The sequence below is a fragment of the Xanthomonas sp. NCPPB 3200 genome, assembly GCF_056393585.1.
Genome location: NZ_CM150785.1, coordinates 344648 through 575333 on the forward strand (window position 1 = coordinate 344648; position 230686 = coordinate 575333).

Here is a 230686-nt window from a genome sequence, read left to right on the forward strand (position 1 = left end):
CGCAGTGTCGGCAACTCGGCCGGTGCGTTCGATCATGGCGATGGCGAGCAGGACGATCTGCGTGCGGTCGCCGCATGGGTGCGCAGCCAGGGCCCGGGCGACACGCTGTGGCTGGCCGGTTTCAGCTTCGGGGCGTATGTATCGCTGCGCGCCGCCGGCTCGCTCGCACCGCAGGTGCTGATCTCGATCGCGCCGCCGGCCGGGCGCTGGGATTTCAGCGACATGCAGCCGCCGGCGCAGTGGCTGGTGGTGCAGGGCGATGCCGACGAAATCGTCGACCCGCAGGCGGTGTATGACTGGCTGGAGACCCTGGAGCAGCAGCCCGAGCTGGTACGCATGCCCGACACCAGCCACTTCTTCCACCGCAAGTTGATCGACCTGCGCGGTGCGATCCAGCATGGTGTCCGGCGCTGGTTGCCGGCCGCCGTCTGACCGCGGCAGGGCCCATGCGTATCGCCCGGCGATGCGCCGTTGAGCGGGCAAGGCAGCAGCCGGCCCGCGGAGAACACGATGAGTGAGATGACCCCGTCGCAGCGCTACGCCGCCGGCGTACAACGCGGCGACTGGCGCGCCGACCCCGCGCAGCAGGCGGCCCTGGCGGAACTGGACCGTATCCACGAGGCATTGGTGGACAGCGCGCAGGACGGCTGGCTGGATCGGCTGTCGGCGTTCTGGAAAAAGCCCGAGCCGGTGCGCGGCCTGTATTTCTGGGGTGGAGTGGGGCGCGGCAAGACCTTCCTGGTCGACCTGTTCTACGACGGGTTGCCGATCAAGCAGAAGTACCGCACGCACTTCCATCGCTTCATGCGCGGGGTGCACGAGCAACTGCGCGAGCACGCCGGGCAAAGCGATCCGCTGGCCAAGATCGCGCAGCAATGGCGCGAGAATCTGCGCGTGCTGGTGCTGGACGAATTCTTCGTCACCGACATCGGCGATGCGATGTTGCTGGCGCGTCTGCTAGAACGCCTGTTCGCCGAAGGCGTGACCCTGGTGACCACCTCCAACACCGCACCGGAAAACCTCTACGCCAACGGCCTGCAGCGCGACAGTTTCATGCCGGCGATCGGTCTGCTGCAGAAATTCTGCGTGGAACTCTATGCAGAAGGCACCGAGGATTACCGCATGCGCGCGCTGACGCGTTCACCGGTGTATCGCGCGCCCCTGGATGCGCATGCCGATGCGTGGCTGACGCAGCGCTGGGGCGAGCTGAGCGGAAACTCGGAGCCGCGCAGCGGCAACATCGAAATCGAGGCGCGCAAGATTGCCGTGCGCGCGCGCGGCAAGAGCATCGCCTGGTTCGATTTTGCCGCGCTGTGCGAGGGCCCGCGTGGCCCGGGCGATTACATCGAGATCGCGCGTGAATTCACCACCGTGTTGCTGGGCGGCATCCCGCACTTCGATCGCATGAACGAGGATGCTGCGCGCCGCTTCGTCAATCTGATCGACGAGCTGTACGACCGCCACGTCAACCTGGTCTGCACCGCGCAGGACGCCCCGCCCGCGTTGTACAGCGGCCAGCGCCTGGCCGGCGCCTTCGAGCGCACCGCCTCGCGCCTGATCGAGATGCAGAGCGCCGAGTATCTGGCGACCGCACATCGGGCCTAGACATGCAGGCGCGCCCCGGCCCCGGACTGCACAAGATCTTGTGACCGATCAGGACGGCGGCCTGGGCCAGTTCGGCGGCGGCGCCTGGTTGCACGACTGATCAAAAAATCGCTTGCAATTAAATAGTGCCCTATGTAAATTGCAGCCATGGACACCGCCACAGCCACCACCGCCCGGACCAATGCGCTGCTGCAGCTCGACAACCAGCTGTGCTTTGCGCTGTATTCGGCCAACCTGGCGATGCACAGGCTCTACCGCGGACTGCTGAAGACGCTGGACCTGACCTATCCGCAATATCTGGTGCTGCTGGTGCTGTGGGAAACCGACGGCCGCAGCGTGTCGGAGATCGGCGAGCGCCTGTACCTGGACTCGGCCACGCTGACCCCGCTGCTCAAGCGTCTGCAGGCTGCTGGACTGGTCACCCGCACGCGCGCCGCCAGCGACGAGCGCCAGGTGATCATTGCGCTGACCGATACCGGCCGCGCACTGCGCGCCAAGGCCGGGGCGGTGCCGGAGCAGGTGTTGTGCGCCTCGGCGTGTTCGTTGGACGAATTGCGTCAACTCAAGCAGCAACTGGAAACGCTGCGCTCAAATCTCGGCACGGGGTGAGCCGGCCCCGCAAGGTCCGCACATTTTCTGCAACATGTCGTACACGATTCAATCGTCAACTATTCAGCTACATCACGCGCTGACAGCGCTCATTCTGGAGAACCACCATGGCCTCACCTGAAAAAGTCCTCTACACCGCCCACGCCACTGCCACCGGTGGCCGCGAAGGCCGCGCCGTGTCTTCCGACAAGGCGCTGGACGCCAAGCTGTCCACCCCGCGCGAGCTGGGCGGCGCCGGCGGCGACGGTACCAACCCGGAGCAGTTGTTCGCTGCCGGCTACGCAGCCTGCTTCATCGGCGCGATGAAGGCTGTCGCGGCGCAGGACAAGCTCAAGCTGCCGGGCGAAGTGAGCATCGACAGCAGCGTCGGCATCGGCCAGATTCCGGGCGGCTTCGGCATTGCCGTGGAACTGCGCATCGCAGTGCCGGGCATGGACCAGACCGAACTGCAGGCGCTGGTCGACAAGGCCCACCAGGTCTGCCCGTACTCCAACGCGACCCGCGGCAACATCGACGTCACCCTGACCCTGGCCTGATCCACGCCAGCACCACCACGCGTCACACGTGGTGGAGTCAGAAACGGCCCGACGCCTGCGTCGGGCCGTTTTTTGTCGCAGCAGCAGGAGCGCTGCCCTGAAGAACACAGGCAGCCGGCGTCGCGGTGTCAGCGCGACCTGACATGGACGCAAGACACGCCAACGAGCCGATGCACCCGCGTCCGGGTGCGCACGCACGCGCTGGCGATGGGCGTCACCGCGCGGCACACTGTTGCGATGACAGTGCCTGCTTCTGCGACCCCGATCGGACTTTGCTGCGCATGAGCGCAACGCGTCCCACCTTGTTGCTGCTCCCCGGTCTGCTCAACGATGCGCAGTTGTGGCAGGCACAGCGCGTGGCCCTGGCCGAGCTTGCCGACTGCGTGGTCGGCGACATCACCCAGGGCGAGAGCATGCGCACGCTGGCAACACAGCTGCTGGCGCAGATGCCGCCGCGGTTTGCACTGGCGGGATTTTCCTTGGGTGGCTACGTCGCGCAGGAAATCCTGCGTATCGCGCCGGAGCGCGTGGAGCGGCTGGCCTTGCTGGATACCTCCGCACGTGCCGATTCGCCCGAGCGTGCGGCGCAACGGCGCGCGCAGGAAGCGAGCGTGCGTGGCGCCAGTGCCTTCCACGGATTCGGCGAACGGCTGCTGCGGCACTACGTGCATCCCTCGCGCTGGCAGGACGAGGCCTTGCTGGAGCGGGTGCGTGGCATGACCCAGCGACTGGGCGTGGAGGTGTTTCTGCGGCAGAACCGGCTGGAGCGGGAAGACGGTCGCGCGCTGCTGCGCGCCTATGCCGGCCCGCTGCTGGTGCTGTGCGGCCAGGACGATGCGATCACCCCGCCGGCATTGCACGAGGAAATGGCCGCACTCGCAGTGCAGGCGCGCTTGGTGCAAGTGCCTGCGTGTGGCCATCTGTCGCCGCTGGAACAGCCGCAGGCAGTGTCGGATGCATTGCGGCAATGGCTGCTCGCCTGATACCGCGATGACCGAGCCGACCCAGCCATGCCTGCCGCCTTGCGATCGCCGTGGGGTGGCATCAACCAGTGTGCGATGAGGTGCTCTGAACCAGCGATATTTGGGGAGCAAGCATCAGCATGCCTTCGGCTGATACGTAATGCGTGCATTCCTGCATGCACGGTGTCGTACCCCCGTCACGGTAGCCATCCGGCCGAAGCGAATCGTTGGCCCGCCGCAAGGCGCGCAAGTCCGCTTGCGCTGCACCGCCACCCTCACCGCGCGGCCGTCGTCGGCCAGCGCCTGTTCCAGGCGGCCACGCCCCAGCGTGACATCGACCTGTGGCAGGACGTCGGGGTGCCGTAGCGGCGTCTGGTCCCCGCCACGTAAAGCGTGAACCGGGTCGAGCATCGTTGCGCCGACATCCTGCAAACGTTTGGCTCACTTGATTCTCACGGTGTATGGTGTGAATTATGTTGCACAGCAGCATCGGAGCTCAGCAATGCTCGACTCACGCATCGAAAAGGTTGATCTGGCACTCACCGAGATTGCCAAGGACCCATCGGAGAAGGTGGCGCTGTGGCAGTGGGCGTGCCGCGAGATGCTGCACGAGACGCTGATCGGCATGCACCAGCTCTCGCACCTGGCTGGCATTTCCCAGCAGGTTGCCAACGATTGGCGCGCACCGGTGGATGTGATCGCACCCGAGAAGCCCTATCTGGCCGCCTCCGCGCTGGCCGACCGCCGTCTGCCGCAGGTGCTCGACGGCCTGGGCAATACGCACGACGACAACGACCGCGCCACGCTGTGGCGGCTGCGCTATGCCAGCCTGATCGCCGCCACCCTGCAGGGCATGCAGGCACTGGCCGACAAACACCGCATCGACCGCCAGGCGATGGCACTGTGACAGTGAGCTGACAGCGCTGCGCGGCCGCACGGGCTGTGCGGCGGTCTAAGCGTTGGCTTCATGTCAGAAGGCTTGCTTCTCAGAACGCTTGCTTCAATGCCGGACGGCGGCCTCTTCCAGATGCCGCCAGGCATGCCGCACGATCCAGCGCGCCTGGTCCCAGGGCACCGACAGCAGCGGTTGATAGTGGTAGTAGCCGTCCTGCAGCACGCGATACAGCTGCGCCTCGGTCGCGCGCGGATAGGCCAGATAGATGTCGTAGCCGAGCGTGAGTAGCCGGGCATAATCGGCAAAGGCGTAGCCCCCAGATGGCCTTCGGCGTGGACATCGCGCCAGTAGGCGATCTCCGTGTCGAGATCGACGCTGCGGCGGGTCAAGACGGATGCGCTGTGCATGGGTAGGACTCCGTTGCCGAGACTACCCCCTGTGCCCGGCACCGTAGCAGCGCCTGCCGCGTGCAAACAGCACGCGACGACGAGCGGTCGTCGCGGTGGCGATGCCACGGGCCGGACAGTGCCGACCCATGGCAGCTGGGACCTCAATCCCAGTCGGGTGCGATGGCCTTCGGGTTGGCCAGCCGCTGCCCGCGGTCCAGTGCGGCGATCTCGCTCATGTCCTGCTCGCTCAGCCGCAGCGTCTGCGCCTTGAGATTGCTCTCCAGATTGTCGCGCTTGGTCGAAGACGGAATCACCGAATACCCCTGCTGCAGTGCCCAGGCCAGGGTGACCTGCGCCGGGGTGGCGTCGTGGCGTGCGGCGATCGCCTGGATCACCGGGTCCTTCAGCACCTCGCCCACCGCCAGCGTCATGTACGAGGTGACATGGATGCCTTGCTCGCGCAGGAACGCGATCAGGCTGCGGTTCTGCAGGTACGGATGCACTTCGATCTGATTGGTGGCGATGGCCTCGGCACCCAGGATCTCGATGGCCTGCTTGATCAGCGCGATGGTGAAGTTGGAGACGCCGATCGCGCGGGTCAGGCCCTGCTGCCGGGCCTCGTTCAAGGCTTCCAGATAGTCGCGCATCGGCACCTGATCCTTGGGCGAAGGCCAGTGGATCAGGGTCAGGTCGACATGGTCGGTGCCCAGTTTGCGCAGGCTTTCCTGCAGGCTGGGCAACAAGGCGCTGCGGTCGAACTTGTCGACCCAGATCTTGGTGGTCAGATACAGCTGATCGCGCGGCAGGCCGGATGCAGCGATGGCCTGGCCGACCTGTTCTTCGTTGTCATAGATCTGCGCGGTATCGACGGCGCGGTAGCCCAACTCCAGTGCATTGCGCACCGAGTCGATGACGACCTGGTCCTTGAGACGGAAGGTGCCGAGGCCGAATGCGGGGACTGTCATTGTGTTCCTTTGGTGATCGGGAATGGGGGAATCGTGAATCGCAAAAGCTGATGTCGTGCGGGGCGCTGTGAGCCATTAATCCAGTGCGACGACGGCCTTGCCGAAGTTCTCGCCGCGCAGCAGGCTGATCAGGCCCTGCGGGGCGCTATCCAGGCCGTGCAGGACGTGTTCGCGGTACTGGATCTGGCCGTCACGCAGCCACTGGCCCATCTCGCGCAGAAACGCGGGCATCAGGCGGATGAAATCGTGCTGGATGAAGCCGCGTACGGTCAGCCGCTTGCGCAGCACCTGGCCCATGAACTCCGGCAGGCGATCTGGCCCCGGCAAGGCCTGGCCGCGGCTGTTGTAGGTGGCGATCACGCCGCACACCGGGATACGTGCGAAGTCGTTCAATTGCGGCAATACCGCGTCGAAGACCTTGCCGCCGACGTTCTCGAAATAGATGTCGATCCCGTCCGGGGTGGCCGCGCGCAGCTGCTCGGCAAAGTCGTCGGCGCGATGGTCCAGCGCCACATCCACGCGCAGCACCTCGCGCAGATACCGCACCTTTTCCTCGCCACCGGCAATGGCCACCACGCGCAACCCCTGCAGACGCGCCAGCTGGGCCACCGTGGCGCCGACCGGCCCGCTGGCTGCCGCCACCACCAGGGTTTCGCCGGCCTGCGGCTTGCCGATTTCGTGCAGGCCGGCGTAGGCGGTGAAGCCGGGCATGCCGTACACGCCGAGCGCGGTGCTCAGCGGCAGGGCATCGTCCTTGGGCAGCTTGCGCAACGGCGCGGTGGGCGTGAGCAGGCTATGGCTCTGCCAACCGCCGGGCAGTACCAGCAGGTCGCCTGGCTGATAGCCGGCATGGTGCGACTCGAGCACCTCGCCGACGGTGCCGCCTTCCATCACCGCGTCGATCTCCACCGGGGCGGCGTAGGACGGGCCTGCGTCCATGCGTCCGCGCATGTACGGGTCCAGCGACAGGAAGCGGTTGCGCACCAGAATCTGGTCGTGCCCGGTGGGCGGCAAGGCGACATCCTCGATGCGGAAGTTGTCGGCGCTCGGCTCGCCGTGCGGGCGTGAGGCCAGCACGATGCGGCGATTGGTGATCGATGTCATGGGGGATTCCTTGCGGAAAGGGTCGCGCGTGCGCGACCGGGGGAGCGCAGCCGCGATGGCGGCTGCGCGCGGAAAGACGCGCGTGGTCGACTGCGTGCGTGATGCAAGCCGATGCGTCAGGCTGCGTCGGCCGGCTCGGGGGCGCTTGCGGCATCGAGCTGTGCAATCTGATCGGCGCTCAACGACAGCTGCGCGGCGGCCAGTACATCGTGCAACTGGGTCACGCTGGTAGCGCTGACGATCGGTGCGGTCAGGCCGGGGCGTGCGATCAACCAGGCCAGTGCGATCTGTGCCGGCGTGGCGCGGTGGGTGGCCGCCAGATCGTCCAGCGCCTGCAGGATGCGCAGGCCGCGCGGATTGACGTATTGCTTGACCACCGAGGCACCACGCGCGCTGCTCTTGCCGGCGTCGTCGGCGCTGCGGTATTTGCCGGTCAGAAAGCCGCTGGCCAGCGAGTAGTAGCTGATCACGCCGAGCTCGCGTTCGCGCACCAGCGGCTCCAGCTCGGCTTCATAGCCGGCGCGGTCGTAGAGGTTGTATTCCGGTTGCAGGCTTTCGTAGCGCGGCAGCTTGTACTGCTCGGAAATATCCAGGGCATCGCGCAGGCGTGCGGCGCTGTAGTTGGACGCGCCGATCGCGCGCACCTTGCCCTGTTCGATCAAGCGGCCGAACGCGGCCAGCGTGGCTTCCAGCGGAATCGATTCGTCGTCTTCGTGCGCCTGGTACAGATCGATCACATCGGTCTGCAGGCGGGTGAGCGAATCTTCCACCGCGGCGGCGATGTTCTCCGGCGACAGGCCCGGATGCTCGCTCCATTTGGCCACCTTGGTGGCGATCAGCACCTTGTCGCGCTTGCCGCTGCGTGCGAGCCAGCGCCCGATGATGGTTTCCGACTCGCCACCGCGATTGCCCGGCACCCAGCCGGAGTACGCATCGGCGGTGTCGATCAGGTTGAAGCCGGCATCGACGAAGGCATCGAGCAACGCGAACGAGGTCGCCTCGTCGGCGCTCCAACCAAACACATTGCCACCGAACACGATCGGTTGAACCTGCAGGCCGGAGCGGCCTAGCGCGCGGGAGTGGGTCATCACGGTTGCTCCTGATTCGAACTGCCCACAGGATAGTCATGCGTGCCGATGTTGCGTGTGACACCTGCGTGGATTCAGCGTTCCGCAGATCGCCCTCATCGACTCACGTCGTCTGAACATGTCGTCCGCCGCGCCTGGTGCGGCGCGTCATGCGGCGCATGGATCCGTGCACATGGCAGGCTTCGGGCCGCATGCTAGGCTCGCGCTACTTTTTCCCGCAAAGGGCGCTGCGATGATCCGCAACAAGCTGGTGTGTGCATGTGTGGTGGGGATGGCAGTGGCGATGAGCGCGCCACTGGCCATGGCAATCAAACCGGCCGATAGCGCCAGCTTGCCGGCGCCCGATGCGGCGCTGCAAAAAGCCATCGACGGCAACTGGCGCGATCGCGTCTACGTGCAGCGCGATGTCTATCGTCATCCCGGCCAGACGCTGGCGTTCTTCGGCATCAAGCCGACCCAGACCGTCATCGAAATCACGCCGGGCGGCGGCTGGTACTCGGAAATCCTGGCGCCGTACCTGCGCGACAAGGGCAAGTATGTTGCCGCGGTGGTCGACCCGGCAGCGGTGCCGGAGGGGCGCGGCCGCGATTCGGCACAACGTGGGCGCGACGAGCTGGAGAAGAAGTTCGCCGCAAAGCCGGAGGTGTACGGCAAACCGTCGTTCGTTTCCTATGTGCCCAAGACGCCGTCGTTCGGCGTGGACAACTCGGCCGATCTGGTGCTGACCTTCCGTAACGTGCACAACTGGCGCATGGCCGGCAATGCCGAGGCGATGTTTGCCGGCTTCTACAAGGTGCTCAAGCCCGGCGGCGTGCTCGGCGTGGTCGAGCACCGTGCCAAGGCCGACGTGCCGGCCGACGACAAGAGCGGCTATGTCGGCCAGGCGCAGTTGATCGCGATGGCCGAGGCAGCCGGATTCAAGCTCGCCGGCAAGAGCGAGGTCAATGCCAACCCGCGCGACACCAAGGACTATGCCGGTGGCGTGTGGACCCTGCCGCCGAGCAACAACCACGACAAGGCCGACGATGCCAAGTACAAGGCGATCGGCGAGAGCGACCGCATGACCTTGAAGTTCGTCAAGCAGTGAGACGCCGCCTGCATGCCGACGCACGCGCGTCGGCATGCAGGTCTTTGGCTGCCTGCCGCAGTGCGTCGATGCTGCCAGGGCGCGCGGCATGCGATGACTGCGCAATCGGCTGCACGACCGTAAGGATGGCGCGCAGCGCAATGACCACCAGTTAGACCAACGCTGCGCTGGTTTGCATGCGGCAGGCCACTGATGCACAACCGCCCCGCGTAGCGATGCCGGCAGCGTCAGCGTGCAACGCCGTTGCATGCAGCAGCACATCGCCTGCCGCTGGTAGCGCGACCTCCTCAACCCGGTGCACGACCCACGCGCCACGCGCGTGGCCTGCAACGACCTTGCGCAACAGGATTGGCATGTTGGTGTTGTTGAACAAACCCTATGGCGTGCTGTCGCAATTCAGCGACCGCTCGCAGCCGCCCAAACGCACGCTGGCCGAATTCGGCCTGCCGGCCGACGTCTATGCGGCCGGTCGCCTGGATCACGACAGCGAAGGCCTGTTGCTGCTGACCGACGATGGTGCACTGGCGCATCGCTTGACCGACCCGCGCCACAAGCAACCCAAGACTTACTGGGTGCAGGTGGAAGGCGACCCGGAGCCTGCGCAACTGCAGGCCTTGCGCGATGGCGTGCTGCTCAACGACGGCCCGACCCGCCCGGCCGAAGTGCGCAGGCTCGATCCGGCACCGCAGCTGTGGCCGCGCGATCCGCCGGTGCGCGTGCGCAAGACCGTGCCCGATGCCTGGCTGGAGCTGCAGATCACCGAAGGCCGTAATCGTCAGGTGCGGCGCATGACCGCCTCGGTGGGCCTTCCGACCTTGCGTCTGATCCGCGTGGCGATCGGCGACTGGACCCTGGATGCGCTGGCGCCGGGCCAGTGGCGCATCGAACAAACGCGCGGCGCGCGTCCAAGTAGGACGCGACGCGGAGCCTGATGCATCCGGTACAGCGGTCGCTGCACCGCACGCGGCGCTGAGCTCGATGCATCTTGGACGGCGCTGCTTACAGAGCCGCTCATGCGGCATGAGCAGCAGGATTGGTAACGCGAGCACAGATGCAGCGGTTGCGTGCCTGCGTGGCCGATCCACCCTGCGATGCGGCAATACGGCGCGGATCGGGACAGGCGCGGTAATGACAAGCGCGCGGCTATGGGCAAGCAACGCGATCACACGCGATCGTTAATCGCCGCGGACCTGCACATGTAGTACCGCATTCTTCGACCACGCGAGTGGGTGTCGATGACTTGGCGATTTAACGGTGGCATCGATCGTGGTCCACAAACAAAAACGCCACGGCGCAGGGCCGTGGCGTCATGTTTTGTGCCTGGAACGACGGCTTACTCGATGCCGTCGCTCGGAGTCACTGCACCGCGACGCTGGTAGGCGGCGCGACGTGCGCTGGCATTGCTGGCGTGTTCGCGGTCCAGACGGTGGACGTTGCCGCCAAGCACCTGCTGGTCACGCTGGCGCTTGCGATACACGGCATAACCGATCAGGCCCAGGCCGGCGACGGCAGCAGCCACAGTGACGGCCGGGTTGCGCTTGACCACTTTGCTGACGACCTTGCCGCCGGTGCGCACGGCACCCAGGGCAGCACCGGTCTTCAGCCATTCGCTGGCGCCTGGACCGAAATGACGCAGGCTGCTGCCTGCATGACGGGCCTGATCGCCAGCGTTGGAGGCGGCGTGACGCAGATGGTCGCCCGCATTGCCAGCCAGTTCCAGGGCACGCTCCAGGGCGCGTTCGGTGATCACAGTCAGCTTGCTCATTGGAGGCGTTTCCTTTCTGAGTACGTGGGCCGCAGTGTGTGGGCTGCTGCGTATAGACGGTGTTAGCGGTGGCAGGGCTTGTTTGGGTTGCGGTTAAGTAATGATGCGGGGCGATGCTGTGATCGGTGCCTTACCTGGATTCGGTGTTTACCTGGGTGCGACAGAAGCCTGCCCTGGCCGGTGTCGACGCTGACGTCGCTTCTCCCGCCGGAAGTAAGGTGCCCGACGGGTGGATGAGGGGACGGGCGAAGCCTCGTGCAATTGTAATTACACGAGGGCTTCGCACCGTACCCGCACCCTAACCCCTCTCCCGAGGGAAGAGGGGCTTACATCAGGTGCCGCGCGGTTTTGCCCGATGGGTTGCAGTCGCGGTCCATGGATCTTCCGGCCACGGATGTCTGGGATACCGCCCTTTCATCTCCTTCCTGACATCCGGGTACGTGGTGACCCAGAAGCTCTTCAAATCCTGCGTGACCTGCAACGGGCGTCCGCCGGGCGAGAGCAGATGCAGGGTCAGCGGGATGCGGCCGTCGGCGATGCGCGGGGTTTCAGCCAGGCCGAACAGTTCCTGCAGCTTGACCGCCAGCACCGGCGGCAACGGTTGCTCGGCGTGGTCGAGGGCGTAAACGATCTGCCGCTCCATGCCCGAGGGCACGCTAATGCGGGTGGGCGCATGGCGGTCGATCAGCTGGCGGCGGTCCCACGGCAGGGCGGCCTTGAGCGCCTCGCCCAGATTGGCCTCGTCCAGCGCATCCAGGCGGGTCTTGCCAGCGAAGGCCGGGCGCAGCCAGCTGTCCAGCGTCTCCAGCAACGCGGCGTCGGACAGGTCGGGCAGCGCAAGCTCGGGCATCCAGGCACGCAACGACTGCAGGCGGGCCCGCCATTGGCGCAGGCCGTCGGTCCACGGCAAGGCATCCAGGCCGAGCTGCCGCACCGCCTCGGTCAAGGCGCCGGCGGCCTGCGCTGGATCGACGCGGCCGGCCGGGCGGCTGTCGAGCACGATGCGATCGAAGCTGGATTGCCGACGCGCGACCAGGGCGCGCTTGTCCGCGTCCCACTGCACCAGATCCTGCTGCACGAAACGCTCGGGCACGCTGCGGCGCAGATAGCCTTCGTCCACCGGCGCGGCACGCAACAGCAGCGCGTCCTTGGCTTCGTAGCGCAGCTCGCTGGCAACCAGCCAGGGCTCGCCGCGCAGGTCGCTGTGGTCGAACAGGCGCGCGCTGCGGCCGTTGGCCAGCAGGTAGCGCAACGGGTCGTTGGGATGGCGTGTGGCAATGCGGTCGGGGAAGGCGTGCGAGAGCAGGTCGCCGAGCGCGTGCGCTTCCACGCTGGCGGGCGGAGCGCTGTCGCAGCGCAGCCGGCGGCGCCATTGTTTGGCGGCGCTGTCGATCGCGGCCAGGCCGCCGCGGTTGGCATCGTGCGCGCTGCGGCCTTGGCGGAATGCGGCCAGTGCGCGCCAGCGCGCAGCCAGTCCATCGCCGCCCTGACGCAGCGGGTCGCGCGCTTCCAGCAAGGCGGCCAGGTCGCAGGCCAGCGCCACGTGTGTCGCGTCGCCAGCCTGCGCCAGCATCGCGGCCAGACGCGGATGGGTGCCCAGCGCGAGCATGCGCCGGCCCAGTGCGGTGATGCCGCCGCTGCCGGTGAGCGCGCCCAGCCGCTGCAGCAATTCGTGCGCGGCGGCCAACGCACCGGCCGGCGGGGCATCCACGAAGCGCAGCGCGGCGCTGCCCCAGGCGGCCAGTTCCAGTGCCAGGCCGGCCAGCTCCACCTGGGTGATCTCCGCGCGCCGCTGCGGTTCCAGCCGCTGCGATTGCGGCCACAGCCGGTACGCCCAGCCGCTGGCCACACGCCCGGCGCGGCCGGCGCGCTGGTCGGCCGAGGCCTGCGCGATGGCGGTGATGTCCAGGCGCGAGAAGCCGCTGTTGGGATCGTAATGCGGCTCGCGCGCCAGCCCGCTGTCAATGACCACGCGCACGCCGGGCAGGGTGACCGATGACTCGGCGACGTTGGTCGCCAGCACCACGCGGCGGCGGCCGGATGGGTCGGGTTGCAGCACCTGGCTTTGCGCCTCGACCGCCAGCTCGCCGTGCAGCGGCAGCACCTGCACCGCCGGGTCGAGCACGTCCTGCAGCGCGCTGTGCACGCGTGCGATCTCGCGCTGGCCGGGCAGGAACACCAGCACATCGCCCGGGTGGGTGGACAAGGCGTGTTCCACCGCGCGCCGGGTCTGCGGCTCCAGCGCTTCGTCGCGGCGCGCGGGAAAGTGCGCGATCTCCACCGGGAAGCTGCGCCCGGCGCTGCTCAGGCGCGGCGCATCGAGAAAGCCGGCCAGGCGCTCGCCATCCAGCGTGGCCGACATCGCCACGATGCGCAGGTCCTCGCGTACCTGCGCCTGCACGTCCAGCGCCAGCGCCAGGCCAAGGTCGCCGGCCAGATGGCGCTCGTGGAACTCGTCGAACAGCAGCGCGCCGACGCTCTCCAGCATCGGGTCGTCCTGGATCAGCCGGGTCAGGATGCCTTCGGTGACGACCTCGATGCGGGTACGCGCGGAGGTCTTGTTCTCGAAGCGGATGCGGTAGCCCACCGTCTCGCCGACCGGCTCGCCCAACTGGCGCGCCATGAACACGGCGGCGCTGCGGGCGGCCACGCGCCGCGGTTCGAGCATCACGATCTTGCGGCCGGCCAGCCACGGTGCGTCCAGCAAGGCCAGCGGTACCTGGGTGGTCTTGCCGGCGCCGGGCGGGGCTTCCAGCACCAGCCGCGGATGGGCGGCCAGGCTGTCGCACAGCTGCGGCAGCAGGGGGGAGATCGGAAAGGCAGGCTCGGTCATGCGCGGGAAGGATACGGGCACGTCACAGATGACGCGACGGTCGGGCCGTCGGGTGAAGCCTGTCGGGGAATCCGGAAGTGCTATTACCTTTTAGGCATTCAAGGCTGACTTTGGCGCCGGCGCTGCTTCAGGCCGGCAGCGTGCCTGTCGATAACCGCTGTACTCCCCGATTTGGACGCCCCATGTCTGCTGCCACCCCGAAATTCGTCAGCCTGCAAAGCAAGCTGCTCGGCGCGCTCGCGCTGGGCCTGTCGGTCATCCTGCTGTGTGCCCTGGGCGGTCTGGGCACGGCGTGGCTGAGCCTGTCCGGCAAGGTGCCGCCGGAGGTGGCGCAGGCTTCCAGCAGCGAAGAGATCACCCGCGATTTCCGCCTGCAGGTGCAGGAGTGGAAGAACGTGCTGATCCGCGGGCGCGATCCGGCGCTGCTGGACAAGCATCTAAGCGCCTTCCGCGAGCAGGGCAGGAAGGTGCAGGCCAGCACCGCGGCGCTGGCCAAGGCAACCCAGGACCCGCAGGCGCGCACGCTGGCGCAGGACTTTGCCAAGGCGCATCTGGGTCTGCAGCGCAACTACGAAGCGGCGCTGGGCAAGTTTGCCGAGGCCGGCTACGACACCCAGGTGGGCGACCAGCTGGTCAAGGGCCAGGACCGCGCGCCCAGCCACACCCTCGAAGAACTGGTGAAGCGCAGCAAGACCCTGGCCGATGCGGCGGTGCTGGCCAGTTCGCAATCGGCGCAGCACAAGCTGGTGCTGTCGGCGGTGGCCACGATCGCCGCGGCGTTGTGCCTGGTGGCAGTGCTGGGCTGGTGGATCCGTCGCTCGATCGTGCGCCCGATCGAAAACGTCGCGCGTGCGGCACGCCAGGTGGCGGCCGGCGATCTGTCGGCGCGCGCGGCGGTCAGCACGCGCGATGAAATCGGTCTGCTCGGCCAGGCCATGGGCCAGGTGGTCAACACGCTCACCGACGTCTCCACCGCGCAGGCCGACATGGCACAGCGCCACGAAGCCGGGCAGATGAGTTACCGCATGGACGCGCAGGCCTTCCCGGGCGCGTACGGCCGCATGGTCGACGACACCAATGGCTTGATCGGCGCGCAGGTCGGTCTGATCGGCGACATGCTGCAGGTGATGCAGCATTACGCGGTCGGCGACATGTCGGTGGACATGCCGCGCCTGCCGGGCGAGAAAGCGCAGATCACCGAAGCGATGGACACCACCAAGCGCAACCTGGCGGCGATCAATGGCGAAATCCGTGGCCTGGTCGACGCGGCTGCGGCCGGCGACTTCGCCACGCGCGGCAATGCCGAGGCCTACCAGTTCGAATTCCGCGCCATGGTCAGCGGCGTCAACGGCCTGATGCAGAACGTGGACCAGAATCTGGCCGAGCTGTCGCAGCTGCTCAAGGCGATCGCCGATGGCGACCTGACCGCGCGCATGCACGGCAACCAGCAAGGCGTGTTCGCACGCATGCGCGACGATGCCAATGCCACCGTGCAGCGCCTGACCGATATCGTCGGCGACATTACCGTGGCCGCGCAGACCATTCGCACCGCCTCGGCAGAGATTGCCGCCGGCAACAACGACCTGGCCCAGCGCACCGAACAGCAGGCTGCCAACCTGGAAGAAACCGCTGCCTCGATGGAAGAGCTCACCTCCACCGTGCGCCAGAACGCCGACACCGCGCAGCAGGCCAGCCGCGGCGCGCAGGCGGCCGCGGAGATCGCCGGCCGTGGCGGCGAGATGGTGGCCAGCGTGGTCGACACCATGGGCGAGATCGAGGTGTCGTCCAAGAAGATTGCCGAGATCATCAGCGTCATCGACGGCATCGCCTTCCAGACCAACATCCTGGCCTTGAACGCGGCAGTGGAAGCGGCGCGTGCCGGCGAACAGGGCCGCGGCTTTGCCGTGGTCGCCTCGGAAGTGCGTGCGCTGGCGCAGCGTTCGGCCGGCGCGGCCAAGGAGGTCAAGCACCTGATCGACGCCTCGGTGGACAGCGTGGAGCGCGGCAGCGCGCGCGTGGATCAGGCCGGGCAGACGATGCAGCAGATCGTGCAGTCGGTGCAGCAGGTGACCACGCTGATTGCGGAGATTTCCGCCGCATCGCGCGAACAATCCTCCGGCATCGAGCAGGTCGCCCGCACCGTCAACGACATGGACGAAACCACCCAGCGCAATGCCGCACTGGTGGAAGAAGCCTCCGCCGCAGCACGTGCGATGGAAGAGCAAGCAGTGGAACTGAGCGAAGCCGTATCGGTGTTCCGCCTGGATGCACGCCGGCCGCGCCTGGCGGCTGCGGCTTGATTGCGTGAGGCGTTGTAGCGGCCCAGGTGCAGCTGCTTGAATCAAAAACCCGGTGCGTCGAGGGCGCGGTGCCCTCACCACCTGCGGGACACGCCGTGCATCCGTCCATGGAGGCTCCTTGGCGGCCTCCATGCCGCCAAGGGTCCCGCAAGCGGCGGGGACACCGCACCAGAGTGGTGGTCGGTGGCCCGGTCAAAACCTGTGTTTGCTTTGGGACGCCAAGGAGTTCGAGGTCGCCTTGTTCAAAGCTTGCCTGTTGCTAGGCGTCGATTAAGAGGCTAACTGGACGCCCATAATTCGCACAATGCACGTCATGCATTGCTTGCACCAAGCACACCGACCATCTCGCTTGGTCCTTGCCCGTCCACCGTCGCGGGACCTTACGCGGCATGGATGCCGCGTAAGAGCCTACACGGACGTACTTGCGGCGTGTCCTGCGATGGTGGGCGGGCAAGGGCCATGCAGCCAAGCTGCAGATCGACCGCTCCACGATCGATCCATCTACACCATCCAGTCACTTCGAGACACACGAAAACTGCGCTAAAAACCTGCGGATTCAAGTCGCAGCGTCGTCGGACGACCAAGCCAGGCCAAACCAGTCCGACCTCAGTATCCGGTCATCAACCCGCTTCGCGCATCCGCGCGGTCAGGCCCTTGAGGAAGGCGCGCAGCAACTGGTCGCCGCAGGGGCGAAAATTCTTGTGGCCGGGCTGGCGGAACAGCGCGGACAGTTCCGGCTTGGACAGCGGGAAGCCGGCGCTGGCGAAGATGGCGTGCATGTCCACGTCTTTCAGCTCGAAGGCCACGCGCAGTTTCTTCAGCACCAGGTTGTTGCCGACGCGGGTTTCCAGCGGGCGCACCGGCTGGCTCTCGTCACGGCCGCGAAAACGCAGCACCAGGCCATCGAGGAAGCGTGCCAGCATCGCGTCGGTGCAGGGCTCGAAACCGGGCTCGTCTTCCTTCTTCAGCCAGGCCTGTACCTGCGGCTTGTCGAGCGCGAACTCCGGGTCGGCCAGGTGGGTGATCTCCACCACCTTGTCGTCGCTGAGGTCGAGCATGTAGCGGATGCTGCGCAGTACATCGTTGTGGATCATGACAATTCCGGGGCCCCGGCCTGTCGCCGGAAAGGCGCCATTCTACGGGGCCGATGCGGAACGCGGCGTGTGCCCCGCCGATCTGTCGCCGAACCGGCGGCCGCTCAGCTGCCGCGATAGGTGGAATACCCGTACGGCGAGAGCAGCAGCGGCACGTGGTAATGGCCGTCGTCGGCGATGCCGAACGCGATCGGCACCTGTTCCAGGAAGGGTGGGTCGGGCAGTGCGGTGCCGGCGGCCCGCCAATAGCCGGCCACCTCGAATTCCAGCCGGTAGCGGCCGGGTTGCAGCGTGAGCGCGGCCAGTTCGGGGCAGCGCCCGTCCTGGTTGGTGACCCCGTCGAAGTGCAGCGTGGCGCCGGCGAACAGGCGCAAGGCGATGCCGGCGGCGGGGCGGCCCGTGGCCGTATCCAGCACGTGGGTGGACAGCGTGCTCATGCCACCGCCTGGGTCGGTTGCGGCCATTGGCCGACGAACTCGGGCTGGTCGTAAGCCAGATAGCTGTCGACGATGGCCTGGCGGTCGTCCAGGAACAGCTGGTCGGCCACCGCGCGGGCCAGCCGCGGCAGCGCGACCTTGAGCCCGGACAGCGCCGCCGCCGACGGGCCGTGGTTGATCAGCGCCGAATAGTTGAAGGCGAACAAACCGTGCAGCAGCGCGGCATCGTCGGGCGTGCGCGGCAGCAGTTCGAAGCCCGGGCCCAGGTAGGGATGCGCATCCAGCACCGGATTGGCCTGGCCCGGCGGCGGCTGGTAGCGGTCGCCCCAGCAGGCGATGCGCCCGGACAGCGCGGCCAGTTCCGGGCGCAGTTGCGGGTCGGTGACCAGGCCGGTGGCAACGGCCAGAAAATCGAAGCGGTGCTCGCCCTGTGGCGTGCGCACCACCACCTCGCCATCGCGCTCGGCCACCTCCAGCCATGGCGCGCCCAGGTGCAGCGCGAAGCCGGCATGCGCGCAGGCACGCTGGAAGGTGTCGTTGGTCGGCGGCTGGTTGTGTGCGAAGAAGCTGGCCATCATCCGGTACTTGTCCGCATCCGGCAGCGTCAGAAAGCGCGGGATGATGCCGGCCTGTTCCATGTGGCGGAATGGATTGATGCGCGGCAATGCGCTGCGGCGCACGAACACCTCGGCACTGGCGACGCCTTGATCCAGCGCGAAACAGGCGTTGTCGAACGCGGAGGCGCCACCGCCCAGGATGCCCACGCGCTTGCCGGCCAGCGCGGCGAAGTCGATGTGGCCGGAGGTATGCGCATAGCGCTGTGCGGGCAGGGCGCCGCTGATCCAGTCCGGCACCATCCACTGGCCGCCGCCCTGGATGCCGGTGGCCAGGATCAGCTTGCGCGTCAGCAGCGGCGCGCCCATCGCCAGATGCAGGCGATGGATGCCCGGCGCCACGTCCGGTTCCACCCGCGCCAGCCGCGTGGCATTGCGCACCGGCAGGCGCAGCACCGCGCGGTACCAGCGCAGGTAGTCCATCCAGCTGCCGCGCGGGATCTTGTCCAGCGCGTCCCAGCCGGCGCCGCCGTGTTGCGCCTCCCACCAGGCGCGAAAGGTCAGCGATGGCACGCCCAGGTCGATCGAGGTGATCTGCTTGGGCGTGCGCAAGGTCTGCATGCGCGCGTAGGTCACCCACGGGCCTTCCTGCCCGGCCGGGTTCTCATCGATGACCAGCAGGTTGTGCACGCGCTCGCGTTGCAGTGCGAACGCCGCGCCCAGGCCGCTCTGGCCGGCGCCGACGATGACCACGTCATACACATGCCCTGCCGGATGCACGCGCGGCTGCGTCCAGGCATCGCCGCCGTGGGCCAGGCGTTGCAGGTCGTGGTGGAGCTCGCGTTCGAGTTGGGCCAGGCTCATGGCAGTGCCTCCAGGCGCAGTTGCACGATCTTGCCGATCTCGGCGAGGGCGGTGGACAGTTCTTCGCTGCGCGAGGCATCCAGCCGGTGTTCCAGTGCGGCGAGGATGCCGGCCTTGTCGTGCAGCCGCACACAGATCACGAACGGAAATCCGAAGCGATGGCGATAGGCCTGATTGAGCGCGTGGAAGCGCTTGAATTCGGCTTCGCTGAGCCGGTCCAATCCGGCCGAGGCCTGCTCGGCGGCCGACGCGGCGGTGAGCGTGCGGTCGATCGCCGCCTTGCCCGCCAGCTCCGGATGCGCGCGGATCAACGCAACCTGGTCTTCCTGCGACGCGTCGAACACCACCTGCATCAGCCCGCGGTACACATCGGCGAACGGACGCCGCCGTGCAGCGCGTTCGACCACCCACGGCGAATGCTCGAACAGCTCGCGGTAGCGCGCCACGAAGGCGGCATCGTCCAGCACGCTGTCGTCGATCACGCTCATGCATGCGTCCCCTGCAGCGAGACATGCGCGGCCACCACTTTCCAGCCGTCGGCAAAACGCACCCAGCTCTGGCTCTGGCGGCCGCGCGCGCTGCTGCCGTCGCGGATAAATTCTGCATGCGTGGTGGCGAAGTCGTGGCCGAAGCCATGCACTTCAACATGTGCGAGCTGGCGCTGTGGCGAGCCGCCGCGGCCGATGCGGAAGGCGCGGATCGCCTCGATGCCGTACAGCACCTCGCCCACGCCGTAGCGGACCGTGCTGGGTGCCGGGTGGAACAGCGCATCCATTGCGGCGATGTCGTCGTCCATCAGGGCCTGTTCGTAGGCATGGAAGGCGGCGGTCACTTGCGCGATCACCTCGGGCAGGTCGATGTCGGCTGTGTCGATGCTCATGCCGGATGGACCTGCAGCCAATGCCGCGCAATATCGATGCGGCGCGCAATCCAGGCATCGCCGCTGGCCAACACGTGATCGACGAAACGTGCCAGGGCCGCCGCGCGCGCCGGCTTGCCGACGATGCGCCCGTGCAGGCCGACCGACAGCATGCGCCCGCCTTCGCTGCGCAGTTGCTCGAAGCCATCGCGCAGATAGCGGAAGAACGGCTCGCCATCGGCAAAGCCGTTGTAGGCGACGAATTTCATGTCATTGGCGTCCAGCGTGTACGGCACGATCAACTGCGCACGGCCGTGCCGGTGGTCGTAGTACGGCACATCGTCGGCGTAGCTGTCGGCATCGTAGACAAAGCCGCCTTCCTCGGCGACCAGCCGCGCGGTGTTGGGGCTGGTGCGGCCCTGGTACCAGCCGAGCGGGCGGCTGCCGGTGGCGCGGGTGTGCACGGCGATGGCTTCGGCGATATGCGCACGCTCGGTGGCTTCATCCACATGCTGGTAATCGATCCAGCGCAGGCCGTGGCTGGCGATCTCCCAGTCGGCGGCCTGCATCGCGGCGACCGCTTCGGGATTGGAGGCCAGCGCCTGCGACACGCCGAATACGGTCACCGGCACATTGCGCGCAGTGAACAGCCGGTGCAGCCGCCAGAAGCCGGCACGGCTGCCGTATTCGTACAGGCTTTCCATCGCCATGGCACGCGCGCCGGGCTGCGCTTGCGTGCCGACCATCTCCGACAGGAAGGCTTCCGAGCCGGCATCGCCGTTGAGCACGCAGTTTTCCGCGCCCTCTTCGTAATTGATGACGAACTGCACTGCGATGCGCGCGCCACCGGGCCACTGCGCCGCAGGCGGGGTGGCGCCATAGCCGACCAGGTCGCGCGCCGTGTTCATGCCTGCGGCTCCGCGTGCCAGGCCGCCAGTGCGGCTTCCACCGCCAGCCCTGGTGTGCAGGCGTAGCCTTCGGCGCGCAGCACCGCTTCCAGCGCGGCCAGGGTGATCAGCACCTTGTGCTTCATCGCGTTGTAGCCCATCGCGCCGATACGCCAGATCCTGCCCTGCAACGGCCCGAACGCGGTACCGATCTCGATCTCGAAATCCTCGCGCATGCGCCGGCGCACCGCATCGCTGTCGATGCCGTGCGGAATCACCACGCCGGTGACGTTGGTCATGCGGTGCGCATCGTCGCCGAACACCTCCAGCCCCAGCGCGCGGATGCCGGCACTCACCGCACGCCCGGCGGCAGCGTGGCGGGCGAAGCGGGCGTCCAGGCCTTCCTGCAGCGCCACGCGCGCGCATTCGCGGGCGCCGTACAACATGGTGGTGGCTTCGGTGTGGTGATTGAGGCGCTTGTCCGACCAGTAATCCATGATCATCGCCAGATCGAAATAATTCGAGGCGATGCGCGGCCCGCTGCCATTGACGATGTCCTCGCGCACGATGCCGCGCTCGACATGGCGACGCGCGAAGATCGCCTCGGCCGCCGCGTCGGAGACGGTGATCGGCGCCGAGCCGGACGGCCCGCCCAGGCATTTCTGCAGCCCGCCGGTGACCACGTCCACGTCCCAGCGATCGCTGGCGATGGGCATGCCGCCGATGGTGGCGGTGGCATCGACGTAACTCAGCGCGCCGGCCGCGCGGCACAGCGCGCCGAGGCCATCCAGCGGCTGGGCCATGGTGGTGGAGGTGTCGCCGTGCACGGTAGCGACCAATTTGGGTGCCACGCGCTCGATCGCCTCGGCGATTGCAGCAAGCGACACCACCTCGCCCCAGGGCGCATCCACGGTGTGCACGTCGGCACCGAGCCGGCCCAGGATCTCGGTGAGCAGCAGGCCGAAGCGGCCGAAGTTGATCACCAGCACGCGGTCGCCCGGGCTGACCAGCGACACCAGCGCCGCCTCGATGCCGGCGCGTGCGGTGCCGTCGACCAGAAACGTCCAGCGATTCTCGGTGCCGAACAGCGGCCGGTACAGCGCCATCACCTCGTTCATGTAGGTGGTCATTTCCGGATCGAACTGGCCGAGCAGATCGGCGGCCATCGCGCGCAGCACGCGCGGATGCGCATTGACCGGGCCCGGGCCCATCAGCAGCCGTTGCGGGGGATCGAGCTCGCCGAAGGTATGCAGGTGACGCAGATCAGGTGACAAGGGGATCTCCCAGGTGTTCGATGAAGTGGCGCATGACCGCCAGTGCGAGCTCGGCATCGGCCGGGGCCACGTGTTCGTCCGGATGATGGCTGATGCCGCCGGCGCAGCGCACGAACAGCATCGCGGTGGGGCAGAGCGCAGCCATCACCATCGCATCGTGGCCGGCGCCGGACACCAACTGGCGCGGCGCGACGCCTTGTGCGGCGACTGCGTGTTGCAGACGGGTCATCAGTGCCGGTGCGCAGGGGCTGGCGGCCAGCGTCTGCAATGGGTCGATGGCGATGGCGATGTTGCGGGTTTTGCTGATACGGGCCAGTGCGCGTTCGATTTCCAGCACTGCCGCATCGCGCGTTGCATCGTCGCCGGCACGCACGTCCAGCGTGCAGTCCACCCGGCCGGGCACCACGTTGGTGGCACCGGGTGCGACCTGCAGCTTGCCGACCGTGGCGACCAGGTCGTCGCTGCCGGCGCGTGCAATCCCTTCGATCGCCAGCAGGGCCTCCGCAGCGGCGCTCAATGCATCGCGACGCAAGGCCATGGTGGTGGTGCCGGCGTGGCCGGCGCGGCCGTCGAAGCGCAGGGCAAAGCGCCGCTGCGCGGCGATCGCGGTGACGATGCCGACCGGCAGGCCTTCGGCTTCCAGCACCGGGCCTTGTTCGATGTGGGTTTCCAGATAGGCAAGCACGCTGCCGGGCGCGCGTGCGGCGTGTTGTAGGTGCGCGATGTCCAGATCCCAGTCGGCTAGCGCGCTGGCCACGTCGGTGCCGGCCGCGTCGGTGACCGCCAGCGTGGCGGGGTCGAGCGTGCCGGCGACTGCGCGGCTGCAGAACATCGAGGCAGGAAAGCGCGACCCTTCCTCATCGCCGAAGGCGATCACCTCAATCGCGAACGGCAGGCGCCGCCCTTGGGCGTGCAGCGCGGCGACGCATTCGATGCCAAGCAGGATGCCGAGCGGGCCGTCATAACGCCCGGCATCGCGCACGCTGTCCAGATGGCTGCCGATCAGCAGCGCCGGTGCGTCGGCATGCGCGCCTTCGTAACGCCCGATCAGGTTGGCCGCTGCGTCCAGACGCACCTGCATGCCGGCCTGGCGCATCCATTCGCCCACCTGTGCGACGGCGGCGCGATGCGCCGGGCTGAGCCAGGCGCGGAACAGCCCGCCGGGCGTGTCGCTGTAGGGCGTAACACCCAGGGCGTCGCAGCGGTCGACCGCGCGTGCGCCCGAGCTGTGGACGGGTGAGCGGCGTTGCGCGCTCAGCATCGGGGGCCGTGCTGGGGTGTTGTTTCAACGCAGCTGCCAGGACCGCGATGCGACAGGGACTGATGCATGGAGCCTCCGCAGGCGGTGTGGAAAGGGGCCGGATATCGCCGACGTTGATCGCCTCGCAGCAATGGCATCAGGTGCTGGCGCGGCCGGCGACGGCCGTCGAATCGACTATACGAACCGGTCCCGTCACCCCAAAGCGGTTTTTTTAGGGTCGGGCGTTGCAAAAAATGCGACGGGCAGTTTGTGGCCGGCGTTGTTCCATCTCCCTCCGGGAGAAGCTGCCCGAAGGACGGATGCGGGTGCGGCAGCGTCGAGATAGCTGAGCAGCCGTACCCTCACCCCAACCCCTCTCCCGCAAGAGCGGGGCTTTGGGATTCCTTTTTCACCGGCTGCTACAGTCATGTGGATTCCATGAAAGAGATTCACCAATGGCGCGCGACAACTTCAAGGACCTGCTGGCGCTGATCGCCATCGTTCGCGAGGGCAGCTTTACCCGCGCTGCCGCCAAGCTGGGCGTTTCGCAGTCGGCGCTGAGTCACACCATCCGCGGGCTGGAAGCGACGCTGGGTCTGCGCCTGCTGACCCGCACCACGCGCAGCGTGGCGCCCACCGAAGCCGGCGAGCGGCTGATCCAGACGGTGGCGCCGCGCTTTGCCGAAATCGAAGAGGCGCTGTCTGCGCTCGGCGAAATGCGCGACACACCCGCAGGCACCGTGCGCATCACCGCTACCGACTACGCCGCGCGCGCGATCCTGTGGCCCAAGCTGTCCAGGCTGCTGCGCGACTACCCGGAGATCAAGGTCGAGATCGTGGTCGACAACGGCCTGACCGACATCGTCGCCGACCGCTACGACCTGGGCGTACGGCTGGGCGACCAGGTGGAAAAGGACATGATCGCCGCGCGCATCGCGCCGGACATGCGCATGGCCATCGTCGCCGCGCCGTCCTATTTCGCGCGTCGGCCCATCCCCAAGACGCCGCAGGACCTCACCGCGCACAGCTGCATCAACCTGCGCATGAAGACCGCCGGTGGCATCTACGCCTGGGAGCTGGAAAAGGACGGCCGCGAAGTCATCGTGCGCGTGGATGGCCAGCTGACCTTCAACGGCACCTACGAAGCGCTGGACGCGGCGGTGGATGGCTTCGGCATCGCGTTCGTGCAGGAGGATCTGGCGCGCCCGCATATCAAGGCCGGACGGCTGCGCTGGGTGATGAAGGACTGGTCGCCGACCTGGCCGGGCTTGCACGCGTTCTATCCCAGCCGCCGCCATTCCTCGTCCGCCTTCAACCTCGTCGTGGATGCGCTGCGCTACAAGGGTTGAGGGTCCGCGCCAGGCAGAGGCGCTCGACGCAGGCAAGTGGTTGATGAGCGGGCTTCATAAGCCCGTGCGCATCCGCCATCTTTATCGCTGTTCACGGCCTGCGTAAGCTGCAGCACATCCAGACACGCACACGCCCGAGCCGCAGCGCCCGTTGCTGCATTGCGCCCGTCGTGCGTCGCTGCGCTGACAGGTCGATGCAGTGCATCGCTGCCTGCGGCGCATCCCCTCCGAACACCAGGTTCGCGATCGAGCGCGGCGTCAGCGCGCTTGCGGCGTGGCGTTCGTCTCGCATTCCACTTCGCACAAAGGCCCCACATGCAAGCCAGTTCGCTCGCTACCGATCCATCCTCGCGCGCCGCACCCGCCGCAACCCGCCAGACCTGGAGCGCGGTCGGCTCGATGTCGCTCTGCGTTGCGCTGCTGATCGCCTCCGAGTTCATGCCGGTCAGCCTGCTCACGCCGATCGCCGCCGATCTGCACGCCAGTGCCGGCATGGCCGGCCAGGCGATCTCGATCTCCGGCCTGTTCGCGGTGGTCGCCAGCCTGCTGATCGCACCGCTGTCGTCGCGCTTCAACCGGCGCCATGTGTTGATCGCCCTGACCGGGGTGATGCTGTTGTCGCTGCTGTTGATCGCCAATGCGCACAGCTTCGGCATGTTGATGGTGGCGCGTGCGCTGCTCGGCATCACCATCGGCGGCTTCTGGGCATTGTCCACCGCCACGGTGATGCGCATCATGCCCGAGCATGCGGTGCCCAAGGCCTTGGGCATCATATTTATTGGTAACGCAGTCGCTGCTGCATTCGCCGCGCCATTGGGCAGCTATCTGGGCGCCACCATCGGCTGGCGCGGGGTGTTCTGGGGCATGTTGCCGTTGGTTGCGCTGACCATCGCCTGGCAATGGCGCAGCCTGCCATCGATGCCTGCGCAAGGCACAACTTCGCTGGGTGGCATCGTCACCTTGTTGAAGCGTCGCTATGTGGCGCGCGCCATGCTCGCGGTGATGCTCGGATTTGCCGGTGCGTTTTCTGCGTTCACCTACTTTCGCCCGTTTCTGGAAACCGTTGCGCAGGTCGATGTGTCGCAACTGTCGTTGCTGCTGCTCGGCCTGGGCCTGGCCGGATTCGTCGGTACCTATGCCGCCACCGCGTTGGTGCCGAAGCGCTTGTTCACCCTGCTCAGCGTGCTGCCGGTCGCGCTGGGTGTAGCGACCATCAGCATGCTGCTGGCCGGTCACCTCGTGCGGGCCGTGGCCGTGGCGATGATTGCCTGGGGGACGCTCAACGCGGCGATGCCGGTGGCCTGGTCCACCTGGTTGAGCCGCTGCGTCAAGGACGCACCGGAGAGCGGCGGCGGCCTGATGGTTGCCGCAATCCAGCTCTCCATCATGCTGGGCGGGGCCGCAGGCGGCGTGCTGCTGGATCATGTGTCGATCGGCGCCACCTTTGTCGGTGCCAGCGTGTTGCTGCTGGCCTCGTCACTGGTTGCAGGGCGTGGCGATCGCTTACAGCCGTGAGGGATGGCGATCGCACGATGCGGCGCGCATTGCGCGGACGTCGGCCCGTGCCACGCAACGACGCCAGAGGCAGTGCTTGGCTCCCTCTCGCGGCGCACACCCAAGGTGTCTGCGTAGGTATTGCCGCATGGCCGGTGCTGCTGCCATCGAGCAGCGCCGGTCCGATGCCGAGAGACAACGGAAGACGTTGGCGAGCGCACCGTTGTCAGCAAGCGCAAGCGCGTGTGGCTGTTGTGCCGTCGTGGCGGACTCCTGGCGTTATCTCCAACAGTCCGATGTGAGATGACGAGCACCTCACACCAACGCGGAACTTGTCAGGCTCAATCGGCCGACAGCGATCCCAGGGTGAAGCCGGACACGGCATTGACCTTGCCGCGCCAGAGCACACCACGGTTGCTGGGCAGGGGCTGGCCGCCGGGCGAGAAGCAACGCGAGTCGATCAGGTGAATGAACTGCGGCGGCCGGCTGCTTTGCTGCGCATCTTCCTCGGTGTCGTAAATGCTGGCGTGGCTGGCAAACGCACGACGGATATCCTCTTTTTCCTCGGCATCGCCGGGGTAGGCGGCAGAGAATTCCTGCGCAAACGCCTCAAAGTACTGCTTGCCGCTGACCAGCTGGCCGGACACGATGATGCCCTCGACAAACAGCGTGATGCCGAACTGCACGTTCGAGCTGTTGACGGTTGCGACCAGCTTCTGCAGATACCAATCCAGGCTCTGGCCGTCGAACGCCAGCTTGACGTCTTCCAGGCTCGGTTGGTTGTCTTCTTGCTCTGTCATATGGCTCTCCTTGGTGGAAGGGTTGATGCGTCTGTCGAAATAAGCACGGCGACGTAGCTTACCCATCGCCATGCATGCCCAAGAAAGCAGGTGCGTCCTGTCCGGTGAACGGCGTGGTTGAGTCCGCCATCGTCGCCTTGGAGAGCATGGCCAGAGTCTATGACATGTTCACCTTGTCGGCCTGCAACTGGCTGGACTCTCGGTCCTGCGCGCTAGCCGGTGCTGGGGTGCAAGCACGCTCTGACCCGATCGCCTGATCGGCGGGCAGGGATGCCTGCCCGTCACCACGCAGGCGCAGCAAGCATCATCACGCCCCAACCATCACCACCCAGCCACCGCACCATCGGATCGCGGATCGCTTGCCCCGCTGATCACGCCATCGGCCTCGCGCACCAGCGCGCCTGCGTGTCCCATCACCGAGCTGTAGGCGGGCAACAGGTCCACCGCATGCCCGGCATCGCGCAGTGCCTGCACCAGTGCCGGATCGAAGCGGTCTTCCAGCTTGAGTGACGTGCTGTCTTCGCCCCAGGTGCGGCCAAGCAGCCAGCGTGGTGCGGTGATGGCCTGTTGCAGCGGCACGCCGAAACGCGCGTAGCGGGAGAAGATCGCCGCCTGGGTTTGTGGCTGGCCTTCGCCACCCATGGTGCCGTAGGCCATGACGCGGCCGTCGTCGAAGGTGGCCAGCGCCGGGTTGAGGGTGTGGAAGGGTTTGCGGCCCGGGGCGAGTGCGTTCCAGCCGTCGGGGGCGAGGCGGAAACTGCAGCCGCGGTTTTGCCAGGTGATGCCGGTGCGCGGCAGCACCAGGCCGGAGCCGAATTCGAAATAGGTGGACTGGATGCAGCTGACCGCGCGGCCGTGCGCGTCGATGGCGCCGAACCAGACGGTGTCGCCGGCCTGCGAGGGCTGCGGCCAGGGGAGCGCGCTGCGCATGTCGATGCGTGCGGCGAGCGCATCGAGTGCGCCACTGTCATCGAGCAGCGCCTGTGCGTCCAGCGTCATCCAGTCGGGGTCGCCGAGGTGTGCGTCGCGGATCAGGAAAGCCTGTTTGCTGGCTTCGATCAGGCCGTGGAGGTGCGCATAGCTGTCGGGCTGTGCGACCTGCAGGCGATCGAACAGGGCAAGGATCAGCAGCGAGGCCAGGCCTTGCGTGGGCGGTGCGTGGTTGTAGAGGCGTGCACCGTGGATGGCGACCGAGAGCGGTACGCTGGCGTCGGCGTGGTGGCTAGCAAGATCGTGCGCGCGTAGCGGGCTGCCGAGCGCCTGCAGGTCGGCGGCGATGTCGTCGGCCAATGCGCCGCGATAGAAACTGTCCAGGCCGTGGTCGGCCAGCCGTTGCAGGGTGTGTGCGAGCTGCGTCTGATACAGCAGTGCGCCTTCGTGCAGCGGCGTGCCGTGGGGTTCGAAGATGTCCGCGTAGGCACCGGGTTGCACGCGCAGCTCGGCCCCCTTGCTGGCAGCGATGTGCGCACCGCCCAGCGTCACCGGCACGCCGGCGCTGGCGTGGTGGATGGCGTCCTGCAACAGGCGCTGCAGCGACAGGCCGCCGCCTGCGTGCTGCAGGGCAAGCGCCCAGCCGGCGACGGTGCCGGCGACGGTATTGGCCGCGCCCGGGCCGCGCCACGGAATGCTGCTGTGGCCGCGATAGAACTCCAGTGTTGCAGCCTGTGCGGCACGGCCGCAGGCGTCGATGGCGTGCACGCGGCCGTCGGGATCGTGGATCAGCCAGAAGCCGTCGCCACCGATACCGGTCATGTGCGGGTAGACCACGGCCAGGCAGGCGGCGGTGGCGACGGCCGCTTCGATGGCATTGCCGCCGTCGCGCAGCACATCGCGCCCGGCCTGTGCGGCCAGATGGTGCGGGGCCACGACCATGCCGCAGCGTGCGCGCAAGGTGTGCAGCATCAGCGTGTCTCCGCCGGTGGGCTGAAGGCCAGCAGGCCGTCGCGTTCGAGTTGCGCGGCGAGCGCGAACAGGCGGTCTTCGCGGCCGGGTGCGGCAATCAGCTGCACACCCAACGGCAGGCGACCGGGGCGCGGCAACGGCGCGGCCAGCACCGGGCAGGCGGCCAGGCCGAGCGGCTGGGTGAAGATTCCCAGGTTGGCGCGTGCGGACACCGGCAGGCCGTCGATCTGGATGGTGTCCTGGTCGATGCGCGGTGCCACGCAGGGTGTGGCCGGCGCGATTAACACATCCACCTCGTCCCAGAGGCGCTGCATGGCGGCGCCAAACCACTGCGCGAAGCGGTGCGCATCGGCCACCGCGCTGGCTGGCAGTTGCAGGCCGGCGAGCAGGCGGTCGCGGGTGGCCGGGTCGAACCGCTCGGCCTGCGTGCTCAGGCCGGCGCGATGGCGGTGGCCGCCCTCGGCGGCGGTGAGCACGAAGGCGGCGGCGCGGGCGCGTTCTGCTTCGGGTAATTCGATGAGGGTGTTGCTGTTGCAGGCGGTCAGCAACGTGCCGAGGCCGGCATCCAGCTCGGGATCCAGGTTGCGCTGGAACCAGCCGCCCAGGCGGGCGATGCGCAGGCTGCCGGCATTGCACGACGCCAGCGGCTGACCGAGCATGACTTCATGGACGCGGCGCAGGTCGGCGATGGAGCTGGCGAACGGGCCGACCACATCCAGCGCATCGACGAAGCCGAACACGCCATCCAGCGGCAATGCGCCGTGTGTGGGACGCAGGCCATACACGCCGCACAGCGCGGCCGGGACGCGGATGGAGCCGTTGGTGTCCGAGCCCAGCGCGAACGGCACCAGCCCGGCGGCCACCGCGGCGGCCGAGCCGCCCGAGGAGCCACCGGCCAGATGACGGTGATCGTGCGGGTTGGCGGTGGTGCCGTAGTGCGCGTTGACGGTGGCGAAGCCATAGGCGAATTCGTCCATGTTGGCGGTGCCGACCAGCACCGCGCCGGCATCGCTCAGCCGTTGCACCACGGCCGCATCGCGGCTGGCGGGCGCGCACTGCGCGCGCATGACCGCGCCAGCGGTGGTGACCTGGCCGGCGACGTCGAACAGATCCTTGACCACGAACGGCACGCCGGCCAAGGCACCGCCGTCGCTGCCGCCGGCCAGCGCGGCCTGCACGCGCGCGGCATCGGCGGCGGCGCGTGCGGGCAGCAGGCGGGTGATCGCGCGCAGGCTGTCGTTGGCCTGGTTGATGCGCGTGAGCGTCTGGGTGGCAAGGCGTGCAGCCAGGGGGGGCTGGCTGCGGGTGGTGCTGACGATGGAGGCGATCAGCCCGCGCGGCGTGGTGGTGTCCGGTGCGGCGGGGCGCGGCGCGTTGAAGCTGGCGAGCAGCTGCGCGTGGCCACGCAGGACCTCGGTATTGCGATCGATGCCGGCCTGCCACTGCGCTGGGAGTTGCATGGGGTCACCTGATTGGGAGCGGGGATTCGCTCGTTGGGAGTCGGGATTGGGACGCCGCAGCCTCATCCGCGCCTCGGGCAGCTTCTCCCGAGGGGAGAGGGGGAGCGACAGGCCGACTGCTGGTGGTTGCGGCGCGGTGAGATGGTCTACCAGCAGTTGTTCGAACGCTTCGATGTCCACCGCGTGCACCACGGTCTGCGCCTGCTCGCCCAGGCCCGGTTGATAACCGGGTGCCCACGACAGGATGTCGCCGTAGCCGGCATCGAAGGCGGTGTTGGTATCGACGTAGAGCGTCTCGGTCCGTGTCGCCAGTTCGGGCCGCAGCCATACCGCGGTGGCCAGCTCGTCCCACATCGGAAAACCCGGTTCGCGGCGGCGCAAGGCATGGCCGATGCTGGTATCGGCCGCGCTCATGCGCGCCAGCAGGTCGGGCGTGAGTTCGGTCGCGGTCGATGGATCCACCGGCACCATGGTGATCCTGCGCCAGGGGGCGCGCATGACGATGCTGGCCGCTTCCGGATCCCAGCGGATATTGAATTCGCGGCGTGGCGAGTTGACGAATTCGCGTGCGAACTGCTGCGCGCTGATGCTGTTGCGTTGCTGGCGTGGGTTGAGGCTGCCGCCCATGTAGACCAGCTCACGTGCCAGCGTGGCGAAGGCCGGATCCAGCGATTGCGCAAGCGCCAGATTGGTCAACGGGCCGGTGGCAATGATGCTCACCTCGCCCGGATACTGGCGCACCATGCGCAGCATGAACAACGCGGCCGGCTCGTCGGACGCGCGCACCACGCTGGGATTGCCCAACGGCAGGTCGGGCACCACGTCGTGGGCGTGATAACGCGGCGCGCTTTGCACGGTGTCGCCATCCACCCAGTGCCTGGTCCAGGCACCTTTCCAGACCAGCTTGCCGTAGAGCGCTTCCCAACGCTCGGTGGCCAGTTCGCTGTTGAGCAGCGGATGCACCGGGCCGGGCAGCACCGGGATGTCGGGGTGACCGGCCAATTCCAGCAGGCGGCAGCTATGCGCCAGCACTTCGTCGCGCCAGATGTTGCCGCTGACCGCGCTGATGCCCAACACCTCGACCTCGGGCGACTGCAACAGCAGCAGCTGCGCGGGTGTGAAGCCGTCGATGTCGTCTTCGAGAATGACGCGGCGTCTGGATGAAGAGGTGTGCGGGTCGGTCATTGCGTCTTTGTCATGGAAGGTTGAGTGCGTTGCAGCGGCGATGGAGCGAGGGCGTTGGTAGGAGCGTGCCTGCGCGCGACGGGGGGGTACCGGTAAAGCCCGTTCGCGCTCTGGCGCGCTCCTGCATTCAACAACGTGCGCTCGTACTGGGCCAGGTCGGTTTCCAGCTGCCATTGCAGCCGGGCCTTCTCGCTACCCTGGCGGAATGCGCGACAGGCAGCATCATCGGTTTCGCGCTGCAACGCAGTGGCGCAGGCCTGCGCAGCGTTACCGCCGGCATCCCACAGGCTGGTGCCCGGCAGGAAGCTGTAGGTCAGGCCGTTGCGGGCGAGCTGTTTGAGCGTGGGGTAATCGATGCCCTGTTCCTGCATCGCGCGTTGATATTCGTGGGTCATGTCCGCGCGGGAGACGCCGGCATCGTCGGTGGACAGCACCACCGGCACGCCGGCGCGCAGATACATCGCCAGCGGATGTGCGGGGCCTTTGACGCCGAGGATCACATCGTTGCTGGTGAGGTTGATCTCCACCGCAACCTGCTGGCGGCGCATGCGCTGCAGCAGGCCGTCGGCGTCGTCTTCATAAGGCAGGTCCACGCCATGACCGATGCGGCGCGCACCGGCGTCCACCGCCTGGCGGATATGCGAGCGCAGTTGCGCCGGCGGCACCAGGCCCAGGGCCAGCTCGCCGGCATGCAGGGACAGCGGCACGTCGGGATAGCGCGCGGCAAAGAAGCGGAACATCGCCATGTGCCGCGCGTAATCGGCCAGCGCCACCGGGTTGTCTTCGGGCGCGACGATGTTCAACGCCACCGCGCGGCTGCCGCCGGTGGCGATCAGCGCATGCGCCAGCGCCATCTGCCCGAACACCATCGGCTGCGGCAACACGCGCAGCACGTAAGGCACGTAGCGGTAGGTGACCTGGCAGCCGGGACGTGCATCGGGCTGGTCGCAGTGCAGCACGCGGCGCACCTGGGCATCGGTGTCGGCAAGCGCGCGTTGTGCGGCCTGCACCAGCGGCGGCAAGGCATCCTGCAAGGCGCGCAGGTTGGCCGCGTCGTCGTCGCCCTTCCAGGGCAAGGACTGCATCTGTCTGGCCGCCTCATCCATCTGCGGTGGGTTGGCGATGATTTCCACATAGGGCACGCGGTCGCGTGCGGCCTGCTCCAGCACCGCGGCCACGGTGTCGGCAACGCGCGCGCGCACCACCGCGTCGAACTTGCCGAAGGTGCCGAAGAACTGGCCGTGTCCGGTGGGTTGCGACGGGCTGGGCAGGAACTTGCGCATCGACAAGGCATCCACCACCCGGCCATACAGCGCGGCATTGCGCGTTGCCAGGTCGCGTGCCGGCTCCTGGCCGTTGCCACACGGCGGCGCGCGCAGGCTTAGGTCGTCCAGCTGCACGCAGGCGCCATCTTCGCTGGCCCACTGCAGGTAGTCCTCGGCATACACCGAACCGGACAGATGGTTATGCAGGTCGCCGCCCTTGGGCATCGCCTGCAGCCAGGCACGCAGCTGCGCAGGCTGATCGGCGGCGGTGCGCAGCAGCTGCGCCACCTGCTGCTCGCGTTGCTGTGCAGGGGTGGCTTGGCTGCGTGCCTGTGCGGCGGTGGGCAACAACAGGCATAGCGCCACAATCAGACTGCGATGAACGATGGACATGCGATGGAAAGCTCGAAAAGAACGGCAATGGCGCGAGTACGCCGCCGGTAGATGCGAAGCATGCCTTGCATGCGTGGTGGACGGCCAGCGCTGGAGTGGTTTTTTGCTGGTGCTGAAAGTCGTGTTGGTGGGCGGACGCCTGGGCGAGGTTGCAAGGCGGCTTAGTGCTACATGAGGCAACGCGCCACCAGCAATGCCTGCGGATCGACAAGCGCTGCTTCGTCGCTTGCGAATCTCCCGCAGCGTCCTGCACATCGGCATGCCGGGCCTACTGCTGCACACCAGCGCAGCGCAGACAGGCGCGCTGCAGCGACCAGGCCGCTTTTGGCAGCGGGCACGCGATGTACGGGTGATGCACTGCGGCGGCGTGCAGGTCATGACGATCGGCGGCACAACGCATCGTCATCTGCAGTGCTCACCAATCGCACTGGCAGGACCATCGACATGGGGGAATAGCCGCACTCGCGGCAGCGCTGCATATGCGTCTGCCGCACACAGACCGCCTCAAAGATCCAGCACCAGCCGCGACGAGCGGCTACGCGAACAGCACAGCGTGATCTGCCGGTTCTGCGCGTGTTCGCTGTCGCTGAGCACACTGTCGCGGTGATCGGGGGTGCCCGCCAGAACGCCGGTCAGGCAGGCGCCGCACATGCCCTGCTCGCAGGACAGCGGCACCTCGATGCCAGCGTCCAGCAGGGCGCTGGCGATGCTGCAGCCGGCCGGCACCTGCACCACGCGGCCGCTGGCGGCCAGCTCCACTTCGAAGGCGCTGTCGGCAGCGTGGGCGATGCCGGGCTCTGCGGCGGCGAAGTGTTCGCGGTGCAGTTGCTCCGCCGTCCAGCCGTGCGCCCTGGCAAGCAGCGTGTAGTGGTCCATGAAGGCGGCCGGCCCGCACAGGTACAGCTGGTCGCGCGCACGCGCCTGGCCCAATTCCTCGGGCACATGCACGCGCGGGCTCTCGCCGCCGTCGCTCAGATGCACCTGCACCTGGCCGTGCGCGAAGCCCTGCTGCAGCCGCTGCCCGAACGCCACGTCGGCGTGCCGGCGGGCGTAGTAGTGCAGCACGAAGGGTTCGCCGCGCGCTTCCAGCGCTTCGGCCATCGACAGCAGCGGGGTGATGCCGATGCCGGCGGCCAGCAGCACGTGGCGCTCGCCCGGATGCAGCGGAAACAGGTTGCGCGGTGTGGAGATACGCAGGCGGTCGCCGGTGCTCAGCTGCTCGCACAGATGCCGCGAGCCGCCGCGCGAGGCGTCGGCCAGCTTCACGCACAGCAGGTAGTGGTCGCGCACATGCGGTGCGCTGGCGATCGAGTACTGGCGGATCATGCCGTCGGGCAGATGCAGGTCCACATGCGCGCCGGCCTCGAAGGCCGGCAATTCCGCGCCGACCGGCTCCAGCCGGATCGCGCGCTGGCGATGGCCCTGGTCGAAGACCTCGGCAACGCGGACCTCGTGCAACTGCATGGCGTGCTCCTTGGCGGTCAGCGCAGGAAGAAGTCGCTATAGCCCTGGCTGCGCAGGCCACGGCGATAGGCGATGGAACTGCGGTCGGCCGGGATATGCACTTCCAGCAGCGGGTCCAGCGGCAGGTATTCCGGGCGCTGCGCCTCGACCATGGCGCGGTCTTCCTCGAACACGCGCAGGTTGAAGGCGTGCACGTCCTCCACCGGCAGATGGGTGTCGAAGTTGCGTGCGATCGGCACCAGCAGGCGCGTCTTGTGCTTGGACACCGGGCTGGCCGCGTTCATGATCACCAGCCGCTTGCCCGGCACCGGGAAGTGGATGGTGAGGGTGGCGGTGAACGGCAGATGCACCTCGAAATGGCGCAGCCACTGGAAATCCGGGTCCACGTCCGGCAGCGGCATGTCCACCGAATAATTGGCCACCGAGCTCAGGTAGTCGGCATTGAAGCCGGTCGGCGTCTCGGTGGTGGTGTAGGCCGGCACCTCGCGCTTGTCCGGCTGGGCAAAGGTGGCGGTGTGCACGAAGGCGAAATGCGCCACGTCGATGAAGCCCTCCAGCTGGCGCGCGGCACTGCCGCCGATGTCGAAGGCCGGGCAGACGATCTGCTGGAAGCCGTCCTCGTCCCAGCCGGGCATCGGCGGAATCTGCACCTCGGCCGCGCTGACGCCAGCCGGTTTGGCCAGGCACACCCAGATCAACCCGTAGCGCTCGGCCACCGCGTAGGTGTGCAGGCGCATCTTGGCCGGGATGTTCTGGCTGGGGCTGGCGGGGATGTGGTTGCAGCGCCCGCCCGAACCGAAGCGCAGCCCGTGGTAGGCGCAGACCACGCCGCCGCCATCGGCGGTGCCCATGCTCAGCGGCACGCCGCGGTGCGGGCAGACATCGCGCGCGGCCACCAATTCCTCGCCTAGCCGGTACAGCACCAGCGGCTCGTCCAGCAGGGTGGCCTTGAACGGCGCCTGCCCGACCTCGCTGCTCAGCGCCACCGCGTGCCAGTGCTGGGCCAGGCGCTGCCAGTCGGCGGCCTCGAAGGTGCAGTGCAGCGGCAGGGCGGGGACGGCGACATCCATGGGTCCAGTCTCTGGCGTAGGGCGGGAGCGGTGCCGGATTGACTCTAGGAAGCCGGGGGTGTGTTATCAAACATCGATTTTCAGCCAAGCCATTGCAAAAAATGCAACGCCAACCGAGCCCCACCGCATGCTGACCTTTTCCCGCTTCACCCGTTACTTCATCGAAGTGGCCCGCTGCGGCAGCATCCGCAAGGCTTCTGACGTGCTGCACGTGTCGGCCTCGGCGATCGACCGTCAGATCCTCAAGGCCGAGGAAGAGCTGGGCGCGCAGCTGTTCGAACGCCTGCCCGGCCGGCTGCGGCTGACCGCCGCCGGCGAGCTGCTGCTGGTGGACGTGCGCGGCTGGGAGAAGGCCTACGCCCGCACCCTGGAGCGCTTTGACGAGCTCAAGGGGCTGCGCCGCGGGCACGTGGAGATCGCCATGATCGACGCGCTCAGCGAGGGCGTGGTGCCGGAGGCGGTGGCGGCGCTGGTGCAGGAGTACCCCGGCATCACCTTCAACCTGTCCACCGCGCGCAACCAGCGGGTGATGGAAATGGTGACCTCGGCCGACGTGGATATCGGCCTGCTGCTGGACCCGGTGAGCAGCGTGGACCTGGAGGTGCGCGCCTTTGCCGACATCCCGTTGGGGATTGCGATGCCGGTCGGTCACCCGCTCAGCACCCGCACCGAGCTGCAGCTGAGCGAAACGCTGGAACACCGCCTGCTGCTGCCGGCCGCCCCGCTGATCGTCGGCGAGCATGCCAAGGTGCTGTACCAACGCCAGCACATCGACGTGAAGCGGCTGACCCACTGCAACGATGTGCGCACCCTGCGCGGGCTGGTGCGCGCCGGTGCCGGCGTGGGCCTGATGTCGTGGCTGGACGCCGCGCCGGATGTGGCCGACGGCCGTCTGGCGTTCGTGCCGTTCCGTCGCCACCTGACCAAGCCGATGACGCTGGCGCTGTGCGTGGCCCCGCAGCGCCAGCTGTCGCGCTCGGCGCTGCTGACGATCCAGGCGCTGGCGGCGAAGATCGATGCGATGGTGGTGCCGGTGGTGGGTTGAACCCCTCTCTCTCCTGGAAGAAGGGAGCAAAGCCCCTCGCCTGCGGGAGAGGGGTTGGGGTGGGGGACGGGGCGACGCCACATTGGGTGGTTGGTCATGCGAGGCTCCGCTCGCACCCGCATCCGGCGCTGCGCGCCAGCTTCTCCCGGCGGAAGAAGGGATGCGAAGCGCTAAGCGCACACAACCCCCACTCGTTACACTTGCCCGGCTCTCCCCACACGACACCGCAGCATGCAGTTGATCGATATCGGCGCCAACCTCACCCACGACTCCTTCGACCGCGACCGCGACGCCGTGCTGCAACGCGCACGCGAGGCAGGCGTTGCGCAATTGGTGATCACCGGTGCCAGCCGCGAGCATTCGCCGCTGGCCTTGCAGCTGGCCCAGCAGCATCCCGGATTCCTCTACGCCACCGCCGGCGTGCACCCGCACCACGCAGTGGAGTTCACCGCCGAATGCGAGGCCGAAATGCGCACGCTGCAGGCGCACCCGCAGGTGGTGGCGGTGGGCGAATGCGGGCTGGATTATTTCCGCGATTTCGCCCCGCGTCCGGCCCAGCACAAGGCCTTCGAGCGCCAGCTGCAACTGGCTGCCGACAACGGCAAGCCGCTGTTCCTGCATCAGCGCGAGGCGCACGACGATTTCCTGTCGATCATGCGCAGCTTCGACGGACGGCTCGGCCCGGCGGTGGTGCATTGCTTCACCGGCAGCCGCGAAGAACTGTTCGACTACCTGGACCGCGATTACTACATCGGCATCACCGGCTGGCTGTGCGACGAGCGCCGCGGCCTGCATCTGCGCGAGCTGGTACGCAACATCCCGGCCAACCGCTTGATGATCGAAACCGATGCGCCGTATCTGCTGCCGCGCACGCTCAAGCCAATGCCCAAGGACCGCCGCAACGAGCCGATGTTCCTGTCGCATATCGTCGAAGAACTCGCACGCGATCGTGGCGAGGAGGTGGCGCTGACCGCGGCCAACAGCACCGCGGCGGCGCGGGCGTTCTTCCGTCTGCCCGCGCCTGCAGCGGCGGCATGACCTGCGCGGCGTGGGCGATCACGCCGCCAGCAACTCCCAGCCCTGCGCATCGCGCAAGCGCAGCCCCGGTTGCGGTGCATCCACGCTGACCCGCACGCCGCTGGCCCACGGCAGCTGCCGCTGCTGCGGAAACCAGCGCCGCGCCTGATCGACCACGATCAACAAGCCATCATCGTCGCCCAGCGCGGCAAAGCCCTCGAGCGCCGGCGCAAACGGCCGCACGCCGAAGTGATGGGCGACACTGCTGGTCACCACCGCGACATCGTTGCTGGGTAAGCCGATCTCGCTCACGCACAGCAACTCGTCACCGTGGAACGCACCGTCGCCGGTGGCCACGTCCTGCACCGCCCGACGCGCGATCAACTCGAGTACCGCGCCATCGGGGCCGGCGAAATACACCGATCGCGACTGCCATACGCCGTCCAGTTGAAACTGCCGGCGGCCATGTGGATCGGCAAGTAGCTTGCTGCGCTCGCCGATCCACTGCGCAGCGGCGTCGAAGCGCGACGGCGCTACGTTGAACGCCAGATGCACGCTGCCCACCGGCTGCTGTGCCTGCACGCATTCCAGGCTGCTCCAGCCGATGCGAATGCTGTTGCCGTGCTGCGGCAGCTGCAGTACCTCGCGATAGAAGCGCAGGCTGAGGTCGGGGTCCAGGCAGGGCAGCAACAGATGGCGAAGATGCATGGCGGGCGCAGGTGATGGAAGGTGCAGGCATTGAACGACCTCAATCGCGGTTGAGGTCAAGCGGTGTACCTGGATGGTGTTATCCGGATTCGGCAGGGCACCTGCGCGCGCTGGCAACGTGCATGCTGTCTGCAGCGAAGGCCCTGGCCGGGATGATGTCGCCACGCAAGCAGTATCGCGGGCATGCGTGCTTCCACAGGATCAATGACTTCGGGTGCGGCTGAGGGTGTGTGGATCAGACCTCGGCTCAAGAGAACCAGCGCCACCGCTGGTGGCAGGCAACCCAATCCAACATCTTTCCGCCCGGGCAGGTGTAGGAGCGCACCTGTGCGCGAGGGCCTTACCGGGAGAGCCACATCGCGCACGGGTGCGCTCCTACAAAAAACCGTGGTGCTGTCGGCTCGAGATCAGCCGGGCTCACAGCACTGCCGCCAGGGCCAGCCTGGCCAGCGGCGTTTGGCCCTCTGCTGTCAGGTAGGAGCGCACTTGTGCGCGAGGGCGTTACCGGGAGAGCCACATCGCGCACGAGTGCGCTCCTACAACAACCTTGGTGCTCTCGGCTCAGGATCAGCCGGGCTCACAGCACTTCCGCCAGCGCCAGCCTGGCCAGCGGCGTTTGGCCCTCTGCTGTCAGGTAGGAGCGCACTTGTGCGCGAGGGCGTTACCGGGAGAGCCACGTCGCGCACGGGTGCGCTCCTATAACAACCGTGGTGCTGTCGGCTCAAGATCAGCCTGGCTCACAGCACTTCCGCCAGCGCCCACAGATGCTGGACCAGTGGCGCGGTGTCCAGGGCGCCCGGCGCGACTGCCAGGGCCAGCCGGGCCAGCGGCATCTGGCCTTCGATATCCAGATAGCGCACGCCGGGCAGCTGCAGCTGCGCAGTGGAGGCCGGCACCACCGACACGCCCAGTTCGGCGGCGACCAGGTTGACGATGGACGACATCTGCGGCGCCTCCTGGGTGATGCGCAGGGTCACGCCGGATTGCCGGCAGGCGGCGAGGATCTCGTCGTACAGGCTGGACCCGAAGCTGCGCGGGAACAGGATGAACGGCTCGCCCGCCAGCGCCGCCAGTGGCGCGCTGTTGCGGGCGGCCAGCCGATGCGCGGTGGGCACGGCGATCTTCATCGGTTCGTCGGCAAAGCGCAGCAGTTGCAGGTCGGGCGGCGTGCTCAGGCCGTAGCGCACGAAGGCCGCGTCCAGGCGGCCATCGGCCAGGGCCAGCAGCAGCCCGGCAGTGTTGGTTTCTTCCAGCAACAGCTCGACCTGCGGCCATTGCCGGCGAAAGGCGCGGATCAGGTGCGGCACCACCGGGTTGAACGCGGCCGAGGCGGTGAAGCCCAGCCGCAGCCGGCCGGATTCGCCGCGCGCCACCCGCCGTGCGGTTTCCGCGGCGCGCTCCACATCGGCGAGCACGCGGCGCACCTCGACCAGGAAGGCCTCGCCAGCCGGGGTCAGCTCGGCGCCGCTATGGGTGCGCCGAAACAGCGGCGTGCCCAGATCGCGCTCCAGCGCCTGGATCTGCTGGCTCAACGGCGGCTGGCCAATGCCGACCCGCGCTGCGGCGCGGGTGAAGTTGCCCTCCTCGGCGACCGCCAGGAAGTAGCGCAGGTGGCGAAGTTCCATGCTATCTGTTCTGCATATGGCAACTGCCAGGATCATATATTGGACAGGGGGTCAGCGCAGGCGAATACTCGCCGTCCCACGTCTCGATGCTGCGCCTGTGTCCTCTCCTGATCGCCGCACCGGCAGCCTGCCGGGCGCCACCGCTGGCCCTGCCGACAACGCCGCCGCCGCCGATGCGCCGGCCAGCGGCCGCATCCGCCTGGCCCTGTTCCTGGCCGGCTTTGCCACCTTCTCGCTGCTGTACAGCGTGCAGCCGGTGCTGCCGGAGTTTGCACGCGCTTTTGGCGTGGACGCGGCCACCGCCTCGCTGCCGTTGTCGCTGGCCACCGGCGCGCTGGCCCTGGCGATCTTCTGTGCCGGCGCAGTGTCGGAGAACCTGGGCCGGCGCGGGTTGATGTTCGTATCGATCGCACTGGCCGCGGTGCTCAACCTGGTCGCCGCCTTCCTGCCGCACTGGGGCGCGCTGGTGCTGGTGCGCACCTTGTCCGGTATCGCGCTGGGCGGGGTGCCGGCGGTGGCGATGGTGTATCTGGGCGAGGAACTGCCGGCCAACAAGATGGGCGCGGCCACCGGCCTGTATGTGGCCGGCAATGCCTTCGGCGGCATGAGCGGGCGCATCGTGATGAGCGTGCTGACCGACCACTACGACTGGCGCACCGCACTGGCGGTGTTGAGCGTGTTCGACCTGCTGTGCGCGCTGGCGTTCTTCTGGTTGCTGCCGCCGTCGCGCAACTTCGTGCGCCGGCACGGCATCAACCTGCGCTTCCATCTGCGCGCCTGGGCCGGGCATCTGCGCGACCGCAACCTGCCGTTCCTGTTCGCGCTGCCGTTCCTGTTGATGGGCGTGTTCGTCTGCCTCTACAACTACGCCGGCTTCCGGCTGGGCGGGCCGGAATTCGGCCTGAGCCAGAGCCAGATCGGCATGATCTTCAGCGCCTATGTGTTCGGCATCGTCAGTTCGTCGGTGGCCGGTGCGGCGTCGGACCGTTTCGGGCGCGGCCCGGTGGTCACCACCGGCATCGTGTTGTGCGTCCTCGGCGTGGCGCTGACCCTGGCGCATGTGCTGGCGCTGGTGGTGGCCGGCATCGTGTTGCTGACGATCGGCTTCTTCATCGCGCATTCGGCGGCCAGCGCCTGGGTGAGCCGGCTCGGCGGTGCGCACCGCAGTCACGCCGCATCGCTGTATCTGCTGGCGTATTACGCCGGCTCCAGCGTGATCGGCGCGCTTGGCGGCTGGTTCTGGCAACACGGTGGCTGGGGCGCGCTGGTCGGCATGTGCCTGACCTTGCTGGCGCTCGCCTTCGCCGCGGCCTACGTGCTGCGCCAGCGCGCCGATGACACGCGGCCGTACGGGCGCTTTGCGCCGCATCCTGCACGCGGCGAGTGACGCGGTTCGACCGCCGCGTGCAAGCGCGACTGGCTGCACGACTGCGCGGTGTCTGTCAGCCGCTCTAGCGCGCCCGCTTGCTGCGTCTGGTCTGCGCTGCAGGCGGCAGCATGGTCGCGGCATCCGCCGCACCCTGCGCCAGGATTTCCAGCAAACGCGCACGGCGCCGCTCCAGGTCGGCCAGCTGGCGCTCGATCAGCTGCAGGCGTGCCCGATGCGCCTGCGCGGTTTCCGGGCACATCTGCGCGCCTTCCACCAGACGCATGCAATCGGGGAAGCCGAGGATGTCGTCCAGGCTGAAGCCGGTGGCGATCAGCCGCCGGATCTGCCGCACCTGCGCAACGCAGGCGGCGGGAAACACCCGGTAGCCGTTGGCGCTGCGCGAGGAGGTCAGCAGCCCATGCGCGTCGTAGTGGCGAAGCGAGCGCACGCTGGCGCCGGTCTGCAGCGCCAGCGCGCCAATGCTCAGTGAGGGTTCGGACGATGTGGCCATGCGCCCAGCATACGTTGCACGCAACGCTTGACCCTCACATTGGTGTGAGGCTCGAGGATGGTGGCTCCCATTGTCTGGAGCTCACTCCGATGCCTGTTCGCTTTCTCCCCATCATTGGCATGTTGCCGATGCGCTACCTGCTGGTTTGCCTGCTGCTGTTTTTCTCAACATCGGCTGCCGCAGGTCCGGCGGTCACCCCGGCGTCGCGCAGCTACACCGTCACCGCGCCTGACGGCGTGGCCCTGGCCGTGCAGGAGCATGGCGCCACCGATGGCCGGGCAATCGTGTTCGTGCACGGGCTGCTCGGCAGCCGCATCGATTGGGACGCGCAGCTGGCCGATCCGCGCCTGCAAGGCTATCGCTTGATCACCTACGACCTGCGCGGGCATGGGCTGTCCGGCAAGCCGGCGGCAGCGTCCGCGTATCGGGACGGCATGCGCTGGGCCGACGACCTTGCCGCCGTGGTGAAGGCCGCAAACGCGCGCGATGCGGTGCTGGTGGGTTGGTCGCTGGGCGGTGCGGTGATCAGCAACTACCTCACCCGTTACGGCGACGAAGGGCTTGGCGGCGTGGTGTATGTCGATGGCGTGATCGAACTGCGCGCAGAGCAACTGGGCGCGCATCCGGCGATCTATCGCGATCTGGTCTCCGACGACCTGCGCACGCACCTGCAGGCGGTGCAGGACTTCCTGCGGCTGTGTTTTGCCACCCAGCCTCCGGCGCCAGTGTTTGAAACCTTGCTGGCCAACGCGTCGCTGGCCTCGTGGGACATGCAGCGTGCCGTGCAGGGCATGTCGATCGACGTTGCCGGCCTGCAACGCACGCAGCTGCCGGTGCTGCTGATGTACGGCGCGCGCGATGCACTGGTGACCACCGGGCCGACGCTGGCGCGTGCACGGCAGTTGCAGCCGCGTGCGCAGACGGTGCTGTATCCCAACGCCGGGCATGCCCCGTTTCTGGAAGACAGCCCGCGCTTCAATCAGGATCTGCTGCGCTTTGTCGAACAGGCCGCCAACGCCCACTGACGCGGCGTGACGGCACGCACGATCCGTAGGGCGCGCTGCGCTGCCGCCCCGCGCAGCGCCCGTTGGTGCCGCGCGGGTCGGCACACCGATGGCGGCACACCCATGTCGCCATCGGCGGTTAAAGCGTGGGCGAGGTGCTGGCAGGTGCAGATCCGGTCGCCGGGTCGTACTGCGGATGGCGTGGGTCCATGCTGGGTGGCGTGGAGGTACCGGGCTGCTGCGCGCTTTCGCGCCAGGCGCGCACCAGCAGGTCGCGCAGCATCGCCGCGCCGTCGCCGGCGGTGCGATAGACCATCGCGCGGCCGTCGCTGCTGGATGCGTCGTCGAAGGCGCCGGCCTTTTCCAGGCGATAGACCTGCTCGACACGGCCGGTGCCGATGTCGAGAAAGCCCAGGATCTGCTCGAACACATCGCCATCCTGGTGCGCCAGGGCCGGCATGCGGCTCAGCAGGTCCTGCGGGGTCAGCGCAATCTTCTCCACGTAATCGCTCTCGAACTTGCCGTGCACCTTCGGGTCGGTGCTGTAGCCGTGCGGGTTCGGCCCCTGCCAGCCGTCGTGATGGATGCTGTCGTGCTGCGGCTGCGCGCCATCGCCGATGTAGTGCGCAAACCAGCTGACGTAGAACGCGCAGTTGCGTTCGAGCTCTCGGGTGTCCTGGCCCTTGGCGCGCAGCGTGCGCAGCTGCCGCATGGTCGCCACGATGCGTTGGTAGCCTTCGGTGGCGGCGTACGGCAAGGTGCCGGCCCAACGCACGTTCATGCGCTGCGCCAGTTGCGGGTCGCTGCCGGCGATGCGCCGCTGTTCGTCATACAGCGCCAGCACGAAGGCGTAGCGCGATCGCGGCGGGTGCTGCATGAAGGCGAACTGCTCGCGGAACCAGCCGTGGTTGGGGTCTTCTTCGATCTTGAGGAAGGGTTCGCTCTCGCTGCGCCAGCCGTCCGGCAGCGTGGCGCCGTCGGCGATCACCTGCGCGTACTGCTTGAGGAAGACCGGGCCGTCGTCGGGCAGCGCCTGCACGGCGGCGCTGTCGATGGCGGCATGCGCGCGGTGGCCCCAGGCGGCGGCATCGCCGGAACACGTCGCTGCTGCAACCAGCAGCGCACAGGCAAGACGGGAAGCTGTCATGGCAGTCCTTGTGGCCTGCAGCGCGTCTGCGGCGCTACAGGCGATGGATCGGGAAGTGGAGCGCTGGCATCGAGGCTGCGACACCCCGGACGCCGGCGCACTCAGAAGTGGTAGGTCACCACCAGCCGCGAGTTGCGCTCGTAGATCGGCCGGCCGTAGATCGGTGCGCGCGTGCCCTGGCCGGAGATGGTGTCGGTGCGCGGGTTGCCTTCGGTCAGCGCAAAGGTGTTGGTCAGGTTGTCCACCGACAGCTGCACGTCCCACGGCCCGTTGCGCACCAGGATGTTGGCCGCCAGGGTGTCGTAGGCGGCCAGCTCGGTGGTGTTTTCCAGGTCGGCGTAGCGCTTGCCCACATAGGCGTAGCGCAACGAGGTTTCCCAATCGAACGCACCGGTGGTGAACAACAGCGTCGGGCCGGCATTGCCGTACAGCTTCGGCTGGCGGTTGGGCATGTTGCCGTCCACGTCGACCACGGCCACTGCGCCATTGGCCACCACTTCGGTCAGGTCGGACACCTTGGTGTCGTTGTAGGTCAGGTTGGCATCAAAACGTAGCCACTGCGCCGGCGTCCACACCGCCGCCAGTTCGATGCCGGGGTTGGTGACGCTGCCGCGGTAGTCCTTGGATTCGGCCGCGCCGGTCTGCGGATTCACCGCGCTGGTGCCGATGTTGTACGGGTCGTACTTGGTGTAGAAGGCGGTGGCGAACACATCCAGCGTGTCGAAGTTGAGCTTGGTGCCGAGCTCGAACTGGTCGGCGGTGGGGATGTTGACGTTGCCCTCGTTGGAGCCCTCGCTGGGCGCGCGGTGCGCACGCGAGGCGCGGCCGTAGATGCCGACGGTGGGATTGATGTCGTAGTTGAAGCCCGCGGTCCAGTTGGTCACGCCCACGTCCAGCGCGGTGTGCGCGCGGGCCCCGGTGAACAGGCGCGCGGCATCGTCGGCCAGGGTGTCGGCCATGCCCAGGTTGCCGGTGCTGCGCAGCATGCTCCAGGCGCGGTAGCGGTAGCGCTCGTGACGTACGCCGGCTTCCAGGCGCAGCTTGTCGGTCACCTGCCAGGTGTCGGCGATATAGGGCGCCAGCATGCTGGTGTAGGCCTTGCCCTGGGTGCGGTCGGCGCCGTAGATCACCACGCCGTCCTTGGTTACGCCTCCGACCACGTTGCCGGTCGCGTCGTAGCCGAGCAGGTCGATCGTGCGCGGGTTCTGCCGCATCTCCAGCAGATAGCTCTGGTAACGCGAATTGTAGGAACGCGCGTAATAGGCGCCGTACACGCCGAGCGTGATGTCGTGGCTGTCGCCGCCCCAGTCGAAGCGGCGATGCAGGCGCAGGTCGTCGGCGAACGAATCGGCGCGCACGTTCATGGCGCGGTACTGGCCCTGGATCACCAGGCCGTCGGTGCTGGCCGGATCGAAGCGGCTGCCGTCGTCGGTGTAGACGTAGCCCAGCGAGCTCAGGCCGGGAAACGCGGCGCTGGCGGCGGCGCGGCGGCTGTTGGCATACGCGGCGGCGTCCTGCGGCGCATTGCTGGAATACAGCGCGTCGAAGGTCATGTCCAGGCGATTGACGATGGCCTTGTTGGACAGGCTCCAGCCGTTGTCGAAGGCCAGGTCCAGGTTGGCGCCCAGATGGTTGAACTTCATGTGGCGGCCATCGGACAGGTCGCGCAACTCGCGCTGCGGCGCGCCGTTGGCATCGCTGGAGACGATGCTGGCGCGTTTCAGCTGCGCGCTGCTCAAGGTGCCGGTGAAGCGGTCGATCAACGGGTCCAGCGAACGCGCGGTGTCGCGCGGGTCGTACAGCGGGATCGGCATGTAGAACGCGTTCTTGTCGTCCAGATGCTTGGCGGTGAAGGTCAGCTTGCCGTGCTCCAGCGTGTGCGTGAGGTTCATGCGGAACTGCCCGCCCTCGTCGGCCGGAAAGCCCACGTCGCGGTAGCCATCGTTGCGCCGCACGAAGCCGCCGGCAGCCAGATACCAGCCGTCGGCAAGTTTGCCCGACCAATAGCCATCGAGCCGATACAGCCCGGTGTCGCCGACGGTGGTGCGCACTGCGCCTTCGGGGGTGTCGCCGCCCTGGCGGGTGACGAAATTGACGATGGCCGCGGCATTGGAAGCGAAGATCGGCGACGGCCCGCCGCGTACGGTTTCCACCGATTCGACCATCAGGTCCGGGCGCACCAGGCCTTCGGTCTTGTAGAAGTAGCCGTTGTTGTCCGGGTAGGGGCTGATGCCGTCTTCCTGGATCACGGCAAACGAGCCTTCGTCGGGAATGCCGCGGATGCGGTAGACGTTCTGCACTTCGCCGCCGGTGGATTCGGCATAGATGCCGGGCATCGAGCCGATCAGGCTGGCCAGGTTGAGCGGGGCCAGCTTGTCGATCTGCTCGGCGGTCAGTGCAGTGATCGCATACGAGGCGTCGAACTGGTTCTGGGCCTGGCCGGCGCCGGTGACGATCATCCGGTCCAGCGAGAAGATGCCGTCCTCGCCCTTGCGGGTGGCAGGCGTGGCGGGTGCGGCCTCCTGCGCGAGCGCGGGGGTGGCCAGGGTCAGTGCAAGCAGGACGGCGAGCGGACGACGCGACACGGCACGACGCACTCCGGAGCGCGTCCGGATGTGGGTGTAGGGCATGGCAGGAGTGGGGTCAGCGGGGGAGCTGCCCACTGTCGCGGCGCCATGTTTCCGCAGCATTGCGTGTGCGCCCGATCACGCTAAGTTGGCGGACCCGCGTGCCGATCTGTGACGTGGCACGTGTTTTCAAGCGGTTTCAACCGTGTGCAGCAGGTTGCCGGCTGTGCGTCATTCGGTGCGCATCACCAAGCCAATCATTCCGCCCTCGGTGTCATCGCGCCGGTGCCAGCTCGGACATCGCAAGCTGCGTCACGCTGGCAGCCGCTTGTTCGACGCTGCCTGGACCGGCGTGGCCGTCGAGATCGGTGGCGGTACGATCGTGATTGACCGCATCGGCGCATTGACCGCAAAGCCTGCGTTACGCAGTGCTTCGCCAGCAACACGGTGAAGCAATCTGGCGCTCAGCGTCGCCGTGCAGCGCCATGGGTGTGGAGCTGGAGAGGGGCGCTTGCTTGGAATCACCAAGAAGGCCCCCAGACTATGTGCCACCCATCCGTGTGTACAGTCGCCTTCGTGAGCACCTCATTCCCCCTGCCAGCACCGCGCAAGGCCCCGCAGCAAGCGCGCTCGCGCGCCACCGTGGAGGTCATCCGCCAGGCCAGCATCCAGGTGCTGGTAGCCGACGGACTGCAGGGCTGCACCACCACGCGGGTGGCCGAGCGTGCCGGCGTGTCGGTCGGCAGCGTGTACCAGTACTACCCCAATCGGCAGGCGATGTTGATCGCGTTGCTGCAGTGGCATCTGCAGGCGGTGATCGACGCGGTGGAACGGGCCTGTGCGCAACAGCACGGACGCACGCTGGCGCAGCAGTGCGAGGCCTTGGTGCATGCCTTCGTGCAGGCCAAGCTGCAGCATGTGGACGTCTCGCGCGCGCTGTACGCCATTGCCGAACTGCATGGTGGCGCCGCGCTGGGGTCGCAGGCGCGCAAGCGCTCGCAGCAGGCGTTTGCCGCTGCGCTGGCCACCGCCGCGGATGTGCGCTTCGACGATTGCGAGGCGGTGGCCGAGATCGGCATGGCGGCCATCACCGGGCCGGTGAAGAGCCTGCTCGAGGAGGGTGCGCCTGCGGTGCGGATTGCGCCGCTGCAGGCGCAACTGGTGGTGTTGCTGCACAGTTACCTCATGGCCACCGGAGTTGCGCGATGACGGCGGTAGCAGTTCAGGACAGCAACGTATTGCAGGACTTCATCGAGCGCCATCGGCGCCTGTTCGTGCTCACCGGCGCCGGTTGCAGCACCGATTCGGGCATTCCCGATTACCGCGATCTGCAAGGCGGCTGGAAGCGTCCGCAACCGGTCACCTTCCAGGCCTTCATGGGCGAGCTGTCCACGCGGCAGCGCTATTGGGCGCGCAGCCTGGTCGGCTGGCCGCGCTTCGGGCTGGCGCAACCCAATGCCACCCATCACGCATTGGCCGCACTGGAAGCGCGCGGCCAGCTGGAACTGCTGCTGACGCAAAACGTGGACCGCCTGCATCAGGCCGCCGGCAGTCAGGCGGTGATCGATCTGCATGGCCGGCTCGATGTGGTGCGCTGCATGGGCTGCGAGCGGCGCATGCCCCGTACCGAATTCCAGCTGCTGCTCGAGCACGCCAACCCCGGCTGGGCCGACCTGGACGCCGCGCAGGCGCCCGATGGCGATGCGGATCTGGACGATGTGGCCTTCGACAGTTTTGTGGTGCCGCCGTGCCCGCTGTGTGGCGGCGTGCTGAAGCCGGATGTGGTGTTCTTTGGCGAGAACGTGCCGCGCGAGCGTGTGGAGCGTGCATTTGCGCATCTGCAGGCGGCCGATGCGTTGCTGGTGGTGGGCTCGTCGCTGATGGTGTATTCGGGTTTTCGTTTCGTGCAGACCGCGGCACGCAACGGCCTGCCGATCGCCGCGCTCAACTTCGGGCGCACCCGCGCGGACGAGCTGCTCAGCCTGAAGGTCGAACAGTCGTGCGCGCAGGCGCTGGCCTTCCTGCATGCGCCGTTCGATCCGCTGTGTGCACGCAGCGTCAACGATGCCAGTGCGCGTTCGGCATGACGCAGTGATCCATTGCAGCGGTTGTGCCCACGCGCGCGGCGCAGTGCAATGGGCATCCCCGTGTCATCTGTGGATGCCCCCTTGAGCCAGCTGTTCTCCCCCATCCGCTTCGGTCCGCTTGCGCTCGCCAACCGGATCGTCATCGCCCCGATGTGCCAGTACTCCGCACAGGACGGCCGCGCCAGCGACTGGCACCGCATCCATCTGGGCACCTTGTCGCAATCCGGTGCCGGCCTGCTGATCCTGGAAGCGGCCGCGGTGCAGCCGCAGGGGCGCATCTCCTACGCCGACCTCGGCTTGTACGACGATGCCACCGAGCAGGCGCTGGGCGAGGTGCTGGACTCGGTCCGGCGTTGGTCGCCGATGCCGATCGGCATCCAACTGGCGCATGCCGGGCGCAAGGCCTCCACCGATCTGCCGTGGAACGGCGGCGAGGCGATCGCGCCGGATCACGCGCATGGCTGGCAGACCGTGTCCGCATCGGCGCTGGCGTTCCGTGACGGTCAGCCGTTGCCGCAGGCACTGGACGAGGCCGGCATCGATGCGGTGGTACAGGCCTTTGTCGATGCTGCACGACGCGCCGAACGCCTGGGCCTGGCGCTGATCGAGCTGCATGCCGCGCATGGCTATCTGATGCATCAGTTCCTGTCGCCGCTGAGCAATCAGCGCAGCGATGCGTATGGCGGTTCGCTGGAAAACCGCATGCGGCTGACGCTGCGCATCTTCGACGCGGTGCGCGCGGCGGTGTCGGACAAGATTGCCATCGGCGTGCGCATCTCCGCCACCGATTGGGTAGAGGGCGGCTGGGATCTCGAGCAGAGCCTCGCCTTGTCCAAGGCGCTGGATGCGCGCGGTGCGCACTACATCCATGTCTCCAGTGGCGGGCTGGATCCGCGCCAGCAGATTCCGGTGCAGGCGGGCTATCAGATTCCGTTTGCGCAGCAGATCAAGGCGCAGGTCAACACGCCGGTGATCGGCGTGGGCCTGATCACCGAGCCGGCGCAGGCCGAGGCGATCCTGCAGGACGGCCAGGCCGATGCGATCGCGCTGGCGCGCGGCATCCTGTACGACCCACGCTGGCCGTGGCATGCCGCGGCTGCACTGGGCGCGTCGGTCACGCCCTCGCCGCAATACCTGCGCTGCGAGCCGCGCGATGCGCGTGGCGTATTCGCCAGCTGATCCATCCGATAGACGTCATAACGAACAAGGACAACGCATGCCGATAGGATTTCTGGGCTTGGGGACGATGGGCCTGCCGATGGCGCACAACCTGCTGCGCGGCGGTTTCGAACTGCGTGTGTGGAATCGCTCGCCGGAGCGCGCGCAGTCGCTGCGCGAGGCCGGTGCCACGGTGGTGGATGCACCGCGCGACGCCGCGCACGGCCCGTTGCTGTTTTCGATGCTGGCCGACGACAACGCGGTGCGTGCCACCGTGCTGGAGCAAGGCGTGCTGGACGCGCTGCCGGCCGGCAGCGTGCACGTCAACATGGCCACCATCTCGGTGGCACTGGCGCACGAGCTGACCGCCCTGCATGCCGAACGCGGCGTGGCCTATGTGGCCGCACCGGTGCTCGGCCGGGTCGATGTGGCCGAAGCCGGCAAGCTCAACATTCTGGCCGCCGGCGACGAGGCGGCGCTGGCGCGCGTGCAGCCGATGTTCGATGTGCTCGGTCAACGCACCTGGGAGATCGGCCGCACCCCCGAGCAGGCCAATGCGGTCAAGCTGGCAGCCAACTTCTGCCTGGCCAGCGCGATCGGCGCCATGGCCGAAGCCAGCGCGCTGGCACGCGGCCACGGCGTGGATGCCACCCAGTTCCTGGGCATGCTCACCAGCACCTTGTTCGCCGCGCCCGCGTACCAGGGCTACGGCCGCCTGATCATGCAGCGCGAGTACCTGCCCGCCGGCTTCACCGCCACCCTGGGCCGCAAGGATGTGGATCTGGCGATCCAGGCCGGCGCCGACAAGCAGGTGCCGATGCCACTGGGCGAGTTGCTGCGCGCCGGCCTGGACGAGGCCATCGCGCATGGCGACGGCAACGCCGACTGGGCGGTGCTGGCAGAAGTATCGGCGCGGCGGGCCGGGCAGGCCTGATCGCAGCCTCCGCAAAGCGGAGCTAGCCACTCTCCCGTCCCGGCGGGGCGGCACGGCTTGCGCATCACTGGCGCGCGTGCCTCGGAGCGCCCGCGCTGCTAGCGCGGGCCGGGGGTTGGGGTGATGGGACGAGGCGACGCTCACGTGCAGCAGATTTCGCACGCCGTCAGCTCCATCTGCTCCCCACTCTCACGCCGCTTCGCTTCACAGCAACACGGTCCACCTCTTGCTCACCTCAACATGCAGCAGACCTTCTAAAATGCCGGCTCGTGACAGCCGCCGCTCCAGGGAGGATGCGATGCGACACCTGCATATCACGCTCGGTTCGACCGAGCGCACACCGCGCGCACCGACCTGCGCCGGTGGGACACGATGACCGCCGTACCGGTCGTCGACCAGGGCCCGGTGGGCCCGGACCATCCCGAGCATCCGGACCACTATCTGTTCGCGCAGATCCGCGAAGCGGTGGCCGCGCTCGATGCCGAGTTGAACAAACCCACCGACGAGGCCAGCGTGCGCATGGCCGCGCGCCTGCTGCCGCTGGCCAAGCAACATGGCTTCGACCAAGTGGATCACGTGGTGCTCAGTCGGCACGTCGGCGAGGTGGGCGAGAACGTGTTTCTGGTGCGTGGCGAGCTCGCCGATCCGGCGCATCTGCGTGCGCACATCACCACCCAGGAAGCGATGGAGACCTCGGTGGAGGCATCGATGGCGCAACTGGACGAGATCAATCGGCGGCTGATGCTGCGCCTGCCGCCGCGCTGAGTCGCAGCGGAAAGTTACGGGCGCAAGCACTGCGCCCGCAGCCGGGCGCATTGGCTATCATTGTGCCGATGCGCTCCGACTACATCCTCACCCTGTCCTGCCCCGACCGCACCGGCATCGTCTATCGCGTGACCGGGCTGCTGTTTGATCTGGCCTGCAACATCCTCGACGCACAGCAGTTCGGCGACGACGAAAGTGGCCGCTTCTTTCTGCGCGTGCACTTCGACAAACCGCCGGGCACCGACATTGCCGGGCTGGAACGCCGCTTTGCGCAGCTGGCTGATGAATTCCAGATGGACTGGCAGCTGCACGATGCGCGCCGTCGCGCGCGGCTGCTGGTGCTGGTGAGCAAGCAGGGGCATTGCCTCAACGATCTGCTGTTCCGCATGCATAGCCGGCAATTGCCGGTGGATATCGCGGCGGTGGTGTCCAACCACGCCGACTTCGCGCCGCTGGCCGCCTCCTATGGCATCGCCTTCCACCATCTGCCGGTGAGCGCCGACACGCGCGCCGCGCAGGAAGCGCAGCTGCTTGCGCTGGTCGAGGCGCTGCAGATCGATCTGGTGGTGCTGGCGCGCTACATGCAGATTCTTTCGCCCGCGTTGTGCCGCGCATTGGCAGGGCGGGCGATCAATATCCATCACAGCTTCCTGCCCAGCTTCAAGGGCGCGCAGCCGTATCACCAGGCGCACGCACGCGGGGTCAAGATCATCGGTGCCACCGCGCATTACGTCACCGAAGATCTGGACGAAGGCCCGATCATCGAACAGGACGTGGCGCGCGTGGATCACGCGATGACGCCGCGCGATCTGGTGCGGCTGGGCAGCGATACCGAATCGCTGGTGCTTGCGCGTGCGGTGCGTCGCCATGTCGAGCATCGCATCGTGCTCAATGGCCATCGCACGGTGGTGTTTCGCTAGCGCACCGTCGCATATCCCCACGGACGGTTGCAGCACGCGCAAGGGAGCCGTGGTCGGGCCAGGTCCGGCCAGCGAGCGCGCGGGACTGGTGCCACCGTCGCACTCTCCTTGCCGCTTCCTTCTGGAATTTTTTGCATGTCGCTAATCCCCGGCTCCAGCGCTCGCGCGCAACAGCACGCCACCCGCGCGGCGTTCTTCATTCCCGGCTTTGCTGCCGCGGTCTGGGCGGTGTTGGTGCCATTCGCCAAGGCCAGGACCGGCGTGGACGATGGCGCGCTTGGCCTGATCCTGCTGTGCCTGGGAGCAGGCTCGTTCCTGGCGATGCCGCTGGCCGGCGCGGTGTCGGCGCGCTTCGGTTTCCGTGCGGTCATGGCGGTGACGTCGGCGCTGATCTGCCTCAGCCTGCCGTTGCTGGCGGTGGTCGCCGATCCGTGGTTGCTGGGCGCGGTGCTGTTCGTGTTCGGCGCCGGCGTGGGCGCGATGGATTGCGCGATGAACATGCAGGCGGTGGTGGTCGAGCGCGATGCCGGGCGCGCGATGATGTCGGGATTCCATGCGTTTTTCAGCATCGGCGGGTTTGTCGGTGCCGGCGCGATGACCTTGCTGCTGTCTGCGCAGCTTTCCCCGTCGAGCGCGGCGGTTGCCGGGGTGATCACCATGCTGCCTGTCGCCGTGGCGTCGGTGCGCCACTGGCGGACCGAGCGCGTTGCGCAACAGGGGCCGTTGCTGGCGCTGCCCAGGGGCATCGTGCTGTTCATCGGCATCCTGGCGTTTGTGGTGTTCCTGGCCGAAGGCACCATTCTGGACTGGAGCTCGGTGTTCCTGGCCGATGTGCACCAGGTCGAACCGAGCACCGCCGGCGTGGGCTACGTGGTGTTTGCATTGACCATGACGGTGACGCGCCTGCTGGGCGATGCGGTGGTGGAGCGCCTGGGGCGCATGCGCTCGATCGTGGTGGGCGCGCTGCTGGCCGGCGCGGGCTTCTGCGTGCTTACGCTGGTGAGCCCATGGCAGGCCTCGTTGGCCGGTTACGTATTGGTCGGCCTGGGCTGCGCCAATATCGTGCCGGCCCTGTTCTCGTTGGCCGGCAACCAGACGCGCATGCCGGAGAGCATCGCCATCACTGCGGTCACCACACTGGGCTATGCCGGCATCCTGGCCGGGCCGGCGCTGATCGGTTTCGCCGCGCATGGCATCGGCCTGGTCGGCGCCTTGCTCGGTGTTGCGGTGCTGATGGTGGGCGTGGCGGTGTCGACGCGGTGGTTGAAGGTGTGAGTGTTGGGGGTCGCGTGCCTGTGGTTGCTGGGGTGTCGGGAGTGCGTCGCGCGCAGGCACGCTCCGACGAAGGGGGGATATTGATTACGCTTCGGTGGGTAGATACTCGAAGCGATAGCCCACGCCGTAGACCGAGCGCACCCATTCTTCGCCGCCGACCTCGGCCAGCTTGCGGCGCAGGTTCTTGATGTGGCTGTCCACGGTGCGATCGGTGACGATGCGGTGGTCCACATACACGTGGTCCATCAACTGTTCGCGCGAGTAGACGCGCCCCGGCGCTGCGCACAGCGTGCGCAGCAGGCGGAACTCGACCTGGGTCAGATCCAGGTCGCGCCCGGCCACACTGGCGCGGCAGGCGGCCTCATCGATCAGCAATCCATGCGTGGGCACCGCATTGGGATCGTGCCGGTGGCGGCGCAGCACCGCGCGCACCCGTGCAATCACCTCGCGCGGGCTGAACGGCTTGCAGATGTAGTCGTCGGCACCGATCTCCAGCCCGAGCAGGCGGTCGATCTCTTCGGCGCGCGCGGTCACCATGATCACCGGCACAGCGCCGAGGCTGCGCAGCTCGCGGCAGATGTCCATGCCATCGCGATTGGGCAGCATCAGGTCCAGCAGGACCAGATCCGGCGACTGCGCGCGAAACGCGGCAATCGCCTGCGCACCATCGGCCACCCAATGATGCGAATAACCGGCCGCGTGCAGATACTCGCCCAGCACCGCGGCCAGGCGCGGTTCGTCTTCGACGATCAGCACGTGTGCGTTCGGTGCTGCGGTGGTGGCGGTGTCGTCCATCAGGCCTCCAGGGCCGGCAGCCGCAGCGTCACGCGCAGGCCGCCCAGGGGCGAAGCGGTGGCGTGGATCTCGCCGTCGTGCGCGCCGACGATATTGCGGCAGATCGCCAGGCCCAGCCCGCTGCCGCCGCTGGCGCGATTACGCGAGCCTTCCACGCGATAGAAGCGCTCGAACAGGCGATCGAGCTTGTCTGCCGGCACGCCGGGCGCGCTGTCTTCGATCACGATCTCCACCAGGTGCGCGCGCCGTGCGCACTGCACCCGCAACTGGCCGCCGGCATCGGTGTAGCGCAAGGCGTTTTCCAGCAGGTTGGAGAGCAGCTGCTGCAGGCGACGCTCGTCGCCGTCGACATGCAACGGCGCAGTGATGCCGTGGGCCTGCAGCGTGAGCCCGGCTGCGGCAATGCGCGTGTGCATGCCGGCCAACGTGGACTGCAGCACCACACTCAGATCGATCGGCGCGCGCCGGTAGGCCAGCGCGCCGACATCGGTGAGCGACAGATCGTAGAGATCCTCGATCAGCTTGCCGAGCTGGCCGACCTCCTGGTGCAACGAGGTCAGCGATTCGCGCGTCATCGGCCGGATGCCGTCCTGCAGCGCTTCCAGCTCGGCGCGCAGCACCGCCAGCGGCGTGCGCAACTCGTGCGAGACATCGGCCATGAAATCGCGACGCGCACGTTCGTTGTTGTCCAGTGCCTGCGCCAGCTGGTTGAAGTCGCGCGCGAGCTGGTCGAGCTCATCGCGCATGCGCGCCTCCAGTCGCGTGCCGTAGTCGCCGGCCGCCAGGCGATGGGTTGCCGCGGTCAGGCTGCGCACGCGCCGCAGCAAGGTGCGCGACAGCAGCCAGCCGAACAGCGCGGCCACCACGATGGACGCCGCGCCGACAGTCCACCAAAGACGTTGCTGGGCCTGGTAGAAGCGCGCGTCGTTGGCGGTCAGCACCTTCTCGAAGGGCAGCATGCCCATCCAGCCCACCGTCTGCCCGTTTACCACCACCGGGCGCAGCGTGTCGGTGCGGCTGACGTCGGGGTTGCCGATGATCACCCGGTAGTCGCGATCCAGCAGCGCGAAACGAAACACCGCGCCGGTCTGATCGGAGATCGGTGGTGCGCGTGGCGGCAGGTTTTGCGGCAGCTCCGGGCGCATCAGCACGAACCAGGCGTCGGGATTGTCGCGGATGAAGTTCCAGTCGCCGTGCTTGGCGTAGTCGGCCTGCACGCGCGGCAACACTTCCAGCATCCGCTCGATGCCCTGCTCGCTGAGATAGTCGAGAAACTGCTTCCTGAGCAACAGCTGCCCGGCCAGGCCATTGATCAGCAGCACTGCAATGCAGGCGCTGAGGATTGCGAGGAAGAGTTTGGCGGTGATTCCGAGTTTCATCGAGGCTGGGACAACCTTGTTGCGAACGAGGTCAGGCACGCAGGTGCGCTTGCTGCAAGCATGGCAGGTTGCAGCAGCAGCGACTGCAGCTGCCGATGCAGCGCATGTCGTGCACAACCGTATTGGGACTTCATTGAACCCCGAAAGCAAGCGCCTGCTGTCTGTCGATGCAAATCTTCAAATTTGCTCCATATTCGCAGCGTAGCGTGCGCATCCTCCGATCACTCCCGAGTGCGCCGTATGCGTTGCGTTGCTTCCTCCCGTTCTGCCGTGGTGCCGCGTCAGTGGCTGCTGGCCGCCATGATCACCATCGCAATGGCGGCGTGTTCGCCTGCGCAAGCGCCGCAGCAGCGGCAAGTGGAAGTGGGCGTGCAACGCGTGGACGTGCAGCGCCTGGCGCTGGACCAGACGCTGCCCGGGCGCACCGTGGCCTATCAAAGCGCGCAGGTGCGCCCGCAAGTGGGCGGCATCCTGCGCAAGCGGCTGTTCACCGAAGGCGAGCAGGTGCAGGCCGGGCAGGTGCTGTACCAGATCGAGCCGGCGCCGTTCCAGGCTGCGTATGCGTCCGCGCAAGGCGAACTGGCGCAGGCCGAAGCGGCGGTACTGTCGGCCAGGCCCAAGGCGCAGCGGTATCAGACGCTGGTCAAGCTGGATGCGGTCAGCCAGCAGGACGGCGACGACGCCACCGCCACCTTGCGTCAGAACGAAGCCGCAGTCACCGCGGCCAGGGCGGCGTTGCAGACCGCAAAGCTCAATCTGGATTTCACCCGCATCACCGCGCCGATCAGCGGCCGTATCGGCACCTCGAGCTTCACCCCGGGCGCGCTGGTCACCGCCGACCAGACCGATGTGCTCACCACCATCAACCAGCTCGATCCGATCTATGTGGATGTCAGTCAGTCCAGCGCGCAGCTGCTGCAGCTGCGGCGCAAGCTCGATGCCGGCCAGCTCAAGGCGGTCGATGGCAAGGCCGAGGTCAAGCTGTTGCTGGAAGACGGCACTGCCTACGCGCGCACCGGCACGCTGGAAGTGGTGGATACCGCGGTGGATGCCACCACCGGCACGGTGAAACTGCGTGCGGTGATTCCGAATCCCGACCATTTGCTGCTGCCCGGCATGTACGTCAAGGCGGTGCTGTCGATGGCGGTCAACGAGCAGGCGATCCTGGTGCCGCAACAGGCCGTCACCCGCAACAGCAAGGGCGAGGCGGTGGCGATGGTGGTCGGCGCCGATGGCAAGGTGGCGCAGCGCGTGCTCAAGACCGGCGATGCGGTGGGCGATCGCTGGGTGGTCAGCGAAGGGCTGTCTGCGGGCGAGAGCGTGATCGTGCAGGGCCTGCAGAAGATCCAGGTCGGCATGCCGGTGAAGACGCGCGAGGTGAGCGCCACCACAGCTACCCCAGCGGCAGCACCGAGTGCAGCTGCTGCAGTCGCACCGGGCGCACCCGCCGCCGCTGCGCGTGCGGCCACGCCGACGCCTGCAGCGCCGGCCAGCGCCACGCCCAAGGCCGACTGAGGAACTCCCATGGCTCGTTTCTTCATCGACCGTCCCATCTTCGCGTGGGTCATCGCCATCGTCATCACGCTGGCCGGCGCGATCTCGATCTTCTCGCTGCCGCTGGAGCAATACCCGGACATCGCACCGCCCTCGGTGACGGTCAGTGCGACCTATACCGGTGCCTCCGCAGAGACCGTGCAGAACTCGGTCACGCAGATCCTCGAACAGCAGATGACAGGCCTGGACAATCTGCTCTACATGTCCTCCAGCAGCAGCTCGGCGGGCACCGCGCAACTCACGCTGACCTTCGAGTCCGGCACCGACCCGGACACCGCGCAGGTGCAGGTGCAGAACAAGGTGTCGCAAGGCGAGGCGCTGCTGCCCGACGAGGTCAAGACCAATGGCGTGACCGTGACCAAGTCGGCCAGCGGCAGCATGTTCATGGTGCTGGCCTTCACTTCCGAAGACGGCAGCATGGACAGCACCGACATCGGCGACTACATGGTGTCCTCGTTGCAGGACCCGATCAGCCGCCTCAACGGCATCGGCAGCGTCAACGTGTTCGGTGCCGAGTACGCGATGCGCGTCTGGCTGGATCCGGAGAAACTGCACACCTACGCATTGATGCCCTCGGATGTCAGCAGCGCGATCGCCGCGCAGAACGCCGATGTCTCGTCGGGCGCGCTGGGTGCATTGCCGGCGCTGCAGGGCCAGCAGTTGAATGCCACGGTGACCTCGCGCAGCAAGCTGCGCACACCGGCGCAGTTCGAGAACATCGTGCTCAAGTCCGATGCCGGCGGCGCCACGGTGTACCTGCGCGATGTCGCGCGGGTGGAGCTGGGCTCGGAATCCTACGGCTCCAGTTCCAAGTTCAACGGCAAGGCCGCCTCGGGCATGGGCCTGCAGCTGGCGACCGGTGCCAATGCGCTGGACGCGGCCAAGCTGGTGGAAGCCAAGCTGGATGCGCTCAAGCCGTATTTTCCGGCCGGCCTGAAGTACGAGGTCGCCTACGACACCACGCCGTTCGTGCGCATCTCCATCGAGGAAGTGGTCAAGACCCTGATCGAAGCGATCGTGCTGGTGGTCGTGGTGATGTACCTGTTCCTGCAGAACTGGCGTGCCACGCTGGTACCGGTGATCGCGGTGCCGGTGGTGCTGATGGGCACCTTCGGGGTGTTGTCGCTGCTGGGCTTTTCGATCAACACGCTGACCATGTTCGCGATGGTGCTGGCGATCGGCCTGCTGGTGGACGATGCCATCGTGGTGGTGGAAAACGTCGAGCGCCTGATGGCCGAGCAGGGCATGTCGCCGCGCGAGGCCACGCACACCTCGATGGGCCAGATCACCGGCGCCCTGGTCGGCATCGCGCTGGTGCTCACGGCGGTGTTCCTGCCGATGGCCTTCTTCGGCGGCGCCACCGGCGAGATCTATCGGCAGTTCTCGGTGACCATTGCCGCGGCGATGATCCTGTCGCTGGTGGTCGCGCTGACCCTGAGTCCGGCGCTGTGCGCCACCTTGCTCAAGCCCATCGACAAGGGCGGCCATGTCTCGCGCAAGGGCGCGCTGGGCACCTTCTTCACCTGGTTCAACACCCGCTTCGATCGCGGTACCGAGCGCTATGGGCGTGGCGTGGAGCGCGTGGTCGGCCATCGCAAGCTCGGCTCGCTGGTCTACGCGCTGTTGCTGGTGGTGCTTGGCCTGCTGTTCTGGCGCTTGCCCAGCGCGTTCCTGCCCGAGGAAGACCAGGGCATGCTGATGGTGATGTTCAGTGCGCCGGCCGGTGCCACCCAGCAACGCACCCAGCAGTCGATCGACCAGGCTACCGCGTTCATCCTCAAGCAGCCGGAAGTGCAGGGCATCATGACCATCTCCGGTTTCAGCCTGGCCGGCAGCAGCCAGAACTCGGGCATGGGCTTTATCCGCCTGAAGGATTGGGCCGACCGCGAGGGTTCGGCGCAGGAGGTGGCCCAGCGCATCACCGGCGCGATGATGATGACGCTGCCCGACGCGCAGGTGTTTGCATTGACGCCGCCGGCCATCAACGGGCTGGGTACCAGTTCCGGTTTCACCCTGCAGCTGCAGGATGCCGCCGGCAACGGCCACGAGGCGCTGGTGGAAGCACGCAAGCAGTTGCTGCAGCTGGCCAACGGCAATCAGAACCTGATGGCGGTGCGCTTCAACGGCCTGGACGACGCGCCGACCTACCGCGTGCAGATCGACGATGCCAAGGCCGGCGCGCTGGGCGTGGCCGCAGCCGACATCAACACCACGCTCTCCACGGTGATGGGCGGGCGCTACGTCAACGATTTTCTCAACAACAACCGGGTCAAGCGCGTGTACGTGCAGGGCGAAGCGTCCGCACGCATGCTGCCCGGCGATATCGACCGCTGGTACGTGCGCAACAGCGACGCCGCCATGGTGCCGTTCTCCGCGTTCGCCAGCAGCGCCTGGGCGTATGCGCCGCAGGTGTTGACCCGCTTCAACGGCAGCGAATCGATGGAGATCACCGGCAGCGCCGCATCCGGCATCAGCTCGGGCGATGCGATGACCGCGGTCGCCGGCGAAGTGGACGGCATGGGCAAGGGCGTGGGCTACGCCTGGTCGGGCATGTCGTATCAGGAACAGGCCGCCGGCACCCAGACCTGGATGTTGTATGCGGTGTCGCTGGTGTTCGTGTTCCTGTGCCTGGCCGCGTTGTACGAGAGCTGGTCGATCCCGATTTCGGTGATGCTGGCGGTGCCGGTGGGCATCGTCGGCGCGCTGCTCGCGACCTGGATGCGCGGGCTGTCCAATGACATCTATTTCCAGGTCGGCCTGCTGGCAACGATGGGCCTGGCCGCCAAGAACGGCATCCTGATCGTGGAGTTCGCCAAGGAGCTGGAAGAGAAAGGCCAGCCCTTGATCGAGGCCACCCTGCACGCCGCACGCATGCGCCTGCGCCCGATCCTGATGACCTCGCTGGCCTTCATGCTCGGCGTGCTGCCGATGGTGATCAGCAGCGGCGCCGGCTCCGGCGGACGCCATTCGCTGGGCACCGGCGTGCTCGGCGGCACGCTGGCCTCCACCGTGCTGGGCATCTTCTTCGTGCCGTTGTTCTACGTGATGGTGCGCAGCCTGTTTCCCGGCAAGGCTGCCACGCACTCCCCCGTCGCTTCCACCTCCGAGGTAACGCCATGATGCGCACGACATCCCTCAGCCTGGCGGTGGCCTGTGCCATCGCATTGAGCGGCTGCGTCAGCATGGCGCCGCAATATGCGCGCCCGGACGCACCGGTACCTGGCGTGGTCGGCGACACCGGCCGCGCGACCCATGGCGACAGTGCCGATGGCCGCACTACCGCTGCGGCTGGGCTGGACTGGCGGCAGGTGCTGGTCGATGCGCGCCTGCAACAGGTGGTCGCACTGGCGCTGGACAACAACCGCGACCTGCGCGTGGCCGTGCTCAATATCGAGCAGGCACGTGCGCAGTACCGCATCCAGCGTGCGGACCTGTTTCCGGCGGTGGACGCCAGCGTCTCGCACACGGCGCAACGTGCTGCGGCCGCGACCAGTTTCACCGGCGCGCCGCAGATCATCCGCAGCGCCACCGGGCAGGTGGGGATCAGCAGCTGGGAGCTGGACCTGTTCGGGCGCATCCGCAGCCTCAAGAACGAAGCGCTGGAAACCTATCTGGCCAGCGAGCAGACCCAGCGCAGCACCCGCCTGAGCCTGGTGGCCGAAGTGGCCAGCGACTGGCTCACCGTGGCCGCCGATCAGCAGCGGCTGGCACTTGCCCAGCAGACCCTGGAGAGCCAGCGCAAGACGCTGCGCCTGACCGAATTGCAGCACGACAACGGCATCGTCTCCGGGCTGGATCTGGCGCAGATCCAGACCAGCGTGGAAAGCGCGCGCGCCGATGTCGCCAGCTTCACCACCCAGCTGGCGCAGTCGCGCAATGCGCTGAACCTGGTCGTGGGCACGTCGGTACCGGCGGCGTTGTTGCCGGCTGCCGATGCGATCGAGAGCGGCGTGGCATTGGCACCGTTGCCGGCGCAGCTGGAATCGCGCGTGCTGTTGCAGCGCCCGGACGTATTGTCGGCCGAGCACACGCTCAAGGCCGCCAACGCCGACATCGGCGCAGCGCGTGCGGCGTTCTTCCCCACCATCTCGCTGACCGGCAATGTCGGGCGCGGCAGCGATGCCTTGTCCAGCCTGTTCGATGGCGACCACACCTGGTCGTTCACGCCCAGCGTAAGCCTGCCGATCTTCCGCGCCGGCGCCCTGAAGGCCGAACTGGATGTGGCCAAGCTGCAGAAGGACATCACCATCGCCCAATACGAACTGGCGATCCAGACCGCCTTCAGTGAAGTGGCCGACGCGCTGGCCGAGCGCACCCAGCTGGACGAACGCATGGACGCGCAGCGCGCCCTGGTGGATGCGGCACAACGCGGTTTCACCCTGTCGGATGCGCGCTACTGCAATGGCGTGGACAGTTATCTGGTGGCGCTGGACGCGCAGCGCTCGCTCTACAGCGCACAGCAGACCTTGATCAGCCTGCGGCTGACCGAAGCAAGCAACCGGGTGACCTTGTACAAGGTGCTCGGCGGCGGCGCCGATGCGCAATCGCAACAGCCACCGGTAGCGCAACAGTAGTCATGCATCGATGCGCCAGTGCGAGGGCACTTGCCTGCAGTTGCAGCTGTTTCTCACTGCAGCTGCAGGCGGCACTGCGCGCTCGGGTCTGGCACACCTGATGCCGTTACAAAGCGTCTGCAGACATTGCAGACATTGCAGCACGCTCGCGCGCGTACTGCGATGGTGGGCTGCCGGTATGGCGGGTGAAGGCAACGCTGAAACTGCTTGCCGAGCCATACCCCACACGCTGCGCGGCTTGCGCTACGCCAAGCCCTTGTTCTGACAGAAGCGTCTTTGCCAGCGCCATGCGCCATGCCAGCAGATATTCCATCGGCGCCATGCCCATTGCCCGGTTGAAGCGCGCAAAGAACGATGATCTCGACAGCGCCGCTTCCTTGGCCAATGCATCGACCGTCCACGCATGCGCCGGTGCACCGTGCAGTGCACGCATTGCCGCCGCCAGCCGCGCGTCGGATAACGCGCGCACCAGTCCTGGCGTCGTGTCGCTCGCTGTCAGCGAGCGTAATGCTTCAATCAACAGCACCTCCAACAGCCGCGCAAGCACCACCTCGCGTGCGGGCCGGGTTGCACGTGCCTCTTCGCCAACCAGAGTCACCAGCGTGGTAAGTCGCGGCTCGCTGCGCACATGCACCAGCCGGGGCAGCAGCGACACCAGTAGCGCGGCATCGGGCGAGCCGAAGCTGCAATGCCCAATCACGATGCGAAGATCCGCCGGGCCGTCCTGCGCGCCGATACGGAAAGTGCCATCGCCCATGTTGGTCGGCACCGTGTGGGCCTGCCCGGTCGACGCCTGCAGGCTGGAGAGCGTGACGGCCAGCATGGCCGGTGCCAGCACGAAGTCGCCTGCTTCAAGAACACGCGCCTCGCCATCTTCGAGCGTCAGCCGGCACGTCCCTTCGATCACTGCGCAATAAAACGGGCCTGGCGCATCGGAGCGGTGTGCCGACCACGCACCGGCGCCCACGACAAGCTTGGAAAACCGTGCCGCCGGCCTGAGCAGCAGGACAACCTCGGTAAGCGGGTCAGGCAGCATTGGACTCTCGCAAATGAATTAAGCACTTTAGAATATCGCAAGTACGATGTTTGACGCCTAACGTATACCCCTCACAACATCACCGAGGGCGCTTCATGCAAACCGTACTCATCACTGGTTGCTCATCCGGCTTTGGCTTGGCGACCGCCAATTACTTCCTAGAGCGCGACTGGAATGTGGTCGCCACCATGCGCACTCCACGCGAAGACCTGTTTCCTGCGTCGCCACGAATGAGGGTGTTGCAGCTCGATGTCACCGATGCCGCGAGCATCCAGGCCGCGATCGCTGCGGCCGGCACGGTCGACGTTCTCGTCAACAATGCAGGCTCCGGTGCGCCCGCGCCGCTGGAACTGGCAAGCCTGCAGTCGGTGCGTGATCTGTTCGAGACCAATACCTTCGGCACGCTTGCGGTAACCCAGGCGGTCTTGCCGCAGATGCGTGCGCGCCACGCCGGGGTCATCGTCAACGTGTCGTCGAGCGCAACGCTCAAACCCCTCCCACTGATCGGTGCCTACCGCGCAGCCAAGGCCGCGGTGAATGCGCTGAGCGAATCGCTGGCCGCCGAGCTGGAGGACTTCGGTATCCGCGTGCGCATCGTCTCGCCGGGCTCGTGCGGGGAGACGGAATTTCGTGCCAATGCCCGCGCGGGTCTTCGCGGTCTTGATGACGAGGTCTATGGAACGTTTATGCAACAGACGATGGCGCGCATGAGCGCATCCGCCGGCCCCGAAACGCAGTCGATCGATGTCGCGCAGGCCATATGGCGCGCAGCCACCGATCCGGCCGCGCCGATGTTTATTCCTGCAGGCGCGGATGCAGAACTGTGGGCTTCCGAAGCGGCTTGGAGTGGCTAGTAAAACCTTTCGACCGCTGTACCGAAATCAAAAGCTGAGTCGGTCGAGTGTGCGGTGCCCTCACCACTTGCGGGACACGCCGTGAACCCATCCCTGGGGGCTCGGTGGCGGCATCCATGCCGCCACACGGTCCCGCAATCGGCGAGGACACCGCACCAGAGAGTTGATCGGTATCTTTGTTTAAAACCCTGCACACCGACTATCTCGACTGGTCCTTGCCCGCCCACCGTCGCGGGACTTTACGCGGCATGGATGCCGCGTAAGAGCTAACAAGGACGTACTTGCAGCGTGTCCTGCGATGGTGGGCGGGCAAGGGCCCTGCAGCAAACCCGCAGATCAGCAGCTCTACACCTGATCTATCCACATAGTCCAAGTGCATCGCGACACCACGCATAAAGCAACCAAGCCTTCGAAGCCTAGCTTCGTCAAGGCGCGCTCCGAGCCTTGAGTCAAAAGCTTAGGTGAGTCGAGCGTGCGATGTCCTCACCGCTTGCGGGACACGCCGTGAATCCATCCGTGGAGGCTCCTCGGCGGCATCCATGCCGCCGAGGGTCCCGCAACCGGCAAGGACACCGCACCAGAGAGTTGGTCGGCTGCTTTCTTAAGAGCTTGTTGCTCGGCTTGCGGTGGCAAATCAACAGTCTGTGGCTTGTGTGTTGAAAGCCCGCCTGTTGCTCGGGTTGGGATGGAAAAATGGTGAGGGGTTGATCGAACGTACGGTGATTCGATCAGCGCAGTTCATGCACCGCTTGCAACCACGTACACCGACCATCTCAATGGGTCCTTGCCCGCTCACCGTCGCGGGACCTTACGCGGCATGGATGCCGCGTAAGAGCCTACATGGACGTACGTGCGGCGTGTCCCGCGAGGGTGGGCGGGCAAGGGCCTTGCAACCAAGCCGCAGATCATCCGCTCTAGAAACCGATGCACCCACAGCGTTCAATCATTGCTAGAACCGCATCACTTCGCCGCGTTGGCGTTCATCACCGCATTGCGGCTGGCATCCAGGTACTGCGCCGGGTCGCGCATGCCTGTGGTGTGGCATTGCCCGGTGGTGTGGCCGCGATTGACGCCGCCCGGCAGCTGCGCGTTGACCTGCTCCACGGTGCCATCTTCCGGGTCGTTCAGTACCAGGTCCGAGGCCGCGTTGCAGTAGTCGTTGGTGTACCAGTTGGTCTTGGCGAACGAGGTCGTGTAGTAGTTGACCTTGGCGCGCGCATCGGCCGGAATACCGGCCAGCCAGGCTTTGGCGCCGTCGTAGGTCATGTCGGTATTGGTGCCGCAACCCACGCCGAACCACGAGCCCACCGCCGCCAGAATGCCGGATAGATTGGTGCCCTGGTACGGCGTGCCGACCGACTGCATCACCCGCCCACCTGTAGCGTTATCCAGCCCGCTCCAGTAGTAGGTATATAGATGCAGCGCGGCCATGCCGCCCTGGCTGTGCGCCACTGTTGCGAACGAGGACCACTGACTGGCGAACTGCGCCAAGCGCTGTGCGAACTGGTCGTTGCTGCGGTTCTGTTTGGCATCAAGGAACGAGGACGCATTGGTGAACTGCGCCTGCGGCCACACGCCGTTGGAGCAATAGCCGTGCACCAGCACCAGTTGCGACCCCGCGGCCTGCGGTTGCGCCATCGCAGTGGCACGGGCCAGCGTCGTCGGACGTGGCCCCATGCGCATGCTTTCGTCGATCGCGGCGGCAGAGCGCGCGATGCTGGCGCGGCGCAACGCGGGCAGCTGCAACGGCAGCGTGTCGGCCTGTACCAGCGGGATGTAATGGTCCGGGTCTTCGATGCGCAGCCCGCGCAGCGTAAACGGCGCACGCGCGCCCGCACGCGCGACCCAGCGTTCGTCCAGGCTCAACGGCAGCTGGCCTTGCTGCGGCGTCAGCATGCCGCCGATCCATGCCACCGGCACGTCCTTGCCCTTGGCATCGGTGCCCCAGACCTGGCCAAACACGCGGTAATGCGATGGTGCCTTGCCGCGCGCGACGACCGGCAAGGCAATGCTGAGCCGGGTGCCGTCGGCAGCGCGTGCGCTGAGCGCGTTGCCGAGCAGACGCAGGGAGGTATCCAGCACCGGCAACACATGCTCGCTGGTGCGCACGAACGGCTGCCCGGTCTGGTCGCGACCGCGCACGATCACCTGTGCGATCCAGGTGCCTTCGGCTGTCGGTTGGAACGTGCCGCCATACACGCCATCGCCGGCAGCACCGTCGTCGTGCTGCCCGTCATCGGCCATCGGCAGCGTGCGGATGCCGCCTTGCGGGTCGATCACACGCAGGCTCGCTGTCTCGATCTGCCCCGCCTGCGCGGCCAGCAAGCTCGCGCCGCCTGCATCGTTGCCGCTGAGCAAGGCGTTGAGCGTCAGCGACTGGCCGACCTGCTGCCGACGATGGCGCGGGTACGAGGCCAGCTGCGTGCGCGCATCGCCTTCCATCAGCACATACCCGCGTTGCGCCACCGGCGCCGCCGATTGCAGCGTCAGCGCCCAGTTGCCGTTCTGCGCGGACTCCACCGCGTAACGCATGCCGCTGGTGCCGCTCTCGGCGCTGCCCAACAGTGTGCGTTGTGCCTGCAACTGCGGTGCAACAGCAGCGGCACGTGCACCGGCAACGCGTGGTGCAGTCACCGCCGCCTCCCACGGCTGGTCGCCGGCCAGCACCATGAAACGCAGATGGCCGTTTTCCACCGGCAAGGTGCCTTGCCAGCGTGCGGACTTGCCGGCCGGCGTCAACTCCACCGGCAGCAAGGCGCTCTTGGACAGGATCGCCGACTCGGCCGGATCGGGCGCGCGCATCTGCGCGAATTCCTCCGGTGGGCCAGCCAGTTGCTTGGGTTGCAGCTCGGCCGCGGCAAGCGGCGTGGAGACCAGCGACAGGGTGCACAGTAAGGACAACAGCGACGGCTTCGGCATGGCGACATCTCTCCTTGAACGTTGCAGAAGCGATGCCGCCGCGCACGGCAACGGCATCGGATGCAGCGCCCCCTCGCCGCGATTCACCGATGGTTATACCGCGCGCTTGTGACAGGTCTGCTGTGCGCTGCAACACCTCACGCGCAGCAAACAAACCGCCAGGAATGAAAAGTACAGACTGTGATCGAGGTCGTGGACATGTCGATGTCCACGACGCATCGCCGGATGAAAGTCAGAGGTCTGCAGATGCTGCGCGGGCGCCGGATGTGGCGGGTTTCAGTCCGCCCGGCCGCGTGCGGTAAGGGAGCGGTACTGCTCCACCCACGCGACAGTCTGTGCGATGCCACCGAAGGGATAGAAGTGCATGCGGACCTCGCCGTGCGCATCAGTCAGGCCAGTGGCCAGCCGTTCCACAAAACGATCCGGCCCTGCGGTGCCCAACAGCTTGCCGAGCGAGATGCCGTATTTGGACAGCATCGATGCGCATGCGCCGACACCGCAGCTGGCGGCATAGCGTGCGAGCACCGCCACGCCGGCAGGACCGGGTACGCCCACACGCACGGGATGTGCAATGCCGTGCGCGCGCAGCGCCTGCAACCACGTCAGCACGATGTCGGCATCGAACGCGAACTGGGTGACGATCAGCGGCGCCATGCCGCGCTCGGCGATGCTGCGACACTTGCGCTGCAGCACCTCCCATCGATCGGCTGCAGGCATGCTTGGATGCCCTTCCGGATGCCCCGCCACGGCGATGGTCCGGATGCCGGAGCGCTCAAAGATCCCGGTATCGATCAGCGACAAGCTGTCCGGAAACGGCCCGAGCGGAGCAGGCGGATCGCCCGCAATCAGCAGGCAGCGCTCGACGCCGGCGTCATCGACGGCGCGGCTGACGAAGGCGTGTAGCTGCTCGCGCGAGGCGATACGGCGCGCGGACAGGTGCGGCATCGGCTGAAAGCCGAGTGCGCGCACCATCCGTGCCGCGGCCAGCCGCGCATCGTCGTCCTGGTTGGGCAGGTAGGGGATGGCAATGGTTGCGCCACGCGTGATCCGGGGCGCCGCTGCAGCCAGCCCGGCAATGTGCTTTGCGCTGACCTCCAGCGAATAGGCCTCGGTGATGGTGCTGGCGAGGCTGGGCGTGTCCGGGTCGATCAAGGGTGTTGCCGTCCTGTCGTGGTGATTGGCTGCGCCGCTGCGTCAGCCCCGATCGAGCGGGCAGGGGCCAAGAGCACATCGAGATCCCGGCCGCGCCCCAAGACCCGCCTGCACTCAATCGTCCTGTTCCGCATCGCCGTAGAATTTCACGCCCAATTGAATGCGGTTGCGCCCGCTTTCCACGCGGTGCCGGTTGGTGTCCCGCAGCGAATAGACGCAGCCGCAGTATTCCTGCTGGTAGAAGTTCTCGCGCTTGCTGATCTCGACCATGCGCGAAGAACCGCCGCCCTTGCGCCAGTTGTATTCCCAGTACATCAAGCCGGGATACCTGGCCGCAGCGCGCACGCCGCAGTCGTTGATCTGCTGCATGTTCTTCCAGCGCGAGATGCCCAGGGAGCTGGTGATCACCGGAAAGCCGTGCTCGTGCGCATACAGCGCGGTGCGTTCGAAGCGCATGTCGAAGCACATGGTGCAACGTACGCCGCGCTCGGGTTCGTTCTCCATCCCGCGGGCCCGCTCGAACCAGTTGTCCCGATCATAGTCGGCATCGACGAAGGGCACGCCGCACTGCTCGGCAAAGCGGATGTTCTCGTCCTTGCGCAGCTCGTATTCCTTGCGCGGATGAATGTTGGGGTTGTAGAAGAAGATGGTGTAGTCGACGCCGGACGCCAGCATGGCCTCCATCACCTCGCCGGAGCATGGCGCGCAGCAGGAATGCAGCAACACCTTGTCGTGGCCGGCAGGCAGGGGGAGTGGTGTGCGGGTTGCGGTGGTATCCATCAGTGGGCTCCGGATGTCGTGGCGGTGCCATTGGCAGGCTGGCGGGCCAGTTCGATGAAGGCGCGCAGGTAGTCGACGGCGATATCCGCCTCGCGTGCGCCCAGGAAGATCTGCTTGGGGATGCCGCGCGCACCCAGCCGCACCGGCACCACGTCCATCCTGGCGGCGTATTCCTCCACCAGCCAGCGTGGCATGGCGGCCACGCCGCGGCCACTGGCCACCATCTGCATCATGATGTCGGTGGTTTCGATGGCCTTGTGGCGCCTGGGCGTGACACCGGCCGGCAGCAGGAACTGGCTGTAGATGTCCAGGCGCTCAAGGTCCACCGGATAGCTGATGAGCACCTCGCGTGTGAGCTGCTGCGGCTTGACGTAGGCGGCCGACGCCAGCGCATGGCCCTTGGCCACGACCAGCACCTGCTCGTAGTCGAACACCGGCTCGAACCGCAGCCCGGGCTTGTACAGTGGGTCGGGCGTGACCAGCAGATCGATCTCGTAGCCGAACAGCGCGCCGATACCGCCGAACTGGAACTTCTGCTTGACGTCCACATCCACATCCGGCCAGGTGGCCAGATAGGGCGCCACCAGCTTGAGCAGCCACTGGTAGCAGGGATGGCATTCCATGCCGATGCGCAGCGCGCCGCGTTCGCCCTGTGCGAACTGGCCCAGGCGCTCCTCGGCCAGGTCCAGCTGCGGCAGCACCCGGTTCGCCACCGCCAGCAGGTACTGGCCGGCCTGGGTCAGGCGCAGGTTGCGTCCTTCGCGCAGCCACACGTCGGTGCCCAGCTGTTGCTCCAGCTTCTTCATGCTGTGGCTCAGCGCCGACTGGGTCAGGTTCAGCACGCCGGCAGCGGCGGTCAGCGAGCCCTGCTGCTCGACCTGCTGGACGATGGTGAGATGGATGCGCTCAAGCATTCAGATGATCCGAATTCATGGATTGTTGAAATAACACCATTTTACTTCATTGAATACGAGCCCTAGCATCGGGGTTCGTCGTTTCAGGTTCACCCGCATGACTGTCAACGTGCCACCCCCCCTCCGCGTCGTCGCGGTCTCCGGCGGGCTGCAGCGCCCCTCCAAGGCCGTCGCCCTGGCCGAACACCTGCTGGCGCTGATCGCCGCTGCCGTGCCGTGCGAGCAACATCTGGTCGAACTCGGGGCGTTGGCGCCGCAGTTCGCCGGTGCGGTCTGGCGCTCGCAGCTGCCGGCAACGGTGGAGCAGGAACTTGCCGCCGTGGAGCAGGCGGACGTGGTGGTGGTGACCACGCCGGTCTATCGCGGCTCCTACACCGGCCTGTTCAAGCACTTCTTCGACTTCATCCACCAGGATGCCTTGATCGACACCCCGGTGCTGTTGGCGGCAACCGGCGGCAGCGAGCGCCATGCGCTGGTGATCGACCACCAGTTGCGGCCACTTTTCAGCTTCTTCCAGGCGCGCACATTGCCGCTGGGCGTTTACGCCACCGACCGCGACTTCCTGGACTACCGCGTGCACAACGAAGCACTGGCCGAGCGGGCCAGGCTGGCGGTACAGCGCGCGCTGCCGCTGATCGCATTGACGCGGCAGGCAGGTGCCATCGCCGCAGAAAACGTGGCCGCGGCCTGAGGCCACCCGGCTACGGTTGCGCGGCGGGCCACCACACCCTTCGCCGGCTACAGGATCGGTTGGCAACTGTCCGCAGATCCAGAGTCCCGGCATCCATCCAGCAGGAATCCCCCCTGCGCCGAGACCTGCGCTCGTAATCAATTTCGGAAACAAGGCGTCAGCTTGCAATGACTCAGGAATTCACCTTCAGCATCAAACGTCAGCGGTTTGACGAGGACTACCGTCCTGCGGCCAACACGCGCAACACGACAAACTTTGCCAACCTGGCCAGGGGCCAGCGTCGGCAGGATAACCTGCGTAACACGCTTGCGATGATCAACAACCGCTGCAACGACCTGGCGCATTGGGATAACCCCACCCGCGACCGCTACGCGGTGGAGCTGGACATCATCTCTGTCGAGATGAACATCGGCGAGAACGAAAGTAATGACGCATTCCCGTTGATCGAGATATTGAAGCCCAGCATCCTCGACAAGACGAGCGGCGCGCGCATCGATGGCATCGCAGGGAATAATTTCTCCTCCTACGTGCGCGACTACGATTTCAGCGTGCTGCTGCCGGCGCACAATCAGGACGCATCCGGCTTCAGCATCCCGAACGATTTCGGCAGCCTGCACGGAAAGCTGTTCAAGCACTTCGTGGACTCGGATGCCTATACGGCGCGTTTCGCCAAGCCGCCGGTCATCTGCATCAGCGTCTCCAGCAGCAGGGTCTATCACCGAACCGGCAACCGGCACCCCGTGCTCGGCATCGAATACCGGCAGGACGAATTTTCCCTGACCGATCGCTACTTCGAGAAGATGGGCCTGCAGGTGCGCTATTTCATGCCTCCCAACAGTGTCGCCCCGCTGGCTTTTTACTTCTTCGGCGACCTGCTCAACGACTACACCAATCTGGAGCTGATCGGCACCATCAGCACCATGGAGACGTTCCAGAAGATTTACCGCCCGGAAATCTACAACGCCAATTCCGCGGCGGGGGCCGTCTACCAGCCGAGCCTGAAGCATCAGGATTATTCCTCTACCCAGATCGTCTACGACCGGGAAGAGCGTAGCCAGCTAGCGGTGACGCAGGGCAAATTCACCGAGGAGCACTTCATCAGGCCCTACGGCAAGATTCTCGCGCAGTGGGTTTCCCACCACGCTGTCTGATCAACAAGAACGCAAGACACCACTCATCATGAAAAAGCTGCTCCCTACCTCCACCGCCGGCAGCCTGCCCAAGCCGTCCTGGCTCGCGCAGCCGGAGAAACTCTGGTCTCCCTGGAAGCTGCAGGACGAGGAACTGATCGAAGGCAAGCAGGATGCATTGCGCCTGTCGCTGCAGGAACAGCAGCACGCCGGCATCGATATCGTCAGCGACGGCGAGCAGACCCGCCAGCATTTCGTCACCACCTTCATCGAGCACCTCAGCGGCGTCGATTTCGAAAAGCGCGAAACCGTCAGGATCCGCAATCGCTATGACGCCAGCGTCCCCACCGTCGTTGGCGCGGTGAGCCGCCCCAGGCCGGTGTTCGTGGACGATGCCAGGTTCCTGCGCGAGCAGACCCGCCAGCCGATCAAATGGGCGCTGCCTGGCCCCATGACGATGATCGACACCCTCTTTGACGCGCACTACAAAAGCCGCGAAAAGCTGGCGTGGGAATTTGCCGTCATCCTCAACCAGGAAGCCAGGGAGCTTGAAGCGGCCGGCGTGGACATCATCCAGTTTGACGAGCCGGCCTTCAATGTCTTCTTCGACGAGGTCAACGACTGGGGTGTTGCCACCCTCGAGCGTGCGGTCGAAGGACTCAAGTGCGAGACCGCCGTCCACATCTGCTACGGCTACGGCATCAAGGCCAATACCGACTGGAAGCAGACCCTGGGGTCGGAGTGGCGTCAGTACGAAGAGTCGTTTCCCAAGCTGCAGACATCCACGCTCGACATCATCTCGCTGGAGTGCCACAACTCGCACGTGCCGATCGACCTGATCGAACTGGTGCGCGGCAAGAAGGTGATGGTCGGGGCCATCGATGTGGCGAGCAATACGATCGAAACGCCGGAAGAAGTGGCCGACACGCTGCGCAAGGCGCTGCGCTTTGTCGATGCCGACAAGCTCTACCCGTCCACCAACTGCGGGATGGCGCCTCTGGCCCGGGACGTTGCAAGAGGCAAGCTCAAGGCCCTCAGCGCAGGCGCAGACATCATTCGCGCAGAACTGGCAGCCCGCTAGCGCGCCGGTGCTGGGCTGGTGCGGCGGCCGAAGCAACAGGGCCGCGGCTAGCGTCGTCCTGCCGACGCACGTCGCCACCACGGCTAGCGACACAACAACCAACAAGCCCCCGCATGCGGGGGCTTGTTGGTCTTCCATCACGGTGCAGGGCTCAGTAATTGACCTGCAACTGCAGCCGCAGCAAGTCGCCTTCCACCACCGGATACGGCGCGGTGGTGACGTCGGTGCGCTTCATCTTCGAGTAGGCGAACACCAGTTCCAGCGCATCCATCGGCTGCCACTCGACGCCGGCTTCCACTTCGTCCAGGCGCATGCGCGGCGCATTGGTGTCGAACTTGGAGCCGCCGCGGTAGGTCTGCCACTTCAGGTACGGCAGCAAGGTGCCGTAGCTGCCATCGTGCTTGTACATCGCCTGCACGTAACCGCCGCTCAGCGAACGGGTGCGGATGCGCCGCTGTGCGACATCCAGCTCCGGGCCGCGGCCCACTGTCCACTCGGCCTGCAGGCCGAACGGCTGCGGGTAATAGATGATGTGCGCGGCCACGCGTTGGTCGGTGTAGCCGTTCGGGTCGGTGATGGCCGGGGTGAAGCTGCGGCCACCGATGTTGACTGCTGCCGCGGTCGGCACGAAGCGGCCGCTGTAGGCATCGGCACCCACTTCCAGGTACTGGCCGTTGGCGAACTTGAACGGGTAGGTGGCGTGCACCACCGCATGCATGCTGTCGTTGCGCTCGGCGCGGTTGGCGCCCTGGCCGTTGTACACGCCGGCACCGATCACGCCGTAGTCGCCCGAGCCCTTCAAGCCCGACTTGACCAGATCCTGGAAGCGGCCCTTGGCCACGGTGGGGCTGTAGTAGAACACCGCACCGATATCGCGTTCGTCGCGCAGGCCGGAGTTGAGCGCGTCGGCGCGGTCCAGGGTAAGACGGTTCTGGCTGGACTGCAGGTTCTCCCAGCCATACGGCATCTTCGACTGGCCCACGCGCACGCGGTACTCGCGCTTCTTGTCGAAGTAGATGTCGGCATATGCATCGCGCAGCTGCGCGAAGTTGGAGGTGGTCGAACCGGTCGGCGTGCTCGCAAAGTCCGGCTGGAAGTACAGCGACACGTGCTCGTTGAGATCGCCGCTCAGCACCAGGCGCGCACGCCGGATGCCCAGGCTCTGGTCGTTGCCGATAAAGCGGTCGCCGGGTGCGCGCAGATCCTGCGCGTCGCCGCCGATGCCCTGGTTGTAGCGGATCTGCGTGTAGCCGCGCAGGCTCAGCTTGTCGTACCACTTCTTGCCGGCCTCGCCAGCCTTGGCCGGTGCCGCAGCCGGTACGGGTGCAGGTGCGGCCTGGGCAATGGCGGTGTCGGCAGGCACCGGCGCCGCAGGGGCGGGCGGCAGTGCCGGTGCGGCCGGCATCGCCGACGCCGGCAGCTTGCCGTTCTCGTCCACCTGCACGAACTTGCCCAGCTTGTCGCGGCCCGGGGCCGGCTCGGCGAAGATCTGCTTGGTCTTGCGGTCGACGTACAGCTCCAGCTCGGCGGCCAGCGTGCTGCCGCTGGCGGTCGCGCTGAGGGCGCACAGGACGGTGGCGAGATTGCGTTTTTTCATTGGTCCGGCTCGTGCAAGGGAAACGGGTCGGCGGCAGCGTCAGGCCGGCGCTGCCCGGCGGGCGGCGAACACGGCGCCGGCACGCCCACCAGGCGCCCGGTCGTCCTGACGGTGCGGCAATGCGTGCAGTTATATTTAGATTTGATGTCAGTTTGGTGACATCGGCGGTCCCGCACAGTGCAATGCTGTGTCAGCTGCGTGTCTGGCGCGTGTCAGTTGTGCGACGTGCAGAAGGCCGGCCTAGCGGCGAGCGGCGCGGCATCAGGCGCGGATGTGACGCTTTGGTTGCTGCTGCCGGCCATCGGACCTGCGGTGCCATGGGCAGATGGTGACGCAAGGAGCAGCTGCCGACGCAAAGGCCGAAGCGCGTGCTTGGCACGGCCATGGCGTGCTGTCGTCGTCGCCAACGCGTGGGCAAGGGACGATGACTCAGAAACATGGCAAAGGCGGGGTCATCGCTCGCCTTTGCCGGATCACGCACAGCGTGGCGTAGCGCCGCGCCGATGCTGCTGCGGGCTGTCGAGCAGCACCGTGCCTGGGCTCGGCTCAGCCGCCCGGCGTCGCCTGCAATGCCGCCGCCACCGCATCGCGCAGCGGGGTGGTCGGACGGCCGATCAGCTGGCTCAGCGTGTGGCTGTCGTCGAACAGGCTGCCGCCGCGCGAGGAGGCCGAGCACTGTGCCAGCACCTGTGCGAATGCAGCCGGCAGGCCGATCTGCACCAAGGCCGCCGCGTAGTCGGCTTCGGGCAGGTCGTGATAGGCCACCGGCTTGCCCGACTGCTGCGCCACCTCGGCGGCATACTCGGCCATCGTGAAGGCCGTATCGCCGGCCAGTTCGTAGACCTTGCCGGCCTGCGCCGTGTCGGCGGCCAGCACCGCTGCGGCGGCCTCGGCATAGTCGGCGCGCGTGGCCGCACTGATCCTGCCCTCGCCGGCGCTGCCGATCACCGCGCCATGCGCCACCTCGGCCGCGATCGAGCCGGTGTAGTTCTCGGTGTACCAGCCATTGCGCAGCAGCACGTGCGGCACGCCGCTCTCGCGCAGCAGCGCCTCGGTGGCCACATGCTCGGGTGCCAGCGCCAGCGTGCTGGTATCGGCATGCAGCACGCTCGTATAGGCCAGCAACTCCACGCCGGCACGCTTGGCGGCTTCGATCACGTTGCGGTGCTGCGGCACGCGTTCGCCCACCGCATTGGACGACACCAGCAGCACCCGGCCCACACCTGCGAAGGCCTGATCCAGGCTCTGCAGGTCCGCGTAGTCGGCGCGACGCACGGTGATGTCGCGTTTTGCGAACTGCGCGAGTGACGCAGTATCGCGGGCCGTTGCTACGATCCGAGCGGCCGGGACACGCGCCAGCAATGCGTCGACCACCAATGCGCCCAGCTGCCCGCTGGCGCCGGTGACGAGGATCAGGGGGGAGGTGTGTGCCATGGTGAACTCCAGTAGGTATTGATAAGAGGTGTGGTCTACTATCTAGACTCTTGGTCCGCGCACCTATTGTCAGGGCCGTTCGAACCTCCGCAAGGAGGCAGTTTTCCACCCCCTGGTTACCGTGAGATATCCCAGTGAACGCGATTGCTCTGTTTCCGCCGCCGCCGTCCCTGCAAGGTATGCCGTTCGACGCCACCAAGTGCCCGGTGCGCGACGTGCTCGACCAGATCGGCGACAAATGGACCATGCTGATCCTGCTGACGCTGATCCCCGGCCCCTCCCGCTTCAGCGCCATCCAGCGCGCCGTGCCGGACATCTCCAAGCGCATGCTGACCCAGACCCTGCGCAACCTCGAGCGCAACGGCATGATCACCCGCAAGGTCTACGCGACCAAGCCGCCCAGCGTGGAATATGCCTTGTCCAAGCTCGGCGTGGCGCTGCTCGGCCCGATCTCGCAGCTGCTCAACTGGGCAGGCGAGAATCATGCAGCCATCCGCTCCGCACGCGAACGCTTCGATCATGCCCAGCAGCCGGCGGTTGCGCTGGATGCCGACGAAGCGCTGGCGTAAGCGCCGGTCTGCAGTATCGGCAAGCGAGCTGACGGCGCTGACTGTAGGTGGGCGCCTCGGCGCGTTGGTTGACCGCCTAAGCGCTTGCACCAGGCGCAGCGGTGGATGGATTTCCGCGTCTGCCAGATGTGCGTTGTTGAGGCATCGATACCCGGGCCCGGAAGCGTAGGCGGCTCAGTGGCGGACTCGCCATGCATCGCCGCTGTCGAGGGCACGCCCTGGCACCTGGACCCGACCCCAGAGTGACGACATCACAGCCACCACGGCCTGCCATGCATGCAGCAGCCCCACCGTCGATCTGTGAACGCGTGCTCACAAAATCCCGCGCCGGATAAACGACTGCCAGCGCAGCCACCCCACGCGTTACCCGCAAACCCTTGGGGCATAACGGGCCTGGCGCGTGCTATCGCTGCCATCGCTAATTTCAATCGCAAGCCGGCTCAAGCGTCTGCACCGGCACCCGATAAGGGGCTCACCTTACCTCGCGAATCCGCTGCGCCATGCCCGCCTTCGGCACCCTGTCCGCCTCAACGCGACGCACCCTGGGCGCTGCCCTGCTCGCGCTGTGGTGCGGCTGGATCGCCGTGGCCTGGACCACGCCCCACGCGCAAGCCACCGACGTCGCCAGTGCATGGGCGCAGGTCCAGGCCAGCCTGCCGGCCGCGCAGCAGGCGCCGATGCTGATCGGCGTCGCAGGTGCCTGCGCCTGCACCGACCCGGCCGCCGATCGCGCCTGGGCCGTGCTCAGCAGCGCGGTACGTGCGCGTGGCGGCCAGGTGCGCATGCTCGACACCCCCGCGCTGCGTGGCAGCGGCTATGCCGTGTGGCTGCTCGGCGCCGACGGCCAACCGCGCTACGCCGGCCCCGCAGACGGCGGTGCGGTGTGCGGCACCGCCGGCACGGCGGATTGGTCGCGCTGGTTACCCGATGTCCTGGCGCGCACCCCGGGTGCCGCGCTGGTGTCCCCTTGTCCCTGTGCCGTGGAGTCGCTGTCATGATGGAACTGTCCGCATCGGCGCCGCCGACCTCCACCTACGCCACGCGCCTGGCGATCAAGGCCGACCGGCTGTTTCTATGGCTGGCCGTGCTGCAAAGCGTCGGCTCGCTGGGCCTGGCCTGGTACCAGGGCCAATGGACCACGTTTCTGGCGGTTACGCTGCCCAGCCTGTTGCTGATGGCCTGGCAAGTGCAGGCCAACCCCGGCACGCGCCTGACCCGCATCACCAACGCGCTGGTGCTGATGGCCCTGGTCGCGGCCACCATCCAGCAGGCACATGGCCTGGTGGAAATGCACTTTGGCGTGTTCGTGATCCTGGCGCTGCTGCTGTACTACCGCGACTGGCTGCCGGTGGTGGTCGCCGCAGGCGCCATCGCCGTGCATCACCTGGCGTTCTACTGGCTGCAATCGCGCGGCATGCCGGTGCAGGCGTTCACCGTCGGCAGCGGCTTCGGCATCGTGGTGCTGCATGCCGGCTACGTGATCGTCGAAACCGCCTTCGTCTGCGTGATGGCCATCCAGCTGCGCCGCCAGGTCGATGCCCTCGACCACGAGGCCGAAGCGCTGGCCGAACTGGCCGACACCCTGGCCACCGGCGCCACCTTGCCGCCGGCCATCCTGCAGCAGCCCTTCCGCAGCGGCTCGCTGGCGCAGGCGCTGGTGCGCATGAGCGTGCAGGTGGAAGAGCGCATCGCCCAACAGCAGCAGCTGCTACTGGAAAATCGCCGTATCCGCCTGGCGCTGGATGCATCGGCAATGGCGGTGGCCATCGTCGACGGGCAGGGCGCTGCCATCTATCGCAATCAATCGTTCCAGCAACTGAGCACGCAGGTCAATGCGCATGTGCTGCACACCGCACTGGCCGATGCGGTGCAGCTGGGGCATGACGCAGGCAGTAGCAAAACGCGCGCGCTGGCGGCGTTGCAACTGCAGGAAAACATCACCCCGGTCCGCGATGACGACGGCGCCTCGCTGGGCGTGGTGGTGGAGTGGCAGGACCGCACCCAGGACCTGGCGCTGGAAGAGCAGCTGGCCACGGTCATTGCCCAGGCTGCGCGTGGCCAGCTCGGTGCCCGTCTGCAGGGGAATGCAAGGAGCGGCACACTCGGCCAGCTGGCCGAGGGCGTCAACCAGTTCCTGGCCATCACCGACGACAGCCTGCAGGACATGCGCCGCATGCTGGCGGCGATGTCACGTGGCGATCTGACCCAGCGCATCGACCGCCACTGCGAAGGCGTGTTCGAGCAGATGAAGCGCGACGCCAATGCCACCGCCGACGAGCTGGCGCGCATCATCACGCAGATCCGCAGCTCCAGCACCGCGATCAATCACGCCGCCGGCCACATCCTGACCCGCAACGATGCCTTGGAGCAGCAGGTGCAGCGGCAGTCGGCCACCCTGGGCCGCACCGCTACCCAGATGCAGGCCGTGCTCGGCACCATGCAGGAGCACACCGCGCAGGCCGCCGACGCCGACAAGCTCACCGCCGCCGCTTCCGAGGCCGCACGCAGCGGCGGCGACACCATGCACCAGGCGATGGGCACCATGCAGCAGATGGAACAGGCCTCGCGCCGCATCCAGGACATCGTCTCGGTCATCGACGGCATCGCCTTCCAGACCAATATCCTCGCCCTGAATGCCGCCGTCGAAGCCGCACGCGCCGGCGAAGAAGGCCGCGGCTTCGCCGTGGTCGCCGGTGAAGTGCGCGCGCTGGCATTGCGCTCGTCCGCCGCCGCCAGCCAGATCAAGACGCTGATCGGCGAGTCGGTCACGCATATGCAGGCCGGCGTGCAGCAGGTGCGCCACGCCGGCGAAGGCATGCAGCACATCGTCGCCACCATCGGCCAGGTCAGCAGCACGCTCAGCAGGATCGCCGTCGCCTCGCAACAGGAAGCCGGCAGCATCGCGCAGGTGCATCACACCCTCGCCGGCGTAGACGCCGACATGCGTGACGGCGTCACCCGCATGCAGGACGCCAGCGCCGCCGCACGCGCCATGGGCGACCATGCCGCGCAGCTGGAAGATGCAGTGAGTGCGTTTGTGGCCGATGAGCGCGATGGCAGCGCTGAGGCAGCGCAGAGGCTGCGCGTTGCCTGATTTACATCAGCGTATCTGCTGTCCAGCAGCAGTTGCCAGCGCCTCAGGCAACGCTGCAAGGCAGATGCTGTGGTGCTGACGCCGGCCGATTACTTGCGCAGCTCCCGCAGCTTGGCAGTGAACCAGGATTGGCTGGATACCGGCGCAGTGTTGCCGCAACGCACCTGATACGGCGTGCCCGACATGCTGCTCTTGGTGGCAGCAAGCTCGATGAAGGATTCGGTAGACGTCACCAGCCCCTTCTTCTGCAAGTAGTCGTACTTGCGCTGCAAGTGTTCACTGGCTTTGGGCGCAGCGTACCACGACCCATTGCGCGAAAACTCGCAGTTGGATTGCGCAAGGACCTTGAAAAGCTGATCGACCTCACGCGTGGTGGCGGGCGAAACCCCTTGGGCCGAAAGCGATGCACAGGCACCGAGCAGGAAAACTGCAAGACACGATCTAACGTTCATCGACCGAATGGTAGCGCATGGCAGTGGCTTGACGACCGCCATCGAGGAGCGGTACCAAAACAGCTGCGGATCCGCTGCCATGGCTGCATGTCACAGCGGTTACCAGGCGGTATCAACGTCGGCTCCGGCAGCACAGCGCAGTCGGCCGAGCGACATGCGCGTGTCACCTCATGCCGGCGTCAGATGGCACCACGCCGACGCGCCCAGGCAATGCCGAACACGGAGCCAAGCGACAGCCCCAGGCCGAGGCCTTGCGGCAGGTTGCCCATTGCTGCCCCGAGGGCAGCCCCCATGGCTGCAAAGATGCCAATGCTGATGCCGACCAATTTGGAATAGAGCTTGGTATCTGCTGGTTTCAACATGAGCATTCCTTCGTTGATAGTTGAACCGATCCACCTGACGATTACATTGCGCAGGCGGGAACTGACGCGCACCACACGTCCTGATTCTAATGTCTTGGGCTCGCGTTGCAACTCCGGAACTCCGCGCTGCGTAGCGGAAGCGTGACATCGCGCCAACAAGCAAGGCTGATTTTCAGCCCATGAGATGGCAATGCATGCCTGCTCAAGCGCATTCGGACTCGTTATAAAAGCGTTGCTTTGCGAGCTCGGACAGACCAGCGGCAACGCAACAATGGAGTCATCAGGAAAAATGCTGAACATCGGGCGGCGCGTATCGCAACAGCGTTGAACCCTCGAAGTAATTCCCGTAGTACTCGCTCGCCCTCAGCCCCGGGTTCGCCTCAAAATCGATGTAAGGCTCGGAACAATGGGGGCAGCGAAAAGGATTGAGATAGGCGTAGCTGGACCCATCCGGCGCCAATGGCAGTGCGTCTTCCAGCGCAGCAAGCGCTTCGGCATCCGGCTCGGACAGCGCTGCAGGGCTGCCAGGCAGATGGCTATCGACGGTGATGGTGTACTTGCCGGACCCCGAGTAGAAGTATCCCGCGTTGCTAAAACCCGCGTGATAGGAGCGGATCAGGAACGAACGTTTGCAGTGGTCGCATTCACAAGAAAGCAGCACGTTGCCACCGGTGACTAATCCGCTGAAGTGCAGACCCCTTGCAAAAAGCCCCTTGCCTGCAAGTGCGGAACTGCTGACGCTGGCGCCCGGCAGAAAGAACGGCTGAAACCTGATCCCGGATGCTTGGCCATTCGCAAACGCATCTGGATCGAGCTGCTCGGTCTGCGAAATGACACAGTCTGCCTGGCACCCGAGGTTGGGATGCACGCGAACGGAAAAGTGGAACCACCCCGTCGCAGCACCGAGTTCATGCCGGTGCACCTCTCCCGCCGAGTCGGCAAACTCCAGGACGCTATTGGCCTTCAACCATGCGGAAGGCTTGAGCTCACACGGGACATCGCTCTCGGTAACGCGGCACAACTCTCGCCCATCGGCGCGAACGATCAATAACGGAGCGGCTTTCTTCTTGAAGATGGAGAACATGCTTTCCTTGGCGGTGTGCTTGAGTAGTAGATCGGATCGCTGGGCGATTGGACAAATTTTAAGGCTTTAGCTCCGCTCGCGGCGAGTCAGGGACCATCCCCATGAAAGGAACAAGCAGACGCCAAAGAGCGTAAACAAAAAGGTGGCAAGCCCGGCCCAGGATATGCCGAATAGCCAAAAGCCAGCATGACATGCGACCGGGTCTCTCGCGATGGAGGCCGAAGTGGCACAGCGCGAGAGAGTCCTGGTGTGATGCCACCAGGTGAGCGTGACGGAAATACCGAAGAACACGAGTAGCGCAGCGAATAGCCGAAGCGCGCGATAGCCAACTGACGTCTTTGTTGATTTCGAATGTGCGCGCATGGGCAGGGCGGCCTAACGCTTGAATGAAGTGTTGGGCCCTACCACCCCTGAGCCTGGGCAAATGACTCAAGGTGTCGCTGAAGCTTGGTAGCTAGCTCGGGTGACGTGTAGAACGCAAGGTCAGGAGCATCCACGTCATCCTTGAACGCAACGATCACCAAGCGCTCGTGCTTGCCATTCAAGTTGACCGAGAACTCCCAGTTTCCGCTTGTCTCAACCGGCAACGCATCGATTGCATTTGTGAGTGCGTCGGGGTCGAGATTGGTACTGACGGAGCTAGACAACTCATGCAGGAATGGCCCAACTCCGTCTTGATCGAAGTTCATGGAAGCCTCGGACAGGCCAGAGACGTCAACCGTCGGAGTGGATGCCGAGCAGGCTGCGCCTGATGCGAAGAGGAGAAAAGCAAAGGCTGTAACGAACTTTCTCATAGGGGCTAATACCTAGGTTAAGTCGACCGGCGAATCGGCATCGGCTCGAATGAATTGTCACGCCGCATGCTGATACGTCACGGCGGCAAATCCAATGATTGCTGCAAGGACAAGCATGACAATCCATCCTGACCTCTGATGGAACGGCACTGGGTTGCACCCAATCTGCGCTTCCGCCGCCGAAGCGTTAACTATCCAGCCGTGGGAGCAAACGGGACAAATGAGCTGGTACTGCTTGGAGATAACCCATCCGAAAAGATGGTAGAAGTGTCCGTACGTGTACTTGAGACGCAGTGTAAAGATTTGCTCTTGCTCGCACCTCTGGCAGTGCTCATGCTCTGCCAGGTCGAAGGTCAGCACTCGCTCGCCCCATCCCCAAAGAATCATCTGTCTCTCTCGAAATATCCTTAACGGTCCAGCAACTGGATTAAACAGAACCGCGAACTGGATCCGGCTTGAATGACTTGCCAGGCGTCGCCACTAGTCACTGCTCCCGGCACAGCCAGAGTCCCCCGCATCGCAACCGAAAAAACCAATGTCCTGACCACCCGATGCGCCACCATCGGATGACAGATAGAGCGGGTCACTTGTACCGGACGACGTGGAGCCAGCTGCCTGAGAAGAAGCAAATGCCGCACAAACCACCGCGCCAATGACTGGAACAAGCCAGATGAGGGCAAGTTGCAATGCGCGTTGTGATGGCGACAGCACCGAAACGCGAAGCACTGCAACCGATGCGACGATATTGCCAAGGGCAAGTACCAGACCCAATAGAAGCATCAATTTCATCCAAACCTCCAAGTCGCCTGACTATCACCGGGGCTGCCCGTGTGGCGTAAAAACGATCCTCGCCGAGTCGTCCACGGCCGTCAATCGCTGCAAGCCTTTGCAACAAACGCTCGTTATGCCAGCGCGGCTGCCCATGACCATGTGCCATGCCATAGTCAAGCTGATCTAACGTGAGATGCAGGACGACGGCTTGGTGCTACATCTTTGTCCTCCTGCGCGAGGAGCAGTGAGCGCGTAAGATGTGATGCTAAACGCGTTGCCCTTGACGCGGGCGTTGGCGTGCATGCTGCGCGGCGCATCTGCTTAGTCCTTGGGTGCCACGCTGACGACCAGCTCGCCGTTGCGCAGTCGTATGTTGAGTTTGCTGCCGATGGTGAAGCCCAGCTGCTCCAGCCAGCGGCCACGCAGGCGCAGCGTGGGGATGCGTTGGTGGCTGTCGGGGTAGTAGCCGTAGCCGACGGTGCAGCGTTGCGGGGCACGCGGGTGGCCTTGGCGGCGCGGCTTGCTGGGATCGGGGCGGGGCTCGGGGATGGGGGTGCGCTCCAGGTAGCGCCGCGGCGTGATCGAGGGGTCGAGCGAATGCCAGCCGATCTCGGTGGGCGGTGGCACCGTGGCGCGCTTGCGCGCTGAGGTGGGGCGGGACGTGGATCGACGCATGGCAAAGCCCTCCTTGACGAACAGGCCCCGCCGCCGGGCGGCGACGGGATGTCGGGAGGTTAGAAACCGCGTACAGACGGCGGGCTTATTCCCCTTGCGGGTGTTTTATTGGCCGCCCTCCCGACGCAGAGCATCGCGCCGGTTGCACCCACAGAATCTGCAGGCACAAAAAACCCACCGGTCTTTCGGAGGTGGGTACCGCTGTACGAGGAGTTTCTACGCTCCTTGAGGAAGAGATTGCTGCGTGTTTGTTGGGATGTCAACTGCCTCGATAAGCAGGGAGCCGATCAGCGTCCAACGAAGCCGTTGCCCATACCAATGAGGCATCTGGAAAATAACCCCGCCCCTTATTCTCAATTTTTAGCGGGCTGATGCACCTCAGACTCCAGGCGAAGAACGCGGTATCCGAGAAAGGCGCACAAGACAGCCATAGTGATGAGCAAGCCTTTGAACACCATAAAATTTCCAGCTAGGTCTAACGCCTGAGTTAAGCCGACTCACGTAGCGGTTTCGGCTTGGGTGAGTTGCTGTGGCTCAGCGTTGCTAGAACGTAGCCTGCTAGTGCGTACAACACAGAACGCAAGATACCCCACGGCTCGAGTAACTCACCGACATGCGCACCCAGTGCCAAAGACAGAGCCATGTCCGTCAGCTGTACTAGCAAGAATGCAGCACCTACCTGCCAGGCCCTACGAGTCGGGGCATCAGTCGCAAGGCGCCAGTAGCAGACGACTGCAATAAGCCCAGTTGCAACACGCCTGAAAAGGCGGGTTCTCTCTACTAGTTGGTCAATCGTCGCCGGTTCGATCTGCGAATGAGCCACCCAGACTCCGCTAAGAACACCGACACCACTGGTCAGAATCATGAGTAGAGCAGACCAGCCAACGACGCGCTTCCAGTTCACAGCACTCTGCCCCTGAGTTCCAACACCGGAATCAAGCCGACTCGCGAAGCGGGTTCGGCTTGAATGAAGTACTAGGCGGCAGCTTACCGCCCATTGGCACGACTAGCCTCCTGAAAAAGCGCGTCAAGGTCCGAGCTGGACATCTTGCTGAGCCTGTCATACGCGGGTTTGGTGGCGGACTCGGTCCCAGTACCTTCGCCGCGCAACTCAATGCCACCGTTCCCATTCGGCGTGAGGATAAAGACGAACGGCGCAGCGGGATTGGGCGCGCTAGCAGCGACCACTACGGAATGCCCGTCAGCGCAGCCATATATCAGCCACTCATTGCCTCCGAACTGCTTCAAGGCCGGTCCAATGTTGCATTGAAGCACGGGTTGCTCATTGGCAGGCACAGTCGACGAGCTAGCAGCGAGAAGTGCGATGAATAGAGTTGCGATCATGTCTGCTTTGCTGCCTAACACCTGGTTGAGCCGACCCGCGAAGCGGGTTCGGCTTGAATGACTTGTTAGGCCCCGGACCTGCGCGTCACCAACCAGCCAACTATGGAGCTCGCAAGCCCGCCCCAAACCACTCCGATTGGAAACTGCACGCCGATGAGGTATGCAATGCCAGCACCGATCCCCGAGCCCGCTAAAGCAAACTAAGCGGTCTCCGCTATACGCTTTTGGCGAATCTGCTCCTGAGTACGCAGATCCGGCCCCAAAATGGCCTTCGCGATTGCGTCGGCTTGTGTCCTTTCCATCTTGCGATGACTCCTGACAGCGGCGAACGCCTGAGTTAAGCAACGTCGCGAAGCGGCGACGGCTTGAATGGATTATCAGGCCTTCGCCCGTGCACCTTTGGCCTGCACGAACCGACCGATCACATAGACGACAGCGCCGCAAAGCAGCACCACGCCACCGATGTTGCGGACAATAGCTTGGAGATCTCTATCTGGAAGAAAGAACGAGGTAAAAGCTATCACTCCTAGGGCGAACAAGACCAGCGATCTGCCAATCTTTAGGTAGGGGTTGGAACGGCCAAATCGGGAGTCGCTCATGATCTTTGCCTCAAATGTCAGTTGCGAAAAAGCAGACGCAACGCCTGAGTTAAGCCGAACCGTATAGCGGTTTCGGCTTGAATGGATGGCTAGGCCGCAAGCCGGCGTAGCCTGCCCCACGACTGGCGAAGCCCCACAAGGTGCACTAGACCAATGGCGAAACAGGTCGCCGAGCTCACGACCCAGAACGTGAGGCTGTTGCCAGGGAAGTAGGCCATGACCGGGACAAACGCCACACCGCGAACGATGTAAATACCTGTGATCGCCGTAAGGACTGTTCGACGTAGCAGAAACGGCCGGAATACACCTGCGGCCGAGAGTGCGTACGCACCCCAAATGGCCAAGATGGTGGCGATTGCTAGCGTGACCACTGTGGGGTACCAGCTGCCTTCAGCGTGACGTTGCGCCATCTGCTCTCCGGCGCCCAAGAGGCGGAAGAGCGGTGCACCCACTACCAAGCATGCAAGATGTGCCAGTGCTGCAACGCCACTCAGTGCGCCGCCGACGATGAGAAGCTTGTTGGTTGGGCCTTCCACGCGATCTCCCTTGCGGACTAACGCTTGAATTAAGCCGTGTCGCGAAGCGGCATCGGCTTGAATGAATTGTTAGACCGCACGCTGCTTAAGGACGGTTGGTTCAGTGGGCGAAGCTTGCCAAAGTTGTAGGCGGTAGTGATCTTGGCCATCAAGCCCGTCCTCCGATAGCGTGCAAAGGCCGGAAGAAGAAAGACGGACTCTGTACTCGCCAGGCGCCAAGTCAAAGCGTGCCGCATCAGGCAAGTAGTCCGTGCAGCCAGCCACAACGAGCGGGCCTTTTGTGATCGCGAGTGAACCCTCGACAACATGATCGAATTCCATGAAGTCAGCAGACGGCGCCGAATCCAGGAACTCAAGCGTAACTGGTACGCACATGTTGCGCGCAGTGCCGATCCCGACCACGCCCATTGAGACAGCGAACATGCGTTGAATGGCTATTGGACTCCACGCATCCGACAGGTCGCCGCTCGCTCCCTCGTCCTGGAGATAGAATTGGAAGTAGTCAGCAAATAGTTCGAGAGTGTGTGATTGCATCAGTGCGGTCTAAAGCTGGAATTAAGCGGCGGCGGAGCCGTCCGCGTGGATGAGTGGTTAGGACTTACGCCGCATGCCAAAGCGTGCCCGATAAGCGTATGCCGCACCTGGAAAACCGATAAACAAGAGATACAAGCAAGCGTTTAGAACTGATGGCTGACTGCGCGCACCAAGCCAAGTTGGGGCCCTAGAAAGCTCGACCACAAGGTACCAGATGCCAAGACCGAAGATGGTGCAGCCAATGAGGCTGCCAATGAATTGCCTGACTCGGCCTTGAGTAAAGCAGGCAATGGCGAGTAGCAAGCAAAAAGCGGCAAACAAGTAGAAATAAATTGCCTTGTCGGTAGGCGGCGCAACAACGACCATGACGGCGCAAAACAGCATGGCAAAGACGCCAAGGAGCAGTCTCGCACCAGGGCTGAGGCCGTGATTGATGGTCCTTTCAGCTTCCTGATGCATGGCTGCAATCCTTTTTGCCCCTAACGCCTGAATTTAGCCGGCCCGCGAAGCCAGTTCGGCTCGAATGAATTGTCAGGTCGCACGCCGCCGCCCCGTGAGCACACCAATGCCGCCGCCAATAAGCCCGTAAATTGCGCCCAATATTACGGCGAACGTTGTAGTGTAGAACCAAACCGACAGGGTGAGAGTGCCTCCGGCAAGGCGGCCTGGACCAATGGCCCAAGAGACGGCCCAGCCAAGCGTTGCATCAGTGATGCCCATAGCTAAACCGAGCAAAACTGCAGCCCAGAACCCAAACTTACGAGCAGCGAAGAATGCAAATGCGATGTAGAGAATAGCGGATCCGAACGCTGCGTAAGTGTAAGGAAAGCCAAGCACCAGAGACGCGAGAGATGCGACCGCATCAAACACGACCACCGCCAAACACGACAATGCGAAGAATTTGAGAGATTGCAACAGAGCCCCCTGTACGGCCTAACGCCTGAATGAAGCCGACCCGCGAGGCGGATTCGGCTTGATGAATTGTTAGGCGCTACCGCTGTGTAACCAGTTACAGATCCAAGAAGTCGAAAAGCGAGAAGTCTAGGTCTGGAAAATCCAGCCAGGACATATCCCAATTGAACCAGCCGCCCGAACCGTTTGTGGCAACTGCCCGCAGCATGTCTGCCTTCATTGCCGCGTAATTGCAACCCTCAGCGATCCCAGAATGCAGGCGGTCAAATTCCTCATGCGAGTTGAACATCGCGTGTGACCAACAGGCCACATCAATGTCAACCTTCCGGCGCCGGTTCGACTCTCGGACCTGTTCGACGGTATAGAACTTTCGCTTCCCATAGTGCCGGACGAGATCTTCGCCCACTGCCTGTGCCTGCGCCTTTTTGTCCTTCGGGCTAATAGCGCATGGGGCCGGTTGCGCTATTGTATTCATACGCACTCCTTTGATCTGTCTGTAGCGCCTAACGCCTGAATTAAGCTGGCCCGCGAAGCGGCTTAGGCTTGAATGAATTGTTAGGCGGTATTCTAAGCAGCTCGGCACGCCACTCCACCAACTTGTCAGCTGCCAGCGACGCTCGCGACTCTGTGCCAGAAAGCCTCATGCGTTCGCCAGCTACGTTTACGAGATATTGCGCAATTGATGATGCGTCCGTGCCATCCCAGAGCAGCGAGAAGACGTGGTCAGCATACCCATCGTACTCATCTCGTGCGCCGACAGATCCAGCGATGCCAATGGGATCCCAGATGTAATGGAGAACCTCACTGACAATGCGATGCATGGCTTTTTGTTCAGAACCGAGTGGTTGTCCCATAGCAGCCTAACGCCTGAATTGAGCCAGCTCGCGAAGCGGCTTCGGCTTGAATGAATAGTACTTTTCCGTTCAAGGCCATACAGGTAGAAACAAAAGCCAGGGCCGGCGCAAGTGCTGCTCCCAGAACGGCCGTTATAACGGCGACAAACGTTCTCATCAATTCTAACACCTGAGTTAAGCCGCGCCGCGAAGCGGCGTCGGCTTGGACGAATTGTTAGGGGCAGGCAGCGGTGCATAACTACTCACTCCGATGTAGCGATCAAACGGCTCGCGCTCGGCTGCAGGAAGGCGGCTTCGTTGAATGCGAAGCGAGTAGCCACCTTGCATAACGCCCGAGCTGACCAAAGCCCAATCCGCTACTTCTGATTCCGGCACGAACTTCCTTGTGCCGGGAGAGAGGTCAGTGAACTCAGGCGGCGCCTCGAAGACGGACGCGTTGAATCCAGAAGGCGTAGCGGACTCCGTTGAATCCAGAAGGCGTAGCGGACTCCACGGTTAGCCAAAGCCACATCACGCCACTTGCCGGATCAGAGATGCGTGTTTTTACCATTGACTGGACGTCAGTCGGCATCCCATTGGCTAGGAGCTGACGAAAGTGGCCTAGCGAGCCGTTAGCTGCTCGGGCGGCGTCCGCAAGCTCCCCGTTGGGCATCGCCATAAACAGAGGTTCGTCTTGGGGTTGTTCAAATTTGCTGGTTGCATCAGCTTGGCCAAGGCCCAGCACGCCGCGTACGAACCCAAGGATCTTGCCCACGTTGCTCACTCCCCCTGCTCCTAACGCTTGAATTAAGCCACGCCACGGAGTGGCGTCGGCTTAAGTGAGTTTTTAGCCGCAGCCAAGTGCACGAGTGCATGGCACAACTCCCATTGCTCGCAACGAGGAGTAGCAATTGCGCCGTCCGGTGACAGCCTAGAAATGTTGAAACCCTCCTCAACGTCCTCATAGTACAGGATGACATCGCCGACCTTTGCCACGACAAAGACAGTCTCTGTATTACCGAGGCGAGCTATTGACGCGAGATAAGGGGTGACCTTGGAGCGTTCAAAGATCTCGTGTTGATCTGTCGAGCACTCGATGAGCTGCTCGGCTATCAGCGCTTTTAGCTCTTCTACGGTAATCGGTTGCCAAGTATCCATGCGGCCTAACGCCTGAATTAAGCCGACTGGCGAAGCCAGTTCGGCTTGAATGAATTGTTAGCCCCAAACCGCTGTACCACCGAGCGACAAGCGGGAAGAGCTATCGGAGTTGCCCAAGCAATGGCTGACTGCATCTCAGGCTCAAGCTTGGCTAAAGCTTGCGGTGCCCAGCTTGATCTGGCAGTCCCGAGAGGCAACGAGTCACACTCCGAGGAAATGACAGTGAACGTCTCGAAATCTGGATCTCGCTCCGGAACCTCTAGCTCTGGTTGGAGTGAGGCCAATGCATAACAGCCCTCAAGCAACGGCATTGCTCCCTCTAGAACGGCCAGAGCAATACCGGCAGCCCGCTCGCGGCAAGAAGAAACGTACTCCTCATGGCTCATGCGATCATTCATTGGGGGCTAACGCCTGAATTAAGCTGACCCGCGAAGCGGGTTCGGCTTGAATGAATTGTTAAAGGGCGGGAACGGAGACAACGGGCACCTCTGGATCCCAATGATAGAGCTGAGAGTACCTGTGCCAACCACCCTCGCTGGAGCACATAGCCATGGCGGACGATGCTAGGTAACGGCGATGCTCGGGGGCCTGAAATACGGAGTCTTGGATCAAGCGCCAAAGCTCGGCTGGGCGATCGGTGCCGAATGTGAAGTTGTAGTAAGCGCCATTGTCATTGCCGTTGTCGAACGAATGGCTCCGAACGAGATCAATCCGGCCAACTAGAGTCCGGAACGATGTGGTCAGAGCGACCATATCGATGCCAGGGGAACGCTCTGGTTGTACTTGCACTGACAAAGATCTCACTGCCGCCCTCTAACGCCTGAATTAAGCCGACCCGCGAAGCGGGTTCGGCTTGAATGAATTGTTAGGCGGCAGCTCGTAGGCAACAACCTCGACGCCGCCGGCCAGTAATTGCTGATGCAGCTCCGAGTAGCGGCGCGGCTGGACTTGCGCGAGAGGCGCTACTTGGAGTGCATAGTCTTGCGTTGGGTTGTCACGGCTGTCGTGCTCGGGCTGAGGCGGGCCAAGCAGAGCAATCTCCAGGTCGGAGGTGGCTCCTACGAACGCCGGGTACTCCTCAAAGCGTCCAGACATTTCAGGCTCAAGTCGCACGGCTAGTGCCGCGCCGATGCGCTCAGCCGCTACAAGCAGAGAAATGCTTGGGTTGATGATAAACACGCAGCAAGTTGCCATGATGTATCTCTGCCGCCTAACGCCTGAATTAAGCTGACCCGCGAAGCGGGTTCGGCTTGAATGAGTTGTTAGGGCTCACTCTCTCACATGTGCCCGCAGTCCAGCTAGGACCGCAGGCTCAGTGACGTTGAGCGCCGCCAACTGAGATGCGGATAGGTGGTATGGACCTTGAGGCAATTGTTTGTAGAGAGGCTCATTTTTTGGATTGAGCAACACCCAAACAAGGCCTGAGCGACTTGTGGCTGGCAGGCCAACCATCTGGTAGTCGGATACGGTTAGGACCAGTGGCGCAGAACGCGACATGCTCCGGTATTCGTACTCGACTCCTTGAAGAGCTGACCACTCAGATTTGTTTCCGATGGAATCGGGTCCGCTACATGAAGCAAGCAGGCAAGCAGCTACTGCAATTGAGCGCCTGAAATATCTCATGTGAGCCCTAACGCTTGAATTAAGCCGAGCCGCGAAGCGGGTTCGGCTTGAATGAATTGTTAGGCCGCGCCACCACGATCCCGAGCACGTTTGACCAGGAAATTCGTAGCAACTAGACCAATCACAAAAAAGAGCGCAAGGATAGCCAGCGCTGCGATCACGTAAGCAGTGTCTCCCATTGAGGCTCGATGCTGTCGAAGTGGCCAAGACAAGATAAATATAGAAGCGAACCATAGCGCAGTACGAATGCCATAGGTCTGGCGCTCTACTGGGGGAGTTTGTGCACTGAAGAATCCGCGCCGCCAAAGGCCATAGCCCCAAAGAGCTAGCGCAACTGCAAGCATCCCCAGAATTGCATATGTACTCATGAGCGGCCTAACGCCTGAATTAAGCCGACCCGCGAAGCGGGCTCGGCTTGAATGAATTGTTAGGGCCCATTAGCGGAAGAAGTTCTCGGGCCACAGAAAATCTGGCAAACGCTGCCGGATTGAGTCAGTCTGAGCCTGGTACCCGCGCGCCTCGAGCTCGCGGAGGAATACAGGCCATGGCGGAATGTTGCTCATGTACACGTTGGTAGCAGACGTGGACATGCCGCCGCCTTGAGAGCTGGATAGACCGCCGTACTGTGAAGTAGATAGACCGCCGTACTGTGAGGTCGACAAGCCTCCGTACTGGGAAGTGGACAAGCCACCATACTGCGAGGTGGAGAGGCCACCGTACTGCGATGTGGACATACCGCCATACCGCGACGTGGACATGCCGCCGTACTGCGATGTAGACATGCCACCGTACTGTGAAGTCGACATACCGCCGTACTGGGATGTGGACAGCCCACCGCCTTGAGATGTACTCAAGTTGCGAGGCCACAATCTCATGTTTGGAATGACCGGCCTGCTCAATGGACTCTCCTTGAAGTTTGGTATGTGCCCTAACGCTTGAATTAAGCCGAGTTGCGAAGCGGCTTCGGCTTGAATGAACTGTTAGGCCAATCCCTGTAGTACATCGAGAGCTTCCTTGGGAAATCCGCGGAAATGCGTGCGCGAAACGCTGTCAAGATAAGTCATAAAAAATTGTTTCTTGGTGATGTACTTGCAGTACATTTCTGACTTGTGAATCCAGCAGTGAAGCAGTTTGTCATTCTTCTGGTTGAATTCAAAATACAGATGAGTGTCTCGAGTTTTTGCTATGTCCCACAGCCACGTCCTTCTGGGCTTCCAGTCAACTTTGAATTCACCCTGTTTATCAGTAGGAACAAGGAAAAATCTCTTTAACCAAAACTCCTGGATATCAACGACCCAAATCATTCGCTTCCCAGACTGCTTGAAATAGAATTCTGTTCTATCTCGTACGTCGCGGATATCAATAACGCTTCTTTGTATTTCAATTATCGTGTCATTGCTGCCAAGAATGTCTGCTCTATGCTCCTTATTCTGGCCCATGACGACTTCACATTGGGCGTCATCAACAACTTCCTTCCAACAGCGGTGCCATTCTGATTCCGGCTCATATCCAGGCGGTAGCCTTGGCTGCCCACCGATATAGGCCCAGTACTGCCTGATAGCTCCAACGTGAGCTTTCACGTCCAGATCAGTCCAAGGACATTTCCCGACCTGTCCGCTACCCGCGGCTTCTGCTCTCTTTCGTTGAGAATTGTGCAGGGCAATGAGCATTGTTATTGGCCTAACTACTCTTGGACCGCCTAAAAGCGGTGTTGCGCCAAGTATCGACTAAGGCCGGAGGTCTGGGAAGGGGCAATTCCTATTCCGTAACAATGACTTGCCAGATGGTAACCGGCAGTCTTTGTATCAATGCTGGTTGCGTTATCCGACGTTTGCGCAGGCGTATGAATTGCACCCGTGACGATGCAGGTGTAATGACGCCTCTGACCCCTGAGCTGTTGAATCAGGTGCGTGGTCGGCTGCAGCTTCGCTACTACAGCCTGCGTACCGAGCAGGCGTATGTGGGCTGGATCCGACGCTTCATTCTGGAAAACGGCAAACGGAATCCAGGACAGATTAGGCGGGTAGAGGTCGAGATGTTTCTCACCGAACTGGCGACGCAGGGCCAGGTGTCGGCCGGCAGGCAGCATCAGGCGCTGGCGGTGCTGCTGTTCCTGTATCGCGAGGGCGGAGTTACCCTGGATGGAGAAACAGCAGCGCGCCAAGCCGGCGCGGCCCATTCCGGTGGTGCTCTCGGCCGAGGATGTCGCGCGCACCATGCAGGAGCTGTTGGACCACAAGGATGTGGTAACCACGCAGATCTACACGCATGTGCTGGGGCGTGGGCGGTGCGCAGCCCGCTGGACGGGCTACGCACCGGCAGTGGGTGACGTTGCGGGCAAGCAATGCCAGTCCGCTGTAGGCGTTTGCCACGAGGCGTCGTGACTGAAGTCCCTGCAAAGTCCTATGCCGGGAATCGATGAAGACCGCTAAGAATCCGCGGTCTTCATGGCAATGCCTCAGCCGTCCAACAACGCCTTATCCCGCACCGCACCCTTGTCCGCACTGGTTGCCAGCAACGCATACGCCTTCAACGCCGTGGTGACCTTGCGTGGGCGCACCTCGACCGGCTTCCAGCCCTTGGCATCCTGCTCTGCGCGACGAAGAGCAAGTTCCTCGTCCGAGATCAGCAGATTGATCGAACGGTTGGGGATGTCGATCAGGATCTTGTCGCCGTCGCGTACCAGCCCGATCGCGCCGCCCGCCGCGGCTTCCGGTGAGGCGTGGCCGATCGACAGGCCCGAGGTGCCGCCGGAGAAGCGGCCGTCGGTGAGCAGGGCGCATTGCTTGCCCAGGCCCTTGGACTTGAGATAGCTGGTGGGGTAGAGCATTTCCTGCATGCCGGGGCCGCCCTTGGGGCCTTCGTAGCGGATCACCACGATGTCGCCGGCCTTCACTTCGTCGGCAAGGATGCCTTTGACCGCCGAATCCTGGCTCTCAAAGACGCGCACATTGCCTTCGAAGACGTGGATGGATTCGTCCACGCCCGCAGTCTTCACCACGCAGCCGTCGCGGGCGATATTGCCGTATAGCACGGCCAGGCCGCCCTCCTGCGAGAACGCGTGTGCGACATCGCGGATGCAGCCTTCGCTGCGATCGGTGTCCAGGCTGTCCCAGCGCGTGGCCTGGCTGAAGGCAATCTGCGTGGGGATGCCTGCCGGGCCGGCCTTGTAGAACGTGTGCACGGTCTCTGCGTCGGTCTGGGTGACATCCCATTGCGCGATGGCATCGGCCAGCGTGCGTGCGTGCACCGTGGCCGCGTTGGTATGCAGCAGGCCGCCACGCGCCAGCTCGCCGAGGATGGCCATGATGCCGCCGGCGCGGTGCACGTCTTCGATGTGGTACTTCGGCGTGTTCGGGGCGACCTTGCACAGCTGCGGCACGCGCTTGGACAGGCGGTCGATATCGCGCATGCCGAACGGCACGTCGCCTTCCTGCGCGGCGGCGAGCAGATGCAGGATGGTGTTGGTCGAGCCGCCCATGGCGATATCCAGCGTCATCGCATTCTCGAACGCTTCGAACGTGGCGATGCCGCGCGGCAGCGCGGTGGGGTCTTCACCGCCATACCAGCGATGGCACAGCTCCACCGCCACGCGCCCGGCGCGCAAAAACAATTGCTCGCGGTCGGCATGCGTGGCCACCACGGTGCCGTTGCCCGGCAGCGACAGGCCCAGCGCTTCGGTCAGGCAGTTCATCGAGTTGGCGGTGAACATGCCCGAGCACGAGCCGCAGGTGGGGCAGGCGCTGCGTTCGAACTCGGCCACCTTTTCGTCGGAGGCGCTGTCGTCGGCGGCGATCACCATCGCGTCGATCAGATCGAGCTTGTGTTCGGCCAGCTTGGTCTTGCCGGCTTCCATCGGCCCGCCGGAGACGAACACGGTGGGGATGTTGAGCCGCAGCGCGGCCATCAACATGCCGGGGGTGATCTTGTCGCAGTTGGAAATGCACACCAGCGCGTCGGCGCAATGCGCGTTGACCATGTATTCGACCGAGTCGGCGATGATCTCGCGGCTGGGCAGCGAATACAGCATGCCGTCGTGGCCCATGGCGATGCCGTCGTCCACGGCGATGGTGTCGAACTCCTTGGCCACGCCGCCGACGCGTTCGATCTCGCGCGCGACCAGCTGGCCGAGATCCTTCAGATGCACGTGCCCGGGCACGAACTGGGTGAACGAGTTGGCGATGGCGATGATGGGCTTGTGGAAGTCGCCATCCTTCATGCCGGTGGCGCGCCACAGTGCGCGGGCGCCGGCCATGTTGCGGCCGTGGGTGGAGGTCTTGGAGCGGTACTCGGGCATGGCGAATTCGACGGCTGATTGGCGAGCGGTGGCTGGCAATTAGACCGCGTCGTGACTGTTGCTGCTGCAACGGTCGCGGCGCGCTCCGGTGATCCGGCACGGTAGCACGCGGGCCAGGGCACGCCTTGGCGGTGGGGAGGGCGCGGGCAGCGCACATCGCACATCGCACAGGCGGCGGAGCGTTCGCCGGCACGGCGCGGGAACACGCGCCTCTCGCACGCGGCACCCGCTGGTCGGCGTGGCATGTAATGCGATGTAAACGTATGCGTGCCGGCATGCAGTGCCCGGAGTGCGAACCGGAGCGCAGATTGCGCCGTTGCCGCACCGGCACCATCGCCGTCAGACCGGTGCGGCAGAGGGGAGCACCATCGCCGAGGATCTCCACCAACGGCACCGCAGGAGGCGCCCATGTCCGACCATCCACACCCACGCCGCACGGCAGCGGCAGCCTCGCATCCCATCGACCAGACGCCGGCAGCAACCGCCGGGATCACCCGCCGTCGCGTGCTGCAGGGCGCAGCCGGCGCGGTGGCACTGGCCGGCCTCGGGTGGGGCGGCCGCGCGGCTGCGCAGAGCGCCACCCTGCCGTTTGCGGGCCTGAACCTGTCGGGCCTGGCCTCCAACAGCTATGTGGAGAATGCGGAGATCGGCACGCACTATCGCGCCATTACCGCACAGCACGTGGCCGCCGCCGGCGCCTGCCCGCTGTTCCGGCTGCCGACCACCGCCGCGCGCTTCACGCGGGGGCAGGGCCTGGCCTTGAACGAGACCTACTGCAGCCAGGTCCAGGATGCGCTGGACCACATCGCCGCCCGCGGCAAGCGCGCCATCGTGGAGCTGCATGACTATATGCGCCTGCCGCAGCGGGTGGCCGTCAAGTCGGGCTATCGGCGCGACGCCAGCGGCACGCTTGTGGATGCGCGCGGCAACCGTATCGACGACCCGGCGGCCGCCGCGGTCTGGGCCGACACCTATCCGCTGCGCAATTTCGGCTACCAGGGCTATTTCGATCGCCGCGACGGGCTGCTCAAGCTGTACGAATACCGCGTGATCGGCACGCCGGGGTGCACGCTCTACAACGCGTCCGGCCTGCCCGACCTGTGGGCACGCATCGTCAACCGGTTCCGGCAGCACCCGGCGGTGTTCGGCTGGGGCGTGATGAACGAGCCCTATCAGGGCGACGAGCGCGCCGCCGACGGCAGCGTGCTGTCGATGGCGGCGCACTGGCAGAACACCGCCACTGCGTGCTGCAAGACCATCATCGATCGCGACCGCGACCACTTCGTGTTCGTGTGCGGCAACGGCTATGCCAGTGCCCGGCTCTGGCAGAAGGATTCGATGGGCCTGTTCGACATCCCCGATCCCTACAACCGCATCGTCTACGAAGCGCACAACTATCTGGACAGCAAGGGCGCTGGCGGCGGCAACTGGATCGGACCGGGCGGGCGCAACGAAGTGATCCAGCCCGATACCGGCATCATGATGGTGACGCCCTTCATCGACGCCCTGCGGGATGCCGGCAAGCGCGGTTATCTCGGCGAGCACGGCTACCCGGCCGGCAACCGCAGCGCGGAGGTCGCCACCACGCGCATGCTGGCCCATCTGCAGGCGAACAATATCCCCAGCACGCAATGGTGCTTCGGCCCCGGTTGGCCGGATGATGACGTGCTCGGCATGAGCCGCGACGTGGGCGCGGACATCCAGGCCAAGAGCAATCTCGCTGCCGTGCAGGCCTTCTTCGATGTGCGCCTGTCCAGCTACATCCCGCCGCGCTAGCCACGCCGCCGCTGGCGGCAGGTGGCGGCGGTTTACACTGGCGGCATGCGCAAGAACCTCCCGTGCCGCGCCGGCTGCGCGGCCTGCTGCATCGCGCCGTCGATCAGTTCGGCCATCCCCGGCATGCCGCAAGGCAAGCCGGCGGGTGTGCCCTGCGTGCAGCTCGACAGCCAGGGCCGTTGTCGCCTGTTCGGGTTGCCGACGCGGCCGGCGGTGTGCGCCAGCCTGCGTCCGTCCGAGGACATGTGCGGCGCATCGCGCGCACAGGCGCTGGCCACGTTAACGGCACTGGAGCACGCCACGCGGCCGTGAGCCGCGGCACGCCTCAGCTGCCGGTGCCCTGCGCCTTGCGGGAGAAGACCTGCTTGATGCCCGTCCCCACGGCAAACACGCCCAACAGCACCAGCTTCCAGCCCTTGGCCAGCAACAGGCCCAGCTTGGCGAACAGCCCGGCCTTGGCCGCCAGGCCACCGCCGATCAGGCCGGCCAGCCCATAGCTGGCGATCTTGTCGGTGGACGGGTTGTGGTCGGCATAGCGCGCGCCCTGGTCGAATTCGGTCATCGGCAGCAATTGCTGCATGCCCTGGCGGACCTGTTCGAGCTGGTCCATGCCGGCGACGGCATTGAGGCTGAGGTAGCCGCTGCGGCCCAGCACGCGGATATCGTAGTTGAGCGTGTGCTGCTGGGCGCCATCGAAGCGCAGTTCCTTGGCCCAGTAGAGCTTCTTGCTGCCGGCGTCGTACCGCGGCGGCACCGCCCAGCCGAGCAAGTCGACGGTGCCGTAGCCCTGCTCGCGGCGCGCGGCGTTGTCTTCGGCGGTGCCCTTCTGCATGTCGGCCAGCAGCTCGCTGTAATCGATCTTGGCGGCATCCTCGTCGGACACATAACCGTCGTCGGCATAGGTCACCACCACTGCCCAGCCACCCGGCGCATCCAGCGCGGGTGTGCGCGGCACGATCATGCCCAGCACACTGTCGTCGGGCGGGTTGCCCCACAGCTGCTCAAGCACGCGGCGCGTGTCGGCCTTGTCCAGGTAGCGGAATGCCGGGTCCAGGTCGAAGTGCGCCTTGGCTTGCGGCACGTCGATGTGGCCGTCGCGGTACTGCAGGGCAGACAGCACCTGCGCTTCGTCGACGGCGTCGGCTGGAATGGCCAGCAGCGACTGGCTTGCGATCAGCAGGCAGGCGGCCAGCAGGCTGCGCAGGGCAAAACGCGTATGCATCGGGTCGAATCCATTCGAGGGCAGCGTCCCCACGCCGCAGGGCGCCGATCTTGCCATGCCTGCGTAGGGCGGACAACGGCTCAGCCGGTGCCGACGGTGCCCAGGTACTGGTCCTTGAGCCGCACATAATGCTGTGCGGAGTAATGCAGGCTCTCGATTTCCTTGTCGTTGAGCGTGCGGGCCAGCCGTGCGGGATTGCCCAGCCACAACTCGCCTTCGCCGACGATCTTGCCGGGGCCGACGACCGCCCCGGCGCCGACAAAGCCGTAGCGCTTGACGGTGGCGCCGTCGAGCACGCAGGCACCCATGCCGATCAGGCACAGGTCTTCGATGGTGCAGGCATGCAGGATGGTGCCGTGGCCGACCGTGACGTCGGCGCCGATCACTGTCGGGTAGCCGGCCTTGTTGAACGGGCTATGGTGGCTGACGTGGATGATGGTGCCGTCCTGCACGTTGGTGCGTGCGCCGATCTGCACATGATTGACGTCGCCGCGAATCACCGTGCCCGGCCACACCGACACGTCATCGCCCAGGCTCACCTTGCCGATGATGGTGCAGGCAGGATCGACATAGACGCGTGCGCCCAGTTGCGGGGTGTGTTCCAGGAACGAGCGAATCGGGGTCACGATGATCTCCGGCATGTCGGTGTGCCGCCCGGTGCGGGCACGGCCTGCATGATAGCGGGCGAGCGTCTGCATGCGGAAAGCGCTGGTGCGGCAGTGGATCGATCTGGTTGCGGACGTGCCTGATACAGCGGCGCAGCGTGTTGGAACAGCTGGCGCCAGGGCGTGTGAGGCCGCGCCTGCACGTTCGCTGCCGCTTCGAACGGATCGAGGTGTGTGTGGCGGTGTGCAGTCATGCATATGTCGCGTCGTTCAACCTCGCTGCCAGCAGCGTTGCATCCATGCCTGCATCACGAGTGCGGCGTTGCGCTTTGCAATCCTGATCGGGCGAGCGTGAGGGTTGCCCGGTCTGATCGCACTCGAGTCACGCGCTGCAGCGCCGCATGCGAGGTCGATCGTTTCCGTGCAGGCAAGGCGCACCCTGCAGATGCCGCTGCGCAGACAGCTCAACGAATGCGTGGAGGGGCAAGCGAAGCGCGCTGCCGGCTCGTTCGATAAGCGCACACCCGTGCAGGCCGCTGTCTTGAACGCGCCCTGCGATCGGCCTAGCGTGCCGGTGACGTTGCAGCACCCCGACTGTCGTTGCCGCGTTGCAGTACCGCTGCGCTGTCGAAGGCCGTCGCAGCGTCCAGCGTGCTTGCGTCTTCGTCGTGGCGGCGCTGCGTGAGCGCGTGGCCACGCGTGAGGTTGCCAATGCAGCTGCACTCCCTAACCAGGATCACCCGATGACCCAGAGCGCCGCGACACCTGCACCCTTCGTACTGCAACGCATGACGCGGTTTCAGTGGAGGGCGGTGGCGGTGTGCGTGTTGCTGACCATGCTCGATGGCTTCGATGTGATGGCGATGGCCTTCACCGCCCCGCAGGTGTCGGCGCAGTGGCAGTTGTCGGGCAAGCTGCTCGGGGCCTTGTTCAGTGCCGGCCTGGTCGGCATGGCGGTGGGATCGTTGCTGTTGGCGCCGCTGGCCGACCGCATCGGGCGGCGCGCGACGATCCTGGCATGCCTGGCGATCTTGACCGTGGGCATGGGCGCCTCGGCGCTGGCCACCGGGGTGTGGCAACTCGGCGCGTTGCGGGCATTTACCGGGATCGGCATCGGCGGCATGCTGGCCTGCGTTGCGGTCATCGCTGCCGAATATTCCACCGCCCAGTGGCGCAGCACGGCACTGGCGCTGCAGGCCACCGGTTATCCGATCGGCGCGACGCTGGGCGGCGCGATCGCAGCAGTGCTGTTGCAGCACTGGTCCTGGCACGCGGTGTTCATGCTCGGCGCGCTCGGGTCGCTGCTGTGTGTGCCCTTGGTGCTGGCGTTCTTGCCCGAGTCGTTGGAATTTCTGATCGCGCGTCGCCCGCCCGGTGCTGGCGTACGCTTCAACGCGGTGCTTGCGCGCATGGGCATGCCGCCGCAGGCGGTACTGCCGTCACCGCCGCCGCATGGCTCCGATCGGGCGCGGGGCTATGCGGCCCTGTTCGTGCCGGCATTGCGACGGCAGTCGCTGTTGATCGCGCTGGCGTTCTTTCTGCTGATGTTTGCGTTCTATTTCGTGCTCAGCTGGACTCCGAAGCTGCTGGTCGTGGCCGGCCTGTCGGCAGAGCAGGGCGTGACCGGTGGCGTGTTGTTGAATCTGGGCGGGATCGCCGGCGGTGCGATCTTCAGCGCGCTGGCCGCGCGTGCGCGGCTGTCGTGGCTGACCGCCGGTGTGCTGGGGCTGTCGGCGCTGGCGCTGCTGGCCTTTGGCTGGTACAGCACGGTGCTGGGTTGGGCGTTCGTCATTGCGGTGCTGAGCGGCGCGGTGCTGTTTGCCGCCATCGCCGGGCTGTATGCGGTGGCGCCGGTGGTCTTCACGGCGGCGGTGCGTTCCACCGGCATGGGCTGGGCGATCGGGGTGGGCCGCTTCGGTGCGATCGCCTCGCCGCTGTGCGTGGGCGTGCTGGTGGATGCGGGCTGGTCGCCGGCGGCCCTGTACCTGGCCTGCAGCGTGCCGCTGCTGCTCGCAGCCATCGCCGTGCTGGGCATGCGCCTGCCGGCGCACTGAACTGCTCAGCCAGCGGTCGCCGCACGGCGCGAGCGAGTTCTACCGGACCAAAGAAATCCTGCGCACTGCCGATAACCCGACAGACCCTCCATCGTCGTGGCGGGCTCTTCCGCGGACCATTTGCAGATCAGCGCCGGCATGCTCAGAACCATCGATTCAGACCAACTCCGCCCCGGCATGTATGTCTACAAGCTGCTGGGCGCGTGGGTGCACCACCCGTTCTGGAAGACCTCGTTCCTGGTCGATTCGGACGACGTGGAGAAGATCCATGGCAGCCGGATCGAGCAACTGGTGATCGATACCGCGCGTGGCCTGGACCTGGACACGGCGGTGCCGGACGCGCCCGATCCGCAGCCTGAGCCTGAGCCGGAGCAACCGCCGCCGCCGGCACCGGAACCCCCCGAGCCGGCCACCACCACGCGCACCGCGCGGACCAATAGCGTCACCGCGCAGGTCGGCATCGAGTCCGAAGTGGTGCGCGCACGCAAGATCTTCGAAGACGGCCGCGATACGGTCGAGGCGATGTTCCGCGATGTGCGGCTTGGCCGCACCGTCGACACCGAGGCGGCGATGCCGCTGGTGGAAGCCATCAACGATTCGGTCCTGCGGCATCCGCAGGCCTTGATCAGCGTGGCAAGGCTGAAGACCGCGGACGACTACACCTATCTGCATTCGATGGCGGTGGCCGGCCTGATGAGCGGGCTGGCGCGCCAGCTCGGTCTGCCCGAAGGGCAGGTCGTCGAGGCGGCCATGGGCGGCCTGCTGCACGACATGGGCAAGGCGGTGACGCCGCTGGACATCCTCAACAAGCCCGGCAAGCTCACCGACGAAGAGATGGCGATCATGCGCCAGCACCCGCTGGACGGTCATCGCCTGCTGGTGGCCGGCGGCGTGCAGAACGCGGTGGTGCTGGAGATCGCGTTGCACCACCACGAGAAAATGGACGGTAGCGGCTACCCGAACCGCTTGGCGGGCGAGAACATCGCGCTGATGTCGCGGATGGGCGCGGTGTGCGATGTGTACGACGCCATCAGCTCGGACCGCCCCTACAAGCGCGGCTGGGATCCGGCCGAATCGCTCAAGCGCATGGCGTCGTGGCAGGGGCACTTCGACCCGGTGGTGTTCCAGGCCTTCGTGCGCCGGCTGGGGATTTATCCGGTCGGCTCGTTGGTGCGGCTGGAGTCGCAGAAACTGGCGGTGGTGATCGAGCAGACCCCCGATGCGCTGCTCAAGCCCAAGGTGCGCGTGTTCTATTCGGCCAAGCTGCGCAGCCATGTGCTGGTGCAGGACATCGACCTGTCGCGCCCGGACTGCCAGGACCGCATCGCGCAGATGGAAAGCCCCTCGGACTGGGGCTTCCGCGATCTCGAGAAGCTCTGGCTGCCGTAACCCGTAACCCGCTGGCCACAGGCCGCACGGGTGCACGCGGCCTAGCCGGTGCGGAGATGCGCCGGGCGAGTGGGCTGGGTCCGCAGGCGTCGTCTGGCGATGGCCGCAGCCCTGCCGTCGTGATTGCCACCACCGCTGCCAGGCCCGGCATGCCGCGCGCACCTGTGCCCGGCGTGCCTGTCACAGGCGTTGCCACCACGCCCGCCAGGCCCATTGACCCGCGTAGTCAACCTGGCGAGCGCGACCATGCTGCGCTGCAGCTTGGCAATGTAGTTATGATCCATAACTATTCCGGAACGCAATCACTTGCCGACCCCGGATCCCATGTCGCAGCCGTGCCTGGATGACCGTCGCTTCCCATACCTGCGTGCTGCCGCATGCGGCTGCCACGTGCTGGCGCTGGACTGGCACCAGCCTGTGGCGGCCTGCCTGCACGGCGGTGCCACGTGGCTGGCGGCCACGCCCACATCGGCATGCCTGCGCGCGTCTACAATGCAGCTCACGCCGCGGATCGGCGTTGCGGGCGGTGAGCGTTGCGCGCACCGGTCCGCCTGTCGTCTTCGCTGCGAGAACCGTCATGTCCGTCACTGCCACTGCCGTACCGCTGCCGGATGCCGTCACCACGGTGGATCAGGCACGCCTGCTGCGGCTGCTGGGCTACCGCATCACCCGCACCGAGTTGCTGGTGCGGCGGATGTTTCAGGACTGCGTGGCTGCGTTCGACCTCAAGCCGGTCGACTTCTCGCTGCTGATGCTGGTGGACGGCAACCCGGGCATCAACCAGCGCCAGATCGGCGACGTGCTGCACGTGTCGGCGCCCAACCTGGCGATCGTGGTGGCACGCCTGGTCAAGCGCCGCCTGCTGCGGCAGGTGCGGGGACGCCAGGACCGACGCATGCAGCATCTGTCGCTGACCAGCGCCGGCGTGACCCTGCTGAGCGCTGCCGAGGCCGAAGTGCTGCGCATGGAACAGCAGCTCAGCGTGGTGCTGGGCAGCAGCGAGGCGCCGTTGCTGCGCGCACTCGACCGGCTGGACCGCCTGGACACCCTGTAATCCGCCGCTGCCGTGCAGGCGCACGGCCAGCTTTCCTGTTGACCTGCGCACGCGCCGTTGCCGGCGTGTCGATCGCGCCTGCCTGACCGTTGTCCCGCCGCAGTTCCCGCTGTTCCTCCCAATGCTGGAGATGTTCGCAGTGAGCTATCGATCGGTCCTGTCTGGGTTGTCTTCCCGCGCGTCGTCACTGCGCCGCGCAGCGCTTGGCATGCTGTCGCTGCTTGCTGCCGGCACGGCCGGCGCACAGAACCTGCCGCAGAGTACGACGCTGACCAACGGCATCAATACCGGCGGCACCAGCTATCTGGACGGCTTCACCCGCACCACGCCCGGCTGGGCGGTGGTCACCTATCTGCGCCAGAGCTCACTGGACGCGATCAAGGATTCCCGCGGTGACGACGTGCCGGTGTTCGACCGCCCACGCATCGATTCCACCCTGCTGCTGACCCAGGTCGCCTATGTCACCCCGTACACGCTCTTCGGCGGCGCAGTGGGCATCAACACGCTGCTGCCGCTGATCAATCTGGATGCTTCGTTCGGGCGCAACAGCATTGCCAGCTTGCGCGACAACGGCGCCGGCGTGGGCGACCTGACCTTTGGCCCGTATCTGCAGATGCTGCCGGTGATCCGCAATGGCAGGCCGGTGTTTTCGCAGCGCTTCGAAATCGATGCGATCGCGCCGATCGGCAAGTTCGACCGCGATCGCGACCTCAATCAGGGCGCCGGCTACTGGTCGCTGGTGCCGCAATATGCGTTCACCGTGTTCCCGACCCCCAACTGGGAAGTCAGCGCACGCATCAACTATATCTACAACTTCCGCAGCGAGCGGCGCCCGAACCTGCCGCCGGGCTTCGAGTTCCGCAACGGCCAGGCCGGCGACGCGGGCTGGATCAACTTCGCCACCTCCTGGGAAGTGGTACCCGACATCCGGCTTGGCGTGAATGCCTATTACCTCACCCAGTTCCGCGACAACCGCACCAATGGGCAGCGTGTGGCCGACACCCGCCAGAGCGTGTTCTATGCGGGGCCCGGTGGCGTGTGGCGGATGGATGCCAACAACATGCTGTTTGCCAATGTGTACCTGCCGGTGGAGGTCAAGAACGCCGCCTCCGGCAATAACGTCAACCTGCAGTACGTCCATGTGTTCTAGCGCCGGCACGGCCGGCCTCTTCGGAGAGTGGCAATGAATTTGCAGAACAAGACCATCGTGGTCACCGGCGTGGCATCGGGCATCGGTGCCGAAGTCGCGCGTCTGGCCCGTTTCCATGGCGCCACGGTGATCGGCGTCGATCGCACGCCGGTGCAGATGTCGCTGCACGGGTTCCACCAGGCCGATCTCGGTGATCCGGAATCCATCGATGCGCTGGTGCAGGCCTTGCCGGCGCGTATCGATGCGCTGGCCAATGTGGCTGGCGTCCCCGGTACCGCGCCGCTGGAGGTGGTGGCACGCGTCAACTATCTGGGCCTGCGCCATTTGAGCCAGGCGCTGCTGCCGCGCATGACGCCCGGTGGTTCCATCATCAATGTGGCCTCCATCCTGGGCGCCGAGTGGCCGCAGCGCCTGGAACTGCACAAGCAACTGGCTGCCACCGACAGCTTTGCGTCTGGCGATGCATGGCTGCAGGCGCATCCGGTGGCGCACGACACCTGCTACCAGTACTTCAAGGAAGCGCTGATCGTCTGGACGCTGCTGCAGTCGCGGCCCTGGTTCGCCGAGCACGGCGTGCGCGTCAACAACGTCTCGCCGGGGCCGGTGTTTACGCCGATCCTTGGCGATTTCGTCACCATGCTCGGCGAGGAGCGCGTCAAGGAAGATGCCAAGCGCATGACGCGGCCGGCGTATGCCGACGAGGTGGCGGAGGCCATCGTGTTTCTCGCCTCCGATGCGGCGCGCTGGATCAACGGCATCACCCTGCCGGTCGATGGCGGGCTGGCGTCCACCACTCTGTAACACCACCCCCTCAGCAGGAGGCTAGACCATGAACGCTCTCCCCAATACCGCCATTGCCGCAAGCGCCGCTCCGGCCTGGCATGGCTGCATCTTCAATGGCGACTGGGTGCCAGGCAACGGCGGCACCGCGCAGATCATCGAACCGGCCACCGGCACTCTGCTGCACGAAGTCGGCAAGGCCGACCTGGCCGATGTCGCCGCTGCCGTGGCGCTGGCGAAAAAAGCGCAGCGTGCCTGGGCAGCCACTGCGCCACGCGAGCGCGCTGCGGTGTTTCACCGTGCCGCGCAGCTGATGGAAGCGCGCAGTGCCGAAGCGGCACTGCTGATCGCGCGCGAAACCGGCGGCATCCTGCCCAAGGCCCAGCGCGAAGTGAACGAGTCGGTGGTGATCTACCAGCAGTCTGCGGCGCTGCCGCTGCAGGCGGTCGGCCAGGTGCTGCCGACGGGCGCCGGTCAGCTCAGTCTGGCGCGGCATCTGCCGCTGGGCGTGATCGCAGTGATTTCCCCGTTCAATTTCCCGCTGATCCTGTCGCTGCGCTCGGTCGCCCCGGCGCTGGCGATGGGCAATGCGGTGGTGCTCAAGCCCGACCCGCGCACGCCATACACCGGTGGCGTGGTCATCGCGCAGGTGCTGGAAGAAGCGGGCCTGCCGAAGGGACTGCTGCATGTACTGCATGGCGATGCCGCCATCGGGCAGGCGCTGGTTGAATCGCCGGATATCCCGATGATTGCCTTCACCGGTTCCACCGCGGCCGGGCGGCGCATCGGCGAGATCGCTGGCCGGCATTTGAAGAAAGTGTCGCTGGAGTTGGGCGGCAACAACGCAGTGATCGTGCTCGACGACGCCGATCTGGACAAGGCCGCCTCTGCAGTGGCATTCGGCGCCTACATGCATCAGGGACAGATCTGCATGGCCACCGGCCGCGTGCTGGTCCAGCGCGGGATCGCCGATGCATTCACCCAGCGGCTGGCCGAAAAAGCCAGGCATCTGCCGGTCGGCGATCCGGTCAGCGGCACCGTGGCACTGGGTCCGATCATCGACCAGCGCCAGCTGCAGCGGGTGATCGATATCGTGGACGACAGCGTCGCCGCCGGCGCGGTGGTGGAGGCCGGCGCCAGCAACGAAGGCCTGTTCTATGCACCGACGGTGCTGTCCAACGTGCGTCCGGGCATGCGTGCATTCGACGAAGAAGTCTTTGGCCCGGTGATCAACATCACCGTGTTCGATACCGACGACGAAGCCGCAGAACTTGCCAACCATGGCGAGTACGGTCTGGCTGCGGGCATCCTGTCGGCGTCGGTGTCGCGCGCGATGCGCCTGGGCGACAAGCTGCACACCGGCCTGTTGCACATCAACGATCAGACCGTGGCCGATGAAGTCATCAATCCCTTCGGCGGGACCGGCGCGTCGGGCAACGGCACCAGTGTCGGCGGACCGGCCGATTGGGAGCAGTACACCCACTGGCAATGGCTGACGATCAAGAACGAAGTGCCGCAGTACCCGTTCTGACCGGCGCGTCGCAACCGACCGGGGGGCGGGGCTGCAGGCGAGCCGTGGATCAGCCGCTTTGGGGCTGATCTATCTGCGTTGTCCAAGCGCACCGCTCTTAACCTTGCCCACCGACCATCTCAACTGGGCCTTGCCCGCCCGCCGTCGCGGGACCTTACGCGGCATGGATGCCGCGTACAGGGATGTACTTGCGGCCTGTCCTGCGAGGGTGGGCGGGCAAGGGCCCTGCAGCAAACCTGCAGATCAACCGCTCTACGATTGAGCTATCGCAAGGGCTCGGCAGCCAAGCTACAGACCAGCCGCTCTTACTCGCCAGCGCGGAATTGCGTCGGCGAGCAGCCGGCATGGCGTGCGAAGTAGCGGCTGAAGTATGCAGCGTCGAAAAATCCAAGGGTGGCGGCGATCTGCTGCACGCTCAGACTGGTGTAGCGCAGGCTGCGGCGTGCTTCGAGCATGATCCGGCGCTGCAGTAACTGCAGTGCCGAGGCGCCGGCCAGTCGCTGGCATAACGCGTTGAGATGGCCCGGAGTCAGACCCAGCTGCTCGGCATAGCGGGAGATCGGCCAGTGCGCGCGATAGTGCTGGTCAATCAGGGCCTGATAGCCACGCAGATGGCGCAATGCCGGGTCGGCGTACGGGCTCACCGCAGCCGCATCCTGCGCGTGCTCCAACGCCGTGCGGGCGGTCCAGATCAACAGCTGCGCTGCGGCGGCGTGCAATGCGGCCTCGTGGCCGATGCGTCGGTACGCGTGATCGCCGGCAATACTGGCGAACAGCACGTCGAGCAATCCGCGTGCGCGGCGTGCGTGCAGGACCTGCGGGACCGTCAGTGCGCCCTGCAATACTGGCGCGGCACTCAAGGCATTGCGTACCAAGGGCATGCACACGGTGATGATGTGGCCGCGTACCTGTGGATCGAATTTGAAGCCATGCACGCATAGCGGTGGCAGCCAGATCACGCTTGCGCCACGCACGCGCTGGCTGCGGCCATCCAGCTGCAGCGTCGCCGGACCGCGTTGCACGTACAGCAGTTGCGCCAGGTCTTCGTGCCGGTGCGGGGCGATGCGCCAGTCATGCAGCCGGCTGCGTGCGGCAATCGACTCCCAGTGCAACAGCTCGGGCGTGTCGGCATGCTGCTCGCCATACAGACCGAAGGCGGGAACCGCAGCAGCTGCGGCAGTGGTTTGCACGCGTGTGGGCATCGTCGAAAAGTCCAAGCACTGCACGCAATCATCCCTTCAAAGCATGTGCTTGGCTACCCACACTGGCCTGCATCCGTCGGCTGAGGCAGGAGCATTGCATGCGAACCCAGATCGCGATCATCGGCGCCGGCCCCTCCGGCCTGTTGCTGGGCGAGCTGTTGCTGCAGGCCGGTATCGATACCGTGGTGATCGAGCGGCAGACCCCGGAGCATGTGCTGGGGCGTATCCGTGCCGGCGTGCTGGAACAGGGCAGCGTGGCGCTGTTGCAGCGGGCAGGCGTTGGCGCACGCGTGCAACGCGAAGGCTTGCCGCATCACGGCTTCGAACTGTCGCTGGATGGCCGGCGGGAGCGTATCGATCTGCTGCGCGGCTGCGGACGCAGCGTGACCGTCTACGGCCAGACCGAGGTCACTGCCGATCTGATGCAAGCCCGTGCGCGCAGCGCTGCGCCAACGTATTACAGCGCGCAGGACGTGACACTGTGCGGAGTGGACAGCGACGCGCCTGCGGTGGAATTCACCCACGATGGCCAGCGCCTGCGTATCGACTGCGACTATATCGTCGGCTGCGACGGCTTCCATGGCATCAGCCGCGCCAGCATCCCGCCGGAGCGACTGCGCCTGTTCGAGCGGATGTACCCGTTCGGGTGGCTTGGCGTGCTTGCCGACACCCCACCGGTCAACGACGAGTTGATCTACGCGCAGCACCCACGCGGCTTTGCCTTATGTTCGATGCGCTCGCCGACGCGCTCGCGCTATTACGTGCAGGTGCCGGCCGATGCGCGGGTGGAGGCATGGAGCGATCAGGCGTTCTGGGATGAGTTGCGTGCGCGTCTGCCAGACGCCTTGTCTGCGCAACTGGTCACCGGGCCGTCGATCGAGAAGAGCATTGCGCCGTTGCGTAGCTTCGTCGCCGAACCCATGCAGTACGGGCGTCTGTTCCTGGCCGGCGATGCGGCGCATATCGTACCGCCCACCGGCGCCAAGGGCCTGAATCTGGCGCTGGCCGATGTCGGCTTGCTGGCGCAATTGTTCGAGCGCTGGAACGCGCGTGGCGATACCGCGGTGCTGCAACAGTATTCGGCGCTGGCATTGCAGCGGGTGTGGAAGGCCGAACGGTTTTCATGGTGGATGACCACCTTGCTGCATACCTTCGACGACCAGGACGCATTCACCGCACGCATTCATGCCGCAGAGCTGGATTATCTGCTGGACAGCGAGGCCGGGCGCGCCACCCTGGCCGAAAACTATGCAGGCTTGCCGTTGGTGGAGCTGCCGGATTGAGCGTAGCGATGGTTGCCGCCGAGACGCCTCGTGCGTGCGCGCGAGAAAACCGACTGCCGTGGTTATCTTCTGATTACCACCAATACCGCAGGTGCCCTGGTGCACTCCAGGGCGGCTAGCGGGCGAGCGGACGCGGCCGTTAGGCTGGCGGCGACGCGTGGAAAACCCTGTGTGCCAAGGCGCGTCGTCCCCCAATCAACGGTGCACCGTGTTGGCACCCGGCCGGCACAGCGCCCGTCTCCACATAAGGAGTCTTCCATGAATAAGCTGTTCTCACGCGCCTTGCTGCTGGTCATGCTGCTGGTCATGCTGGTGGCGCCGGTGGCTGCGTTCGCGCAGACCGCAGTGACGGAAAATCCCAACCACCAGAAGATGCTGCTTGGCTCCACCTGGTATGAAACCGCCAACAAGCGGCTGGTCTACGATTTCTGGCGCATCGTGTTCGAAGCCGGCCAGGTGCAGTATGCGCCGATGTACATGGACAAGAACTACATCCAGCACAACCCGAATGTGGCCAATGGCCGCGATGCCTTCATCGCCTTCCTGACCGCCTTCGTGAAGCCGACGCCGGTGCAGCCGCGCGTGCAGCTGCCGCTGGTGGCCATCACTGCCGACGGCGATCTGGTCACGCTGGTGTCGGTGCGCACCTTGCCCAATCCGAATAAACCTGGCACCACCTATACGACCACCTGGTTCGACATGTTCCGCATCGAAAAAGGCCTGATCAAGGAGCATTGGGATCCGGACACCATTGCCGGCCGCGCCAATAGCGGCGGCCAGTAATCGCTGCTGCATTGCAGGGCTGCAGCGTGCAGCCCTGCAATGCGTGATCCATGCAGCTCGTCAGCAACCATGCAAGTGGTTGACGGAAACGACAACGCCCGCCTGATGGCGGGCGTTGTCTTTTTGAGCGCAGCGGTCAGCTGGTGCGGAAGCCCATCGTCGCTTCCACTGCCTGCTGCCAGCCGGCATAGAGTTGTTCGCGCTTGTCGTCGGCCATGGTCGGCTCGAAGCGGCGATCCACCGCCCACTGCTTGGCGATCTCTTCGCGGCTGCTCCAGAACCCGGTCGCCAGACCGGCCAGGTAGGCTGCGCCAAGCGCGGTGGTTTCGGCCACTTCCGGGCGCAGCACCGGCACGTTGAGCATGTCGCTCTGGAACTGCGCCATGAAGTCGTTGGCGATCGCGCCACCGTCGGCGCGCAGTTCCTTCAGCTCGATGCCCGAATCGGCCTGCATCGCAGTCAACACGTCGCGGGTCTGGTAGGCCATCGATTCCACCGCTGCACGCACGAAATGTTCCTTGGTGGTGCCGCGGGTCAACCCGAACACCGCGCCGCGGATATCGCTGCGCCAATACGGTGCGCCCAGGCCAACGAAGGCCGGCACCAGATAGACCCCGTCGTTGTCGCCGGCGCGTTCGGCATAGGCCTGCGAGTCGCTGGCCTTGCCGAGCATGCGCAGGCCGTCGCGCAGCCACTGCACCACCGAGCCGGCGACGAAGATCGAACCTTCCAACGCGTATTCGACCTTGCCGTCGATGCCCCAGGCGATCGTGGTCAACAGACCGGCCTTGGACGCAACCGCCTTGTCGCCGGTATTCATCAGCGCAAAGCAGCCAGTGCCATAGGTGTTCTTGGCCATGCCCGGCTCGAAGCAGGCCTGTCCGAACAGCGCCGCCTGCTGGTCGCCGGCGATCCCGGCGATCGGCACCTGCTCGCCGTAGAAATACTGGGTCTGGGTCATGCCGTAGATTTCGCTGGACGAGCGTACCTCCGGCAACATTTCCTTCGGCACGTCGAGCATGGCCAGCAGCTCGGCGTCCCACTCCAGCGTGTGGATGTTGTACATCAGCGTGCGCGAGGCATTGGTGTAGTCGGTGACATGCACCTTGCCGCCGGTGAGATTCCAGATCAGCCAGCTGTCGATGGTGCCGAAGGCTAGCTCGCCGTTACGCGCGCGCTCGCGGGCGCCGTCGACGTGGTCGAGGATCCATTTGACCTTGGTGCCGGAAAAATACGCATCGATCAGCAGGCCGGTCTTGTCGCGCACCATCTGCTCGTGCCCGGCCTCCTTGAGCTGCGTGCAGATGTCCTTGGTCTGCCGCGATTGCCAGACGATGGCGTTGTAGATCGGCTGGCCGGTGGCCTTGTCCCACACCACCGCGGTCTCGCGCTGGTTGGTGATGCCGATACCGGCGATCGAGCGCGCATCGATCTGCGCGTTGTTGAGCAACTCGGTGATCGTGGTGTAGACGCTGGTCATGATCTCGCGCGGGTTGTGTTCCACCCAGCCCGGCTGCGGAAAGATCTGGCCGAACTCGCGCTGCGCCACGCCGGCCACCTTGCCGTTGCGATCGAACAACATCGCCCGTGAGCTGGTGGTGCCTTGATCGATCGCAAGGACGTATTGCTTTTCCATCGGAGATTCCTCGAACAATGCCGGCGCTGACGCACGGCGAGAAAGGGGGCAGTGCACGCCGCTGCGCGAAGGCCGATAAACCCCAGCTGTCAGTCGTGCAGCAGGGCGATCAGCGCGGATCGAGCGGTTTGCCGCCCTGCAGATGGCGCACGCGTGCCGGCAGGAACGGCAGGATCAGCCACTGGTAGGCGAGCGCGCCGATCGGGCCGCCGATCAACGGGCCGACAATGGGAATCCACCAGTAGTTGTCCTTGGCCGGCAACGCAGCCTCGCCCCAACCGGCGAGGTAGGCGAACAGACGCGGGCCGAAATCGCGCGCCGGATTCATCGCCCAGGCTTCCAGATAGCCCATCGACGCGCCCAGCGTCGCCACCAGCAGGCCGATCATCAGCGCGCCGGAGTTGGCGGTCGGCGCGGCTTCGTTGAATTGTTCGGTGATGGCGAAGATGCCGAAGATCAGGAACGCGGTGATGATGATCTGGTCGACCAGCGCATGCATCGGCGTGACCGCAAGGCCGGGTGCGGTGAAGAACACCCCGGCGGCGCCACCGGCTTCGCGGGTGAGTTGCTGCACCTGGTTGTAGTGGTCGATGACCGGGCCGTACAACTGGTAGACGATGGCCGCGCCCAGGAATGCGCCGATCACCTGCGCGCCCCAGTACGGCAGCACCTTCTTCCAGGAGAAACCGCGGAACAGCGCCAGCGCCAGCGTCACCGCCGGATTGGCATGCGTGCCGGACACCGAGCCGGTGACATAGATCGCCAGCGTCACCGCCAGGCCCCAGGCGATACACACGCCCCAGTAGGCGTTCTGGTACGGGCTGGGGTCGTAGAGGACGTACATCGCCGCGACCGAATCGCCGAGCGCGATGATGATGAACATCGCCACCGCTTCGGAAATCAACTCACCCACGAGTTGGCGGCTCATGCGCGCGTCCTCGCGCCGATGGCGATGACACAGGCAGGGTGGTGCGATGCGCGCATTGGCGCGCAGGGGTCTTCGGTGATGCTCATCAGGGTGCCCTCCACGTGACTCAGGATGATGCCGGCGAATGCGCCAGGATACGTTGCCGCGCGACCCGTCCTCGCCGGCAACGTGGTTCGATCAGGCCGGCACGCCGTCCGCCTGCCGGACCGAGTGTGTCTGCAAATACGCCTCCAGGCGTGCGCGCCTGGCCGCGTCGATGCGCAGGCCGAGTTTGCTGCGGCGCCACAGGATGTCGTCGGCAGTGACGGCCCATTCGTGGGCACGCAGGTAATCCACCTCGGCCTGGTACAGATCGGCGCCGAAGTGCGTGCCCAGGGCGGCGATGTCCTGCGCCTGGCCCAGCAGCTGCTCCGCACAGGTGCCGTAGTTGCGTACCAGCCGCTGCGCGGTCGGCGCCGGCAGCCATGGGTATGCGTTGCGCACGCGCTCGAGCAGGCTGGCGATATCGCGTTGTTCGCCGCCGGGCAATGCATCGCCGCGCGCGGTCCATGCCGGCTTGCGGGCACCCAGCGCCTGGGTGAGGCGGTCGACCGCTTCTTCGGCCAGCTTGCGATAGGTGGTGAGCTTGCCGCCGAACACGTTGAGCAACGGTGCGCCGTCGGTAAGCACTTCCAGCTGGTAATCGCGGGTGACTTCGGCAGCGTTGTCCTCGGCGTCGTCCAGCAGCGGACGCACGCCGCTATAGCTCCACACCACATCGCTGGGGGCGATCTGCTGCTGGAAATACAGGTTCACCGCATCGCACAGGTACTGCACTTCGGCCGCATCGATGCTGGGCGCGGCGGGGTCGGCCTGGTAATCCACGTCGGTGGTGCCGATCAGGGTGAAGTCGTGCTCGTACGGAATGGCGAACACGATGCGCCGATCCGGTTGCTGGAAGATGTACGCGTGGTCGTGGTCGAACAACTTGGGCACCACGATGTGGCTGCCCTTGACCAGGCGCAGTGCGTGCTTGTGCGGCACTGCGGCGACCTTGTCCAGGAACGACACCGCCCATGGCCCGGCCGCGTTGGCCAGTGCACGCGCCTGCACGGTGCGGCGGCGGCCGTCGCGGTCTTCCAGCTCGGCATACCAGAAGCCTGCATCGCGCCAGGCACCGACGCAGCGTGTGCGGGTGCGGATCTGTGCGCCACGCCTGGCGGCGTCCATCGCATTGAGCACCACCAGCCGCGCATCCTGCACCCAGGCATCGGAGTACACGAAGCCGGTGCGCAGCGATTCCTGCAGCGGCTGGCCAACCGGGTGCGTGCGCAGCGACAGCCGGCGCGAGCGCGGCAGGCTGCGCTTGCTTCCGCCGAGATGGTCGTACAGGAACAGCCCGGCGCGAATCATCCAGGCCGGGCGCAGATGCGGTTGATGCGGCAGCAGGAAGCGCAGCGGCCAGATGATGTGCGGGGCCAGCCGCAGCAATACCTCGCGCTCGGCCAGCGCCTTGCCAACCAGCGCGAACTCGTACTGCTCCAGATAGCGCAGGCCGCCATGAATAAGCTTGGTGCTGGCGCTGCTGGTATGCGCGGCCAGATCGTCCTGCTCGCACAGGCACACCGACAGGCCACGCCCGGCCGCATCGCGGGCGATGCCGACCCCGTTGATGCCGCCGCCTATCACCAGAAGATCGTATGTCTCGCCCATCGGTGTCTCCGTCCGGGCGCGCCAGTAGCGAACCCAAGTTGTCATGTTCGAACATATTCGAACATCAAACCTTTTCGGGACGTGAAGAGCTGTCAGGCCTGAGAACTAGGCGGAAATAGAGCGATTCGGCCTATCGAAGCCGAAACCTTGATAGTCAGGGCGGATCATTGAGGAAGCCAGATTGGCACGCCGCGCCGCAAACGCACAAAAACGAACAAGTGGCTCAGCCGGCGTCGCCAGGCGCGGCCAGATGCACGCGGGTGCCGGCCTCGGCCAGCACGGCGGCCAGTTCCTGCGGCGGCGGCCGGTCGGTGAACCAGTCGTGCACCTGGGCGATCGCGCCCAGTCGCACCATGGCGTTGCGGCCGAACTTGCTGTGGTCGGCGGCCAGCAGCACCTGCCGCGAGTGCTCAATGATGGCCTGGGCCACGCGCACTTCCTGGTAGTCGAAGTCCAGCAGGGTGCCGTCCAGATCGATGCCGGAAATGCCGATCACCCCGAAGTCGACCTTGAACTGCCGTATCAGCTCCACCGTCGCCTCGCCGGTCACGCCCTGGTCGCGCCCGCGCACCACGCCACCGGCTACGATCACCTCGAAGCTGGGGTTGGCGCTGAGCATCACCGCCACGTTGAGGTTGTTGGTGATCACGCGCAGGCCGCGGTGCTGCAGCAAGGCGCGCGCGACCTCTTCGTTGGTGGTGCCCAGGTTGATGAACAACGAGGCATCGTCGGGAATGAAGCGGGCGACCTGCGCGGCGATGTGCTGCTTCTCGCGCGCCTGCAGCGCCTTGCGCGCGGTGTAGGCCAGGTTTTCCACGCTCGAGGGCATGCTGACGCCACCGTGATAGCGGCGCAGCACACCGGCATCGCACAGCAGGGTCAGGTCGCGACGGATGGTCTGCGGCGTCACCTCGAAGCGCGTCGCCAGCCCTTCCACCTCGGCAAAGCCCTGCTGCCGCACCAATGCCACCAATTGTTCCTGGCGCGGGTTGAGTGCCGGCGCCGGGACCGTCCTGTAGTGAGTCGACTCCATGCGCAGATGATCGCGCATGCGCGTGAGGATGCAAACACGCGCTGCGCGAGCGCCGGCGTGCCGATGGCCGCGCTCAGCCCAGCTCGCCGCGGTAGCCGGTATCGATGCTGATGCTGCCGCCCACCGCGCGCGAGACGCAGGCGCACAGCTTGCGGTTCTCGCGGCGCTGTTCGTCGCTGAAGAACACGTCGCGGTGATCGATATCGGCCGCGCTGTCCAGCACCTCGACCGCGCACAGCCCGCATTCGCCACGCCGGCATTCGGCGATCAGCTCGACCCCGGCGTCGGCCAGCGCATCCAGCATCGACTCGTTCTCGGCCACCGGCACTTCCAGGCCAAGCCCGGGCAGCTTGACCACGAATGCCTGCGCCGGCACCCGCCCGCTGTTGCCGAAGGTTTCGAAATGCAGCCGCGCGCGCGGACGCCCGGCGGCATGCCAGTGCTGGCGCACCGCTTCGAGCATGCCGAGCGGGCCGCACACGTACACCTCGGCATTGGGCGACAGCCGCGCCAGCTCGGCGGCAAGATCCGCCGGGCCGGCGCCGTCGTCGCATTGCAGCTGCAGGCGCTCGCCCAGCAGCGCTTCCAGTTCGTCGACATAGGCCATCGCACGGCGGGTACGCCCGGCATACAGCAGGCGGAACGCGCGGTGGCGGCGCGCCAGCCGCTGCGCCATGCCGATGATCGGGGTGATGCCGATCCCGCCGGCGATCAGCAGGATCTCCTCGCCGCCCTCGTCCAGCGCGAAGTTGTTGCTGGGCGGGGAGATCTCCACCACATCGCCGGGCTGCAGCGTCCACATGTGCCGCGAGCCGCCGCGGCTGTCGGGCATCTGCCGTACCGCGATCTGGTAGTAGCCATCGGCACGCGGCTCGCCCACCAGCGAGTACGAGCGCAGGTCGGCGCGGCCATGCAGCTGCACGCGAAAATCCAGATGGCTGCCGACCTCGAAGCCGCGCGCCGCGGTGCCTGGGTCGAGCACGATTTCGCGCACGCCCTCGCAGGCGTCGGCAATGCTGACCACATGGGCGCGGTGCCACTGGGTGTCTTTACGCATGGGGAACTCCAGGCAGAGGGGTGGACCGGCTGCTGCCGGCAGTGGCGGGATGGGCGCGGCCGATCAATGCGCCGCCGCGCACCTGGGTGATCGCCGCCGGGGTCTGCAGCACGTGGCGCAGATTGCGATGGGCCAGCCGTGCGTGTTCGCGCATCAGCGCTTCGGCGCGCGCGCCCTGGCGATCTTCGATGGCGGCCAGGACTTCGCGGTGCTGGTCCTGCGCCAGGGTCAGGATCAGCCGCGCCTCGGCGCTGGTGGTCTGCGCCATGACCAGGCTGTTGGGCGAGGCGAACGGCAGCTGCAGCACGCGGGTGAGCTCGCGGCCCAGCACATCGCTGCCGGCCATGGCCACCAGCAACGCGTGGAACTGCGCATTGGCCTGCACGTACGCGCTGAAGTCGATGGCGTGCAACGGCGAGCCGACGATGCGGTCGAGCGTGTCCAGCAACTGGCGTGCCTGGGCCAGCGCCGCGGCCGATGCACCGCGCTCGGCCGCCATGCGCGCGGCCAGGCCTTCGAGCGTGCCGCGCAGCTCGATCGCATCGTGCACGTCGCGTTCGCTGAAGGCCTGCACCGCATAGCCGCCGCCGGGCAGTGCGCTGGCCAGGCCTTCTTCGCACAGCCGCTGCAACGCGGCGCGCACGGGCGTGCGCGACATGCCCAGCCGCTGCACCACCGCCAGCTCGGACAGGCGCGTTCCGGCCGGCAGGGTACCGTCGAGGATCAGTTCGCGTAGCGACAGCAGTGCGCGCGTGGTCTGCGCGGCACTGCTACGAAACGGGGTGGCGGGTGACATGGAAACCTCCGGTGCGGTGCTCAGCCCACCATGCGCAGCGACAGTTCCTGCGCGCGCTGCTCCTGGGCGATCAGCCGATCGATCACGCGGCGCGCCCACATCCCGCCGGCATCGACGTTGAGGTTGTAGAAGGTGTGATCCGGATGCGCGTCGATGGCGCGTTGCTGCGCTTCCAGCACCGCCTCGTCCTCGCCGAACACGCCGGTGACGCCTGCACGGGTCAGCGTGGTCAGCGATTGGTCGTGCAGCGCGTAGTTGCGCATGAACGCCCAGAAGTAATGGCAGGTGGTGTCGGTTTCGGGCGTGATGGTATTGAGCACGTAGCCGTTGACGCCCTGGCTGCGGTCGCCCTCCGGCGCACCGGTGCCGGCGATGGCCACGCCAACGTCGATGGCGATGGTGCCGGGCGCTTCGAAGCGGATGATCTGCCAGCGGTCGACCTTGCCGCGGTAATCCAGATGGCGCGCGATCTGGCTGGCCCAGAACGGCGGCGCGTCGATATTGCGCATCCAGCGCGACACCACCACCGAGCGGTCGCCATGCATCACCTCGAACGGCGCTTCGGCGATCTCGTCCTGGCCGATGCTGGAGCCGTGCACGAAGGTCTCGTGGGTCAGGTCCATCAGGTTGTCCAGCACCAGCCTGTAGTCGCACTTGGCATAGATGGTGCGGCCATCGCCGGCCCAGGCCGGATCGTGCGCCCAGTGCAGGTCGGGAATCAGGCGGGTGTCGGCCTGCGCCGGGTCGCCCGGCCAGATCCACACATAGCGATGCTTCTCGGCCACCGGAAAACTGCGCACACACGCGGAGGGATTGATGGTCTCCTGCGAGGGCATGTGCACGCAGCGGCCCTGGCTGTTGTAGACCAGCCCGTGGTAACCGCACACCACATCGTCGCCGCGCAGCTTGCCCATCGACAGCGGCACCAGGCGATGCCAACACGCATCTTCGAGCGCGATCACGGCCCCGGCAGTGGTGCGATAGACCACCACATCCAGGTTGCAGACCTTGCGCGGGGTCAGCGCATGCTTGATCTCGTGGTCCCAGGCGACGGCGTACCACGCGTTGAGGGGAAACAGCTGCTTGGACTGGGACATGACCGTGGCTCCTGGGGTTTTGTATACAACCTGGGGTGCGGATCGGCAGCGGTGCGCCGGCTGGCGACCAGTTGACGCGCATGCCGGCGCTGGCGTCTGCTTGCAAGCGAAGTTATGTATACACCGGAGACAATGTTGGAGCGTCGGTCGCCCGCCGAAATTGTGCGATTATCGAATTGATGCGCCGATAATCGCATTGACCGGGCCGTGCAGCTGCGCCTAACGTGACCACACGCTCGCTGTGCAGGACCGAAGCAATGGCCCAGATCGTCCCCCTTTCAGAAGCGGTGTCCCAGCTGATCGCCGATGGCGACTGCGTGGCGATGGAAGGCTTCACCCATCTGATTCCGCATGCGGCCGGCCACGAGGTGATCCGCCAGCGCAAGCGCGACCTGCACCTGGTGCGCATGACCCCTGACCTGATCTACGACCAGCTGATCGGCGCCGGTTGTGCATCGGCATTGCGGTTCTCGTGGGGCGGCAATCCCGGCGTCGGTTCGCTGCACCGGCTGCGCGATGCGGTCGAACATGCGTGGCCGCAGCCGCTGCAGATCCGCGAACACAGTCATGCCGACATGGCCAACGCGTATGTGGCCGGTGCCTCGGGCCTGCCGTTCGCGGTGCTGCGCGGTTATGTCGGCTCGGACCTGCCGCGCGTCAACGACAGCATCAAGTTCCTGCAATGCCCGTACACCGGCGAGACGCTGGCCACCACGCCGGCGGTCAAGCCCGATGTCACCGTGATCCATGCGCAGCAGGCCGACCGCCGCGGCAACGTGCTGCTGTGGGGCATCCTGGGTGTGCAGAAGGAAGCCGCGCTGGCGGCGCGCAAGGTGATCGTCACGGTGGAAGAGATCGTCGACACGCTGGATGCACCGCCCAACGCCTGCATCCTGCCGCGCTGGGTGGTCGATGCGGTCTGCCATGTGCCCGGCGGTGCAGCGCCGTCGTACGCGCACGGTTATTACGCCCGCGACAACCGCTCCTACCTGGCCTGGGATGCGATTGCGCGCGACCGCGCCCGCTTCCAGGCCTGGATCCAGACGCACATTCTCGACACCGAGGACTTTGCCGCGTTCCAGCGCGTGTACGCGCAATCGCTGCTGCAGGTGGCCGCATGAGCGACTACAGCACCAACGAGATGATGACCGTGGCGGCGGCGCGGCGCCTGCCCGATGGCGCGGTGTGCTTCGTCGGCATCGGCCTGCCGTCCACCGCCGCCAACCTGGCGCGGCTGACGCATGCGCCGGATGTCACCCTGATCTACGAATCCGGTCCGATCGGCGCGCGCCCCGACGTGCTGCCGTTGTCGATCGGCGACGGCGAGCTGGCCGAAACCGCCGACACCGTGGTCTCCACGCCAGAAATCTTCCGCTACTGGCTGCAGGGCGGGCGCGTGGACGTGGGCTTCCTGGGCGCGGCGCAGATCGATCGCCATGCCAATCTCAACACCACGGTGATCGGCCCGTACGACGCGCCCAAGACACGGCTGCCCGGCGCGGGCGGCGCGCCGGAGATCGCGGCCAGCGCCAAACAGGTGTTCATCATCATTCGCCAATCCAGACGCAGCTTCGTGCCCGCGCTGGACTTCATCACCACGGTCGGGCATCTGGACGGTGGCGATGCGCGGCAGCGCGCCGGCCTGCCCGGCGCCGGCCCCACCGTGGTGGTCACCGACCTGTGCGTGATGGAGCCCGATCCGGTGACCCGCGAACTCACCGTCACCGCGCTGCATCCCGGCAGCACCCGCGAGCAGGTGAGCGCGGCCACCGGCTGGCCGATCCGCTTCGCCGCCGATCTGGCGCAGACCACCCCACCCAGTGCTGCGGAACTGCAGGCGCTGCGCGCGCTGCAGGCACGCACCGACGCAGCGCATGGCAAGCAGGCAGCCGGAGCCGAGGCATGAGCGAGGTCTATCTGATCGATGGCATCCGCACGCCGATCGGCCGCTACGGCGGCGCCCTGGCCGGCGTGCGCGCCGACGACCTGGGCGCGATACCGATCGCCGCGTTGATGGCACGCAATCCGCAACTGGAACCGGCGCTGATCGACGATGTGTACCTGGGCTGCGCAAATCAGGCCGGCGAGGACAATCGCAATGTCGCGCGCATGAGTCTGTTGCTGGCGGGCTTGCCCAGCTCGGTGCCGGGCAGCACGCTCAATCGCCTGTGCGGCTCGGGGCTGGATGCGGTCGGCACGGTGGCGCGCGGCATTCGAGCCGACGAGCTGGGGCTGGCGATCGCTGGCGGGGTCGAATCGATGACCCGCGCGCCGTGGGTCATGGGCAAGGCCGAGAGCGCGTTCGCGCGCACGCAACAGCTGGAAGACACCACCATGGGCTGGCGGTTCATCAATCCGCGCCTGCAGGGTGCCTATGGCGTGGAGCTGATGGGCGAGACCGCGGAGAACGTGGCACAGCGCCATGCCATCGCGCGCGAAGACCAGGACGCGTTCGCGCTGCGCAGCCAGCAACGCGCCGCCGCCGCACAGGCAGCGGGATTTTTTGAGGGGGAGATCACTCCGGTGCCGGTGGCCGCACGCAAAGGGGGCGAGGCAAGCGCGGTCGATCGCGACGAGCATCCGCGCCCGAACACCACCGCCGAGATGCTGGCCAAGCTCAAGCCGGTGTTCCGCCAGCCCGGCACGGTGACGGCCGGCAATGCGGCCGGTCTCAACGATGGCGCTGCCGCCCTGTTGCTGGCGTCTGCGCAGGCCGTGCATGCGCATGGGCTGACCCCGCGGGCACGCGTGCTCGGCTTCGCCTCGGCGGGCGTGGAGCCTGCCTACATGGGCATCGGCCCGGTACCGGCCACGCAGCGCCTGCTGGCGCGCCTGGGCCTGCGCATCGAGCAGTTCGACGCGATCGAGTTCAATGAAGCCTTCGCCGCGCAGGTGCTGGCCTGCACGCGCGCGTTCGGCCTGGCCGACGATGCCGCGCACGTCAACGCCAATGGCGGCGCCATCGCGCTGGGTCATCCGCTGGGCATGAGCGGCGCGCGGCTTGCATTGACCTTGTTGCGGCAACTGGAGGCGGGCAATGGGCGGCTTGGGCTTGCCAGCATGTGCATCGGGGTCGGGCAGGGCGTGGCGCTGGCGATCGAGCGCGTGTAGTGCGCCGATTGCAACCGTCACCGCCGTGACCGCACACCCACGTTTTGATCCTGCCGTAGCGCAACCGATGGAGATCCCGCATGCGCGACCCCAGCTCTGACACGTCGATCGATCCGCTGCTCGGCTATCGCCGGCCGAGGATCGGCACACAGCCGGCCTACCTGCATCTGCCCTACGCATCCACCGCGTTGCGCGGCCCCACGCGTGCGCCGATCGATATCCCGGCCACGCTGTCGGAAGTCACCGGCCCGCAATTGAATCGGCTCACCCTGGGCGAGCATGCCGCCGACCTCACCGCCGGCTTTGCGGGCGAGCCATTGGGCGAGCGCATCATCGTGTCCGGTCGCGTGCTCGACGAAAACGGCAAGCCGGTGCGCAATAGCGTGGTCGAGGTGTGGCAATGCAATGCCGCCGGCCGCTATCAACATGCCGGCGACCGGCACGACGCACCGCTGGATCCCAACTTCCGCGGCACCGGCCAGGTGCTCACCGACGACCACGGCCGCTACGCCTTCAAGACCATCAAGCCGGGCGCGTATCCGTGGCGCAATCACTACAACGCCTGGCGGCCAGCGCATATCCATTTTTCGCTGCATGGCGACGGCATCGGGCAGCGGCTGATCACCCAGATGTACTTCCCCGGCGACCCGTTGCTGGCGCACGACCCGATCTACAACTGCGTGGACGATGCGCAGGCGCGCGAACGCATGGTGTCCAGCTTCGACTGGGAAAACGCGGTGAGTGAATACGCGCTGGCCTACCGCTTCGACATCGTGTTGCGCGGCCGCAAGCAAACGGTCTGGGAGTGAATCGATGAGCCTGCACACCACCCCGTCGCAAACCGTTGGCCCGTACTACCGGCTCGGGCTGGAGCCGCTGTATCGCGCGCAACTCGCGCCTGCGCAGGCCGCGGGCACACACGTGCAGGTCAGTGGTTGCGTGTTCGATGGCGCCGGCGCCCCGGTGGCCGACGCAGTGCTGGAGCTGTGGCAGGCCGATGCGGCCGGCATCTATGCGCATGCCGCCGATACGCGCTGCCAGGCGCACGATCCCGGCTTCGATGGCTGGGGCCGCGTGCCGACCGACGCGCAGGGGCGTTTTTCCTTCAGCACCGTCAAGCCGGGCCAGGTCGCCGGGCCGGATGGCAAGCTGCAGGCAGCGCATCTGACCGTGCTGGTCTTCATGCGCGGGCTGTTGCGCGGCGTGTCGACGCGGCTGTACTTCGCCGACGATCCGCAGCTGGGCAGCGACCCCATCCTGGCCCTGGTGCCGGCCGAGCGCCGCAGCACGCTGCTGGCGCATTCGCGCGGTGGCAGCGATTACGTGTGGGACATCCATATGCAGGGCGATGCGGAAACGGTGTTCTTCAACTATTGATCGCGCCGTCGGTGCGCGGGGTGCCATGCATGGTTGTCTCCGTGCGAGCAGCACGCCTGCACCTGCGTGCAGGTGCGGCGCAGCTGTCGCCGCGCGCCGGGCAGGCAGGTGCCTGCGCGCGCTGCCCTCGGTGATCCATCGTGATCGCGTAGTACCCGCGCGCAATGCCGTGATCCCGCCGCGACACGCCTTGTCCAAACGTGCAGCACGCATGACCCGCACCGACCACCACGCGTGCACACCACCCGGCACCGCGCACGCCAGTTGGCACTCTTGCGCATCGGTGCCATGCTGCCGGCACGCCACCCGAGGCCATGCATGACTGCGACGTCTTCCCTGTTGGGATCCCTGTTTGGCGAGCCGGCCTGCGACGCGCTGTTCGACGACACGGCGCGGGTGCAGGCAATGCTGCACTTCGAATCCGCGCTTGCCCGCGCGCAGGCGCAATGCGGCGTGATTCCCGCCGAGGCCGCGCAGGCCATTGCGGCCGCATGCGACGTGCAGCATTACGATCTGGCCGCGCTGGCCCAGGCCACCGCACTTGCCGGCAACCCCGCCATTCCATTGGTCAAGGCGCTGACCGCGCGCGTGGCCACCCACGATGCGCAGGCCGCGCGCTGGGTGCACTGGGGCGCCACCAGCCAGGACGTCATCGACACCGGCACGGTACTGCAGCTGCGCGCCGCGCTCGACCTGCTGCTGCCGCGCCTGCAGGGCCTGTGCGCCGAGCTGGCTGCGCTGGCCGCGCGCGAACGCAATACCGGCCTGCCTGGTCGCACCTTGTTGCAGCAGGCGGTGCCGGTCACGTTCGGGCTCAAGGTCGCCGCCTGGCTGGATGCGTTGCAGCGCGCGCATAGCCGCCTGCAGTCCTTGCAGCACGATGGCCTGGTGCTGCAGTTCGGGGGCGCGGCCGGCACGTTGGCGTCGTTGCAGGAGCGCGGTCTGGATGTCGCCCAGGCGCTGGCAACCACGCTGGCGCTGCCGTTGCCCGCGATGCCGTGGCATACCGCACGCGATCGCCTCGTCGAGGTCGGCTGCGCGTTCGGCCTGCTGGCCGGCACGCTGGGCAAGATCGGCGGCGACGTGGTGTTGCTGATGCAGTCGGAAGTCGGCGAAGTGTTCGAGCCGGCCGCAGCCGGCAAGGGCGGCTCCTCGGCGATGCCGCACAAGCGCAATCCGGTCTCCAGCGTCGCCGCGGTTGCTGCTGCCACCCGCGTGCCCGGCCTGGTGGCGACCTTGTTCAGCGCGATGGCGCAGCCGCATGAACGCGCCGCCGGGCAATGGCATGCCGAATGGGAGACCTTGCCGCAGATCGTGTGCCTGACCGCCGGCAGCCTGGCGCAGATGCAAGGCTGCCTGACCGACCTGCAACTGGACCGCGAAGCCATGCGCGCGCACCTGCACAGCCATGGCGGCGCGTTGTACGCCGAGGCAGCGGTGTTCGCGCTGGCACCACGGCTCGGCAAGCCACAGGCGCATGCGCTGGTCGAACAGGCGGTGGCACGCGCCCAGGCGCAGCAACGCCATCTGCGCGAGGTGCTCGGCGACGACGCGCAGGTGAGCGCGGTACTCACGCAGGCGCAACTGCAGGCGGTGTTCGATGTGGACAGCTGGCGCGGCATGTCCTCGGTCTGGATCGATCGCGTGCTGGCCGCTTCTTCATCCCGCTGACGGTGCTCCGATGGCTTATCTCCAGTTGCCCATGCATCGCCTGCACTACCGCCTCGACGGCACCGAAGGCCGCCCCTGGCTGACCTTCTGCAATTCGTTGGGCACCGACCTGCATATGTGGGACGTGCAGATCGCCGCGTTTGCGCCGCATTACCGCATCCTGCGCTACGACCGCCGTGGCCATGGCGATTCGGACACGCCGCCCGGCCCGTATCGGGTTGCCGACCTGGGCCAGGACGTGCTGGCGCTGTGGGATGCGTTGCAGATCGCGCAGAGCGACTTCTGCGGCCTGTCGATCGGCGGACTCACCGGGCAATGGCTGGGCCTGCATGCGCCGCAGCGCCTGCGCCGGCTGGTGGTGTGCGCCACCGCGCAGAAGATCGGCAGCAGCGATAGCTGGAACGCGCGCATCGAGCAGGTGCGCAGCGAAGGCCTGCCGGGGCTGGTCGATGCCACCTTGCAACGCTGGTTCACCCCGCCGTTTGCGATCAGCCATGCGCAGCGCCTGGACATGATCGTGGCCGCCTTCGTGTCGACATCGCCGCAGGGCTATATCGCCTGCTGCCAGGCGGTGGCCGACGCCGACTTCCGCGGCGCGCTGGACACGCTGGAGCTGCCACTGCTCGCACTGGCCGGCGACGACGACCCGGTCTGTCCGCCGGCCGATCTGCGCGAGATCGCCTACGCCGCCCCGCACGGCCACTACGCACAGGTGCCCGGCCGGCACATCTGCAACCTGGAGTCGCCGGCCGCGTTCAACCACAGCGTGCTGGGCTTTCTGCAGGCCGACCACGTGTGACCCTCCGCCCGGCCAGGCAACTGCCGGACGCATGCAGCCGTCACCCCGATCCGGCACACACGACGTCCGGCATCCCCGCTCATGCGTTGCATCTGCGCCAGCTGACCACGGCCAGCTGCCTGTCGCCAGCGACATCAATCGCAACCAGTGCACCTGATACGTCAGCGCTTGCCCTACGGCCAAAGCTGACCTGCAGCAGCCGTCAGCACCCGATTCCCGGTTCTCGATTCCCCATTCCCCATTCCCCATTCCCACGCAGGAGAGATTTCCGATGCACGAAGACGAGCGTTACCAGGCGGGCTTGCGCGAGCGCCGCCGCGTCCTGGGCGATGCGCATGTCGAGCGCTCGCTGGCTGCACGCACCGAGTTCACCGACGAGTTCCAGACGCTGATCACCCGCTACGCCTGGGGGACCATCTGGACCCGCGATGGCCTGCCCGCGCACACCCGCTCGCTGCTGACCCTGGCGATGATGGTGGCGCTGGGCCACGACGAGGAGTTCAAGCTGCACGTGCGCGCCGCGCGCAACAACGGCGTCACGCCCGAGCAGATCAAGGAGGTCCTGCTGCAGGCCGCGGTCTATTGCGGCGTGCCTGCCGCCAACCATGCCTTCGCGCTGGCCAAGCCCATCCTCGAGGAGCAGGCCGGCGAAGAACAGCCGGTGCGCGAAGGCTGACGGCCACGGCGACGCGTGGCAGCAGGCACGCTGCGTTTGCGCGGCATGCGGCGGGCAATGCGACCGGTTAGGTTGGCTGTGCCCCTGGCCTGCACTCAGGGCACGCCGGGCAGGGGGGCGATCCAGCGCGCGCACTGCGTTGCACCCTGGCCGTCCTACATCCACCTCCGTCGCTGATGACATCACCCATCGACGACGGGATGATGCACGTGCCGCAACGGACCACCGCTTCCGTTCGCACAGGACATTTCCCATGAGGTTGCCGATGCTGCTGCGTACCGTTTGTCTGCTTTTGCTGCTGCTCACCGTATCCGGGCTGCAGGCACGACCGCATCCCGGGCCCGGAACCGAGCTGGCGCAGGTGCGCGCCGACGATGGCCAGACGCTGGCGGTGTGGTCGCGCGTCCCGGCGCAGCCGCGCGGCACGATCCTGCTGGTGCATGGGCGCACCTGGAGTGCGTTGCCCAATTTCGATCTGCAGGTTGCCGACGAGCCACGCGATGCGCGCTCGGTGCTGGCGGCATTGGCGCAGGCCGGCTATGCCGCCTACGCGGTCGATCTGCGCGGCTATGGCGGCAGTGCGCGCGATCGCAGCGGCTGGAACACGCCCGCGCGCGCCGTGGCCGATGTCGATGCGGTGCTGAGCTGGGTTGCCCACCAGCACCCGCAGCTGCCGCCGCCGGCGCTGCTCGGTTATTCCAATGGCGCGCGGGTGGCGCTGCTGATCGCCCAGCAACATCCGCAGGCAGTGTCGGCGCTGGTGCTGTACGGCTTCCCCGACGATGTCGACGCAGCGCCCGACACCACCCCGGCGCCGGCGCAGCCATTGCGTGCGCCCACCACGGCCGCGGCGGCCGGCGAGGACTTCATTACCGCCAACGCCGCACCGCCTAGCGTGCGTGCGGCCTATGTGGCGCAGGCGGTATCGGCCGACCCGGTGCGCACCGACTGGCGCGCGATGGAGCAGTTCGCCTTCCAGCCGGAGCAGGTGACCACGCTGCCGGTGTTGCTGCTGCGTGGCGTCGACGATCCCATCGCGACCCAGGCGGACAACGCGCACCTGTACGCACGCCTGCGCTGCGAAGACCGCAGCTGGGTCACGCTGCCGCACGCCGATCACGTGGCGCATGTCGAGGACACCCATGCCGCCTGGGTGGATGCGGTGGTGAGCTTCCTGCGCCGGCCGCGCTGAGCGCGCCCGCCACCCACTAACTCAACAATGCACCCAGTCGCTGCGCCGCCTGCTTCAACGGCTCCAGCAGCGTCTGCATCGTCTGCAGGCTCACGCGCCCGGCCTGGGCGCCGATGTTGAGCGCGGCGATCACCTCGCCGCGCAGGTTGCGCACCGGCACCGCGATCGAGCGCAGGCCGATTTCCAGTTCCTGGTCGGTCAGGCACATGCCTTCGCGGCGCGTGCGTGCCAGCACTTCCAGCAGTGCAGATGCCTGGGTCACGGTGCGGTCGGTACGCGGGCGCAGTGTGGTGCGCTCCAGGTACGCCTGTAAGGTGTCGCCGGGCAGGGCGGCCAACAAGACTCGGCCCATCGAGGTGCAGTAGGCCGGCAGGCGTGTGCCCGGGCGCAGCCCGATCGACATGATGCGCACCGTCTCGGCACGCGCCACGTACAGCAGGTCGTCGCCGTCCAGCACGCCCAGCGAGCAGGATTCGTGCAACTGGTCGCGCAGCCCGTCCAGCACCGGCTGCGCCGCCGCGGTCATCGACGAAGACGCCGCATACGCACCGCCGATCCCCAGCACGCGCGGCAGCAGCACGTAGCCGCGGCCCTGCTCGCCGACATAGCCCAGCCTGGCCAGGGTATGCAGCACCCGCCGCACCGCCGCACGCGAGATGCCGGTTTCCAGGCTGATCTGCGACATCGTCACCTCGCGCGCGTGCTGGGCGAACACGCTCAGCACCACCAGCCCGCGGCCCAGCGAGGTCATGAAGTCCGGGTCGCCCTGGGCGGCGGCGATCTGCTGCATCAACTCATGCGGCAGGCCGCGTTCGCTCCCGGCGGTGGCCACGGTGGTGGTGGGTTTGCGGCGGCTGGAGGCGGGCTCGGGCATCGGATCGCAGCTTGGACGGGTCCGTGCATGGTAAGCGCTCACGCCGATACATGCCCCCGGTCGCAGCTTGCGCCTGGACATGTAAGCGCTTCACCCTGGTTGCCGCATAATCGTTGCTGGTTTGTTTCGGATCGGTCTCCTTAGTCCATGAAAACCCCCAAGGGCCTGCAACCGCTGATCGACGACGGCATCATCGACGAAGTGTTGCGACCACTGAAGAGCGGCAAGGAAGCATCCGTCTATGTGGTCAGTACGGGCGCCGACATCCTGTGCGCCAAGGTCTACAAGGACATGGCGCAACGCAGTTTCCAGGCGCGCGTGCAGTATCAGGAAGGCCGCAAGGTGCGTGGCAGCCGCCAGGCGCGCGCGATGGGCAAGGCCACCAAGTTCGGCCGGCGCGAAGCCGAGACCGCATGGAAGAACACCGAAGCCGAGGTGCTCTATCAACTGATGGACGCCAGCGTGCACGTGCCTAAGCCGCGCGGCTATTTCCACGGCGTGCTGCTGATGGACCTGGTCACCGACGAGGCCGGCCACAGCGCACCGCGGCTGGGCGAGGTGGACCTGGAGCCGGAGCAGGCGCGCAGCTTCCACACCAGCCTGATCGGCGATGTGGTCAAGATGCTGTCGCTGGGCCTGGTGCACGGCGACCTGTCCGAATACAACGTGCTGGTCTCGCCCGAGGGCCCGGTGTTGATCGATTTCCCGCAGGTGGTCAGTGCTGCCGGCAACAACGCCGCACGCGACATGCTGCTGCGCGATGTGCACAACCTGCGCGACTGCCTCGGCCGCTTCGCCCCGGAGTTGCTGGACACCCATTACGGCGAAGAGATGTGGGCGCTGTTCGAAAAGGGCGAGCTGCGCCCGGACAGCGTGCTGACCGGCCGCTTCAAGTTCGACACCCGCCGCGCCGACGTGCGTGCCATCCGTGCCTCGATCGAGGACGCACGCCAGGAAAACCTCATCCGTCAGCAGGGCCGCGAGGCCGCTGCCGAGGACGACGACTAGGCCGCTGTTGCGTTCGCGCGCGATGCGGCGTCACAGCAGCGACACAGTTGGCGCGCATGCCGGCATGCATCGCTCACGACTGTCATGCAGGTGCGCGCCGATGCAGGCGCGCAGTCACGATGCAGTGCAGCAAAAAACCAACGGATACTGATGGCGCGATTGTTCGCCAGGCATCGCCATGGCAGGCGCATGCATCGGCAGCACGGGGTTTTTGCGGTACTGCCGCGCATCTCCGGCACCGCCATTGAAATAATTGATGGCGTTGAATGGTGATTGATCATAAGTATCTGGCAGGCTCAGCCATCGTCTCCTGGAGAGTCCGCCATGTCGTTTGATCCCGATGTCGTGCGCCTGTTTGCCCAGCTTCAACACGCCGCTCAACCACCGATGGAAACCCTGCCGATCGAGGGCGCGCGCGCAATGATGCGTGCACTCGGCACGCAGCTTGGCTTTTCGCGTGTGGAGATGGCCGAGGTGCGCGACCTGCAGGCCGGTACCGCCGCTGGCCCGGTGCGCCTGCGTCTGTATCGCCCGTCCGGGCTGGCTGCCGGTCCGGCCCCGACCTGCCTGTTCGTGCACGGCGGCGGCGGCGTGGTGGGCGACCTCGACTCCCACGACGACGTCTGCCGGCAACTGGCGGCGCGCGCCGGCTGCCAGCTGCTGGCGGTCGACTATCGCCTGGCGCCGGAACATCCCGCGCCGGCCGGCGTGGAGGACGTGATTGCGACCCTGCACTGGCTGGTTGCCCAGCCCGATGCGGTCGGTGCCGACGTGCAGCGCCTGGCCGTGGCCGGCGACAGCATCGGCGGGGCCATGGCCGCAGTCGCGGCGCTGGCCGCGCGCGATGCGGGGATCGCGTTGCGCTGCCAGGTGCTGGTGTATCCGCTCACCGATGCGCGCGAGGACAACGGCCAATACCCGTCGCGATCACATAACGCCGGCCTGCCGCCGCTGACCACAGAGGCAGTGCGCTTCTTCAATCGCCATCTATTGCCCGACCCGGCCATTGCACAGGACTGGCGCGTCTCGCCGATGCTGGTGCCGGAGGTGGCCGGCGTTGCGCCCGCACTGGTCATCGTGGGCGAGCGCGACATGCTCTACGACGAAGGACGCAGCTATGCCGAACGTCTGCGCGCCGCCGGTGTGGAAGTCACCCTGCACAGCTTTCCCGGCATGATCCACGGCTTCATCAATATGGGCGGCGTCCTGCGCGCCGCCAGCGAAACGCTGGAGATGGCAGCGCTGCTGCTGCGCCAGCGTTTGCTGCCCGCCGTCGAGCGCAGGGCGGCATAAGGGCCTGCGGCAGGCGTGCCATGCGCGCGCTGCCGCAGCGCTGCAGCCATGCCCGCATGTGGATCACCGCGCGAGGGAAAGACGACGATCTAGGCTCGCAGGTGCGCAAGCCTTGCGGGCCACCAGCAGGCTCAGAAGTTGAAGCGGAACGTGGTCATCAGCACGTGGTTTTCGCGGTCCACGGTGCTGGTGTTGACGAACTGATTCAGATAACCGACGTCGACATTGGCAATGTCGTTGAACTTCCAGTTGATGCCGACGAAGACGCGGTTCTGGTCCAGACCGCGTCGGGCGCCCCACTCGGTCTGATCGAGATTGACGAACAGTTCGTTGAAGGCCACCCACGACAGTTGCGCAGACAATGCGCTGGGCCGGACCGCCCTGATCATCTGGCGCACCCGATACCCTTCGTCACTGAAACCTTCGCGGTGACGCTGCTCCAGGCGGGTGCGACTGGTGATGGTGATATTGGCAATCGGATCGAACTGATATTGAAACTGCCCCCACCAGCGATTTTCGCGGTTGGAGGACTGCCCGGCCGGGTGGCTGATGATGGTGTCATAGCCCATCCAGACACTGGCCTTGGGAGTGAACCGGTAAAACACCGCAGGGCGCAGGATCAACTGGTCGAACTGTGCGCCCTCTTCGCGCCAGCGTGGATGCACGTCCATGCTCCAGTACAGGTTTTCGACCGGCAGCTTGCCCTGGGCATACACGCTCAGCCAGTAACGCCCGTCTTCCTCGGTCTGCGCGGCCGCTTGCGAGGTGCCGCCCAGCATCAGCAGCAGGGCGGGGCAGGCGATCCGGTAGCTGGCCGTCAGCAGCGCGCGCAGTCTGTTCATCGTCATGAAGTCGTCGGTGGTGCCGGAGCATACCAACTCGTTCGCGACCTCCATCGCGCTTTTCGGCACCGCCGCTGCGATACCGGCGTGTTGCTTCGCTTGCGGCGACATGCCGTCGCGCCATGACATCCGCTGACAAACATTCACGCGTGTGCCGCGTGTAAACGCATGCGTCCGAACAGGCAGCCGCCATGCAGCTGCCCACGCACCGGCGAGCGCTTAAGCCACCTGGCTGCGGCGCGCCCGCTCCAGATGCACCAGCAGCAACGAGATCGCCGCCGGCGTCATGCCGGCAATGCGTTGCGCCTGGCCGATGCTTTGCGGGCGCACGCGCTCGAGTTTCTGCTGCACCTCGATCGACAGCCCGCGCACGCCGGCATAATCGAATCCATCCGGAATCGGCGTGGTTTCGTGGCGCTGCTGGCGTGCGATGTCGTCGCGCTGGCGGTCCAGGTAACCGGCGTATTTGACGCTGATCTCCACCTGCTCGGCCACCTGCGCATCGTCCACGCCCGGCCCCAGCGTCGGCACGCGCATCAGCGCGGCGTAATTGAGTTCGGGGCGCTTGATCAGGTCCAGCACGTTGGTTTCGCGGCTCACCGCCACGCCTAGGGTCTGGGCCACTTCGCGGCCCAGTGCATTACCCGGGGTCGCCCACAGCACCGACAGGCGCGCGCTTTCGCGCTGCACCGCCTCCTGCTTGGCGGAGAAGCGCGCCCAGCGCGCATCGTCGACCAGGCCCATCGCGCGGCCGACGCCGGTGAGGCGCGCATCGGCGTTGTCCTCGCGCAGCTGCAGGCGGTATTCGGCGCGGCTGGTGAACATGCGATACGGCTCGGTGGTGCCGTGGGTGATCAGATCGTCCACCAGCACGCCCAGGTAGGCCTCGTCGCGGCGCGGCGACCACGCCGGCAAGCCCTGCACATGGCGCGCGGCATTGAGCCCGGCCAGCAGGCCCTGTGCGGCGGCCTCCTCGTACCCGGTGGTGCCATTGATCTGCCCGGCGAAGAACAGCCCGCCCACCGCCTTGGTTTCCAGCGAGGCCTTGAGCCCGCGCGGGTCGAAGAAGTCGTATTCGATCGCATAGCCGGGGCGGGTGATATGCGCCTGTGCAAACCCCTGGATCGAGCGCACCAATGCCAGCTGCACGTCGAACGGCAACGAGGTGGAGATGCCGTTGGGATAGATCTCGGCCACTTCCAGGCCTTCGGGCTCGACGAAGATCTGGTGGCTGCTCTTCTCGGCAAAGCGCACCACCTTGTCTTCGATCGACGGGCAGTAACGCGGGCCGATGCCTTCGATCTGCCCGGAATACAGCGGCGAGCGATGCAGCGCACTGCGGATGATGTCGTGGGTCTGCTCGGTGGTCTGGGTTATCCAGCAGCTGACCTGGCGCGGGTGATCGCCGAGTTGGCCCATGAACGACATCACCGGCAGCGGGTCGTCGCCCGGCTGTTCCTGCATGACGCTGTAGTCGAGCGTACGCCCGTCGATGCGCGGCGGGGTGCCGGTCTTGAGCCGGTCGATCGCGAACGGCCGTTCGCGCAGACGCGCGGCCAGCGTGGTGGCCGGCGGGTCGCCCATGCGTCCGGCCGCGTACTGGGTCTCGCCGACGTGGATCTTGCCGGCCAGGAAGGTGCCGGCGGTCAGCACCACCGAGGGCGCTTCGAAGCGCAGCCCGGTCTGGGTGATCACGCCGCGCACGCTGTCGGCTTCGGCGGCGCCGTTGTGGATGATCAGATCGTCCACCGCCGCCTGGAACACGGTCAGGTTTGGCTGCGCCTCGACGATACGGCGGATGGCGTTGCGGTAGAGGTTGCGGTCGGCCTGGCAGCGGGTGGCGCGCACCGCCGGCCCCTTGGAGGCATTGAGCGTGCGCCACTGGATGCCGGCCTGATCCGCCGCGCGTGCCATCGCCCCGCCCAGCGCGTCGATCTCCTTGACCAGATGGCCCTTGCCGATCCCGCCGATGGCCGGGTTGCAGCTCATCGCGCCCACCGTCTCGATGTTGTGGGTCAGCAGCAAGGTGCGCGCACCGGCGCGCGCGGAGGCCAGCGCCGCCTCGGTGCCGGCATGGCCGCCGCCGATCACGATGACGTCGTAGCGATAGAAGGAGTCGGACATGGGCGTGGACCAGGAGCAGAAGGAGGTTGGCGGCCGCGAAAGTATCGGCTGAAGGGCGAGTAAGGTCACTCGACGGATAAAAATGTGATGTAGATCACATTATCGAACACTGGCTCTCAAGTTGGCATGTTCCGTGCGGATATCCCTAGTGCACCCGTCGTGGCATTGCGACATGGGCGCAAGGCTGGAATTGGAACAGGGGCCAGCCACGCGTGCGATGGGGTAGCGTAAGGGTCGGTAGTCGGGGGACTGCCGACCCTTATTTTTTTCCGCGCTCCACCGCCCGCCGCAGCCCTGGCTGCTCGAACGGGGTGCCCAGGCGCGCCAGAGCGGACCGCACGACAAAAACATAAAGCCCCGGCATGCCGGGGCTTTATGCGTTGGAGGCGCCGATATCCGACAGGGCCGGAACAGGGGGGATCCAGATTTCCCTGTCGGACATCGACATAAGTCGGTCAGTGCGCCCGGCCGGGTCAAAAGATGACGTGGCGGGTCACACAGAGCGCCTAGCTTGCGACCAAGTGCCGGCTGAACGCAAGCCCCCAACATCGCCATTTGTGGGCCACGTCGCAGTCAGCAACTCAGGGAATCTGCTCACGCGTATTGCGCGGCGCGGTCTGCCGCTGAATCTCGCGGATCACCCGCGGCGGCGCACCGATACGAGGTGGCCGCGACGGCGGAGCGCCAGTCGCCGGTGGGCGATTGGGCTGTTGCGGGCGCGGGCCGTTGGGACGGGGCCCATTGTTGAACGAGCCGTGCGGACGTGGCGGCCGGTACTGCGGGCGGCGATCGTTCTGGCGGTAGTAATAGCCACCGCGGTAGACCGGATACGCCGGGTAGTCGTACAGCCCGATCGAACCGGCGCCGTAAGGGTAACCGTAGGGGTTGCCGTAGAAATATGGCGAGTAGCCCGGCGGGTAGCGGTACTGCACCGCGGGCGCGCCGCGGTAATAGCCGCCCGACCCCGCACCGGTGTAGTCGTAGGTTGCGCAGCCGCCCAGGGCCAATAGCCCGGCGGCGAAGATCAGACGGAATTTCATGGATGGTGCCCTCCTGCAACCATGGTGTCACTTTCGAACCGATGCATTGAATCGGTCCTTAACTGTGCCGCAATGTGGTGCTTCTGCATCGATCCAGCATGCGCGGGTGCCGCGCGTGCAGCCGTGAAGGCGGGGACGATACGTTAATCTTGCAGGCATGATCGAGACGGTCCCGCTTGCCCATTCCGACGTCCTGCAAGCTGCTGCGCGCATCGCGCCGCAGTGCGTGCCGACACCGCTGCTGACCTCGCACAGCCTGGACGCCCTCTGCGGTGCGCAGCTGTTCTTCAAGGCCGAACACCTGCAGCGCAGCGGCGCCTTCAAGTTCCGTGGCGCCTGCAACGCAGTGTGGTCGTTGCCGGAGGAGCTGGCCGCGCGTGGGGTGGTCACCCATTCGTCCGGCAATCACGGCGCCGCACTCGCGCTCGCCGCGCGCACGCGCGGGATCGGCTGCCACGTGGTGGTGCCCGAAGGCGCGGTGGCCGCCAAGTTGGCCAATATCTCCCGTCACGGCGCCACGCTGTGGCGCTGCGCGCCCACCATCGCGGCGCGCGAGCAGATGTGTGCCGACGTCCAGGCCGGCAGCGGCGCGACGCTGGTGCATCCGTATACCGACCCGGCGGTGATCGCCGGGCAGGGCACCGCCGCGCTGGAGCTGCTGCTGCAGAGCGGCGGGCTGGATGTGCTGGTGGCACCGGTCGGCGGCGGTGGGCTGGCCGCCGGCACTGCGCTGGCGCTGCAATCGGCGCCGGGCTGTGCGCTGGTGCTGGCCGAGCCGAGCGGGGCGGCCGATACCGCGCGCTCGCTGGCGGCCGGCGAGCGCCTGGTCGACTTCGTGCCCGACACGCTCTGCGACGGCCTGCGCGGCACCCTGGGTGCGCCCAATTTCGCAGTGTTGCAGGCCGCCGGCGCACAGGTGATCACCGTGGACGATGCGGCGGTGGTGCAGGCGATGCGGCTGATCTGGCAGGTGCTCAAACAGGTGGTGGAGCCGTCCTCGGCGATTGCGCTGGCAGCGGTGCTGGGCGACCCGGCGCGCTTTGCCGGGCGGCGGGTCGGGCTGATCCTGTCCGGCGGCAATGTCGATCTGGATGCGCTGCCGTGGGCCGCGGCGTGAGCAGGCGGTCGCGTGGGATCGGTCTGTGGGGCTGGTGCTGGCGCCTGTGCATGCTGACGCTGATCTGGCTGGTGGGCGTGGCCGGCTGGATCGTCTGGGTCGGCGATCGCGACCAGGCCGCGCCGGCCGACGTGATCATCGTGCTGGGCGCGGCTGCCTACGACGCGCGCCCTTCGCCGGTGTTCGAAGAGCGCATCCGGCATGCGCTGGACCTGTACGCGCAGGGCTACGCGCCGCGGCTGCTGTTCACCGGCGGCTTCGGCAATGGCGCGCGCTTTGCCGAGTCGCAGGTGGCGCGGCGCTACGCGCTACGCCACGGCGTACCGCCGGAGGCGATCGTGATCGAGACGGTCTCGCGCACCACCCGGCAGAATCTGCAGCAGGCACGCGCGCTGATGGACCGGCACGGCATGCACCGGGCGATCATCGTCAGCGACCCGTTGCACATGGCGCGCGCGCTACGGCTGAGCGATGAGCTGGGGGTGGACGCGCTGGCCTCTTCCACGCCCAGCACGCGCTTTCGCAGCTTCCACACCAGCTGGCGCTTCCTGCTGCAGGAGGTCTATTACTTCCATCGCGATCTGGTGGTGCAGGGCGCCTGACGCCGGGTATGCCGCAGGGCAGGCGTGTTGAAGCGCAAAACGCGCTCTATGATGCGGCTTTCCCAGCGGCAGGTTCGAGCATGAGCGAGCGCAATCGGCAACACGCCACCGGCCTGGTCCAGGCCTATTACGCGGCATTCAACCGCGGCGATTGGGACGCCATGCTGGCGTTCCTGGCCGAGGACGTCGCGCACGACCTCAACCAGGGCCCGCGCGAGATCGGCCGGGCGGAATTTGCCGCCTTCCTGCAGCGCATGAACGACAGTTACCGCGAGCAGCTGCGCGACATCGTGATCACCGCCAACGAGGATGGCACCCGGGTCGGTGCCGAGTACGTGGTGCACGGGGTCTACCACACCACCGACGAAGGCCTGCCGGAAGCCAATGGGCAGACCTATGTGCTGCCGGGCGGTGCGTTCTTCGATGTGCGCGACGGCAAGCTCACCCGCGTCACCAACTACTACAACCTGCAGGAATGGATCGCGCAGGTCTCGCGCTGAGCGCATCGACCGCCACTGCGTAGGCGCGCACCCGGGCGCGATGAGGCGTTATCGGCAATGCCTGGTCGCGCCCGGGTGCGCTCCTACGTGGGTGGGGGTTACAGCAACACGATCCCGACCACCACCAGGATGAAGATGCCCCACTTGAGCGTCTGGTACAGCGGGTTGTTGCGTTCCTTCAGCGCCTTGGCCTTCAGGCGCGCGGCATAGAAATAGCGGAACACGCGGTTGATGCCGCCGGTCTTGTCGCCTTCCTGATTGGGCGAGGCACCGGCCGAGAGCAGGCTGCGACCGACGAAGCGGTTCACCGCCGCGGCCCAACGCCAGCGCATCGGGCGCTCGATGTCGCAGAACAGGATGATGCGGTCCTGGTCGGTGTCGTTGCGCGCGTAGTGGATGTAGGTCTCGTCGAACATCGTCCACTCGCCATCGCGCCAGCTGTGGCGCTGCCCGTCGACATCGATGAAGCAGCGGTCGTCGTTGGGCGTGGCCAGCCCCAGGTGCAGGCGCATGGACCCGGCGAACGGGTCGCGGTGAGGACGCAGTTCGCTGCCCGGCGGCAACTCGGCGAACATCGCGGCCTTGACCGTGGGGATGGACTTCAGCAACGCAGTGGTCTGCGGGCACAGTTCGGACGCCGACGGGTGGGCGGTGCCGTACCACTTCAGATAGAAGCGCTTCCAGCCACGGCGGAAGAACGAGTTGAAGCCGATGTCGGTGTAGCCGTCGGCTGCGCGGATCTTCTGCATCTGCTGCAGCGCCACCGCTTCATCGCGGATCAGCGGCCAGTTGGCGCGTAGCGGCGCCAGCTCCGGGAATTCCTTGCCGGGATCGATGAACGGCGTGGTCGGCACGCGCGAACACAGATACATCAGCGTGTTGATCGGCGCCATGAAGGTGGAATGGTCCAGCAGCTGCCGGCTGAGCCGGTGCCGCACACGACCGCGGTAATGGATGTACAGCGCCGATGCGATGAACAGCGCGATGATGAGCCACTTCAACATTGGGAAGGCCGATTGGGGGACGGGGGCCGCAAACCTAAGAGCGGCTATCAAAACGTCAGTGCAGCAGCCGGGCGGGGGCGCTGCCGGTACCCGGAACCGGCATGTACCACGCGTACATGCAGATTTCTGCGCACCGTCTGCAGCCACCTGACGGCTGCGTGCTGCGTTTTGCTAGCCACGCCGGTTGAGGCGTCGAAAAGGCAAGCCGCAACAGGAACATGCGGCCGTTGACTGCTGAATTCTACCGGGTGTCGCGACCGAGCCTGACAGGTCCGCATTGGTGCCGTCGCAAAACTGTGTGTCTCGCCGGCAACGGCTGCGTTGCTGCCGGCGATCTGCACCACCGCTAGTCGATGCGGCGGCGGATCGGGATCGAGGCCACCGGGACGCTGGCGACATCGTGTCCCTGCTCGCGGATGGGCGCGCCCGGCGCCGGTGCCCAGGCGTGGGCATAGATCACTTCCCAGGAGCTGGGCAGGGTGCCGTCCGGCCGCCGCAAGGGCTCATAGGCGGCGCTGGCGGCGGCAAAGCGGCCGCGTCCGGTCAGGGTGGCGCGGCGATTGCTGAGTGCGTTGGTGGCGCCCATCGCGCGCAGCTCGCGCATCAGCGCGGGCAGGTCGCTATAGGTCAGCGTGAACAGGTCGCGGTCCAGCACCGGGTCGCGGAAGCCGGACATCAGCAAGGCATCGCCGAACTGGGCGATCGGCGGAAAGCGGCTGACATGCGGTGCCGGGTCGGCCTGGGCGAAGGCCTCGCGCAACTCGATCAGCGTCTCCGGGCCGAAGGTGGAGCACAGCAACAAGCCGCCCGGCCGCAGCGCGCGGCGGAAACCGGCGAATACCGCGGGCAGGTCTTCCACCCACTGCAGGCACAGGTTGCTGAAGATCACGTCCACGCTGCCGTCGGCCACCGGCAAGGCGCGTGCATCGGCGCAGACCTGCGCGAACGGCTTCCACCAGCCCGCCGCCTTGCGCGCCTGGCGCAGCATCGGCATGGCCTGGTCCAGCGCGATCACCTGCGCCTTGGGCCAGCGCTTCTTGATCGCGCCGCTGGCATGGCCGGGGCCGGCGCCAACATCCAGCACCACCTTGGGCACCTGGTCGCCCAGGTAGTCGAGCGATTCGAGCAGGCGCGCTTCGGCCTCGCGCTGTAGCGCGGCGGCGGCGGCATAGCTGCTGGCGGCACGCGCAAAGGCGCGCCGGACGTGGCGGGGGTCGAAAGTACTGTTCATGAGCGGCGCTATTGTCGCCTGTGGCCGGGGCGGAGGGAATCGATGGGTGGCCTGGCATCGGCCTGGCGAGTCTGCAGACGTTCGGTCTGCCGGTGGCTGCGCGGCGAGCGGCAAGGGTTCAACGGGGCTTGGCCAAACACCCACCGGATGTCCGCGGCGGTCGCCATCACTCGCCGCGTGGCCGAGGCGCTCTAGAACGTGCCGGGATAGCTACCGCCGTCGATCAGCAGGTTCTGCCCGGTGATGTAGCCGGCCTGCGCGCTGCACAGGAACGCGCAGGCCGCGCCGAATTCGTCCGGCTCGCCGAAGCGTGCGGCGGGAATGCCCGCACGCTTGCGCTCGGCGACATCTTCGGCGCTGCTGCCTTGCTGTTGCGCGATCGCCGCGAAGTTGCCGTGCAGGCGGTCGGTGGCGAACTGGCCGGGCAGCAGATTGTTGATGGTGACGTTGTCGGCCACCGTGCTGCGCGCCAGCCCGGCGACGAAGCCGGTGAGGCCGGCGCGCGCGCCATTGGACAGGCCCAGGATGTCGATCGGCGCCTTCACTGCACTGGAGGTGATGTTGACGATGCGGCCGAAGCGCCGCGCGCGCATCGCATCGACGCTGGCGCGGATCAGTTCGATCGGCGCCAGCATGTTGGCGTCCAGTGCGCGCAGCCAATCGTCGCGTTCCCACTGGCGAAAATCGCCGGGCGGCGGGCCACCGGCATTGTTGATGAGGATATCCAGCTGCGGGCAGGCGGCGAGCGCATCGCTGCGTCCTTGCGGGGTGGCGATATCGGCCACCACGCTACGCACTTCGCCGGCGCCCGGCAGCGCGCGCAATGCCTGGGCGGACTGTTCCAGGGCAGCGCGGCCGCGCGCGACGATCACCACGTTGACGCCTTCGCTGGCCAGCGCGCGTGCGCAGCCCAGCCCCAGGCCCTTGCTGGCGGCGCAGACCAGTGCCCAGCGCCCGGCGATTCCCAGATCCATGCATGTGTCCTCGATCAGCGATGCCGCATGATCGACGATCCGCTCATGGCACGGACGCAACGAAGCGTTGCAGCGCCTCGGCGACCTGATCGGCATGACCAAGAAACGGTGCGTGCCCGCCACCGGCAATGGTCAGGGCCTGCGCGTGCGGCGTCAGCGCGGCGGCGGCCTGCATGCCGGCCGCCGGCACCAGCCGGTCGCGTTGGCCCGCGATCCACAGGCTGGGGCGCGCGAGTTGCGGCAGCGCGCGGCGCAGGTCGCTGCGTTCCAGCAGCTGCAGGCCTTGCTGCAGTGCTTCGGCGGCCGGTTCGCCGCGTGCCACCAGCGTCTCGCGCAGGCTGCGCAACTCGCTGCGGGCATGCGCAGAGCCCAGCGTATCCAGCGCCAGAAATCGCTCCAGCGTGCCGCGGTAGTCGCGCGCCAGGTCCTGGCCGAATTGCACGAACACCTCGCGCTCGACGGCGTCGGACCAATCGTTGCCACGCACGAAACGCGGCGTGGCCGCGATCATCGCCAGCCCGCGTACCTTGGGCTGGGTGGCCGCGGCATGCAGCGCGAACAGCCCGCCCAACGACCAGCCGACCCACACCGCCGGCGGCGTGGCGGCGGCAATGCCGGCGACCACGTCCGGCAGCGCCAGCGGCGTGCTGTCGCCACGGCTGAAACCGTGCCCGGGCAGATCCACCAGATGCAGTTGATGCTGCGCGGCCAGGCGTTCCACCAATGGCGCGAACACGCCGCCGTGCAACGCCCAACCGTGCAGAAGAACCAGCGCAGGCCCGTGGCCGATGACATCGATATGCATGCGGGGATTGTCGCTGATGGCGCTGACCGGCGCATGGGTCGGCGTGTGCGGCGCAAGGTGTCTTGCGTCAGCCTGCGCTGCGCGTGGAGCCGATCTGCGCGGCACGCCAAGCCGGTTGCGAATGCGTAGGACCGCACCGACAGCAGCGATCCGGCAACATCAGCGACACGGACACTGCCACGTCGAGCACCGGCCGCCGTCGCGCGGCTATTGCGCAATCGTCTGGATCGTCGCCCTCAGGCAGACGCACGCAGCGGTTGCCGGCTGACCACATCGCGCGCCTGCACGATGGCCTCGATCAAGGCCTGCACCTGCTGCGGCGTATGCAGCGCGGACAGGGTCACACGCAGACGCGCCTTGCCTTCGGGCACGGTGGGCGGGCGGATCGCGCCGACCAGGAAGCCGGCCTGTTCCAGCGCGGCGGACATCGCCATCACCGTGGCTTCTTCGCCGCATAGCAGGGGCTGGATCGGCGTATCCGAGGCCATCAGTTCGAAGCCATGCCGGCGTGCGCCATCGCGGAAACTGCCGATCGACTCGACCAGCTTGGCGCGCCGCCAATCGTCGCGACGCGCCAGTCGCACGGCCGCCAACGTCGCAGCGACCTGCGCCGGCGGCAACGCGGTGGTGTAGATGTAGGGGCGCGCGGTTTCGGCCAGATGGCGCACCAGCGCTGCATCGCCGACCACCACCGCGCCATAGCCGCCGAGCGCCTTGCCCAGGGTCACCAGCTGCAGCGGCACTTCGGCCACGCCCAGTCCGGCATCGGCAACGCAACCGCGCCCCTGCGGGCCGAGCACGCCCACGCCATGTGCGTCGTCGACGTAGAACAGCGCCTGCTGCATGCGCGCCACCAGGCTCAACGCACGCAGCGGCGCGACATCGCCATCCATGCTGAAGACGCCATCGCTGGCCAGCATCGCCGCGCCCTCGGGCGAGCCCTTGAGCTGACGCATCGCGCCTTCCACATCCAGGTGCGGATAACGGCGCAACCGGCAGCCGGCCAGGCGTGTGGCATCGAGCAGGCTGGCGTGGTTGAGCCGGTCCTGCACGCAGACATCGTCGTCCTCGCTGAGCAAGGCCTGCTGCACCGCCAGGTTGGCGATGAAGCCGCTGCCGAACAGCAGCGCCGACGGATAGCCGAGCCACTCGGCGATCTCGCGCTCCAGCGTTTCGTGCGCGGTGTGGTGGCCGCAGATCAGGTACGAGGCGGTGGCGCCGGCACCATCGCGCGCGGCGGCGTCCTGCAACGCGGCGACCACTTCGAACTGCTGCGACAGGCCCAGATAGTCGTTGGAGCAGAAACCGGTCAGCCAGCGGCCATCGACTTCCAGCCGCACGCCATCGCGACGGCCCACCAGCCGCCGCACCCGCACCCGTTCCTGGGCCACACGCAAGGTGCGCAGCGACGAAATCCGTTCGTGCAGATCGGGGCGGGCCATGGGGGCGTTCAACGGCAGAAGGGGGCGTTAGCGTAGCCTGCCGCGCCCGGCACGCCCAGCCGGCACCGACGACCGGTGCCGGGCGTTCGATTCGCGGTTAGGCGGCGTGCTCGCAGGCCGTGCTGCGGGTGATTTCCGCATGCACGGTGCCGGGGTGGTCGTGGTCGGCGGCGTCGACGGTGATCTGCATCGGGCGCAGGCCCAGGCGCTGGAACAGGGCCTGGTCGCGTTCGGTGTCCGGGTTGCCGGTGGTGAGCAGTTTCTCGCCGTAGAAGATCGAGTTGGCACCGGCCAGGAAGCACAGCGCCTGCAGTTCGTCGCTCATCGCCTCGCGGCCGGCGGACAGGCGCACCATCGAACGCGGCATCGTGATGCGGGCGACCGCGATCATGCGTACGAACTCGAACGGGTCCAGTTGCTGGGTGCCGTGCAGCGGGGTGCCGGCGACCTGGACCAGCTGGTTGATCGGGACCGAATCCGGATGCGCCGGCAGCGTGGCCAGCGCCAGCAGCAGGCCGATGCGGTGCTCGCGGGTTTCGCCCATGCCGACGATGCCGCCGCAGCAGGTCTTCAGGCCGACATCGCGCACGTGCTCCAGCGTGTTCAGGCGGTCCTGATACTGGCGGGTGTGGATGATCGAGTCGTAGTAATCCGGCGCGGTGTCCAGATTGTGGTTGTAGTAGTCCAGCCCGGCGTCCTTGAGCGCGCGTGCCTGGCCGGCGTCGAGCATGCCGAGCGTGGCGCAGGTTTCCAGGCCCATCGCCTTGACCTCGCGGATCATCGCCGCGACCTTGGGGATGTCGCGCTCCTTGGGCGAGCGCCAGGCCGCGCCCATGCAGAAGCGCGAGGCGCCGGCGGCCTTGGCCTGGCGTGCCTTGGCGACGACCTCTTCGGTCTCCATCAGCTTCTGCGCGGTCACGCCGGTGTCGTAGCGCTGCGCCTGCGGGCAGTACGCGCAGTCTTCCGGGCAGCCGCCGGTCTTGACCGACAGCAGCGTGGACACCTGCACCTGCGCCGGATCGAAATGGGCGCGATGCACGCTGGCGGCGCGGTGCAGCAGCTCCGGAAACGGCAGATCGAACAGCGCCTGCAGCTCGTTGCGATCCCAGTCATGGCGTACGACAACAGACATCGGGGTTTCCTGACAGTCAGCGGCTTGGAAGCCAGGCAGTCTGGTGAGCATGGAAGAGGCTGTCAACTTCGAAGAAGCCAACTCGGTTTACAGGTGGCCGCGCCGGGTGTTGCGGTTGCTGCTGCCGAGCCGGTGCCTGGTGTGCGCGGAACCCGGCAGCGCCGATTGCGATCTGTGCCCGTCGTGTCGCGCCGCGTTGCCGGATCACGGGCACGCCTGCCTGTGTTGCGCAACGCAGCTGTACGCCTGCGGTGGCGCGCTGCTGTGCGGGCAATGCCTGCAGCACCCGCCACCGCTGCAACGCGTGCATGCGTGTTTCACCTATCGCTGGCCGGTGGATGGGCTGCTGCGGCGCTTCAAGTTTCATCAGGACCTGGCTGCCGGGCGTTTGCTCAGCGAGTTGATGGTCAGGCGTTGCGCAGGCCTGCCGCGTCCGCAGGCGCTGGTGCCGGTGAGTCTGCACCGGCAGCGCTTGCGCCAGCGTGGTTACGATCAGGCGCTGGAGCTGGCCAGACCGCTCGGCCGCGCGCTGCGGCTGCCCTGCCTGCCATTGCTGCACCGGGTCCGCGCGACCGCGCCGCAATCGGAGCTGGATGCGGCCGAGCGTCAGCGCAATCTGCGCCAGGCCTTTGTCGCGCGTGGTGCCTTGCCCGCGCATGTGGCCCTGGTGGATGACGTGATGACCACCGGTGCGACGCTGCATGCGGCGGCGCAGGCCTTGCAGCGGGCCGGTGTGCAGCGGGTGGATGCGTGGGTATGCGCGCGGGTGCCGTGAGGCTTGGTGGGCTGGGGGTTGTGAGCTGCAGCATGGGGCTTCGCCCCTACCCTCACCCCAATCCCTCTCCTGCTGGGGGAGGGGCTTAAGCCGAGGCGATTGACCTGTCTGCGCGTCAGCGCAATCCCAGCGCCGCGGCGATGCCGACGAAGATCGCCAGGCCCACCCAGTTGTTGTGCAGGAAGGCGCGGAAGCACGGGCCGCGTTCGCGGTGGCGGGCGAGGCGGAACTCGTAGGCCACCAGCAGTGCGGCCACGCCCAGCCCCGCCCAGTACGCGATACCGAGACCGGCGCGCAGGCCGACCAGCGCCAATGCCGCAAACATCGATGCATACAGCAGGCCCTGCGCGATCAGGTCGAACCTGCCGAACAGGATGGCGGTGGACTTGCTGCCCATGCGGATGTCGTCCTCGCGGTCGACCATTGCATACCAGGTGTCGTAGGCCGTGGCCCAGAGGATGTTGGCCGCATACAGCAGCCAGCCCAGCAAAGGCACGCTGCCCTGCACCGCGGCGAAGGCCATCGGGATGCCCCAGCCGAAGGCCATGCCAAGATAGACCTGGGGCAGGTGGGTGTGGCGCTTGAGATAGGGATAGCTGGCGGCCAGGAACACGCCCGGCACGCTCAGGGCCACGGTCAGCCAGTTGAGCGTGAGCACCAGCGCGAATGCCACCAGCATCAGCACCACGAACACCCACAGCGCCTCGCGCCCGGACACCGCCCCGGTGGCCAGCGGGCGCGACTTGGTGCGCTCCACATGCGGGTCCAGCCAGCGGTCGGCATAGTCGTTGATCACGCAGCCGGCCGAGCGGGTCAGCCAGACCCCGGCGGTGAACACGAACAGCGTCCACAGCGGCGGCAGGCCACCGGCGGCCAGCCACAACGCCCACCAGGTCGGCCACAGCAACAGCAGGCTGCCGATCGGACGGTCGCCGCGGACCAACGTCCAGTACTGCCCCAGTCGCTGCGGCCAGGTCAGTGCGGGCGCTGTCGGCAGCTGTTCAACACCATGCTTGCTCATGCTGCAAAGGGTAGCAGCGCGGCTCGGCTGCGGTCATGCGCTGGGTGACGAGCGAGCCAGGCATCGTCCAGCCTTCCGGGCGGCTGCGCGAGCTCGCGCCAGGCACCTCTGCGCCGGCGCTGGCTCCGGACTGGACTCCATCGGCAATGCAGCGGTGTCCGGCCGTTCGGCAGGCCCCGCGTTGCGGGCGTCACGCGCGCGGCGGTGGTTCTGGCATAATGCCCGGCCAGGCGCTCGTAGCTCAGCCGGATAGAGTAGTGGCTTCCGAAGCCATTGGTCGGGGGTTCGAATCCCTCCGGGCGCACCAGATCAAAACCCATCGGCCCGCTGCAGTGACACTGCAGCGGGCCGATGGCGTTTCTGGATCAGGGGTTGGTGCCGGCTGATGTATTAATGCGTGGTTGCGCTGCGGTGCCAACGATGCACCGGCTGGCAGGGGGCGCCTAGCGCCACCCTGCCCAGGCGCGGATCAGAGTGCTTCCGGCGGCGGTGTGGTGGCCTTGGCGTGCTGCTTGCCACGTGCGTGCTCGATAGCGGTGCGCAGCTTGCGTGCGGCGCCGGTGACGGCCGAGGCGGTGGTTTCGGCGCTATTGGTGGCTGCGATCGGCGGCAGGCCGGCGACGTGCGCCTCGATGCTGCAGGTTCGATCCGCTGCGCCGCCGCGCTGGCCGTTTTCATCGCGCAAATGCACTTCGACGCGGGTGATGTCGTTGGCGAAATGCGCCAGCTGGGCGGAGCAGGTCTTCTCGACATGCTGCACGACTGAGGGGTCATGCGGCACGTGCTTGTCGGTCTGGATCTGAATCTGCATAGAGTGTTCTCCTTCGCGGTCATCCGCTGCGTCTGCCGTAGCGGTGACTCGATTCTGCGACAGCGCACCGTTGCCGCGAGGTGACAAGCTGCACCGCGTTCATGCTCAGGTCGGGATGGCCGGACGGTGCATCCAATGCGACGGGCAGCGCTGTCACCGCATCGCGAAAGAACCTGCGATCGCGGAGTAACAGCCGCTGCTGGCGAGCTCTGCCAGGCTGAACCCGCACGGCAGCGTCGATCCGCCTGGCTGGAAGCAGTGGATTAAGATGCCGGCACCGCGCTGGTTGCGCCTGTCCGATCTCTGCCTGTGTCCGAATTCCGAGTTGCCCTGGGTGCCCGTCGCGGCGTGTTGCAGCGTGTGCTGTTGCTGGTCGCGTTGTGGATGGTGTGTGTGGGCGCCGCCGTGGCGCAGGACGACGACACGCTGCTGGAGACCGCACAGACTCAGCTCGACAACATGCAGAAGGTGCTGACCCAGGCCGACGCGGGCATGGAGAAGGCCGATACCGAGCAGCTCGGCAAGCTCACCGACGATGTCGCCGGCGCGCAGCGGCAGGCACAGGATCTGGTGCGCACGCTGGAGCAACCGCTCAAGGAGCTCAACGGGCGACTGGAGGGGCTCGGTGTCGCCGCGCCGAACGAACCGGCCGACCTGGCAAAACAGCGCAAGGCGCTGACCAAGGAGCGCGATCAGCTCAATGCCGAGTTCATCAGGGCCACGCTGCTGGTCTCCAATGCCAAGGAACTGGCCGACCGGCTCGAACGCGAGCGGGTGCAACGCTTCAGCGTGAAGCTCTCCACGCGGGTGGCCTCGCCGTTGTCGCCGACCTTGTGGAAACAGATCGCGCAGCAGTGGCCTGACGATCGTGCCCGCCTTCAGGCCTTGTCCGACAAGACGGTGCAGATGGTGCAGGCCGGCATCGCCGCCAACGGCGTGGGCGGGCTGATGACCGCTGCCGTCATCGCGTTGCTGCTGGCGCTTCCACTGCGCATCTTCCTGCGCCACCTGGGGCGTCGCTACGCGGCCTCACGTGCGCCAGGAGGACGCCTGCGACGCTCGGGGCTGGCACTGTGGTTTCTGCTGGTCGGCACGCTGACTCTGGGGATTGCGGCATTCGTGCTGGTCGAGGGCATCCGTGCGCTCGGCGAGCTGCCCGACGATCTGGACCAGTTGCTGACCGGATTCGTCGCCATCAGCGTGGTGGCTGCCTTCGTCGGTTCGCTCAGTGCCAGCCTGTTGATGAAACATCAGCCTAGCTGGCGCCTGTTCCCGCTGGACGATGCCACTGTCGACCGCCTGCGCGTGCATTGCCTGGCCACCGCGGCGGTGATCTGGTTCAGCGGCATGGCGATGAAGATCAACGAGGTGGCCGGCAGCAGCCCCGCACTGACCACCGCCACCGATGCGCTGGCCGCGTTGCTGTACGCGGGGTTGATCCTGTCGGCGCTAGCCGGGCTGAGCCTGTCCTTGCGTGCGCATGCGGCCAATGCCGGGGTGGCCGATCCGGACAGCGATGCGCCGCCGCCGGTGGTCTCGCGCGGTGGCGGCTTCATCGTGCTGATCCGCCTGCTGGGCCATCTGGCGGTGATCTTTGCGCTGATCGCGGCCTTGTTCGGCTATCTCAATCTGGCCTTGTTCGTGGAGCGGCAGATCATCTGGATCACCCTGGTGTGCAGCCTGCTCGGCCTGCTGGTGGTCTTTGCCGACGATCTGATGACCTGGCTGTTCAAGCCCGACGGCCGCTTCAGCCGGGCCTTGTCGCATGCACTCAGCATCGGCAGCGGACGCCTGGTGCAGCTCGGGCTGCTGATATCGGCGGCAGCCCGGGTGCTGCTGGTGCTGCTGGGCATCGCGGTACTGCTGACGCCGTATGGCGCCAACATCAGCGTGGTCACCGACTGGGCGGAGAACATCGCCCACGGCATCACCATCGGCAAGGAACTGGTGATCACCCCGGGCGATGTGCTCAGGGCGCTGTGCGTGTTCCTGCTCGGCATGGGGCTGGTGCACGTGGTGCAGCAGTGGTTGCTCAACACCTATCTGCCCAAGACCGAGCTCGATGACGGTGCGCGCAATTCGATCAGTACGGTGGCGCGCTATCTGGGCTGGCTGATCGTGGTGGTGTGGGGCCTGACTGCATTGGGCCTGGATCTGAAGCGGCTTGCGCTGGTGTTGAGCGCGCTGTCGGTGGGTATCGGTTTCGGTCTGCAGGCGATCACGCAGAACTTCGTGTCGGGCCTGATCCTGCTGGCCGAACGGCCGGTGAAGATCGGCGATTGGGTGCGTATCGGCGACCAGGAAGGCGACGTACGCAAGATCAGCGTGCGTGCGACCGAGATCCAGGTCGGCGACCGCTCCACCCTGATCGTGCCCAACTCGGAATTGATCACCAAGAGCGTGCGCAACATGACCCTGTCCAACCCGATGGGGCGGGTGCAGCTGCAGTTCTCGGTGCCGTTGGAAACCGACGTGGCAAAGGTGCGCAACATGCTGCTGGAGCTTTTTGCCGAGCACACCAAGGTGCTGGCCGATCCGGCCCCCTCGGTGTTCATCGATTCGCTGGCCGGCGGGCACGTCAACTTCAATTCGTTCGCCTATGTGCGTAGCCCGCGCGATTCGTACGGGGTGCGCAGCGAGCTGTTCTTCGCGTTGTTGCAGCGGATGGAAACGGCGGGGATTGCGCTGCAATCGCCGCAGGAAATTCGCTTCAGCCGGGCAGGTGCCGCGGTGGCGCGCGATCCGGCCGATGGCACGCCTGCATCGGAAGATTGAGTCGACACGTGGATGCAGTGCGCGGGAAAGAACGCTGGTCGCACCCACAGTGATCGAACAACGTACGTCTTGCTTTGCCTGCACCACACACACCGACCATCCCGACAGGTCCTTGCCCGCTCACCGTCGCGGGACCTTACGCGGCATGGATGCCGCGTAAGAGCCTACAGGGACGTACTTGCGGCGTGTCCTGCGAGGGTGGGCGGGCAAGGGCCCCGCAGCCAGGCCACAGATCGCATGCTTCGACGTTGCTCTTGAGCTTTGCCTTCGCCGTTGCTTCATACAGGGCGACAGCCAGACTCAGGAGCGATCCGCGACCTGGGTCTGCTTCACCAGGGCCAGGTCGTCCACGCTGACGTCTTCGGTGTAGTCCAGCCAGGCGCGGATTTCCAGATCGTCCACCGCATGTTCCAGGCCTACCGGCATGCGGATGCGACCGGCCGCATCGGGCACCACCCATTGCTGGGCCAGCACCACCTTGCGCTCCGACGAGACTGCCTCCACCCAGAATGCACGCGTCGGCCGGCGCTTGGCGTACAGCTCCAGCATGTAACGACCGGCTTCGGTCTTGCGCGCGGCCTGGGTGAGCATGATCGGCTGGCGTACGCGTGGGCGCGGGCCTTGCTGGCTGGCCTCCAGCGGCGCATCCACGGCGATGCCGCGGGTTAGGTCCGGGTCGCGGTATAGCTTCATGCTCTGGTGGCGGTCGACCACCAAAGCGCACCAATCGCCATCGGCCGAGCCGTCCTCGAACGCCGTGCAGCGATCCACATAGGCCAGCGTGCCCTCGGTGTGGGTGCGGTCGAACTGGCGCGAGGTGTTTTCCAGATAGACGGTTTTGAGGTTGGTGTCGTCGTCGTATTCCAGCAGCACCGGCGGGCGCACCTGCTGCACGCCCACCACCACATCGCCATTGCCGTTGATGCGCAGCATGCGGGTGCTGCGCCCGGTCCACAGCGTGCGTGCGTAAGCGAGATAGCGCGGGTAGTCCTTGCCGCTGTCGCGGCTGGCCGCAACGCTGGCGCTGGGGGGCGCATCGTTGGCCAGCAGCGAGCGGCCGAAGCCCAGCGTGCGCATGCCCGGCTCCAGCAACTGCAGCAGCGTCGCCCCTGAATCCAGCGTGCTGCCGGCACGCGTGACCACTTGCTGCGGAGCGATGTCCTTGCCCAGGAACAGCAGCAGGTTTTCGCGCTTCTGCTTGGCCAGGACGTCGCTGAGATCGTTGGGCATCGCCAGGTGATCGGAGGCGATCACGATGATGGTGTTCTTGCCGTAGCGGCTGTTGCGAATGCGTGCGACCAGCTCGCCGATCAGCCGGTCGCTGCACTTGAGCGCATGCAGCAGCCCGATGTCGCCCAACGCGCTGTCGTAGTGCTGCCCCTTGCACGCCAGCGGCAGATGGCCGGCAGGGTGGTGGGTGTCCATGGTCAGCGTGGTGAGCATGAACGGCTGGCCGGCGCGCGACAGCGTCTGGAAGCTGTCCCAGGCATCGTCCAGCAGCACATCGTCGTGCACGCCCCAGGCGGAAAAGTGGTTCGGCGCCACGCCCTTGTCGCGGAAGTAGCTGACGTCGTGCACCACATCAAAGCCATGGCTGGACAGGAAACTGCCCTTGCCGGCAAAGCTGGCATCGGCGCCGCCGACATAGTGATTGCGGTAGCCCTGATCCTTGAGATAGTCGCCCAGGCAGCGTGCTTCGGGCAGGAACAGGCCCATGCGGCCCATGCTGTTTTCATCGCCGGGCGCGGTGGTCAGCGGCACGCCGCACATCGAGGCGACCATGCCGGCGATGGTCCAGCCGCTGCCTTCGGTGGAGGTGAGGTTGCGCACGTCCACCGCCTCGCTGGCCAGCGCGCGCAGGTTTGGCATCAGACCGGGGAACACGTCTTCGTCGAAGTAGGTGCGTTCCAGGCTCTCGCCGTAGATCCACACGATGTTCTTGCGCTTCTGCAAGGGCTGCTGCGGCACCAGGTATTCCGGTACCACGGTGGCGTAATCCACCGGGCGCAACTGGTAGTACAGGCGCTTGCCGTCGCGGTACAGGGGGCTGACCGCGATGCTCACCAACAACATCACCACGAAGCCGCCGAATACCGCATTGCCGCCACGCGGGCGACGGAAACGCCGCACCCTGAGTAACACCAGCGGACTGAGCGACAACAGCACCATGCCGATAAACACGGCGATATAGCCGGAGAAATCGCTGACGCCGGCACCGTCCATGTCCGCGCGCAGGTGATACAGCGTGGCAGCATTGATGCCGTCGCCGCTGAGCCGATCCACCAGGCCCCAGGCACTGAGCAACAGCAGCAGCAATGACAACAATCCGGCCTTCAGCCACGCCAGACGCGGCGAGGCGACCAACAGCCAAAGCAGGAGCAACAGCGAAAACAACAACATCCAATGCATGCGGCAGCGTCCGTGGGGGAATGATGCGAGCGCGTACCGGACGCCTTGCTCGCCATGTCCTGCGCCACACCCAATGTGACACCCGGATGACGGACTATGCCGCGCTGAAGCTGACTGAAATGTTTGTTGGAGTTGCGTGCTTGCCGTAGCGCGGCACAGCGTGCGCGGTGACGATCAGCTGGTCGCGGTGGCGCTCGCCAAGGGATCCACGGTTTCTGTACTCCGCATCTGCGCGGCTCTCGCACATCGGCGACGTCTCGATAACGCCACATCGCCCGATTCCCTTCGACCGCTGGACGCGGCGGTCTTTGCATGCGACGCCGGTTAAGCCGCGTCGCGCCCGGGTGCGCTCCTACGCGTGTGTGTGGCGCTATCGATGCCCGCGTTCTTCGCGCGCACGCGGCGGTCTTGGTAGGCGACACCGGGTAACGCGATGTCGCGCCCGGGTGCGCTCCTACGTATGTGTGTGGCGCTATCGATGCCCGCGTTCTTCGCGTGCACGCACACGGCGGTCGAACAGCAGCGCGCTGAGCACGATGCCCAGGCCCAGCACGACGCCGAGCAGGAACAGCACCATCGCGATCGCCGGATAGCCCCATAGCTTCAAGCCGGTTTCGATACGCATCATCTGCGCCGAGGCCATGATCAGCGCCGCAGTCACGATGCCGGCCGCGACGCGGTTGGCGATCTTCTGCAGGCTTTCCATCAGATGCGATTCTTCCAGCCCGGTGACGCGCATCTGCAGGCGGTTTTCCGCCGCCAGCGACAGGATCTCGGACATGCGGCGCGGTCCTTCGCGCACCAGATGCTGCAGTTCCATCGCCTCGCTGGCCAGATTGGCCGCCGACAGGGATTTTTTCAGGCGTGCGCGCATCACATGCTGCAGGTGGCGCTCGACGATGCGACGCGTGTCCAGGTGCGGCGACAGCGTGCGGCACACGCCTTCCAGGTTCAACAGGGTCTTGCCGAGCAGGCTCAGCTCCGGCGGCGTGCGCAAGCCGTTGGCGGTGGCGATGCGCACCAAGTCCAGCACCACGCGGCCCTCGGAGGTGGTGTCGTGCGCGGCGTAGCGGGCGATCATCTGCCCGGTTTCGCGCTGGTAGCGGTCTTCGTCGTAATCCTCCAGGCGCGTGCTCAGCGCGATGGTCTCTTCGGCGACCTCTTCCCCACGGCCGTCGACGGCGGCGAACAGCAGCTTGAGCAAGCGCTCGCGCAGGCGCGGCGGCACATGCGCGACCATGCCCAGGTCGAAGATCGCCAGGCGCCCGTCCTGCAGCACGCGCAGGTTGCCCGGATGCGGGTCGGCATGGATCTCGCCATGCACGAACATCTGGTCCAGGTAGCCCTTGACCAGTTCTGCGGCCAGTTTGTCCATTGGCTGCTCGGTGCGGCGCAGGCCGGAGATCTTGTCCACGCGCACGCCTTCGGCCAGCTGCATGGTCAGCACCTTGCGGCTGCTCAGGTCCCACACGGGTTGCGGGATCCACAACAGCGGAAACGGCTTGAGATGCTTGCCGAAGCGCACCAGCGTCTCGGCCTCGTCCTCGTAATTGAGCTCGGCGCGCAGGGTCTTGCCGAATTCGCCCAGCCAGTCGGCAAAGCGTACGCGCCGGCCGATGCCGGTCAGGCGGTCGGCGGCGGTGGCAAAACTCTTGAGCACGTCCAGATCCGAGCGTACCTGGGCGGCGACTTCGGGCTTTTGCACCTTGACTGCCACCGGGGTGCCGTCGCGCAGGGCGGCCCGGTGCACCTGCGCCAGCGAGGCGCAGCCGAGCGGCACCGGATCGAAAAACGAGAACGCCTTGTTGACCGACACGCCGAGTTCTTCTTCGATGATCTGGCGGATGCGCTCCACCGGCACCGAACTGGTGTTTTCCTGCATGCGCTCCAGCGCCGTGGCGAACTCCGGCGGCACGATGTCCGGCCGCGTGGACAGCATCTGGCCGAGCTTGACGAAGGTGGGGCCGAGCGCTTCCAGGTCGGAGACGAACTGGTCGGGCGTGCCTTCGGCGGGCACTTCGTACTCGTTGATCGCAGCCGGATCCAGGTTCATGCCGGCAAACACGCCCGACCCGCGATACCGCAGCAACAGGCGCAGGATCTGCGTGCGACGGCTCATGCCGCCCACCACGCCGGTGTCGGCGGGGATCGCGGCCTGGGCCGGTGTGCGGTACGGGTCGTTCGGACTCAAGGCCATCTCCGGCGGTCGTGCAAGAGCGCGAGTGTGGCCAGCGGCGGGTCGTCGGGCGGTGAATCCAGACAAGCGGCTACGGCGCGGTCGTGTGCGGCGAGGCCGACGGGCATGGCCGAATCATGCGGTCGGCGGGCGTCGGGATCGCCCACCAACGGTCGGCAACGGCGTGCAACCGCCTGCCATCACCCCATACGGGCGCAGGATCGGCGAGAATCCACCGCCACTCACGAAGGACCCCCGCATGGCCGGTGCCAGCCTGTTCACCCTGCTCGACGACATCGCCACGCTGCTGGACGACGTTTCCATCCTGACCAAGGTCGCGGCCAAGAAGACCGCCGGCGTCCTGGGCGACGACCTGGCGCTCAATGCGCAGCAGGTCACCGGCGTCACCGCCGACCGCGAGTTGCCGGTGGTGTGGGCGGTGGCCAAGGGCTCGCTGATGAACAAGGTGATCCTGGTGCCGGCGGCACTGGCGATCAGCGCCCTGGAGGCCTGGCTGCGCGGGCGCGGCTACAACGTGCCGCTGGTGATGCCGCTGATGATGATCGGCGGTGCCTACCTGTGCTTCGAGGGCGTGGAGAAGCTGGCGCACAAGTTCCTGCACAACCAGGACGAGGAAGCGCAGCGGCATGCCGAGCGCACCCGCGCGCTGGCCGACCAGAACGTGGACGTGGTGGCGCTGGAAAAGGACAAGGTCAAGGGCGCGATCCGCACCGACTTCATCCTGTCGGCGGAGATCATCGTGCTGTCGCTGGGCGTGGTGGCCGGGGTGTCGTTCGGCCAGCAGGTCGCGGTGCTGGTGGCGATCGCCCTGGCGATGACCATCGGTGTGTACGGTCTGGTCGCGGCCATCGTCAAGCTGGACGACCTGGGCCTGTACCTGAGCAAGAAGGGCGCGGCGTTGGCGGCGCTGGGCCGCGGCATCCTGGTGGCCGCGCCGTGGCTGATGAAGTTCCTGTCGGTGGCCGGCACGCTGGCGATGTTCCTGGTCGGCGGCGGCATCCTGGTGCACAACATCCCGGCGCTGCATCACCTGGTGCAGGACCTGGCCAAGTCGGCCGGCGGCATGGGCTGGCTGGTCGATGCACTGGGCAACATGCTGGTCGGCGTGGTTGCCGGTGCGATCGTACTGGGCGCGGTGATGCTGTTCCAGAAGCTGCGCGGGAAGCCGGCAGCGCACTGACGCCGTCCCGCGGCGGGCCAGGGGAGCACCTGGCCGCCGCACGGAAGCGGTTGGTCGTAGTGGGGCCCGGCGGCAACCGAAAGATCGGCGGCGTCTCTGCGTCGTGCGTCGGTGATCCGGTCCGACCGGTCGATGCGGCAGGCCGCGTTCGCGGCTAGTCGGCGCTGATCACCCGATTCTTGCCGGCCGCCTTGGCGTCATACATGGCGCGGTCGGCACGGCGGATCACATCGTCCTGGGCCTCGTCGAGATGGCGCAGTGCCACGCCGCCGCTGAAGCTGACGAACACGCGCACGTCCTCGTGCAGCAACGAGCGCTGGGCCAGTGCGCGCTGCAGGCGGATCACCGCCGCGCTGGCTTCGAAGATGGTGGAGTCCGGCAACAGCAGCACGAACTCCTCGCCGCCGAAGCGGGCGATGGCGTCGGTGGTGCGCAGCACCGACTTGGCCACGTCCACGGTATGGCGCAGCGCGGCGTCGCCACCGGCGTGGCCGTGGGTCTCGTTGAGGCGGCGGAAGTCGTCCAGATCCAGCATCGCCACGCACAACGGCTGCCCGCCGCGCTGGGTGCGTGCGGCCTCGCGCTGGAACAGTTCCTCGAAGCCACGGCGGTTCAGCGCGCCGGTCAGCTGGTCTTCGCGCACCAGCCCGGCCACGTCCTTGAGTTCCTGTTCGAGCGAGGCGATGCGCTGCTCGGCGTCCTCGACCTGGCGGCGTGCGGCCAGCAGCTCGTCGCGTGCGGCCAGCGCCTGCGCCTGCACCCCGGCAGTGTCCTGTAGCACGTCCTGCAACAGCCGGTTAAGGTCGGGAATGCTGCGAGCGTCGCCGATCGCCTGCGAATAGCCGGCAACGCGATCGTGGTACTCGCCGGTGCTGGTGGCCATGCCGTCGAGCCGGTCGACGAAGGACACCATCATCTCGCGCATCGCGGTCTTGGAGTCGGCAATGCCTTGCTTGAGCAGGCCCTGCTTGTAGATGACCTCGCGCAAGGTGCCGCGTGCCTGTTCGATCGAGCTGACATCCAGCGGCCCGGAGATCAACTGCCGCACCACCGAGATCTGGCCCTGCAGCCAGCTGCGATCGTCGAGCAGTTCGCCGACGTTCTCCAACAGCAGGTCGAACAGGCCGAGCAGCAGGTTCTGCTGCTCGCTGGCATCTTCGGCACGCAGGCCGATCTGGTGACTCAGTTCGCGCAGGCGCTGTTCCAGCGTGATCAGCTCATGGCCGGGGCGCCAGTGGCGCAGTGCCGATGCCAGGGTCTGCGCTTCCTCGGCCAGTTCCGGGCTGCGTTGCAGCAGCGTGGCCAGGGCATTGCCCAGCGCGTGCCGCAGCAGGTCGCGCAGTTGTTCGGCTTCGGTGCGCCCTTCGGCCAGCGAGTCGCCGGTATCGATGGTGCGGATGTACTTGTCGATCAGTTGCCGCAGGGTGCGGCCGTAGCCGGGCCAGTCGCCGGCCGCATAGGCTGCGCTCAGGCGCACGCCCATGTCGCCGAGTTCGCCATGCAGGCTGGTGATGCCTTCGGCGAAGGCCAGCAGCAAGGCCTCCGGATGGGCGGCATGCGAGAACAGGCGCATCAATAGGGCGGTGGCGGCCGCCGGGTCGTGCGCGCCGGACTTGTTCTTGGCCGGCACCAGCTGATGCGCGGCCAGGCCGTGCCCGCCGCCGATCACGCTGGGCAGGGCGGCGGCCGGGCGCGCGCTGTCCGCGCCGCCCCAGGGCAACAGGCGGCGCAGCCCGCCACGTGGGCGGCTTGGGAGTTCAGGCTGGTCTGCCATGCGCCGGGGTCTCGGAAAGTCGTGGTGCCATTGCGGGTTATCGGCGCGCGGGCGTCGCGCTTAAGCGGTCTGGGCAGGTCTGCGCAGTTCCGGCAGGCAGCCCCGATGCCAGGCAGTAGACGACAGCGGTCCTGCGTGCGCGGCTGAACAAGTCATGCGGGTGATGGCGGGCGCCGCCGTCGTTGCCCGCTTTCGGTGCGTTTCAACAACCGCGCACCACGGCAGGGATGTCATCGCACTGTAATGCGCCGCTTATGCCTTTAGAGCTACGCAACCATGCGCAAGGGAATGTAGATGTCGCAGAAAAGTCAGCACGTATTCACGCATATTTTATTTGCCCGGGGTGTAGATTCGTCCCAAGGACAACGTGGAGTACGCGCGTTGGCCCCGCTCCTCATTCGTAGCAGGTCGTCTGGCTGAATCGGCAGATGATGGTTGTCGCTTCGCTGTTTTTCCGTCTCCACCCACTTTACGACGGACGTTTAGATGGTTGCCATGATGCCGCTTCACGCTACTACCGCACGCTTAGAGCGCAGCACGATGCTCCCGACTCTGAAGAAGAGCGGGCGGCCGCGTGATGCGCGTGGCCGCTTCATTCGCCATCACGAGCGCCTGCCGGTGTCGCCGGCCGATACCCGCGGCGCCTTGTTCGTGGTGTCGGAGATGGCGGACTTCATCAAGGCGGGCGGTCTGGGCGATGTGGCTGCGGCGCTGCCACGCGCGCTGCGCCATCGCTACGACGTCCGTGTGCTGATCCCCGGCTACCGGGCGGTGCTGGCGCGGGCGGGCAAGGTGGAGATCGTCGGCCGGGTGCTGGCGCATGCCGCACTGCCGGCCTGCGACATCGGCCGCATCGTGCAATCGGACGGGCTGCCGATCTACATCCTGCTGTCCAAGGAATTGTTCGAACGCGACGGCTCGCCCTATGTGAGCACCAGCGGCTCGGAGTTCGAAGACAACGCGATCCGCTTTGCCACTCTGTCGCATGCCGCCGCGCAGATCGCCGCCGGCCATGCCGGGCTGGGCTGGAAGCCGCGCCTGCTGCACCTCAACGACTGGCCGTGCGCGCTGGCGGCCGCCTATGTGCGCTGGTCCGGCGGCAGCACGCCGTGCCTGTTGACCATCCACAACCTGGCCTACCAGGGCCTGGTGCCGTATTCGATGGCCGCTGCGCTGGGCATCCCGGCCGAGCGTGTGGCCGAGCTGGAGTTCTACGGGCAGATGTCGTTCCTGCGCGGCGGCATCGTGCATGCCGACCACGTCAATACGGTCAGTGTCAGCTATGCCCAGCAGATCACCGGTCCGGCGCAGGGCTGTGGCCTGGACCGCCTGCTGGCCGGCCGCGCCGCCAAGGGCGCGCTGACCGGCATCGTCAACGGCATCGACGCCAGCTGGGACCCGCGTACCGACGAATATCTGGACACGCACTTCAGCGTCAATCAGTGGCAGGGCCGTCAGGCCAACGCCGCGCAGGTGCGCAAGGCCTTCGGGCTGCGCGAGAGCACCGGCCCGCTGTTTGCGGTGGTGTCGCGGCTGGTGCACCAGAAGGGCCTGGACCTGATCTGCGAGGTCGCCCCGCAGATCGTGGCGGCCGGCGGCCAGATCGCGGTGATCGGCGGCGGCGAGCCGGAGATCGAGCAACAGGTCGCCGAGCTGACCCGGCGCTATCCGGGCCAGGTCGGTGCCTTCATCGGTTTCGAGGAAGGCTTGGCGCGGCGCATGTTCGCCGGTGCCGACTTCCTGCTGATGCCATCGCGCTTCGAGCCGTGCGGCTTGAGCCAGATGTATGCGCAGCGTTTTGGCTGCCTGCCGATCGCGCACGCCACCGGTGGCCTGATCGACACGGTGGATGACGGCGTCACCGGCTTTTTGTTCCAGCACGCCAGCGTGGAAGCGTTGCGCCGCTGCCTGGAGCGCGCATTCCGCACCTTCCGCCTGCCCAGCCTGCTGTCGGCGATGCGCCGCGCGGCGATGCTGCGTCCCAGTGGTTGGGATGTGGCGGGCAAGAAATACCTCTCGCTGTACGAACGCACCGCCGCAACCGCTCCCGCGCTTGCGACGGTGTCATGAGCGAACGGCTGGGCGTGCAGGGGCAGGAGACGGAAGCGACGGCGGTGACCATGGATGGGATGGCGGATCTGGTGCAGAGCGTGCAGGCGCTGGCCGATGGCCTGCCTGCCGATGCATTCGCGGTATTGGGCCCGCATTCCCAGGCGGACGGCCGCCGGCTGGTGCGCGTGCTGGCGCCCGGTGCCGAGGCCATGGGCTTGATCGATCCGCGTGGCAAGTTGCTGGCGCGCATGCAGGCCGGCCCGGTCGATGGCGTGTTCGAGGGCACGCTGGCGGTCGAAGGCCCGTATCGGCTGCGCATCGTGTGGCCGGACGTGGTGCAGGAGATCGAAGACCCTTACGCCTTTGCCGCCACGCTGGACGAATCCACCCTGCTGCAGATCGCTGCCGGCGATGGCCAGGCGTTGCGCCGTGCCCTGGGTGCCCAGCACCTGCACTGCGACGACGTGCCCGGGGTGCGCTTTGCGGTGTGGGCGCCGCATGCGCAACGCGTGGCGGTGGTAGGCGATTTCAATGGCTGGGACGTGCGCCGGCACCCGATGCGCCCGCGCATCGGCGGGTTCTGGGAGCTGTTCCTGCCGCGTGTGGAAGCCGGCACGCGTTACAAGTACGCCATCACCGCTGCCGATGGCCGCGTGTTGCTCAAGGCCGACCCGGTGGCGCGCCAGAGCGAATTGCCGCCGGCCACCGCCTCGGTGGTGCCAGGCGCGGCAGCGTTTGCCTGGACCGACGCCGCCTGGATGGCCGCGCGCGATGCCAATGCCGCGCCGGCGCCGCTGTCGATCTATGAGGTGCATGCCGCGTCCTGGCGGCGCGATGGGCACAACCAGCCGCTGGACTGGCCAGGACTGGCCGCACAACTGATCCCCTATGTGCAGCAGCTCGGCTTCACCCATATCGAGTTGCTGCCGATCACCGAACATCCGTTCGGCGGCTCCTGGGGCTATCAACCGCTGGGGCTGTATGCACCGACTGCGCGCCACGGCAGCCCGGATGGCTTTGCCCAGTTCGTCGATGCCTGTCATCGCGCCGGTATCGGCGTGATCCTGGACTGGGTCAGCGCGCACTTTCCCGATGATGCACACGGCCTGGCGCAGTTCGACGGCGCCGCGGTGTACGAGCATGCCGACCCGCGCGAAGGCATGCATCGCGACTGGAACACGCTGATCTACAACTACGGCCGGCCCGAAGTGACCGCCTACCTGCTCGGCAGCGCGCTGGAGTGGATCGACCACTACCACCTCGACGGCCTGCGCGTGGATGCGGTGGCCTCGATGCTGTACCGCGACTATGGCCGTGCCGAAGGCGAGTGGGTGCCCAACGCGCATGGCGGCCGCGAGAATCTGGAAGCGGTCGCCTTCCTGCGCCAGCTCAACAGCGAGATCGCCACGCGCTTTCCCGGTGTGCTGAGCATCGCCGAAGAGTCCACCGCCTGGCCGGGCGTGACCGCGCCGATCAGCGAGGGCGGATTGGGCTTCACCCACAAATGGAACATGGGCTGGATGCACGACACGCTGAGCTACATGCAGCGCGACCCGGCCGAGCGCGCGCAGCACCATAGCCAGCTCACCTTCGGCCTGGTGTACGCGTTCTCCGAGCGTTTTGTGCTGCCGCTCTCGCACGACGAAGTGGTACACGGCAGTGGCGGCCTGCTCGGGCAGATGCCCGGCGACGACTGGCGGCGCTTTGCCAACCTGCGCGCCTACCTGGCGCTGATGTGGGCGCATCCAGGCGACAAGCTGCTGTTCATGGGCGCCGAATTCGGCCAGTGGAACGACTGGAATCACGATCAATCGCTGGATTGGCATCTGCTCGATGGCGCCGCGCATCGCGGCGTGCAGCAACTGGTCGGCGATCTCAATGCCGCATTGCGACGGGTGCCGGCGTTGTACCGCAGCACGCATCGTGCCGACGGCTTCGACTGGAGCGTGGCCGACGATGCGCGCAACAGCGTACTGGCATTCATCCGCCACGATCCCGATGGCGGCGCACCCTTGCTGGCGGTGAGCAACCTCACCCCGCAACCGCACCACGACTATCGCGTTGGCGTGCCGCGTGCCGGCGGCTGGCGCGAAATCCTCAACACCGACAGTGCCCATTACGGTGGCAGCAACCTCGGCAACAGCGGTCGCCTGGCGACCGAGCCGATGGGCATGCACGGGCACGCACAACGCCTGCGCCTGACCCTACCGCCGCTGGCCACAATCTATCTGCAAGCGGAGAAATAAGAATGAACGAGCGCAACGACACCACGCCGGCATGGGGTGCATGGCCAGCGGGTGAGGGACAGGTGCGCTTCGCGCTCTGGGCACCGGATGCCAAAAGCGTGGAAGTGGTCTTCGACGACGGCGCGCGCATCGCGTTGCAGGCCGCGCAGGATGGCTTCTTCAGCGCGGTGATCGAATGCGCGGCGGATGCGCGCTATCGCTACAGCGTCGATGGCGGCGAACCGGTGCCGGATCCGGCCTCGCGCTGGCAGCCCGAGGGCGTGCACGGCCCCAGCGCCGTGCAGCGCAGCGATGGCTACGCCTGGCAGAACAGCCAGTGGCAGGGACGGCCGTGGGGCGAGGCGGTGATCTACGAACTGCACGTCGGCACCTGCGGCGGCTATGCCGGTGTGCAGGCGCAACTGCCGCAGCTGGCGGCGATGGGCATCACCGCGATCGAGCTGATGCCGCTGAGCGCATTTCCGGGCGCGCACAACTGGGGCTACGACGGCGTGCTGCCGTATGCACCGGTAGAAGCCTATGGCACGCCGGACCAATTGAAGGCGCTGATCGACGCCGCGCACGGACACGGCCTGATGGTGTTGCTGGACGTGGTCTATAACCACTTCGGCCCGGACGGCAATTATCTGCACAGCTATGCCGCCCCGTTCTTCAACGAGGACAAGCCCACCCCATGGGGCGCGGCGATCGATTTCCGCAAGCCGCAGGTGCAGCGTTACTTTCTCGACAATGCGCTGATGTGGCTGCACGAATACGGCTTCGACGGCCTGCGCCTGGATGCGGTGCATGCGATCACCCCGAACGCCTTCCTGGATACCTTGCGGCAGACCGTGCAGGCCAGCCTGCCGGCCGGCCGCCATGTGCATCTGGTGCTGGAAAACGAGGCCAACCAGGCGTCGCAGCTGCAACGCGGCTACACCGCGCAGTGGGACGACGATTTCCACAACGCCCTGCACGTGCTGCTGACCGGCGAAGAGGAAGGCTATTACGCCGCATTCGCCGACAAGCCCACCGAACACCTGGCGCGCGTGCTCGGCGAAGGCTTCGCCTACCAGGGCGAGCCGGACCCGCGCGGGCATGTGCGTGGCGAGCCCAGCGGGGCGCTGCCGCCGCACAAGTTCGTGGTCTTTGCGCAGAACCACGACCAGATCGGCAACCGTGCGCGCGGCGAGCGGCTGAGCGTGCTGGTCTCGCCGCAACGCCTGCGTGCTGCGCTGGCGCTGACCACGCTGACGCCGATGATTCCGCTGTTCTTCATGGGCGAGCCGTGGGGCGCCACGCAGCCGTTCCTGTTCTTCACCGACTTCGGCCCGCCGCTGGACGATGCGGTGCGCGAAGGGCGCCGTCGTGAATTCGCGCATTTCGCCGCATTCGCCGACGAAGCGCAGCGCGCCACCATTCCCGATCCGAACAGCCACGATACCTTCGCCGCCTCGCGTTCGCCGATCGAAGACGCCGCGCAGGGCGAAGGCGTGCAGTGGACAGCCTGGTTCAAGGCGCTGCTGGGCGTGCGTCGCCAGTGGCTGGTACCGGGGCTTGCACAGGCACGCGCGGTAGGCGCCAGCGTGCTGGCCGACGGCGCGGTGACCGCCAGCTGGGAGCTGCCCGACGGGCTGTGGCATATCGCCTTCAACGTCGGCGCTTCGGCGGTGCCGATGCCGCCGCTGCGCGGCCGCGTCGCGCATGTCGAAAACGTCGCTGCCGATGCGCAGCAGTTGCCGGTCGATGGCTTCATCGCCTGGCACGAGGCGCGCGCATGAGTACCCGCGATCTGAGCAGGAGCGATCTACATGCGCTGGCCGGCGCGGCCGGGGTGATGGTGGACTGGGTGGATGCCAGCGACCAGCCACGGCAGGTGTCCGACCAATCGCTGCATGCGGTGCTCACCGCGCTGGAACTGCCTGCCGGCACCGCTGCGCAGCGCGAAGACAGCCTGCGTCGCTGCAAGGCGCACGCCACCGAGCCGGCGCCGCTGCTGACCGTGCAGGTGGCCGGGTTGCTGCCGGCGTCGGTTTCCGCCAATGCCAGCGGCCGCTGGCTGGACGACAGCGGCGCCAGCGAGCCGGCGCATGCCGATGCGCAGGGGCAGGTGCGTGCGCCGCAGCGTTTCGGCTACTGGACGCTGCAGATCGGCAGCCTGACCCAGCAGGTTGCGGTCGCCCCGCAACGCTGCTTCAGCGTGGCCGACGCCTGCGGCCTGCCGGCACCGCGTGCCTGGGGCATGGCGCTGCAGGTGTATTCGGCACGCAGCATCGACGACGCCGGCATCGGCGACGCATCCGGCACGGTGGAATGGGTGCGGCATGCCGCACTGGCCGGCGCCGATGCCCTGGCCCTGAGCCCGGTGCATGCCGCGCGCCCGGTCACCGGCGGCTACAGCCCGTATTCGCCCAGCGACCGGCGTTTTCTCGATCCCCTGCATGCCGCACCGGTGCGCATATTGGGTGAGCTTGCACTGGAAGCGATCAACCAGGTGCCCGGCCTGCGCGAGCGCTTCGATACGCTGCACCACAGCGCCCTGATCGACTGGCCGGCCTCGGCGCAGGCCAAGTGGCAGCTGCTGCGCCATCTCTACACCCGCGTGCCCGCCGATCATCCCGATCTGGCTGCCTTCCGCAGCGAGGGCGGCGAGGCGCTGGAGGGCTTTGCACGGTTTGCCGCGCAGGATTTCGGCGACGGCGATCCGCAGCTGCACGTGTTCACGCAATGGCTGGCGGCGCGCAGCTGGTCCGATGCGCAACGCGAGGCGCACGAGCGCGGCATGAAGATCGGTTTGATCGCCGATCTGGCCGTCGGCTTCGATCCCAATGGCGCCGAAGCCGCGGCCGCCGCCGACACCGTGCTGCGCGGCCTGGTGCTGGGCGCGCCGCCGGACGCCTTCAATGCCGACGGCCAGCACTGGGGCATCGGTGCGTATTCGCCCACCGCATTGCGGCGTAGCGGCTATGCGCCGTATATCGCACTGTTGCGCGCAGTGCTGCGCGACCGCGGCGGCATCCGCATCGACCATATCCTGGGGCTGTTGCGGCTGTGGGTGGTGCCGGAAGGCGCCAGCTCCAACGAAGGTGCGTATCTGGCCTATCCGCTGCACGATCTGCTCAACCTGCTCGCGCTGGAATCATGGCGGCACCGGGCGATCGTGATCGGCGAGGACCTCGGCGTGGTGCCTCCGGGCATCCGCGAGGAACTGTCCCGGCGCGGGGTGATGGGCATCGATGTGTTGATGTTCACCCGCGACGACGATGGCGCCTTCGTCTCGCCAGCGCTGTGGCGGCCGGATGCGGTGGCCACCACCACCACGCACGATCTGCCCACCCTGACCGGCTGGCGCGAAGGCCGCGATATCGACTGGCGACGCAAGCTGGAACTGATCCAGCCCGCGCAGGCCAGCGATGACGCCACCGCGCGCAGCAAGGATCTGGCACGCCTGGATGCGGCGGTCGAACACGCCGGCCTGACCGCGGCGGACGACCCGCTGCTGGGCGCGCTGCGCTTCACCGCCACCAGCGTCTCGCCCCTGGCCTTGCTGCCGGTGGAAGACGCGCTGGCGCTGGAAGAACAACCCAATCTGCCGGGCACCGTCGAGGTCCATCCCAACTGGCGTCGACGCCTGCCCGATCCCTTGCCGCATGCGCGCCTGAGTACGGCGCTGCAGGGCTTTGCCGAGGCGCGTCGCGTCGCGGCCGTTTCGGAACCGCATCCATGATCGAACTTCGCGCCACCGCCCGCCTGCAGCTGCATGTCGGCTTCACCCTGCACGATGCGCTCGCGCAGGTGCCGTATTACGCCGGCCTCGGCATCAGCCATCTGTACCTGTCGCCGATCGGCACTGCGGTGCCGGGCTCGACGCACGGCTACGACAATATCGACCCGACCGTGGTCAATCCCGAACTCGGCGGCGAAGACGCGCTGATCGCCCTGTCGCAGGCCGCGCGCGAGCACGGCATGGGCCTGATCGCCGACATCGTGCCCAACCACATGGCCACGCATGCGGACAACGCATGGTGGTGGGATGTGCTGCGCAATGGCCGCAGCGCCAAGCATGCCGACTGGTTCGACATCGACTGGCGCGCGCCCGGGCGCGACGGCAAGTTGTGGCTGGCGGTGCTGGACCGCCCGTATGCCACCGCACTGGCCGAAGGCCTGATCACGCTGGTGGTGGAGGACGACGGCAGCGCGGCTCTGGCGCATTACGACCAGCGTTACCCGATCCGTCCGCAGACACTGGAAGTGCCGGAAAAGGCCGCACGTGCGCAATGGCTGCGCGACTATAACGACGGCGCCAAGCGCGGCGATGGCCGCCTGCACAAGCTGATCGAGCGCCAGCCGTACCGCCTGAACTGGTGGCGGGTGGGCAACGACATGCTCAACTACCGTCGTTTCTTCGATATCACCTCGTTGGTGGCTCTGCGCGTGGAGCTGCCGGCGGTGTTCGACGCGGTGCATGCGCTGCCGCTGCGGCTGGTGGCCGAAGGCCATCTGGATGGCTTGCGCATCGACCATGTGGACGGGCTCACCGACCCCACCGGCTATGTGCGCAAGCTGCGCAGCCGGCTGGATGCGGCCGGCCGCACGCGTGGACTCAAGCCCGGCACGCTGGGGTTGTATCTGGAAAAGATCCTGGCGCCCGGCGAAGCCTTGCCGGCCGACTGGCCCTGCGATGGCACCACCGGCTACGACTTCATGGACCAGGTCGGCGGCGTGCTGCATGACCCGGCCGGCTTCAAGCCATTGGCGCGTGCCTGGCAAAAGGTGAGCGGGCGCAGTGGCGATTTCGCACAGGAAGAGCGCAGCGCACGCGACGAGATCCTGCGCGGCCCGCTGCAGACCGAATTCAATCGCGCCGTCGGTGCGTTGTCGGCACTGGCGCGACTGGACCCGCCCACGCGCGAGTTCAGCCCGCAGATGCTGGCGCGCGGCCTGTGCGTGTTGCTGCGCTGGTTTCCGGTGTACCGCACCTACGCCGGTGCCAAGGGCGTGACCGGCAGCGAAGCCGAGCGCTTGCGCGCCACCGCCGCGCGTGCGCGCGAGGGCATGCCGGAGTCGATCGTTGCGGCGGTCGATGCGATCGAGCGCTGGCTGCTCGACGATGCCGGCGCCGACCGCGCGCAGGTCGCCTTGCGGCGCATTCTGCGTCGTCGCGTGGAGCAGTTGTCCGCACCGCTCAATGCCAAGTCGGTGGAAGACACCGCGTTCTATCGGCATGGCGTGCTGCTGTCGCGCAACGAGGTCGGCAGCCATCCGACCCACTTCGCCAACGAGGCGGCCGAGTTCCACGCGCAGAATCTCGAGCGCGCCAAGCACTTCCCGCGCGCGTTGCTGGCCACCGCCACGCACGACCACAAGCGCGGCGAAGATCTGCGCATGCGGCTGGCGGTGCTGTCCGAGCAACCGCGCTGGTGGATCGAGCAGAGCAGCCAGTTCGATGCCTTGACCGAGACGCTGGACTCGCCGGCCTTGGCCGGTGGCGACCAGCAGATGCTCTGGCAGACCCTGGTGGCCGCCTGGCCGATCGGCCTGGGCGCCGACCAGACCGAACCGCTGGCCGAGTACGCCGAGCGCATTGCGCAGTGGCTGCTCAAGGCGGTGCGCGAAGCCAAGCTACACACCAGCTGGACCGATGGCTCGCCGGCCTACGAGCAGGCCGTGCAGGCCACCGTGGAGCAGGTGCTGTGCAGCCGCGCCGGGTTGCCGCTGCGGCGGGCGCTGCTGCGCGCCAGCAACCACATCGCCGCGGCCGGCGCGCGCAATGCGCTGGTGCAGACCACGCTGCGCCTGACCGTGCCGGGCGTGCCCGACCTGTACCAGGGCACCGAAGGCTGGGATCTGTCGCTGGTGGACCCGGACAACCGCCGCCCGGTCGACTACGCGCAGCGCCAGCAGTGGCTGGCGCAGGCGCGCGACTGGAACACGCTGCTGCGCAGCTGGCGCGATGGCGCAGTCAAGGCACGTCTCACCGCACTGCTGTTGCAGCTGCGTGCTGAACATCCGTCGCTGTTTGCGAAGGGCGACTATCAGCCCTTGACCGTCGCGGTCAGCGGCGATGCGCAGGTGCTGGCGTTCCGCCGCCAGTACCGCGGCCAGTCGCTGGTGGTGGCAGTCACGCGGCTGGGTGCCGGCAACCAGGGCGATGGTGATCTGCCGCTGCTGGTGCCGCCGGCCAACTGGGGTCAGGCGTCGTTGGCATTGCCGCACGCCACGTATCGTAATGTGCTCGATGGCAGCACACTGCAGCCGCAAGGCGGCCGCGTGGCGATATCCACGCTGTTTGCACGTGCGCCAGTGGCAGTGTTGTTGACCCCCTAAGAGAACGTAAGCAATGAACGACACGGAACGGCAAGCGCGGCTTCGCCAGTTGGCACAGGAGATCTGGGAGGCCGAAGGCCGCCCGGACGGCCACGCAGATCGGCATTGGGCCATGGCCGAACGGCTGGTGGATGCCGAAGAGCGCGCCGCCGAACAGGCCGGCCCGCCGGTGACTGCACGCCAGTAACGGTGCATCTGTCACCTTGCATGGTTCACCCTGCAGGCTGTGCCGTGCCAGGGTGAGCGTGCCCAGGCACACAGGCACCCGCATTCGCTCAGCGTTTTGAGTTCACCGTTCTCAGGAGTTACCGATGGCCACCCGCAAGTTCACTCAGCGCTCGCGCATTCGCGAAGGCCGTCCCAATCCGCTCGGCGCCACCTGGGATGGCCTGGGGGTCAACTTCGCGCTGTACTCGCGCAACGCCACCCGGGTGGAACTGTGCCTGTTCGACGAGCGTGGCCGCGAGCAGGAGCGCCTGGCGCTGCCCGAATACACCGACGAGGTCTGGCACGGCTATCTGCCCGACGCACGCCCCGGCCAGCTGTACGGCTACCGCGTGCACGGACCTTATGCGCCCGAGGCCGGGCACCGCTTCAACCACAACAAGCTGCTGCTGGACCCGTATGCCAAGCAGATCGTCGGCGAGCTCAAATGGGCGCCGCATCTGTTCGGCTACACCATCGGCCACCGCGACAAGGATCTGAGCTTCGACCGTCGCGACAGCGCCGCGTTCATGCCCAAATCGGCGGTGATCGACCCGGCCTTCACCTGGGGCCAGGACCGCCCGCCGCAGACGCCGTGGAACCGTACGGTGATCTACGAAGCGCACGTGCGCGGGCTGAGCATGCTGCATCCGGCAGTGCCGCCGGAAAATCGCGGCACCTTCTCGGCCCTGAAGACCGATGAGCTGATCGACCATATCAGCTCGCTCGGCGTCACCGCGGTGGAGCTGCTCCCGGTTCACGCCTTCGTCGACGACCAATACCTGCTGGAAAAAGGCCTGCGCAATTACTGGGGCTACAACACGCTGGGCTTCTTCGCGCCGCAGGCGCGCTACATGTCCACGCGCACCGTGGCCGAGTTCAAGCAGATGGTGGCGCGCCTGCATCATGCGGGGCTGGAAGTGCTGCTGGACGTGGTCTACAACCACACTGCCGAAGGCAACGAGCTGGGGCCGACGCTGTCGTTCAAGGGCATCGACAACGCCAGCTACTACCGCCTGGCCGACGATCGCCGCTTCTACATCAACGACACCGGCACCGGTAACACCTTCGACCTGACCAACGTCGGCGCGTTGCGCATGGTGATGGACTCGCTGCGCTACTGGGTGCAGGAAATGCATGTCGACGGCTTCCGCTTCGACCTGGCCAGCATCCTCGGCCGCGAGCGCTATGGCTTCGATCCGTCGGGCAGCTTTCTCGATGCGGTGCGCCAGGACCCGGTACTGAGCCAGACCAAGCTGATCGCCGAGCCGTGGGACATCGGCCCGGGCGGTTACCAGGTCGGCAACTTCCCGCCGGGCTGGGTGGAATGGAACGACAAGTTCCGCGACAACGTGCGCGCGTTCTGGCGTGGCGACGGTGGTCAGCTGGCCGAACTGGCCACGCGCCTGACCGGCTCGGCCGACCTGTTCAACCATAGCGGCCGCCGCCCCACTGCGTCGGTCAACTTCGTCACCGCGCACGACGGCTTCACCCTGCGCGATCTGGTCAGCTACGAAGGCAAGCACAACTTCGCCAACGGCGAAGAGGGCAGGGACGGCAGCGACCACAATATCTCGGCCAATTACGGCGTCGAAGGCGACACCAACGACCCGGCCATCAAGCAGCTGCGCCGTCAGCAGATGCGCAACCTGCTGGCCACGTTGTTGCTGTCGCAGGGCACGCCGATGCTGCTGGCCGGCGACGAGTTCGGCCACAGCCAGAACGGCAACAACAACGCGTATTGCCAGGACAACGAACTGACCTGGATCGACTGGACTGCCGCCACCAAGGCCGCTGCCGCCGATCAGGCTGCATTCGTGCGGCGGTTGATCCGCATCCGCCAGCGTTATCCGCTGCTGCATCGCGCCCGCTTCTTCGACGGCAAGTTCGACGAAGCGCTGGGCCTGAAGGATCTCACCTGGCTGGCACCGGACGGCCACGAGATGGACGAAGCCGGCTGGCACGATCCGGAAGCACGCGCGCTGATGCTGCGCCTGGATGGCCGCTCGCCGACCACCGGTCTGCGCGAGATCGCCGCCAACGTGACCTTGCTGATGCTGATCAACGCCGCCTCTACCAGCGTGTCGTTCACGCTGCCTGCGATGCACGACGAACATTGGCGCGTGCTGGTCGACACTGCACGCCATGGCGGCCGCGTGGTGGCCGGTGGCAGCGAATGGAAGGCGCCGGCGCACTCGCTGACCTTGCTGGCGGTGGAGCGCGATCGCATCGCCAGCAGCGCACGCATCGTCTCCGAGGGCGCACGCTGATGGCAGGGGCGGTCTGATGGACGTGCTGCTGGCAGGGGCCACCGGTCTGGTCGGCGGACATGTTTTGCAACAGCTGCTGGCCGACGCGCGCTGTACCGGCGTGGTGGCGATCACGCGCCGGCCGCTGTCGCAGATCCATCCCAAGCTGCGCAACCAGGTGATCGATTTCGAGCGCCTGGAGCACTGGATCGCGCCGCGCATGGAAGCGGCCATCTGCGCCCTGGGCAGCACGATGAAGCAGGCCGGTTCGCGCGAGGCGTTCTACCGCATCGATCACGACTACCCGATGGCGCTGGCACGCGCCGCCTGCGCGCAGGGTACCTCGGTGTTCGTGCTGAATTCGGCGGCCGGTGCCGATGCGCACTCGCGCATCTTCTACAACCGCGTCAAGGGCGAACTGGAACGCGACCTGCGCGCGGTCGGCTTCCCCTCGCTCACCTTCGTGCGCCCGGGCCTGATCGGCGGCGAACGCGAGCAGCGGCGCACCGGCGAACACATCGGCAGCCTCGTGCTGGGCGCGCTCGGCCCACTGCTACCACGCCGCTTCCGCATCAACCCGGCCGAACGCATCGCCGCCGCCATGGTGAGCGCCGCGCTGGCACCGGCGCGTGGCGAGCACAGCGTCGAGGCTGCGGAGTTGGTTGGCTAACGCCGCCTCATCGCCTCGTCGCGAGGCAGCCGGATAGAGGTGAGGCGCCGCCGTATCGTAGGAGCGTGCCTGCGCGCGACGGGGCGTTACCGGTAAAGCTTCATCGCGCGCAGGCACGCTCCTACAGGTTCACGCGCAGCGGATCGGCATCTCCGCCAGCACAAATAACGTGCTCACACTCCCAACGACTGCCCACCCTTCATCAGCACCTGCCCGTCGTCGCGAGGGCATTGCAGAGGGAGAAACTGCTTGTCTGTTGTTCGTAGGAGCGTGCCTGCGCGCGACGGGGCGTTACCGATAAAGCCTCGTCGCGCGCGGGCACGCTCCTACAGGTTCGCGCGCAGCGGACCGGCGTGTTCGCCAGCACAAATCCCCGCTCACACTCCCAACGACTGCCCACCATCCATTAGCACCCGCCCCGTCGTCGCGAGGGCGTTGCAGAGGGAGAAACTGCTTGTCTGCTATTCGTAGGAGCGTGCCTGCGCGCGACGAGGCGTTACCGATAAAGCTTCATCGCGCGCAGGCACGCTCCTACGGGTTGGCGTGCAGCGGATCGACATGTTCGCCAGCATAAATACTCCGCTCACACCCCCAACGACTGCCCGCCATCCACCGCCAGTATTTGCCCGGTGATCCAGCGTGCTTGCGGCGATGCGAGAAACAACGCCGCATCGGCGATGTGCTGCACTTGACCGAATCCCCCGAACGGGATGCTGTCGCGGATGCGGGCATACAGCTCCGGTTCTTGATCGCGGCGGCGGGCCCATAGCCCGTCCGGAAACTCGATAGAGCCTGGAGCGATTGCGTTGACGCGGATACGCTCGCGTGCGAGCTCGGCGGCCAGCGTGGTGGTGTAGTAATTGAGCGCCGCCTTGGCGGTGGAATAGGCGATCGCACGTGATGTGGGGCGTTGCGCATTGATCGAGCTGATATTGAGGATCACTGCCGCATCGCTGTTGCGCAGATGCGGCAGTGCGGCGCGATTGCAGCGCACTGCGGCCATCAGATCCACGTCCAGGCCGGCTTGCCAGCTTGCGTCGTCGTTGCCGTGTCCATAGCCGGAGGCGTTGTTGATCACCACGTCCAGGCCATTCAGTGCCTGCACTGCGGCCTGCACATAGGCCTCGATCTGCGCAGCGTCCGACAGGTCGCAGGCGAAGGTGTGTACCGGGGCTCCATGAGGCGCCAACGCGTGGGCGGCCTGTGCCAGGCCATCGGCATTGCGTGCGCACAGCGAGACCTGCGCGCCGTTGTGCACGAACGCTTCGGCAATCGCCAGGCCGATGCCACGGCTGCCGCCTGCGATCAGCACGCGTTGATTGCGCGGCGAGATTTGCGTGGATGCTGCGGAAATGGACATGGCGGACACTCAATCGGAAACCGACATTATCGAGCAGCCCGGTCATGACGCGGTGCTCGGTACCGTTACAGTGTTGAACGCAGCATCGCAATGTCTGCTGTCCGTTCCACAACTTCCACCGCTTCTGCCAACGACGCGCCGGCCACCGCGCGTAGCGGGCTGGCGATCTACTGCGCTCATCCCCAGGCGCGCGCGGCCGGTGCTCGGAATTGCCATGTGCCACTCGTACACTCAGGTTTTGAGCGCCGTCCACACGCCCCGAGCGATTGTTCGCTACGTGTTGTCAGCCACCCTAAATCGCGGTGCGCAGCGCTGCGCTGCGAGCCAGGTTGGGGGCCATGCACCGACACCTGGCTGCGGCCGCGTGCGCTGTCATCTTTGTGCAATGCCGTCCGCACGCCGCTTGCGACACAAGCCTCATCACCAAGCATGATCAGCTCATGCGTTTTCGATTGCTCGCCGCTAACCATTTGTTTACACGTTTGCGCCGCGCTGCGGGCACAACGTGCGGGTCATTCAGTGGGAGTTGCACATGGAAACCCATATCACCGTCATCGGTGCCGGCTTCTGCGGCACCGCGCTGGTCCGTGCGCTGGCGCAGACGGCCGATGCGCAGGTGCGTATCACCCTGGTCGGCGTGACCGAGACCTTCGGCAGCGGCATCGCCTATGGTGCCGCCCGGCCGGAGCACCTGCTCAACGTGCGTGCCAAGGACCTGGGGATCGATGCGCAGGCGCCAGGCGCCTTCGCCGACACCCTGCATCTGGGCGACAGCGGGCGGCTGGAATTCCTGCCGCGTCTTGCCTATGGCGATTATCTGCGCAGCGAGCTGGATACCGCGGTCAGTGGCGCGCAGGCGTCGATCGTGCGGCTGTCGCAGGAAGCGGTGGCGGTGGAGCGTGCGCGCAAGGGCTTTCGCGTGTTCCTGGCCAATGGCGATGCCTTCCACAGCGATCGGGTGGTGCTGGCGGTGGGCGCACTGCAGCCGCAGGCGTTGGCCGGGATCGGCCCGCGCCTGAGCGTGCATCCGCGCTATATCGGCTGGCCGTGGCAGGGCGATGCCTTGGCGCGCTTGTCGCCGGACGACGACGTGCTGATCGTCGGCACCGGGCTGACCATGGTGGATGTGGCATTGACCCTGCACACGCGCGGGCATCGTGGCCGCCTGCTGGCGATCTCGCGACGCGGCCTTGCGCCGCAGGCGCATCTGCGCCAGCCGGGTGCGGCGCTGGAATTGCCGCCGCATCTGCAGCGCGCACTCAAGGATGCCGACCTGCGTGGCCTGCTGCGCGGTGTGCGTCAGCTCAGTGCGGTGGTCGACGACTGGCGACGCGTGGTGGATGCCTTGCGCCCGCATCTGCAACCGCTGTGGCAGCGGCTGGAGTTGCCGCAGCGTGCGCGTTTCCTGCGCCATCTGCGCCCGTATTGGGAGGTGGCGCGGCACCGCGTTGCGCCGGGCGCAGCGGAACAGCTGGCGCAATTGCAGCAATCGGGGCAACTGCAGATCGTCGCAGCGCGCCTGCTGCGTGCGCGTTGGGTGCCCGACGGCGTGGAAGCGGTGATTCGCCCGCGTGGATCGGCCGACGCGCACACCGATCATTACGATGCGGTGGTCCGCGCCACAGGGTTGGATACCGATATCGACCGCACCAGCGACCCGCTGATCGCCGGCATGCGCGAGGCGGGGCTATTACGTGCCGATCCGCTGGGCCTGGGCGTGGATACCGATGCACAACTGCGCGTGCGCGATGGCGCCGGGCAGATCGTACCGGGGCTGTATTGCGTGGGCCCGCTGCTGCGCGGGCGCTATTGGGAAATCACCGCGGTGCCGGAGTTGCGTGTGGCTACACGTGCCCTGGCAGACCGTCTGTTGCTGGGCGCGATGCCGGCGTTACAGCCGGAGCCGGAACAGGTGCCGCGCGAGGTCAATGCGCGCTTGTAGCTGGGTGGATTTGCATTGCAGCTTCTTGATGGTTGTATGAAGTTGAAGCTGTGACGAGTGCGAGTTTGAGCCTTCTCTCATCGAGAGAGTGCCTCATCACCCCGCATCTTGAACCCTTCTCCCATCGGGAGAAGATGGCGCGCCAGCGCCGGATGAGGGTAGGTGCGCAGCCCCGCGGGTTTGGGTGATGCCTCTTTGAAAAAGTTGCTTCCGGTCGACGCGTGCCAGTAGCAGCATTTTTTTGTGCGTGCATCAGACGTTTGCGTAATGCTCGTGTCGTCTGTCGTCTGTCGTCTGTCGTCTGTCGTCTGTCGTCGACCGACATTCCTTCGTCTTTTTCTGGCGATAGAAGCGCCCGATCACGCAACAAACGGCCTCTGCGCGCGCAGGCATAGCCCGCACGGCGCAATCTCGCGCGGACATCGCCAAACAGCGCAATCATGCCGCGTGATGCGTAGCGCAGTGCGCCGTTGCAGACAGGACTGGGTCATGTTGACGGCCCTGGGCTGATTACAGTCCAGGTCGCTTCTTTCCCTAGTCCTGGAGTTCGCCATGCCCCGTCTTGCTCCCGCTGCCCTGCTCGCCACGCTGTGCGCCTGCGCGCTGCCCGCCTGGGCCAGTGAATCGCTCAATACCCGTGCGGAAGTGCTCGCAGCCCTGGAATCCGGTTACGACGTCAGCCTGACCACCGATCTGGGCCGCTGCACACCCGAAGAAGGCACGCCGGTCACGCAGACCCGTGGCGGCCGCCATATCGATGCGTATCGCATCACCGAGGACGGCACTGCCGCGTTCTCCGGTTCGCACTTCACCGTGGCCAACGACGGCAAGCCGATCCAGCAGTTCATGCGCTACCAGCTGCGCCCGGATGGCAGCGTGCGTTTCACCACCTACATGTACGACCTGCCGGGTCTGCAGCAACGCGGGCCGGTGCTGGCGTATCAATGCACGATCAATCAAGGCATCCGTTTCCACGCCGATTGACCACATGACGACTGCGCGGGCTGCAGCAGCCATCGCGTGCACGGCGATGCGCAGTCGTTATCCGCACCCGGGTCGCGGTGAGGACAGCGAGTTTTCTTCCGCCAAAGACGCAGGACCCGCTTGGCGCACAGACGACGCCCACCGATATGAGGCAAGCGCCGCAGTTTGCGGTTGCCCGGTAGCGGCCTTGTCCGTGCTTGCGTCAGCGCGGTGACGACTGCTGCAGCGCAACTGCGTCGGCGGTGCTGGATTGCCAGCCGCCACCCAGCGCCCTGAAGGTTGCCACCGCACTGCGCGCGGCATCCGTGCGCGCCTGCACCTGCGCATCGGACGCGCGCAGCAGCTGCTCGTCGGCATTCAACACTTCGATCAGGCTGACCACGCCCTTTTCGTAGGCCAGCGCCGACGCGTTGCGCGCCTTGCCCAGTGCGTCCACGCCTTGCGCGAGCACGCTGGCTTGTTGTTCGCGTTTGACCAGTACGGTGAATGCATTTTCGACGTCCTCGGTGGCGCGCAGGACCGCCAGGCGATACGCCGCCAGCTGCTCGGCTTCCTGGCCCTTGGCCTGGGCGATCTGCGCATTGATGCGGCCGAAGTCGAACAGCCGCCAGCGCAGGCCCAGCACGCCGGCGGACTGGCTGGCATCGCCGGTGAACAGGTTGGCGCCGGAGATCGCGGTGGCGCTGCCGAGCAGTCCACTGAGCGAGAATTTGGGGTAGTACTCGGCCATCGCCACGCCGATGCGCGCGTTCGACGCTGCCAGCCTGCGCTCGGCCGCGATCAGATCGGGGCGGCGCCGCAGCAGGTCGCCGGGCGTGCCCGTCTCGGCGATCCGCGGCGCAAGCGGAATCGGTTTGGTGGCGGCCAGTTCCGCGCGGTGCGTGCCAGGCGGCACACCCAGCATCACGTCCAGGGCGTTCATCGCCGCGACCAGGCCGCTTTCGATGCCGGGCACCGAGGCCTGCGCCTGTGCCAGCGCGCCTTGCGCCTGGTGCAGTTGCAACTCCGGCGCGAGCCCCTTGCCATGCAACAGCGTCACCATCGACAGCAGGCCCTGCTGGGTGGCGACCTGGCGCTGCGCCACCTCCAGCCGTGCCTGCAGGCCGCGGATGCTGATGTAGATATCGGCGGTCTGCGCGGCCACCGCCAGGCGGGTGGCGGCGGCGCCGGCTTCGCTGGCCTGGTAGTCGGCCAGTGCGGCCTGGCGCCCGCGACGCAGGCCGCCGAACAGATCCAGCTCCCAGCTCGCGCCCAGGTTGGCTTCGTAGGTGCTGGCGTAGCGGTCGAAGTTGGGCGTGCTGTTGAGCACCTGGCCGAGCGGCGTTTCCAGCGACTGGTAGGCGCGGGTCGCGTTGCCGCTGATGTTGCCTGAGGGCAGCAGCGCGGCAGTGGCGGCGGTCAGACCGGCGCGGGCCTGGGTGACGCGCGCGGTGGCCTGGGCCAGGTCCAGGTTCTGCGCCAGCGCCTGGGTGACGTAGCGGCTCAGGTCCGCGTCGTCGAAGCCGGTCCACCAGGTCGAAAGCTCGGCCGGTCGCGCTGCCGGGCGCACTTCGACCGCCGCCTGGCCCGCGTAACGGTCTGGCAGGGGCGCTGCGGGGCGGGTATAGGTCGGACCGACTGCGCAGCCCGTGGCAAGGCTGGCAACGACAAGCACGGCAACAGGACGGAACGGGGACATGGCAGACCAGGCGGGCAGGAATGAGCTGTGACTATAATACGAAATGGTCACTTTTGTATGTCGGGCGCCGGGGCGCTAAGCTGGCGGCATGAGCAAGACACCCAGCTATCCGGTTTCGGGCCGCGGCCCGGCCGACCATGACGTGCGCGATCAGATCGTGATTGCGGCCACCGAGCATTTCAGCCGCTACGGCTACGAGAAGACCGCGGTCTCGGACCTGGCCAAGGCGATCGGGTTCTCCAAGGCCTATATCTACAAGTTCTTCGAATCCAAGCAGGCCATCGGCGAGATGATCTGCAGCAACTGCCTGCGCGAAATCGAGACCGAGGTGCGTGCCGCAGTCGACGAGGCAGAGCAGCCGCCGGAAAAATTACGCAGGCTTTTCAAGGTAATGATCGAGGCGAGCCTCCGGCTGTTCTTCCAGGATCGCAAGCTGTACGAGATCGCCACGTCGGCGGCCACCGAGCGCTGGCAATCGGTCCGCGCCTATGAAGTGCGCATCCAGACGCTGCTGCAGGATGTGCTGCAGCAAGGCCGGCAAAGTGGCGATTTCGAGCGCAAGACGCCACTGGACGAGGCCACGCAGGCGATTTACATGGTGCTGCGCCCTTACATGAACCCGCTGCTGCTGCAGCACAGCCTGGAGCAGGCCGACGAGGTGCCGGTGCTGTTGTCGAGCCTGGTGTTGCGCAGCCTATCGCCCTAAATTCGTTTGTGACTATTGACTGATTTAGTCACAAGTCTCAGGATGCGAGCCTTCATCAGCTCGCTCCTGGATTTGCCATGCTTCGGCGCCTCGTCACCTCTGCCGCTTTCTGTGTGCTGCCGCTGGCATTGATCGCCTGCGGCAAGGCGCCCCCCTCCGATCCGCGCACCGCGGCTCCGCTGGTGCGGGTGGCCATCGTCGAAGACGCCGATGCAGCGGCGCGTAGCTTCTCCGGCACGGTCGCGGCCCGGGTGCAGAGCGACCTGGGGTTCCGGGTCGCCGGCAAGGTGCAGGAGCGTCTGGTCGATGCCGGCCAGCGCGTGAAGCGTGGCCAGCCGCTGCTGCGGATCGACCCGGTCGACCTCAAGCTCGCCGCGCGGGCGCAGCAGGACGCGGTGGCGGCCGCGCAGGCGCGCGCCCAGCAGGCGGGTGAGGATGAAGCGCGCTACCGCGATCTGCGTGGCACCGGCGCCATCTCCGCCTCGGCCTACGACCAGATCAAGGCCGCCGCCGACGCCGCCAGGGCGCAGCTGAGCGCCGCCCAGGCGCAGGCCGAAGTAGCGCGCAACGCCAACCGCTACACCGACCTGCTGGCCGACGCCGATGGCGTGGTGATGGAGACGCTGGTCGAACCGGGCCAGGTCGTCGCGGCCGGGCAGCCGGTGGTGCGGCTGGCGCATGCCGGCCGCCGCGAGGCGGTGATCCAGTTGCCGGAAACCCTGCGCCCGCAGGTCGGCTCGGTAGCGCAGGCCACCTTGTTCGGCAATGCCGCTGTCACCGTGCCGGCGACCTTGCGCCAGCTGTCCGAAAGCGCCGACCGGCTGACCCGCACCTTCGAGGCACGTTACGTGCTCGATGGCGCACTGGGCGATGCGCCGCTGGGCACCACCGTCAGCCTGCGCATCGCCGATGGCACGGCCGCCGGCCCGCAGGCCGGGCTGCAGGTGCCGCTGGCCGCGCTGTTCGATGCCGGCAAGGGGCCGGGCGTGTGGGTGATTGCCGGCAATCCGGCCAAGGTGCGCTGGCGGCCGGTGACGGTGCTGGGCCTGGACGACGACCATGCCACGGTCGCCGGCAAGCTGGCGCGCGGTGAGCGCATCGTGGCACTGGGTGCGCACCTGTTGCGCGACGGCGAGCAGGTGCGGGTGGTCAACACGATTGCGCCTGCCGCCGGCGCCACGACCGGCGCCAAAGCCGCAGCCGCGGCAGGAGCACAGCCGTGAGCGAAGGCCGGTTCAATCTTTCCGCGCTGGCGGTGCGCGAGCGCTCGATCACGCTGTTCCTGATCGTCCTGATTTCGCTGGCCGGCCTGGTCGCCTTCCTCAAGCTTGGCCGTGCCGAAGACCCGGCCTTTACCGTCAAGGTCATGACCATCGTGACCGCCTGGCCCGGCGCCACGCCGCAGGAAATGCAGGACCAGGTCGCCGAGAAACTCGAAAAGCGCCTGCAGGAACTGCGCTGGTACGACCGCAGCGAAACCTATACGCGCCCCGGGCTTGCGTTCACGACCTTGACCTTGCTGGACAGCACGCCACCCAGCCAGGTGCAGGAGCAGTTCTATCAGGCGCGCAAGAAAGTGGGCGACGAAGTCGGCAACCTGCCGGCCGGCGTGATCGGGCCAATGGTCAACGACGAATATGCCGACGTCACCTTTGCACTGTTCGCGCTCAAGGCCAAGGGCGAGCCGCAACGTTTGCTTGCGCGCGATGCGGAAAGCCTGCGCCAGCGCATGTTGCACGTGCCGGGCGTCAAGAAGGTCAACATCATCGGCGAACAGCCCGAGCGCATCTTTGTCGAGTTCTCGCACGAGCGCCTGGCCACGCTGGGCGTTGGTCCGCAGGAGGTGTTTGCCGCGCTCAATGCGCAGAACGCCTTGAATGCGGCAGGTTCGGTGGAAACGCGCGGGCCGCAGGTGTTCATTCGCCTGGACGGCGCGCTCGACAGCCTGCAGAAGATCCGCGACACCCCGCTGGTGGTGCAGGGCCGCACCCTGAAACTGTCGGATATCGCCACGGTCAAACGTGGCTACGAAGATCCGTCCACCTTCATGATCCGCAGTGGCGGCGAGCCGGCGTTGCTGCTGGGCATCATCATGCGCGATGGCTGGAACGGGCTGGATCTGGGCAAGTCGCTGGATAGCGAAGTGGGCGCAATCAATGCCGAGCTGCCGCTGGGCATGACCCTGAGCAAGGTCACCGACCAGGCGGTCAACATCGACGCGTCGGTGGGCGAGTTCATGACCAAGTTCTTCGTCGCACTGCTGGTGGTGATGCTGGTGTGCTTCGTCAGCATGGGCTGGCGCGTGGGTATCGTGGTGGCGGCCGCGGTGCCGCTGACGCTGGCGGCGGTGTTCGTGGTGATGCTGGCCACCGGCAAGAACTTCGACCGCATCACGCTGGGGTCGTTGATCCTGGCGCTGGGATTGCTGGTGGACGACGCCATCATCGCGATCGAGATGATGGTGGTGAAGATGGAGGAAGGCTATAGCCGCGTCGCCGCATCGGCCTATGCGTGGAGCCATACCGCCGCGCCGATGCTGTCCGGCACGCTGGTGACCGCGGTCGGCTTCATGCCGAACGGCTTTGCCGCCTCCACTGCCGGCGAATACACCAGCAACATGTTCTGGATCGTGGGGATCGCGCTGATTGTGTCGTGGGTGGTGGCAGTGGTGTTCACGCCTTATCTGGGCGTCAAGATGCTGCCGGATCTGAAGAAGATCGAAGGCGGCCACGCCGCGCTGTACGACACGCCGCGCTACAACCGCTTCCGCAATGCGCTGGCACGCGTCATCGCGCGCAAGTGGTTGGTGGCCGGCTCGGTGGTGGGCCTGTTCGTGCTTGCGATCCTGGGCATGGGCATCGTCAAGAAGCAGTTCTTCCCGATCTCCGATCGCCCTGAAGTGCTGGTCGAAGTGCAACTGCCGTACGGCAGCTCGATCACCCAGACCAGCGCGGCCACGGCCAAGCTGGAAGCCTGGCTGGCCAAACAGGACGAAGCGAAGATTGTCACCGCGTATATCGGCCAGGGCGCGCCGCGTTTCTTCCTGGCGATGGGTCCGGAGTTGCCGGATCCGTCGTTCGCCAAGATCGTGGTGCGTACCGACAACCAGCACGAGCGCGACGCATTGAAGCTGCGCATGCGCAAGGCGGTTGCCGAAGGCCTGGCCTCCGAAGCGCGCGTACGCGTGACCCAACTTACCTTCGGCCCGTACTCGCAGTTCCCGGTGGCCTACCGGGTCAGCGGGGCGGACCCGCAGGTGGTGCGTGGCATCGCCGCGCAGGTCAAGCAGGTCATGCAGGACAGCCCGATGCTGCGCACCGTCAACACCGACTGGGGCACGCGCACGCCCGCGTTGCATTTCACCCTGGACCAGGACCGCCTGCAGGCGGTGGGGCTGACCTCGACCGCGGTGGCGCAGCAACTGCAGTTCCTGCTCAGCGGCGTGCCGGTCACGTTGGTGCGCGAGGATATCCGCAGCGTGCAGGTGATGGCGCGTTCGGCTGGCGATACGCGCTTCGATCCGGCACGCATCGCCGACTTCACCCTGGCCGGTACCAACGGCCAGCGCGTGCCGCTGTCGCAGGTGGGCAAGGTGGATGTAAGGATGGAAGAGCCGATCATGCGCCGCCGCGATCGGGTGCCGACGATCACCGTGGGCGGCGATGTCGACGACCAACTGCAGCCGCCGGATGTCTCGGCGGCGATCACCAGGCAGCTGCAGCCGATCATCGACACATTGCCCAGCGGTTACCAGATCAAGGAGGCCGGTTCGATCGAGGAATCCGGCAAGGCAACCACCGCGATGCTGCCGCTGTTCCCGATCATGCTGGCGGCCACCTTGCTGATCATCATCCTGCAGGTGCGTTCGATCTCGGCGATGGTGATGGTGTTTCTGACCAGCCCGCTCGGCCTGATCGGCGTGGTGCCGACCCTGATCCTGTTCCAGCAACCGTTCGGCATCAATGCGCTGGTGGGCCTGATCGCGTTGTCGGGCATTTTGATGCGCAACACGCTGATCCTGATCGGGCAGATCCATCACAACGAGGCCGAAGGGCTGGACCCGTTCCATGCGCTGGTGGAAGCCACCGTGCAGCGTGCGCGCCCTGTGATCCTGACCGCGCTGGCGGCGATCCTGGCGTTCATCCCGCTCACGCATTCGGTGTTCTGGGGCACGCTGGCCTATACGCTGATCGGCGGCACCCTGGCCGGCACGATCCTGACGCTGGTGTTCCTGCCGGCGATGTATTCGATCTGGTTTAAGATCCGGCCCGATTCCGGTAGCACCCGGGCAGCGACGCAGCACGTGTGATGCCGCCCGGCCAGGGCGGCCAAGCCGCCATTATCGAAGGCGGCGGCGCGAGGTCGTTCACCCGCGTGGGCCGCCGCCGCGGCCTGCGAGGAACCGGTAGCCGGCCGGCGGGCCGGCGTGCGGGAACCGTGGCGCCGCGCAGGGCACAGACGACAGCGCGTCCGTGCCTTGCGGTTTGCCTGGTGAGGCGGAGACTCAGACCTGGTCGGTCGGAAGCACGAAGACTTCGGCGATGTTGACGTTGGACGGTGCGTGCGCCGCGAACAGGATAGTGTCGGCACTATCCATCGGGTCCAGCATGCGAACCGTGCCGGCATAACCGGGCATCATGGCCTGATATTCCGCACCGGTGGTCTGTGCCGGAAGCTCGGTTGCGACGATGCCCGGTTGACGCGGATGTTGTGCTTCTTGCCGACTTCCATCCGCAGGCCTTCGGTGAATGCGGTCACTGCAAACTTGCTTGCCGAGGACACCGCAAATCCCTGGCCAAACACCTTGCGCCCGGCGATCGAGGAAGTATTGAAGACGTGGCCGGACTGTTGCTTGATCATCTGCGGCAGCACCGCTGCGGCCACGTTGGGCACGCCTTTCACATCGACATCGTCAGCCAGGTGGCAGGCCGAGGTGTGCGACACGCCATCGTCGTGCATGAGGCGGCGGCCTGCCCGCCTGTGCCAGCCTGCATCGACGGGCCGCCCGTCGCGCCGTAGCGGCGGCGTGTATCCATGCTGGCGCAGGGCGCGCGTGGCGTTCTCCACGCCGAGGCAGGCAAACGCTTGCGCCCATGCCGCCGGCCACCGAATCCCCGGCCATTCACCCAGAACGGCCGTGTGGCCTCACAATAGGCGGCCAGCTCTCAACCGATGTCGCCATGCGCAAGACCTACCAGCTCAACCTCGAAGGCAAGAACCGCGATCGTCTGCTGGAATCCAGCAAGCACGATATCCGCAAGTACATCCGCCGCGAGCGTCGCAAGGACTTGCCGGAAGGAGCGGATTATTGGGACTTCGACATGCGCTTCGGGGTGGACGAGGCCAGTGCTGCGCCGCTGCCGCCGGCCGAGCTGATCCGCTCGATCAATACGCTCACCAGCGAAGGTGGCGAGCAGTTCTTCGTGGAAATCCTGCGCAAGCCCGGCAAGCGGACTCCACGTGCCGATGGCGACAGCGCCGCGGGCGGCGAGCTGGATTTCGAGCAGGACTGAGTCTTCGCGTAGTGTCCGCCTTGGCGTGACGACAGCGCGTCAGGTGTCACGCAGCGCCTTCAGTCGGGCTTGCCTGCCTGCGTCGCCGCTGCGGCGCGTTGCTTGTCCTTCTTGCTCGGCCGCCTGCCCTTGATGCCGCCGTTGTCGTCCGCAGCGCGCGTGCCGGTCTTCGGCATCTGTGTTGCAGGCGCTGCTGTCACGGGGCTCGGCTCGAACCCGGCAAGCACGCTGGTCAGTACGCGCAGGCCCTGGCGTTTTTCGATCAAACGCCATTGCGGCTGGCTCTCTGCCGTGACGAAGCTGATCGCAAGGCCGCTGGCGCCGGCGCGTGCAGTGCGGCCGATGCGGTGGGTGTAATCCACTGTTGAACGCGGCAGGTCGTAATTGATCACGGCCGGCAGCGCATCGATATCAATGCCGCGCCCGGCCAAGTCGGTGGCTACCAGCACCTGCAGCTCGCGCTGTTTGAAGGCGTGCAACGTACGCTCGCGGCGACCCTGGCTCAGGTCGCCGTGCAGCGGCTGCGCATTGATGCCGGTCTTGCCGAGTTTTTCGGCGACTTTTTCGGCGGTGTGCCGGCTGGCGACGAACACCAGCACATGCGACCAACCGTGCTCCTGCAGCAGGTGGCGCAGCAGTTGCGTGCGCTGGCCGGCATCGACGGCGATCGCGCGTTGTTCGATCGCAGGCGCAGCCTCCGGGGTAGCGGCAACGGTGATGCGTAGCGGGTCGCGCAGGCGACGCTTGGCCAGCGAGGCGATGCCGGGCGGAAACGTGGCCGAAAACAACACGCTCTGGCGCTGCGTCGGCAGCAAGGCCAGGATGCGATCGAGCTCGGCGCCGAAGCCCAGCTCGAGCAGACGGTCGGCTTCATCCAGCACGAGTGTGGCGACTTCGCTCAGGCGCAGCGCGTTGTGGTCGACCAGATCCAGCAGCCGCCCGGGCGTGGCGACCACGATATCGGCACCACCACGCAGGGCGAGTAGCTGCGGATTGATCGAACTGCCGCCGGTGGCCGCCACGATCTTGAGCCGCCGCGGCAGATGCGCGGCCAGTTGGCGCAAGGTGTCTTCGACCTGCGCGGCGAGTTCGCGCGTGGGCACCAGCACCAGCGCACCGAGCACGCGCGGCGCGGTGTCGGGCGCCAGGCAACGTTGCTGCAGCAGCGGCAGCGCATAGGCCAGCGTCTTACCCGAGCCGGTCTGCGCCATCGCGATCAGATCGCGCCCCTGCAGCATCGGCGCAATGGCCTGCTGCTGGATCGGCGTAGGGGTGTGGTGACCGGCGCGTGCCAGTGCAGTATCGAAGAATGGCTGCACCTGTGGCGACAGCGAGAGATGGGCAAATGACATGGGCCGATTATCCAGGCATTTGCGCTGCAATGGTCGGTGGGACGTCATGCGGGGTTGCCGCTGGGCAATGCATCGATGGGCGGGCAGGGCGCTGCAACCAGAGCGCAGCGCCGCCGCGCGGCAGCGCATCTCCCCATATCGTCCAAATCCATCGTGGCACCGCAACCAAGACTTCGACCCATGGATTCTTAGGCGCGATCAGATGTTTGAATCAACAGACTGGTCCGTCGAGTGCGCGGTGCCCTCACCGCTTGCGGGACACGCCGTGAATCCGTCCGTGGAGGCTCCTCGGCGGCATCCATGCCGCCGAGGGTCCCGCAACCGGCGAGGGCACCGCACCAGAAAGTTTCTAGGTTGTTTCAATGAAAGCCTGCTTGTTGCTTGGCTCGTCTTGGGAATTGATTGGGCTATAGAAACAACGCATGTCATGCGCTGCTTGTACCGCGCACACCGACCATCTCGACTGGTCCTTGCCCGCCCACCGTCGCGGGACCTTACGCGGCATGGATGCCGCGTAAGAGCCTACAAGGACGTACTTGCGGCGTGTCCTGCGAGGGTGGGCGGGCAAGGACCCTGCAGCCAGGCCGCAGGTCAGCCGCTCTACGAGTGATCTGTCCACAATATTCAAGCTCGCAGGACACGGAATCCGAAGCAATAAAGGGTCCACTGCGGCCTCCATGCCGCCACGGGTTCCGCAAGCAGCGAGTTCATCGCAACCGTGGGTCCGGTCGCGTGTGGACGGATGCGACAAGGCGAGCCGCGCCCACCGAGCGGTGGGCGCGGCCGTTCTGCTATCCGTGCGTCAGTTGGCCAGCGCCAGATCGTCCAGCAGTGCGCGCAGGAAACGCGCAGCTTCGCCGCCGGTGGCGGCGCGGTGGTCGAAGGTCAGCGACAGCGGCATCACCTTGTGGGTTTCCACCCCGCCCATCACCGGAGTGAGCTGGTAGCGTGCGCGGCCGGCGGCGACGATGGCCACGCATGGCGGCACCACCACCGGGGTGGCGTAGCGGCCGGCGAACATGCCGAAGTTGGACAGCGAGATGGTGTAGCCGCTGAGTTCGGAGGCGGCGATGCTGCGGTTTTCCACCTGCTGGCGCAGCCGGTTGACGCTCTCGCGGATGCCGTGCGCGTCCAGCATGTCGGCATTGCGCAGTGCGGGCACGAACAGGCCTTCTTCGGTGTCCACCGCAATGCCGATATCCACCTGGGTGTGCAGGGTGCGGCTGAGTGCCTCGCCGTCGAACCAGGCATTGAGCGCTGGAACCGCCTGGCACGCTCGCACGATGCCGCGCACCAGCCGCACGGTGACATCGTTGCCGGGCTGCCAGGCGTGGATGTCGGCATCGTCGTTGAGCGTGGTCGGCACCACCTTGCTGTGCGCATCGGCCATCACGCGCGCCATGTTGCGGCGCACGCCCTTGAGCTGCTCCGGCTGGCCTTTGGCGACCACGCCGGGCGACTGGGTACGCATCGGTTTGCCGCTGGCAGACAGCGCTGCACGCGGTTGCGCGTTGCCGGCTGCGCTGTTTGCCGAGTGCGTGCCGGCGGCGGCGTGCGGCGCGGCTGCCGGCGCGTTGCTGCCGTTGCTCGGCGTGACCGATGCGCCGGCGCGCGGCGCAGACAGCGGCGCGCTGCCGGCCGCGGCGGCCTGCTTCACATCGGCCATGGTCACCGTGCCATCCGGGCCGCTCGCACGGATCTGGGCCAGGTCCACGCGCAGCTTGCGCGCCAGCGCGCGCACGGCCGGCATCGCGCGCACGCCGCCCACGGCGATCGCCTGTTCGCTCTGCACCGCGTTGGAGCTCTGCATCGCACCGACCACGGTACCGGCGTCGTCGCGCTCGCTCTCGCCACTGGAATCGGCATCGGCAATCTCGCCGCCGTTGTCGGAGGCGACCACGCGTGCGGTCGGGCCGGCCGCGCTGTCGCCGGTGCTGGGCGTGTGCGTGGGTGCAGGGCCGTGCGAGTGCCCGGTGTCCTGACCATCGGCGCGCTGCGGCTGCGAGGCGTCCAGCGCGAACTGCGCCAGCATCGCACCGGTGACGATGATGTCGCCGGCGGCACCGGCGAGCTTGGTCACGGTGCCGGAAAACGGCGATGGCACCTCGACCACCGCCTTGGCGGTCTCCATCGAGACCAGCGGATCGTCCAGGCGGACGCTGTCGCCCTCCTTGACGAACCATTCGACGATGGTGGCGTCGGGCAGGCCTTCGCCCAGGTCGGGCAGGTGGAAATTCTTGGCTTCGCTCATGGCAGGTTCTCTTGCGCCGCAGGCAGCGGCGGCGTGGTGTCGTCGAGGAGTTCGAGGTCGGCGGCCGGCAGCCAGCCCTGCATGCCATCGGCACGCTCGGACCACCACCAACCGCCATGTTCGTAATGCAGCAGCACGTCCTCGCCCTGGTGGGCATCGAGTTCGCGTGCGTCGTAGTCGCGCAGGGCTTCGGCCTGGCCGTCGCCCAGCGGGCGCAGCCAGGCCACCGGGGCCCAGCCGGCGTGGCCGTCGCCGGTGTTGACCCAGGCGAAGGCCGGCCATTCCTCATCGCGCACGCCGATGGTCACCTGCTGGCCAGCACGGAAGCGGATCGGGTTGGCGTACGCGGCGCGGTAATCGCAGAGCAGACGGGCGCGCATGTCAGCCGGCGGCCACCGCGCGACGGGCAGCGGTAACGATGCGCTCCACGCTCGGCAGGTACTTCATTTCCAGCCGGAACAGCGGGATATGGGTGTCGTAGCCGGTGACGCGTTCGACCGGTGCGAGCAGGTCGTACATCGATTTTTCCGCCAGCTGCGCGGCGATCTCCGCACCGAAGCCGGCGGTGCGCGGGGCTTCCTGCACGATCACGCAGCGGCCGGTCTTGGCGACCGATTCGGCGATGGTGTCGAAGTCCAGCGGGCGCAGCGTGGCCACGTCGATGACCTCGGCGCTGATGCCTTCGCCGGCGAGCTTGTCGGCCGCTTCCAGCGCTTCCTTGACCTGCGCACCCCAGGTGACCAGGGTGACGTCGGTGCCGTCGCGCAGCACGAAGCACACGTCCAGCGGCAGCGCTTCGCCGTCGTTGGCGACCACCTCCTTGTACTGGCGGTAGATGCGCTTGGGCTCCATGTAGATCACCGGATCCGGGTCGCGGATCGCGGCCAGCAACAGGCCATAGGCGCGCTGCGGCGAGGACGGCAGCACCACACGCAGGCCGGGCACGTTGGTGAAGATGGCCTCGTTGGCTTCGCTGTGATGTTCCGGCGCGCGGATGCCGCCGCCCCACGGCACGCGCAGCACCATCGGGCAATGCAGGCGGCCGCGGGTGCGGTTGCGCAGGCGTGCGGCATGGCAAATCAGGTGATCGACCATGGGATACACGAAGCCGTCGAACTGCGCTTCGGCCACCGGCTTCATGCCCTGCGCGGCCAGGCCGACGCTCAGGCCGGCGATGGTGGTTTCATCCAGCGGCGTGTCCAGCACCCGCTCGCTGCCGAAGCGCTGCTGCAGGCCGGCGGTGGCGCGGAACACGCCGCCGTTGACGCCGACATCCTCGCCCAGCACCAGCACCGCGGGGTCGTGTTCCAGCTCCCAGGCCAGCGCCTGGGTGATGGCTTCGATCAGGGTGATGGGCGAACTCATGGCGATCTCTCCGCGCGTGGCTGCGGCGTTGTAAGGGGCACTGGCCTGCTGCTGTGTCGCAGCCAGGTGCGACTGGTTGAGCTCATCCATGGCGGGCCTCCTGTGCCATCACCTCGGCGCGCTGGGCCAGCAACTCGGCCGGCGGGTCGCCGTAGAGGTAATCGAACATCGCTTCGACCGGCTGTACCGGTGTGTTGAGGTAGGCGTTGACCTCTTCGTCCACGCGCGCGCCGCATTCGGCCTTCCAGGCGGTTTCCTGCGCCTCGTCCCACAGGCCCTGCGCGGTGAGATAACGGCGCAGCCGCAGCAGCGGCTCGCGCGCCCAGCCCTGCTTGACCTCTTCTTCGCCGCGGTAGCGCCGCGCATCGTCGGCGGTGGTGTGATCGGACAGGCGGTAGGTCAGGAATTCGATCACCGTGCCGCCGTCGCCGGCCAGTGCACGCGCACGCGCCTGGCGCATCGCCTCGAGCACCGCGATCAGGTCGTTGCCGTCCACCTGCAGGCAATGCAGGCCGCCGGCCAGGCCCTTCTGCGCCAGCGTCTGCGCGCCGGTCTGCGCCGAGCGCGGCACCGAGATCGCCCAGCCGTTGTTGATCACGCACAGGATCAGCGGCAGCTTGTAGGCACCGGCCGAATTGAGCGCGGCGTAGAAGTCGGTCTTGGAGCTGCCGCCATCGCCGCAGCAGGCCACAGCGACCTGCGGCTTGCCCTGCAGCTTGAACGACAGCGCCGAACCGGCCGCGTGCAGGCACTGGGTGGAGATCGGCACGCAGATCGGGAAGTCGATCGCCGCATCGGCATCGCGCGGATAGTCGCTGCCGCGTTCGTCGCCGCCCCAGTACAGCAGCACGTCGCGCGGTCGCACGCCACGTTCGAACATGGTGCCGTACTCGCGATAGCTGGGCGCGAACACATCGCCGCTGCGCATCGATGCGCCGATGCCCACGTGGGTGGCTTCGTGGCCGAGGCAGGCCGCATAGGTGCCCAGCTTGCCGGTGCGCTGCAGCGCGACCGACTTGCTGTCGAAGGTGCGCACGAACAGCATGCGCTTGAACAGCGCGAGCAACTGTTGCGGGTTGGCGGCGTCGGCCGGCAGGTCGTCGCGGACGATCTGGCCGTCCGCGTCCATGTATTGCAGATATTCGATCTCGAACTGCGCGGCTACGCTCATTGCGGCGACACCTTCACCAAGAAGTTTCAAATGATATGAGTTGCGATGTTAAGGACCACGCAGCAAAAAGCTGTCCTGCACCGCAGCACACAATGATGCTGGCTTGCACAAAAAAAAGGGCGCGGACCAGGCCGCGCCCTTTGTCGCAGTACAGAACTGCGACGTGTTGCACTGCGATCAGCGGCGGCCGGTGCCTCCACCGATCGGGGTGACGATCAGCGCCGCGTTGTCGGCCGGGTTGACATCGGGCGAGGTCGAGCTGGCGCTGGCCTGCACCCGCACCGCGCGTTCGGCCGGGATCGGCTTTGCCGCGACGGTCAGCTGGAACACGGCCTGCGCGCCCGGCTGCACTGCGGCGGCGGTGCTGCAGACAAACACTGCGTTGCGCAACGACGGCAGTTGCTTGGTGCAACGCCAGCCGCTGGGCGGCACCAGCAGCGACAAGGCCGACACCGTGTTGCCTTCGATCCGCACGCTGGCACCGGTGGCCGCTGCGTTGCCGCGGTTGTCCAGCAACACCCGGTAGGTGGCGTTGAAGGCGGTGGTGGGCAGCGTGGCGGGGCCTTCCAGGCGCACTGCCAGATCGCTGCGCAGCGCTGGCTGCACACTCACTGCGGCGGTGTCGGTGTTGTTGTCCGGCTGCGGGTCGGGCGTTTGCGAGGCGACCGAGGCGGCCAGGGTCAGCGTGCGTCCTGCCAGTTCCGCGCCAGCGTCGACCTGCACGGCAAAGCGCTGTGCATTGCCGGATGCCAGCGAGGCGATGGTGCAGGTGACCACCGTCTGCGTCGCGGTTTCCGGCGCCTGACAGCTCCAGCCCGGTGCCGCGGTGACCCGTGGGCTGACCGCGGCATCGAAGGCCAGTGCCACTGCGGCAAACGCCGCGCTGTCGGGCCCACGGTTCTCCACCTCCACACTGAAGTCGATCCGCTCGCCTTCGGTGACCTGTGCGCGTGCCGCAGTGACCGTTGCGCCCAGGTCGGCACGCAACGCGGGCGCCATGCGCAGCAGCACCACGGTGGGGTCGTGGTCGGACAGGCGCGTGGGCGTATTGGCATCGTTGCGCGCGGTGCCGGGGAAGTCGGCATTGATGCGTGCGTGGCCCACCGACAGCGAGGCGATGCCCGGTGCGCGCATCAGCGCCTCGTTGGCCAGGATGTGATCGAGCGACTGCACGTTGCCGTCGAAGGCGTACGAGTAGCTCTGGTCGGGCGTGTTGAACCAGGTCAGGTCGGTGTAGTCCGGGTTGACCAGGTCCGCGCCATCGCCGCTCACCACGGTCTGCGCATCCGGCGCCGGCCTGCCGGTGACGGTGCCCATCGCATCCACATAGCCGTCGTTGAACTCGAAGGCGTTGAAGTCGCCCATCACCAGCACCTGTTCGGCCGGGTCGAGCTGCTGGCGCGTCTGCAGCAGGCGCGCCAGGTACTCGGCCTGGGCCTGGCGTTTGGCGCGGATGCGGGTGCCTGCGGCATCGTCGGTCTCGGCGCCGTTGAGCGAGCGTTGATGCACCACGATGGCGGTCAGCGGCAGCACGCGGCCATCGGCCTGATGCACCCTGGCGCTGAGCACCAGCGGCGGGCGATCGTTGAGCAGGCTCACGCCACCGCCCGGTTCGGTCCAGGTGGTGGTCTTGCCCTCCTGGGCGATGGACACCACTTCCACGCGCGGCATGCCGGCCGACACCGCACCGGTCTTGACCAGGAAACCGACGTCGATGCCGCCGACGTCATTGCCTTCCTGCAGGTAGGCCACGTACTGCGGGTTGGGCTGGCCGGAGGCGATGGCATCGGCGTTGATGCGCGCAGCCAGGGTCTGCAGCACGCTGATGTTTTCCACCTCCACCGTGCCCAGGATGTCGGGCGTGTGCAGGTAGTTGCGGATCGCCAGCGAGGCCTTGTTGAGGCGGGCCTGGAACGCGGCCGGGGTGAGCACCGGTTCGCCGATCGCCGGGTCGTTCTGGTCGTCGAAGAAGCGCTCCATGTTGTAGGTGGCCACGGCCACGTCGTCGGCCTGCGGTACCGGTGCCGGGCGCGGTTGGTCGGCACCGTTGCAGTTCACCTGCGGGGTGCGTTCCGGATACAGCGTGTAGCGGCGGAAGCTGTAATCCAGCGGGCCGGTGACATCCAGCACGACGCAGCCGGAGGCCAGATCCAGCCGTTCGGCGCCCACGCCGGCACTGCCGACGGCGATCACTTCCGGGTTGGTGTTCCAGCGCGGCACGCCGGCAGGCGAGCCAGCCGGCAGCGGGTCGGGCAACTGCACGCCGGGCTCGCGAAAGGCGCGCGGCAGGCCGGTGACCACCGCATGGAACACGCCATTGCTGGTGGCGCTGGCGTTGGTCTCGTTGACGCTGCCGCCGGTGGGGGCATTGACGGTGAGGCTGGCGGCGGTGACACGCATGCCTTCCAGCGCTTCGAGCTGATCAAAGGCGCCATTCGGGTTAGGGAAGTTCGCGCTCAACGCCACCGGCATCGGCAACGGGTTGCCGGTGGAATCCAGCAGCACGGTCAGGCTGCCGCCGATCTCGGTCAGCGGCGGCTGGGTCGGGTCGGCGGTGGGCACGTACTCGAGCACCGTGCCCTGCACGCGCACCCGGTTGCCGATGGCGGCGGCATCCGGCGGTGCGCTGCCGGTGTAGACGTAGACGCCTTCGGAGGTGGCCGGATCGCCATCGGTTTCGGCATCCGGTGCCTGCAGGAAGAAGCCGGCGCTGCGACGGGCAGTGACGATGCCCGAGGTGGCGACCACCTGGCCTTCCAGCGGCGAGCGTGCGCCCTTGCCCTGGATGGCGTGGATCGGCAGCAGGCTGAAGTCGTCGTTGAGGATGGTGCCGGTGGCGCTCAGCGTGGCCGGCAACGTGCCGGTGAGGCCGCTGATCTGCAGCGCGAAGGTCTCGTCGGGTTCGGGCGTGGTGTCGCCCAGCACCTCCACGGTGATGCTGGCGCTGCGCTCGCCGGCGGCGATGCGGACGCTGGAGGCGGGCAGGGCGACATAGTCGCTGCCGGCCGTGGCCGTGCCATCGGCGGTGGCGGCGGTGAAGCTCACCCCGCCTGCGCCGGCCGGCTGGCTCAGGCTCAGCGTGAACACGAAACTGCGGCTGCCGCTGTTGCCTTCGGCCTGGCTGACGTCGGCCAGCGTGGCGATCGGCTGGCCGCCGCCGCTGCACAGCCGTGCGGGGCTGGCGGCGTTGCGCGGCGCCGGCGCGCCGGTGGCGAAATCGGCCGCGTTGTTGTCGGTGTCGGTGCAGCCATCGCCGCCGCGCAGCACTGCCAGCGTATTGCTGGGCGCCGGCGTGGGCGCATTGCCTTCGGCGCAGCTGGCGGTGCTGCCATAGCCGACCAGATCGGCATTGCCGGTGGGGCAGGCGCCGCTCAACGCGGAGGCGCTGTTGCTCAGCGCCACCTTGCCGGCGCCGCCGCCCATGGCGATGGTGCCGGTGGCATCGGGCGTGGGCAGCGCGACGCTGCCGCCGCTGCCATCGGCCTGCTTGACCAGGTAATAGCCGCCGGCCGGAACGCTGCCTGCCAACGGCGTGACCTGCCAGCTGCTGCCGGCGGCCGAGGCGTATTGCACCGACCAGCCGTCCAGGCTGACCGTGGTGCTGCCGATGTTGTGCAGCTCGACGAAGTCGCTGCGGAAAGTGGCACCGCTGTTGCCGCCACCGCCGTAGACCTGGCTGATGACGACCTGGGCATTGGCGTGGCCGGCAACCGCCAGCGCACAGAGAAGTAAGGCTGCACGACGCTGCAACACATGCATGAGATGAGAGTCCCCTGATCCATGAGACGTGAAGCGCTCCCCTGGTCCGGCCACGTCCCTGGCCGGCAGCGCAGTTCGATTCTGCATGAATTTGCAGACCTTGGTTGACGATACGGTGACACCGGCGCAGCGGCTGAGCGCGCGCGCAGCCGCTGCAGCATTTTGCAGGTGTGAAGTACCGGTCGCGTACGCCACGGCATCGTCAGGCTGCCAAGTAAGCAGGCCACCCCGGCAAACCGGACGCTGCCACGGCAGCGCGCTGCCGCGCCATGCATCAAGGCCGCGCGCAGCAACTCCTGCCTCCCGAATCCCGATTCCCGATTCCCGATTCTCCCAATCCCCAATCCCCGCCACTGAGCTACCCTGACCGGCCCGATCCACCTGCACCGCCATGCCCGTCGACAAGAATCTGCGTGACCTGGAACCCGGCATCCACACCGATCTGGAGGGGCGGCTGACCTACGGCGGCTATCTGCGGCTGGACCAGTTGCTGTCGGCGCAGCAGCCCCTGTCCGAACCGGCGCACCACGACGAGATGCTGTTCATCATCCAGCACCAGACCTCCGAGCTGTGGCTGAAACTGCTGGCGCACGAGCTGCGCGCGGCGATGGTGCACCTGCAGAACGACCAGGTCTGGCAGTGCCGCAAGGTGCTGGCGCGCAGCAAGCAGGTGCTGCGCCAGCTCACCGAACAGTGGTCGGTGCTGGAGACGCTGACGCCGAGCGAGTACATGGGATTCCGCGACGTGCTGGGCCCCTCGTCCGGCTTCCAGTCGCTGCAATACCGCTATATCGAGTTCCTGCTCGGCAACAAGAACCCGCAGATGCTGCAGGTGTTCGCGTACGACCCGCAGGGGCAGGCGCGGCTGCGCGAGGTGCTGGAAGCGCCCAGCCTGTACGAGGAGTTCCTGCGCTACCTGGCGCGCTTCGGGCATGCGATTCCGCCGCAATACCAGGCCCGCGACTGGACCTGCGCGCATGTGGCCGACGACAGCCTGCGCCCGGTGTTCGAGCGCATCTACGAAAACACCGACCGCTACTGGCGCGAGTACTCGCTGTGCGAGGACCTGGTCGATGTGGAAACCCAGTTCCAGCTCTGGCGCTTCCGCCATATGCGCACGGTGATGCGGGTGATCGGCTTCAAGCGCGGCACCGGCGGGTCCAGCGGCGTGGGCTTTCTGCAGCAGGCGCTGGCGCTGACGTTTTTCCCGGAGCTGTTCGACGTGCGCACCTCGGTGGGCGTGGAAGGTCGTGAGCCGGTGGGTGGTGGCCGCGGCGACCCTGAAAAGGGCTGAGCGGGTCGCTACGGGCGTCATCCCCGCAGAGCGGCCGCCATCAGGCCGGCGAGTCCTGCGAATTTGACGCGTACATGACGTCTAAGTGATCCTCGCGCGTCTCCCGGGGTACGCTCCGGGCACCCAGCCATTACTGAATACGCAAGGGACATTCCATGAGCGTTGACGCTACCGCGCCGACTTCCGCCGCCACTCCGCCGCCGCCGGCACCGCCCGAGTTCCCCACGCTGCTCGGTCATCCCCGGCCGCTGTGGATGCTGTTCATGACCGAATTCTGGGAACGCTTCGCGTTCTACGGCATTCGTTGGGCGCTGGTGCTGTACATCGTGGCGCAGTTCTTCAACGGCGATGCCACCGGCCAGGCGCCGGCCGGACGCACCTATGGCGCCTATCTGGCGCTGGTGTATGCGGCAGCGATCTTCGGCGGCTACGTGGCCGACCGCGTGCTCGGCTACCAACGCTCGATCCTGGTCGGTGCGGCCGTCATGGCCACCGGTCTGTTCCTGATCGCCATTCCCGACCACACCATGTTCGAGATCGGCCTGGCCACCGTGGTGGTGGGCAACGGGCTGTTCAAACCGAACATCTCCACCATGGTCGGCAAGCTGTATTCGGTGGCCGATCCGCGCCGCGACAGCGGCTTCACCATCTTCTACATGGGCATCAACCTCGGCGCGATGATCTCGCCGGTGCTGACCCAGCTGCTGGCCGAAAAGGTGTTCGGCACCGACGCCATGCCGTCCTACAAGATGGTGTTCATGGCCTCCGGCGTGGGCATGCTGATCAGCTTGGTGTGGTTCTGGATCGGCCGCGCGCAGCTCAAGGGCATCGGTGCACCGGCGCCGAACGCGCAGGGCATCGGCCGCGTGCTGATGGTGCTGGTCGGCTGCGTGCTGGCCATCCCGGTGGTGTACTTCCTGCTCGCCGTCGGTGCGGACGTGCTGCAGATCGTGCTGACCGTGTTGTTCGTCGGCCTGTCGGTGATGCTGCTGGTCGAAGGCATCCGCGAAGGCAAGGTGCAGCGCGACAAGGTGATCGCAATGCTGATCATCTTCGCCTTCAACGTGCTGTTCTGGATGTTCTTCGAACAGGCCGGCAGCTCGTTCACCTTCCTGGCCGACAACATCGTCGACCGCAGTTTCGGCGACTGGACCTTCCCGACCGCCTGGTTCCAGTCGGTGAACTCGATTGCGATCATCACGCTGGCGCCGGTCATCGCCTGGATCTGGGTCAAGGCCGGCCGCTTCAACCCATCGATTCCGCGCAAGTTCGGCCTGGGCCTGCTGTTCAACGGCCTGGCGTTCCTGCTGCTGATGTTTGCACTGTCGAGCCTGGTCAACGATGCTGGCAAGGTGCCGTTCTGGACCTTGTTCATGGTGTACGTGATCCAGTCGGTGGGCGAGCTGTGCCTGTCGCCGATCGGCCTGTCGATGGTGACCAAGCTGGCGCCAGTGCGCCTGGTCGGTTTCGGGATGGGCGGCTGGTTCCTGTCCACCGGCATCGGCAACAACCTGTCGGGCATTTTTGCCGGGCATGTCAGCGGAAGCGAAGGGATGAGCGTGTCTTCGGCCCTGAGCGGGTATACCTTCGGATTTTGGGCGCTCTTGGGCGCTGGCGCGGTGTTGTTCCTGATCGCGCCGTTGATCAACAAACTGATGCATGGTGTGAAGTGAGGAGAACAGCGATGCCGATCAAACCCACTGTCTGTGGCCTGCTGCTGGCAGGTCTGTTGAGCGCCTGCGGGCAGCCCACCGAGCAACAGGAGGCGCCACGGCCGCTGGATACCTCGATGCAGAAGCCGCCCAGCGCCGATCCCAGCCAGCCGGTGTCCTCGGGCAATACGCCCACCGCGGCGGACATCGCCGCGGCGGCGGCGCTCAATGCGCAGTACGACCCCTCGCGCGATCCGGCCGCCGATCTGGAGACCGCCAAGGTCGAGGCCAAGCGCGGCGGCAAGCGCATCGTGCTCAATGTCGGCAATGCGGCCTGCGAGCCGTGCAAGGCGCTGGACGAGCTGATGGGCGGCGATGCGGAGCTGCGCAGCTTCCGCGATGCGCACTTCGTGGTGGTCAAGGTCAATCGCGATGCGGCCAACGAGAATGCCGCGTTCCTGTCGCAGTTCGCCCAGCTCAACGACTATCCGTCGCTGCTGGTGCTGGACAACGACGGCAAGCTGCTGACCACCCAGACCGGCCCGGACCTGCGCAAGGGCGAGCGCTTCGACCGCCGGAAGCTGTTCGACTTCCTCAAGCAGTGGGCGCCGCCGCAGGCCTGATCCGTCGTTGCCTTGGCATGCAAAAACCCCCGCACTGCGGGGGTTTTTTTATCAGTCCTTGCCGGCCATGCGCGGCAGCCCGTCCTTGGCCAGCCGGTCGATCAGCTTTTCCAGGACCTGCTGCTCCTCGGCACTGAACACCGACATCAGCCGCTGTTCCATCTCGTTGACCAGCGGGGCAACGGTCTCGTAGACCTGGCGGCCGGCCGGCGACAGTGCCAGCATCGAGCGGCGGCGGTCGTCGCCATGGGTTTCGCGGCGGATGAAGCCGCGCTCCAGCAGGCGCGCCACGGCGCGGCTGACTGCAACTTTATCCATCGCGGTGCGGTCGGAGACCTCGCTGGCCGAGGAACCCGGATACAGCGCCAGGATGGTGATCACCCGCCACTCGGGGATCGCCATGCCGTAACGATCGCCGTAGACCTTGGCGATGTTGCTGCTGATGCGGTTGGACAGCACGCTCAGGCGATACGGCAGGAACTGCTCGAGATTGAGCAGCACAGGATGTGGCGGCGGGGTGGGGGCGTCGAGATCGCTCATGTTGCGCTGTGTCTTGATTTTGGTTTCATTTGCAACTACAAACCTTGGGTGGCCTGCGCATTCTCGCGGGTCTTCTGCCACCCCGCATAGCCCTGCGGACGGCCTAGCGTGGAGAAACGACGATGAGCGCACAACCGAGCAGTACCGCAACCCGCCCGAACCTGGGCATGCAGGTCACCACCTTCGACAATCCGATGGGGATCGACGGGTTCGAATTCGTCGAATTCGCCGCGCCCGCCGATCAGGCGGCGCAGCTACACGACTATTTCCGCAAGATGGGCTTCAGCGCGGTGCTGCGCCACCGCAGCCGTGCCATTACCGTCTATCGCCAGGGCGGGGTCAACTTCCTGCTCAACGAAGAGCCCGATTCGTTTGCCGCCGATTTCGCCGCCGCGCACGGCCCGAGCGCCTGCGGCTTTGCGATCCGCTTCCGCACCCCGGCCGAGACGGTGCTGCAGACCGTGCTGGGCAACGGCGGCGAAGCGGTGCAGGACAAGGCCGACACCCGCGCCGTGCCGGCCCCGGTGGTCAAGGGCATCGGCGACTGCATGCTGTATCTGGTCGACCGCTACGGCGATGCGGGCAGCATCTACGACGCCGACTACGAGCCGATCGAAGGCGCCGACCAGCACCCGGCCGGCTTCGGGCTGACCTTCATCGACCACCTGACCCACAACCTGTACTTCGGCAACATGCAGCGCTGGTCGGACTATTACGAGCGCCTGTTCAACTTCCGCGAGATCCGCTACTTCGACATCAAGGGCGCCAAGACCGGCCTGGTGTCCAAGGCGATGACCGCCCCGGACGGCATCGTGCGCATTCCGCTCAACGAGTCCTCCGACCCCAAGAGCCAGATCAACGAGTATCTGGACGCCTACCACGGCGAAGGCATCCAGCACATCGCCTGCTTCACCGACGACATCTACAGCTCGGTGGAAAAGATGCGCGAGGCCGGCGTGACATTCCTGGATACGCCCGATACCTATTTCGACGTGGTGGACCTGCGCATCCCCGACCATGGCGAGGATGTCGAACGCCTGCGCCGCAACAAGATCCTGATCGATGCCGACGTGGACACCAAGCAGCGCAAGCTGCTGCAGATCTTCACCCAGAACTGCATCGGCCCGATCTTCTTCGAGATCATCCAGCGCAAGGGCAACGAGGGCTTCGGCGAAGGCAATTTCCAGGCGCTGTTCGAGAGCATCGAGCGCGACCAGATGAAGCGTGGGGTGCTTTGACGGCGCGGATTGGGGATTCGCTGTTCGGGATTTGTGGTTGGTGCGGTTAACTGGGTCGGTGCGGGCTTGAGTGGTGCAAAGTGTTGCGATGTCCAGCCTGGCTGCCCGTCACGTCGGATGTGGTTCCGGTACGGATCCAACGAAGCGGGCGGCAAGTGGTCGCAATCAAGCGCGTTCAGGCAAGGTGTTTTTCCGACGACACAAATCAACGAAGACGCACGTTGTTAAAGCCCCTCTCCTCGCGGGGAGAGGGGCTTAATCCGCCAGGCTTAGCTCTTCTACGGTAGGAAAGCGGCCTGATTCAATTCAATCCCAACCTTCTGCATCCGGGAAGGGAGGGCCAAGATCCGGACGCATGCCATGCATAACAACCAGCACTACATGACCGGTTTCGGCAACGCGTTTGCGACCGAGGCGGTGGCCGGTACCTTGCCGGTGGGGCAGAACTCGCCGCAGCGTGTGGCGCACGGGTTGTATGCCGAACAGTTGTCCGGCACCGCGTTCACCGCGCCACGTAGCGAGAACCGGCGCAGCTGGCTGTACCGCATCCGCCCGGCGGCCGTGCATGGCAGTTTCTCCCTGGTCGAACAGTCGCAGCTCCACAACGATTTCGGGCGCGGCCCGGTGCCGCCGGATCAACTGCGCTGGAGCCCATTGCCGCTGCCGTCCACGCCAACCGATTTCGTCGACGGTCTGTACACCATGGCCGGCAACGGCGGGCCGGAGGCGATGTCGGGTGTCGCCGTGCATCTGTATGCGGCCAACGCATCGATGCACGATCGCTTCTTTTACGATGCCGATGGCGAGCTGTTGCTGGTGCCGCAACTGGGCCGCCTGCGCATCCATAGCGAGCTCGGTGTGCTGGAGCTGGAGCCGCAGCAGATCGGGGTGATACCGCGCGGTGTGCGCTTCCGCGTCGAGCTGCCCGATGGCGAGGCGCGCGGCTATGTCTGCGAAAACTTCGGCGCAGTGCTGCGGCTGCCCGACCTGGGGCCGATCGGCTCCAACGGGCTGGCCAATGCGCGCGACTTCGAAACGCCGCATGCGGCCTACGAACAGCGCGAAGGTGCGTTCGAGCTGGTTGCCAAATTCCAGGGCCATCTATGGCGTGCGGACATCGGCTACTCGCCGCTGGACGTGGTGGCCTGGCATGGCAACTACGCGCCGTATCGCTACGATTTGCGCCGCTTCAACACCATCGGCTCGATCAGCTTCGATCATCCGGATCCGAGCATCTTCACCGTGCTGACCTCGCCCAGCGACACGCACGGCACGGCGAACATGGATTTTGCGATCTTCCCGCCGCGCTGGTTGGTGGCGCAGCACACCTTCCGCCCGCCGTGGTTCCATCGCAACGTGGCCAGCGAGTTCATGGGGCTGGTGCACGGCGTCTACGACGCCAAGGCCGACGGCTTCGCGCCGGGTGGTGCCTCGCTGCACAACTGCATGAGCGGGCATGGCCCGGATGCGGCGACCTTCGACAAGGCCTCGCATGCGGACCTGACGCGCCCGGATGTGATCGCCGACACCATGGCCTTCATGTTCGAAACGCGTGCGGTGCTGCGCCCCACCCAGCAGGCCTTGCAGGCCGCGCACCGGCAGGGCGACTACCAGCAGTGCTGGTCCGGATTGCGCGCGGCGTTTCAGGCGCCCGGCTCAGAGGGTGCGCAGTAACTCAGGCAGGTGGGCGAATGTGCTGATCAGGCACTACGGCAGCCAGGGGTCGCAGGTGCCGGATCGAGGGTTCCGGTTGTCCGCTCAAGCCGCCTGCAGCGCATCCGGCAACAGCTCGCCAATCCGGGCACGTACGCGCTCGGCATAGCTTGCCGAGGTGATCTGCGGCAACGCGCGTAGCGCGTCGGCAATGGCAGCGCCGATGGCGTCTTCGGCGCGTGCGGCCTGCAGCTGCCGATGCAGCGCGGCGGCCGCCGGGTCGCGTTGCAGCTGCAGGATGTCGAGCAGGTACAGCCGCGCGTTGGTGGCCGCGCGACGGCGCTGGCGCTGCAGGTCTTCTTCGCTCGGTGGTGCCGCTGGCGGCGTCACGTGGGTACCGGGCACGCCTGCCGGCGAGGAATCAGACGCCTGGGCAGTGCGTATCGCACTCCCTGCCTGCGTGCCGAACTCCAGATAGCCCATCGCGCAGAGCGCATGCACCAGCGCGGCGCCGTCGCCGCCCAGCAGCACGGCCAGCGTTGCCAGATCGCGCTGGCCGTCGGCCAGGATCAGCGCGCGTCGCTGCAGCAAGGTGAGTGGACTGCGGTGCGATTGCAGCGCGGTAAGGGCGAGCTCGGTCTTGCGTGGGGTCATGGCGGCGGTCCTGCGAGGCACCCAGCTTGCCCGCCGCCAATGAAGCGCCGATGACATCGGCACGAGACAACGCCAGCGCGTTCTGCACATCGTCGCGATGTGGGCTGTGTACGCTGTAGCGGACCCGTAAGGAATGCATGCATGACCACCAGATTGCTTGGTTTGATGGGCGCATTGCTGTTGCTGACCGGCTGCAACCGTGCCGAGGACGCCACCACGGCCGCGCCCGACGCGGCACCCGCACCGGTGGCAGCCGCCAACGACCAGCCAGCCGGCGAGGTTCCGCCGGCAACTGCGCCGGCCGGCACGTTTCCGCCGCAACTGCGCCAGCAGCCGGCTGCGCTCGCGCGCCTGGATGGGTACGGCGATCTGCGCCTGGGCATGGACGCAGCGCAGGCGCGCGCTGCCTGGGGCGGCGACCTGCGCGGCGAACCGGCGACAGATGGCGGCTGCTATCTTTTACGGCCGCAGTGGGCCGAGGATGCACGCCGCTTCGGTTTCATGTTCGAAGGCGATCGCCTTATGCGTTATCAGACCAACGAACCCAAGGAGCTCGCCCCGGGCGGCGGCAAGGTCGGCATGACGCTGGCGCAGCTGCGCGCGCTGTATCCGGCAGGTCTGACCGAACAGCCGCACAAATACGTCCCCGGCGCGTTCACCCTGCGCATGGCCGATGCGGCCACCCGGTCCGCATTGGTGTTCGAGACCGATGCCGACGGCAAGGTCAGCAGCTGGCGGGTCGGGCAGCCGCCGCAAGTGGATTATGTGGAAGGCTGCGGCTGATCCGTCACGGCCGCCGCGGCGCCGCATCGGCGGCGCAAGCGGCTTCCGGCAGCGCAGCGTGCGCGCGCATAGTCGATTGGTAGCATGCGCGTAGAACAACGTGTCGAGACCATCCGGGCAGGGGGTCTCGAAGCAGCTGCGCAGCTCAGCGCGGATCCTTGTCCGGCTCGGCGTGCTGTTTGGCGGTTTCCGCGTTTTCGCCCACATCGCCTTGCGTCTGCGGTGTGGGCAGGCCTTCCTTCTTCATCTCGCCATGGTTGGGTACTTCCGGGCGGTTTTCCATCATCAGCGACAGCGCGGCCTTGGCCATCAGATGGGCGCTGATCGGTGCGGTGATGAACAGGAACACGGTGATCAGCAACTCGCGCGGTTGCGGGTCCACACCCAGGAACAGGTGATAGCCGACCGATGCCAGCAGCACGCAGCCCACCCCCAGGGTGCTGGCCTTGGTCGGCGCATGCAGGCGCTTGAAAAAGTCCGACAGCTTCACCAGGCCGAGCGCGCCGATCAGGATGAAGAAGGTGCCGACCAGCAGCAGCGCGCTGAGCAGATATTCGGTCAGTGCGATCATTCGACGATGTCCCGACGCAACACGAACTTGCTCAGCACCACGGTGCTGCCGAAGCCCAGCATCGCGATCACCAGCGCGGCCTCGAAGTAGATCGGCGAGTCCAGGTACATGCCCAGCAGCATCAGCTCGGCGATGGCGGTGATGGACAGGGTGTCCAGCGCCAGGATGCGATCGGGCACGCTCGGGCCGCGCAGCAGGCGCCACAGCGCCATCAGCATGGCCAGGCCCACCGTGTGCATGCAGATGACGATGGTCGATTCGATGAACATGTGGCCGGTCACGGAAAGATCTCCATCAGGGGCTTCTCGTAGCGGGTCTTGATCTCGGCGATCAAGGCGTCCGGGTCGTCCAGGTGCAGCACGTGTACCAGCAGATACTTGCGGTCGTCCGAGAGTGCCGCCGACACTGTGCCGGGAGTGAGCGTGATCATGCTGGTCAGCGCGGCGATGCCGTGGATGTTGGCGATATCCAGCGGCACCCAGATGAAACCGGGGTGGATGCGCGACTCCGGGCCGAGCACCTGGCCAGCCACCTTGATGTTGGAGCGCACGATGTCGCCGGCGGCCACCAGCAACATGCGCGGCACCGAACGCAGCGAGCCGATGCGGGCGAACTCGCGGTCCAGGCGCGCCGCAAAGATCGGCACCACCCAGCCCAGCAACAAGCCCAGCACCCATTGCTGCGGCCCGAAGCTGTCGCTGAGCAACAGCCAGAAAATGAAGACCGTCACGCTCAGCGACGGCGAGGGCAGCAGCCGGCTACGCAGCGGCAGGCGCGTGCTCATGGCTGCCTCCGTTGCGGCGTGGTGGCGCGGACCTGCTCGACGTAGGCGCCGGGGTCGCGCAGCTGCACGCCGGCCGCGTCGGTATAGCGCATCAACGGGCCGGCACCGGCCGTCATCGCCACCAGCCCGCTCAGCAACAGCAGCGTGGCGGCGGTCTCCACCGGGCGCATGCGTGCACGCCGTTGCGGCTGCAGCTCGGGAACGTCCTGCACTGCTTCGGGCACGCGCCAGAACAGGCGCACGCCGGCACGCGTCAGGCCGATCACCACCAGCAGGCTGCTGCCCAGGATGGCGAACCACACTGGCCCGACCAGGCCCTCGGGCACGTGCTGCAGCAATGCGGCCTTGGCCAGGAAGCCGGACAACGGCGGCAGCCCGGCGACCGCGACCGCGGCGACCATGAACATCGCGCCGGGGATCCCGCGCCGCGGCAGCGGCGCGACCACTTCCTTGCGGTCGCTGGCGCTGCCGCGGCGACGCCGGATCAGGTCCGACACCATGAACAACGCCGCAGCCACGAAGCTGCTATGCGGCAGGTAGTACAGGCCTGCACCCAACGCGCCGGCATCGTCCAGCGAGAAGGCGATGAACAATGTCGCCGCCGAGAACACCACCAGATACGACACCATCACCCGTAGCCGCGATGCGGCCATCACCCCGAACGCGGCCATCAGCAGCGTGGCGATGCCCAGCCACAGCAATGCGTGGCGGCCGAAGCCCTGCAGCGCGCCGGCACTGGTGCCGAACCACAGCGCCGACACCCGCAGCGTCGCGTACAGCCCGACCTTGGTCATGATCGCAAACAACGCCGCCACCGCCGCCGGCGCGCGCGAATAGGTCTCCGGCAGCCACAGGTACAGCGGCAGCAACGCGGCCTTGCTGCAGAACACCAGCAGCAACAGGCCCAGGCTGGCCTTGGCCAGCGGCAGGTCCTGCGCCGGCAACGCGGCGATGCGTTGCGACAGCTCGGCCATGTTCAAGGTGCCGAACACGCCGAACAGCAGGCCCAGCGCGATCAGGAACAGGGTCGACGCGCACACGTTGAACACCACGTAATGCAGGCCCACACGCATCTGCAGCCCGCGCCCGCCGCTGAGCAGCAGACCGTAGGAGGCGATCAGCATCACTTCGAAGAACACGAACAGGTTGAAGATGTCGCCGGTCAGGAACGCACCGTTCAAGCCCATCAGCTGGAACTGGAACAGTGCATGGAAATGCGGCGCGCGCCGGTCCCAGCCGGCGCAGGCATGCAGCAGGCAGGCCGCGCCCAGGATCAGGGTGGTCAACAGCATCCACGCCGACAGGCGGTCGCCCATCAGCACGATGCCGATGCGCGCCGGCCAGTCGCCGAGCAGGTACACCAGCACCTGGCCTTCGGCGGCGCGCGCGAACAAGGCGATGACCGCTGCGGCCAGCAAGGCCATGCTCGCCCATGCCACCGTGCGCTGCACGCGCGGCCCATAGCGTCGGTGTTCGACGAACAGCGACGCCGACGCGCCCAGCATCGGGATCAGGATCGGCAGGATCAGCAGATGGTTCATCGCCGGGCCTCGCGCGTATCCACGCCGGTGGTGGCGTCTTCATGCGCATCCACATGATCGCTGCCGTTGTCGCTGCGGCTGCGGATCGCCAGCACCAGGCTCACCGCGGTCATCGCGAAGGCGATCACGATCGCGGTCAGCACCAGCGCCTGCGGCAACGGGTCGGTGTAGTGCATCAGGTCGGCCGGCACGCCCTCGCGCAGCACCGGCGCCTGGCCGCTGCGCAGCCGCCCACCGGCGAAGATCAGCAGGTTGGTCGCGTACGACAGGAAGGTCATCCCCAGGATCACGTCGAAGCTGCGTGCGCGCAGCAACAGGTAGATCGCCAATGCGGTGAGAACGCCGATCGCGCTTGCCACTGCCAGTTCCATCAATGCTGCTCCGCGGTGCGTGTCGAACGTTGGGTGGGGTCGATCTCGCCGCGCTGCGAGCTGCGCGTGCGCGAGGGTTTGATCGTGCCCATCATCGACAGCATCAGCATCGCCGCACCGAACACCACCAGATACACGCCGACATCGAAGCCCAGCGCGCTGGCCAGTTCCAGGTCGCCCAGCAGCGGCAACGGAATCTCCAGATGCCCGCTGCTCAGGAACGGCATGCCGAACACCAGCGCACCGGCACCGCTGACCAGCGCGCACAGCAGGCCGATGCCGATGAGGCGGATGTAGTCGAAGCCGAAGCGCGATTCCACCGACGCGGCACCCTGGATCACGTACTGCATCAGCAACGGCACCGCCAGCACCAGCCCGGCGATGAAGCCGCCACCGGGCGCGTTATGGCCGCGCAGGAACAGGAACAAGGACACCGTCAGCGTCAGCGGGAACATGATCTGCGCCAGATCGGCCGGCACCGGCAACTTGATCGGCGGCCCGGGCATGCTGCGCTCCGGCGCCATCCGCGAGCGCCGCAGCAGCGCGTGCACCACCAGCCCGGCGATCGCGAACACGGTGATCTCGCCGAAGGTATCGAAGCCGCGGAAATCCACCAGGATCACGTTGACCACGTTGCGCCCGTAGGCTTCCGGCAGCGCACGCTGCAACAGCTCGCCGGCAACCGTGTGGCTGGGCTGGGTCATCAAGGTATAGGCCAATGCGGCAAGCCCGGCACCACCGACGACGGCGATGCCGGCATCGCGGAGCTTGCGCAGGCGCGCGGGCTCGGGCAACGAGCGCTCGGGCAGGTAATTCATCGCCAGCAGCATCAGCACCAGCGTGACCATCTCCACCAGCAACTGGGTCAACGCAAGATCCGGTGCCGACAGGAACACGAAGGTCATGCTGACCGCCAGGCCGGTGCCACCCAGCACCAGCACTGCGAGCAGGCGCTGCTTGTACAGGAACAGGCTGCCCAGGGCGCAGGCGATCATCAGCAGCCAGATCGTCCAGCCCAGCAGCGGCAGCGGGGTGGGCGCGGGCCAGGCCGGCAATGCGCCGCCCTGCAGGAACGGCACCAGCGCCACTACGACAGCGCTCAGCACCAGCAGCATCAGCATGCGTTGCAGGTTGCCGTTGGTGACCGCATCGGTCATGCGCACGGTGCCGGCGAACAGCGCGCGCAGGTTCCAGTTGAACAGCGCCTTGCCGGGCGAGCGGTTCTGGATCGCGTACATGTCCAGCGTGCGGCGCAGCGCCATGTACAACAGGGTGCCGCCCACCATGCCGGCGATGCTCATCGCCAGCGGCCAGTTCCAGCCATGCCACAGCGCCAGGCTGTAGTCGGGCAGGCGCGCGCCCAGGATGGCGCTGGCACCGGCGCGCAGCACCGGCGCGATGGTCCAGGCCGGCACGATGCCCACGGCCACGCAGATCAGCACCAGCACATCCACCGGAATCCGCATCCAGCGCGGCGGCTCGTGCGGAGTGGTGTCCAGATCGCGTGGGCCCTGGCCGAAGAAGGTGTCGTGCACGAAGCGCAGGCTATAGGCCACGCCGAGCAGGCCGGCCAGCAGTGCGGCGATGCTGGCCAACACCCGCATCGTCTGCGGCGCATCGGTTTCCAGCGCCACGGCAAAGAACATTTCCTTGGACAAAAAGCCGTTGAGCAGCGGAACACCGGCCATCGCCAGCGAGGCGGTGATCGCCAGCACGCTGGTGACCGGCATCAGGCGGCGCAGGTTGCCCAGCTTGCGCATGTCGCGCGTGCCGGTCTCGTGGTCGATGATGCCGGCGGCCATGAACAACGAGGCCTTGAACACCGCGTGGTTGAGGATGTGGAACACGCCTGCCACCACCGCCATCGGCGTGGACAGGCCGAACAGCATGGTGATCAGGCCCAGATGCGAGATGGTCGAGTACGCCAGCACGCCCTTGAGATCGTGCTGGAAGATCGCATGCCATGCGCCGAGCAACAGCGTGATCGCACCGATGCTGGTGACCGTGTAGAAGAACAGGTCGGTGCCGGCCAGGGCAGGATGCAGGCGCGCCAGCAGGAACACGCCGGCCTTCACCATCGTGGCCGAATGCAGGTACGCCGACACCGGCGTCGGCGCCGCCATCGCGTGCGGCAGCCAGAAGTGGAACGGGAACTGCGCGCTCTTGGTGAAGATGCCCAGCAGCACCAGCCCCAGTGCATACGGATACAACGGACTGGCACGAATCAGATCGCCGGCCGCCAGCACCGCATCCAGCTGGAAACTGCCGACGATGCGGCCGATCATCAGGATGCCGCCGAGCAGGGCCAGGCCGCCACCGGCCGTCAGCACGAAAGCCATGCGCGCGCCTTCGCGCGCATCCTTGCGGTGCGACCAGAAGCCGATCAACAGGAACGAACTGATGCTGGTGAGTTCCCAGAACACCATCAGCAACAGCAGATTGCCCGACAGCACCATGCCGAGCATCGCGCCCATGAACAGCATGAGATAGGCGAAGAAACGCGATGCGCTATCGCGTGCACTCAGGTAGTAATGCGCATACATCACCACCAGCGCACCGATGCCCAGCACCAGTAACGCGAACATCCACGCCAAGCCATCGAGCCGCAACGAGAACATCAGGCCGATCTGCGGCAACCATGCGTACTGGCTGCCGATCACCTCACCGCGCAACACGGCCGGTGTGAGCGTCGCCAGGATGACCAGCCCGCCCAACGGCGCGGCCGCAGCCAACCACGCAGTGATCGAACGGGAGGTGCGCCAGAGCAGCGCAGTGGCGGCCGCCATCACAAATGGCAGCGCAAGCAGGATTTCCAGCGAGAAAGGCATGCAGGGAACACAAGATTCGCGAGCAGGCCAGAGAGCTTAACAAATCGTTGACTGACGCCAGCGTCAACGCCGTGGCTGCGCGCCCGCGCAAATCGCGGCCGGATCGGCGTCGCGCCGCTGCCTGTCACTCGCTATGCTGGGATCACCCAGACTGCATCCGAGCCCTGTGACCGCTGCCGATCCCGCTCCGTCCACTGCCGTTTCTGCGCCGCGCGCCCTGGTGTTCGGCGGCAGCGGTCAGATCGGCGAACGCCTGCTGACGCGGCTGCTCGGCCGCGGCTGGCAGGTGACGGCCTGGTCGCGCCAGCCACGTGCCGCGCGCGCCGGGCTGATCTGGCGGCAGGGCGATCTGGCCATGCCGGCTGCCGCGGGCGAGGCATTCGAGGTGATCTTCAGCTGCGGTCCGCTGGACCATTTCGCGCGTTGGTATGTCGAAAATCCGGTGCGTGCTCCGCGCATCGTGGCGTTCGGTTCCACCAGCCTGGAGGTCAAGGAACACTCGATCGACGCGGCCGAGCGCGATGTCGCGCAGCGCCTGGCAAATGCCGAACAGGCGCTGTTTTCCGCAGCCCAGGCGCGTGGCGCTGCGGCGACGGTACTGCGCCCGACCCTGGTCTACGGTGCCGGGCGCGACCGCACGCTCACCCAGATCGCCGGGCTGGCGCAGCGCACCGGCGCCTTCGTGCTGCCGGCCAACGCGACCGGGCTGCGCCAGCCGGTGCATGTGGACGATCTGGCCAGCGCCGCGCTGGCGGTGGTCACCCAGCCGGCGACGCAGCAGCGCAGTTATGCCGTCGGCGGCGGCGAAGTGCTGGCCTACACGCAGATGGTGGAGCGCGTGCTGGCGGCGCTGCCGCGACCGGCGCGGCTGTATCAGGTGCCGCCCGGCCTGTTCGGCCTTGCCCTCACCGCTGCGCAGCGGCTGGGGCGCCTGCGTGGCATCAATGCGGCCGCATTGCAGCGCATGCGCGATGACCTGGTGTTTGACCTGGAACCGGCGCGTCGCGACTTCGGTTATGCGCCGCGCGCCTTTCGTCCCCTGCCCGAAGAACTCGGCATCGGCGAGTGAGGCTCGTCTGGGCGGATGTGCTTCGAAGACCTGCATGGCGCGCGGTCCGCTAGCTCTGCTGTGCAGGGCGATGCAGTATGACCGTTAGCCGCCGCAGCGCTCAGGCGTAATCCGCTGCTTTCAGGTCATGACCCCGCCGGCGACCGGCTATGTTCTGGCTGTCACTCGCGCTCAGTACCGCCAACCCAATTGACGATAGAGCTTGGCCAACACCCAGATCGGCCCGATCAGCAGATAGGTCAGGTCGGTCAGGAAGCTCGGCTTGCGGCCTTCGATCCGGTGGCCGACGAATTGCGCGACCCAGGCCAGCACGAACACCGTCAGCGCCGTGGCGAACAGCCCGGTGAGCCCGAGTCTGCCTTCGAGCAACCGGCACAGGCAGCCGAAGAAAAAGAAGATCCCCAGCATGCCCAGCCCGAGCGGACGCGATAGGCGGTTGTAGTACGACCAGGCCGCGAACATCGACAACGCCGCCCATACGCCGCTGCTGAACCAGGTGCCGCCGACCGGGATGCACCACAGCAGGGCCACCACCGACCACAGGATCGCCGGCACCGCCAGCACGTGGATCTGCTGATTGGTGGTGTTGCGGTGATCGTCGGCGTAATTGGCGAAATAGCGGTCGATCGGTCGCGCGGTCTTGGTGCGTTCGGTCATGTTCCCTCCCAGGAATGACCCAAGCATACGCGCGCGGATGGCACTGTGGCAGCCGTGCTCCCTGCCACGCACAAGGCGCGTGGCAGGGGCCGGCGTGCATCAGTTGACCGACACGGCGCTCCACGCTGCGGCAACCGCGCGGTACTGTGTGGATGTGCTGCCGTACAGATCGGTGGCCGCGCTCAACGTGGCCCTGCGTGCGGCCGCGTAGTTGGTCGAGGACGTCATGTAGACCGTCAACGCGCGGTACCAGATGCGGCTGGCCGCCGCCCGGCCGATCGCCGTCAATGCCGTATTGCCGTTGCAGACCAGCCCGGCCGGCGTCACGTTCCAGCTGGTGCCCGACCCGAAGCCGCTCGGCACCACCGCGCCTTCGGCCAGCAGATAGTAGAAATGGTTGGCCACGCCCGAGCTGTAATGCACGTTGAGCGAGCCCAGGCTGCTGCTGTAGCAATCGGGCGAATCGCCATCCAGGCTGGGCTTGAACATGTAGCGGAGGGCCAGCGTCCCGCTGCTGTTGCCCGGGATGATCTTCTCGCCGATCAGGTAATTGCCCGGCTGCGCGCTGTTGTTGGCGGAGTACTCCACCATCGCGCCCATGATGTCGGACGTGGCTTCGTTCAGGCCGCCCGACTCGCCCGAATACACCAGGCGCGCGGTACGGCTGGTCACGCCATGGGTCATCTCGTGGCCGGCCACATCCACCGACACCAGCGGCGTGAACGTGCTGCCGTCGCCATCGCCGAAGGTCATGCAGAAGCAGCTGTCTTGCCAGAACGCGTTGTTGTAGCGGCTACCGTAATGCACGCGGCTGCGCGCACCGACACCATCGTTGGCGATGCCGCTGCGCGCATGGGTGGTGCGGAAATAGTCCCAGGTCAACGCCACGCCGTAATGCGCATCCACTGCCGCGGTCACCGTATCGCTGTTGGCGCCGCTGCCCCAGGCGTTGTCGGCATCGGTGACCAGCGTGCCGTTGCCGGAGGTGCTGTTGCGCATGTTGTAGGTGGCGCCGCTGCCGCGGCTCAGATCGGTCAACTCGTAACCGCTGCTGCAACGCGTCGTTGCCAACGCCACGCTGCCTGCATACAGCGAACGCCCGGTGCCGGCCGCACTGGTGCCACCCGCGCATGCGGTGTGCACCGTGTCCCAGGATTCGAGAATGCGTTGATTGATTGCGTCGACGATGTAATGCATTTCGGTCGGCGTCTGATCGGGCTTGATGCCGCTGTAGATCACTTCATAGACCAGCCGCGGTGCGCCCTGACGCGCATACAAGGCCAGGCTTGCGCGCGGCGCGGCATCGGGTGCCAGATCGAACTGCGCACCGGCCGCGCGCACTGCCGTGTCGGCATCGATGCCGGGCACGATGCTCGGGCGCACGCTGGTGTGCATGCTCTGGCTCAGCTGACGCATCACTCCGCGCCGCGAATGCACCACCACATCGCCGCCGATCACCGGCAGGCCCTGATACGTACGATCGAAGCGCACATGCTCGCTGCCGTCGGCATCGACAATGCTGTCGCGCGCGACAAACGCATCGGCCGTTGCACGATTGGCCAGCGCCGCAGCGTGATTGCCCAACAAGGATTGCGCGCGCGACACCGCGGCATCCGCGGAAAGATCCGCAGCAGTGGCGACAGCAGACAACGATAGCGCGCAGCAGATCGCCGCGCCCAGGACATGAACTTGCATGACGACTCTCTCCCCGAAAACGTGCAATGCAAAGATCGGCGGCGATACGCATCACGGCCGATCGCGACTGGCAACAGGTGCCGGCAGATAAACTTGCACAGTCCATGACAGCACAGTAGTAAAAGTTACAGCTGTGTTGCGTTCTGTGCGCCGCGCCACTTTGCGGTGTGGAGGGCATCGCAGAGCAGCAGGAGTGTCACTGCGTGTGCGACATCGCCAGCGCGGCAGGCATGCCGTCTCGTCGCAATCTGGAGGGTGCACCAAACTCCAGCGACGCACAATCCGCTGGCAACAACAGGCAATCCGCGCAGGGTGTGCAGTCAGACGCGGCCGCAGCGACGCTCTCGGCGCTACTGTCGAAAGCAGACAGGCACAAAAAAACCGGCCAGACATCTGGCCGGTTTTTCGTGCTGCGGCGTTGAACCGTCAGCGGCCGCCGATCGCAACCCGCTGCTGCTCATCCTGCGCACGCTGCTGCGAAGCCTGGCCAGCCAGCAATTGCGCACTGGTCTGCTCCAGCGGGGGAGCTGGCTGGTTCAGATCCACTGCCGCACGGAAGCCCGGCGTGGTGCCCATGACAAATGCCTTGCCATCCTGCACGGTGACGTTCTGCAGTTTGTCTGCCGAATCGATACCGTTCTGCTTGGCCTGCAGGGTGACGTGGGCCGCGGTCTCGTTGGAGATCATGCTGGGCAGCTTGCTGCGGATTGCGTTGTGCAAGGCATGGTCCGGATGCGAGGCATCGTCGAGCGACGGCCCCTTGGGCGCAGCGACCGGCGTCTGCGCTGCCTGTGCCTGGGCCGGTTGTGCGGACAACGCGGCCTGCGTGTTGCGCCCCACCACGCCATCGGGCTGCAGCCCGTGCTGCTTCTGGAACGCAATCACCGCCTCACGCGTGTTGTCGCCAAAGCGGCCATCCTCGGCAAGCCGGTTGCCCTGCGCATCGCGCACGCCGAGACGGTTGAGGTCCTGCTGCAGCTTGCCGACATCACTGCCTTGCTCGCCATGCCGCAGCGTGCCATTGCCACCCGCTGCCGCCGGCTGGGAGTGGCGCGCGCCGGACTCCTGCTGATGGCCCTGATTCCAGAATGTCTCCGGACTGGTCAGCTTGCCGTTGGCATCGCGCAGCTGGTAATGCACGTGCTGCGCGTACTGGCTGTTACCGTTCGGGCCGCGTCCACCCATCGTGCCGATGGCATCGCCGGCGGACAGCGTCTGACCTTCCTTCACCTTGAGCGCGTCCAGGTGCAGGATCTCGTGCGAGTTGCCCTGTGCATCGCGAATCTTGACGGTGCCGTAGTTGCCGCCCGCGAAGGTGACGGTTCCGGCGACCGGCGAATGCACCGTCGGGTGCTGCATGTTGCGGCCTGTCTGGCCACCCTGGTAGTTGAAGTCGGTACCGCCGTGATCGCGGGCACTGCGATGCTCGCCGTAATGGCCGGTGATGTGCGGTGCCGTCCCGTTCTGCGGTGGGAGCATCCGTTCCATCGTCTGCTGGAAATTGCTACGAGCGCCATGGCTGGGCTCGGCCGGGTGCATCGCGGGTGCAGGCCGGTCCACGGCATTGCCCTGCGTCTGGGCGAGACGCTGTTCGACAAACTGGGTGTAGTTGTCCAGATGAGGGGCAATCTCGCGCCGCGACAGAGCAAGGCCGCCATAATCCTTGCTGGGCCCATCGTGGTGATATTTGTAGATGTAGTCCTCGCCCTCACCGCGGCTGCGCGCAAGATCGCGGTTATCGATGAAATGTTGCACCAAGGCCTGCGACTGCGTTTGCACGTCGAAGCGGTTGGACGCGTTGACGCCGTAATGCGCGCCGGTGCGGTCGATGAATTGACCCAGGCCCGAGGCAGACGTTGTGCCCGCAGCAGCATCAGGATTGAAGCCTGATTCAACTCGGGCGATGGCAAGGACGTAAGCGGTCTCGCGCGATGAAAGCCCGGCATCCCGCGAGGCATCGATAAGACTATCGATTACCCGTGATTGGGTTTGTGGACTGGCATCGCCCCAGCGACGCGATTCGCCATGCAATCGGCCATCTCCGCTGTCGATGGGCTCGCGGTAATGGCTCCAGGCTTTGATCCGGTCACTGCTGTATGCAGCGCCGCGTGGTTGAAGCATTTCGGTATAAATCGTGGTGTCGGTCATATCGTGCGTTCCTTTCTATGAGACAGATTCTTCCTTGTAACGGGTGCTGCTCCATGTACTGCGTACTGCGTTGGCCGTGCACCGCCATCGGTGCACGGGCATCCTTTGCTCAGGGCTGGAAAGGCACCAGTTCCGGGTGCTTCAGTCCCAGCTCTTCGAGCTTGTGTTCGTACTCATCGTTATTCGGGCTCTGCTGGCCGTCCTGTGTATGCAGCGGTGGTGTCGCGTGATTCAGCAACTGACCCTTGATGTCATACAGGAAGAACCATTCGCAAAATTCGCAGCCGTAAGGAAGCTCGCCGTACTGGACGACAAAATACGTGCTTCCTTTTGCGTCTTCCGCGCAACCCAGGCCCACTGCGGTGTAGTCCGCCATCTCTGGAGGTGCTGCCACTTCCTGGCGTTGGCCATCACGCTCCATTTCCAGGTGAGTTTTGGTGGAGCCGCCGCTCTCGGATGGCAACGCGCTCAGATGCAGGCGCACGCCGGAGCATTCCTTGATCATGTCGTTCCGTCCTTGTGTATCTGCTTCTGTCGAAGCCGGGGATTTGGTAGTGGCAGGTGGCGTACTGGGCGCGCTGGTGGTGGTGGCAGCTGCGGGCTCTGGCTTGTCACCGCATGCGGCAAGCACCAGGCTCAGGCCGAGCGCAGGTAGGACAGAGATGAAGCGTCGCATCAGGTCGCCTCTTTGACGGTTTGAGTTGCAGATGAGGATAGCCAAGCAGGCAGAACCTGCTTCCAGCGCCCACCGACGTTTACAGAGACTGGTCGTCCACCTTAACCAGCATCCAGCAGGGGCGCTGGGCGAAGTGGTAGACCTGCTGATCGCCAGTGTCCGGCGTGCGAACCAGTACCTGGCGGCCATCGGCCTCTTCGGAAATCGTGACCTCGCGGCCGCCGTTGCGGGCTGCCTCCAGGTTGGGAATGACAGGCCATTCGACCTTGGCCAGCGGAACCGTGCGGGTGACCGGGGTGGGCTCGGGCTGCGCGTCCGGGTCGAGTTGGATCATCGTCAGCGGATCGGCGGTGGCCTTTTCCTGTACCGCAATGTCTGCACTGAAGCTTTTCAGAAATGCAGAGAAGTCGGCGCTGGGGCAGGTTGTCGCCTGCGCAGGCGTTGCCGGACCGGTGGCAGGCGCCGAGGCTGCGGGTGCTGCATTCGCGGCAGGCGTCGCAGCGCCGGCGGGCTCAGCTTGCGGCTTGCAGGCGACCAGCGCCAGGCTCAGTGCGAGAGCGTGCAGAGACGTTCGGAAACGGGCCAAGGGATCCTCCTGATCATAGCGGGGCAACTGGAACGCGGGCGGGATGGTATACGCGCGCTGCTTGCCAATGTGTGAAGGCTGGCGGAGTCGTGGCTTGCGCAAACTGGCCGGCATGCGGCAGGCCAATACCCTCGCAGAACAAGCAGCCTGACGGTGGCCCGGTGCTCGGGTGAGTCCACGGCCATTGATTGCGGTCAGCAAAGCCGGGCTATCTCGATCGATCCTGCGCAAAAGTCATGATGATTTGATCATGGTTTGGCCGGGGATTTATCCGGTATGGTGCGGCTGACTATATCCCGTTTGAAAATACATCGAGTGCATCCGCACCCACCCATCCCTGCGCGCAGTCGCCGACATACTGGCCTGGTGCGGCGGCATGACAGCTTTCGCCAATGGTGGTCTTCGGGCGTTGGATCGGCCTGTCGCCATATGTTCCACATGCCGGGTTGTTCTTGCATCCGGCGACGCTGTCTGCAGGAATCGCAATGACGTAGTAATACAGCGGATTCTGTCCGGCGCGGCTGCGGAATGAAAAGTATGGGAGCGCCATTGCGACTTTTCTTGGCAACAGACCGCGTCAGGTGCGTCCTTCAGCGCTCAATAAAGAGCGCTGCCCGCCATTGTTGCTTTACTACAGCCTCAAAGCCCCGGACGCGGGGCCTTGGAGATCAATCGACCGAAATACCCGCCAACCGCTGCAATGCCTCGGCGTATTTTGCGCGCGTGCGTTCGATCACTTCTGCCGGCAGGCTGGGGCCGGGTGCGGTCTTGCCCCAGTCCAGGGTTTCCAGATAATCGCGCACGAACTGCTTGTCGTAGCTGGGCGGGCTGGTGCCGAGTTCGTACTGGTCGGCCGGCCAGTAACGCGACGAGTCCGGGGTCAGCATCTCGTCCATGATGTACAGGCGGCCATCGGCATCGGTGCCGAATTCGAACTTGGTGTCGGCCAGCAGAATGCCGCGCTCGGCGGCAAAATCGGCGGCGAAACGGTAGATGCGCAAGGTGGCATCGCGGACGCGTTCGGCAAGCTCGGCGCCGACGGTCATGACCATCGCATCGAAGTCGATGTTTTCGTCATGGTCGCCGACCGCGGCCTTGGTCGACGGGGTAAAGATCGGCTCGGGCAGTTTCTCGGCCTGGCGCAGGCCGTCGGGAAGTTCGATGCCGCTGATCTTGCCGGTGCGCTGGTAATCCTTCCAGCCGCTGCCGATCAGGTAGCCGCGTGCGATCGCTTCCACCGGCACCGGCTTGAGCTTGCGCGTGACCACGGCGCGCTTGGCATACAGCGCCGGGTCCACGCCCTCGGGCAAGACCTGCTCCACGGTGATGTCGACCAGATGGTTGGGCATCAGGTGTTCGGTCTTGTGGAACCAGAAGTTGGAGACCTGGCACAGCATCTCGCCCTTGCCGGGGATCGGGTCGGGCAGCACCACGTCGAACGCGGACAGGCGGTCGGTCGCCACCATCAACAGATAATCGCCCGGGGGCGCGTCGGCGGGCAGGCGCTCGCGGGGAATGTCGAAGACATCGCGGACCTTGCCACGGTGACGCAACGGCAGGCCGGGCAGATCGGATTGCAACAGCGTGGTCGACACAGGCACTCCTAAGGACGTCGCAATGACGCTGTCCCCGGGACCCGGCGGGCCCGCGGGTGGGCAGCGGGCCGCGTAGTGTACGGCGCTTCGGCGCGCGCCGCTGGATTTATTGGGGCCGCCCCGGTGGGCGGCGTGCATGCCGCGTCAGCCAGGCCGGGCGGGCGTTCGGGTAAGATCGCCAGCCCGCCATCCCGCCCCCCGATCGCCCATGTCCTGGTACGGAAAACTGCTCGGCGCACTGGCCGGCGCCCTGCTGTTCCGCGGCGCGCCGGTACTCGGGCTGATGATCGGCCTGGCGATCGGGCATGCGGTGGACGCCGGCTGGTTCAAGCGCCGCGCCGACAACCCGTACGAAGCGCTGGGACTGGAGCCGGACGCCACCACCGCCGAGATCGACCTGGCCTACCGCCGGCTGATGTCGCGTTACCACCCGGACAAGGTAGCCAACGCCGAGCCGGAAGCACGCCGCCAGGCGGAGAAGAAGGCCAGCCAGATCAATGCGGCCTACGATCGGATCCAGCGGCTGCGCAAACGCTGATCCATCCTACGCTGCAATATCGCTGCCAGGCGCCCGCACAGGGTGGGCATGGGCGCCACCAATAAAAAACGCCCGACCCGTGACAGGTCAGGCGCGGTCACTCGGATGCCAAGCACTCAGAAGCGATAGGTCGCCGTCAGGCGCACCGCATTCGACGAAAAGTCGGTATCGCTGCGACGCAGATCGGTGCCTGCCGGATTGACGCGCAGGAACGGGTTGGTCGCCGGCGCGGTACCCGGCCCGACCCGCACGCGGGTGTCTTCGTCCTGCATGCGGGTGAACAGGTATTCCACACCGACCGAGACGTTGTCGCTCAAACGGCGTTGCAGGCCCAGGCCGGCCTGGTAGCCGTCGGCGCTGTCGCCGCCGCTGCTGGTGAAGCTGTTGGCGGTGTTGCTGCTGGAGAAGCTGTGGTCGAACTCGCCGCGTGCCACGCCGGCGGTGAAATAGGCCAGAAAGTCGCCCTGCGCGCCAAAGGCATAACCGATACGGCCGCGCAGTGCGGCGGTGCGGTTGAGCTGGCGGGTGAAGGTGTAGAACGCCGGGGTGGTGCTGAAGGCGCTGACGCTGTCGCGCAGGTCGTTGCGGGTGTACTCGGCAACGACGCCGTAGACCCAGTTGCCGGCCTGCCAGTCGTAACCCAGCCGCGCACCGTATTCGGCGCCACCCTTGTCCTTGCTGCAGCCGCTGGCCGGGGTGCGCCCGGCCGCCGCGCCGCCGCAGAATCCGGGCGAGAAGGCATCGGCGCCGGTCGGGGTGCTGACCTGGTCGCCGTCGCGGCCATCCAGGTTGGTGTCGAAGCCGAAGCGGCCGCCGGAAACGCCACTGACGTCGGCACCGCCGACATTGGCGCCGATCGAGAAACCTGACCAGTCGGCCGGGCCGGTCTGGGCCCAGGCGGAGGGGGCGAGGGCCATCAAAACGAGCGCAGCGGAGGCGAGCGGGGTGGTCTTCATGCGGTGTCCTTGGCGAAAGGGCGCGGTGCGCCGGTTCAGGTGCATACGCAGCCTGGACCGCTGCGGATGCACTGGCTTTGCGCGCCTGCGACAATGTGTTTTCCGTTCCTTGACGAGCTGCCCATGCAACCGACGGCGATTGCCCCGTCCATCCTGTCCGCCGATTTCGCCCGTCTGGGCGAGGAAGTGAACAACGTCCTGAAGGCCGGCGCCGACTGGGTGCACTTCGACGTGATGGACAACCATTACGTGCCCAACCTCACCATCGGCCCGATGGTGTGCCAGGCGCTGCGCAAGCACGGCATCACCGCGCCGATCGACGTGCACCTGATGGTCGAGCCGGTGGACCGCATCGTGCCGGACTTCGCCGAGGCCGGCGCCACCACCATCAGCTTCCATCCCGAAGCCAGCCGCCATGTGCACCGCACGATCCAGCTGATCAAGTCGCACGGCTGCCAGGCCGGCCTGGTGCTCAACCCGGCCACCCCGGTGGACATTCTGGACTGGGTGCTGCCCGAGCTGGACCTGGTGCTGGTGATGTCGGTCAATCCCGGCTTCGGCGGGCAGGCCTTCATTCCCTCGGCGCTGGACAAGCTGCGTGCCATCCGCAGCAGGATCGACGCGCTGGGCAAGCCGATCCGGCTGGAGATCGATGGCGGGGTCAAGGCCGACAACATCGGCGCGATCGCTGCCGCCGGTGCCGACACCTTCGTTGCCGGCTCGGCGATCTTCAATGCGCCCGACTATGCACAGGTGATCGCGCAGATGCGCGCGGCGGTGGATGCGGTGCGATGAGCGCGCCCGCGCTGCAGATCCGCGCCGCCACGCCTGACGATGTGGCGCTGCTGCATGAGCTGATCACTGCACTGGCGGTGTACGAACGCGAGCCCGATGCGGTCAAGGCCAGCCCGCAGGACCTGCGCGCCAGCCTGTTCGGCGAGGGCGCCACCGCGCATGCGCTGATCTGCGAGCAGGACGGCCAGGCCCTGGGATTTGCGGTGTATTTCTTCAATTACTCGACCTGGCTCGGCCGCAACGGCCTGTATCTGGAAGACCTGTTCGTGCGCCCGCAGGCGCGCGGGCAGGGTGCCGGTCTGGCCTTGCTGCGGCACCTGGCCCGGTTGGCCGTGCAGCGTGGCTGCGGGCGTTTCGAATGGTCGGTGCTGGACTGGAACCAGCCGGCCATCGACTTCTATCAGGCGGCCGGTGCGCGCCCGATGGACGGCTGGACCGTCTACCGGCTCGACGGCGAGCGCCTGGCCGCGTTCGCCGCCGGCGCCTGAGCGCGCCCTGCGCGCCGCCGCGGCACGCAAAGAGAAGGCCGCTCCCCTTGGAGCGGCCTTCGAGAAAATTGGAGGCTGATCCTGCCTCCGCCCGTCGTCCCTGCTATGGCCTTCCACTCTCCGGGTTCTCGGTGACATGCCGATGACAGCCCGACGACATTGCGTATTCACGATGCGCGCAGCGGGCCGCTGCTAGCCTGCGTCCACCACCCCCACAGCATTGGCAGCGTGCATGGCCGCGTCCCACTGGCGTCTGATCCTCAACGGCAAGTCCACCGACAATCTGGACCTGCGTGAGGCGGTGGGAGCGCTGCGCAAGCGTGGCATCCAGCTCGAGGTGCGGGTCACCTGGGAAGACGGCGATGCCGAGCGCTATGTCGGCGAAGCGGTTGCCGACGGCGCCCACACCGTGATCGCGGCCGGCGGTGACGGCACCTTGAGCGAAGTGGCCGCGGCGCTGGCGCATCACACCGCCGATGCCGCCACGCTGCCATCGCTGGGCCTGGTGCCGCTGGGCACCGCCAACGACTTCGCCACCGCCGCCAACCTGCCGATCGAACCGCTCGCTGCGCTAACGCTGATTGCCGAGCGCCCTGCCGAGCCGATCGATCTGCTGCGCATCGATGCCGAGCACGGCCCGCACTGGTGCGCCAACGTCGCCAGTGGCGGGTTCGGCACCCAGGTCACCGTCGAAACCGACGAAGGCCTGAAGAAGATGCTCGGTGGCCTGGCGTATCTGATCACCGGCATGTCGCGGCTGGGCCGCATCGACCCGATCAGCGCCCGCTTCAGCGGCCCGGATTTCAACTGGGAAGGCGAGTTCATCGCGCTTGGCCTGGGCAACGGGCGCCAGGCCGGCGGCGGCCAGGCGCTGTGCCCGGAGGCCCTGATCGACGATGGCCTGCTCGACGTCACCATCGTGCCCGCGCTCAACGGCGAAGTGGCCGCCACCCTCGGCACCCTGGTCACCGGCGGCAAACAGGCCGCGCTGGAACGTGTGGCCGTGCGCGCGCGGCTGCCGTGGCTGGAGATCGTCGCCCATCAGCCGCTGACCTTGAACCTGGATGGCGAGCCGGAGACCTCGCTGCATTTCCGCATCGAATGCGTGCCGGCGCGGTTGCGGATGCATTTGCCTGTGGGGTGCCCGTTGCGGAGCGCTTGAGGGTGGGGAATCGGGAATCGGGATTGGGGAATCGGTAGAGCGGGGCTGGTTGTGCGGCGCCAGGCCGGTCTGCCCGGCTTCGCAATTTGCTTGGCTTTCGCCTCGGGCCTGCTGCCCTGGCGCGGCAGTTGCGCTACAGTAGGGACGTGTCCCGCTTGACGACTCCACGCTCCTTCTCTTCCGCTCGCCGCTGGTGGCGATGGTGGCCCGTTGCCGTCGTCCGCCCCGCCACAGAGTCCCGGAAGGAAAGTCGTCTTGATCACTGCAGAGCAGTTCCAGCGCCAGGCCGCTGAAGGTCACACCCGTATTCCCGTCGTCCGCGAAGTGCTGTCCGACCTGGACACGCCGCTGTCGGTCTATCTGAAGCTCGCCGACGGCCCCTACACCTATCTGTTCGAATCGGTCGAAGGTGGCGAACGCTTCGGGCGCTATTCCATCATCGGCCTGCCGGCGCGGCGCGTGTACAGCTTCCGCGGGCATACGCTGGAAATCAGCGAGCACGGCGAAGTACTGGAAACCCGCGAGGTCGCCGACCCGCTGGCCGAAGTGGACGCCTTGCGCGCCGAGCATTCGGTGCCGCAGCTCGACGGCCTGCCCGGCTTCACCGGCGGCCTGGTCGGCTGGTTCGGCTTCGAGTGCATCCAGTACATCGAACCGCGCCTGGGCAGCGGCGACAAACCCGATGAGCTGGGCACGCCGGACATCTTGCTGATGCTGTCCGAAGAGCTGGCGGTGTTCGACAACCTCAAGGATCGGCTGTACCTGATCGTGCACGCCGACCCGCGCCAGCCGCAGGCCTATGTGCGCGCCAACCGGCGCCTGGACGAACTGGCGCACCGGCTGCGTCAGGGCGGTGCCGGGTATCCGCAGGCGCAGGTTTCCGATGCGATCGACGAATCGGACTTCCACTCCTCGTTTACCCGCGAGGAATATCACGCAGTGGTGCGCAAGGCGCAGGAATACGTGCGCGCCGGCGACATCTTCCAGGTGGTGCCGTCGCAACGCTTGCGCGTGCCGTTCCGTGCGCGTCCGGTGGATGTGTATCGCGCGCTGCGCGCGCTCAATCCCTCGCCGTACATGTATTTTCTCGATGTGGGCGGCACGCAGGTGGTGGGCTCCTCGCCGGAAATCCTGGCGCGCCTGCGCGATGGGGTGGTCACCGTGCGGCCGATCGCCGGCACCCGCCCGCGTGGTGCCACGCCCGAGCAGGACAAGGCGCTGGAGGCCGAATTGCTGGCCGACCCGAAAGAGCGCGCCGAGCACGTGATGCTGATCGATCTCGGTCGTAACGATGTCGGCCGCGTGGCCGAACCGGGCACGGTCAAGGTGGGCGAGCAGTTCGTGATCGAACGCTATAGCCACGTCATGCACATCGTCAGCGAGGTCACCGGCACGCTCAAGGCCGGCCTGAATTACAGCGACGTGCTGCGTGCGACCTTCCCGGCCGGCACCGTCAGCGGCGCGCCAAAGATCCGCGCGCTGGAGATCATCCGCGAGCTGGAGCCGGTCAAGCGCAACGTCTATTCCGGCGCAGTCGGTTACATCGGCTGGCACGGCGATGCCGACACCGCCATCGCGATCCGCACGGCGGTGATCCAGGATGGGTATCTGTACGTGCAGGCCGGCGGCGGCGTGGTCTACGACTCCGACCCGGATCTGGAATGGCAGGAGACCATGAACAAGGGCCGCGCGCTGTTCCGTGCGGTCGCGCAGGCGGCCAAGGGGCTGTGATGGACGGGCAGGGCAACGCTGCGCGCATCAGCTTTCGCAACGATTACAGCGAGGGCGCGCACCCGCGCCTGCTGCAGGCCTTGGCGCAGGCCAGCGCCGAGCAGAACGCCGGCTACGGCACCGATCGGCATACCGCGCGTGCGGTTGCGCTGATCCGCAGCGCAGTCGCGCAGGCGCAGGCCGACGTGCATTTGCTGGTCGGCGGTACCCAGACCAACCTGACCGCGATCGCCGCGTTCCTGCGCCCGCATCAGGCGGTGATCGCGGTGGAAGCGGGGCACATCGCCACGCACGAAACCGGCGCCATCGAAGCAACCGGCCACAAGGTGCTGACCGTGCCCGCGTTGCACGACAAGCTAACGCCGGCGCTGATCCAGCCATTGCTGGATGTGCACGGCAACGAGCACATGGTGCAACCGCGCCTGGTCTACATCTCCAACAGCACCGAGAGTGGCACCATCTACAGCCGTGCCGAGCTCGAGGCGCTGTCGCGTTTCTGTCGCGCGCACGAGCTGCTGCTGTATCTGGATGGCGCACGCCTGGGCGCCGCGCTGACCGCCGAGGGCAACGATCTGGATCTGCCCACGATCGCCGCATTGACCGATGCGTTCTACATCGGCGGCACCAAGAACGGTGCCTTGCTCGGCGAAGCGCTGGTCATCGTCACTCCTGCCTTGCAGGCCGACTTCCGCTACCTGATCAAGCAACGCGGCGCGTTGCTGGCCAAGGGCATGCTGCTGGGATCGCAGTTCGCCACTCTGTTCGAAGATGGCCTGTTCTTCGAGCTGGCCGCACACGCCAATGCGATGGCGCAGTGCCTGCGCGCGGGACTGCTGGCCGCTGGCGCGCAGTTCACCAGCGATTCGCCGACCAACCAGCAGTTCATCGTCGTCAGCGCGCAGCAGGCCGAGCGGCTCGCGCAGCGCTACGACTTCGAACGCTGGGAAACGCGCGGCGATGGGCGCCTGGTCATTCGCTTCGTTACATCGTGGGCAACGACAGCTGGTGCGGTCGATCGCCTGTGTGCGGATGTCGCAGTTCTTCATCAAGATCCCATATCTCAGGACCGTTTCTAGGCCACAAGGATGATGACGATGAAAAGACTCGCAGGTTGTATGCTCGCTGGCGCCCTGATGTTGCCCGCGCTGGTATCGGCACAGATCAACACGCTGCCGTCGCAGCCGCACTTGCTGGTGAAGGGGCAGGCATTTCGTACCGTCGATCCGGATCGTTTCATCGTCGATCTCAAGATCAGCAAGACCGACCTGCAGGCGGATCTGGCGCGCCAATTCGTGGAGGAGCGCGCCAAGCAGGTCTTGCAGGGGCTTCAGCGCAATCACGTGATGAAGGATTCGCTCTACGCCTCGGCACTGTCGATCTCTCCGCAATCTCGCTACGAGAACGGCAAGCTGGTCTTCCAGGGAACCCAGGTGGAGCGCAAGATCCGCGGCACCTTCACGTCCTTGAAGGATGTGCGTGCCTTTCTCGGCGGGCTGGATGCCAACGAGAATGTCCAGGTGCTGTCGATGCAGACAGCATTCGCCGATGCGGCCGCACTGCGTGCAGCCCTCAAGCGCGAAGCGGCCACGCAATCACGCGAATCTGCCCAGGGTCTAGCCGCTGCCTACGGGGTTCGACTTGGCGGGATCTACAGCATCTCCGATGTAGCCCCCAGTTTTGCCTATGGTGTCGAAGCAGGCACCTGGTCTGCCCCCGCAGTGCCCAGGCCGAGCTCGGCGGTATCGCCCCCTTCGCCTCCGGCACCGCCTCCGCCGCCCGCACCGGGTGCAGGTGCGCAAGGTCTGGGTGAAAGCCTGCTGACCGGCACCATCACCTATACCGAAAACATCTATGCGGTCTTCCTGATCGCGCAATGAGTCCTTTGCCATGCTGCTGATGCTCGACAACTACGACAGCTTTACCTACAACCTCGTGCAGTACCTGCAGGCGCTGGGCGCCGAGGTCACGGTGGTGCGCAACGACGCGATGAGCGTGGATCAGATCGCCGCGCTCAGGCCCGAGCGCATCGTGATCTCGCCCGGCCCGTGCACCCCGAACGAGGCCGGTATCTCGCTGCAGCTGATCGAGCAACTGGGCCAGACCACGCCGATCCTGGGCGTGTGCCTGGGCCATCAAAGCATTGGGCAGGTCTACGGCGGCGATGTGATCCGCGCCGACACCATCATGCATGGCAAGACCTCGCCGATCCGCCACCAGGGCAAGGGCGTGTTCGCCGGCCTGCCGGACAGTTACGAGGCAACCCGCTACCACTCGCTGGTGGTGGACAAGACTACCTTGCCCGACGCGCTGGAAGTCACCGCCTGGACCGAGAATCCGGATGGCTCGATCGAGGAGATCATGGGCCTGCGTCATCGCCAGTTTCCGGTCGAAGGCGTGCAGTTCCATCCCGAGTCGATCCTGACCCAGCACGGTCATGCCTTGCTGAAAAACTTCCTGCAGCGTTGATCGAAATGCACAGCACGCACGTCGCAATGGTTGCCGCAACCTTTGTCGGTCTCGATGCAGTCTTCGGCGCCATCGATGCACCAGCGATTGATGCGCGCAATGCCTGCAATGACCTACGCGATAGCATGCGGCCGGCTTCCCACTTCGCTTCGTTCACACCTGCATCCGGATCACGATGAGCACCGCCAGCGACAGCTTCCACTTCTACGAACCAGGCCAGGGCCACGGGCTGCCGCACGATCCGTTCAACGCCATCGTCGGTCCGCGCCCGATCGGCTGGATCGGCTCGCGCAGCGCCGAGGGCATCGCCAATCTGGCCCCTTACAGCTTCTTCAATGCGTTCAACTACGTGCCGCCGATCGTCGGCTTCGCCAGCATCGGCCGCAAGGACAGCCTGCGCAATATCGAAGCCACCGGCGAGTTCAGCTGGAACCTGGCCACGCGCCCGTTGGCCGAGGCAATGAACGCCAGTGCGGCGATGGTGCCGGCGGAGGTCGACGAGTTCGTGCTGGCCGAGCTGCAGATGGCGCCATCGCGGCTGATCGGTGCCCCGCGCGTGGCAGCCAGTCCGGTCAGTTTCGAATGCCGGCTCAGCCAGCTATTGCCGCTGCAGAGCGCAGCCGGGCAGGCCATCGAAACCTGGCTGGTCCTGGGCGAAGTGGTCGGCGTGCATCTGGCGCACGCGGCGTTGCAGGACGGCATCTACGATCCCGCGGCCGTGCAGACGATTCTGCGCGCCGGCGGCGGCGCCGACTATTTCGAAGTGCAGGCGCAGGCGCGCTTCCGCATGCGGCGCCCGGGCCAGTGAGCGCTGCGCGCCGCGTCGCTGCATGGCATTGCCGCCATGCGCGACTGCAGCGCCAGCATTGATCGATCAAGCTCGCTGCCGCCTATCTTTCTCACGTTTTGCCACGGTCCTCGTCCATGCCCATCACCCCGCAAGAAGCCCTGCAACGCACCATCGAACACCGCGAAATCTTCCACGACGAAATGGTCGAGCTGATGCGCCAGATCATGCGCGGCGAGGTCTCGGACATGATGGTCGCGGCCATCCTCACCGGGCTGCGGGTCAAGAAGGAAACCATCGGCGAGATCGCCGGCGCAGCCACGGTGATGCGCGAGTTCTCGCGTCGCGTGGAAGTGAGTGATCGCCGGCATATGGTCGACATCGTCGGCACCGGCGGCGATGGCTCGCATACCTTCAACATCTCCACCTGCGCCATGTTCGTGGCCGCCGCCGGCGGTGCCAAGGTCGCCAAGCACGGCAACCGCAGCGTCTCGTCCAAGTCCGGGAGTGCCGACGCGCTGGAGGCGCTGGGCGCGGCGATCGAGCTGCAGCCCGAGCAGGTCGCCGCCTCGCTGGCGCAGACCGGTATCGGCTTCATGTATGCGCCGGTGCATCATCCGGCCATGAAGGTGGTGGCGCCGGTGCGCCGCGAAATGGGCGTGCGCACCATCTTCAACATCCTCGGCCCGCTGACCAACCCGGCCGGCTCGCCGAACATCCTGATGGGCGTGTTCCATCCGGACCTGGTCGGCATCCAGGCGCGCGTGCTGCAGGAACTCGGTGCCGAGCGTGCGCTGGTGGTGTGGGGCCGCGATGGCATGGACGAGCTTTCGCTGGGGGCCGGCACCCTGGTCGGCGAGCTGCGCGATGGCCAGGTGCGCGAATACGAAGTGCATCCGGAGGATTTCGGCATTGCGATGTCGGCCAGCCGCAACCTCAAGGTGGCCGATGCCGCGCAGTCGCGCACGATGCTGCTGCAGGTGCTGGACAATGTGCCCGGCCCGGCGCTGGACATCGTCGCGCTCAACGCCGGTGCGGCGCTGTACGTGGCAGGCGTGTCCGACAGCATCGCCGAGGGCGTCGTGCGTGCGCGTGCGGTCCTGGCCGATGGCTCGGCACGTGCAAGACTGGACGCCTATGTCGCCTTCACCCGGCAGATTGCCTCGCAGGCCTGACCCCTCCCACTGCACCGGCAGGCATGCGGCGGCATCCCGATCATGACCGCTGGCATGCTGGGGGCTGGCGCGTGGCGGCCGGTTGCGGCCGTCTTGACCGATAATGCCCGACCGCCAGGACCCGATACGATGAGCGATATCCTCAACACCATCCTTGCCCGCAAGGCCGAAGAAATCGCCGAGCGCAGTGCGCGCGTGCCGCTGGCCGAGCTGATCGCGCGCAGCGCCGACCTGCCGCTCACGCGCGGGTTTGCCGCCGCCATGCAGGCCAGCATCGCCGCCGGCGAGCCGGCGGTGATCGCCGAGGTGAAGAAGGCCAGCCCGTCCAAGGGCGTGATCCGGCCCGACTTCCACCCGGCCGACATTGCGGTCAGCTATGAATTCGGCGGCGCCAGCTGCCTGTCGGTGTTGACCGATGTGGACTTCTTCCAGGGCGCCGATGCCTATCTGCGCCAGGCGCGCGAGGCCTGCACGCTGCCGGTACTGCGCAAGGACTTCACTGTCGCCCCCTACCAGGTCTACGAGGCGCGCGTGCTCGGCGCCGATTGCATCCTGCTGATCGTCTCGGCACTGGACGATGGGCAACTGGCCGAGCTCTCCGGCCTGGCCATGCAACTGGGCCTGGACGTACTGGTGGAAGTGCACGACATCGACGAGCTGGAGCGCGCGGTGCAGGTGCCGGTGCCGCTGGTGGGCATCAACAACCGCAATCTGCGCACCTTCGAGGTGACGCTGCAGACCACGCTGGACATGCGCGCCGCCGTGCCGCGCGACCGCATCCTGGTCACCGAAAGCGGCATCGTCACTCCGGCCGACGTGCAGTTGATGCGCGGCCACGGCGTGAACGCGTTTCTGGTCGGCGAGACCTTCATGCGCGCGGCCGAACCCGGCGAGTCGCTGCGTCAGCTATTCTTTGCGCATGACTGAGGCGTATCCCGTACCGCGCGACGACGCACCGCTGGTGGTCTTCGATTTCGACCACACGCTGTATGACGGCGACTCCGGCAGCCATCTGTTCGCCTGGCTGATCAAGCGCAACCCCTTGCGTCTGCTGGTGGCGCTGTTGGCCTCGCCGATCCTCGGCCCGATGGTGGCGATGCTGCCGACCCGCCGCCGCGGCGTGTCCGGGTATGTGTGGATCGCCACCTTCGGCCTGCACCGCACGCGCGAGTTCAACCGCTTCATCGATGCGTACGTGCTCAAGCATGAAGCGCGGATCCGGCAGCGCCTGTTGCCGCACGCCTTGAAGGTGTTCACCGACCACCGCGCTGCCGGCGACCGCGTGGTGGTGGCCACCGGCGCGCCGCCGGAACTGGCGCGCGCCATTCTCGGCTTTGTCGCCCATCAGGATGTGCCGGTGATCGGCAGCCTGGTCGGTCCGCGTCTGGGCGCGGTCACCGCGCGACGTCACTGCCATAACGAAGAGAAGATGCGCATGCTGCGCGAGCGCGGCTACGCCGACATCGCCATTGCCTATTCGGACAGCACCGCGGATCTGCCGCTGTTGAAGGCCGCGCGCGCGCCGGTGGTGGTCAATCCGAAGGCCAATCGCGAAGCGCTGTTCCGACAGGTGCTGCCGGCCGGCACGCCGATCCTCAACTGGGGGTGTCGCGATCGCGGTGGCAAGGCGCTGTAGCGCCTGGCGCCGCTGGCGGCGCGGCGCCTGGCCGCCTGGCGGGCGCGGCGGGCATTCGAACCCGCCGGTTATCGCGCAGACGCGCGGCTTGCTTCGCGCGCATCCGACGGCTGTTCACCGAGATTTCCTGGTCACGCCACGCCTGCCGAAGCCGCAGGGAAATTCGCTTGGCTGGTGCTGCAGAGCACGCGTAGCGCGCGACGGCGGAACGCGCCGACTGCATCAGTCCGCATGCCGTGCGGCATGCGGTTCAAGTTGCGGCCGGTGCAGTGCTGCACCAGCCGCGACCACAACCGGTCAGCGGGTGCCGTAGAGCACGACGGTCTTGCCGCGTGCATGCAGCAGGCCGTCGGCCTGCAGCTTCTTGAGCACGCGCCCGGCCATCTCGCGCGAACAACCCACCAGACGTGCCAGTTCCTGCCGCGATACGCGCAGCTGGGTGCCCTGCGGGTGACTCATCGCTTCCGGCTCCTTGGACAGGTCGTGCAGGGTGCGCACGATGCGGTCGGTCACGTCCAGGAACGCCAGGCGGCTGGCTTTCCTTGTGGTATCGAGCAACCGCTTGGACAGCTGAACGCCAATCGCGTACAGGATGCGGGGCGCATCCGGCGACAGACTGGTCTGGAACAGCTGCTGCAGCCGCTCGTAGCTGATCTCGGCCAGCTCGCACTGGGTGCGGGTGCGCAAGATCACCTCGCGGGTATCGGATTCGATGAACAACCCCATCTCGCCGACGAACTCGCCGCTACCGAAGTAGCCCAGCACCAACTCACGATCGTCATCTTCCTCGGCAATGATGCTCACCGAGCCACTGATCACGTAATAGAGGGTGCCAGCCGGGTCTCCCGGCCGGAACACATCGGTCCGGGTCGGATAGCGCCTGCGATGGCTGTGCGCCAGGAAACGCTCGATCGTGCCCGCGTCCAGCGCCAGAGAAGGGGTAGCGTTACGTACCGTCGTAGTCACAACCGTCGTGTTTCCTGGGCTCATGGTAGTTCCGCGTGTAATTCCTGAAGCTTAACGGCATGAGTCATGCAAGGTAAACCATTCTTAACGTCGGCATTTCGTTGCTGGGATCTTTGGCTCATAATTGTTTCCTTTCCCGCCTTCCATAAGGACAGACCGACGTGGTCAAGCCGTTGCCTCGCCTGAGGCTACAGGGGTTCAACAACCTCACCAAGGCGTTGAGCTTCAACATCTACGACGTCTGTTACGCGCGTACCGAAGAGGAGCGTCAGCGCTACATCGAATATATCGATGAGCAGTACGACGCCGATCGTCTGACGCAGATCCTGACCGATGTTGCCGAGATCATTGGCGCCAACATCCTCAATATCGCACGTCAGGACTACGATCCACAGGGCGCATCGGTCACGATCCTGATCTCGGAAGAGCCCGTCATCGACAAGAAGCAGGCCGGCAAGGAGCTGATCTCCGATGCCGTGGTCGCTCATATGGACAAAAGTCATATCACTGTCCATACATACCCCGAGACGCATCCGCAGGAAGGCATTGCCACGTTCCGCGCCGATATCGACGTCGCTACCTGCGGCGTGATCTCGCCGCTGAAGGCGCTGAACTATCTGATCGAGAGTCTGGAGTCGGACATCGTGATCATGGATTACCGCGTCCGTGGCTTCACCCGCGATGTGAAGGGCAAGAAGCACTACATCGATCACAAGATCAACTCGATCCAGCACTTCCTCGCCAAGAACGTGAAGTCGCGCTACGAGATGTTCGATGTCAACGTCTATCAGGAAAACATCTTCCATACCAAGATGCACCTGAAGGACTTCGACCTGGACCAGTACCTGTTCGAAGAGCGCGCCAAGAATCTCTCGTTCAAGGAGCGCATGAAGATCGAAACGCTGCTCAAGCGCGAGATCGAAGAACTGTTCCACGGGCGCAACCTGAGCGAGTAAGCGCAGCGAGCGAGCTGTTGCGCGACCTGCCTGCAGGCGCGCGAAAGAATCAAGGCGGGACGGCCCGCCACGCGATGACCTCGCGTTCCACAGCCGACGGCGGCCCAGTGTGCAAACACTGGGCCGCTTTTTTTTTTGTGCGTTTTTCAAGTGAGGAGTGATGCGATGCCCTGGATCTATCTGCTGCTGGCCGGCCTGTTCGAAATCGGTTTTGCCATGGGCCTGAAGTACAGCGACGGCTTCACCCGCCTGTGGCCGACCGTGCTGACGATCGGTCTGGCGGGCATCAGCCTGTGGTTCCTGACCCAGGCACTGAAGACCATCCCGGTCGGCACCGGTTACGCGATCTGGACCGGGATCGGCGCGCTGGGCGTGACCATCGCCGGCATCGCGCTGTTCGGCGACAGCGCGTCGTGGTCGCGTCTGGCCTGCATCGGCCTGATCGTGGCCGGGGTGATCGGGCTGAAGCTGGTGGGCTAGTCGTTGTCAGCCCTGCGTGGTCAGCCCCACTGCGTGGGCCTGACCCCCCAAGGTTTGCGTAGCAAACCTTGGGCCCCACGCGTAGTCAGTCCCACTGCGTGGGCCTGCCTCCCAAGATTTGCTGTGCAAACCTTGGGCCCCACTTCGTAGCAGCCTATCCCCCCGCCTTCGGCGCGCCCCCTTAACAGAAGGGGGCTCTGCTCCAGTCGGGTGTTGCGAGGTTTGGGGCATGGTTTGCTGGGCGCCGCGGGCCGCCAATCCCCAATCCCCCCGGCTACAGCCGGTACGCCACCGCTTTCATCAGCTTGGAGGCCAGGGCCATGGCGCTGGGGATCGGGGGCGGGAGGATACGCGCGCCGGCCTGCTCGGCCTGGTCGGCGTGGCGGGCCTCGTCGATCTTCATCACGCGCAGGATCGCGCGGCTGCGCTGGTCGCCCTCGGGGAGGGTTTCCAGGTGTTCATCCAGATGGGCCTCGACCTGGCGCTCGGTTTCGACCACGAAGCCCAGACTCCAGTCGTCGCCGCGCAATCCGGCCAGGGCGCCGAGCGCGTAGCTGCCGGCGTACCAGAGCGGGTTGAACAGGCTGGGGCGGCTGTCCAGCTCGTGCAGGCGGTCGGCACACCAGGCCAGATGGTCGGTTTCTTCCTGCGCCGCCTCCAGCAGATGATGCTGGGTGTGGGCATCGCGGGCGACCGCGGCCTGGCCGAAATACAGGCCTTGCGCGCAGACTTCGCCGACGTGGTTGATCCGCATCAAGCCGGCGGCGTGGCGACGCTGGTCCGGTTCCAGTGCGACGTCGGGGGTGTCGGCGGCCGGGTTGGGTCGCTCGGCGGGCGGATTGCCGAATACCGTGTCCAGCGCGCGCTGGGCTTCGACCAGCAGCCGGTCGAGCGGGCCATGCAGTCGGAAAGAGGAGATCTGGGTCATGCGCCGATTCTGGCCCCGGACCGAGCCGCTGCCAACCGCCAGCGCTCCAGCCAGCAGGCGACTTGCGTGGCCTTGTATCGTCCCGTACAATCCCGCCTCTTCTGTTTCGCCTTCACAACGCGTGGCAAAGTTCCAGCGGTCATTGCCGCTGCAATCCGCCCGACCACTCAAGAGTTTTCTCATGACTACGTTCACCGCCAAGTCCGAGACCGTCCAGCGCGACTGGTATCTCGTTGACGCCGCCGGCAAGACGCTCGGCCGTCTGTCCACCGAACTGGCCCGCCGCCTGCGCGGCAAGCACAAGCCGGTTTATACCCCGCACGTCGATACCGGCGATTACCTCGTGGTGATCAATGCCGAAAAGATCGTGGTCACGGGCAACAAGCTGAAAGACAAGAAGTATCACCGCTTCACCGGCTACATCGGTAACCTCAAGACCGAGAGCCTGGAGCAGGCGCTGGAGCGCCACCCGGAGCGCGTGATCGAAATCGCCGTCAAGGGAATGCTGCCGAAGGGCCCCCTGGGCCGCACCATGTACCGCAAGCTCAAGGTCTATTCGGGTGCCGAGCATCCGCACGCCGCCCAGCAGCCGCAAGTTCTGGATATCTAATCATGGCTATCACGCAAAACTACGGCACTGGCCG

The 230686-nt window shown here is 66.4% G+C and carries 199 protein-coding genes, 1 tRNA gene, 2 other RNA genes and 4 pseudogenes (2 of these 206 cut by a window edge); 100 read left to right on the top strand and 106 right to left on the bottom strand.

Annotation, left to right across the window (positions count from 1 at the left end; translation table 11 throughout):
• The 6 genes from AC06DU_RS01435 to AC06DU_RS01460 all read left to right on the top strand — a co-directional run.
• Positions 1-432, top strand: the 3' portion of a protein-coding gene (locus AC06DU_RS01435; RefSeq protein WP_478203353.1) for an alpha/beta hydrolase. It extends 231 nt beyond the left edge of the window; 432 of the gene's 663 nt are visible here — the last part of the coding sequence; its start codon lies beyond the left edge, outside the window; the stop codon is at positions 430-432.
• Between the two features lie 78 nt (positions 433-510).
• Positions 511-1605, top strand: coding sequence for a cell division protein ZapE (gene zapE / locus AC06DU_RS01440; RefSeq protein WP_184614734.1), 1095 nt, complete (start codon positions 511-513; stop codon positions 1603-1605).
• Positions 1606-1752: 147 nt separating this feature from the next.
• The gene (locus tag AC06DU_RS01445; RefSeq protein WP_478203355.1) at positions 1753-2214 is read left to right on the top strand and encodes a MarR family winged helix-turn-helix transcriptional regulator; all 462 of its coding nucleotides are present in this window, start codon (positions 1753-1755) and stop codon (positions 2212-2214) included.
• A 107-nt stretch (positions 2215-2321) separates the two neighbouring features.
• Complete coding sequence (locus AC06DU_RS01450; protein ID WP_102580170.1) at positions 2322-2750, top strand: organic hydroperoxide resistance protein; 429 nt, start codon at positions 2322-2324, stop codon at positions 2748-2750.
• A 281-nt stretch (positions 2751-3031) separates the two neighbouring features.
• A complete protein-coding gene (locus AC06DU_RS01455; protein ID WP_047127840.1) occupies positions 3032-3733 on the top strand; it encodes an alpha/beta fold hydrolase in 702 nt (233 codons plus the stop codon).
• Between the two features lie 481 nt (positions 3734-4214).
• A complete protein-coding gene (locus AC06DU_RS01460; RefSeq protein ID WP_039517583.1) occupies positions 4215-4619 on the top strand; it encodes a hypothetical protein in 405 nt (134 codons plus the stop codon).
• A 93-nt stretch (positions 4620-4712) separates the two neighbouring features.
• On the opposite strand, the pseudogene AC06DU_RS01465 reads toward AC06DU_RS01460, so the two are convergent.
• The 4 genes and pseudogenes from AC06DU_RS01465 to AC06DU_RS01480 form a co-directional block, all read right to left on the bottom strand.
• Positions 4713-5014: pseudogene (locus tag AC06DU_RS01465) on the bottom strand (hypothetical protein).
• A gap of 143 nt (positions 5015-5157) precedes the next feature.
• The gene (gene dkgB, locus AC06DU_RS01470) at positions 5158-5961 is read right to left on the bottom strand and encodes a 2,5-didehydrogluconate reductase DkgB (RefSeq protein ID WP_102250858.1); all 804 of its coding nucleotides are present in this window, start codon (positions 5959-5961) and stop codon (positions 5158-5160) included.
• Between the two features lie 75 nt (positions 5962-6036).
• Complete coding sequence (locus AC06DU_RS01475; RefSeq protein ID WP_024938995.1) at positions 6037-7065, bottom strand: NADP-dependent oxidoreductase; 1029 nt, start codon at positions 7063-7065, stop codon at positions 6037-6039.
• 116 nt (positions 7066-7181) lie between these two features.
• Positions 7182-8153 carry an aldo/keto reductase gene (locus AC06DU_RS01480; protein ID WP_024938994.1) on the bottom strand — a complete coding sequence of 324 codons (972 nt, stop codon included), beginning with the start codon at positions 8151-8153 and terminating at the stop codon, positions 7182-7184.
• A gap of 232 nt (positions 8154-8385) precedes the next feature.
• Between AC06DU_RS01480 and AC06DU_RS01485 the strand changes: the two genes are divergently transcribed.
• Positions 8386-9240, top strand: a complete 855-nt coding sequence (locus tag AC06DU_RS01485; RefSeq protein WP_024938993.1) for a class I SAM-dependent methyltransferase — start codon at positions 8386-8388, stop codon at positions 9238-9240.
• Positions 9241-9593: 353 nt separating this feature from the next.
• Positions 9594-10172, top strand: coding sequence for a pseudouridine synthase (locus AC06DU_RS01490; RefSeq protein WP_102580176.1), 579 nt, complete (start codon positions 9594-9596; stop codon positions 10170-10172).
• Between the two features lie 401 nt (positions 10173-10573).
• Here AC06DU_RS01490 and AC06DU_RS01495 read toward each other — a convergent pair whose 3' ends face one another.
• Together AC06DU_RS01495 and hrpB are read right to left on the bottom strand one after the other, a co-directional pair.
• Positions 10574-11005 carry a hypothetical protein gene (locus AC06DU_RS01495; RefSeq protein WP_016903604.1) on the bottom strand — a complete coding sequence of 144 codons (432 nt, stop codon included), beginning with the start codon at positions 11003-11005 and terminating at the stop codon, positions 10574-10576.
• A 331-nt stretch (positions 11006-11336) separates the two neighbouring features.
• Positions 11337-13838, bottom strand: a complete 2502-nt coding sequence (gene hrpB, locus AC06DU_RS01500; protein ID WP_435014218.1) for an ATP-dependent helicase HrpB — start codon at positions 13836-13838, stop codon at positions 11337-11339.
• Between the two features lie 182 nt (positions 13839-14020).
• On the opposite strand from hrpB, the gene AC06DU_RS01505 reads away from it, so the two are divergent.
• The gene (locus tag AC06DU_RS01505) at positions 14021-16138 is read left to right on the top strand and encodes a methyl-accepting chemotaxis protein (RefSeq protein WP_478203357.1); all 2118 of its coding nucleotides are present in this window, start codon (positions 14021-14023) and stop codon (positions 16136-16138) included.
• Positions 16139-16758: 620 nt separating this feature from the next.
• Here AC06DU_RS01505 and AC06DU_RS01510 read toward each other — a convergent pair.
• From AC06DU_RS01510 to AC06DU_RS01545, 8 genes are all read right to left on the bottom strand, one after another.
• Positions 16759-17232 carry a YehS family protein gene (locus AC06DU_RS01510; protein ID WP_016901421.1) on the bottom strand — a complete coding sequence of 158 codons (474 nt, stop codon included), beginning with the start codon at positions 17230-17232 and terminating at the stop codon, positions 16759-16761.
• A gap of 104 nt (positions 17233-17336) precedes the next feature.
• On the bottom strand, positions 17337-17696 hold the full coding sequence (uraH, locus tag AC06DU_RS01515) for a hydroxyisourate hydrolase (protein WP_016901422.1): 360 nt from the start codon (positions 17694-17696) through the stop codon (positions 17337-17339).
• A complete protein-coding gene (hpyO, locus tag AC06DU_RS01520) occupies positions 17666-19087 on the bottom strand; it encodes an FAD-dependent urate hydroxylase HpyO (RefSeq protein WP_104593687.1) in 1422 nt (473 codons plus the stop codon). Before hpyO ends, uraH begins: the two co-directional genes overlap by 31 nt.
• Complete coding sequence (gene uraD, locus AC06DU_RS01525) at positions 19084-19575, bottom strand: 2-oxo-4-hydroxy-4-carboxy-5-ureidoimidazoline decarboxylase (protein ID WP_478203359.1); 492 nt, start codon at positions 19573-19575, stop codon at positions 19084-19086. The genes hpyO and uraD overlap by 4 nt, the downstream gene beginning before the upstream one ends.
• Entirely contained in the window at positions 19572-19967 is a 396-nt protein-coding gene (gene hpxZ, locus AC06DU_RS01530) for an oxalurate catabolism protein HpxZ (protein ID WP_102250850.1), read from the bottom strand. Before hpxZ ends, uraD begins: the two co-directional genes overlap by 4 nt.
• On the bottom strand, positions 19964-20854 hold the full coding sequence (gene puuE, locus AC06DU_RS01535) for an allantoinase PuuE (RefSeq protein WP_104543825.1): 891 nt from the start codon (positions 20852-20854) through the stop codon (positions 19964-19966). Before puuE ends, hpxZ begins: the two co-directional genes overlap by 4 nt.
• Positions 20851-22107, bottom strand: a complete 1257-nt coding sequence (locus tag AC06DU_RS01540; protein WP_435012368.1) for a pyridoxal-phosphate-dependent aminotransferase family protein — start codon at positions 22105-22107, stop codon at positions 20851-20853. The genes puuE and AC06DU_RS01540 overlap by 4 nt, the downstream gene beginning before the upstream one ends.
• Positions 22097-23368 carry an allantoate amidohydrolase gene (locus AC06DU_RS01545; protein ID WP_104609027.1) on the bottom strand — a complete coding sequence of 424 codons (1272 nt, stop codon included), beginning with the start codon at positions 23366-23368 and terminating at the stop codon, positions 22097-22099. Before AC06DU_RS01545 ends, AC06DU_RS01540 begins: the two co-directional genes overlap by 11 nt.
• Positions 23369-23802: 434 nt before the next feature.
• On the opposite strand from AC06DU_RS01545, the gene AC06DU_RS01550 reads away from it, so the two are divergent.
• Both AC06DU_RS01550 and AC06DU_RS01555 read left to right on the top strand, forming a co-directional pair.
• Positions 23803-24696 (top strand): LysR family transcriptional regulator, encoded by an 894-nt coding sequence (locus AC06DU_RS01550; RefSeq protein WP_024939822.1) that lies wholly within the window; start codon positions 23803-23805, stop codon positions 24694-24696.
• 315 nt (positions 24697-25011) lie between these two features.
• A complete protein-coding gene (locus AC06DU_RS01555) occupies positions 25012-26211 on the top strand; it encodes an MFS transporter (protein ID WP_478203361.1) in 1200 nt (399 codons plus the stop codon).
• Positions 26212-26531: 320 nt separating this feature from the next.
• Here AC06DU_RS01555 and gvpU read toward each other — a convergent pair whose 3' ends face one another.
• From gvpU to AC06DU_RS01590, 7 genes and pseudogenes are all read right to left on the bottom strand, one after another.
• Positions 26532-26990 carry a gas vesicle accessory protein GvpU gene (gvpU, locus tag AC06DU_RS01560; protein ID WP_024939820.1) on the bottom strand — a complete coding sequence of 153 codons (459 nt, stop codon included), beginning with the start codon at positions 26988-26990 and terminating at the stop codon, positions 26532-26534.
• Between the two features lie 321 nt (positions 26991-27311).
• Positions 27312-28892 carry a gamma-glutamyltransferase family protein gene (locus AC06DU_RS01565; RefSeq protein ID WP_478203363.1) on the bottom strand — a complete coding sequence of 527 codons (1581 nt, stop codon included), beginning with the start codon at positions 28890-28892 and terminating at the stop codon, positions 27312-27314.
• Complete coding sequence (locus AC06DU_RS01570) at positions 28892-30352, bottom strand: AtzE family amidohydrolase (RefSeq protein ID WP_167708232.1); 1461 nt, start codon at positions 30350-30352, stop codon at positions 28892-28894. Before AC06DU_RS01570 ends, AC06DU_RS01565 begins: the two co-directional genes overlap by 1 nt.
• A 90-nt stretch (positions 30353-30442) precedes the next feature.
• Positions 30443-31537: pseudogene (locus AC06DU_RS01575) on the bottom strand (nucleoside hydrolase); the annotation flags it as partial.
• 128 nt (positions 31538-31665) lie between these two features.
• Positions 31666-33195, bottom strand: a pseudogene (locus AC06DU_RS01580) (adenosine deaminase family protein); the annotation flags it as partial.
• A gap of 504 nt (positions 33196-33699) precedes the next feature.
• Positions 33700-34659 carry a PDR/VanB family oxidoreductase gene (locus AC06DU_RS01585; RefSeq protein WP_478203364.1) on the bottom strand — a complete coding sequence of 320 codons (960 nt, stop codon included), beginning with the start codon at positions 34657-34659 and terminating at the stop codon, positions 33700-33702.
• Between the two features lie 17 nt (positions 34660-34676).
• Positions 34677-35729: an aromatic ring-hydroxylating oxygenase subunit alpha gene (locus AC06DU_RS01590; protein ID WP_039511158.1), complete on the bottom strand. Its 1053-nt coding sequence runs from the start codon at positions 35727-35729 to the stop codon at positions 34677-34679.
• 127 nt (positions 35730-35856) lie between these two features.
• Here AC06DU_RS01590 and AC06DU_RS01595 point away from each other — a divergent pair, with 127 nt between their 5' ends.
• Both AC06DU_RS01595 and AC06DU_RS01600 read left to right on the top strand, forming a co-directional pair.
• Complete coding sequence (locus AC06DU_RS01595; protein ID WP_016901444.1) at positions 35857-36774, top strand: LysR family transcriptional regulator; 918 nt, start codon at positions 35857-35859, stop codon at positions 36772-36774.
• A 231-nt stretch (positions 36775-37005) separates the two neighbouring features.
• Positions 37006-37812, top strand: coding sequence for a TatD family hydrolase (locus tag AC06DU_RS01600; RefSeq protein WP_046344968.1), 807 nt, complete (start codon positions 37006-37008; stop codon positions 37810-37812).
• 18 nt (positions 37813-37830) lie between these two features.
• Here AC06DU_RS01600 and AC06DU_RS01605 read toward each other — a convergent pair whose 3' ends face one another.
• Together AC06DU_RS01605 and AC06DU_RS01610 are read right to left on the bottom strand one after the other, a co-directional pair.
• Positions 37831-38499 (bottom strand): VOC family protein, encoded by a 669-nt coding sequence (locus AC06DU_RS01605; protein ID WP_104569253.1) that lies wholly within the window; start codon positions 38497-38499, stop codon positions 37831-37833.
• 737 nt (positions 38500-39236) lie between these two features.
• A complete protein-coding gene (locus tag AC06DU_RS01610; protein ID WP_478203366.1) occupies positions 39237-40124 on the bottom strand; it encodes a LysR family transcriptional regulator in 888 nt (295 codons plus the stop codon).
• Positions 40125-40221: 97 nt separating this feature from the next.
• On the opposite strand from AC06DU_RS01610, the gene AC06DU_RS01615 reads away from it, so the two are divergent.
• Entirely contained in the window at positions 40222-41511 is a 1290-nt protein-coding gene (locus tag AC06DU_RS01615; protein ID WP_039528906.1) for an MFS transporter, read from the top strand.
• Between the two features lie 64 nt (positions 41512-41575).
• On the opposite strand, the gene AC06DU_RS01620 is transcribed toward AC06DU_RS01615, so the two are convergent.
• Positions 41576-42004, bottom strand: coding sequence for a MerR family transcriptional regulator (locus AC06DU_RS01620; RefSeq protein ID WP_054592096.1), 429 nt, complete (start codon positions 42002-42004; stop codon positions 41576-41578).
• Positions 42005-42093: 89 nt separating this feature from the next.
• Here AC06DU_RS01620 and AC06DU_RS01625 point away from each other — a divergent pair, with 89 nt between their 5' ends.
• On the top strand, positions 42094-43029 hold the full coding sequence (locus AC06DU_RS01625; protein ID WP_081008575.1) for an alpha/beta fold hydrolase: 936 nt from the start codon (positions 42094-42096) through the stop codon (positions 43027-43029).
• Positions 43030-43147: 118 nt separating this feature from the next.
• On the opposite strand, the gene AC06DU_RS01630 is transcribed toward AC06DU_RS01625, so the two are convergent.
• Together AC06DU_RS01630 and AC06DU_RS01635 are read right to left on the bottom strand one after the other, a co-directional pair.
• Positions 43148-44155 carry a phospholipase C/P1 nuclease family protein gene (locus AC06DU_RS01630; RefSeq protein WP_054592098.1) on the bottom strand — a complete coding sequence of 336 codons (1008 nt, stop codon included), beginning with the start codon at positions 44153-44155 and terminating at the stop codon, positions 43148-43150.
• A gap of 101 nt (positions 44156-44256) precedes the next feature.
• On the bottom strand, positions 44257-46740 hold the full coding sequence (locus AC06DU_RS01635) for a TonB-dependent receptor (protein ID WP_478203368.1): 2484 nt from the start codon (positions 46738-46740) through the stop codon (positions 44257-44259).
• Between the two features lie 525 nt (positions 46741-47265).
• Here AC06DU_RS01635 and AC06DU_RS01640 point away from each other — a divergent pair.
• From AC06DU_RS01640 to AC06DU_RS01670, 7 genes are all read left to right on the top strand, one after another.
• Entirely contained in the window at positions 47266-47931 is a 666-nt protein-coding gene (locus AC06DU_RS01640) for a TetR/AcrR family transcriptional regulator (protein WP_046344955.1), read from the top strand.
• Positions 47928-48809, top strand: coding sequence for an NAD-dependent protein deacetylase (locus AC06DU_RS01645; protein WP_478203369.1), 882 nt, complete (start codon positions 47928-47930; stop codon positions 48807-48809). Before AC06DU_RS01640 ends, AC06DU_RS01645 begins: the two co-directional genes overlap by 4 nt.
• Positions 48810-48869: 60 nt before the next feature.
• On the top strand, positions 48870-49988 hold the full coding sequence (locus AC06DU_RS01650) for an NADH:flavin oxidoreductase/NADH oxidase (protein WP_478203371.1): 1119 nt from the start codon (positions 48870-48872) through the stop codon (positions 49986-49988).
• 37 nt (positions 49989-50025) lie between these two features.
• Complete coding sequence (locus tag AC06DU_RS01655; RefSeq protein WP_102250830.1) at positions 50026-50901, top strand: NAD(P)-dependent oxidoreductase; 876 nt, start codon at positions 50026-50028, stop codon at positions 50899-50901.
• A gap of 372 nt (positions 50902-51273) precedes the next feature.
• Positions 51274-51666, top strand: a complete 393-nt coding sequence (locus AC06DU_RS01660; protein WP_047126299.1) for an XVIPCD domain-containing protein — start codon at positions 51274-51276, stop codon at positions 51664-51666.
• A 68-nt stretch (positions 51667-51734) separates the two neighbouring features.
• Entirely contained in the window at positions 51735-52586 is an 852-nt protein-coding gene (gene purU, locus AC06DU_RS01665; protein ID WP_016901474.1) for a formyltetrahydrofolate deformylase, read from the top strand.
• 135 nt (positions 52587-52721) lie between these two features.
• Positions 52722-53861, top strand: coding sequence for an MFS transporter (locus AC06DU_RS01670; RefSeq protein WP_478203373.1), 1140 nt, complete (start codon positions 52722-52724; stop codon positions 53859-53861).
• A gap of 84 nt (positions 53862-53945) precedes the next feature.
• Here the strand turns inward: AC06DU_RS01670 and AC06DU_RS01675 are convergent, their stop codons facing one another.
• Both AC06DU_RS01675 and baeS read right to left on the bottom strand, forming a co-directional pair.
• The gene (locus tag AC06DU_RS01675) at positions 53946-54656 is read right to left on the bottom strand and encodes a response regulator (protein WP_478203375.1); all 711 of its coding nucleotides are present in this window, start codon (positions 54654-54656) and stop codon (positions 53946-53948) included.
• Positions 54656-56035, bottom strand: a complete 1380-nt coding sequence (baeS, locus tag AC06DU_RS01680; RefSeq protein WP_047127867.1) for a sensor histidine kinase efflux regulator BaeS — start codon at positions 56033-56035, stop codon at positions 54656-54658. The genes AC06DU_RS01675 and baeS overlap by 1 nt, the downstream gene beginning before the upstream one ends.
• Before the next feature lie 240 nt (positions 56036-56275).
• Between baeS and AC06DU_RS01685 the strand changes: the two genes are divergently transcribed.
• Genes AC06DU_RS01685 through AC06DU_RS01695 form a run of 3 tightly spaced genes read left to right on the top strand, consistent with a single transcriptional unit; the run spans position 56276 to position 62163 of the window.
• Positions 56276-57550, top strand: coding sequence for an efflux RND transporter periplasmic adaptor subunit (locus AC06DU_RS01685; protein ID WP_478203376.1), 1275 nt, complete (start codon positions 56276-56278; stop codon positions 57548-57550).
• Between the two features lie 9 nt (positions 57551-57559).
• Positions 57560-60709 carry an efflux RND transporter permease subunit gene (locus AC06DU_RS01690; protein ID WP_478203378.1) on the top strand — a complete coding sequence of 1050 codons (3150 nt, stop codon included), beginning with the start codon at positions 57560-57562 and terminating at the stop codon, positions 60707-60709.
• Positions 60709-62163, top strand: coding sequence for an efflux transporter outer membrane subunit (locus AC06DU_RS01695; RefSeq protein WP_478203380.1), 1455 nt, complete (start codon positions 60709-60711; stop codon positions 62161-62163). Before AC06DU_RS01690 ends, AC06DU_RS01695 begins: the two co-directional genes overlap by 1 nt.
• 106 nt (positions 62164-62269) lie before the next feature.
• Here the strand turns inward: AC06DU_RS01695 and AC06DU_RS01700 are convergent, their stop codons facing one another.
• Complete coding sequence (locus AC06DU_RS01700; protein ID WP_425522511.1) at positions 62270-63199, bottom strand: AraC family transcriptional regulator; 930 nt, start codon at positions 63197-63199, stop codon at positions 62270-62272.
• A gap of 95 nt (positions 63200-63294) precedes the next feature.
• Between AC06DU_RS01700 and AC06DU_RS01705 the strand changes: the two genes are divergently transcribed.
• Positions 63295-64053 (top strand): SDR family oxidoreductase, encoded by a 759-nt coding sequence (locus AC06DU_RS01705; protein ID WP_046344942.1) that lies wholly within the window; start codon positions 63295-63297, stop codon positions 64051-64053.
• Positions 64054-65013: 960 nt separating this feature from the next.
• Here the strand turns inward: AC06DU_RS01705 and AC06DU_RS01710 are convergent.
• The 4 genes from AC06DU_RS01710 to AC06DU_RS01725 all read right to left on the bottom strand — a co-directional run bounded on the left by AC06DU_RS01710 (position 65014) and on the right by AC06DU_RS01725 (position 69818).
• Entirely contained in the window at positions 65014-66972 is a 1959-nt protein-coding gene (locus AC06DU_RS01710) for a choice-of-anchor X domain-containing protein (protein WP_478203382.1), read from the bottom strand.
• Between the two features lie 276 nt (positions 66973-67248).
• Positions 67249-68124, bottom strand: coding sequence for a methylenetetrahydrofolate reductase (locus AC06DU_RS01715; protein WP_478203384.1), 876 nt, complete (start codon positions 68122-68124; stop codon positions 67249-67251).
• Positions 68125-68238: 114 nt separating this feature from the next.
• Positions 68239-68904: an epoxyqueuosine reductase QueH gene (locus AC06DU_RS01720; protein WP_039517469.1), complete on the bottom strand. Its 666-nt coding sequence runs from the start codon at positions 68902-68904 to the stop codon at positions 68239-68241.
• On the bottom strand, positions 68904-69818 hold the full coding sequence (locus tag AC06DU_RS01725; RefSeq protein WP_039513234.1) for a LysR family transcriptional regulator: 915 nt from the start codon (positions 69816-69818) through the stop codon (positions 68904-68906). The genes AC06DU_RS01720 and AC06DU_RS01725 overlap by 1 nt, the downstream gene beginning before the upstream one ends.
• 97 nt (positions 69819-69915) lie before the next feature.
• Here AC06DU_RS01725 and msuE point away from each other — a divergent pair, with 97 nt between their 5' ends.
• The 3 genes from msuE to AC06DU_RS01740 all read left to right on the top strand — a co-directional run bounded on the left by msuE (position 69916) and on the right by AC06DU_RS01740 (position 72720).
• Entirely contained in the window at positions 69916-70509 is a 594-nt protein-coding gene (msuE, locus tag AC06DU_RS01730; RefSeq protein ID WP_184515562.1) for an FMN reductase, read from the top strand.
• A 167-nt stretch (positions 70510-70676) separates the two neighbouring features.
• Positions 70677-71660, top strand: a complete 984-nt coding sequence (locus tag AC06DU_RS01735) for a DUF1852 domain-containing protein (protein WP_478203386.1) — start codon at positions 70677-70679, stop codon at positions 71658-71660.
• Between the two features lie 28 nt (positions 71661-71688).
• Positions 71689-72720, top strand: coding sequence for a methionine synthase (locus AC06DU_RS01740; protein WP_104596705.1), 1032 nt, complete (start codon positions 71689-71691; stop codon positions 72718-72720).
• Positions 72721-72871: 151 nt separating this feature from the next.
• On the opposite strand, the gene AC06DU_RS01745 is transcribed toward AC06DU_RS01740, so the two are convergent.
• Positions 72872-74317, bottom strand: coding sequence for an OprO/OprP family phosphate-selective porin (locus AC06DU_RS01745; RefSeq protein ID WP_047127880.1), 1446 nt, complete (start codon positions 74315-74317; stop codon positions 72872-72874).
• Positions 74318-74863: 546 nt separating this feature from the next.
• On the bottom strand, positions 74864-75751 hold the full coding sequence (locus AC06DU_RS01750; RefSeq protein WP_154831266.1) for an SDR family oxidoreductase: 888 nt from the start codon (positions 75749-75751) through the stop codon (positions 74864-74866).
• Positions 75752-75885: 134 nt separating this feature from the next.
• Here AC06DU_RS01750 and AC06DU_RS01755 point away from each other — a divergent pair, with 134 nt between their 5' ends.
• The 3 genes from AC06DU_RS01755 to AC06DU_RS01765 all read left to right on the top strand — a co-directional run bounded on the left by AC06DU_RS01755 (position 75886) and on the right by AC06DU_RS01765 (position 79414).
• Positions 75886-76320, top strand: coding sequence for a winged helix-turn-helix transcriptional regulator (locus AC06DU_RS01755; protein WP_046345376.1), 435 nt, complete (start codon positions 75886-75888; stop codon positions 76318-76320).
• 500 nt (positions 76321-76820) lie between these two features.
• Entirely contained in the window at positions 76821-77318 is a 498-nt protein-coding gene (locus tag AC06DU_RS01760; protein ID WP_154831267.1) for a hypothetical protein, read from the top strand.
• Complete coding sequence (locus tag AC06DU_RS01765) at positions 77315-79414, top strand: methyl-accepting chemotaxis protein (RefSeq protein WP_478203387.1); 2100 nt, start codon at positions 77315-77317, stop codon at positions 79412-79414. Before AC06DU_RS01760 ends, AC06DU_RS01765 begins: the two co-directional genes overlap by 4 nt.
• 89 nt (positions 79415-79503) lie before the next feature.
• On the opposite strand, the gene AC06DU_RS01770 is transcribed toward AC06DU_RS01765, so the two are convergent.
• The 16 genes from AC06DU_RS01770 to AC06DU_RS01845 all read right to left on the bottom strand — a co-directional run bounded on the left by AC06DU_RS01770 (position 79504) and on the right by AC06DU_RS01845 (position 92671).
• Complete coding sequence (locus AC06DU_RS01770; RefSeq protein WP_478203389.1) at positions 79504-79947, bottom strand: YfeK family protein; 444 nt, start codon at positions 79945-79947, stop codon at positions 79504-79506.
• Positions 79948-80045: 98 nt separating this feature from the next.
• Positions 80046-80528: a glycine zipper domain-containing protein gene (locus AC06DU_RS01775; RefSeq protein ID WP_478203390.1), complete on the bottom strand. Its 483-nt coding sequence runs from the start codon at positions 80526-80528 to the stop codon at positions 80046-80048.
• Positions 80509-81312 (bottom strand): hypothetical protein, encoded by an 804-nt coding sequence (locus AC06DU_RS01780; RefSeq protein ID WP_478203391.1) that lies wholly within the window; start codon positions 81310-81312, stop codon positions 80509-80511. Before AC06DU_RS01780 ends, AC06DU_RS01775 begins: the two co-directional genes overlap by 20 nt.
• A gap of 401 nt (positions 81313-81713) precedes the next feature.
• Positions 81714-82106 (bottom strand): hypothetical protein, encoded by a 393-nt coding sequence (locus AC06DU_RS01785; protein ID WP_434982135.1) that lies wholly within the window; start codon positions 82104-82106, stop codon positions 81714-81716.
• Positions 82107-82586: 480 nt separating this feature from the next.
• A complete protein-coding gene (locus tag AC06DU_RS01790) occupies positions 82587-82895 on the bottom strand; it encodes a hypothetical protein (protein ID WP_478203392.1) in 309 nt (102 codons plus the stop codon).
• A 303-nt stretch (positions 82896-83198) separates the two neighbouring features.
• The gene (locus AC06DU_RS01795) at positions 83199-83552 is read right to left on the bottom strand and encodes a SymE family type I addiction module toxin (RefSeq protein WP_478203393.1); all 354 of its coding nucleotides are present in this window, start codon (positions 83550-83552) and stop codon (positions 83199-83201) included.
• A gap of 1721 nt (positions 83553-85273) precedes the next feature.
• Positions 85274-85495, bottom strand: coding sequence for a hypothetical protein (locus tag AC06DU_RS01800; protein ID WP_144410911.1), 222 nt, complete (start codon positions 85493-85495; stop codon positions 85274-85276).
• 605 nt (positions 85496-86100) lie between these two features.
• Positions 86101-86565 (bottom strand): hypothetical protein, encoded by a 465-nt coding sequence (locus AC06DU_RS01805; RefSeq protein WP_046345385.1) that lies wholly within the window; start codon positions 86563-86565, stop codon positions 86101-86103.
• Positions 86566-86622: 57 nt separating this feature from the next.
• Positions 86623-87024 (bottom strand): hypothetical protein, encoded by a 402-nt coding sequence (locus AC06DU_RS01810; RefSeq protein WP_478203394.1) that lies wholly within the window; start codon positions 87022-87024, stop codon positions 86623-86625.
• A 72-nt stretch (positions 87025-87096) separates the two neighbouring features.
• Complete coding sequence (locus AC06DU_RS01815; protein WP_478203395.1) at positions 87097-87480, bottom strand: hypothetical protein; 384 nt, start codon at positions 87478-87480, stop codon at positions 87097-87099.
• Between the two features lie 94 nt (positions 87481-87574).
• A complete protein-coding gene (locus tag AC06DU_RS01820; RefSeq protein ID WP_478203397.1) occupies positions 87575-87952 on the bottom strand; it encodes a DUF6559 family protein in 378 nt (125 codons plus the stop codon).
• A 553-nt stretch (positions 87953-88505) separates the two neighbouring features.
• Positions 88506-88706 (bottom strand): DUF2314 domain-containing protein, encoded by a 201-nt coding sequence (locus AC06DU_RS01825; protein WP_478203399.1) that lies wholly within the window; start codon positions 88704-88706, stop codon positions 88506-88508.
• 34 nt (positions 88707-88740) lie between these two features.
• Positions 88741-89085 (bottom strand): hypothetical protein, encoded by a 345-nt coding sequence (locus AC06DU_RS01830; protein WP_478203400.1) that lies wholly within the window; start codon positions 89083-89085, stop codon positions 88741-88743.
• Positions 89086-89117: 32 nt separating this feature from the next.
• The gene (locus tag AC06DU_RS01835; protein WP_046345389.1) at positions 89118-89468 is read right to left on the bottom strand and encodes a hypothetical protein; all 351 of its coding nucleotides are present in this window, start codon (positions 89466-89468) and stop codon (positions 89118-89120) included.
• Between the two features lie 825 nt (positions 89469-90293).
• On the bottom strand, positions 90294-90647 hold the full coding sequence (locus tag AC06DU_RS01840) for a hypothetical protein (RefSeq protein WP_144410912.1): 354 nt from the start codon (positions 90645-90647) through the stop codon (positions 90294-90296).
• Between the two features lie 1424 nt (positions 90648-92071).
• The gene (locus AC06DU_RS01845; RefSeq protein WP_478203402.1) at positions 92072-92671 is read right to left on the bottom strand and encodes a competence protein CoiA family protein; all 600 of its coding nucleotides are present in this window, start codon (positions 92669-92671) and stop codon (positions 92072-92074) included.
• Positions 92672-92964: 293 nt separating this feature from the next.
• On the opposite strand from AC06DU_RS01845, the pseudogene AC06DU_RS01850 reads away from it, so the two are divergent.
• Positions 92965-93319 (top strand): annotated as a pseudogene (locus tag AC06DU_RS01850) (phage integrase N-terminal SAM-like domain-containing protein); the annotation flags it as partial.
• 230 nt (positions 93320-93549) lie between these two features.
• Here AC06DU_RS01850 and ilvD read toward each other — a convergent pair.
• Positions 93550-95388, bottom strand: coding sequence for a dihydroxy-acid dehydratase (gene ilvD / locus AC06DU_RS01855; RefSeq protein WP_046345393.1), 1839 nt, complete (start codon positions 95386-95388; stop codon positions 93550-93552).
• Positions 95389-95796: 408 nt separating this feature from the next.
• Here ilvD and AC06DU_RS01860 point away from each other — a divergent pair, with 408 nt between their 5' ends.
• Both AC06DU_RS01860 and AC06DU_RS01865 read left to right on the top strand, forming a co-directional pair.
• Entirely contained in the window at positions 95797-97164 is a 1368-nt protein-coding gene (locus AC06DU_RS01860) for a glycoside hydrolase family 5 protein (RefSeq protein ID WP_478203403.1), read from the top strand.
• 45 nt (positions 97165-97209) lie between these two features.
• Entirely contained in the window at positions 97210-97476 is a 267-nt protein-coding gene (locus AC06DU_RS01865; RefSeq protein WP_080715739.1) for a YkgJ family cysteine cluster protein, read from the top strand.
• Between the two features lie 13 nt (positions 97477-97489).
• On the opposite strand, the gene AC06DU_RS01870 is transcribed toward AC06DU_RS01865, so the two are convergent.
• Positions 97490-98386: a DUF2167 domain-containing protein gene (locus AC06DU_RS01870; protein WP_478203405.1), complete on the bottom strand. Its 897-nt coding sequence runs from the start codon at positions 98384-98386 to the stop codon at positions 97490-97492.
• Between the two features lie 80 nt (positions 98387-98466).
• Positions 98467-99012: a gamma carbonic anhydrase family protein gene (locus tag AC06DU_RS01875; RefSeq protein ID WP_478204341.1), complete on the bottom strand. Its 546-nt coding sequence runs from the start codon at positions 99010-99012 to the stop codon at positions 98467-98469.
• 722 nt (positions 99013-99734) lie between these two features.
• Between AC06DU_RS01875 and AC06DU_RS01880 the strand changes: the two genes are divergently transcribed.
• The 6 genes from AC06DU_RS01880 (at position 99735) to AC06DU_RS01905 (ending at position 106949) form a co-directional block, all read left to right on the top strand.
• Positions 99735-101045 (top strand): MFS transporter, encoded by a 1311-nt coding sequence (locus AC06DU_RS01880; RefSeq protein WP_478203406.1) that lies wholly within the window; start codon positions 99735-99737, stop codon positions 101043-101045.
• A gap of 138 nt (positions 101046-101183) precedes the next feature.
• A complete protein-coding gene (locus AC06DU_RS01885) occupies positions 101184-102434 on the top strand; it encodes a cyclic di-GMP phosphodiesterase (RefSeq protein WP_167763286.1) in 1251 nt (416 codons plus the stop codon).
• Between the two features lie 577 nt (positions 102435-103011).
• A complete protein-coding gene (locus tag AC06DU_RS01890; RefSeq protein ID WP_126965400.1) occupies positions 103012-103488 on the top strand; it encodes a MarR family winged helix-turn-helix transcriptional regulator in 477 nt (158 codons plus the stop codon).
• A 121-nt stretch (positions 103489-103609) separates the two neighbouring features.
• Entirely contained in the window at positions 103610-104638 is a 1029-nt protein-coding gene (locus tag AC06DU_RS01895; RefSeq protein WP_478203407.1) for a SphA family protein, read from the top strand.
• Between the two features lie 33 nt (positions 104639-104671).
• Positions 104672-105439, top strand: a complete 768-nt coding sequence (locus AC06DU_RS01900; RefSeq protein WP_104554544.1) for a coniferyl-alcohol dehydrogenase — start codon at positions 104672-104674, stop codon at positions 105437-105439.
• A 28-nt stretch (positions 105440-105467) separates the two neighbouring features.
• A complete protein-coding gene (locus tag AC06DU_RS01905; RefSeq protein ID WP_065033062.1) occupies positions 105468-106949 on the top strand; it encodes a benzaldehyde dehydrogenase in 1482 nt (493 codons plus the stop codon).
• Positions 106950-107254: 305 nt separating this feature from the next.
• Here the strand turns inward: AC06DU_RS01905 and AC06DU_RS01910 are convergent, their stop codons facing one another.
• A complete protein-coding gene (locus tag AC06DU_RS01910; protein ID WP_478203409.1) occupies positions 107255-108151 on the bottom strand; it encodes a helix-turn-helix domain-containing protein in 897 nt (298 codons plus the stop codon).
• Between the two features lie 98 nt (positions 108152-108249).
• On the opposite strand from AC06DU_RS01910, the gene pobA reads away from it, so the two are divergent.
• Complete coding sequence (gene pobA / locus AC06DU_RS01915; protein ID WP_478203410.1) at positions 108250-109434, top strand: 4-hydroxybenzoate 3-monooxygenase; 1185 nt, start codon at positions 108250-108252, stop codon at positions 109432-109434.
• Between the two features lie 258 nt (positions 109435-109692).
• Positions 109693-110217: a nuclear transport factor 2 family protein gene (locus tag AC06DU_RS01920; protein ID WP_126965397.1), complete on the top strand. Its 525-nt coding sequence runs from the start codon at positions 109693-109695 to the stop codon at positions 110215-110217.
• A 136-nt stretch (positions 110218-110353) separates the two neighbouring features.
• Here the strand turns inward: AC06DU_RS01920 and glpK are convergent, their stop codons facing one another.
• From glpK to AC06DU_RS01955, 7 genes are all read right to left on the bottom strand, one after another.
• Positions 110354-111853: a glycerol kinase GlpK gene (gene glpK / locus AC06DU_RS01925; RefSeq protein WP_126965396.1), complete on the bottom strand. Its 1500-nt coding sequence runs from the start codon at positions 111851-111853 to the stop codon at positions 110354-110356.
• Between the two features lie 109 nt (positions 111854-111962).
• Positions 111963-112781 carry an MIP/aquaporin family protein gene (locus AC06DU_RS01930; protein WP_016904933.1) on the bottom strand — a complete coding sequence of 273 codons (819 nt, stop codon included), beginning with the start codon at positions 112779-112781 and terminating at the stop codon, positions 111963-111965.
• Between the two features lie 177 nt (positions 112782-112958).
• A complete protein-coding gene (gene glpD, locus AC06DU_RS01935) occupies positions 112959-114473 on the bottom strand; it encodes a glycerol-3-phosphate dehydrogenase (protein ID WP_478203412.1) in 1515 nt (504 codons plus the stop codon).
• Positions 114474-114696: 223 nt separating this feature from the next.
• Positions 114697-115524 carry a DeoR/GlpR family DNA-binding transcription regulator gene (locus AC06DU_RS01940; protein ID WP_102253243.1) on the bottom strand — a complete coding sequence of 276 codons (828 nt, stop codon included), beginning with the start codon at positions 115522-115524 and terminating at the stop codon, positions 114697-114699.
• 55 nt (positions 115525-115579) lie between these two features.
• A complete protein-coding gene (locus AC06DU_RS01945) occupies positions 115580-116563 on the bottom strand; it encodes a PDR/VanB family oxidoreductase (protein WP_478203414.1) in 984 nt (327 codons plus the stop codon).
• The gene (locus AC06DU_RS01950) at positions 116556-117359 is read right to left on the bottom strand and encodes a GntR family transcriptional regulator (protein WP_046345407.1); all 804 of its coding nucleotides are present in this window, start codon (positions 117357-117359) and stop codon (positions 116556-116558) included. Before AC06DU_RS01950 ends, AC06DU_RS01945 begins: the two co-directional genes overlap by 8 nt.
• A 20-nt stretch (positions 117360-117379) precedes the next feature.
• Positions 117380-118456, bottom strand: coding sequence for an aromatic ring-hydroxylating dioxygenase subunit alpha (locus AC06DU_RS01955; RefSeq protein WP_016904721.1), 1077 nt, complete (start codon positions 118454-118456; stop codon positions 117380-117382).
• A 257-nt stretch (positions 118457-118713) separates the two neighbouring features.
• Here AC06DU_RS01955 and AC06DU_RS01960 point away from each other — a divergent pair, with 257 nt between their 5' ends.
• The 9 genes from AC06DU_RS01960 to AC06DU_RS02000 all read left to right on the top strand — a co-directional run bounded on the left by AC06DU_RS01960 (position 118714) and on the right by AC06DU_RS02000 (position 127282).
• The gene (locus AC06DU_RS01960) at positions 118714-119577 is read left to right on the top strand and encodes a CoA transferase subunit A (RefSeq protein WP_179464448.1); all 864 of its coding nucleotides are present in this window, start codon (positions 118714-118716) and stop codon (positions 119575-119577) included.
• Positions 119574-120362 carry a CoA-transferase subunit beta gene (locus AC06DU_RS01965; protein ID WP_102253242.1) on the top strand — a complete coding sequence of 263 codons (789 nt, stop codon included), beginning with the start codon at positions 119574-119576 and terminating at the stop codon, positions 120360-120362. Before AC06DU_RS01960 ends, AC06DU_RS01965 begins: the two co-directional genes overlap by 4 nt.
• Positions 120359-121567: a 3-oxoadipyl-CoA thiolase gene (gene pcaF / locus AC06DU_RS01970; RefSeq protein WP_478203415.1), complete on the top strand. Its 1209-nt coding sequence runs from the start codon at positions 120359-120361 to the stop codon at positions 121565-121567. Before AC06DU_RS01965 ends, pcaF begins: the two co-directional genes overlap by 4 nt.
• An 80-nt stretch (positions 121568-121647) precedes the next feature.
• Positions 121648-122376, top strand: a complete 729-nt coding sequence (gene pcaH / locus AC06DU_RS01975; protein WP_024938790.1) for a protocatechuate 3,4-dioxygenase subunit beta — start codon at positions 121648-121650, stop codon at positions 122374-122376.
• Between the two features lie 4 nt (positions 122377-122380).
• Entirely contained in the window at positions 122381-122944 is a 564-nt protein-coding gene (pcaG, locus tag AC06DU_RS01980) for a protocatechuate 3,4-dioxygenase subunit alpha (protein ID WP_478203417.1), read from the top strand.
• Positions 122945-123262: 318 nt separating this feature from the next.
• Entirely contained in the window at positions 123263-124615 is a 1353-nt protein-coding gene (locus AC06DU_RS01985) for a 3-carboxy-cis,cis-muconate cycloisomerase (RefSeq protein ID WP_478203418.1), read from the top strand.
• A gap of 10 nt (positions 124616-124625) precedes the next feature.
• A complete protein-coding gene (pcaD, locus tag AC06DU_RS01990; RefSeq protein ID WP_478203419.1) occupies positions 124626-125414 on the top strand; it encodes a 3-oxoadipate enol-lactonase in 789 nt (262 codons plus the stop codon).
• Between the two features lie 271 nt (positions 125415-125685).
• Positions 125686-126090, top strand: coding sequence for a 4-carboxymuconolactone decarboxylase (gene pcaC, locus AC06DU_RS01995; protein WP_184432373.1), 405 nt, complete (start codon positions 125686-125688; stop codon positions 126088-126090).
• A gap of 265 nt (positions 126091-126355) precedes the next feature.
• Positions 126356-127282, top strand: a complete 927-nt coding sequence (locus AC06DU_RS02000) for an alpha/beta hydrolase (RefSeq protein WP_478204343.1) — start codon at positions 126356-126358, stop codon at positions 127280-127282.
• A 16-nt stretch (positions 127283-127298) separates the two neighbouring features.
• Here the strand turns inward: AC06DU_RS02000 and AC06DU_RS02005 are convergent, their stop codons facing one another.
• On the bottom strand, positions 127299-128156 hold the full coding sequence (locus tag AC06DU_RS02005) for an IclR family transcriptional regulator domain-containing protein (protein WP_024938784.1): 858 nt from the start codon (positions 128154-128156) through the stop codon (positions 127299-127301).
• Between the two features lie 147 nt (positions 128157-128303).
• Between AC06DU_RS02005 and AC06DU_RS02010 the strand changes: the two genes are divergently transcribed.
• Positions 128304-129164 (top strand): PA4780 family RIO1-like protein kinase, encoded by an 861-nt coding sequence (locus AC06DU_RS02010; protein ID WP_039528778.1) that lies wholly within the window; start codon positions 128304-128306, stop codon positions 129162-129164.
• Between the two features lie 114 nt (positions 129165-129278).
• Here AC06DU_RS02010 and AC06DU_RS02015 read toward each other — a convergent pair whose 3' ends face one another.
• Positions 129279-129533 carry a hypothetical protein gene (locus AC06DU_RS02015; protein ID WP_478204484.1) on the bottom strand — a complete coding sequence of 85 codons (255 nt, stop codon included), beginning with the start codon at positions 129531-129533 and terminating at the stop codon, positions 129279-129281.
• On the opposite strand from AC06DU_RS02015, the gene AC06DU_RS02020 reads away from it, so the two are divergent.
• Complete coding sequence (locus tag AC06DU_RS02020) at positions 129489-130457, top strand: alpha/beta hydrolase (RefSeq protein WP_478203421.1); 969 nt, start codon at positions 129489-129491, stop codon at positions 130455-130457. The genes AC06DU_RS02015 and AC06DU_RS02020 overlap by 45 nt on opposite strands.
• Positions 130458-130588: 131 nt before the next feature.
• Here AC06DU_RS02020 and AC06DU_RS02025 read toward each other — a convergent pair whose 3' ends face one another.
• From AC06DU_RS02025 to AC06DU_RS02035, 3 genes are all read right to left on the bottom strand, one after another.
• Positions 130589-131299: a DUF2490 domain-containing protein gene (locus AC06DU_RS02025; RefSeq protein ID WP_478203422.1), complete on the bottom strand. Its 711-nt coding sequence runs from the start codon at positions 131297-131299 to the stop codon at positions 130589-130591.
• Between the two features lie 219 nt (positions 131300-131518).
• The gene (gene mnmG, locus AC06DU_RS02030) at positions 131519-133423 is read right to left on the bottom strand and encodes a tRNA uridine-5-carboxymethylaminomethyl(34) synthesis enzyme MnmG (protein ID WP_184609953.1); all 1905 of its coding nucleotides are present in this window, start codon (positions 133421-133423) and stop codon (positions 131519-131521) included.
• A gap of 581 nt (positions 133424-134004) precedes the next feature.
• Positions 134005-134463: a hypothetical protein gene (locus AC06DU_RS02035; protein WP_024938779.1), complete on the bottom strand. Its 459-nt coding sequence runs from the start codon at positions 134461-134463 to the stop codon at positions 134005-134007.
• Positions 134464-134620: 157 nt separating this feature from the next.
• Here AC06DU_RS02035 and AC06DU_RS02040 point away from each other — a divergent pair, with 157 nt between their 5' ends.
• The 3 genes from AC06DU_RS02040 to AC06DU_RS02050 all read left to right on the top strand — a co-directional run bounded on the left by AC06DU_RS02040 (position 134621) and on the right by AC06DU_RS02050 (position 136682).
• The gene (locus AC06DU_RS02040) at positions 134621-135580 is read left to right on the top strand and encodes a pyridoxal-phosphate dependent enzyme (RefSeq protein ID WP_478203423.1); all 960 of its coding nucleotides are present in this window, start codon (positions 134621-134623) and stop codon (positions 135578-135580) included.
• Entirely contained in the window at positions 135565-136182 is a 618-nt protein-coding gene (locus tag AC06DU_RS02045; protein ID WP_026064498.1) for a YdcF family protein, read from the top strand. Before AC06DU_RS02040 ends, AC06DU_RS02045 begins: the two co-directional genes overlap by 16 nt.
• Positions 136183-136262: 80 nt before the next feature.
• A complete protein-coding gene (locus AC06DU_RS02050) occupies positions 136263-136682 on the top strand; it encodes a nuclear transport factor 2 family protein (RefSeq protein WP_184614637.1) in 420 nt (139 codons plus the stop codon).
• 98 nt (positions 136683-136780) lie between these two features.
• On the opposite strand, the gene lpxO is transcribed toward AC06DU_RS02050, so the two are convergent.
• Entirely contained in the window at positions 136781-137686 is a 906-nt protein-coding gene (gene lpxO, locus AC06DU_RS02055; protein WP_016903250.1) for a lipid A hydroxylase LpxO, read from the bottom strand.
• Positions 137687-137787: 101 nt separating this feature from the next.
• On the opposite strand from lpxO, the gene AC06DU_RS02060 reads away from it, so the two are divergent.
• Positions 137788-137863, top strand: a non-coding RNA gene (locus AC06DU_RS02060) — sX9 sRNA.
• Positions 137864-138032: 169 nt separating this feature from the next.
• Here the strand turns inward: AC06DU_RS02060 and bioC are convergent.
• The 5 genes from bioC to bioB all read right to left on the bottom strand — a co-directional run bounded on the left by bioC (position 138033) and on the right by bioB (position 143270).
• Positions 138033-138917: a malonyl-ACP O-methyltransferase BioC gene (gene bioC / locus AC06DU_RS02065; RefSeq protein WP_039517288.1), complete on the bottom strand. Its 885-nt coding sequence runs from the start codon at positions 138915-138917 to the stop codon at positions 138033-138035.
• 191 nt (positions 138918-139108) lie between these two features.
• Entirely contained in the window at positions 139109-139891 is a 783-nt protein-coding gene (locus AC06DU_RS02070) for an SDR family oxidoreductase (RefSeq protein WP_478203424.1), read from the bottom strand.
• 43 nt (positions 139892-139934) lie between these two features.
• The gene (gene bioH / locus AC06DU_RS02075; protein ID WP_046345419.1) at positions 139935-140696 is read right to left on the bottom strand and encodes a pimeloyl-ACP methyl ester esterase BioH; all 762 of its coding nucleotides are present in this window, start codon (positions 140694-140696) and stop codon (positions 139935-139937) included.
• A gap of 236 nt (positions 140697-140932) precedes the next feature.
• A complete protein-coding gene (gene bioF / locus AC06DU_RS02080; protein ID WP_478203425.1) occupies positions 140933-142138 on the bottom strand; it encodes an 8-amino-7-oxononanoate synthase in 1206 nt (401 codons plus the stop codon).
• Positions 142139-142235: 97 nt separating this feature from the next.
• Positions 142236-143270, bottom strand: a complete 1035-nt coding sequence (gene bioB, locus AC06DU_RS02085; RefSeq protein WP_154831294.1) for a biotin synthase BioB — start codon at positions 143268-143270, stop codon at positions 142236-142238.
• 49 nt (positions 143271-143319) lie between these two features.
• On the opposite strand from bioB, the gene AC06DU_RS02090 reads away from it, so the two are divergent.
• A complete protein-coding gene (locus tag AC06DU_RS02090; protein WP_184428944.1) occupies positions 143320-144045 on the top strand; it encodes a ComF family protein in 726 nt (241 codons plus the stop codon).
• Positions 144046-144160: 115 nt separating this feature from the next.
• Here AC06DU_RS02090 and ubiA read toward each other — a convergent pair whose 3' ends face one another.
• Positions 144161-145066, bottom strand: a complete 906-nt coding sequence (ubiA, locus tag AC06DU_RS02095; protein ID WP_102255503.1) for a 4-hydroxybenzoate octaprenyltransferase — start codon at positions 145064-145066, stop codon at positions 144161-144163.
• Between the two features lie 230 nt (positions 145067-145296).
• On the opposite strand from ubiA, the gene AC06DU_RS02100 reads away from it, so the two are divergent.
• Positions 145297-145373 (top strand) — tRNA-Arg (locus tag AC06DU_RS02100).
• A gap of 162 nt (positions 145374-145535) precedes the next feature.
• Here AC06DU_RS02100 and AC06DU_RS02105 read toward each other — a convergent pair.
• Complete coding sequence (locus AC06DU_RS02105) at positions 145536-145877, bottom strand: HPF/RaiA family ribosome-associated protein (RefSeq protein ID WP_024938247.1); 342 nt, start codon at positions 145875-145877, stop codon at positions 145536-145538.
• Positions 145878-146228: 351 nt separating this feature from the next.
• Between AC06DU_RS02105 and AC06DU_RS02110 the strand changes: the two genes are divergently transcribed.
• Entirely contained in the window at positions 146229-148652 is a 2424-nt protein-coding gene (locus AC06DU_RS02110; protein ID WP_478204344.1) for a DUF3772 domain-containing protein, read from the top strand.
• A 300-nt stretch (positions 148653-148952) separates the two neighbouring features.
• Here the strand turns inward: AC06DU_RS02110 and AC06DU_RS02115 are convergent, their stop codons facing one another.
• Positions 148953-151061 (bottom strand): phosphoglycerol transferase I, encoded by a 2109-nt coding sequence (locus AC06DU_RS02115; RefSeq protein WP_102580300.1) that lies wholly within the window; start codon positions 151059-151061, stop codon positions 148953-148955.
• A 472-nt stretch (positions 151062-151533) separates the two neighbouring features.
• Positions 151534-153258, bottom strand: a complete 1725-nt coding sequence (locus tag AC06DU_RS02120; protein ID WP_024938244.1) for an ABC1 kinase family protein — start codon at positions 153256-153258, stop codon at positions 151534-151536.
• 238 nt (positions 153259-153496) lie between these two features.
• Here AC06DU_RS02120 and AC06DU_RS02125 point away from each other — a divergent pair, with 238 nt between their 5' ends.
• Positions 153497-154438, top strand: a complete 942-nt coding sequence (locus AC06DU_RS02125; protein WP_016901675.1) for a DUF808 domain-containing protein — start codon at positions 153497-153499, stop codon at positions 154436-154438.
• A gap of 154 nt (positions 154439-154592) precedes the next feature.
• Here the strand turns inward: AC06DU_RS02125 and AC06DU_RS02130 are convergent, their stop codons facing one another.
• A complete protein-coding gene (locus AC06DU_RS02130; RefSeq protein ID WP_024938243.1) occupies positions 154593-156212 on the bottom strand; it encodes a GGDEF domain-containing protein in 1620 nt (539 codons plus the stop codon).
• A 486-nt stretch (positions 156213-156698) separates the two neighbouring features.
• On the opposite strand from AC06DU_RS02130, the gene glgA reads away from it, so the two are divergent.
• The 8 genes from glgA (at position 156699) to AC06DU_RS02170 (ending at position 169939) form a co-directional block, all read left to right on the top strand.
• Positions 156699-158282: a glycogen synthase GlgA gene (gene glgA / locus AC06DU_RS02135; protein ID WP_161961144.1), complete on the top strand. Its 1584-nt coding sequence runs from the start codon at positions 156699-156701 to the stop codon at positions 158280-158282.
• Positions 158279-160510: a 1,4-alpha-glucan branching enzyme gene (locus AC06DU_RS02140; protein WP_478203426.1), complete on the top strand. Its 2232-nt coding sequence runs from the start codon at positions 158279-158281 to the stop codon at positions 160508-160510. Before glgA ends, AC06DU_RS02140 begins: the two co-directional genes overlap by 4 nt.
• Positions 160511-160512: 2 nt before the next feature.
• Positions 160513-162270 carry a malto-oligosyltrehalose trehalohydrolase gene (gene treZ / locus AC06DU_RS02145; RefSeq protein WP_102580303.1) on the top strand — a complete coding sequence of 586 codons (1758 nt, stop codon included), beginning with the start codon at positions 160513-160515 and terminating at the stop codon, positions 162268-162270.
• Entirely contained in the window at positions 162267-164216 is a 1950-nt protein-coding gene (gene malQ / locus AC06DU_RS02150; RefSeq protein ID WP_478203427.1) for a 4-alpha-glucanotransferase, read from the top strand. Before treZ ends, malQ begins: the two co-directional genes overlap by 4 nt.
• Positions 164213-166816 (top strand): malto-oligosyltrehalose synthase, encoded by a 2604-nt coding sequence (treY, locus tag AC06DU_RS02155; protein WP_478203428.1) that lies wholly within the window; start codon positions 164213-164215, stop codon positions 166814-166816. The genes malQ and treY overlap by 4 nt, the downstream gene beginning before the upstream one ends.
• Before the next feature lie 13 nt (positions 166817-166829).
• Positions 166830-167003 carry a DUF2934 domain-containing protein gene (locus tag AC06DU_RS02160; RefSeq protein ID WP_005993048.1) on the top strand — a complete coding sequence of 58 codons (174 nt, stop codon included), beginning with the start codon at positions 166830-166832 and terminating at the stop codon, positions 167001-167003.
• A 124-nt stretch (positions 167004-167127) separates the two neighbouring features.
• Entirely contained in the window at positions 167128-169290 is a 2163-nt protein-coding gene (glgX, locus tag AC06DU_RS02165) for a glycogen debranching protein GlgX (protein WP_016901662.1), read from the top strand.
• A gap of 16 nt (positions 169291-169306) precedes the next feature.
• Positions 169307-169939 (top strand): NAD(P)H-binding protein, encoded by a 633-nt coding sequence (locus AC06DU_RS02170; protein ID WP_478203430.1) that lies wholly within the window; start codon positions 169307-169309, stop codon positions 169937-169939.
• 583 nt (positions 169940-170522) lie between these two features.
• On the opposite strand, the gene AC06DU_RS02175 is transcribed toward AC06DU_RS02170, so the two are convergent.
• Positions 170523-171299, bottom strand: a complete 777-nt coding sequence (locus AC06DU_RS02175) for an SDR family NAD(P)-dependent oxidoreductase (protein ID WP_478203431.1) — start codon at positions 171297-171299, stop codon at positions 170523-170525.
• Between the two features lie 214 nt (positions 171300-171513).
• Here AC06DU_RS02175 and AC06DU_RS02180 point away from each other — a divergent pair.
• The 3 genes from AC06DU_RS02180 to AC06DU_RS02190 all read left to right on the top strand — a co-directional run bounded on the left by AC06DU_RS02180 (position 171514) and on the right by AC06DU_RS02190 (position 174225).
• Positions 171514-171588, top strand: a non-coding RNA gene (locus tag AC06DU_RS02180) — sX9 sRNA.
• Between the two features lie 243 nt (positions 171589-171831).
• Entirely contained in the window at positions 171832-173241 is a 1410-nt protein-coding gene (locus tag AC06DU_RS02185; RefSeq protein ID WP_478203432.1) for an FAD/NAD(P)-binding protein, read from the top strand.
• A gap of 552 nt (positions 173242-173793) precedes the next feature.
• Complete coding sequence (locus AC06DU_RS02190; protein WP_024938233.1) at positions 173794-174225, top strand: VirK family protein; 432 nt, start codon at positions 173794-173796, stop codon at positions 174223-174225.
• A gap of 202 nt (positions 174226-174427) precedes the next feature.
• Here AC06DU_RS02190 and AC06DU_RS02195 read toward each other — a convergent pair whose 3' ends face one another.
• Positions 174428-175903: an efflux transporter outer membrane subunit gene (locus tag AC06DU_RS02195; protein WP_478203433.1), complete on the bottom strand. Its 1476-nt coding sequence runs from the start codon at positions 175901-175903 to the stop codon at positions 174428-174430.
• A gap of 88 nt (positions 175904-175991) precedes the next feature.
• Here AC06DU_RS02195 and AC06DU_RS02200 point away from each other — a divergent pair, with 88 nt between their 5' ends.
• The 3 genes from AC06DU_RS02200 to AC06DU_RS02210 all read left to right on the top strand — a co-directional run bounded on the left by AC06DU_RS02200 (position 175992) and on the right by AC06DU_RS02210 (position 180918).
• Positions 175992-176609 carry a TetR/AcrR family transcriptional regulator gene (locus AC06DU_RS02200; protein WP_016901656.1) on the top strand — a complete coding sequence of 206 codons (618 nt, stop codon included), beginning with the start codon at positions 175992-175994 and terminating at the stop codon, positions 176607-176609.
• 77 nt (positions 176610-176686) lie between these two features.
• Positions 176687-177832, top strand: a complete 1146-nt coding sequence (locus AC06DU_RS02205; RefSeq protein ID WP_478203434.1) for an efflux RND transporter periplasmic adaptor subunit — start codon at positions 176687-176689, stop codon at positions 177830-177832.
• On the top strand, positions 177829-180918 hold the full coding sequence (locus AC06DU_RS02210) for an efflux RND transporter permease subunit (protein ID WP_478203436.1): 3090 nt from the start codon (positions 177829-177831) through the stop codon (positions 180916-180918). Before AC06DU_RS02205 ends, AC06DU_RS02210 begins: the two co-directional genes overlap by 4 nt.
• Positions 180919-181113: 195 nt before the next feature.
• Here the strand turns inward: AC06DU_RS02210 and AC06DU_RS02215 are convergent, their stop codons facing one another.
• Entirely contained in the window at positions 181114-181248 is a 135-nt protein-coding gene (locus AC06DU_RS02215) for a hypothetical protein (protein WP_255419557.1), read from the bottom strand.
• Positions 181245-181676 (bottom strand): SDR family oxidoreductase, encoded by a 432-nt coding sequence (locus AC06DU_RS02220; RefSeq protein ID WP_205408467.1) that lies wholly within the window; start codon positions 181674-181676, stop codon positions 181245-181247. The genes AC06DU_RS02215 and AC06DU_RS02220 overlap by 4 nt, the downstream gene beginning before the upstream one ends.
• A gap of 113 nt (positions 181677-181789) precedes the next feature.
• Here AC06DU_RS02220 and AC06DU_RS02225 point away from each other — a divergent pair, with 113 nt between their 5' ends.
• A complete protein-coding gene (locus AC06DU_RS02225) occupies positions 181790-182122 on the top strand; it encodes a DUF6172 family protein (RefSeq protein WP_478203438.1) in 333 nt (110 codons plus the stop codon).
• A 59-nt stretch (positions 182123-182181) separates the two neighbouring features.
• On the opposite strand, the gene AC06DU_RS02230 is transcribed toward AC06DU_RS02225, so the two are convergent.
• The 6 genes from AC06DU_RS02230 to AC06DU_RS02255 all read right to left on the bottom strand — a co-directional run bounded on the left by AC06DU_RS02230 (position 182182) and on the right by AC06DU_RS02255 (position 192020).
• Entirely contained in the window at positions 182182-183474 is a 1293-nt protein-coding gene (locus AC06DU_RS02230; protein ID WP_478203440.1) for a DEAD/DEAH box helicase, read from the bottom strand.
• An 802-nt stretch (positions 183475-184276) separates the two neighbouring features.
• On the bottom strand, positions 184277-185725 hold the full coding sequence (locus tag AC06DU_RS02235; protein ID WP_478203441.1) for a dihydrolipoamide acetyltransferase family protein: 1449 nt from the start codon (positions 185723-185725) through the stop codon (positions 184277-184279).
• A complete protein-coding gene (locus tag AC06DU_RS02240) occupies positions 185722-186105 on the bottom strand; it encodes an SH3 domain-containing protein (protein WP_016901649.1) in 384 nt (127 codons plus the stop codon). The genes AC06DU_RS02235 and AC06DU_RS02240 overlap by 4 nt, the downstream gene beginning before the upstream one ends.
• 1 nt (position 186106) lies before the next feature.
• A complete protein-coding gene (locus AC06DU_RS02245) occupies positions 186107-187180 on the bottom strand; it encodes an alpha-ketoacid dehydrogenase subunit beta (RefSeq protein ID WP_039515775.1) in 1074 nt (357 codons plus the stop codon).
• Positions 187173-188261 carry a pyruvate dehydrogenase (acetyl-transferring) E1 component subunit alpha gene (gene pdhA, locus AC06DU_RS02250; protein ID WP_016901647.1) on the bottom strand — a complete coding sequence of 363 codons (1089 nt, stop codon included), beginning with the start codon at positions 188259-188261 and terminating at the stop codon, positions 187173-187175. The genes AC06DU_RS02245 and pdhA overlap by 8 nt, the downstream gene beginning before the upstream one ends.
• 177 nt (positions 188262-188438) lie before the next feature.
• The gene (locus tag AC06DU_RS02255; protein ID WP_478203443.1) at positions 188439-192020 is read right to left on the bottom strand and encodes a lamin tail domain-containing protein; all 3582 of its coding nucleotides are present in this window, start codon (positions 192018-192020) and stop codon (positions 188439-188441) included.
• Positions 192021-192411: 391 nt separating this feature from the next.
• On the opposite strand from AC06DU_RS02255, the gene AC06DU_RS02260 reads away from it, so the two are divergent.
• The 3 genes from AC06DU_RS02260 (at position 192412) to AC06DU_RS02270 (ending at position 195589) form a co-directional block, all read left to right on the top strand.
• Complete coding sequence (locus AC06DU_RS02260; RefSeq protein WP_039531404.1) at positions 192412-193314, top strand: tryptophan 2,3-dioxygenase; 903 nt, start codon at positions 192412-192414, stop codon at positions 193312-193314.
• A 155-nt stretch (positions 193315-193469) separates the two neighbouring features.
• A complete protein-coding gene (locus tag AC06DU_RS02265) occupies positions 193470-194987 on the top strand; it encodes a peptide MFS transporter (RefSeq protein ID WP_046345443.1) in 1518 nt (505 codons plus the stop codon).
• Between the two features lie 11 nt (positions 194988-194998).
• The gene (locus tag AC06DU_RS02270; protein ID WP_054592411.1) at positions 194999-195589 is read left to right on the top strand and encodes a thioredoxin family protein; all 591 of its coding nucleotides are present in this window, start codon (positions 194999-195001) and stop codon (positions 195587-195589) included.
• Between the two features lie 51 nt (positions 195590-195640).
• Here AC06DU_RS02270 and AC06DU_RS02275 read toward each other — a convergent pair whose 3' ends face one another.
• Complete coding sequence (locus AC06DU_RS02275) at positions 195641-196129, bottom strand: MarR family winged helix-turn-helix transcriptional regulator (RefSeq protein WP_016905082.1); 489 nt, start codon at positions 196127-196129, stop codon at positions 195641-195643.
• 122 nt (positions 196130-196251) lie between these two features.
• On the opposite strand from AC06DU_RS02275, the gene hppD reads away from it, so the two are divergent.
• Both hppD and hmgA read left to right on the top strand, forming a co-directional pair.
• Positions 196252-197367: a 4-hydroxyphenylpyruvate dioxygenase gene (hppD, locus tag AC06DU_RS02280; RefSeq protein WP_046345445.1), complete on the top strand. Its 1116-nt coding sequence runs from the start codon at positions 196252-196254 to the stop codon at positions 197365-197367.
• Between the two features lie 360 nt (positions 197368-197727).
• The gene (hmgA, locus tag AC06DU_RS02285; protein WP_478203445.1) at positions 197728-199041 is read left to right on the top strand and encodes a homogentisate 1,2-dioxygenase; all 1314 of its coding nucleotides are present in this window, start codon (positions 197728-197730) and stop codon (positions 199039-199041) included.
• Between the two features lie 84 nt (positions 199042-199125).
• Here hmgA and AC06DU_RS02290 read toward each other — a convergent pair whose 3' ends face one another.
• Entirely contained in the window at positions 199126-199764 is a 639-nt protein-coding gene (locus AC06DU_RS02290) for a hypothetical protein (protein ID WP_425523990.1), read from the bottom strand.
• 75 nt (positions 199765-199839) lie between these two features.
• Between AC06DU_RS02290 and AC06DU_RS02295 the strand changes: the two genes are divergently transcribed.
• The gene (locus AC06DU_RS02295) at positions 199840-200457 is read left to right on the top strand and encodes a lectin (RefSeq protein WP_478204346.1); all 618 of its coding nucleotides are present in this window, start codon (positions 199840-199842) and stop codon (positions 200455-200457) included.
• Positions 200458-200602: 145 nt separating this feature from the next.
• Here AC06DU_RS02295 and AC06DU_RS02300 read toward each other — a convergent pair whose 3' ends face one another.
• The 6 genes from AC06DU_RS02300 to AC06DU_RS02325 are packed head-to-tail and all read right to left on the bottom strand — an operon-like array spanning position 200603 to position 206552.
• Positions 200603-201028 (bottom strand): Na+/H+ antiporter subunit G, encoded by a 426-nt coding sequence (locus tag AC06DU_RS02300; RefSeq protein WP_047127936.1) that lies wholly within the window; start codon positions 201026-201028, stop codon positions 200603-200605.
• Positions 201025-201309 (bottom strand): K+/H+ antiporter subunit F, encoded by a 285-nt coding sequence (locus AC06DU_RS02305; RefSeq protein WP_046345450.1) that lies wholly within the window; start codon positions 201307-201309, stop codon positions 201025-201027. The genes AC06DU_RS02300 and AC06DU_RS02305 overlap by 4 nt, the downstream gene beginning before the upstream one ends.
• Entirely contained in the window at positions 201306-201812 is a 507-nt protein-coding gene (locus AC06DU_RS02310; protein ID WP_047127937.1) for a Na+/H+ antiporter subunit E, read from the bottom strand. The genes AC06DU_RS02305 and AC06DU_RS02310 overlap by 4 nt, the downstream gene beginning before the upstream one ends.
• Positions 201809-203353 carry a monovalent cation/H+ antiporter subunit D gene (locus tag AC06DU_RS02315; RefSeq protein ID WP_478203446.1) on the bottom strand — a complete coding sequence of 515 codons (1545 nt, stop codon included), beginning with the start codon at positions 203351-203353 and terminating at the stop codon, positions 201809-201811. The genes AC06DU_RS02310 and AC06DU_RS02315 overlap by 4 nt, the downstream gene beginning before the upstream one ends.
• Positions 203350-203724, bottom strand: coding sequence for a Na+/H+ antiporter subunit C (locus AC06DU_RS02320; RefSeq protein ID WP_016901335.1), 375 nt, complete (start codon positions 203722-203724; stop codon positions 203350-203352). Before AC06DU_RS02320 ends, AC06DU_RS02315 begins: the two co-directional genes overlap by 4 nt.
• Positions 203724-206552 carry a monovalent cation/H+ antiporter subunit A gene (locus AC06DU_RS02325; RefSeq protein WP_102250963.1) on the bottom strand — a complete coding sequence of 943 codons (2829 nt, stop codon included), beginning with the start codon at positions 206550-206552 and terminating at the stop codon, positions 203724-203726. The genes AC06DU_RS02320 and AC06DU_RS02325 overlap by 1 nt, the downstream gene beginning before the upstream one ends.
• Positions 206553-206718: 166 nt before the next feature.
• On the opposite strand from AC06DU_RS02325, the gene AC06DU_RS02330 reads away from it, so the two are divergent.
• Positions 206719-207621 (top strand): NAD-dependent epimerase/dehydratase family protein, encoded by a 903-nt coding sequence (locus tag AC06DU_RS02330; RefSeq protein WP_024938210.1) that lies wholly within the window; start codon positions 206719-206721, stop codon positions 207619-207621.
• A gap of 171 nt (positions 207622-207792) precedes the next feature.
• On the opposite strand, the gene AC06DU_RS02335 is transcribed toward AC06DU_RS02330, so the two are convergent.
• The 7 genes from AC06DU_RS02335 to AC06DU_RS02365 form a co-directional block, all read right to left on the bottom strand.
• Positions 207793-208278: an Mpo1 family 2-hydroxy fatty acid dioxygenase gene (locus AC06DU_RS02335; RefSeq protein WP_104561209.1), complete on the bottom strand. Its 486-nt coding sequence runs from the start codon at positions 208276-208278 to the stop codon at positions 207793-207795.
• A gap of 99 nt (positions 208279-208377) precedes the next feature.
• On the bottom strand, positions 208378-209973 hold the full coding sequence (locus AC06DU_RS02340; RefSeq protein ID WP_478203447.1) for a M4 family metallopeptidase: 1596 nt from the start codon (positions 209971-209973) through the stop codon (positions 208378-208380).
• 426 nt (positions 209974-210399) lie between these two features.
• A complete protein-coding gene (locus tag AC06DU_RS02345; RefSeq protein WP_478203449.1) occupies positions 210400-212121 on the bottom strand; it encodes a peptidoglycan-binding protein in 1722 nt (573 codons plus the stop codon).
• A 109-nt stretch (positions 212122-212230) separates the two neighbouring features.
• The gene (locus tag AC06DU_RS02350) at positions 212231-212842 is read right to left on the bottom strand and encodes an LptM family lipoprotein (protein ID WP_478203451.1); all 612 of its coding nucleotides are present in this window, start codon (positions 212840-212842) and stop codon (positions 212231-212233) included.
• A gap of 34 nt (positions 212843-212876) precedes the next feature.
• Positions 212877-213383: a hypothetical protein gene (locus tag AC06DU_RS02355; RefSeq protein ID WP_478204347.1), complete on the bottom strand. Its 507-nt coding sequence runs from the start codon at positions 213381-213383 to the stop codon at positions 212877-212879.
• A 289-nt stretch (positions 213384-213672) separates the two neighbouring features.
• Entirely contained in the window at positions 213673-213933 is a 261-nt protein-coding gene (locus tag AC06DU_RS02360; RefSeq protein ID WP_311540099.1) for a hypothetical protein, read from the bottom strand.
• A 118-nt stretch (positions 213934-214051) separates the two neighbouring features.
• Positions 214052-214978, bottom strand: a complete 927-nt coding sequence (locus tag AC06DU_RS02365) for a phosphoribosylaminoimidazolesuccinocarboxamide synthase (protein ID WP_046345459.1) — start codon at positions 214976-214978, stop codon at positions 214052-214054.
• A 208-nt stretch (positions 214979-215186) separates the two neighbouring features.
• Here AC06DU_RS02365 and AC06DU_RS02370 point away from each other — a divergent pair, with 208 nt between their 5' ends.
• A complete protein-coding gene (locus AC06DU_RS02370; protein ID WP_016901358.1) occupies positions 215187-215516 on the top strand; it encodes a J domain-containing protein in 330 nt (109 codons plus the stop codon).
• 116 nt (positions 215517-215632) lie between these two features.
• On the opposite strand, the gene AC06DU_RS02375 is transcribed toward AC06DU_RS02370, so the two are convergent.
• Positions 215633-216472, bottom strand: a complete 840-nt coding sequence (locus AC06DU_RS02375) for an outer membrane protein (protein ID WP_478203453.1) — start codon at positions 216470-216472, stop codon at positions 215633-215635.
• Positions 216473-216595: 123 nt separating this feature from the next.
• Here AC06DU_RS02375 and rpe point away from each other — a divergent pair, with 123 nt between their 5' ends.
• The 11 genes from rpe to AC06DU_RS02430 all read left to right on the top strand — a co-directional run bounded on the left by rpe (position 216596) and on the right by AC06DU_RS02430 (position 226712).
• Positions 216596-217267, top strand: a complete 672-nt coding sequence (rpe, locus tag AC06DU_RS02380) for a ribulose-phosphate 3-epimerase (RefSeq protein ID WP_016901363.1) — start codon at positions 216596-216598, stop codon at positions 217265-217267.
• Positions 217264-217755 (top strand): GNAT family N-acetyltransferase, encoded by a 492-nt coding sequence (locus AC06DU_RS02385; RefSeq protein WP_054592402.1) that lies wholly within the window; start codon positions 217264-217266, stop codon positions 217753-217755. Before rpe ends, AC06DU_RS02385 begins: the two co-directional genes overlap by 4 nt.
• Positions 217756-217987: 232 nt before the next feature.
• Positions 217988-218917: a lipid kinase YegS gene (gene yegS, locus AC06DU_RS02390; protein WP_478203454.1), complete on the top strand. Its 930-nt coding sequence runs from the start codon at positions 217988-217990 to the stop codon at positions 218915-218917.
• Positions 218918-219172: 255 nt separating this feature from the next.
• Positions 219173-220648 (top strand): anthranilate synthase component I, encoded by a 1476-nt coding sequence (gene trpE, locus AC06DU_RS02395; RefSeq protein WP_024938199.1) that lies wholly within the window; start codon positions 219173-219175, stop codon positions 220646-220648.
• Complete coding sequence (locus AC06DU_RS02400; RefSeq protein WP_478203455.1) at positions 220648-221724, top strand: threonine aldolase family protein; 1077 nt, start codon at positions 220648-220650, stop codon at positions 221722-221724. Before trpE ends, AC06DU_RS02400 begins: the two co-directional genes overlap by 1 nt.
• Before the next feature lie 18 nt (positions 221725-221742).
• Positions 221743-222525 (top strand): SIMPL domain-containing protein, encoded by a 783-nt coding sequence (locus AC06DU_RS02405; RefSeq protein ID WP_054592430.1) that lies wholly within the window; start codon positions 221743-221745, stop codon positions 222523-222525.
• A 10-nt stretch (positions 222526-222535) separates the two neighbouring features.
• Positions 222536-223114 carry an anthranilate synthase component II gene (locus tag AC06DU_RS02410; RefSeq protein WP_024938197.1) on the top strand — a complete coding sequence of 193 codons (579 nt, stop codon included), beginning with the start codon at positions 222536-222538 and terminating at the stop codon, positions 223112-223114.
• Positions 223115-223289: 175 nt separating this feature from the next.
• Entirely contained in the window at positions 223290-223922 is a 633-nt protein-coding gene (locus AC06DU_RS02415) for a flavin reductase family protein (RefSeq protein ID WP_184515760.1), read from the top strand.
• A 116-nt stretch (positions 223923-224038) separates the two neighbouring features.
• On the top strand, positions 224039-225076 hold the full coding sequence (gene trpD / locus AC06DU_RS02420) for an anthranilate phosphoribosyltransferase (protein ID WP_046345540.1): 1038 nt from the start codon (positions 224039-224041) through the stop codon (positions 225074-225076).
• Positions 225077-225130: 54 nt separating this feature from the next.
• Entirely contained in the window at positions 225131-226003 is an 873-nt protein-coding gene (gene trpC / locus AC06DU_RS02425) for an indole-3-glycerol phosphate synthase TrpC (protein WP_478204349.1), read from the top strand.
• A complete protein-coding gene (locus tag AC06DU_RS02430) occupies positions 225996-226712 on the top strand; it encodes a haloacid dehalogenase-like hydrolase (RefSeq protein WP_478203457.1) in 717 nt (238 codons plus the stop codon). The genes trpC and AC06DU_RS02430 overlap by 8 nt, the downstream gene beginning before the upstream one ends.
• A gap of 297 nt (positions 226713-227009) precedes the next feature.
• Here AC06DU_RS02430 and crp read toward each other — a convergent pair whose 3' ends face one another.
• Positions 227010-227702 carry a cAMP-activated global transcriptional regulator CRP gene (gene crp, locus AC06DU_RS02435; RefSeq protein ID WP_024938194.1) on the bottom strand — a complete coding sequence of 231 codons (693 nt, stop codon included), beginning with the start codon at positions 227700-227702 and terminating at the stop codon, positions 227010-227012.
• Between the two features lie 137 nt (positions 227703-227839).
• Here crp and speD point away from each other — a divergent pair, with 137 nt between their 5' ends.
• Both speD and AC06DU_RS02445 read left to right on the top strand, forming a co-directional pair.
• Positions 227840-228634, top strand: a complete 795-nt coding sequence (gene speD / locus AC06DU_RS02440) for an adenosylmethionine decarboxylase (protein WP_005990692.1) — start codon at positions 227840-227842, stop codon at positions 228632-228634.
• 165 nt (positions 228635-228799) lie between these two features.
• Entirely contained in the window at positions 228800-229114 is a 315-nt protein-coding gene (locus AC06DU_RS02445) for a DMT family transporter (protein WP_003483069.1), read from the top strand.
• A 274-nt stretch (positions 229115-229388) separates the two neighbouring features.
• Here AC06DU_RS02445 and coq7 read toward each other — a convergent pair whose 3' ends face one another.
• Positions 229389-230042 (bottom strand): 2-polyprenyl-3-methyl-6-methoxy-1,4-benzoquinone monooxygenase, encoded by a 654-nt coding sequence (gene coq7 / locus AC06DU_RS02450; protein WP_102250951.1) that lies wholly within the window; start codon positions 230040-230042, stop codon positions 229389-229391.
• Positions 230043-230223: 181 nt separating this feature from the next.
• Between coq7 and rplM the strand changes: the two genes are divergently transcribed.
• Together rplM and rpsI are read left to right on the top strand one after the other, a co-directional pair.
• Positions 230224-230652 (top strand): 50S ribosomal protein L13, encoded by a 429-nt coding sequence (gene rplM, locus AC06DU_RS02455; protein WP_016902424.1) that lies wholly within the window; start codon positions 230224-230226, stop codon positions 230650-230652.
• Positions 230653-230654: 2 nt separating this feature from the next.
• Positions 230655-230686, top strand: partial view of a 30S ribosomal protein S9 gene (gene rpsI, locus AC06DU_RS02460; RefSeq protein WP_016902423.1) — the 5' end (the start) only. It continues 361 nt past the right edge of the window; 32 of the gene's 393 nt are visible here — the first part of the coding sequence; the start codon lies at positions 230655-230657; the stop codon falls past the right edge of the window.

Excerpts from the sequence above, each read along its gene's own strand:
- AC06DU_RS01905 (WP_065033062.1), top strand. The coding sequence starts at position 105,468 with ATGAACGCTCTCCCCAATACCGCCATTGCCGCAAGCGCCGCTCCGGCC.
- AC06DU_RS02335 (WP_104561209.1), bottom strand. The coding sequence starts at position 208,278 with ATGACCGAACGCACCAAGACCGCGCGACCGATCGACCGCTATTTCGCC.
- AC06DU_RS02415 (WP_184515760.1), top strand. The coding sequence starts at position 223,290 with ATGAGCACCGCCAGCGACAGCTTCCACTTCTACGAACCAGGCCAGGGC.
- AC06DU_RS02120 (WP_024938244.1), bottom strand. The coding sequence starts at position 153,258 with ATGGCCTTGAGTCCGAACGACCCGTACCGCACACCGGCCCAGGCCGCG.
- AC06DU_RS02215 (WP_255419557.1), bottom strand. The coding sequence starts at position 181,248 with ATGATGCCCGGTTATGCCGGCACGGTTCGCATGCTGGACCCGATGGAT.
- AC06DU_RS02050 (WP_184614637.1), top strand. The coding sequence starts at position 136,263 with ATGAGCGAGCGCAATCGGCAACACGCCACCGGCCTGGTCCAGGCCTAT.
- AC06DU_RS01700 (WP_425522511.1), bottom strand. The coding sequence starts at position 63,199 with ATGCTGCCTGACCCGCTTACCGAGGTTGTCCTGCTGCTCAGGCCGGCG.
- AC06DU_RS01785 (WP_434982135.1), bottom strand. The coding sequence starts at position 82,106 with ATGAGAAAGTTCGTTACAGCCTTTGCTTTTCTCCTCTTCGCATCAGGC.
- AC06DU_RS01735 (WP_478203386.1), top strand. The coding sequence starts at position 70,677 with ATGACTCAGGAATTCACCTTCAGCATCAAACGTCAGCGGTTTGACGAG.
- AC06DU_RS02290 (WP_425523990.1), bottom strand. The coding sequence starts at position 199,764 with ATGTGCAGAACGCGCTGGCGTTGTCTCGTGCCGATGTCATCGGCGCTT.
- AC06DU_RS01790 (WP_478203392.1), bottom strand. The coding sequence starts at position 82,895 with ATGAAATTGATGCTTCTATTGGGTCTGGTACTTGCCCTTGGCAATATC.
- AC06DU_RS01620 (WP_054592096.1), bottom strand. The coding sequence starts at position 42,004 with ATGGCCACATCGTCCGAACCCTCACTGAGCATTGGCGCGCTGGCGCTG.
- mnmG (WP_184609953.1), bottom strand. The coding sequence starts at position 133,423 with ATGTCCGACTCCTTCTATCGCTACGACGTCATCGTGATCGGCGGCGGC.
- AC06DU_RS02385 (WP_054592402.1), top strand. The coding sequence starts at position 217,264 with ATGAGCGCGCCCGCGCTGCAGATCCGCGCCGCCACGCCTGACGATGTG.
- AC06DU_RS02325 (WP_102250963.1), bottom strand. The coding sequence starts at position 206,552 with ATGCCTTTCTCGCTGGAAATCCTGCTTGCGCTGCCATTTGTGATGGCG.
- AC06DU_RS01475 (WP_024938995.1), bottom strand. The coding sequence starts at position 7,065 with ATGACATCGATCACCAATCGCCGCATCGTGCTGGCCTCACGCCCGCAC.
- hrpB (WP_435014218.1), bottom strand. The coding sequence starts at position 13,838 with ATGACCGAGCCTGCCTTTCCGATCTCCCCCCTGCTGCCGCAGCTGTGC.
- purU (WP_016901474.1), top strand. The coding sequence starts at position 51,735 with ATGCGCTCCGACTACATCCTCACCCTGTCCTGCCCCGACCGCACCGGC.
- AC06DU_RS01695 (WP_478203380.1), top strand. The coding sequence starts at position 60,709 with ATGCGCACGACATCCCTCAGCCTGGCGGTGGCCTGTGCCATCGCATTG.
- AC06DU_RS02185 (WP_478203432.1), top strand. The coding sequence starts at position 171,832 with ATGGAAACCCATATCACCGTCATCGGTGCCGGCTTCTGCGGCACCGCG.
- bioB (WP_154831294.1), bottom strand. The coding sequence starts at position 143,270 with ATGTCTGTTGTCGTACGCCATGACTGGGATCGCAACGAGCTGCAGGCG.
- AC06DU_RS01955 (WP_016904721.1), bottom strand. The coding sequence starts at position 118,456 with ATGTCCCAGTCCAAGCAGCTGTTTCCCCTCAACGCGTGGTACGCCGTC.
- AC06DU_RS02345 (WP_478203449.1), bottom strand. The coding sequence starts at position 212,121 with ATGACCGACACCACGATTTATACCGAAATGCTTCAACCACGCGGCGCT.
- trpD (WP_046345540.1), top strand. The coding sequence starts at position 224,039 with ATGCCCATCACCCCGCAAGAAGCCCTGCAACGCACCATCGAACACCGC.
- AC06DU_RS02090 (WP_184428944.1), top strand. The coding sequence starts at position 143,320 with ATGGAAGAGGCTGTCAACTTCGAAGAAGCCAACTCGGTTTACAGGTGG.
- glpK (WP_126965396.1), bottom strand. The coding sequence starts at position 111,853 with ATGGAAAAGCAATACGTCCTTGCGATCGATCAAGGCACCACCAGCTCA.
- AC06DU_RS02195 (WP_478203433.1), bottom strand. The coding sequence starts at position 175,903 with ATGTCCCCGTTCCGTCCTGTTGCCGTGCTTGTCGTTGCCAGCCTTGCC.
- AC06DU_RS02175 (WP_478203431.1), bottom strand. The coding sequence starts at position 171,299 with ATGTCCATTTCCGCAGCATCCACGCAAATCTCGCCGCGCAATCAACGC.
- pobA (WP_478203410.1), top strand. The coding sequence starts at position 108,250 with ATGCGAACCCAGATCGCGATCATCGGCGCCGGCCCCTCCGGCCTGTTG.
- AC06DU_RS02140 (WP_478203426.1), top strand. The coding sequence starts at position 158,279 with ATGAGCGAACGGCTGGGCGTGCAGGGGCAGGAGACGGAAGCGACGGCG.
- AC06DU_RS01805 (WP_046345385.1), bottom strand. The coding sequence starts at position 86,565 with ATGCAATCACACACTCTCGAACTATTTGCTGACTACTTCCAATTCTAT.
- AC06DU_RS01945 (WP_478203414.1), bottom strand. The coding sequence starts at position 116,563 with ATGCGTAAAGACACCCAGTGGCACCGCGCCCATGTGGTCAGCATTGCC.
- AC06DU_RS02320 (WP_016901335.1), bottom strand. The coding sequence starts at position 203,724 with ATGGAACTGGCAGTGGCAAGCGCGATCGGCGTTCTCACCGCATTGGCG.
- AC06DU_RS01775 (WP_478203390.1), bottom strand. The coding sequence starts at position 80,528 with ATGTTCAGCATTTTTCCTGATGACTCCATTGTTGCGTTGCCGCTGGTC.
- AC06DU_RS01795 (WP_478203393.1), bottom strand. The coding sequence starts at position 83,552 with ATGCGTCGATCCACGTCCCGCCCCACCTCAGCGCGCAAGCGCGCCACG.
- AC06DU_RS02400 (WP_478203455.1), top strand. The coding sequence starts at position 220,648 with ATGGACGGGCAGGGCAACGCTGCGCGCATCAGCTTTCGCAACGATTAC.
- gvpU (WP_024939820.1), bottom strand. The coding sequence starts at position 26,990 with ATGACAGAGCAAGAAGACAACCAACCGAGCCTGGAAGACGTCAAGCTG.
- AC06DU_RS01565 (WP_478203363.1), bottom strand. The coding sequence starts at position 28,892 with ATGCTGCACACCTTGCGCGCACGCTGCGGCATGGTCGTGGCCCCGCAC.
- AC06DU_RS02245 (WP_039515775.1), bottom strand. The coding sequence starts at position 187,180 with ATGGATGAGCTCAACCAGTCGCACCTGGCTGCGACACAGCAGCAGGCC.
- uraD (WP_478203359.1), bottom strand. The coding sequence starts at position 19,575 with ATGAGCGTGATCGACGACAGCGTGCTGGACGATGCCGCCTTCGTGGCG.
- AC06DU_RS01610 (WP_478203366.1), bottom strand. The coding sequence starts at position 40,124 with ATGGAACTTCGCCACCTGCGCTACTTCCTGGCGGTCGCCGAGGAGGGC.
- AC06DU_RS01495 (WP_016903604.1), bottom strand. The coding sequence starts at position 11,005 with ATGAGCAAGCTGACTGTGATCACCGAACGCGCCCTGGAGCGTGCCCTG.
- AC06DU_RS01865 (WP_080715739.1), top strand. The coding sequence starts at position 97,210 with ATGCGCAAGAACCTCCCGTGCCGCGCCGGCTGCGCGGCCTGCTGCATC.
- AC06DU_RS02410 (WP_024938197.1), top strand. The coding sequence starts at position 222,536 with ATGCTGCTGATGCTCGACAACTACGACAGCTTTACCTACAACCTCGTG.
- AC06DU_RS01760 (WP_154831267.1), top strand. The coding sequence starts at position 76,821 with ATGCCCGCCTTCGGCACCCTGTCCGCCTCAACGCGACGCACCCTGGGC.
- treZ (WP_102580303.1), top strand. The coding sequence starts at position 160,513 with ATGAACGAGCGCAACGACACCACGCCGGCATGGGGTGCATGGCCAGCG.
- pcaF (WP_478203415.1), top strand. The coding sequence starts at position 120,359 with ATGAGCGAGGTCTATCTGATCGATGGCATCCGCACGCCGATCGGCCGC.
- AC06DU_RS02035 (WP_024938779.1), bottom strand. The coding sequence starts at position 134,463 with ATGAAATTCCGTCTGATCTTCGCCGCCGGGCTATTGGCCCTGGGCGGC.
- AC06DU_RS01455 (WP_047127840.1), top strand. The coding sequence starts at position 3,032 with ATGAGCGCAACGCGTCCCACCTTGTTGCTGCTCCCCGGTCTGCTCAAC.
- AC06DU_RS01485 (WP_024938993.1), top strand. The coding sequence starts at position 8,386 with ATGATCCGCAACAAGCTGGTGTGTGCATGTGTGGTGGGGATGGCAGTG.
- AC06DU_RS01600 (WP_046344968.1), top strand. The coding sequence starts at position 37,006 with ATGCAGTTGATCGATATCGGCGCCAACCTCACCCACGACTCCTTCGAC.
- yegS (WP_478203454.1), top strand. The coding sequence starts at position 217,988 with ATGGCCGCGTCCCACTGGCGTCTGATCCTCAACGGCAAGTCCACCGAC.
- AC06DU_RS01645 (WP_478203369.1), top strand. The coding sequence starts at position 47,928 with ATGACGGCGGTAGCAGTTCAGGACAGCAACGTATTGCAGGACTTCATC.
- AC06DU_RS02310 (WP_047127937.1), bottom strand. The coding sequence starts at position 201,812 with ATGAGCACGCGCCTGCCGCTGCGTAGCCGGCTGCTGCCCTCGCCGTCG.
- AC06DU_RS02265 (WP_046345443.1), top strand. The coding sequence starts at position 193,470 with ATGAGCGTTGACGCTACCGCGCCGACTTCCGCCGCCACTCCGCCGCCG.
- AC06DU_RS01555 (WP_478203361.1), top strand. The coding sequence starts at position 25,012 with ATGCAAGCCAGTTCGCTCGCTACCGATCCATCCTCGCGCGCCGCACCC.
- AC06DU_RS01930 (WP_016904933.1), bottom strand. The coding sequence starts at position 112,781 with ATGAGCCGCCAACTCGTGGGTGAGTTGATTTCCGAAGCGGTGGCGATG.
- AC06DU_RS01900 (WP_104554544.1), top strand. The coding sequence starts at position 104,672 with ATGAATTTGCAGAACAAGACCATCGTGGTCACCGGCGTGGCATCGGGC.
- AC06DU_RS02240 (WP_016901649.1), bottom strand. The coding sequence starts at position 186,105 with ATGCGCGCCCGTCTGCTCTGCGATTACCGCGCCGCGTACGCCAACCCG.
- malQ (WP_478203427.1), top strand. The coding sequence starts at position 162,267 with ATGAGTACCCGCGATCTGAGCAGGAGCGATCTACATGCGCTGGCCGGC.
- AC06DU_RS02300 (WP_047127936.1), bottom strand. The coding sequence starts at position 201,028 with ATGATCGCACTGACCGAATATCTGCTCAGCGCGCTGCTGCTGGTCGGC.
- AC06DU_RS01670 (WP_478203373.1), top strand. The coding sequence starts at position 52,722 with ATGTCGCTAATCCCCGGCTCCAGCGCTCGCGCGCAACAGCACGCCACC.
- AC06DU_RS01625 (WP_081008575.1), top strand. The coding sequence starts at position 42,094 with ATGCCTGTTCGCTTTCTCCCCATCATTGGCATGTTGCCGATGCGCTAC.
- AC06DU_RS01690 (WP_478203378.1), top strand. The coding sequence starts at position 57,560 with ATGGCTCGTTTCTTCATCGACCGTCCCATCTTCGCGTGGGTCATCGCC.
- AC06DU_RS01450 (WP_102580170.1), top strand. The coding sequence starts at position 2,322 with ATGGCCTCACCTGAAAAAGTCCTCTACACCGCCCACGCCACTGCCACC.
- AC06DU_RS01750 (WP_154831266.1), bottom strand. The coding sequence starts at position 75,751 with ATGGCACACACCTCCCCCCTGATCCTCGTCACCGGCGCCAGCGGGCAG.
- bioH (WP_046345419.1), bottom strand. The coding sequence starts at position 140,696 with ATGCATATCGATGTCATCGGCCACGGGCCTGCGCTGGTTCTTCTGCAC.
- AC06DU_RS01835 (WP_046345389.1), bottom strand. The coding sequence starts at position 89,468 with ATGGATACTTGGCAACCGATTACCGTAGAAGAGCTAAAAGCGCTGATA.
- lpxO (WP_016903250.1), bottom strand. The coding sequence starts at position 137,686 with ATGTTGAAGTGGCTCATCATCGCGCTGTTCATCGCATCGGCGCTGTAC.
- AC06DU_RS01780 (WP_478203391.1), bottom strand. The coding sequence starts at position 81,312 with ATGTTCTCCATCTTCAAGAAGAAAGCCGCTCCGTTATTGATCGTTCGC.
- AC06DU_RS02340 (WP_478203447.1), bottom strand. The coding sequence starts at position 209,973 with ATGCAAGTTCATGTCCTGGGCGCGGCGATCTGCTGCGCGCTATCGTTG.
- AC06DU_RS02295 (WP_478204346.1), top strand. The coding sequence starts at position 199,840 with ATGGGCGCATTGCTGTTGCTGACCGGCTGCAACCGTGCCGAGGACGCC.
- AC06DU_RS02370 (WP_016901358.1), top strand. The coding sequence starts at position 215,187 with ATGTCCTGGTACGGAAAACTGCTCGGCGCACTGGCCGGCGCCCTGCTG.
- zapE (WP_184614734.1), top strand. The coding sequence starts at position 511 with ATGAGTGAGATGACCCCGTCGCAGCGCTACGCCGCCGGCGTACAACGC.
- AC06DU_RS02235 (WP_478203441.1), bottom strand. The coding sequence starts at position 185,725 with ATGAGCGAAGCCAAGAATTTCCACCTGCCCGACCTGGGCGAAGGCCTG.
- uraH (WP_016901422.1), bottom strand. The coding sequence starts at position 17,696 with ATGGCCGCAACCGACCCAGGCGGTGGCATGAGCACGCTGTCCACCCAC.
- AC06DU_RS02230 (WP_478203440.1), bottom strand. The coding sequence starts at position 183,474 with ATGTCATTTGCCCATCTCTCGCTGTCGCCACAGGTGCAGCCATTCTTC.
- AC06DU_RS01910 (WP_478203409.1), bottom strand. The coding sequence starts at position 108,151 with ATGCCCACACGCGTGCAAACCACTGCCGCAGCTGCTGCGGTTCCCGCC.
- AC06DU_RS02270 (WP_054592411.1), top strand. The coding sequence starts at position 194,999 with ATGCCGATCAAACCCACTGTCTGTGGCCTGCTGCTGGCAGGTCTGTTG.
- AC06DU_RS01770 (WP_478203389.1), bottom strand. The coding sequence starts at position 79,947 with ATGGCAGCGGATCCGCAGCTGTTTTGGTACCGCTCCTCGATGGCGGTC.
- bioF (WP_478203425.1), bottom strand. The coding sequence starts at position 142,138 with ATGGCCCGCCCCGATCTGCACGAACGGATTTCGTCGCTGCGCACCTTG.
- AC06DU_RS01590 (WP_039511158.1), bottom strand. The coding sequence starts at position 35,729 with ATGGATGTCGCCGTCCCCGCCCTGCCGCTGCACTGCACCTTCGAGGCC.
- AC06DU_RS01655 (WP_102250830.1), top strand. The coding sequence starts at position 50,026 with ATGCCGATAGGATTTCTGGGCTTGGGGACGATGGGCCTGCCGATGGCG.
- AC06DU_RS01685 (WP_478203376.1), top strand. The coding sequence starts at position 56,276 with ATGCGTTGCGTTGCTTCCTCCCGTTCTGCCGTGGTGCCGCGTCAGTGG.
- rplM (WP_016902424.1), top strand. The coding sequence starts at position 230,224 with ATGACTACGTTCACCGCCAAGTCCGAGACCGTCCAGCGCGACTGGTAT.
- rpe (WP_016901363.1), top strand. The coding sequence starts at position 216,596 with ATGCAACCGACGGCGATTGCCCCGTCCATCCTGTCCGCCGATTTCGCC.
- AC06DU_RS01510 (WP_016901421.1), bottom strand. The coding sequence starts at position 17,232 with ATGATCCACAACGATGTACTGCGCAGCATCCGCTACATGCTCGACCTC.
- hpxZ (WP_102250850.1), bottom strand. The coding sequence starts at position 19,967 with ATGAGCATCGACACAGCCGACATCGACCTGCCCGAGGTGATCGCGCAA.
- AC06DU_RS01870 (WP_478203405.1), bottom strand. The coding sequence starts at position 98,386 with ATGCATACGCGTTTTGCCCTGCGCAGCCTGCTGGCCGCCTGCCTGCTG.
- crp (WP_024938194.1), bottom strand. The coding sequence starts at position 227,702 with ATGAGCCCAGGAAACACGACGGTTGTGACTACGACGGTACGTAACGCT.
- bioC (WP_039517288.1), bottom strand. The coding sequence starts at position 138,917 with ATGAACAGTACTTTCGACCCCCGCCACGTCCGGCGCGCCTTTGCGCGT.
- AC06DU_RS01505 (WP_478203357.1), top strand. The coding sequence starts at position 14,021 with ATGTCTGCTGCCACCCCGAAATTCGTCAGCCTGCAAAGCAAGCTGCTC.
- pcaC (WP_184432373.1), top strand. The coding sequence starts at position 125,686 with ATGCACGAAGACGAGCGTTACCAGGCGGGCTTGCGCGAGCGCCGCCGC.
- AC06DU_RS02200 (WP_016901656.1), top strand. The coding sequence starts at position 175,992 with ATGAGCAAGACACCCAGCTATCCGGTTTCGGGCCGCGGCCCGGCCGAC.
- AC06DU_RS01460 (WP_039517583.1), top strand. The coding sequence starts at position 4,215 with ATGCTCGACTCACGCATCGAAAAGGTTGATCTGGCACTCACCGAGATT.
- AC06DU_RS02000 (WP_478204343.1), top strand. The coding sequence starts at position 126,356 with ATGCTGCTGCGTACCGTTTGTCTGCTTTTGCTGCTGCTCACCGTATCC.
- AC06DU_RS02260 (WP_039531404.1), top strand. The coding sequence starts at position 192,412 with ATGCCCGTCGACAAGAATCTGCGTGACCTGGAACCCGGCATCCACACC.
- AC06DU_RS02275 (WP_016905082.1), bottom strand. The coding sequence starts at position 196,129 with ATGAGCGATCTCGACGCCCCCACCCCGCCGCCACATCCTGTGCTGCTC.
- AC06DU_RS01960 (WP_179464448.1), top strand. The coding sequence starts at position 118,714 with ATGGCCCAGATCGTCCCCCTTTCAGAAGCGGTGTCCCAGCTGATCGCC.
- glpD (WP_478203412.1), bottom strand. The coding sequence starts at position 114,473 with ATGGGCGAGACATACGATCTTCTGGTGATAGGCGGCGGCATCAACGGG.
- AC06DU_RS01640 (WP_046344955.1), top strand. The coding sequence starts at position 47,266 with ATGTGCCACCCATCCGTGTGTACAGTCGCCTTCGTGAGCACCTCATTC.
- AC06DU_RS01675 (WP_478203375.1), bottom strand. The coding sequence starts at position 54,656 with ATGGACGACACCGCCACCACCGCAGCACCGAACGCACACGTGCTGATC.
- baeS (WP_047127867.1), bottom strand. The coding sequence starts at position 56,035 with ATGAAACTCGGAATCACCGCCAAACTCTTCCTCGCAATCCTCAGCGCC.
- AC06DU_RS02360 (WP_311540099.1), bottom strand. The coding sequence starts at position 213,933 with ATGGCGCTCCCATACTTTTCATTCCGCAGCCGCGCCGGACAGAATCCG.
- AC06DU_RS01985 (WP_478203418.1), top strand. The coding sequence starts at position 123,263 with ATGACTGCGACGTCTTCCCTGTTGGGATCCCTGTTTGGCGAGCCGGCC.
- glgX (WP_016901662.1), top strand. The coding sequence starts at position 167,128 with ATGGCCACCCGCAAGTTCACTCAGCGCTCGCGCATTCGCGAAGGCCGT.
- msuE (WP_184515562.1), top strand. The coding sequence starts at position 69,916 with ATGACTGTCAACGTGCCACCCCCCCTCCGCGTCGTCGCGGTCTCCGGC.
- treY (WP_478203428.1), top strand. The coding sequence starts at position 164,213 with ATGATCGAACTTCGCGCCACCGCCCGCCTGCAGCTGCATGTCGGCTTC.
- hmgA (WP_478203445.1), top strand. The coding sequence starts at position 197,728 with ATGCATAACAACCAGCACTACATGACCGGTTTCGGCAACGCGTTTGCG.
- hpyO (WP_104593687.1), bottom strand. The coding sequence starts at position 19,087 with ATGAGCCTGGCCCAACTCGAACGCGAGCTCCACCACGACCTGCAACGC.
- AC06DU_RS02430 (WP_478203457.1), top strand. The coding sequence starts at position 225,996 with ATGACTGAGGCGTATCCCGTACCGCGCGACGACGCACCGCTGGTGGTC.
- AC06DU_RS01630 (WP_054592098.1), bottom strand. The coding sequence starts at position 44,155 with ATGACAGCTTCCCGTCTTGCCTGTGCGCTGCTGGTTGCAGCAGCGACG.
- AC06DU_RS02020 (WP_478203421.1), top strand. The coding sequence starts at position 129,489 with ATGTCGTTTGATCCCGATGTCGTGCGCCTGTTTGCCCAGCTTCAACAC.
- AC06DU_RS02445 (WP_003483069.1), top strand. The coding sequence starts at position 228,800 with ATGCCCTGGATCTATCTGCTGCTGGCCGGCCTGTTCGAAATCGGTTTT.
- AC06DU_RS01550 (WP_024939822.1), top strand. The coding sequence starts at position 23,803 with ATGGCGCGCGACAACTTCAAGGACCTGCTGGCGCTGATCGCCATCGTT.
- AC06DU_RS01605 (WP_104569253.1), bottom strand. The coding sequence starts at position 38,499 with ATGCATCTTCGCCATCTGTTGCTGCCCTGCCTGGACCCCGACCTCAGC.
- glgA (WP_161961144.1), top strand. The coding sequence starts at position 156,699 with ATGGTTGCCATGATGCCGCTTCACGCTACTACCGCACGCTTAGAGCGC.
- AC06DU_RS01810 (WP_478203394.1), bottom strand. The coding sequence starts at position 87,024 with ATGCATCAGGAAGCTGAAAGGACCATCAATCACGGCCTCAGCCCTGGT.
- pcaH (WP_024938790.1), top strand. The coding sequence starts at position 121,648 with ATGCGCGACCCCAGCTCTGACACGTCGATCGATCCGCTGCTCGGCTAT.
- AC06DU_RS02225 (WP_478203438.1), top strand. The coding sequence starts at position 181,790 with ATGCGCAAGACCTACCAGCTCAACCTCGAAGGCAAGAACCGCGATCGT.
- AC06DU_RS01710 (WP_478203382.1), bottom strand. The coding sequence starts at position 66,972 with ATGCCGAAGCCGTCGCTGTTGTCCTTACTGTGCACCCTGTCGCTGGTC.
- AC06DU_RS01965 (WP_102253242.1), top strand. The coding sequence starts at position 119,574 with ATGAGCGACTACAGCACCAACGAGATGATGACCGTGGCGGCGGCGCGG.
- AC06DU_RS01740 (WP_104596705.1), top strand. The coding sequence starts at position 71,689 with ATGAAAAAGCTGCTCCCTACCTCCACCGCCGGCAGCCTGCCCAAGCCG.
- AC06DU_RS01490 (WP_102580176.1), top strand. The coding sequence starts at position 9,594 with ATGTTGGTGTTGTTGAACAAACCCTATGGCGTGCTGTCGCAATTCAGC.
- AC06DU_RS02130 (WP_024938243.1), bottom strand. The coding sequence starts at position 156,212 with ATGGCAGACCAGCCTGAACTCCCAAGCCGCCCACGTGGCGGGCTGCGC.
- AC06DU_RS01445 (WP_478203355.1), top strand. The coding sequence starts at position 1,753 with ATGGACACCGCCACAGCCACCACCGCCCGGACCAATGCGCTGCTGCAG.
- AC06DU_RS02375 (WP_478203453.1), bottom strand. The coding sequence starts at position 216,472 with ATGAAGACCACCCCGCTCGCCTCCGCTGCGCTCGTTTTGATGGCCCTC.
- AC06DU_RS02115 (WP_102580300.1), bottom strand. The coding sequence starts at position 151,061 with ATGCATTGGATGTTGTTGTTTTCGCTGTTGCTCCTGCTTTGGCTGTTG.
- AC06DU_RS02205 (WP_478203434.1), top strand. The coding sequence starts at position 176,687 with ATGCTTCGGCGCCTCGTCACCTCTGCCGCTTTCTGTGTGCTGCCGCTG.
- AC06DU_RS01890 (WP_126965400.1), top strand. The coding sequence starts at position 103,012 with ATGTCCGTCACTGCCACTGCCGTACCGCTGCCGGATGCCGTCACCACG.
- AC06DU_RS01585 (WP_478203364.1), bottom strand. The coding sequence starts at position 34,659 with ATGCAGTTGCACGAGGTCCGCGTTGCCGAGGTCTTCGACCAGGGCCAT.
- AC06DU_RS01480 (WP_024938994.1), bottom strand. The coding sequence starts at position 8,153 with ATGACCCACTCCCGCGCGCTAGGCCGCTCCGGCCTGCAGGTTCAACCG.
- dkgB (WP_102250858.1), bottom strand. The coding sequence starts at position 5,961 with ATGACAGTCCCCGCATTCGGCCTCGGCACCTTCCGTCTCAAGGACCAG.
- AC06DU_RS01725 (WP_039513234.1), bottom strand. The coding sequence starts at position 69,818 with ATGCTTGAGCGCATCCATCTCACCATCGTCCAGCAGGTCGAGCAGCAG.
- AC06DU_RS01800 (WP_144410911.1), bottom strand. The coding sequence starts at position 85,495 with ATGAGCGACTCCCGATTTGGCCGTTCCAACCCCTACCTAAAGATTGGC.
- AC06DU_RS01660 (WP_047126299.1), top strand. The coding sequence starts at position 51,274 with ATGACCGCCGTACCGGTCGTCGACCAGGGCCCGGTGGGCCCGGACCAT.
- AC06DU_RS01545 (WP_104609027.1), bottom strand. The coding sequence starts at position 23,368 with ATGCTGAGCGCGCAACGCCGCTCACCCGTCCACAGCTCGGGCGCACGC.
- coq7 (WP_102250951.1), bottom strand. The coding sequence starts at position 230,042 with ATGACCCAGATCTCCTCTTTCCGACTGCATGGCCCGCTCGACCGGCTG.
- AC06DU_RS01885 (WP_167763286.1), top strand. The coding sequence starts at position 101,184 with ATGCTCAGAACCATCGATTCAGACCAACTCCGCCCCGGCATGTATGTC.
- ubiA (WP_102255503.1), bottom strand. The coding sequence starts at position 145,066 with ATGAGCAAGCATGGTGTTGAACAGCTGCCGACAGCGCCCGCACTGACC.
- AC06DU_RS01880 (WP_478203406.1), top strand. The coding sequence starts at position 99,735 with ATGACCCAGAGCGCCGCGACACCTGCACCCTTCGTACTGCAACGCATG.
- AC06DU_RS02125 (WP_016901675.1), top strand. The coding sequence starts at position 153,497 with ATGGCCGGTGCCAGCCTGTTCACCCTGCTCGACGACATCGCCACGCTG.
- AC06DU_RS02405 (WP_054592430.1), top strand. The coding sequence starts at position 221,743 with ATGAAAAGACTCGCAGGTTGTATGCTCGCTGGCGCCCTGATGTTGCCC.
- AC06DU_RS02040 (WP_478203423.1), top strand. The coding sequence starts at position 134,621 with ATGATCGAGACGGTCCCGCTTGCCCATTCCGACGTCCTGCAAGCTGCT.
- AC06DU_RS02315 (WP_478203446.1), bottom strand. The coding sequence starts at position 203,353 with ATGAACCATCTGCTGATCCTGCCGATCCTGATCCCGATGCTGGGCGCG.
- AC06DU_RS01920 (WP_126965397.1), top strand. The coding sequence starts at position 109,693 with ATGAATAAGCTGTTCTCACGCGCCTTGCTGCTGGTCATGCTGCTGGTC.
- AC06DU_RS02190 (WP_024938233.1), top strand. The coding sequence starts at position 173,794 with ATGCCCCGTCTTGCTCCCGCTGCCCTGCTCGCCACGCTGTGCGCCTGC.
- puuE (WP_104543825.1), bottom strand. The coding sequence starts at position 20,854 with ATGAACACGGCGCGCGACCTGGTCGGCTATGGCGCCACCCCGCCTGCG.
- AC06DU_RS02105 (WP_024938247.1), bottom strand. The coding sequence starts at position 145,877 with ATGCAGATTCAGATCCAGACCGACAAGCACGTGCCGCATGACCCCTCA.
- AC06DU_RS02025 (WP_478203422.1), bottom strand. The coding sequence starts at position 131,299 with ATGAACAGACTGCGCGCGCTGCTGACGGCCAGCTACCGGATCGCCTGC.
- AC06DU_RS01720 (WP_039517469.1), bottom strand. The coding sequence starts at position 68,904 with ATGGATACCACCGCAACCCGCACACCACTCCCCCTGCCTGCCGGCCAC.
- AC06DU_RS01570 (WP_167708232.1), bottom strand. The coding sequence starts at position 30,352 with ATGCAACTCCCAGCGCAGTGGCAGGCCGGCATCGATCGCAATACCGAG.
- pcaD (WP_478203419.1), top strand. The coding sequence starts at position 124,626 with ATGGCTTATCTCCAGTTGCCCATGCATCGCCTGCACTACCGCCTCGAC.
- AC06DU_RS02160 (WP_005993048.1), top strand. The coding sequence starts at position 166,830 with ATGAACGACACGGAACGGCAAGCGCGGCTTCGCCAGTTGGCACAGGAG.
- trpC (WP_478204349.1), top strand. The coding sequence starts at position 225,131 with ATGCTGGGGGCTGGCGCGTGGCGGCCGGTTGCGGCCGTCTTGACCGAT.
- AC06DU_RS02010 (WP_039528778.1), top strand. The coding sequence starts at position 128,304 with ATGAAAACCCCCAAGGGCCTGCAACCGCTGATCGACGACGGCATCATC.
- AC06DU_RS01950 (WP_046345407.1), bottom strand. The coding sequence starts at position 117,359 with ATGTCACCCGCCACCCCGTTTCGTAGCAGTGCCGCGCAGACCACGCGC.
- AC06DU_RS01940 (WP_102253243.1), bottom strand. The coding sequence starts at position 115,524 with ATGCGCGATCATCTGCGCATGGAGTCGACTCACTACAGGACGGTCCCG.
- AC06DU_RS02255 (WP_478203443.1), bottom strand. The coding sequence starts at position 192,020 with ATGCATGTGTTGCAGCGTCGTGCAGCCTTACTTCTCTGTGCGCTGGCG.
- pdhA (WP_016901647.1), bottom strand. The coding sequence starts at position 188,261 with ATGAGCGTAGCCGCGCAGTTCGAGATCGAATATCTGCAATACATGGAC.
- AC06DU_RS01595 (WP_016901444.1), top strand. The coding sequence starts at position 35,857 with ATGCTGACCTTTTCCCGCTTCACCCGTTACTTCATCGAAGTGGCCCGC.
- pcaG (WP_478203417.1), top strand. The coding sequence starts at position 122,381 with ATGAGCCTGCACACCACCCCGTCGCAAACCGTTGGCCCGTACTACCGG.
- AC06DU_RS01895 (WP_478203407.1), top strand. The coding sequence starts at position 103,610 with ATGCTGGAGATGTTCGCAGTGAGCTATCGATCGGTCCTGTCTGGGTTG.
- AC06DU_RS01820 (WP_478203397.1), bottom strand. The coding sequence starts at position 87,952 with ATGAATACAATAGCGCAACCGGCCCCATGCGCTATTAGCCCGAAGGAC.
- AC06DU_RS01745 (WP_047127880.1), bottom strand. The coding sequence starts at position 74,317 with ATGAAAAAACGCAATCTCGCCACCGTCCTGTGCGCCCTCAGCGCGACC.
- AC06DU_RS01705 (WP_046344942.1), top strand. The coding sequence starts at position 63,295 with ATGCAAACCGTACTCATCACTGGTTGCTCATCCGGCTTTGGCTTGGCG.
- AC06DU_RS01765 (WP_478203387.1), top strand. The coding sequence starts at position 77,315 with ATGATGGAACTGTCCGCATCGGCGCCGCCGACCTCCACCTACGCCACG.
- AC06DU_RS01860 (WP_478203403.1), top strand. The coding sequence starts at position 95,797 with ATGTCCGACCATCCACACCCACGCCGCACGGCAGCGGCAGCCTCGCAT.
- AC06DU_RS02170 (WP_478203430.1), top strand. The coding sequence starts at position 169,307 with ATGGACGTGCTGCTGGCAGGGGCCACCGGTCTGGTCGGCGGACATGTT.
- AC06DU_RS02005 (WP_024938784.1), bottom strand. The coding sequence starts at position 128,156 with ATGCCCGAGCCCGCCTCCAGCCGCCGCAAACCCACCACCACCGTGGCC.
- ilvD (WP_046345393.1), bottom strand. The coding sequence starts at position 95,388 with ATGCCCGAGTACCGCTCCAAGACCTCCACCCACGGCCGCAACATGGCC.
- AC06DU_RS02070 (WP_478203424.1), bottom strand. The coding sequence starts at position 139,891 with ATGGATCTGGGAATCGCCGGGCGCTGGGCACTGGTCTGCGCCGCCAGC.
- hppD (WP_046345445.1), top strand. The coding sequence starts at position 196,252 with ATGAGCGCACAACCGAGCAGTACCGCAACCCGCCCGAACCTGGGCATG.